225 protein-coding genes, 5 tRNA genes and 11 pseudogenes (2 of these 241 running past the window's edge) are annotated in these 224,505 nt (G+C 62.5%); 80 read left to right on the top strand and 161 right to left on the bottom strand.

What is annotated here, in order from left to right; translation table 11 throughout:
* A protein-coding gene (dusA, locus tag X771_RS148800) for a tRNA dihydrouridine(20/20a) synthase DusA (protein WP_023688520.1) crosses the window boundary here: on the top strand, positions 1-800 show its 3' portion. It extends 196 nt beyond the left edge of the window; 800 of the gene's 996 nt are visible here — the last part of the coding sequence; its start codon lies beyond the left edge, outside the window; its stop codon occupies positions 798-800.
* 5 nt (positions 801-805) lie between these two features.
* Here the strand turns inward: dusA and X771_RS148805 are convergent, their stop codons facing one another.
* A complete protein-coding gene (locus X771_RS148805; RefSeq protein WP_023688519.1) occupies positions 806-1,510 on the bottom strand; it encodes a TIGR02281 family clan AA aspartic protease in 705 nt (234 codons plus the stop codon).
* Positions 1,511-1,523: 13 nt separating this feature from the next.
* Positions 1,524-1,757 carry a DUF1289 domain-containing protein gene (locus X771_RS148810; protein ID WP_023824914.1) on the bottom strand — a complete coding sequence of 78 codons (234 nt, stop codon included), beginning with the start codon at positions 1,755-1,757 and terminating at the stop codon, positions 1,524-1,526.
* A gap of 187 nt (positions 1,758-1,944) precedes the next feature.
* On the opposite strand from X771_RS148810, the gene X771_RS148815 reads away from it, so the two are divergent.
* Positions 1,945-2,943, top strand: a complete 999-nt coding sequence (locus X771_RS148815) for a nicotinate-nucleotide--dimethylbenzimidazole phosphoribosyltransferase (RefSeq protein WP_023688518.1) — start codon at positions 1,945-1,947, stop codon at positions 2,941-2,943.
* A 9-nt stretch (positions 2,944-2,952) separates the two neighbouring features.
* Here the strand turns inward: X771_RS148815 and X771_RS148820 are convergent, their stop codons facing one another.
* Positions 2,953-4,476 (bottom strand): HAMP domain-containing sensor histidine kinase, encoded by a 1,524-nt coding sequence (locus X771_RS148820; RefSeq protein WP_023688517.1) that lies wholly within the window; start codon positions 4,474-4,476, stop codon positions 2,953-2,955.
* Positions 4,477-4,551: 75 nt separating this feature from the next.
* Between X771_RS148820 and X771_RS148825 the strand changes: the two genes are divergently transcribed.
* From X771_RS148825 to X771_RS148840, 4 genes are all read left to right on the top strand, one after another.
* Positions 4,552-5,175 (top strand): thermonuclease family protein, encoded by a 624-nt coding sequence (locus X771_RS148825; RefSeq protein ID WP_023688516.1) that lies wholly within the window; start codon positions 4,552-4,554, stop codon positions 5,173-5,175.
* A gap of 39 nt (positions 5,176-5,214) precedes the next feature.
* Positions 5,215-5,826: a glutathione S-transferase gene (locus X771_RS148830; RefSeq protein WP_023688515.1), complete on the top strand. Its 612-nt coding sequence runs from the start codon at positions 5,215-5,217 to the stop codon at positions 5,824-5,826.
* Positions 5,826-6,443: a uracil-DNA glycosylase family protein gene (locus X771_RS148835; RefSeq protein WP_023688514.1), complete on the top strand. Its 618-nt coding sequence runs from the start codon at positions 5,826-5,828 to the stop codon at positions 6,441-6,443. The genes X771_RS148830 and X771_RS148835 overlap by 1 nt, the downstream gene beginning before the upstream one ends.
* A gap of 143 nt (positions 6,444-6,586) precedes the next feature.
* Entirely contained in the window at positions 6,587-7,078 is a 492-nt protein-coding gene (locus tag X771_RS148840; protein ID WP_023669013.1) for an Lrp/AsnC family transcriptional regulator, read from the top strand.
* Between the two features lie 48 nt (positions 7,079-7,126).
* Here X771_RS148840 and X771_RS148845 read toward each other — a convergent pair whose 3' ends face one another.
* The 13 genes from X771_RS148845 to moaA all read right to left on the bottom strand — a co-directional run bounded on the left by X771_RS148845 (position 7,127) and on the right by moaA (position 17,089).
* Positions 7,127-7,696, bottom strand: a complete 570-nt coding sequence (locus X771_RS148845) for a DUF3299 domain-containing protein (RefSeq protein WP_023669012.1) — start codon at positions 7,694-7,696, stop codon at positions 7,127-7,129.
* A 46-nt stretch (positions 7,697-7,742) separates the two neighbouring features.
* Positions 7,743-8,327: a GNAT family N-acetyltransferase gene (locus tag X771_RS148850; protein WP_023669011.1), complete on the bottom strand. Its 585-nt coding sequence runs from the start codon at positions 8,325-8,327 to the stop codon at positions 7,743-7,745.
* Positions 8,287-8,991, bottom strand: coding sequence for a DNA alkylation repair protein (locus tag X771_RS148855; RefSeq protein ID WP_023688513.1), 705 nt, complete (start codon positions 8,989-8,991; stop codon positions 8,287-8,289). The genes X771_RS148850 and X771_RS148855 overlap by 41 nt, the downstream gene beginning before the upstream one ends.
* A gap of 9 nt (positions 8,992-9,000) precedes the next feature.
* Complete coding sequence (locus X771_RS148860; RefSeq protein ID WP_023688512.1) at positions 9,001-9,870, bottom strand: NAD(P)-dependent oxidoreductase; 870 nt, start codon at positions 9,868-9,870, stop codon at positions 9,001-9,003.
* Positions 9,871-9,973: 103 nt separating this feature from the next.
* Positions 9,974-10,804 (bottom strand): ABC transporter permease, encoded by an 831-nt coding sequence (locus X771_RS148865; RefSeq protein WP_023688511.1) that lies wholly within the window; start codon positions 10,802-10,804, stop codon positions 9,974-9,976.
* Entirely contained in the window at positions 10,801-11,619 is an 819-nt protein-coding gene (locus X771_RS148870; RefSeq protein ID WP_023688510.1) for an ABC transporter permease, read from the bottom strand. Before X771_RS148870 ends, X771_RS148865 begins: the two co-directional genes overlap by 4 nt.
* A 75-nt stretch (positions 11,620-11,694) precedes the next feature.
* Positions 11,695-12,480, bottom strand: coding sequence for an ABC transporter substrate-binding protein (locus X771_RS148875; RefSeq protein ID WP_023688509.1), 786 nt, complete (start codon positions 12,478-12,480; stop codon positions 11,695-11,697).
* 319 nt (positions 12,481-12,799) lie between these two features.
* Positions 12,800-13,303: a molybdopterin-guanine dinucleotide biosynthesis protein B gene (gene mobB, locus X771_RS148880; RefSeq protein ID WP_023688508.1), complete on the bottom strand. Its 504-nt coding sequence runs from the start codon at positions 13,301-13,303 to the stop codon at positions 12,800-12,802.
* Entirely contained in the window at positions 13,300-13,932 is a 633-nt protein-coding gene (mobA, locus tag X771_RS148885; RefSeq protein WP_023688507.1) for a molybdenum cofactor guanylyltransferase MobA, read from the bottom strand. The genes mobB and mobA overlap by 4 nt, the downstream gene beginning before the upstream one ends.
* Before the next feature lie 7 nt (positions 13,933-13,939).
* Positions 13,940-14,860, bottom strand: a complete 921-nt coding sequence (locus X771_RS148890; protein ID WP_023688506.1) for a DMT family transporter — start codon at positions 14,858-14,860, stop codon at positions 13,940-13,942.
* A gap of 227 nt (positions 14,861-15,087) precedes the next feature.
* On the bottom strand, positions 15,088-15,444 hold the full coding sequence (locus X771_RS148895) for a hypothetical protein (protein WP_023669002.1): 357 nt from the start codon (positions 15,442-15,444) through the stop codon (positions 15,088-15,090).
* Between the two features lie 96 nt (positions 15,445-15,540).
* The gene (locus tag X771_RS148900; protein WP_023688505.1) at positions 15,541-16,041 is read right to left on the bottom strand and encodes a hypothetical protein; all 501 of its coding nucleotides are present in this window, start codon (positions 16,039-16,041) and stop codon (positions 15,541-15,543) included.
* A gap of 52 nt (positions 16,042-16,093) precedes the next feature.
* On the bottom strand, positions 16,094-17,089 hold the full coding sequence (gene moaA, locus X771_RS148905) for a GTP 3',8-cyclase MoaA (protein WP_031202738.1): 996 nt from the start codon (positions 17,087-17,089) through the stop codon (positions 16,094-16,096).
* 200 nt (positions 17,090-17,289) lie between these two features.
* On the opposite strand from moaA, the gene X771_RS148910 reads away from it, so the two are divergent.
* Both X771_RS148910 and X771_RS148915 read left to right on the top strand, forming a co-directional pair.
* Positions 17,290-17,643 (top strand): DUF971 domain-containing protein, encoded by a 354-nt coding sequence (locus tag X771_RS148910; protein ID WP_023668999.1) that lies wholly within the window; start codon positions 17,290-17,292, stop codon positions 17,641-17,643.
* A gap of 65 nt (positions 17,644-17,708) precedes the next feature.
* A complete protein-coding gene (locus tag X771_RS148915) occupies positions 17,709-18,320 on the top strand; it encodes a pyridoxamine 5'-phosphate oxidase family protein (RefSeq protein WP_023688503.1) in 612 nt (203 codons plus the stop codon).
* A 26-nt stretch (positions 18,321-18,346) separates the two neighbouring features.
* On the opposite strand, the gene X771_RS148920 is transcribed toward X771_RS148915, so the two are convergent.
* Positions 18,347-18,799, bottom strand: a complete 453-nt coding sequence (locus X771_RS148920) for a MarR family transcriptional regulator (protein ID WP_023688502.1) — start codon at positions 18,797-18,799, stop codon at positions 18,347-18,349.
* Positions 18,800-18,847: 48 nt separating this feature from the next.
* On the opposite strand from X771_RS148920, the gene X771_RS148925 reads away from it, so the two are divergent.
* Positions 18,848-19,756 carry an alpha/beta fold hydrolase gene (locus tag X771_RS148925; protein ID WP_023688501.1) on the top strand — a complete coding sequence of 303 codons (909 nt, stop codon included), beginning with the start codon at positions 18,848-18,850 and terminating at the stop codon, positions 19,754-19,756.
* Between the two features lie 45 nt (positions 19,757-19,801).
* On the opposite strand, the gene X771_RS148930 is transcribed toward X771_RS148925, so the two are convergent.
* Positions 19,802-20,200: a rhodanese-like domain-containing protein gene (locus X771_RS148930; RefSeq protein WP_023688500.1), complete on the bottom strand. Its 399-nt coding sequence runs from the start codon at positions 20,198-20,200 to the stop codon at positions 19,802-19,804.
* A gap of 62 nt (positions 20,201-20,262) precedes the next feature.
* Positions 20,263-20,871 (bottom strand): TetR/AcrR family transcriptional regulator, encoded by a 609-nt coding sequence (locus X771_RS148935; RefSeq protein WP_023668995.1) that lies wholly within the window; start codon positions 20,869-20,871, stop codon positions 20,263-20,265.
* Positions 20,872-20,970: 99 nt separating this feature from the next.
* Here X771_RS148935 and X771_RS148940 point away from each other — a divergent pair, with 99 nt between their 5' ends.
* Together X771_RS148940 and X771_RS148945 are read left to right on the top strand one after the other, a co-directional pair.
* Positions 20,971-21,717 carry a 3-oxoacyl-ACP reductase family protein gene (locus X771_RS148940; protein ID WP_023688499.1) on the top strand — a complete coding sequence of 249 codons (747 nt, stop codon included), beginning with the start codon at positions 20,971-20,973 and terminating at the stop codon, positions 21,715-21,717.
* A 212-nt stretch (positions 21,718-21,929) separates the two neighbouring features.
* Positions 21,930-23,810, top strand: coding sequence for a murein L,D-transpeptidase (locus tag X771_RS148945; protein WP_023688498.1), 1,881 nt, complete (start codon positions 21,930-21,932; stop codon positions 23,808-23,810).
* 97 nt (positions 23,811-23,907) lie between these two features.
* Here X771_RS148945 and X771_RS148950 read toward each other — a convergent pair whose 3' ends face one another.
* The 3 genes from X771_RS148950 to X771_RS148960 all read right to left on the bottom strand — a co-directional run bounded on the left by X771_RS148950 (position 23,908) and on the right by X771_RS148960 (position 25,550).
* Complete coding sequence (locus tag X771_RS148950; protein ID WP_023668992.1) at positions 23,908-24,378, bottom strand: hypothetical protein; 471 nt, start codon at positions 24,376-24,378, stop codon at positions 23,908-23,910.
* Between the two features lie 91 nt (positions 24,379-24,469).
* On the bottom strand, positions 24,470-25,210 hold the full coding sequence (locus X771_RS148955; protein WP_031202737.1) for a lysozyme inhibitor LprI family protein: 741 nt from the start codon (positions 25,208-25,210) through the stop codon (positions 24,470-24,472).
* A gap of 82 nt (positions 25,211-25,292) precedes the next feature.
* Entirely contained in the window at positions 25,293-25,550 is a 258-nt protein-coding gene (locus X771_RS148960) for a PepSY domain-containing protein (protein WP_023668990.1), read from the bottom strand.
* Between the two features lie 357 nt (positions 25,551-25,907).
* Here X771_RS148960 and X771_RS148965 point away from each other — a divergent pair, with 357 nt between their 5' ends.
* Both X771_RS148965 and X771_RS148970 read left to right on the top strand, forming a co-directional pair.
* Complete coding sequence (locus tag X771_RS148965) at positions 25,908-27,680, top strand: adenylate/guanylate cyclase domain-containing protein (protein WP_023688496.1); 1,773 nt, start codon at positions 25,908-25,910, stop codon at positions 27,678-27,680.
* A gap of 129 nt (positions 27,681-27,809) precedes the next feature.
* Positions 27,810-32,132 (top strand): cytochrome P450, encoded by a 4,323-nt coding sequence (locus X771_RS148970; protein WP_023688495.1) that lies wholly within the window; start codon positions 27,810-27,812, stop codon positions 32,130-32,132.
* Positions 32,133-32,139: 7 nt separating this feature from the next.
* Here X771_RS148970 and X771_RS148975 read toward each other — a convergent pair whose 3' ends face one another.
* Positions 32,140-32,826, bottom strand: coding sequence for a Crp/Fnr family transcriptional regulator (locus X771_RS148975; RefSeq protein WP_023682508.1), 687 nt, complete (start codon positions 32,824-32,826; stop codon positions 32,140-32,142).
* Positions 32,827-33,429: 603 nt separating this feature from the next.
* Between X771_RS148975 and X771_RS1000000165915 the strand changes: the two genes are divergently transcribed.
* The 5 genes from X771_RS1000000165915 (at position 33,430) to X771_RS0134220 (ending at position 41,086) form a co-directional block, all read left to right on the top strand.
* Positions 33,430-35,601, top strand: a complete 2,172-nt coding sequence (locus tag X771_RS1000000165915) for a DNA/RNA non-specific endonuclease (RefSeq protein ID WP_156935999.1) — start codon at positions 33,430-33,432, stop codon at positions 35,599-35,601.
* Between the two features lie 16 nt (positions 35,602-35,617).
* Positions 35,618-36,601: a trypsin-like peptidase domain-containing protein gene (locus X771_RS148980; RefSeq protein WP_023688493.1), complete on the top strand. Its 984-nt coding sequence runs from the start codon at positions 35,618-35,620 to the stop codon at positions 36,599-36,601.
* A 304-nt stretch (positions 36,602-36,905) separates the two neighbouring features.
* Positions 36,906-38,036, top strand: a complete 1,131-nt coding sequence (locus X771_RS148985; RefSeq protein WP_155921533.1) for a hypothetical protein — start codon at positions 36,906-36,908, stop codon at positions 38,034-38,036.
* On the top strand, positions 38,033-40,702 hold the full coding sequence (locus tag X771_RS148990; protein ID WP_023688491.1) for a DNA/RNA non-specific endonuclease: 2,670 nt from the start codon (positions 38,033-38,035) through the stop codon (positions 40,700-40,702). The genes X771_RS148985 and X771_RS148990 overlap by 4 nt, the downstream gene beginning before the upstream one ends.
* Before the next feature lie 111 nt (positions 40,703-40,813).
* On the top strand, positions 40,814-41,086 hold the full coding sequence (locus X771_RS0134220) for a hypothetical protein (protein ID WP_023668982.1): 273 nt from the start codon (positions 40,814-40,816) through the stop codon (positions 41,084-41,086).
* 38 nt (positions 41,087-41,124) lie between these two features.
* Here X771_RS0134220 and X771_RS148995 read toward each other — a convergent pair.
* A tRNA-Val gene (locus tag X771_RS148995) sits at positions 41,125-41,199 on the bottom strand.
* A 127-nt stretch (positions 41,200-41,326) separates the two neighbouring features.
* A complete protein-coding gene (locus X771_RS149000) occupies positions 41,327-42,010 on the bottom strand; it encodes a phosphoglycolate phosphatase (RefSeq protein WP_023668981.1) in 684 nt (227 codons plus the stop codon).
* A gap of 155 nt (positions 42,011-42,165) precedes the next feature.
* Here X771_RS149000 and rpiA point away from each other — a divergent pair, with 155 nt between their 5' ends.
* From rpiA to gor, 3 genes are all read left to right on the top strand, one after another.
* On the top strand, positions 42,166-42,897 hold the full coding sequence (rpiA, locus tag X771_RS149005) for a ribose-5-phosphate isomerase RpiA (RefSeq protein WP_023668980.1): 732 nt from the start codon (positions 42,166-42,168) through the stop codon (positions 42,895-42,897).
* Positions 42,884-43,501 (top strand): DUF2059 domain-containing protein, encoded by a 618-nt coding sequence (locus X771_RS149010; protein ID WP_023668979.1) that lies wholly within the window; start codon positions 42,884-42,886, stop codon positions 43,499-43,501. The genes rpiA and X771_RS149010 overlap by 14 nt, the downstream gene beginning before the upstream one ends.
* 124 nt (positions 43,502-43,625) lie before the next feature.
* Positions 43,626-45,017 carry a glutathione-disulfide reductase gene (gene gor, locus X771_RS149015; RefSeq protein WP_023668978.1) on the top strand — a complete coding sequence of 464 codons (1,392 nt, stop codon included), beginning with the start codon at positions 43,626-43,628 and terminating at the stop codon, positions 45,015-45,017.
* 73 nt (positions 45,018-45,090) lie between these two features.
* Here the strand turns inward: gor and mgtE are convergent.
* Positions 45,091-46,457, bottom strand: a pseudogene (mgtE, locus tag X771_RS01000000165095) (magnesium transporter).
* A gap of 289 nt (positions 46,458-46,746) precedes the next feature.
* Positions 46,747-48,633: an ABC transporter ATP-binding protein/permease gene (locus X771_RS149020; RefSeq protein ID WP_023688490.1), complete on the bottom strand. Its 1,887-nt coding sequence runs from the start codon at positions 48,631-48,633 to the stop codon at positions 46,747-46,749.
* A 604-nt stretch (positions 48,634-49,237) separates the two neighbouring features.
* Between X771_RS149020 and X771_RS149025 the strand changes: the two genes are divergently transcribed.
* Positions 49,238-49,672 carry a hypothetical protein gene (locus X771_RS149025; RefSeq protein ID WP_023682515.1) on the top strand — a complete coding sequence of 145 codons (435 nt, stop codon included), beginning with the start codon at positions 49,238-49,240 and terminating at the stop codon, positions 49,670-49,672.
* 6 nt (positions 49,673-49,678) lie between these two features.
* Here X771_RS149025 and X771_RS149030 read toward each other — a convergent pair whose 3' ends face one another.
* Together X771_RS149030 and X771_RS149035 are read right to left on the bottom strand one after the other, a co-directional pair.
* Positions 49,679-50,359 (bottom strand): DsbA family protein, encoded by a 681-nt coding sequence (locus tag X771_RS149030; RefSeq protein ID WP_023688489.1) that lies wholly within the window; start codon positions 50,357-50,359, stop codon positions 49,679-49,681.
* Between the two features lie 49 nt (positions 50,360-50,408).
* Entirely contained in the window at positions 50,409-52,229 is a 1,821-nt protein-coding gene (locus X771_RS149035; RefSeq protein WP_023688488.1) for an extracellular solute-binding protein, read from the bottom strand.
* A gap of 260 nt (positions 52,230-52,489) precedes the next feature.
* On the opposite strand from X771_RS149035, the gene X771_RS149040 reads away from it, so the two are divergent.
* Positions 52,490-53,113 carry an invasion associated locus B family protein gene (locus X771_RS149040; protein ID WP_023668972.1) on the top strand — a complete coding sequence of 208 codons (624 nt, stop codon included), beginning with the start codon at positions 52,490-52,492 and terminating at the stop codon, positions 53,111-53,113.
* An 81-nt stretch (positions 53,114-53,194) separates the two neighbouring features.
* On the opposite strand, the gene hspQ is transcribed toward X771_RS149040, so the two are convergent.
* Entirely contained in the window at positions 53,195-53,518 is a 324-nt protein-coding gene (gene hspQ / locus X771_RS149045; protein WP_023668971.1) for a heat shock protein HspQ, read from the bottom strand.
* Between the two features lie 224 nt (positions 53,519-53,742).
* On the opposite strand from hspQ, the gene X771_RS149050 reads away from it, so the two are divergent.
* Positions 53,743-54,705: an AEC family transporter gene (locus X771_RS149050; protein WP_023688487.1), complete on the top strand. Its 963-nt coding sequence runs from the start codon at positions 53,743-53,745 to the stop codon at positions 54,703-54,705.
* Here the strand turns inward: X771_RS149050 and X771_RS149055 are convergent.
* Positions 54,682-55,893 carry a UbiH/UbiF family hydroxylase gene (locus X771_RS149055; protein WP_023688486.1) on the bottom strand — a complete coding sequence of 404 codons (1,212 nt, stop codon included), beginning with the start codon at positions 55,891-55,893 and terminating at the stop codon, positions 54,682-54,684. The genes X771_RS149050 and X771_RS149055 overlap by 24 nt on opposite strands.
* A 95-nt stretch (positions 55,894-55,988) precedes the next feature.
* Here X771_RS149055 and X771_RS149060 point away from each other — a divergent pair, with 95 nt between their 5' ends.
* The 8 genes from X771_RS149060 (at position 55,989) to X771_RS149095 (ending at position 64,273) form a co-directional block, all read left to right on the top strand.
* Entirely contained in the window at positions 55,989-56,876 is an 888-nt protein-coding gene (locus X771_RS149060) for a DUF2182 domain-containing protein (protein WP_023688485.1), read from the top strand.
* Positions 56,877-56,890: 14 nt separating this feature from the next.
* Positions 56,891-57,505, top strand: coding sequence for a DUF1326 domain-containing protein (locus X771_RS149065; RefSeq protein ID WP_023688484.1), 615 nt, complete (start codon positions 56,891-56,893; stop codon positions 57,503-57,505).
* Positions 57,502-58,332 carry a phosphatidylcholine synthase gene (pcsA, locus tag X771_RS149070; protein ID WP_023688483.1) on the top strand — a complete coding sequence of 277 codons (831 nt, stop codon included), beginning with the start codon at positions 57,502-57,504 and terminating at the stop codon, positions 58,330-58,332. Before X771_RS149065 ends, pcsA begins: the two co-directional genes overlap by 4 nt.
* Positions 58,333-58,349: 17 nt before the next feature.
* The gene (locus tag X771_RS149075; RefSeq protein ID WP_023688482.1) at positions 58,350-59,327 is read left to right on the top strand and encodes a quinone oxidoreductase; all 978 of its coding nucleotides are present in this window, start codon (positions 58,350-58,352) and stop codon (positions 59,325-59,327) included.
* Positions 59,328-59,536: 209 nt separating this feature from the next.
* Complete coding sequence (locus X771_RS149080; RefSeq protein ID WP_023682524.1) at positions 59,537-61,114, top strand: ABC transporter ATP-binding protein; 1,578 nt, start codon at positions 59,537-59,539, stop codon at positions 61,112-61,114.
* On the top strand, positions 61,111-62,235 hold the full coding sequence (locus tag X771_RS149085) for an ABC transporter permease (protein WP_031193354.1): 1,125 nt from the start codon (positions 61,111-61,113) through the stop codon (positions 62,233-62,235). The genes X771_RS149080 and X771_RS149085 overlap by 4 nt, the downstream gene beginning before the upstream one ends.
* Positions 62,235-63,155, top strand: coding sequence for an ABC transporter permease (locus tag X771_RS149090; protein ID WP_023682526.1), 921 nt, complete (start codon positions 62,235-62,237; stop codon positions 63,153-63,155). The genes X771_RS149085 and X771_RS149090 overlap by 1 nt, the downstream gene beginning before the upstream one ends.
* A 50-nt stretch (positions 63,156-63,205) precedes the next feature.
* Positions 63,206-64,273 carry a BMP family ABC transporter substrate-binding protein gene (locus X771_RS149095; protein WP_023682527.1) on the top strand — a complete coding sequence of 356 codons (1,068 nt, stop codon included), beginning with the start codon at positions 63,206-63,208 and terminating at the stop codon, positions 64,271-64,273.
* Positions 64,274-64,412: 139 nt separating this feature from the next.
* On the opposite strand, the gene rimO is transcribed toward X771_RS149095, so the two are convergent.
* The 6 genes from rimO to X771_RS1000000165910 form a co-directional block, all read right to left on the bottom strand.
* On the bottom strand, positions 64,413-65,726 hold the full coding sequence (rimO, locus tag X771_RS149100; protein ID WP_023688481.1) for a 30S ribosomal protein S12 methylthiotransferase RimO: 1,314 nt from the start codon (positions 65,724-65,726) through the stop codon (positions 64,413-64,415).
* Positions 65,727-65,867: 141 nt separating this feature from the next.
* Entirely contained in the window at positions 65,868-66,527 is a 660-nt protein-coding gene (locus X771_RS149105) for a TerC family protein (protein WP_023668959.1), read from the bottom strand.
* Between the two features lie 262 nt (positions 66,528-66,789).
* Positions 66,790-67,197 (bottom strand): DUF930 domain-containing protein, encoded by a 408-nt coding sequence (locus X771_RS149110; RefSeq protein ID WP_032894508.1) that lies wholly within the window; start codon positions 67,195-67,197, stop codon positions 66,790-66,792.
* A 119-nt stretch (positions 67,198-67,316) separates the two neighbouring features.
* Positions 67,317-68,243, bottom strand: a complete 927-nt coding sequence (locus X771_RS149115) for a glycosyltransferase family 2 protein (RefSeq protein WP_023688480.1) — start codon at positions 68,241-68,243, stop codon at positions 67,317-67,319.
* Positions 68,244-69,443 carry an FAD-dependent oxidoreductase gene (locus X771_RS149120; protein WP_023688479.1) on the bottom strand — a complete coding sequence of 400 codons (1,200 nt, stop codon included), beginning with the start codon at positions 69,441-69,443 and terminating at the stop codon, positions 68,244-68,246. It lies immediately after the preceding gene.
* 64 nt (positions 69,444-69,507) lie between these two features.
* Positions 69,508-69,927 (bottom strand): FdtA/QdtA family cupin domain-containing protein, encoded by a 420-nt coding sequence (locus X771_RS1000000165910; RefSeq protein ID WP_023688478.1) that lies wholly within the window; start codon positions 69,925-69,927, stop codon positions 69,508-69,510.
* Between the two features lie 401 nt (positions 69,928-70,328).
* On the opposite strand from X771_RS1000000165910, the gene X771_RS149125 reads away from it, so the two are divergent.
* Positions 70,329-71,057 (top strand): hypothetical protein, encoded by a 729-nt coding sequence (locus tag X771_RS149125; RefSeq protein WP_023688477.1) that lies wholly within the window; start codon positions 70,329-70,331, stop codon positions 71,055-71,057.
* Positions 71,058-71,404: 347 nt separating this feature from the next.
* On the opposite strand, the gene X771_RS149130 is transcribed toward X771_RS149125, so the two are convergent.
* Complete coding sequence (locus X771_RS149130) at positions 71,405-71,596, bottom strand: DUF3606 domain-containing protein (protein ID WP_023668952.1); 192 nt, start codon at positions 71,594-71,596, stop codon at positions 71,405-71,407.
* Between the two features lie 186 nt (positions 71,597-71,782).
* On the opposite strand from X771_RS149130, the gene X771_RS1000000168805 reads away from it, so the two are divergent.
* Positions 71,783-71,944, top strand: a complete 162-nt coding sequence (locus X771_RS1000000168805; protein WP_023691300.1) for a hypothetical protein — start codon at positions 71,783-71,785, stop codon at positions 71,942-71,944.
* Positions 71,945-72,090: 146 nt separating this feature from the next.
* Here X771_RS1000000168805 and X771_RS149135 read toward each other — a convergent pair.
* Both X771_RS149135 and X771_RS0134195 read right to left on the bottom strand, forming a co-directional pair.
* Positions 72,091-72,180: transfer RNA gene (locus X771_RS149135), tRNA-Ser, on the bottom strand.
* Positions 72,181-72,389: 209 nt separating this feature from the next.
* Complete coding sequence (locus X771_RS0134195) at positions 72,390-72,869, bottom strand: MgtC/SapB family protein (RefSeq protein ID WP_027050850.1); 480 nt, start codon at positions 72,867-72,869, stop codon at positions 72,390-72,392.
* Between the two features lie 295 nt (positions 72,870-73,164).
* Between X771_RS0134195 and X771_RS149140 the strand changes: the two genes are divergently transcribed.
* The 7 genes from X771_RS149140 to X771_RS149170 all read left to right on the top strand — a co-directional run bounded on the left by X771_RS149140 (position 73,165) and on the right by X771_RS149170 (position 80,680).
* The gene (locus X771_RS149140; RefSeq protein WP_023688476.1) at positions 73,165-74,370 is read left to right on the top strand and encodes a septal ring lytic transglycosylase RlpA family protein; all 1,206 of its coding nucleotides are present in this window, start codon (positions 73,165-73,167) and stop codon (positions 74,368-74,370) included.
* A gap of 101 nt (positions 74,371-74,471) precedes the next feature.
* Positions 74,472-75,638, top strand: a complete 1,167-nt coding sequence (locus X771_RS149145) for a D-alanyl-D-alanine carboxypeptidase family protein (protein WP_023688475.1) — start codon at positions 74,472-74,474, stop codon at positions 75,636-75,638.
* Positions 75,639-75,710: 72 nt separating this feature from the next.
* Complete coding sequence (gene tmk / locus X771_RS149150) at positions 75,711-76,385, top strand: dTMP kinase (RefSeq protein ID WP_023688474.1); 675 nt, start codon at positions 75,711-75,713, stop codon at positions 76,383-76,385.
* Positions 76,382-77,437: a DNA polymerase III subunit delta' gene (locus X771_RS149155; protein WP_023688473.1), complete on the top strand. Its 1,056-nt coding sequence runs from the start codon at positions 76,382-76,384 to the stop codon at positions 77,435-77,437. The genes tmk and X771_RS149155 overlap by 4 nt, the downstream gene beginning before the upstream one ends.
* A 91-nt stretch (positions 77,438-77,528) precedes the next feature.
* A complete protein-coding gene (gene metG, locus X771_RS149160) occupies positions 77,529-79,079 on the top strand; it encodes a methionine--tRNA ligase (protein WP_023668947.1) in 1,551 nt (516 codons plus the stop codon).
* Positions 79,079-79,867, top strand: a complete 789-nt coding sequence (locus X771_RS149165) for a TatD family hydrolase (protein WP_023688472.1) — start codon at positions 79,079-79,081, stop codon at positions 79,865-79,867. The genes metG and X771_RS149165 overlap by 1 nt, the downstream gene beginning before the upstream one ends.
* A 3-nt stretch (positions 79,868-79,870) precedes the next feature.
* Positions 79,871-80,680 (top strand): MBL fold metallo-hydrolase, encoded by an 810-nt coding sequence (locus tag X771_RS149170; RefSeq protein ID WP_023688471.1) that lies wholly within the window; start codon positions 79,871-79,873, stop codon positions 80,678-80,680.
* 23 nt (positions 80,681-80,703) lie between these two features.
* Here X771_RS149170 and X771_RS149175 read toward each other — a convergent pair whose 3' ends face one another.
* The 12 genes and pseudogenes from X771_RS149175 to X771_RS149200 form a co-directional block, all read right to left on the bottom strand.
* The gene (locus tag X771_RS149175; protein WP_023688470.1) at positions 80,704-81,465 is read right to left on the bottom strand and encodes a GNAT family N-acetyltransferase; all 762 of its coding nucleotides are present in this window, start codon (positions 81,463-81,465) and stop codon (positions 80,704-80,706) included.
* Between the two features lie 322 nt (positions 81,466-81,787).
* Positions 81,788-82,117, bottom strand: a complete 330-nt coding sequence (locus tag X771_RS149180) for a hypothetical protein (RefSeq protein WP_023688469.1) — start codon at positions 82,115-82,117, stop codon at positions 81,788-81,790.
* Positions 82,114-83,030 (bottom strand): annotated as a pseudogene (gene fusA / locus X771_RS01000000165090) (elongation factor G); the annotation flags it as partial. The pseudogene fusA and the gene X771_RS149180, both read right to left, overlap by 4 nt.
* Before the next feature lie 23 nt (positions 83,031-83,053).
* A pseudogene (locus X771_RS01000000165085) lies at positions 83,054-83,970 on the bottom strand (alpha/beta hydrolase).
* Between the two features lie 52 nt (positions 83,971-84,022).
* Entirely contained in the window at positions 84,023-84,799 is a 777-nt protein-coding gene (locus X771_RS149185; RefSeq protein ID WP_245262658.1) for a DUF2066 domain-containing protein, read from the bottom strand.
* 107 nt (positions 84,800-84,906) lie between these two features.
* The gene (locus tag X771_RS1000000169230) at positions 84,907-85,374 is read right to left on the bottom strand and encodes a hypothetical protein (protein ID WP_245262633.1); all 468 of its coding nucleotides are present in this window, start codon (positions 85,372-85,374) and stop codon (positions 84,907-84,909) included.
* Positions 85,375-85,384: 10 nt separating this feature from the next.
* Complete coding sequence (locus X771_RS1000000169225; RefSeq protein WP_245262631.1) at positions 85,385-85,681, bottom strand: NAD(P)-binding domain-containing protein; 297 nt, start codon at positions 85,679-85,681, stop codon at positions 85,385-85,387.
* A gap of 23 nt (positions 85,682-85,704) precedes the next feature.
* Positions 85,705-86,586: an aldose 1-epimerase family protein gene (locus X771_RS149190; protein ID WP_023688467.1), complete on the bottom strand. Its 882-nt coding sequence runs from the start codon at positions 86,584-86,586 to the stop codon at positions 85,705-85,707.
* Positions 86,587-86,757: 171 nt separating this feature from the next.
* A pseudogene (locus X771_RS1000000169765) lies at positions 86,758-87,072 on the bottom strand (Bax inhibitor-1/YccA family protein); the annotation flags it as partial.
* Between the two features lie 55 nt (positions 87,073-87,127).
* Positions 87,128-87,619, bottom strand: a pseudogene (locus X771_RS1000000169760) (Bax inhibitor-1/YccA family protein); the annotation flags it as partial.
* A 56-nt stretch (positions 87,620-87,675) separates the two neighbouring features.
* On the bottom strand, positions 87,676-88,452 hold the full coding sequence (locus X771_RS149195; protein WP_023688466.1) for an anti-sigma factor: 777 nt from the start codon (positions 88,450-88,452) through the stop codon (positions 87,676-87,678).
* Positions 88,449-88,970, bottom strand: coding sequence for a sigma-70 family RNA polymerase sigma factor (locus tag X771_RS149200; protein WP_023728022.1), 522 nt, complete (start codon positions 88,968-88,970; stop codon positions 88,449-88,451). The genes X771_RS149195 and X771_RS149200 overlap by 4 nt, the downstream gene beginning before the upstream one ends.
* Positions 88,971-89,157: 187 nt before the next feature.
* Here X771_RS149200 and X771_RS149205 point away from each other — a divergent pair, with 187 nt between their 5' ends.
* The 3 genes from X771_RS149205 (at position 89,158) to mazG (ending at position 91,810) form a co-directional block, all read left to right on the top strand.
* A complete protein-coding gene (locus tag X771_RS149205; protein ID WP_196813731.1) occupies positions 89,158-89,595 on the top strand; it encodes a DUF3592 domain-containing protein in 438 nt (145 codons plus the stop codon).
* 129 nt (positions 89,596-89,724) lie between these two features.
* A complete protein-coding gene (locus tag X771_RS149210; RefSeq protein WP_023688463.1) occupies positions 89,725-90,909 on the top strand; it encodes an amino acid aminotransferase in 1,185 nt (394 codons plus the stop codon).
* 76 nt (positions 90,910-90,985) lie between these two features.
* Complete coding sequence (gene mazG / locus X771_RS149215) at positions 90,986-91,810, top strand: nucleoside triphosphate pyrophosphohydrolase (protein ID WP_023688462.1); 825 nt, start codon at positions 90,986-90,988, stop codon at positions 91,808-91,810.
* Between the two features lie 6 nt (positions 91,811-91,816).
* On the opposite strand, the gene hflX is transcribed toward mazG, so the two are convergent.
* The 8 genes from hflX to dusB all read right to left on the bottom strand — a co-directional run bounded on the left by hflX (position 91,817) and on the right by dusB (position 101,971).
* Entirely contained in the window at positions 91,817-93,208 is a 1,392-nt protein-coding gene (hflX, locus tag X771_RS149220; protein ID WP_023688461.1) for a GTPase HflX, read from the bottom strand.
* Positions 93,209-93,454: an RNA chaperone Hfq gene (gene hfq, locus X771_RS149225; protein WP_006202172.1), complete on the bottom strand. Its 246-nt coding sequence runs from the start codon at positions 93,452-93,454 to the stop codon at positions 93,209-93,211.
* A 145-nt stretch (positions 93,455-93,599) separates the two neighbouring features.
* A complete protein-coding gene (locus X771_RS149230) occupies positions 93,600-94,460 on the bottom strand; it encodes a D-amino-acid transaminase (RefSeq protein ID WP_023668930.1) in 861 nt (286 codons plus the stop codon).
* A 102-nt stretch (positions 94,461-94,562) separates the two neighbouring features.
* Positions 94,563-95,924, bottom strand: coding sequence for a sigma-54 dependent transcriptional regulator (locus X771_RS149235; protein ID WP_023668929.1), 1,362 nt, complete (start codon positions 95,922-95,924; stop codon positions 94,563-94,565).
* Positions 95,914-98,202: a PAS domain-containing sensor histidine kinase gene (locus tag X771_RS149240; protein ID WP_023688460.1), complete on the bottom strand. Its 2,289-nt coding sequence runs from the start codon at positions 98,200-98,202 to the stop codon at positions 95,914-95,916. The genes X771_RS149235 and X771_RS149240 overlap by 11 nt, the downstream gene beginning before the upstream one ends.
* A gap of 144 nt (positions 98,203-98,346) precedes the next feature.
* On the bottom strand, positions 98,347-99,804 hold the full coding sequence (ntrC, locus tag X771_RS149245; protein WP_023688459.1) for a nitrogen regulation protein NR(I): 1,458 nt from the start codon (positions 99,802-99,804) through the stop codon (positions 98,347-98,349).
* Positions 99,801-100,946 carry a nitrogen regulation protein NR(II) gene (locus tag X771_RS149250; RefSeq protein ID WP_023688458.1) on the bottom strand — a complete coding sequence of 382 codons (1,146 nt, stop codon included), beginning with the start codon at positions 100,944-100,946 and terminating at the stop codon, positions 99,801-99,803. Before X771_RS149250 ends, ntrC begins: the two co-directional genes overlap by 4 nt.
* Positions 100,943-101,971 (bottom strand): tRNA dihydrouridine synthase DusB, encoded by a 1,029-nt coding sequence (dusB, locus tag X771_RS149255; protein ID WP_023688457.1) that lies wholly within the window; start codon positions 101,969-101,971, stop codon positions 100,943-100,945. The genes X771_RS149250 and dusB overlap by 4 nt, the downstream gene beginning before the upstream one ends.
* 139 nt (positions 101,972-102,110) lie before the next feature.
* On the opposite strand from dusB, the gene X771_RS149260 reads away from it, so the two are divergent.
* Both X771_RS149260 and X771_RS149265 read left to right on the top strand, forming a co-directional pair.
* Positions 102,111-103,334, top strand: a complete 1,224-nt coding sequence (locus tag X771_RS149260) for a bifunctional 2-C-methyl-D-erythritol 4-phosphate cytidylyltransferase/2-C-methyl-D-erythritol 2,4-cyclodiphosphate synthase (protein ID WP_023688456.1) — start codon at positions 102,111-102,113, stop codon at positions 103,332-103,334.
* Positions 103,331-103,840 (top strand): CinA family protein, encoded by a 510-nt coding sequence (locus X771_RS149265; protein WP_023688455.1) that lies wholly within the window; start codon positions 103,331-103,333, stop codon positions 103,838-103,840. The genes X771_RS149260 and X771_RS149265 overlap by 4 nt, the downstream gene beginning before the upstream one ends.
* On the opposite strand, the gene X771_RS149270 is transcribed toward X771_RS149265, so the two are convergent.
* From X771_RS149270 to eno, 11 genes are all read right to left on the bottom strand, one after another.
* The gene (locus X771_RS149270; protein WP_023688454.1) at positions 103,816-104,277 is read right to left on the bottom strand and encodes a type II toxin-antitoxin system RatA family toxin; all 462 of its coding nucleotides are present in this window, start codon (positions 104,275-104,277) and stop codon (positions 103,816-103,818) included. The two genes, X771_RS149265 and X771_RS149270, sit on opposite strands and share 25 nt — an antisense overlap.
* Positions 104,278-104,288: 11 nt before the next feature.
* Positions 104,289-105,254 carry a lipoyl synthase gene (gene lipA, locus X771_RS149275; protein WP_023688453.1) on the bottom strand — a complete coding sequence of 322 codons (966 nt, stop codon included), beginning with the start codon at positions 105,252-105,254 and terminating at the stop codon, positions 104,289-104,291.
* Positions 105,255-105,462: 208 nt separating this feature from the next.
* Positions 105,463-105,720: a GlsB/YeaQ/YmgE family stress response membrane protein gene (locus X771_RS149280; protein ID WP_023668920.1), complete on the bottom strand. Its 258-nt coding sequence runs from the start codon at positions 105,718-105,720 to the stop codon at positions 105,463-105,465.
* Between the two features lie 102 nt (positions 105,721-105,822).
* On the bottom strand, positions 105,823-107,271 hold the full coding sequence (gene lpdA / locus X771_RS149285; protein WP_023688452.1) for a dihydrolipoyl dehydrogenase: 1,449 nt from the start codon (positions 107,269-107,271) through the stop codon (positions 105,823-105,825).
* A 22-nt stretch (positions 107,272-107,293) separates the two neighbouring features.
* Positions 107,294-107,935 carry an SGNH/GDSL hydrolase family protein gene (locus tag X771_RS149290; RefSeq protein WP_023688451.1) on the bottom strand — a complete coding sequence of 214 codons (642 nt, stop codon included), beginning with the start codon at positions 107,933-107,935 and terminating at the stop codon, positions 107,294-107,296.
* Positions 107,932-108,351, bottom strand: coding sequence for a hypothetical protein (locus X771_RS149295; RefSeq protein WP_023688450.1), 420 nt, complete (start codon positions 108,349-108,351; stop codon positions 107,932-107,934). Before X771_RS149295 ends, X771_RS149290 begins: the two co-directional genes overlap by 4 nt.
* Positions 108,352-108,363: 12 nt before the next feature.
* Positions 108,364-109,785, bottom strand: coding sequence for a pyruvate dehydrogenase complex dihydrolipoamide acetyltransferase (locus tag X771_RS149300; protein ID WP_023688449.1), 1,422 nt, complete (start codon positions 109,783-109,785; stop codon positions 108,364-108,366).
* Between the two features lie 18 nt (positions 109,786-109,803).
* Complete coding sequence (locus tag X771_RS149305) at positions 109,804-111,225, bottom strand: pyruvate dehydrogenase complex E1 component subunit beta (RefSeq protein ID WP_023688448.1); 1,422 nt, start codon at positions 111,223-111,225, stop codon at positions 109,804-109,806.
* Positions 111,226-111,240: 15 nt separating this feature from the next.
* Positions 111,241-112,287 (bottom strand): pyruvate dehydrogenase (acetyl-transferring) E1 component subunit alpha, encoded by a 1,047-nt coding sequence (pdhA, locus tag X771_RS149310; protein WP_023682559.1) that lies wholly within the window; start codon positions 112,285-112,287, stop codon positions 111,241-111,243.
* A gap of 195 nt (positions 112,288-112,482) precedes the next feature.
* On the bottom strand, positions 112,483-112,806 hold the full coding sequence (locus X771_RS149315; RefSeq protein WP_023688447.1) for a septum formation initiator family protein: 324 nt from the start codon (positions 112,804-112,806) through the stop codon (positions 112,483-112,485).
* A 136-nt stretch (positions 112,807-112,942) separates the two neighbouring features.
* Complete coding sequence (gene eno / locus X771_RS149320; protein WP_023688446.1) at positions 112,943-114,217, bottom strand: phosphopyruvate hydratase; 1,275 nt, start codon at positions 114,215-114,217, stop codon at positions 112,943-112,945.
* Positions 114,218-114,403: 186 nt separating this feature from the next.
* Between eno and X771_RS1000000168800 the strand changes: the two genes are divergently transcribed.
* The gene (locus X771_RS1000000168800) at positions 114,404-115,894 is read left to right on the top strand and encodes a hypothetical protein (protein ID WP_198025835.1); all 1,491 of its coding nucleotides are present in this window, start codon (positions 114,404-114,406) and stop codon (positions 115,892-115,894) included.
* Positions 115,895-116,003: 109 nt separating this feature from the next.
* Positions 116,004-116,126 (top strand): hypothetical protein, encoded by a 123-nt coding sequence (locus tag X771_RS1000000169755; protein ID WP_023688444.1) that lies wholly within the window; start codon positions 116,004-116,006, stop codon positions 116,124-116,126.
* Between the two features lie 77 nt (positions 116,127-116,203).
* Here the strand turns inward: X771_RS1000000169755 and X771_RS149325 are convergent, their stop codons facing one another.
* The 6 genes from X771_RS149325 to X771_RS1000000169750 form a co-directional block, all read right to left on the bottom strand.
* On the bottom strand, positions 116,204-116,569 hold the full coding sequence (locus X771_RS149325; protein WP_023688443.1) for a PRC-barrel domain-containing protein: 366 nt from the start codon (positions 116,567-116,569) through the stop codon (positions 116,204-116,206).
* Positions 116,570-116,650: 81 nt separating this feature from the next.
* Positions 116,651-116,854: a dodecin family protein gene (locus tag X771_RS149330; protein ID WP_023668908.1), complete on the bottom strand. Its 204-nt coding sequence runs from the start codon at positions 116,852-116,854 to the stop codon at positions 116,651-116,653.
* 97 nt (positions 116,855-116,951) lie between these two features.
* The gene (kdsA, locus tag X771_RS149335; protein ID WP_031196594.1) at positions 116,952-117,830 is read right to left on the bottom strand and encodes a 3-deoxy-8-phosphooctulonate synthase; all 879 of its coding nucleotides are present in this window, start codon (positions 117,828-117,830) and stop codon (positions 116,952-116,954) included.
* Positions 117,827-118,699: a VOC family protein gene (locus X771_RS149340; protein ID WP_023688442.1), complete on the bottom strand. Its 873-nt coding sequence runs from the start codon at positions 118,697-118,699 to the stop codon at positions 117,827-117,829. Before X771_RS149340 ends, kdsA begins: the two co-directional genes overlap by 4 nt.
* 55 nt (positions 118,700-118,754) lie before the next feature.
* The gene (locus X771_RS149345) at positions 118,755-119,045 is read right to left on the bottom strand and encodes a Dabb family protein (protein WP_023688441.1); all 291 of its coding nucleotides are present in this window, start codon (positions 119,043-119,045) and stop codon (positions 118,755-118,757) included.
* A gap of 114 nt (positions 119,046-119,159) precedes the next feature.
* Positions 119,160-119,294, bottom strand: a complete 135-nt coding sequence (locus X771_RS1000000169750) for a hypothetical protein (RefSeq protein ID WP_023688440.1) — start codon at positions 119,292-119,294, stop codon at positions 119,160-119,162.
* Positions 119,295-119,553: 259 nt separating this feature from the next.
* Here X771_RS1000000169750 and X771_RS149350 point away from each other — a divergent pair, with 259 nt between their 5' ends.
* Positions 119,554-120,804: a cyclopropane-fatty-acyl-phospholipid synthase family protein gene (locus tag X771_RS149350; RefSeq protein WP_023688439.1), complete on the top strand. Its 1,251-nt coding sequence runs from the start codon at positions 119,554-119,556 to the stop codon at positions 120,802-120,804.
* Positions 120,805-120,864: 60 nt separating this feature from the next.
* On the opposite strand, the gene X771_RS149355 is transcribed toward X771_RS149350, so the two are convergent.
* Together X771_RS149355 and X771_RS149360 are read right to left on the bottom strand one after the other, a co-directional pair.
* The gene (locus X771_RS149355) at positions 120,865-122,844 is read right to left on the bottom strand and encodes a bifunctional 2',3'-cyclic-nucleotide 2'-phosphodiesterase/3'-nucleotidase (RefSeq protein ID WP_023668903.1); all 1,980 of its coding nucleotides are present in this window, start codon (positions 122,842-122,844) and stop codon (positions 120,865-120,867) included.
* A gap of 141 nt (positions 122,845-122,985) precedes the next feature.
* Positions 122,986-124,251 (bottom strand): NAD(P)/FAD-dependent oxidoreductase, encoded by a 1,266-nt coding sequence (locus X771_RS149360; RefSeq protein WP_023688438.1) that lies wholly within the window; start codon positions 124,249-124,251, stop codon positions 122,986-122,988.
* 181 nt (positions 124,252-124,432) lie between these two features.
* Between X771_RS149360 and X771_RS149365 the strand changes: the two genes are divergently transcribed.
* Complete coding sequence (locus X771_RS149365) at positions 124,433-125,098, top strand: 5-formyltetrahydrofolate cyclo-ligase (RefSeq protein WP_023688437.1); 666 nt, start codon at positions 124,433-124,435, stop codon at positions 125,096-125,098.
* Here the strand turns inward: X771_RS149365 and X771_RS149370 are convergent.
* Entirely contained in the window at positions 125,095-125,568 is a 474-nt protein-coding gene (locus X771_RS149370) for an Lrp/AsnC family transcriptional regulator (RefSeq protein ID WP_023668897.1), read from the bottom strand. The genes X771_RS149365 and X771_RS149370 overlap by 4 nt on opposite strands.
* A 155-nt stretch (positions 125,569-125,723) precedes the next feature.
* On the opposite strand from X771_RS149370, the gene ald reads away from it, so the two are divergent.
* A complete protein-coding gene (gene ald, locus X771_RS149375) occupies positions 125,724-126,839 on the top strand; it encodes an alanine dehydrogenase (protein ID WP_023688436.1) in 1,116 nt (371 codons plus the stop codon).
* A 275-nt stretch (positions 126,840-127,114) separates the two neighbouring features.
* A complete protein-coding gene (locus X771_RS149380) occupies positions 127,115-128,347 on the top strand; it encodes an outer membrane beta-barrel protein (protein WP_084566771.1) in 1,233 nt (410 codons plus the stop codon).
* A 367-nt stretch (positions 128,348-128,714) separates the two neighbouring features.
* On the opposite strand, the gene X771_RS149385 is transcribed toward X771_RS149380, so the two are convergent.
* The 6 genes and pseudogenes from X771_RS149385 to X771_RS149400 form a co-directional block, all read right to left on the bottom strand.
* Positions 128,715-129,182: a DUF1203 domain-containing protein gene (locus X771_RS149385; protein ID WP_023688434.1), complete on the bottom strand. Its 468-nt coding sequence runs from the start codon at positions 129,180-129,182 to the stop codon at positions 128,715-128,717.
* A 116-nt stretch (positions 129,183-129,298) separates the two neighbouring features.
* Positions 129,299-129,391: pseudogene (locus X771_RS1000000169215) on the bottom strand (OmpA family protein); the annotation flags it as partial.
* A 31-nt stretch (positions 129,392-129,422) separates the two neighbouring features.
* Complete coding sequence (locus X771_RS149390) at positions 129,423-129,986, bottom strand: GNAT family N-acetyltransferase (RefSeq protein WP_023688432.1); 564 nt, start codon at positions 129,984-129,986, stop codon at positions 129,423-129,425.
* A 5-nt stretch (positions 129,987-129,991) separates the two neighbouring features.
* Entirely contained in the window at positions 129,992-130,843 is an 852-nt protein-coding gene (gene sseA, locus X771_RS149395) for a 3-mercaptopyruvate sulfurtransferase (protein ID WP_023688431.1), read from the bottom strand.
* A gap of 95 nt (positions 130,844-130,938) precedes the next feature.
* A pseudogene (locus tag X771_RS01000000165075) lies at positions 130,939-131,588 on the bottom strand (alanyl-tRNA editing protein).
* Positions 131,588-132,622, bottom strand: coding sequence for a cysteine synthase A (locus tag X771_RS149400; protein WP_023688429.1), 1,035 nt, complete (start codon positions 132,620-132,622; stop codon positions 131,588-131,590). The pseudogene X771_RS01000000165075 and the gene X771_RS149400 overlap by 1 nt, the downstream one beginning before the upstream one ends.
* Positions 132,623-132,836: 214 nt before the next feature.
* Between X771_RS149400 and X771_RS149405 the strand changes: the two genes are divergently transcribed.
* Positions 132,837-133,658 carry an SDR family oxidoreductase gene (locus X771_RS149405; protein ID WP_023672784.1) on the top strand — a complete coding sequence of 274 codons (822 nt, stop codon included), beginning with the start codon at positions 132,837-132,839 and terminating at the stop codon, positions 133,656-133,658.
* Positions 133,659-133,728: 70 nt separating this feature from the next.
* Entirely contained in the window at positions 133,729-134,709 is a 981-nt protein-coding gene (locus X771_RS149410) for an alpha/beta fold hydrolase (RefSeq protein WP_023688428.1), read from the top strand.
* Between the two features lie 93 nt (positions 134,710-134,802).
* Here X771_RS149410 and X771_RS149415 read toward each other — a convergent pair whose 3' ends face one another.
* Positions 134,803-136,206 (bottom strand): DEAD/DEAH box helicase, encoded by a 1,404-nt coding sequence (locus tag X771_RS149415; protein ID WP_023688427.1) that lies wholly within the window; start codon positions 136,204-136,206, stop codon positions 134,803-134,805.
* Positions 136,207-136,648: 442 nt separating this feature from the next.
* Between X771_RS149415 and X771_RS149420 the strand changes: the two genes are divergently transcribed.
* Complete coding sequence (locus X771_RS149420; protein ID WP_023688426.1) at positions 136,649-138,181, top strand: acyl-CoA carboxylase subunit beta; 1,533 nt, start codon at positions 136,649-136,651, stop codon at positions 138,179-138,181.
* Between the two features lie 99 nt (positions 138,182-138,280).
* A complete protein-coding gene (locus X771_RS149425; protein ID WP_198025834.1) occupies positions 138,281-139,258 on the top strand; it encodes a M48 family metallopeptidase in 978 nt (325 codons plus the stop codon).
* Between the two features lie 25 nt (positions 139,259-139,283).
* Here the strand turns inward: X771_RS149425 and X771_RS01000000165070 are convergent, their stop codons facing one another.
* From X771_RS01000000165070 to X771_RS149430, 3 genes are read right to left on the bottom strand one after another with little or no spacing between them, the layout of a single operon-like run.
* Positions 139,284-141,002: a hypothetical protein gene (locus tag X771_RS01000000165070; RefSeq protein ID WP_245262630.1), complete on the bottom strand. Its 1,719-nt coding sequence runs from the start codon at positions 141,000-141,002 to the stop codon at positions 139,284-139,286.
* 26 nt (positions 141,003-141,028) lie between these two features.
* On the bottom strand, positions 141,029-141,283 hold the full coding sequence (locus tag X771_RS1000000169210) for a hypothetical protein (RefSeq protein ID WP_245262628.1): 255 nt from the start codon (positions 141,281-141,283) through the stop codon (positions 141,029-141,031).
* Entirely contained in the window at positions 141,280-142,833 is a 1,554-nt protein-coding gene (locus X771_RS149430) for a bifunctional ADP-dependent NAD(P)H-hydrate dehydratase/NAD(P)H-hydrate epimerase (RefSeq protein ID WP_023688424.1), read from the bottom strand. The genes X771_RS1000000169210 and X771_RS149430 overlap by 4 nt, the downstream gene beginning before the upstream one ends.
* A 385-nt stretch (positions 142,834-143,218) precedes the next feature.
* Between X771_RS149430 and X771_RS149435 the strand changes: the two genes are divergently transcribed.
* Both X771_RS149435 and glnA read left to right on the top strand, forming a co-directional pair.
* Complete coding sequence (locus tag X771_RS149435) at positions 143,219-143,557, top strand: P-II family nitrogen regulator (protein WP_006205430.1); 339 nt, start codon at positions 143,219-143,221, stop codon at positions 143,555-143,557.
* Positions 143,558-143,615: 58 nt separating this feature from the next.
* A complete protein-coding gene (gene glnA / locus X771_RS149440) occupies positions 143,616-145,025 on the top strand; it encodes a type I glutamate--ammonia ligase (RefSeq protein WP_023672775.1) in 1,410 nt (469 codons plus the stop codon).
* Between the two features lie 136 nt (positions 145,026-145,161).
* Here the strand turns inward: glnA and X771_RS149445 are convergent, their stop codons facing one another.
* Positions 145,162-146,202: a glutamine synthetase beta-grasp domain-containing protein gene (locus X771_RS149445; RefSeq protein WP_023688423.1), complete on the bottom strand. Its 1,041-nt coding sequence runs from the start codon at positions 146,200-146,202 to the stop codon at positions 145,162-145,164.
* A gap of 316 nt (positions 146,203-146,518) precedes the next feature.
* On the opposite strand from X771_RS149445, the gene X771_RS149450 reads away from it, so the two are divergent.
* Positions 146,519-146,716, top strand: coding sequence for a DUF2735 domain-containing protein (locus X771_RS149450; protein WP_023688422.1), 198 nt, complete (start codon positions 146,519-146,521; stop codon positions 146,714-146,716).
* A gap of 93 nt (positions 146,717-146,809) precedes the next feature.
* Here X771_RS149450 and X771_RS149455 read toward each other — a convergent pair whose 3' ends face one another.
* The 37 genes and pseudogenes from X771_RS149455 to X771_RS0134125 all read right to left on the bottom strand — a co-directional run.
* Positions 146,810-148,696: an MFS transporter gene (locus tag X771_RS149455; RefSeq protein ID WP_023682590.1), complete on the bottom strand. Its 1,887-nt coding sequence runs from the start codon at positions 148,694-148,696 to the stop codon at positions 146,810-146,812.
* Positions 148,697-148,877: 181 nt separating this feature from the next.
* Positions 148,878-149,669 (bottom strand): ATP12 family chaperone protein, encoded by a 792-nt coding sequence (locus tag X771_RS149460; RefSeq protein ID WP_023688421.1) that lies wholly within the window; start codon positions 149,667-149,669, stop codon positions 148,878-148,880.
* An 11-nt stretch (positions 149,670-149,680) separates the two neighbouring features.
* Positions 149,681-150,598 carry a DMT family transporter gene (locus X771_RS149465; protein ID WP_023688420.1) on the bottom strand — a complete coding sequence of 306 codons (918 nt, stop codon included), beginning with the start codon at positions 150,596-150,598 and terminating at the stop codon, positions 149,681-149,683.
* A gap of 2 nt (positions 150,599-150,600) precedes the next feature.
* Entirely contained in the window at positions 150,601-151,581 is a 981-nt protein-coding gene (locus X771_RS149470; RefSeq protein WP_023672769.1) for an RluA family pseudouridine synthase, read from the bottom strand.
* Positions 151,582-151,714: 133 nt separating this feature from the next.
* Positions 151,715-152,089 (bottom strand): fluoride efflux transporter CrcB, encoded by a 375-nt coding sequence (gene crcB / locus X771_RS149475; protein WP_023688419.1) that lies wholly within the window; start codon positions 152,087-152,089, stop codon positions 151,715-151,717.
* 53 nt (positions 152,090-152,142) lie between these two features.
* Complete coding sequence (locus X771_RS149480; RefSeq protein ID WP_023688418.1) at positions 152,143-152,973, bottom strand: aspartyl/asparaginyl beta-hydroxylase domain-containing protein; 831 nt, start codon at positions 152,971-152,973, stop codon at positions 152,143-152,145.
* 183 nt (positions 152,974-153,156) lie between these two features.
* Positions 153,157-154,467 carry a replication-associated recombination protein A gene (locus X771_RS149485; RefSeq protein ID WP_023688417.1) on the bottom strand — a complete coding sequence of 437 codons (1,311 nt, stop codon included), beginning with the start codon at positions 154,465-154,467 and terminating at the stop codon, positions 153,157-153,159.
* Positions 154,468-154,570: 103 nt separating this feature from the next.
* The gene (locus X771_RS149490) at positions 154,571-156,064 is read right to left on the bottom strand and encodes a DegQ family serine endoprotease (protein ID WP_023688416.1); all 1,494 of its coding nucleotides are present in this window, start codon (positions 156,062-156,064) and stop codon (positions 154,571-154,573) included.
* A gap of 197 nt (positions 156,065-156,261) precedes the next feature.
* Positions 156,262-156,693, bottom strand: a complete 432-nt coding sequence (gene rplQ, locus X771_RS149495; protein WP_023688415.1) for a 50S ribosomal protein L17 — start codon at positions 156,691-156,693, stop codon at positions 156,262-156,264.
* A 105-nt stretch (positions 156,694-156,798) separates the two neighbouring features.
* A pseudogene (locus X771_RS01000000165065) lies at positions 156,799-157,733 on the bottom strand (DNA-directed RNA polymerase subunit alpha).
* Positions 157,734-157,835: 102 nt separating this feature from the next.
* Positions 157,836-158,225 (bottom strand): 30S ribosomal protein S11, encoded by a 390-nt coding sequence (gene rpsK, locus X771_RS149500; RefSeq protein WP_006205444.1) that lies wholly within the window; start codon positions 158,223-158,225, stop codon positions 157,836-157,838.
* Between the two features lie 126 nt (positions 158,226-158,351).
* Entirely contained in the window at positions 158,352-158,720 is a 369-nt protein-coding gene (rpsM, locus tag X771_RS149505) for a 30S ribosomal protein S13 (protein WP_006205445.1), read from the bottom strand.
* A gap of 211 nt (positions 158,721-158,931) precedes the next feature.
* Positions 158,932-159,540: an adenylate kinase gene (locus X771_RS149510; protein ID WP_023688414.1), complete on the bottom strand. Its 609-nt coding sequence runs from the start codon at positions 159,538-159,540 to the stop codon at positions 158,932-158,934.
* A complete protein-coding gene (gene secY, locus X771_RS149515; RefSeq protein ID WP_023672761.1) occupies positions 159,537-160,877 on the bottom strand; it encodes a preprotein translocase subunit SecY in 1,341 nt (446 codons plus the stop codon). The genes X771_RS149510 and secY overlap by 4 nt, the downstream gene beginning before the upstream one ends.
* Before the next feature lie 257 nt (positions 160,878-161,134).
* A complete protein-coding gene (rplO, locus tag X771_RS149520) occupies positions 161,135-161,605 on the bottom strand; it encodes a 50S ribosomal protein L15 (RefSeq protein ID WP_023672760.1) in 471 nt (156 codons plus the stop codon).
* Between the two features lie 22 nt (positions 161,606-161,627).
* Positions 161,628-161,825 carry a 50S ribosomal protein L30 gene (gene rpmD / locus X771_RS149525; RefSeq protein ID WP_006205449.1) on the bottom strand — a complete coding sequence of 66 codons (198 nt, stop codon included), beginning with the start codon at positions 161,823-161,825 and terminating at the stop codon, positions 161,628-161,630.
* A gap of 24 nt (positions 161,826-161,849) precedes the next feature.
* On the bottom strand, positions 161,850-162,413 hold the full coding sequence (gene rpsE / locus X771_RS149530; protein ID WP_006333394.1) for a 30S ribosomal protein S5: 564 nt from the start codon (positions 162,411-162,413) through the stop codon (positions 161,850-161,852).
* 153 nt (positions 162,414-162,566) lie between these two features.
* On the bottom strand, positions 162,567-162,926 hold the full coding sequence (gene rplR, locus X771_RS149535; RefSeq protein WP_023682602.1) for a 50S ribosomal protein L18: 360 nt from the start codon (positions 162,924-162,926) through the stop codon (positions 162,567-162,569).
* A 140-nt stretch (positions 162,927-163,066) separates the two neighbouring features.
* Positions 163,067-163,600: a 50S ribosomal protein L6 gene (rplF, locus tag X771_RS149540; RefSeq protein ID WP_023688413.1), complete on the bottom strand. Its 534-nt coding sequence runs from the start codon at positions 163,598-163,600 to the stop codon at positions 163,067-163,069.
* 41 nt (positions 163,601-163,641) lie between these two features.
* Positions 163,642-164,040 (bottom strand): 30S ribosomal protein S8, encoded by a 399-nt coding sequence (gene rpsH / locus X771_RS149545; RefSeq protein ID WP_006205453.1) that lies wholly within the window; start codon positions 164,038-164,040, stop codon positions 163,642-163,644.
* Positions 164,041-164,052: 12 nt separating this feature from the next.
* Positions 164,053-164,358 carry a 30S ribosomal protein S14 gene (gene rpsN, locus X771_RS149550; RefSeq protein ID WP_010909282.1) on the bottom strand — a complete coding sequence of 102 codons (306 nt, stop codon included), beginning with the start codon at positions 164,356-164,358 and terminating at the stop codon, positions 164,053-164,055.
* Positions 164,359-164,385: 27 nt separating this feature from the next.
* A complete protein-coding gene (rplE, locus tag X771_RS149555; RefSeq protein ID WP_023672755.1) occupies positions 164,386-164,985 on the bottom strand; it encodes a 50S ribosomal protein L5 in 600 nt (199 codons plus the stop codon).
* Positions 164,978-165,292 carry a 50S ribosomal protein L24 gene (gene rplX / locus X771_RS149560; protein ID WP_013531428.1) on the bottom strand — a complete coding sequence of 105 codons (315 nt, stop codon included), beginning with the start codon at positions 165,290-165,292 and terminating at the stop codon, positions 164,978-164,980. The genes rplE and rplX overlap by 8 nt, the downstream gene beginning before the upstream one ends.
* Positions 165,293-165,304: 12 nt before the next feature.
* Positions 165,305-165,673 carry a 50S ribosomal protein L14 gene (gene rplN, locus X771_RS149565; RefSeq protein ID WP_006205457.1) on the bottom strand — a complete coding sequence of 123 codons (369 nt, stop codon included), beginning with the start codon at positions 165,671-165,673 and terminating at the stop codon, positions 165,305-165,307.
* Between the two features lie 72 nt (positions 165,674-165,745).
* Positions 165,746-165,985, bottom strand: a complete 240-nt coding sequence (gene rpsQ, locus X771_RS149570; RefSeq protein ID WP_010909280.1) for a 30S ribosomal protein S17 — start codon at positions 165,983-165,985, stop codon at positions 165,746-165,748.
* Between the two features lie 11 nt (positions 165,986-165,996).
* Positions 165,997-166,197, bottom strand: coding sequence for a 50S ribosomal protein L29 (rpmC, locus tag X771_RS149575; protein ID WP_006205459.1), 201 nt, complete (start codon positions 166,195-166,197; stop codon positions 165,997-165,999).
* A 13-nt stretch (positions 166,198-166,210) separates the two neighbouring features.
* Positions 166,211-166,624 carry a 50S ribosomal protein L16 gene (gene rplP, locus X771_RS149580; RefSeq protein ID WP_006205460.1) on the bottom strand — a complete coding sequence of 138 codons (414 nt, stop codon included), beginning with the start codon at positions 166,622-166,624 and terminating at the stop codon, positions 166,211-166,213.
* 26 nt (positions 166,625-166,650) lie between these two features.
* Positions 166,651-167,376: a 30S ribosomal protein S3 gene (rpsC, locus tag X771_RS149585; protein ID WP_023672753.1), complete on the bottom strand. Its 726-nt coding sequence runs from the start codon at positions 167,374-167,376 to the stop codon at positions 166,651-166,653.
* On the bottom strand, positions 167,376-167,765 hold the full coding sequence (gene rplV, locus X771_RS149590; RefSeq protein WP_006205462.1) for a 50S ribosomal protein L22: 390 nt from the start codon (positions 167,763-167,765) through the stop codon (positions 167,376-167,378). Before rplV ends, rpsC begins: the two co-directional genes overlap by 1 nt.
* 2 nt (positions 167,766-167,767) lie before the next feature.
* Positions 167,768-168,046 carry a 30S ribosomal protein S19 gene (gene rpsS, locus X771_RS149595; protein ID WP_006205463.1) on the bottom strand — a complete coding sequence of 93 codons (279 nt, stop codon included), beginning with the start codon at positions 168,044-168,046 and terminating at the stop codon, positions 167,768-167,770.
* A 16-nt stretch (positions 168,047-168,062) separates the two neighbouring features.
* Positions 168,063-168,902, bottom strand: coding sequence for a 50S ribosomal protein L2 (gene rplB / locus X771_RS149600; protein WP_023688412.1), 840 nt, complete (start codon positions 168,900-168,902; stop codon positions 168,063-168,065).
* A 23-nt stretch (positions 168,903-168,925) separates the two neighbouring features.
* Positions 168,926-169,219 (bottom strand): 50S ribosomal protein L23, encoded by a 294-nt coding sequence (locus tag X771_RS149605; RefSeq protein WP_023672751.1) that lies wholly within the window; start codon positions 169,217-169,219, stop codon positions 168,926-168,928.
* A complete protein-coding gene (gene rplD / locus X771_RS149610) occupies positions 169,216-169,836 on the bottom strand; it encodes a 50S ribosomal protein L4 (protein WP_023672750.1) in 621 nt (206 codons plus the stop codon). Before rplD ends, X771_RS149605 begins: the two co-directional genes overlap by 4 nt.
* The gene (rplC, locus tag X771_RS149615; RefSeq protein ID WP_023682606.1) at positions 169,836-170,564 is read right to left on the bottom strand and encodes a 50S ribosomal protein L3; all 729 of its coding nucleotides are present in this window, start codon (positions 170,562-170,564) and stop codon (positions 169,836-169,838) included. Before rplC ends, rplD begins: the two co-directional genes overlap by 1 nt.
* 61 nt (positions 170,565-170,625) lie before the next feature.
* The gene (rpsJ, locus tag X771_RS149620; RefSeq protein ID WP_010909272.1) at positions 170,626-170,934 is read right to left on the bottom strand and encodes a 30S ribosomal protein S10; all 309 of its coding nucleotides are present in this window, start codon (positions 170,932-170,934) and stop codon (positions 170,626-170,628) included.
* 69 nt (positions 170,935-171,003) lie between these two features.
* Positions 171,004-171,612 (bottom strand): annotated as a pseudogene (locus X771_RS01000000165060) (EF-Tu/IF-2/RF-3 family GTPase); the annotation flags it as partial.
* A 204-nt stretch (positions 171,613-171,816) separates the two neighbouring features.
* Positions 171,817-172,455: pseudogene (locus X771_RS0134125) on the bottom strand (GTP-binding protein); the annotation flags it as partial.
* Positions 172,456-172,767: 312 nt separating this feature from the next.
* On the opposite strand from X771_RS0134125, the gene X771_RS01000000165055 reads away from it, so the two are divergent.
* Together X771_RS01000000165055 and X771_RS1000000169205 are read left to right on the top strand one after the other, a co-directional pair.
* Positions 172,768-173,508, top strand: a complete 741-nt coding sequence (locus X771_RS01000000165055) for a DMT family transporter (protein WP_245262626.1) — start codon at positions 172,768-172,770, stop codon at positions 173,506-173,508.
* Positions 173,484-173,732, top strand: coding sequence for a hypothetical protein (locus X771_RS1000000169205; protein WP_245262625.1), 249 nt, complete (start codon positions 173,484-173,486; stop codon positions 173,730-173,732). The genes X771_RS01000000165055 and X771_RS1000000169205 overlap by 25 nt, the downstream gene beginning before the upstream one ends.
* Positions 173,733-173,797: 65 nt before the next feature.
* On the opposite strand, the gene X771_RS149625 is transcribed toward X771_RS1000000169205, so the two are convergent.
* A complete protein-coding gene (locus X771_RS149625; protein ID WP_023688411.1) occupies positions 173,798-174,055 on the bottom strand; it encodes a GlsB/YeaQ/YmgE family stress response membrane protein in 258 nt (85 codons plus the stop codon).
* Between the two features lie 130 nt (positions 174,056-174,185).
* Between X771_RS149625 and X771_RS149630 the strand changes: the two genes are divergently transcribed.
* Complete coding sequence (locus X771_RS149630) at positions 174,186-174,662, top strand: YidB family protein (RefSeq protein ID WP_023667447.1); 477 nt, start codon at positions 174,186-174,188, stop codon at positions 174,660-174,662.
* Here X771_RS149630 and X771_RS149635 read toward each other — a convergent pair.
* A complete protein-coding gene (locus X771_RS149635; RefSeq protein WP_023688410.1) occupies positions 174,659-175,546 on the bottom strand; it encodes a helix-turn-helix transcriptional regulator in 888 nt (295 codons plus the stop codon). The genes X771_RS149630 and X771_RS149635 overlap by 4 nt on opposite strands.
* Before the next feature lie 98 nt (positions 175,547-175,644).
* Here X771_RS149635 and X771_RS149640 point away from each other — a divergent pair, with 98 nt between their 5' ends.
* On the top strand, positions 175,645-176,034 hold the full coding sequence (locus X771_RS149640) for a VOC family protein (RefSeq protein ID WP_023688409.1): 390 nt from the start codon (positions 175,645-175,647) through the stop codon (positions 176,032-176,034).
* Between the two features lie 16 nt (positions 176,035-176,050).
* Here X771_RS149640 and X771_RS149645 read toward each other — a convergent pair.
* Both X771_RS149645 and X771_RS149650 read right to left on the bottom strand, forming a co-directional pair.
* Positions 176,051-176,124 (bottom strand) — tRNA-Gly (locus tag X771_RS149645).
* A 28-nt stretch (positions 176,125-176,152) separates the two neighbouring features.
* Positions 176,153-176,237 (bottom strand) — tRNA-Tyr (locus X771_RS149650).
* 210 nt (positions 176,238-176,447) lie between these two features.
* Between X771_RS149650 and X771_RS149655 the strand changes: the two genes are divergently transcribed.
* A complete protein-coding gene (locus tag X771_RS149655) occupies positions 176,448-177,299 on the top strand; it encodes an RNA methyltransferase (protein WP_023688408.1) in 852 nt (283 codons plus the stop codon).
* Between the two features lie 52 nt (positions 177,300-177,351).
* On the opposite strand, the gene X771_RS149660 is transcribed toward X771_RS149655, so the two are convergent.
* The 3 genes and pseudogenes from X771_RS149660 to gcl form a co-directional block, all read right to left on the bottom strand.
* Positions 177,352-178,239: a 2-hydroxy-3-oxopropionate reductase gene (locus X771_RS149660; RefSeq protein ID WP_023688407.1), complete on the bottom strand. Its 888-nt coding sequence runs from the start codon at positions 178,237-178,239 to the stop codon at positions 177,352-177,354.
* 218 nt (positions 178,240-178,457) lie between these two features.
* Positions 178,458-179,255: a hydroxypyruvate isomerase gene (hyi, locus tag X771_RS149665; RefSeq protein ID WP_023688406.1), complete on the bottom strand. Its 798-nt coding sequence runs from the start codon at positions 179,253-179,255 to the stop codon at positions 178,458-178,460.
* A 168-nt stretch (positions 179,256-179,423) separates the two neighbouring features.
* Positions 179,424-181,215: pseudogene (gene gcl / locus X771_RS01000000165050) on the bottom strand (glyoxylate carboligase).
* A gap of 203 nt (positions 181,216-181,418) precedes the next feature.
* On the opposite strand from gcl, the gene bhcR reads away from it, so the two are divergent.
* Positions 181,419-182,237 carry an HTH-type transcriptional regulator BhcR gene (gene bhcR / locus X771_RS149670; protein ID WP_023688405.1) on the top strand — a complete coding sequence of 273 codons (819 nt, stop codon included), beginning with the start codon at positions 181,419-181,421 and terminating at the stop codon, positions 182,235-182,237.
* A 47-nt stretch (positions 182,238-182,284) separates the two neighbouring features.
* Complete coding sequence (locus X771_RS149675) at positions 182,285-182,653, top strand: hypothetical protein (protein WP_245261846.1); 369 nt, start codon at positions 182,285-182,287, stop codon at positions 182,651-182,653.
* Positions 182,654-182,727: 74 nt separating this feature from the next.
* Here the strand turns inward: X771_RS149675 and X771_RS149680 are convergent, their stop codons facing one another.
* From X771_RS149680 to X771_RS149690, 3 genes are all read right to left on the bottom strand, one after another.
* Positions 182,728-183,036 carry a BA14K family protein gene (locus X771_RS149680; protein ID WP_023667455.1) on the bottom strand — a complete coding sequence of 103 codons (309 nt, stop codon included), beginning with the start codon at positions 183,034-183,036 and terminating at the stop codon, positions 182,728-182,730.
* Positions 183,037-183,238: 202 nt separating this feature from the next.
* A complete protein-coding gene (locus tag X771_RS149685; protein ID WP_023688402.1) occupies positions 183,239-183,448 on the bottom strand; it encodes a hypothetical protein in 210 nt (69 codons plus the stop codon).
* A 120-nt stretch (positions 183,449-183,568) separates the two neighbouring features.
* Complete coding sequence (locus X771_RS149690) at positions 183,569-183,751, bottom strand: hypothetical protein (RefSeq protein ID WP_023667458.1); 183 nt, start codon at positions 183,749-183,751, stop codon at positions 183,569-183,571.
* A gap of 158 nt (positions 183,752-183,909) precedes the next feature.
* Here X771_RS149690 and X771_RS149695 point away from each other — a divergent pair.
* Positions 183,910-183,985 (top strand) — tRNA-Thr (locus X771_RS149695).
* Positions 183,986-184,111: 126 nt separating this feature from the next.
* Here the strand turns inward: X771_RS149695 and X771_RS149700 are convergent.
* The 4 genes from X771_RS149700 to X771_RS149715 form a co-directional block, all read right to left on the bottom strand.
* The gene (locus tag X771_RS149700; RefSeq protein WP_245260196.1) at positions 184,112-184,639 is read right to left on the bottom strand and encodes a DUF2569 family protein; all 528 of its coding nucleotides are present in this window, start codon (positions 184,637-184,639) and stop codon (positions 184,112-184,114) included.
* 166 nt (positions 184,640-184,805) lie between these two features.
* Positions 184,806-185,495 carry a TetR/AcrR family transcriptional regulator gene (locus tag X771_RS149705; RefSeq protein ID WP_023688400.1) on the bottom strand — a complete coding sequence of 230 codons (690 nt, stop codon included), beginning with the start codon at positions 185,493-185,495 and terminating at the stop codon, positions 184,806-184,808.
* 69 nt (positions 185,496-185,564) lie between these two features.
* A complete protein-coding gene (locus X771_RS149710) occupies positions 185,565-186,992 on the bottom strand; it encodes an amidase (protein WP_023688399.1) in 1,428 nt (475 codons plus the stop codon).
* A 97-nt stretch (positions 186,993-187,089) separates the two neighbouring features.
* Positions 187,090-188,124, bottom strand: a complete 1,035-nt coding sequence (locus tag X771_RS149715; RefSeq protein WP_023688398.1) for an extracellular solute-binding protein — start codon at positions 188,122-188,124, stop codon at positions 187,090-187,092.
* 285 nt (positions 188,125-188,409) lie between these two features.
* Between X771_RS149715 and X771_RS149720 the strand changes: the two genes are divergently transcribed.
* The 3 genes from X771_RS149720 (at position 188,410) to X771_RS149730 (ending at position 194,406) form a co-directional block, all read left to right on the top strand.
* Positions 188,410-191,385 carry a caspase family protein gene (locus X771_RS149720; RefSeq protein WP_023688397.1) on the top strand — a complete coding sequence of 992 codons (2,976 nt, stop codon included), beginning with the start codon at positions 188,410-188,412 and terminating at the stop codon, positions 191,383-191,385.
* Between the two features lie 444 nt (positions 191,386-191,829).
* Entirely contained in the window at positions 191,830-192,597 is a 768-nt protein-coding gene (locus X771_RS149725) for an NAD kinase (protein ID WP_023681482.1), read from the top strand.
* Between the two features lie 192 nt (positions 192,598-192,789).
* On the top strand, positions 192,790-194,406 hold the full coding sequence (locus X771_RS149730) for a DEAD/DEAH box helicase (protein ID WP_031201721.1): 1,617 nt from the start codon (positions 192,790-192,792) through the stop codon (positions 194,404-194,406).
* 42 nt (positions 194,407-194,448) lie between these two features.
* Here the strand turns inward: X771_RS149730 and X771_RS149735 are convergent, their stop codons facing one another.
* From X771_RS149735 to X771_RS149755, 5 genes are all read right to left on the bottom strand, one after another.
* The gene (locus tag X771_RS149735) at positions 194,449-195,120 is read right to left on the bottom strand and encodes a WbqC family protein (protein WP_023688395.1); all 672 of its coding nucleotides are present in this window, start codon (positions 195,118-195,120) and stop codon (positions 194,449-194,451) included.
* Positions 195,117-196,058 carry a hypothetical protein gene (locus X771_RS149740; protein ID WP_156935998.1) on the bottom strand — a complete coding sequence of 314 codons (942 nt, stop codon included), beginning with the start codon at positions 196,056-196,058 and terminating at the stop codon, positions 195,117-195,119. The genes X771_RS149735 and X771_RS149740 overlap by 4 nt, the downstream gene beginning before the upstream one ends.
* Before the next feature lie 11 nt (positions 196,059-196,069).
* Positions 196,070-196,981 carry a hypothetical protein gene (locus tag X771_RS149745; protein ID WP_198025833.1) on the bottom strand — a complete coding sequence of 304 codons (912 nt, stop codon included), beginning with the start codon at positions 196,979-196,981 and terminating at the stop codon, positions 196,070-196,072.
* A 41-nt stretch (positions 196,982-197,022) separates the two neighbouring features.
* Positions 197,023-197,691 carry an acetyltransferase gene (locus X771_RS149750; protein WP_023688392.1) on the bottom strand — a complete coding sequence of 223 codons (669 nt, stop codon included), beginning with the start codon at positions 197,689-197,691 and terminating at the stop codon, positions 197,023-197,025.
* Between the two features lie 64 nt (positions 197,692-197,755).
* A complete protein-coding gene (locus X771_RS149755; protein WP_027050431.1) occupies positions 197,756-198,391 on the bottom strand; it encodes a class I SAM-dependent methyltransferase in 636 nt (211 codons plus the stop codon).
* 133 nt (positions 198,392-198,524) lie between these two features.
* Between X771_RS149755 and X771_RS149760 the strand changes: the two genes are divergently transcribed.
* Positions 198,525-200,171 carry a radical SAM protein gene (locus X771_RS149760; protein ID WP_198025832.1) on the top strand — a complete coding sequence of 549 codons (1,647 nt, stop codon included), beginning with the start codon at positions 198,525-198,527 and terminating at the stop codon, positions 200,169-200,171.
* The gene (locus X771_RS149765; protein ID WP_050485848.1) at positions 200,168-201,298 is read left to right on the top strand and encodes a DegT/DnrJ/EryC1/StrS family aminotransferase; all 1,131 of its coding nucleotides are present in this window, start codon (positions 200,168-200,170) and stop codon (positions 201,296-201,298) included. The genes X771_RS149760 and X771_RS149765 overlap by 4 nt, the downstream gene beginning before the upstream one ends.
* Positions 201,299-201,525: 227 nt before the next feature.
* Here the strand turns inward: X771_RS149765 and X771_RS149770 are convergent, their stop codons facing one another.
* The 4 genes from X771_RS149770 to X771_RS149785 all read right to left on the bottom strand — a co-directional run bounded on the left by X771_RS149770 (position 201,526) and on the right by X771_RS149785 (position 204,580).
* A complete protein-coding gene (locus X771_RS149770) occupies positions 201,526-202,134 on the bottom strand; it encodes a hypothetical protein (protein WP_023667469.1) in 609 nt (202 codons plus the stop codon).
* A 237-nt stretch (positions 202,135-202,371) separates the two neighbouring features.
* Positions 202,372-203,022, bottom strand: a complete 651-nt coding sequence (locus X771_RS149775; protein WP_023667470.1) for an OmpA family lipoprotein — start codon at positions 203,020-203,022, stop codon at positions 202,372-202,374.
* A 151-nt stretch (positions 203,023-203,173) separates the two neighbouring features.
* Positions 203,174-203,542 carry a GFA family protein gene (locus X771_RS149780; protein WP_023688388.1) on the bottom strand — a complete coding sequence of 123 codons (369 nt, stop codon included), beginning with the start codon at positions 203,540-203,542 and terminating at the stop codon, positions 203,174-203,176.
* Between the two features lie 147 nt (positions 203,543-203,689).
* Positions 203,690-204,580 (bottom strand): LysR family transcriptional regulator, encoded by an 891-nt coding sequence (locus X771_RS149785; protein ID WP_023681487.1) that lies wholly within the window; start codon positions 204,578-204,580, stop codon positions 203,690-203,692.
* Positions 204,581-204,683: 103 nt separating this feature from the next.
* Here X771_RS149785 and X771_RS149790 point away from each other — a divergent pair, with 103 nt between their 5' ends.
* Positions 204,684-205,553, top strand: a complete 870-nt coding sequence (locus X771_RS149790) for an NmrA/HSCARG family protein (RefSeq protein ID WP_023667473.1) — start codon at positions 204,684-204,686, stop codon at positions 205,551-205,553.
* Positions 205,554-205,607: 54 nt separating this feature from the next.
* On the opposite strand, the gene X771_RS149795 is transcribed toward X771_RS149790, so the two are convergent.
* The 5 genes from X771_RS149795 to X771_RS149815 form a co-directional block, all read right to left on the bottom strand.
* A complete protein-coding gene (locus X771_RS149795; protein WP_023667474.1) occupies positions 205,608-206,003 on the bottom strand; it encodes a hypothetical protein in 396 nt (131 codons plus the stop codon).
* A gap of 288 nt (positions 206,004-206,291) precedes the next feature.
* Positions 206,292-206,711: a GFA family protein gene (locus tag X771_RS149800; RefSeq protein WP_023667475.1), complete on the bottom strand. Its 420-nt coding sequence runs from the start codon at positions 206,709-206,711 to the stop codon at positions 206,292-206,294.
* Positions 206,712-206,817: 106 nt separating this feature from the next.
* Positions 206,818-207,949 (bottom strand): peptide chain release factor 2 gene (gene prfB, locus X771_RS149805; protein ID WP_155922402.1). Its coding sequence is split into 2 segments (ribosomal slippage): positions 206,818-207,882 and positions 207,884-207,949, totalling 1,131 coding nucleotides; the frame shifts between segments, so codons are not numbered across the junction.
* Positions 207,950-208,079: 130 nt separating this feature from the next.
* The gene (locus X771_RS149810) at positions 208,080-210,536 is read right to left on the bottom strand and encodes a penicillin-binding protein 1A (RefSeq protein WP_023667477.1); all 2,457 of its coding nucleotides are present in this window, start codon (positions 210,534-210,536) and stop codon (positions 208,080-208,082) included.
* Positions 210,537-210,749: 213 nt separating this feature from the next.
* Positions 210,750-212,009, bottom strand: a complete 1,260-nt coding sequence (locus tag X771_RS149815; protein ID WP_023688387.1) for an N-acetylmuramoyl-L-alanine amidase — start codon at positions 212,007-212,009, stop codon at positions 210,750-210,752.
* 648 nt (positions 212,010-212,657) lie between these two features.
* Between X771_RS149815 and X771_RS149820 the strand changes: the two genes are divergently transcribed.
* Positions 212,658-215,576: a ribonuclease E/G gene (locus X771_RS149820; RefSeq protein ID WP_023688386.1), complete on the top strand. Its 2,919-nt coding sequence runs from the start codon at positions 212,658-212,660 to the stop codon at positions 215,574-215,576.
* 93 nt (positions 215,577-215,669) lie between these two features.
* Here X771_RS149820 and X771_RS149825 read toward each other — a convergent pair whose 3' ends face one another.
* A complete protein-coding gene (locus tag X771_RS149825) occupies positions 215,670-216,599 on the bottom strand; it encodes a glutaminase (RefSeq protein WP_023688385.1) in 930 nt (309 codons plus the stop codon).
* 11 nt (positions 216,600-216,610) lie between these two features.
* Complete coding sequence (locus X771_RS149830; protein ID WP_023688384.1) at positions 216,611-217,759, bottom strand: aminotransferase class I/II-fold pyridoxal phosphate-dependent enzyme; 1,149 nt, start codon at positions 217,757-217,759, stop codon at positions 216,611-216,613.
* A gap of 144 nt (positions 217,760-217,903) precedes the next feature.
* On the opposite strand from X771_RS149830, the gene X771_RS149835 reads away from it, so the two are divergent.
* The 6 genes from X771_RS149835 (at position 217,904) to aat (ending at position 223,267) form a co-directional block, all read left to right on the top strand.
* Positions 217,904-219,331, top strand: a complete 1,428-nt coding sequence (locus X771_RS149835) for a M48 family metalloprotease (RefSeq protein ID WP_023688383.1) — start codon at positions 217,904-217,906, stop codon at positions 219,329-219,331.
* 57 nt (positions 219,332-219,388) lie between these two features.
* Positions 219,389-220,192, top strand: coding sequence for a DsbA family protein (locus X771_RS149840; RefSeq protein ID WP_023688382.1), 804 nt, complete (start codon positions 219,389-219,391; stop codon positions 220,190-220,192).
* Positions 220,193-220,342: 150 nt separating this feature from the next.
* Positions 220,343-220,777, top strand: coding sequence for a type II 3-dehydroquinate dehydratase (gene aroQ / locus X771_RS149845; RefSeq protein ID WP_023667485.1), 435 nt, complete (start codon positions 220,343-220,345; stop codon positions 220,775-220,777).
* A 26-nt stretch (positions 220,778-220,803) separates the two neighbouring features.
* Positions 220,804-221,268 carry an acetyl-CoA carboxylase biotin carboxyl carrier protein gene (gene accB, locus X771_RS149850; RefSeq protein WP_023681496.1) on the top strand — a complete coding sequence of 155 codons (465 nt, stop codon included), beginning with the start codon at positions 220,804-220,806 and terminating at the stop codon, positions 221,266-221,268.
* Positions 221,269-221,278: 10 nt separating this feature from the next.
* Entirely contained in the window at positions 221,279-222,622 is a 1,344-nt protein-coding gene (gene accC / locus X771_RS149855; protein ID WP_023681497.1) for an acetyl-CoA carboxylase biotin carboxylase subunit, read from the top strand.
* A gap of 27 nt (positions 222,623-222,649) precedes the next feature.
* The gene (aat, locus tag X771_RS149860; protein WP_023688381.1) at positions 222,650-223,267 is read left to right on the top strand and encodes a leucyl/phenylalanyl-tRNA--protein transferase; all 618 of its coding nucleotides are present in this window, start codon (positions 222,650-222,652) and stop codon (positions 223,265-223,267) included.
* Positions 223,268-223,308: 41 nt separating this feature from the next.
* On the opposite strand, the gene X771_RS149865 is transcribed toward aat, so the two are convergent.
* The 3 genes from X771_RS149865 to X771_RS149875 all read right to left on the bottom strand — a co-directional run.
* Positions 223,309-223,692, bottom strand: a complete 384-nt coding sequence (locus X771_RS149865; RefSeq protein WP_023667489.1) for a hypothetical protein — start codon at positions 223,690-223,692, stop codon at positions 223,309-223,311.
* A 75-nt stretch (positions 223,693-223,767) separates the two neighbouring features.
* Positions 223,768-224,319: a DUF2155 domain-containing protein gene (locus X771_RS149870; protein WP_023667490.1), complete on the bottom strand. Its 552-nt coding sequence runs from the start codon at positions 224,317-224,319 to the stop codon at positions 223,768-223,770.
* A gap of 115 nt (positions 224,320-224,434) precedes the next feature.
* A protein-coding gene (locus tag X771_RS149875) for an NADH:ubiquinone oxidoreductase subunit NDUFA12 (protein WP_023667491.1) crosses the window boundary here: on the bottom strand, positions 224,435-224,505 show its 3' end. Its footprint extends 328 nt past the window's final position; the window shows 71 of its 399 coding nt (coding positions 329-399); the start codon falls outside the window, past its right edge; it ends in the stop codon at positions 224,435-224,437.

The following is a 224,505-nucleotide window of genomic DNA, read 5'->3' as shown; positions in this document are numbered from 1 at the left end:
AGCTCGGCGGCTCCGATCCGCAAAAGCTGGCCGAGGCGGCGCGCATCGGCGAGGGCTTCGGCTACGACGAGATCAATCTCAATGTCGGCTGTCCGTCCGACCGCGTCCAGTCCGGCACGTTCGGCGCCTGCCTGATGAAAGTGCCTGACCTCGTCGCCGATTGTGTGGCGGCGATGAAGGCGGCGGTGAAAATCCCGGTGACGGTCAAATGCCGCATCGGCGTCGACGAGCAGGATCCGGAGCCCGCGCTCGACGCGCTGGCCGACGGCGTTTTCGCGGCCGGCGCCGACGCGCTGTGGGTGCATGCGCGCAAGGCTTGGCTGGAGGGTCTGAGCCCGAAGGAAAATCGCGACATCCCGCCGCTCGACTATGACAGGGTCTATCGCCTCAAAGCGGGAAAATCGAACAAATTCATCGGCATCAACGGCGGCGTTCAATCGCTCGAAGAGGCGGCTCGCCACCTCGATCATGTCGATGGCGCCATGCTTGGCCGCGCCGCCTACCACACGCCAGGCATCCTGGCCGGCGTCGACGCGGCATTCTACGGCGACAAGGCCGGCGCCTACGATTTTGCCGCGCTGATCGACACGATGGCCGACTACGCCGCGCGGCATATCGAGCAGGGCGGGCGGCTCGGCCACGTCACCCGCCACATGGTCGGGCTGTTCCACGGCCTGCCGGGCGCGCGCCGCTTCCGGCAGATACTGTCCACCGACGCGACGAAACCCGGCGCCGGACCGGATGTGCTGAAGGCAGCGTTCGCTGCCGTCGATTTCGACCGTGTTGAAAAGGCCGCTTAAGCAGTTCAGTCGCGCAGAATCATCCGGTCGCCGCGCACGTCGAAACCCGACAGGGAACCGATGAAGTTCATGCCGAGCAGGCTCTGGCTGAGCGCGCCGGGCGCGGCGACCATCACCTGCATGTTCTTGCGCACGATGCCGCCGATCGCCAGTTCGTCGGTGCGCACCGAAGCGGCGCGTGCCATGCCATTGGCGGTCGAGACCGGGACGGTGAAGCTCAGCGCGGCCGGATTGAAGCCGGCCGCCTGCGCGTCTTCGGCGGTGAGCACTGTACTGGTCGCGCCGGTATCGACGACGGTGCGGATCGGCGCGCCGTTGATCGTGATGCGGGCCTCGAAATGGCCGCTGCCGGCCTTGTCCAGGGTCACGGTGGCATGGCCGTCCTCGACGCCGAGCGCCAGCGGGCTGCCGGGAACGAGGCCCGCCGTCACCCGGCTGGCGAAATCCTGCAACTCGTAGCGGTACTGGTAGCCGGCGACGAGCGCCAGCACGATCAGGGCCCACGTGCCGAGATTGCGGGCCATGACGCCGAGCGGCCTGCCGGACCGGACAAGGCCGGCGCTGACCAGCAAGCCGATCGCCCCCAGCCAGACCAGACGGCTGAAATCGTAATTCTCGATGCCGAACGTGCTGCCGGCGTCGTTGTTGATCATCAGCAGCATCAGCCCGAGGCCGATTGCCGCCATCACGATCCAGAACAGTCGGTTCATTGGACCTGCCGCCTCAAGAGAGGACGTCGCGCTCGCGCGCCATGCGGCTGCGGCGTGTTTCCCGGCGCGGCCGGCGCTCGACCGTTTCCAATCGGGCCGGCAACTCGGCCATGACGCTGCGGCGTACCTCCGGCGTCATCCCCATCCAGGCGCCGATTTCATCGCGCGTGCGGCCACAGCCGAAGCAGAAGCCGGTTTTCATGTCGATCGAACAGACCAGGATGCACGGGGATTCGATGGCCGTCATGACTTTCTCTTGAAGGTTCCGTCCGGAATCCCTCGTTCCATCTCCACATGGTGCAACGGCAAAGCCAATGCAAGCCCTTCGGAATGCGGCGCGGGCAACCGCTTTCGCGCCAATGTCGAGGGGAGTTGTGCCGGCCGGGCAAGGCGGTTATGCCGCTGATCAACCACAGGGAATGATCAGGACCGACATGACCAGCGCGCTGCCCTTCGACGACTTTCGCAATCTGCTGGCGAGCCTGCCGCCTGCCGATACAGTCGCGGAAAACAGGGTGCGCACCCTGTTTTCCAAGGCCGACAAGCCGAAAGCCTCGCTTGGCCGCATTGAGGACATCGCCGCCTGGCTTGCTGCCTGGAGCGGGCGCGCCCCGCCGGCGGTAAACCGGCCCCTGGTGGCGATCTTCGCCGGTAACCATGGCGTGACCCGCCACGGCATCTCGCCGCGCCCTGTCGCTGAGACCGCAAACGCCGTTGAGCTGTGCGCCGCCGGCGGTGCGGCAATCAACCAGATTTGCGTCGCCAACAATCTTGGCCTCAAGGTGTTCGACCTGGCGCTGCACATTGCGACCGCCGACATCACCGAGGACGCCGCCCTCGACGAACGCGGCTGCGCCGCCACCATGGCCTTCGGCATGGAAGCCATTGCCGGTGGCTCCGATCTGATTTGCCTCGGCGATCTCGGCGTCGGCAACTCCACCGTTGCGGCGGCTTTGTGCGCCGCCCTGTTCGGCGGCAGCGGCGCCGACTGGGTCGGCCCCGGCTCCGGTGCCGACGCGGCCATGCAGGCGCGCAAGGCTGATGTAGTCGATGCAGCCGTCGCCTTCCATGGTGCGGCTCTGAAGGACCCCCTGGAAGCACTGCGCCGGGTCGGCGGCCGCGAATTCGCGGCCATTGCCGGCGCTATCCTCGCCGCCCGGATGCAGAAAATCCGGGTGCTGCTCGACGGCTTCGCCGCGACCGCCGCCGCTGCCGTGCTGCACGCCGCCAACCCGGGTGCGCTCGACCATTGCCTGCTGGCCAGTCTGTCGCCGGAGTCCGGCCAAAGGCTTGCCGCCGAGCGGCTCGGCCTCAGGCCGCTGTTCGATCTCGGCATCAGCCACGGCGAAGGGGTAGGGGCCGCCCTTGCCGCCGGTCTGGTCAAGGCGGCGGCGCTTACCAGTTCGGGCATGGCGGCGGCGGTCAAAGCCTAGAACAAGCTGTCAACGTCGGCGGGCCGCCGCCACGGTCTTGGTTGGCAGCGCCGGCAGTTCCTCCATCACTCGGGCGAGCGGGAAGATGGCGATTGCCTCGGTGCCTTCGCGCAATTTCGACTGAAGTTCGAATTCGCCGCCATGCATGGCGAGCAGGCCCTGCACAATCGGCAGTCCGAGCCCGGTGCCCTGTTCGGCGCTCTTGATGGCGATCGAGCCCTGGCCGAAGGCGGACAGCACGATCGGGATTTCGTCTTCCGGTATGCCCGGCCCATTGTCCTTGACCGAAATGTACTGGCCACCGCCCGCCGTCCAGCCGACGCGCACGCGAACTTCGCCGCCGGTGGCGGTGAATTTGATGGCGTTGGACAGGAGGTTGAGCGTGATCTGCCGCACCGCGCGCTCGTCGGCGAACAGCCGCGGCAGGGCACTTTCGAAATCCTGGACGATGCGGATGTCCTTGTTGCGCGCCTTCAATTCCATCATGTGGCAGCAATCTTCGGCGATGTTGAGCAGCATCACCGGCTCTTCGTTGAGCTGATAGCGGCCGGCCTCGATGCGCGACAGATCGAGGATTTCGTTGATCAGGTCGAGCAGATGCTGGCCGGAATCGTGCACGTCGCGGGCGTAGTCGCGATAGGTCGGGTTGCTCATCGGCCCGAGCACCTCATTGGCCATCACCTCGGAAAAACCGAGAATGGCGTTGAGGGGCGTCCTGAGCTCATGGCTCATAGAAGCAAGGAAGCGCGACTTCGCCAGATTGGCGTCTTCGGCCCGCCGACGAGCTTCGTCCGACATCGATTTCGCGGTCTCCACCTCGGCGAGCAGCGCATCCTTTTCGGAGCGGAAGGACAGAAGTATCAGCGACGAGCGGTTGAGATGGCGCGCGATATAGGCAAAGAACGGCAATGCCGCGACCAGCAGGGCGACCATGATCGTCCCGACCGGCACCCAAAATTTCGTTTCAGCATAGGCATAGACCGCCACCGGAACGACGAAGGTGGCAAGCAGCGAGCCGCGCAAGGACGACGCCATGATAGCGGTCGTCGCCATGGCCAGCAGCAGCACCACCGCCTTGGCCACCTGGAACTGGTCGATCTGGCAGGTGGCGCAGCCGAGCCAGGCGAACCACGCCCAGCCGAGGCCGCACAGCGAGTGGCCGATCAGAAAATCCCTGCGGGTGCGAACAGCGTTGAGCTCGGCAGCTTCGGTGCGGCCGACGCGCCGCGCCATGAAGGCGACGATCGAATAGCAGATCAGGGTGAACAGCGCCCAGACGCTGATCTGTTTGTCCACACCGGCCAGCAGCCCGGCCGCCGCGACCGCCAACACCAGCAGTGGGATGACGGCTGCGCCGCCCACCATGGTCCCGGCGTGCAGCTTCAGCAGCTCGCGGTCGAAGTCGAGATTGCCGACCTGCTGCGAAAGACGGTCGCGCGTCTTGCGCACCGCGCGCGCCACATCGCTGTTGCGGTGCGGTTTCCGGCGGTCCACAATGAATTTATCCGCTGTGTTCGAGCGTAGCAGAGGCATGGAAACTTCGATTTATGCGCGCAGCGATCTCAATTCGTTAAGCTACGTTCGAATGATTAAGAGACTGTTTGCCATATGAGCCGTTCGTGGTCGCCAAGGCCGCGCCGGCGATACTATCCGCCGCCGCCGCGAAGCCTGTGGCGCAAGCTGCTGGATTACGCGCTGACGGTCATTCTGCTCGGCCTGCTGATCCTGCTCGCCGCACGCCTCGACCGTTTCGAGACGCGCAAGGCGCAAGGGGCGGCGATCGTCAACGATGGCGATTCACTCACCCTTGGCACCGAACGTATCCGCATGCGCGGCATCGACGCTCCGGAATACCAGCAGATCTGCCGTAGGCATGGCGCAGACTACGCTTGCGGCAGGCTGGCACGCCAGGCGCTGGTGCGGCTGATATCAGGCAATCCGGTGACCTGCAGCGGCTGGCAGCGCGACCGCTACGGCCGCCTGCTCGGCGATTGCAAGGCCGGTGGAAAGGATCTCAACCGGGCCCAGGTTGAGGCCGGCTGGGCAATTGCCTATGGCGATTTCGACACCGAGCAGGCCATTGCCCGCGCCGGCAAGGTTGGCATCTGGGCCGGCACGTTCGATCGGCCGCAAGACTGGCGCGAAAGCCACCACGGCGGCCCGCTCGAAAGAAAGCACGGCACCCTGGCTTCGGTCGGTGACGCCTTGCGAGAGATGTTTCGCTTCTGGTGACGAGCACTATAGTTGAAGGACCAGATCGGGAGGATAAGCATGAAACTGTTCGACGGCGGCCGCGCCCCCAATCCGCGGCGCGTGCGGGTTTTCCTCGCCGAAAAGGGCATCGCAGTGCCGCTGGTGCCGGTCGACATGGGTGCGATGGGGCACAAGCAGGAGCCGGTCAGGTCGCGCAACCCGCTGCAGCGGCTGCCGGTGCTCGAGCTCGACGGCGGTACCATCCTCACCGAATCCGTCGCCATCTGCCGCTATTTCGAGGAACTGCATCCCGAACCGGCGCTGTTCGGGCAAGGCGCGCTCGGCAAGGCCAAGGTCGAGATGTGGCAAAGGCGCATGGAGTTCAATCTGCTCAGCTGCGTCGCCCAGGCTTTTCGCCACATCCATCCGGCGATGAAGGAATGGGAAATTCCGCAGATCCCCGAATGGGGCGAGGCCAACAAGGCGAAAGCGGTCGAATTCCTGAAACTGCTCGACCCCGAACTGGCAAACCGCGAATTCGCCGCCGGTGACGCCTATTCGATCGCCGATATCACCGGCATGATCGCCATGGATTTCATGAAACCGGCGCGCATCAAAGTGCCGGACGAGTGCACAAACGTGCTGCGCTGGTACAGCGCCGTCTCCAGCCGTCCGAGCGCTTCCGCCTGATGGAGGCGGAACTCGAACGCTTGACGGCAAAGGTCCGCGCCTGCCGCATCTGCGTCGACACTCCGGTCGGCAGGCCACTGCCGCACGAGCCGCGCCCGGTGCTGCTGCCATCATCCAGCGCCCGCATCCTGCTCGCCGGCCAGGCGCCAGGCACAAAGGTGCATTCGTCCGGCATGCCGTTCACCGACCCGTCCGGCGACCGGCTGCGAAGCTGGCTGGGCGTAACCAGCGAGGAATTCTACGACACGGATAAATTCGCCATCGTGCCGATGGGGTTCTGCTTCCCCGGCCAGGACGCAAAGGGCGGCGACCTGCCGCCGCGCCGAGAATGCGCGCTGGCCTGGCGCGCGCCGCTGATGGCGCTGATGCCGCAGATCGACCTCGTTTTGACAATCGGCTCCTACGCGCAATCCTGGCATATGGGCGCCACGCGCCGGCCGTCGCTGACCGAAACCGTGAAGGACTGGCGCACCATCTGGGATGCGCCGGCCAGCCTGAAAGTGCTGCCGCTGCCACACCCGTCATGGCGCAACTCAGGATGGCTGAAGCAGAATCCATGGTTTGAAATGGATTTGCTGCCGTTTCTGAGATCGGAAATCCGCTATCGCATAGATTAGACTTTAAGCAAGATATCACTCGCTTTTGTGCCATCCGGCAGAATTTCTTTCTTGTGAAAGGTCGAAATAAGAGGGAGTATAGCCAATCTATTCCCAAAGCGCGTCGCGTCCGAGGGAACGCGGCCTGCACCAGGAGCACCTCAATGGATCGCCTCGACAGAAAAATTCTCCGCCTCCTGCAGGAGGACGCGACGCTCGCGGTTGCCGATGTCGCCAAGAAAGTCGGCCTGTCGACGACGCCGTGCTGGCGCCGCATCCAGAAGCTGGAGGAAGAGGGAGTCATCAAGCGGCGCGTCGCCATTCTCGACCACGAAAAGGTCAATGTGCGCGTCACCGTCTTCGTGTCGATCCGCACCAATTCGCACAGCCATGAATGGCTGCGGCGTTTCTCGGAAGTCATCCAGGAATTTCCCGAGGTGGTCGAATTCTACCGCATGAGCGGCGACGTCGATTATCTCTTGCGCGTCGTGGTGCCCGATATCGCCGCCTATGACGCCTTCTACAAGCGGCTGATCGCCAAGATCGAGATCCGCGACGTGTCGTCGTCCTTCGCCATGGAGCAGATCAAGTACACGACCGAAATGCCGCTCGACTACATGCTGCTGGACAAGGAATCCGGCGCCAACGCGGCCTGAGCGCGGTTGTCCGTGACTGGGCGGTGACGCTGCACAAGCCGGCGGCGCTTAGTTTTTCTTTTTGTTGAGGAAACTCCAGGGCGAGTTGACCGGCAGCGTGATCGTGTCCGGCACCGTGTCGACTGCCACCACATCGGCTTTGCGTACGGTGTAGCCGGACTGGATGATGCTGACGCCGTCGAGAATGAACAACTGGCTCTTCTCCAAGCCGGGCCGCAAGGCGCCGGTCACGGCAACCGACTCATAGGCCTGCGACATCTTGTAGGGACGGGCCGGCGTCACCAGCACGATCTGGTTGGGCGGCGGCGTCGGCATGTGGCTGCAAGCGCCTGTCCACGGCACCAGCAGGAACTGGTAGACGAGGTCGCCATCGCGGTCGACCGGCAATGCATAGCCGGCTAATTGTACCATCTTGTCCTGCAGGTTGAGCGACAATGTCTCGCCACGATCGGGCAGTTTTGCCGCAATCATCGGCAGGCCGGCATCTTCGGCCACCGCCTGCGTCGCAGGACGCAGATCTTTCCAGAAGATGTGCGCGGTTTGGCCTGAGGCGTTGGTAGCGGTGAACACCAACAACGCGGCTGCAAGCGCCAAGGTCGATTTGAGAGGACTGCTCATCGGCCGCTTCCTTTGTGCAGGAGTAAAGACGCCGCGGCCGATCGCGTCAACGCTCGAGCCGCATCACATGTCTGCGAGAGCCGGCCATGCCGACCTCATGGAACCCGCGAGCGATGAACACGCCGCGAAACCCCATGAAACGGTAGCTCGGCGATGCCTCGTCGACCGGGTAGGCCTCGATCACGCCCGCGCCCTTGGCAAAGGCGTGATCTATGGCAGCGTCAAGCAGCGCTGCCGCCAGCCCGCCGCCGCGCAGCGCCCTTGGCACATAGAAGCAGACGATCGACCAGATGCCGGTCTCGTCATCGTCCTGTTGCGACGTCAGCTTCCGATAGGTCTGGCGCGGCGCGACCGAGCACCAGCCGACGGTCTTGCCGTCAATCTGGGCCAAGATTCCCACCGGCGTACCGGCCTCGACAAGCGCCATCATGGCCCGTTTCAACTCGGCGTGCTGGACATGCTCGCGGCGGCCGGGCAGGGGCCGCCAGGCCATGCACCAGCAATACTTCGGACCGCCTTGCGCTTCGAAGAGGCCTTCGAAATCGGCGCGCGTCTGCCGCGTCACCTCGGTGAACCGGACGTTGGCTAGGTCAGCCTTTTCTGGCGGCGATCCGCTCGACGATCTTGGCATTGGTGAGTTCCCGTACGGCGTCCTTGCCAATCCAGCGCGCCGTCTTGTCGGCCGACTGGGCCAGTCGTTCGGCCACGGCAAGGGCAGCGCCGTGCATCTCCAACGATCGCTTGCCGATCGAACGAAGCGCCCAGTTTGCCGCCTTCTTCACGAAATTGCGGCTGTCGGCGGCATGCGCTTCGATGATCGGCAGGAAGCCGAGGAAAGTCGCCACCGGCTCCTGCTTCCGGTGCACGACGGACCACGCCATCATGGCAAAGGCCGTGCGTCGAACGAACTCGCGCTCGTCCGCCGCGAACTCTTCAATCAGCTCCTTCCAGGAGTCCGTGTCGACGAAGAGATCGGAGACGCCGTCGACGATATCCCAGGAATCGAAGGACGCGGCCCATTGTCGTGCATCCGCGGCTGAGAAGCGCTTCGGGTCGGCCGTGACGGAAGCGATGAACTGCGCCTCCATGATGCCGGTCTGCCAAAGTTCGAAAGCTCGCTCGTGGTTGCGCTTGATCTTTTTGGCGATCTGCCGCTGCATGCCATGCGAGATGCCGAGCGCGCGCTCGGTCTTGATACCGTAGCGCAACATGCCGCGGCGATTGTCCTCCGAGCCGATCGAGCGCAAATGGGCGACGATCTCATCGGCGCTCGATTGGGGCGAAAGCTCGGCCATTGCGAACGCTTATTTTTCCAGGCGCGCCAGCAAGGACGAGGTGTCCCAGCGCTTGCCGCCCATCGCCTGCACATCCTTGTAGAACTGGTCGACAAGGGCGGTCACCGGCAGTCTCGCGCCATTGCGGTCGGCTTCATCGAGGCAGATGCCGAGATCCTTGCGCATCCAGTCCACGGCAAAGCCGAAATCATATTTACCGGCATTCATCGTCTTGTGGCGGTTCTCCATCTGCCAGGACCCGGCAGCGCCCTTGGAGATGACTTCGATGACCTTCTCGATATCGAGCCCGGCCCTCTTGCCGAAGTGGATGCCTTCGGCCAGTCCCTGCACCAGCCCGGCAATGGTGATCTGATTGATCATCTTGGTGAGTTGGCCGGCGCCCGACGGACCCATCAGCCCGACCATCCGGGCAAAGGCGTCGATGACCGGCCTGGCCCTGTCGAAGGCAGCCTGCTCGCCGCCGACCATCACCGTCAGCACGCCGTTCTCGGCGCCCGCCTGCCCGCCGGAAACCGGCGCGTCGAGGAAGGAAAAGCCGGCCTTTTCAGCGGCGTCGGCCAGTTCGCGCGCCACTTCGGCCGAAGCGGTGGTGTTGTCGATGAAGACGGAGCCTTTTTTCATCGCGGCGAAGGCGCCATCGGCCCCGGTCGTCACCGAGCGCAGATCGTCGTCATTGCCGACGCAGGAGAAGACGAAATCCTGGCCCTCTGCGGCGTCCGCCGGCGTCAAAGCAAGCTTGCCGCCATGCTGGGCCACCCATTGTTCCGCCTTCGCCGCGGTGCGGTTGTAGACGGTGACGTCGTGGCCGCCTTTGTTCCTGAGGTGCCCGGCCATGGGATAGCCCATCACGCCAAGACCGAGAAATGCCACAGATGCCATGGGTTTGCCCTTCAGACGGAACGGAATTGTCTTGGACAGCTCTAGGCTCTACGCGCCATTCGTCAAGACGCGCATGAGCCGATCGACTGGTACAGCCGAACGCTCAGCGGATCAGATGAATGGTGATCCGTCGCTCGATCCATTCGACGCCGTGGCGCAGGATCTCGACCATCACCAGATAGACGATGGCGACCCAGACATAGGCCTGGAAGTCGAAGGACTTGGCGTAGGCCAGCTTCGCGTTGCCCATCAAATCATAGACTGTGATGATGGCAACGATGGCGGAGGCCTTGATCATCAGGACGAGTTCATTGCCGTAGGGCCGGAGCGCGACGATAAACGCCTGCGGCAGGATGACCTTGCGCAGCGTCTGCAATTTGTGCAGGCCGAGCGAAGCAGCGCCCTCCCATTGGCCCCTCGGAACACTTTCTATGGCGCCGCGCAGGATCTCGGCCTGGTAGGCGGCGGTGTTGAGCGCGAAGGCGAACACACCGCAATTGAAGGCGTCGCGGAAGAACCACCACAGTCCGACGGATTCGAGCTGCACCCGGAACGAGCCCAGGCCGTAATAGACGAGATAGACCTGGACCAGCAGCGGCGTGCCGCGGAAGAAGTAGACGTAGCAATAGGCCAGGACGGACAGATAGCGGTTCTTCGACATGCGGGCATAGGTGACGGGCAGCGAAAAAAGCGCGCCGAGCACCATCGAGATGGCCACCAGCGCAAGCGTGGTTCCCAAGCCCTGCAGATAGGCCGGCGCGTATCTGGCGAAGAATTCGCCATTCCAAGCGTAAACCAGATAGACGGCGATGCCGATGCCGAACAGGATCCAGAAGCCGACCAGCGCGTAGCCGACGATACGGGCCCGCGGCCAGCCTCGCGCCCGTGGTGGTGGCTTCTCGATGTCGACGGCGGCGCGCGTCACGACGCTCATCGTGCCTCCCTCCGCCCGAGCGAACGCAGGATGAAGCCGGTGGCGATCGACGACAGGATGGCGAGGATAAGGAACACCATCGCCGCGACGCTGTAGAACAGGAAGGAATGTTTGGTGACACGGGCCGCCACGCCGGCGTTGCGCAGGNTCGACGACAGGATGGCGAGGATAAGGAACACCATCGCCGCGACGCTGTAGAACAGGAAGGAATGTTTGGTGACACGGGCCGCCACGCCGGCGTTGCGCAGGGTTTCAGCCAGGTTGACGACCGACACCAGGGCCGTGTCCTTGAGCAGGCTCAGCCAGCAATTCTCAAGGCCGGGGAAGGCGATGCGCAGCAGCTGCGGCAGGATCACCTTGCGCATCGTCTGCCATTTCGACAGACCGATCGCATAGCCGCCCTCATACTGGCCCTTCGGAATGGCGCGAAAGGCCGACAGGAAGACTTCGCTGGAATAGGACGAAAAGATCAGCGACAGCACGATCATGCCGGCGAGGAAGCTGTCGACATCGACCGTCGCTTCCGGCCTGAACAGACGGATGACATACTGCAAGAGGATCGGCATGCCGAAGAAGAACAGGAAAAGCGTCACCAGTTCCGGCAGGCCGCGAAACACCGTGGTGTAGATGTTGGCGGCCACGCGAAGCGACGGCTCTTCGGATTGTTTTGCCCAGGCGACGAAAAAGCCGATCGTCAGGCCGATCGGCAGTGTCGCCAGCGCGAGCGCAATGGTGACCAGTGCGCCATAGGCAATATCGTCAATCCAGCCATCGGGTCCCCAAGTGAGAAGTATCCATATGTTCTGGCTTGGCATTGACGGGTCTTGTCTCCACTTCTGTCAGGCCAAGGCGGCAGGAGGAAACTTCCCCTGCCGCCTTGTTTCAGACGTTCAGGACTCGGCGCCGAAGACGTCGAACTTGAAGTACTTGTCGTTGATTTCCTTGTACTTTCCGTTAGCGCGGATTGCGTCGATGGCGCTGTTCAACTTGTTGACCAGATCCGTCTCGCCCTTGCGCACGGCGATGCCGGCGCCCGGTCCAAAGATATCGACCGGCTGCGGCGAGGGCTGGCCGAGAATCTTGCAGCAGGCGCCATCAGGCGAATCCAGGAACTGCTGCAACACGACGATATCGTCCTCGATCGCGTCGAGACGCCCGTTGGCGAGATCGGCCTGCTCTTCGGGGCTGCTCGGATAGCCCTTGACCGTGCTGTCCGTATAGGTTTTCGAGGCGTAATTGAAATGCGTCGTCGTGGTTGCGACGCCGATGGTCTTGCCGGCCAGGTCTTCCTTGGTCACGCCCTTGAGGGTCGAATCCTTGGGTACCGCGATCGCCGACGGCGTGTTGTAGTATTTGTGGGTGAAGTCGACCTTCTCGGCGCGCTCCGGCGTGATCGACATCGAGGCGACGATGGCGTCGAACTTGCCGGCCTGCAGAGCCGGAATGATGCCGTCCCAATCCTGGGCGACGAAGGTGCACTTGACCTTCATCTCGTCGCAGAGCGCCTTGGCGATGTCGATGTCGAAGCCCACGAGCTGGCCGTCCGAGGTCAGGTTGTTGAATGGGGGGTAGGCGCCTTCGGTGCCGATTCTCAGGGTCGTTTCCTGAGCCTGGGCGACGCCGAGCGTCAGCAGCGCAGCCGATGCGGCGAGCGCGATACGCAGTGCAATACGCATGATAGTCCTCTCTTTATGGCTCCCGGCCGTCGTTCCGGAACGGCTCTGTGGGGCGGTGCTTTTGACCGCCCGCTGGCGCGATACTCCCACTGTTTTCGGGAGAAAAGCAACTGTAAAACCGTTGCTTGCGGGATTTGCGGGTCCAGCCAATGCCGACGCCGGGTTAATGCATGTCGCCCAAAAGTGCGCAGCGGTTTTGGGACGACGACATGCATAAATAAAACAACCTGAAGCGCGTCGCATGAGGCCGTTCAGGCGCGACGCGCTTAGACAATGCAACGGCTGAAGAGGGCGGCTGACCCGGGCGAGGGCAGGGGCCTCAAGGTTTGAGGCCGGTCATGCGCTCGATGAAGTCGGCTATCCCTCCCGTGTCGTCGAGATCGAACACAGGCAGGCTTTCGCCGGCAACCGCGAAGTCGGCGGCAATCGCCACGATATGGCCGTCGTTCGCCGACAGCGGCGAGCGGTCCTTGGCCTCCCGCCGCCGGGTCTCGATCTTTTTGTGCGCCTCGCGCTTGTAGCCTTCGACCAGCACGATGTCGCACGGGGCCAACCGCGACAGGACCGTCTCCAGCGTCGGCTCGTCCTCACCGCGCAATTCATGCATCAGCGCCCAGCGTTTGCCCGACACCACCGCGACCTCGGTGGCGCCCGCCTGGCGGTGGCGATAGCTGTCGGCGCCAGGCTTGTCGATGTCGAACTCATGGTGGGCATGTTTGACCGTCGACACTGTCCAGCCGCGCCGGACGAGCTCTGTGACCAGCTTCTCGGTCAGTGTGGTCTTGCCGGAATTCTTCCAGCCGGTGATGCCGAAGATGTTCATGGGCCGATGCTCTGCAACAGACGCTCGGCCACCGCAAGGTCGTGCGGTGTGTTGATGTTGAAGAACGGGTCGATCTCGTCACTGCCGTGGGTCAGCAACGGAAATTCCACTTCGACACAGTCGTGCCGCTCGATGAAGGCGGAGACGCGCCTGTTGTCCTCGTCGATCAGGAAATGGCGCAAGGCCTCACGCAGCCCGAGCGGCCACAGCGCAAAGGTCGGATGCCGCCTGCCGCCGGAACTGGCAACAGCGATGGAGCCTGGTCGCTCGTCAACAGCCGCAGCCAGCCTCTCGACCAGGTCCACCGGCAGGAACGGCGTGTCGCCGGCGGCCGTCGCCAATGCCTTGAAAGCGGTATTCGCTGCCGCCCATTCGAGGCCGGTGAGAATTCCGGCCAGCGGTCCGGCATAGCCTTCCACCGCATCGGCGAGAACCGGAAGACCGGCCGCGGCGAAGCGCGCCGGGTCACTATTGGCGCTGAGCGCCAGCGATCCGACCTGCGGCGCCAGGCGGGCAACGACATGGTCGAGAAGCGGACGCCCGCCAAGCGCCAGCAAAGTCTTGTCGCCGCCGCCCATGCGCCGTGACAGGCCTCCGGCCAGGATAATTCCTGCAATGTCTTGGCTCATGGCCAAGCTATATGCCGTCCGGCGCCATGTCGGGTCCAGCGCTTTCGGCTGCGGGTTTTTGCCGGCCGGCGACCCGCTCGCGATAGAGCGCGTAGAGGCCGGAGCCGATGATGATGGCGGAGCCGAAGATCATCGGCAGGTCGGGGACATCGCCGAAGATGATGAGGCCAAGCAGCATCGACCAAAAGAGGGCGGTGTAGCGGAATGGCGCAATGAAGGAGATGTCGCCAGCCCGCATTGCCATGATGATAAACTGGTAGCCGATCAGCACCAGCACCGCCGCCAATGCCAAAAGTGCCGTGCCTTTGCCGGACATCGGCGTCCAGCCGCCCATCGGCGACAGCAGCACGGCGCCAACGATGGTCATGGCGATTGCCGTTGCCGTCGACACCAGCAAGGTCGGGATAGCCCTCGGGATGCGCTTGGTGGCGAGGTCACGTACTGCGCAACAGGCGACGCTGACGAGTGCGTACAGCGAATAGACGCTGAAGCCTTCGAAGCCTGGCCGCACGATGATCAGCACGCCGCCGAAGCCGACCGCGATCGCCAGCCAGCGCCGCCAGCCGACCGCTTCGTTGAATACGAGTGCCGCCCCCATCGTCACCGCCAGCGGCAGCGCCTGCAGCACCGCGGAGACATTGGCGATCGGCAGATGCGCCAATGCGACAAGGAAGGTGACGGTGGCGCCGGCCTCGGCGACCACGCGAAGCGCCACCAGCGGCTGCAGCATCGACCTCGGTCGCGCGAGCGCGCCTTGCTGCCAGGCGAGCAGGCCGACGAGCAGCGACGCAAAGGCGCCGCGCACCAGCATGACTTGCGCCATGTTCATCGATTCCGACGAGAACTTGGTGATGGCGTCGTTGAGGGTGAAGCCGATCATGGCCACCATCATGCACAGCGCGCCGCGAATGTTTGGGGAAAGAGGCAAGGGCGTTACCGGTTTTGCAAGAGCAATTCCAGGAAAAGTGTGAAACGGTTTTCCGTCCGGAATTGCGTGAAAACAAAGAATAAAGCGGTTCGACGTTTCGGCGAAACGGTGAACCGCTCAAGCCTGTAGCAGCCGGCGGCAAGACAGCAACGTCAAAGAAATAGGCCACGGATTTTCACCCGTGACCCATAGAAATCCCTGAGAGGGCTGGCCGATGACCGGCAGGCTCATTTCGGCGTCAGCACCTCGGTGCCGCTGCCGTTCTTACCGGCGATGGTCCACAGGCCGTGAAGCGAGCCGTCATCTTCTACCTTGTAGACGACGAGACCGATTTCCTTGCCCATGACATAGCCGGCGGAGAAGGCATCGTCGTTGCGCATGCAGATGCCGTCCGACGATGATCCGCCCGTCTCCCAATGGATGGTGCAGGTGGTCTCGCTGGTCAGTGTGATGGTGGCTTCGCCGCCATATTTCGAGCCGTCGAAATTGGTGCCCGCAACGGTGTAGCTGCCACCGATGGACTGTGCTGCTGCCGGCGCGGCGGCAAACCCAAGCATTGCAAGAGAAAGTAAGAATGTGCGCATGTCGTATTCCCCCAAACCGAGCGACGAGCCGCTATAGGCCGAAATTTAGGGCGGAACGCGATGGCGGTAAATCGGGTTTGCAGCGTCGAGAGCGATTTATTCCCAGTGTTGCTCAGCCCCATGCAGGCTGTCGCCGACAGCGCCGACCAGTGGGTCGTACTTGGCCTTGAGCGAGGCGGGATATTCGATCCAGACTGTATGGATTGCATCCTCTTTTTCGAAGACGATTCGGGTATAGAAGATCTTGTCGCCTTTGGTGCCTGAGACCACTGCCCAGTTCTTACCGGTTTTGCTGTAAGTGACCTTTTCCCCAGAGTCAGGGTCGGCTTTTTCCTTTTCAACCAGACTGTCGGGCGTATCTTCCGTCAGCTTGTATCCGCCGTAACAGGACAAGCTCGCACCATCGGGGCTAAGCCATTTTCGACCGTCGCCATTGAGGGACTCAGGCATCGGCTTGCTGAAAATCTGGCTCGGGAACGTGCACACCGTGCCATAGCGCGCATTGATGTAGGTGAACGGCTTTGCGAGCGCCACTGTGGTCGCCAATGATAGGGCCACGACCAGCGCTGACAGCCCGGTTTGGCAAACACGCTGCATGGAAATCCCCCTCGCTTCCAACGGAAGCATTCTGCACCAATCGCGGAGAAAATCAGCCGCCGGTGACGCTCATATGTCTCGACACCGACGGGCGGCTGGTGCGGCGATCGATGATGAAATCATGGCCTTTCGGCTTGCGGCCGATCGCTTCGTCGATGGCAGCAGCGACCAGCTCGTTGCCTTCCGAGGCGCGCAACGGCGCGCGCAGGTCGGCGGCATCCTCCTGACCCAGGCACATATAGAGCGTGCCGGTGCAGGTCAGCCGCACGCGGTTGCAGCTTTCGCAGAAATTATGCGTCATCGGCGTGATGAAGCCCAGCCTGCCGCCGGTCTCTGCGACATGGACGTAGCGGGCCGGACCGCCGGTCTTGTAGGGGATGTCGCTCAGCGTGAACTGGCGCTCGAGCGAAGCGCGCAGCAGCGATAGCGGCAGATACTGGTCGGTCCGGTCGGCGTCGATCTCGCCCATCGGCATGGTTTCGATGACGGTCAAGTCCATGCCGCGGCCATGCGCCCAGCGCATCATCTCCGGCAGCTCGACGTCGTTGAAGTCCTTCAGCGCAACGGCGTTGAGCTTCACCTTCAGCCCCGCCGCCTGCGCGGCATAGATGCCTTGCATGACCTTGCCGAGATGGCCCCAGCGGGTGATGGCGTGGAACTTGTCGGCATCGAGCGTGTCGAGCGAGACATTGATGCGCTCGACACCGCAATCGGCAAGCTCGGCGGCAAAGCGCGACAGCTGCGAGCCATTGGTGGTCAGCGTCAACTCTTCCAGCGCGCCGGTCTTCAGGTGCCGCGACAGCTGGCGCACCAGATGCATGATGTTTTTGCGCACCAGCGGCTCGCCGCCGGTGAGGCGCAGTTTGCGCACGCCCTTTTCGATGAAGACGGTGCAGAGCCGGTCGAGTTCCTCGAGCGACAGCAGGTCCTTCTTGGGCAGGAACGCCATGTCCTCGGCCATGCAATAGGTGCAGCGGAAATCGCAGCGGTCGGTGACCGACACGCGCAAGTAGCTGATCGTGCGACCGAAGGGATCGATCATGTCCATGCGTTCAAGCATTCCCGTGGCTGCGAGTGGCGCCGTTATATACGGCTATGTGATACGATCCAACCCGCCATTCAAGATAGCCGCTCTCGATCTTTGGTGACATTCCCTGGCCGACATCCGGTGTCGGCCGGGTCCAAATGGCCTTTTCCGCTCGCGCGAAGCAGCGTAGGGAAGGGCGGATCGATGCGGGATGCAGAACAATGACGGCGCCGAAGGAACTCAGGGTCTCGAAGGACAGAAAACTGCTGTCCGTCACCTTTCCCGATCATCGGCCGTTCGAACTGCCGGCCGAACTGCTGCGCGTCGCTTCACCCTCGGCCGAGGTGCAGGGCCATTCGCCGGACCAGCGGGTGACTGTTCCCGGCAAGCGTAACGTTGCTATCCTGAAGATCGAGCCGGTCGGCAACTACGCCGTGCGCATCACCTTCGACGATTTTCACGACACCGGCATCTTCACCTGGAATTACCTGCACACGCTTGGCCACGAAAAGGACGCGCGCTGGAATGCCTATCTCGCCGAGCTCCAGGAGAAGGGACTGAGCCGCGACCGCTAGTTCGGCACTGTCGGGAAAACGTCATTGACTGGGGGTAACGCTGGCAACGGTTCGGAGACGGGAAAATGTCTGACATCACCACGGTCGAACAGCTCGAAGCCCTCTACGGCCTGCCCGGCGAAGCGTCGACGGTCAAGGAACTCGACCACGTCATTCCCGAATATGCCGCCTTCATCGAAGCCTCGCCTTTTGTCGCTTTGGCGACGAGCGGGCCGGAAGGGCTGGACTGTTCGCCGCGCGGCGATCTCGCCGGCTTTGTGCGCATGCATGACCCGAAAACGCTGATGATGCCGGACAGGCGCGGCAACAACCGCGCCGATTCGCTTAAGAACATCATCCGCGATCCTCGCGTCGGGCTGCTGTTTCTTGTGCCGGGTTCGGGCACGACGCTGCGCGTCAACGGCCGCGCCCGCATCGCCACCGACGCCGCGCTTTGCGCCTCCTTCGCCGTCGAAGGCAAGCCGGCGCGCTCGGTCACCGTGGTCGATGTCGATTCGGTCTATTTCCAGTGCGCCCGCGCCATCGTTCGCTCGGAGCTGTGGAACCCGGCAAAGCACGTCGACCCGAAATCGCTGCCGACACCCGGAACAATCCTGGAAGTCACCAGCCGCAAGAATATCGATGCCGGTACTTACGACAAGGAATGGCCGGAGCGGGCGAAGAAGACGATGTGGTGAGGTGGGAGGCGCGTGGATCGAACGGCTCAGGTATCCTTCAGCACGTCATAGATCTTGCGCATCTGTTCGCCGATCATGTCGCACTGTTCCGCTGTCGACTGGCTCATCACCTTTTCGATCAGCGCCATATGCACCTTCAGCGCTTTCATCAGGAGCTCCGTGCCGGCCTCGGTAAGCGTCAGCCGCAGCACGCGCTTGTCCTTCTCGTCGCCTTCGCGGCGCAACAGGCCGCGCGCCTCGAGCTGCGGCAACAGCATGGTGATGTTGGAGCGGCCGACCAGCAGTTTGCGGGCGAGATCGTGCTGCGACATGCCGGGATGGCGATAGAGGTTCATCAGCACGTCGAGCTGCGCCGGCTTGAGGTCCAGCGGCGCCAGCTTTACCGCCAGCGCACGCTCCAGCACATGGCAGGCGCGCGCCACCGCGACCCAGTTGCGAAAGCGCGGGTTGTCCCAGGGCAGCTCTTGTTTAATGTTCATGTTTGAACTATTATGTTCATGCTTGAACGGAATGGATGGATCGCCACTATGGCATCATTTGGACTGAAGGTCATCCGGGGCGTGTTCCGCGCCGCCGAGCATGTGGCGCCCCGCCTGAGCGGGCGCGCCGCCTTCGAACTGTTCTGCCGCACGCCGAGCGTGAAGGCGCTCAGTGACGGCGAGCGGCGTGCGGTCGACCGCGCCGCCGGCTTCATGGCCGGGGCGCGCCATCATCGGCTTACGACCAAGGCCGGCTGCGTCATGGTGCACGAATTCCGGCCCGAGCCGGGCAGGGCGTCCGCCGGCACGGTGCTGGTCGTCCATGGCTGGCGTTCGCGCACGGAATATATGCGCGCTCTGATCGAAGGCTTTCGCGATGCGGGCTACCGGGTCGCCTCGCTCGACCTGCCGGGCCATGGCCAGTCGCTGGGCCGTCATCTCAACATGGTCAATGCGGTCGAGGCGGTCAGGGTCGCCGGCGAATGGTTCGGTCCGTTCAAGGCGATAGTCGGCCATTCCTTCGGTGGCGCCGTCGCCGCCAATGCCATTGCCGGTTCGATCAAGGGTATCCAGCCCGTCGCGGCCGAGCGGCTGGTGCTGGTCGCCGCGCCAAGTTCCCTGCCGGCGATCTTCGCCGACTTCAGCCGCATGCTCAATGTCGGTCCGCGTTCGCAGGTTTCCATGGCCGATCAGGTGAAAAGGCTGTCGGGCCGGCCGCTGCATGAATTCACCGGCGACCGCCAGTTGGCTGAGGCGCCGGTGCCGACGCTGGTCATCCACGCGCCGGACGACCGCGAAGTCCCCGCCGATCATGCCACACGTTATGCCGGCGCCGGCAGCCATGTGCGGCTGCACTGGGCCGATGGGCTCGGCCACCGTCGCATTCTCGCCGACAAAGGTGTTGTCGAACGCGCTGTGACTTTTGTCAAAAACGAGCGCGAGCCGATACTGCATTGATTCCAATGGGTGTATTGTCGACTCCGACAACGCCGGAGCGGTGAGCTAACCGTTCTTCTTGCCGCCCGGCTCGACGGGCAATCCGGCCGCCTTCCAGGCGGTATAGCCGCCAAGGATGTGCTTGACCGGCGACAGCCCCATATCCTGCGCCGTCTTGGTGGCCAGCGCCGAGCGCCAGCCGCCGGCGCAAAAGAAGACGAAGCTTTTGCCCGAGGCGAAGAACGGCTTGTGGTAGGGGCTTTCGGGATCGATCCAGAATTCCAGCATGCCGCGAGTGACATGTTTGGCGCCGGGGATCTGGCCGTCCCGCTCGATCTCGCGTGGATCGCGCAGGTCGACGAAGATGGTGTCCTCGTCGTCGAGCAGCCCGGCCGCTTCCTCGGGCGAGACCACCTCGATCTCGGCATTGGCCTCGTCGAGCAACTCGCGATACCCTTTTTTCACGGATGATCCCTCCCGGCGCATTTCGCCGCCGACTGGATTTCCAGCACAAGCTCCGCGCTTTGTCACGCTGTTCCGACCAGCCCCTGCCACGCCGCCATCGCTCCGGCCACTGTGGCCATGAGCGCGTCGCACGAGGCGCCGTCGCGGGCCTGAATCGACATGCCGTGCTGGACCGTCGCATAGAAGGTCGCCGCCGCGTTGCTGTCGAAGCCCGCCGGCAATTCGCCTTCCGCCACACCGCGTTCCAGCCGTCTCAGCAAGAGGGTGTGGTTTTCGGCGCGGCGGCGGCGCAAATCATCGCAGATCGCGCCGCTGCTTGAATCCTGGTGCAGTGCGCCCAGTGCGATGAGACAGCCCTGCGGGCGGTCGTCCTGAGAGTACGCTTTTGCCGTCTGACGCAGGAAATTCTCGATCGCCTGGCATGCCGTCGGCGCTTCGTCCAGCGCGCTCCAGATCTCGGTGCCTTCGTTGCGGGTGTAATACTCGGTCGCTTCCAGAAACAGCGCCTCCTTGCTGCCGAAGGCGGCATAGAGGCTGGGCGAGCTGATCCCCATCGCCGCGGTCAGGTCTGCGATCGAGGTGCCCTCATAGCCTTTGGCCCAGAACAGCTCCATCGCCTGCCGCAAGGCGGCGGTTCGATCGAAGGTGCGGGGGCGGCCTCTTTCCGGCATGACGATCTTTCTGTGTTGATCGATACATAATTCACTTGACATCGCCAGGCAAGGTTGCCAGATATTTATGTATCGATCGTTACATAACGGGGAAATGACATGTCAGCGAACGGATTGAACGGCAAGGCAGCACTGGTCACCGGCGGCAGCCGCGGCATAGGTGCTGCGATAGCAAAACGGCTTGCGGCCGATGGCGCCGACGTCGCCATCACCTACGTCAACAGCTCGGCGCCGGCCCAAGCTGTCGTCGCCGAGATTATAGCGGCAGGTGGTCGCGCGATCGCCATCCAAGCCGACAATCGCGACGCTGCCGCCATCGAAGGCTCGGTCACCGAGGCGGTGAATGCCTTCGGCCGGCTCGACATCCTGGTCAACAGCGCCGGCATCTGGCGCGCGGCGCCCATCGAACAGATGTCGCTGGCCGACTTTGACGAGACCATTGAGGTCAATCTGAGAGCGCCGTTCGTAGCCTCGAAGGCGGCAGCGGCTCACATGGGCGAGGGCGGCCGCATCATTTCGATCGGCAGCAATCTGGCCGAGCGCGTCACCGACACCAGCCTCAGCGCCTATTCGACCAGCAAGGCTGCGCTGGTCGGCCTGACCAAGGCGCTGGCGCGAGACCTCGGTCCGCGCGGCATCACCGCCAACGTCGTTCATCCCGGTTCGACCGACACCGACATGAACCCGGCCGAAGGCCCGCATGCCGAACACCAGCGGCGGAAGATGGCGACGCCCCGCTTCGGCAAGGCTGACGAGATCGCCGGCATGGTTGCCTGGCTCGCCGGTCCGGAAGGGCGCTTCGTCACCGGCGCCGCGCTCACCATCGACGGTGGCGCCAACGCCTGAAGCAGCGGCCGCTTTGACCGGTCTGGAGCGGCAACGCCGCTCCAGACGTCACGATGTTGTGAAACCGTTCTGCAACAGGCCTGCGGAAATTTATGGAAGCTTAACGAAATCGGTATGAATCGGTATAGTAGCGCCTTACATCCGCCATGCGGTTGGCAAGATCGTCTAGCGGCGCGGAACGGGAGCCGGCTTGCAGCCGGAGCGGGTGATTAATGAAATTCCTCGGAAATAAAGCCACCGTGATGCCGCTTGCAGTGGCGGCAGCACTGGCCTTCGGTGTGCCGCAGGCAAGCGCGCAAGGCCTGTTCGACATGCTGTTCGGCGGTGGCGTCAAGCACAGGCCGCAAGGCGAATTCCCGCCGCCCCCGAAGCGCAAGCCGAAGCCCGCCGTATCGGGCGGTGGCGGCACCAGGATCAGCAGCCCGTCCTACTACACCTACAAGGCCGACCGGCTGGTGCGCGTCGACTTTACCGCATTGGTGGCAGCACCTCCCCAGGTGGCAACAGCTGAAGACGCCGCCTTTGTTCCGTCGGCGACCAGCACCGCCTTCCGCGAAGCCGTTGCAGGCCTCAGCGACTATGAACTCTATGCCGAGCCCGATATCGCCAAGGCACTGATTGCCTATTACTCTGCCAATCCTGATTTCATCTGGGTGAACGAGGGCAATCCCAATGCCCGCGCCCAGGATGCGGTGCGGGTGCTTGGCGAAGCCGCAAGCTATGGTCTCACGTCGGCCGACTACACGGTCGAGGTGCCGGCAGCCAACGCATCGGCAGTCGATGCCGACGCCCATCTGAAGGAACTCGTCCGCTTCGAGATGGCGCTGTCGGCGCGCGTACTGCGCTATGCCCGTGACGCCCAGAGCGGGCGCGTCGATCCCAATCGCATCACCGGCTACTATGAATTTCCGCCGAAGCCGGTCGACATGGAAGGCGCGCTCAAGACGCTGGCCCACACCCAGGAAGTGCGCACCTACCTCGAATCGCGGCACCCGCAGAACGCGGAATATCAGGCGCTGCGCGTCGAACTTGAATCGCTGCAGGCGAGCGCCGAAAACGAAATCGTCGTCGATCCCAAGCTGTTGCTGAAGCCCGGCGAGACCAGCGCCGAACTGCCGAAGCTGCTGACGCTGATCGCGCGCAATCTCGACGACGAGATGGGCGGCGCCTATGGCGAGATCCTGTCTCGTCTCGGCACCAGCGATGTCTATGTTCCCGAACTGGTTCCGATCATCAAGGCCGTGCAGGTGAAGGCCGGCATGAAGGGCGATGGGGTCATCGGCCCGCGCACCGTCGCCTCGCTCGCCGGCACGTCCAAGGCCGACAGGCTGCAGAAGGTGCAGGTCGCGCTGGAAGAATTGCGCTGGATGCCGTCCGATCTCGGCAGCCCGCGGGTGTTCATCAACCAGCCCGCCTTCACCGCCAGCTATATCGACAATGGCGAGGAGAAGCTGAAGACCCGCGTCGTCATCGGCCGGACCACCAACCAGACCGCCTTCTTCTTCAAGGAGATCAAGCAGGTCGATTTCCATCCCTATTGGGGCGTGCCGCAGTCGATCATCGTCAACGAGATGCTGCCAAGGCTGCGTGGCGATCCGGGCTATCTCGACCGTGCCGGCTACGAGGTGACCGACTCGCGCGGCAGGCGGGTTCCCTCTTCCTCGGTCAATTGGGGCGCCTACGGCGCCAACATTCCCTACAGCGTGCGCCAGCAGCCGAGCGAAGCCAATGCGCTGGGCGAACTGAAGATCCTGTTCCCCAACAAGCACGCCATCTACATGCACGACACGCCGCAAAAATCCTTCTTCCAGCGCGATATGCGGGCGCTCAGCCATGGCTGTATTCGCCTTCAGGATCCACGTGGGATGGCGGCGGCGGTGCTCGGCGTCTCGGTCGACGACATCGCCGAAAAGCTCAAGCACGGCCATGCCAGCGAAGACGTGACACGCACGATTCCCGTCTATGTCTCCTACTTCACTGCCTGGCCGGACCTGTCCGGCAAAGTCGAATATTTCAACGATGTCTACGACCGCGACACGCGGCTGATGCAGGCGCTGGAAGCGACTGAAGCGGTGCGCTCGCCGACGAGCTGAAACCAGCGGAGTTCCTCGTTCAACGAACGAGGAACTCACTTTGTCTCTCTGGTTTTATTAGATTTTTGGCCGATGGACGGTCGCCCGTTTCCTGCGATCAGCGCTGGATGAGCGGACGCCGGAAGCCGGCGTCGCGGCCCGCGATCAGCCAATAGACCAGACCGGCTACGAGGCCGGCGGCGGCGATGATGCCGATATCGGCCCAGCGTCCGGCATCCTCTTCCGCGGCCGGCCAGACCAGGAAAAAGCCGGCTGCAGCGGCAGCGGCGCCAAACAGCATGTGCACCAGGAAATTGCGCAGGGCAAAGAATTCGGCGAGCAGCGCGAAGATCAGCGTCTGCAGGCCGGTCAGCACGATCGTCAAGAAATAGACGACCATGCCGAGCGGCGGCCACAGCAGCACGACAATGGGCGAAAATTGCATGGCGCCGAAATAGTCCGGCGCGTTGGGCAATACGGCGAGTGCGCAATATATCGCCACGACCGCGAACAATCCGATCAGCACCGAAACGAAATAGCCGGCAAGCATCATCAGGATGCGCTTCAAAACATGCTTAACCATGGCCATGCACCCCCGTGCCCTGCAACTGTTACGCGCACTCAGCCATCAAAGGCGGATCGGCGCAAGAGTGCATCCAGCAGTGCTTTGCGGCAAATCTTCAGGCGCCGCCGCATAGATGTTGCGAATCCGGCAAAATCCATGTGCCTTTTATCGTGAGGTCGACGCCGTAATAGACCCGCCCGCGCTCGTCGCCCTGCGGACAATCCCTCGGGATCGATATCAGGCACATGACGACAGGATCGCCGGCTTTCGAACTGGCAAGGCCAGGCTCCCGCTCGTAGGAAACCCCGGCGCCGCCATTGCTGAACCGCGTCACACTGCCGGCTTCAGGACTGGCCGTTTCCAGCGGGTCGTCGCCAAGCCGCGTAGTCAGCGCCGTGATGTGGGTGAAGGCGCATTGCCCGATCGACGAGGGCAGGGGCTGGTCGGGGCTGCCTGGATGGCGGGCTGCGGTGTCGAGCGCCTTCTTGCCGATCAGGGCGATGTTGTAATCCTGCACCCAGGACGGCGCATTGCCGTAGGTCTGCAGCGCATTGTTCTGGGCGCTGACGATGCAGGCGGCATCCTGCCCGCAGGCGTTCCTGTCAGTGATGAGCGCACGGGCGATCTTGCGCTTGTCGCGGCCAAAGGCTGGCTCGAAACCCGTAAAGGCCTTGGCGACCAAGGCATCAATTGCCGACAGTTGCGGGTCGGCACAGATCGCCTTTTCCACCGGCAGGCTGGCTTTGCGGCAGTCGAAGGACGGCCCGTCGGCACGCGCTGGACCAAGGCAGACCGCCCCGCCAGCCAGTGCAACGACAAGCGCAAGCGCGTTGGCAATTCGATTGGAAGAAAGCATGGTCGCCCCGTTGTCCGACAACTGCCACCATTCTAGGCGAAAACGCGGCGGACGGAATTGCCGAAGCGGTGCGGCATCGGCGCTATTTCGGTTCGGCGGTCACGGGATCGAAGGTGATTTCGACTTTCGCCTTGTCGGCGGTGTAATAGGTGACGGTGTAGCCGTCCTTGTCCCAGTCGACCTCCTTCACATAGCGAAAGCCATCGCGCTGCTCGACCTTGGCGATGATTGCCGACAGTTTCTGGGCATTCGTCGGCGGCAGCGGGCTGTCATCCGCGGCAAAGGCCGTTGAGCCGGCCAGAAGAACGACGACACCGGTCGCCAGAACAAGATTTCGCATGATTACCCTCATTTCACGTTGGTATGAACCGCACCGGAAACTCGCAGGCAGCACAGTTTGTTCCGAGATGTGACGTCGCGCAGGTTCCGTGAAGCCCTGGATCGCGGCGCTCAGAGCGACGGCACGCCCATATTTGCGCCAACCGCCGGCCAACCATGAGTGCTGCCACGGCCCGCGCTGGACAACCCGATGGTGGTAGAGCTTTGCCAAAGACCCTGCTAGACTTCTGGTCCTGGCGGGGTGGCATGGCGCGCCAACCCCGCCGGAATCTTCATCTCTCAGCGCGCGGCGAAGTGTTTCAGGAACGGGTCGTCGCCTGTGCTGGACCAGAACCAGAAAGGGAGCGGGGGCTCGAACATGGCTGTACGGAACTACACCCGTCAGCTGGCGACAATCATTTCTATCGATGCCGTCGGGTTCTCGCGGCTGATGGGCATCGACGACGAGTCTGCTGTCGCGGCATTCGAGGAACGGCGCGACATCATCGCCGACAGCTGTGGCACATTTGGCGGCCGCACGTTCGGCGACGCCGGCGACAGCATCATGGCCGAGTTCGGCAATCCGATCGAGGCGTTGCGCGCGGCCTTTGATTTCCAGGGCCGCATCGTCGCCCTCAACGCCGAGGTTGCCGACGATATGCGCATGCCGTTTCGCGCCGGCATCAACACCGGCGACGTCATCGTGCGTGGTGGCCGCCTCTACGGCGACGACGTCAACATCGCGGCGAGAATCCAGGAATTCGCGCCGGGCGACGGTCTCGCCGTTTCGGAGACGACCTGGCACCATGTGAAGGACAAGACGGCGGCCGAATTCACCGATCTCGGCGAATTCATGCTGAAGAACATCGCCTTGCCGGTGCGCGTTCTGATCGCCGGCCGCAGCGGCAACGGATCCTCGCCGGCGGCGTCGTTCGCGGCCATTCCCCAGGCCAATGCGCAGCAGAAGCTGTCGTCCAAGGGGCCGCCGGCGATCGCCGTCCTGCCCTTCCACGCCGATGGCGGCGAGCATGACATCGGCTACATGGCCGACGGCATCGCCGAGGACATCATCTATGGTCTATCCAACACCAGATGGCTCTCGGTCATCGCCAAGGGCTCCAGCTTCCAGTTCCGCGACGACACGCTGGGCACCCGGGTGATCGGCAACGCGCTCGGCGCGCGCTACATCGTCAGCGGCACGCTGATGCGCAATGGTGGCCAGATCCGCCTCAACACCTCGCTGGCCGACGCGTCCAACGGGCGGCTGGTGTGGTCGCAGCGCTTCGATCGCGATCTGGTCGACATCTTCAACCTGCGCGACCAGATCGGCGCTGAGATCGTTTCGATCCTCGACAAGGAGGTCGACCGGGCGGAACAGGCACGCACCTTCCAGGTTCCCTGGGAAAGCCTGGAGACCTGGCAACTGGTGCGACGGGGCCGCTGGCACATGAACCGGCGCACCCGCGGCGACACCGAAACCGCACTCGAGTTCTTCCAGAAGGCCTACCGCGAGGACGCCAACTCGAGCGCCGTGCTCAACGAACTGGCGTGGTGGTATTTCTGGCGGGCATGGCTGCGTTTCGGCGACAGCGACGATTTGAACAAGGTCGAGCAGTTTGCCCGCAAGGCGTTGCTGGTGGACAGCCTGGATGCGCGCCCGCACGCCCATCTCGGCGCCGTCGACATCATGCGCGGCGAACCGCGGTCGGCCGTCGACCATCTCGAGGAAGCGATCCACATCAATCCGAGCTTTGCCTTCGCGCGCTCGGCCATGGGCAGCGCCCAGCTGCTGCTCGGCAATGCCGCGACCGCGATACCGTTCTTTCTCGATACCGAGCGATTGAGCCCGTTCGACCTCTACCGCTTCCACAATCTGGGGGAACTGACGGCGGCCTATTGTTTGGTCGAGAACTGGCCGGCGGCGATCGCTGCCGCTGACCGCTCGCTCAACCTGTCTCCCGGCTATTTCTATTCCAGGTTCCTGAAGATCGGCGCGCTGATGCGAAGCGGCCGGCCGGAACAGGCGCGGCGCGAGATGACCATTTTCACCACCCGGCATCCCGATTTTTCAGAACAGCGTGTGCGCTGGATACCGTTCACCGACAAGGCCGCGAACGAGTTCCTCGTCGCCAATTTCCGTCTGGCCAAATGAACATGGCGTCAATGCTGGCTGGAACATGGACCAACTGTGAAAAGATTCACATACGTGCAACCGATGCAAACCTAGGCGTTGAACGGCCGGCATCGCAATAACGTGGATAGCCGGGGGGCTTGAACGCGCATGACCGAACTGAAGTATTTCGACGCTATTCGCGTGGCCCAGAAAAACCAGCGCCCGCTGTCGGAAATGCCGCCGTTCGATCTCGGCCGGATCCGCAAGACAGGGCTGATTGCGCGCATCGTCGGGTCTCTGGCCGAAGACCCCCGCTGGGCGCTTTCCTTGTTGCGGCGTTTCCGGCCGACCGGCAAGCTCTTCGGTGTTCTCGTGATCACCAAGAACGCCGATGTCCGCGACATATTGGAGCGCGGCGACGAATTCCAGACCCCATACGGCCCGGAAATGACCGAGCTTGCCCGCGGATCGAACTTCATCCTCGGCATGCAGGACGGCGCCGACTACCGGCGCATGAAATCGTCGGTGCTGAGTGCATTCCCGCCGGCCGAGGTCGAAGCCGCCGTCAGGCCGATCGCGGCGCGTCATTCGCAAGAGATCATGACGCGCGCCAGCCCCGGCTTCGATGCCATCTCCAGGTTGATGAAGATCGTCCCGGTGCACATCTGCCGCGATTATTTCGGCGTCGAGATGGACGATGAATCCGAATTCGCCGACTGGGCGATCGCGCTGAGTGCGCTGTTCTTTTCGGACCCGACGGCGAGCCCCGTCATGCGCGAACTCGCAGTGGTGGCGGGCGACCGTCTTCTCAAAGTCATCGATCGCTCCATCCAGTCGGCTAGGGACCGGGGCTTGAAGGCCGAGCAACCGCTGGCGAGGCTGGTTGTCCAGATGGATCAGGGCCGCCTGTCGCGGGACGACCTCAATTCGATCATGCTGGGCATGATCGCCGGCTTCGTCCCGACCAATGTGCTGGCCGCCGGCAATTGCCTCGACGTGATCCTGTCGCGGCCCGACGCACGGCAGGCTATCGATGCCGCATTGGCCGAAAACGATACCGCCAAGCTCGACAGGGCCGTCCTTGAAGCCATGCGCTTCAAGCCGATCTGGGTTGGCCCCTGGCGCTACACGGCCCGCGACGCGATCATCGGCAAGGGTACGCGCCGCGAGCGCCTGGTGAAGGCCGGCACGGTGGTGATGCCGGCGACGCTGTCGGCGATGTTCGATGCCGACGCCGTGCAGAACCCGGACCAGTTCGACACATCGCGCCCGCATCGCGACTACATGGTGTTCGGCCACGGCATTCATCAGTGCATCGGCGCCGAGATTGCCAGGATCCAGATCGGCGAAAGCCTGCGCGCCCTGTTCCAGAAGCAGGGCGTGCGCCGCATGCCCGGCAAGGCCGGGCGGATGACCCGCATCGGCGCCTATCCCGAAACCCTCAAGGTCGATTTCGAACGGGCAGAACTCTGCCGCACCGTAAAGCAGTCCATGGTGACGGTGGTCTGCCCGGTCACCCGATCCGCGTCGCTGGATGCTGTCCGCGACAAGGTTGCCAGCCTCGGCAACCCGGCCGTCGAAGATATCCGCACCGCGCTCGACATTGCCGGCACCGTCCACTTCACCAGCCTGACCGTGATCGGCACCGACGAGATCGGCGCTGATTCCGGTCAGGAAAAAGGAGCTCTGGTTCTCGAGATTTCCGGTGACGGCAGCATCGACGATGTCATCGATGCGGTCACGCACGCCATCGGGCACCGGCTGCGGCCGATCTTCAAGGATGTCTGCGATCTGCGCGATGGCGGCGCATTGAACGATTTCCTGCGCAAGCACAATGTCGACATATCGCCGTCCTTCGGCAGCAATGCCGGACTGGTGTTTTCGGGCACGCCGGGGCACTCGGTCCAGCGTATCAAGGCCGAGCAGCAGCTTTTCGAAGCCGTGCGCGACATCGTCGAGCGGCCACGCAAGGGCGCCGGCAACGCTCCTGCCGTGCTCGCTGAAGTTCGCCAGCATGTCCAGTCATTAGGGACGTTTGCCTGGGCGTTCGAGCCGGCCGAGAGCCTGCTGGAAAAGCCGCCGGGTCATTGGGGCCGTGCCCTGATGACGACGTTGCTGGTACCACCGGTCTTCGTCACGGTGGCGATCATCTGGGCTGCTTGCTGGTACATGACCTACAGTGTGGTGTTCGGCAGATCTATCGACATCAGTTCCCAGGAAATCTCCTTCACCGCCATAGCCGTAGCAATCACCTCACTTCTGTTGTCGGGACTTGGAGTGTTGGTGGCAGCGGCGCTGCTGGCGTTTTCGTGCTTGCTGGCGCTGCGACGCCGCGAGGACAGGGATCGGCCGGAAAGCACATCGATCGGCATATCTGAATTGAACGCGATACTCGTCAAGGAGGGCCACGCGGCACAAAACCATCTGACTGCGATTTCGACGATGAAGGCCGGCATTCTGCGGCGGCTGGCGCTCAGGTTTTCTTTCTACCTGATCTCGATAGCTGCCCAGAAGGTATTCAAGCCAGGCTTCCTCAACACCATCAACACCATCCATTTCGCCCGCTGGATACTGCTGCCCGGCTCCAACCGATTGATGTTCTTCTCCAACTACGGCGGCAGCTGGGAAAGCTATCTTGAGGACTTCATCGCCAAGGCGTCCGCCGGCCTGACCGGCGTGTGGAGCAACACCGTGGGCTATCCACGCACACGATGGCTGTTCCTGGACGGCGCGCGCGACGGCGATCGTTTCAAGCGCTGGGCGCGGCGCCAGCAGGTGCCGACCCTGTTCTGGTACTCCGCCTATCCCCAAATCAACACAGAGCGCATCCGGATCAATTCCCGGGTCAGGCGCGGCATTGCTTCCGCCGTCGGCAACGAGGCGCGCGACTGGCTGAGCTTGTTCGGTTCCCTACGGCGCCCGGCGAGCGAAACAACCACCGTTCAAAAGACCACTTCGCTGCTGGCCAATATCAGCTCTGCCTTTCCGGCGCCTCTCGAGCAGCAGCTGGAAACCGGCGAGATCCAGTCCATCTTCTTCGGCCCGCTCGGCCCGCTCGCTTATTCGCATATGCTTGCGATCCGGGTGCCGGACAAGTTGCCGGCGCCCAAGCGCAGAGCCTGGCTCGATTTCGTTGTCGGGCAGACGAGTTTCGGCGAAGGCAGGCCCGCCGGGCGCGCTATGATAGTCGCCTTTGGTCCCGGTGGCCTGCGGCAGTTTGGGCTCGACGAGGGTGTGGAGGGCGATCCACTGGAAACATTTCCGATCGCCTTTCGCCATGGCATGGGCAACCCCGAGCGTGGGCGCATACTGGACGACCGAGGCCGCGACGGCCCGGACGAATGGGAGTGGGGGTCGTTGGAGAACCCTGTGGACCTGGTCATCGTCTGCTATGCTGAAGACCCGGGACGGTTGAAGACCGAGATTGCCACCGTGAGACGAAAGACGACCGGTGCAGGCATGAAGGTCGTCGCCGAACTGCCGCTCGCCGTAAACCGGGGTCCGACCGACACGAAGACGAAATCGTCCGACGGGGCAAAGCGTGACGATCGGTCGGAACGTGGGCCAGCCTACGAGCATTTCGGTTTCGCGGACGGGATTTCGCAGCCGATTGTCCGGGGCACGACCCGCGCCAGCAGGGGCGCCGCGCCCATGCATCTGGTCGCGCCCGGCGAGTTCCTGTTCGGCTATCGTGATGAGCATGGGTTCTATCCAGCCTCGCCCTCGGTAAGCGCATCACGCGATCGGACTGGAATCCTTTCGCAGGTGCGCCGTAGCCGGCTGATTCCGGGCCTGCCGCCACCGCCGCGCGATTTCGGGCGCAACGGTTCATTCCTGGTTATTCGCCAGTTCGAGCAGCACGTCGACGTCTTCAACAACTACTGCAAAAAGGCTGCAGCCTTGGTCGCGAGCCAACTCGGCAACCAAGCCATCACGCAAGACTGGATTGCCGCCAAGATGCTCGGCCGCTGGCAGAACGGTAGCTCGCTGGTGCGCAACCCCGATCATCCGGGACGCGTCATCGACAACAACTTCGCCGCTGGCGCCGAGGATCCGCAAGGCCATCGCTGCCCGCTTGGTGCCCACATTCGCCGTTCCAACCCACGCGACTCGCTGGGTGAGGACCGCGATACGCAGATCAATATCGGCAAGCGCCATCGTATCCTGCGGGTCGGCCGTACCTATGAGAAGCAGGACGGCAAGGATGGCAAGGTCGAAAAAGGGCTGCTGTTCATGTGCCTCAATGCCGACATAGAGCGCCAGTACGAATTCATTCAGCAGACCTGGGTTTCGTCGGCCACGTTCCAGGGCCTCGTCGCTGAAAAGGACCCGACGATTGGTTCGCGCAGCGGTGATGGCAGGTTCACCATTCCGTCATGGGAAAAGGTCACGACGCTCCGTGACATGCCGCAATTCGTCACCACCAAGGGTGGTGGATACTTCTTCATGCCCAGCCGCTCGGCGCTGCGATATCTGATTTCGCGGCTCTGATTCGGCGTCAGTCGTCGTCCTGCGATTCGGCGATATGGCGCAGCGCCCCGGTGTCGGTGATGCGCAGGCCGCCGCGTTTGATGGCAATGAACGAGCGGTTGCGCCAGTCGTTGAGCGTCTTGTTGACGGACTCGCGCGTGGCGCCGAGGAACTCTCCGAGTTCCGATTGCGAGATCGGAATCCAGCCGGCGCTGTCGGCCATCACCTTGGCCAGGAAGACCAGGCGTTTGGCGAGCCTCGCCTCGATGCCGAAGAAGGCCTGGTCGCCGAGTTCGCCGCTGACCCAGCGCAGCCGGGCGCACAGAAGTTCGATCATCGCGCGTGCCAGCGGTGGATTTTTCTCAATGCGATCAAATAGTTGTGTCCTGCTGAGCGAAACCAGCTCGCAAGCGGTCAGGCAGATGGCGGTGGCGGTGCGTGGCCGCCCGTCAAGCGCGCCGATCTCGCCGACGAGGCTGCGCGACAGCTCGATATTGGCCACCAGCTTCTGCCCGCCGGGCGAATAGATCGAGATTTCCACCGTGCCGCTCATGACCCCGTAGATCCGGTCGGCGGCATCTTCCTGAACGAATAGATGCTGGCCGGCGGCGTAGCGCTCGACCTTGCAGCCGCTGAACAGGATATCGAACAGCTTTGGATCGATGCGTGCCAGGCGCGGCAGATCGTTTCTGTCGTTGGGGCCGCCAAAAGCCATGTTCCAAATTCCCAATTGCCGCAATCGGCGAAGTTTAAGGGCCGAAGTCTAAGGCAAGAGTGCACCGCGTCAAAGGCCGGCGTTCATTCCTTGCGATTACGCCTTGTAAAGGCTTGGCGCAGTGGTCGCGCCCAGTGCCTGGCTCGTGCCGGGCGGAAAGCCGTCTGCACGCGCGGCGGGAGGAGCCGCGCGTGCAGGCGCCAACTGATTAAAATGGTTAGGTGATAAAATTTCTGTAAAACCGAGCGGCCGCAATGGCCTTTCCGCCTGTTGCGATAGCTGGGCGCAAACAGCGTGAGCGTCTGTGACGGAGATCACATACGGCATCGCTGAAATAATGCGAGCGTCATACACCGCGCGAGCGACTGCGGCAAAGAGACATGCCGACGTTGCACTCCGGTCATCTTCGACGCGAGTTGATTTGTTTCCTTGCCTGCCAATCAGAATTGCGCCGGTCTAAAATGGGGCAATACAGTCATTTACTTCGACAGAACCTTTGGGGGCGACTATGCCGGTCAAGATCGGAAGAGCACACGTCTGAACNATCTCGATCTCGTCACCGGGGGCGAGGAGACTGAATCGGTCCTCGGCAACGTGGAGACGATGGCAGGCGGCGCTCTGGAATCCCTTGCGCCTGCGGAAGCCGGCAAGACGGAGGCGGCGTTTGAATCGGCGCGCGCTGGCATGGAGAGCCTCGCGCGGGGCGCCGAAGTCGCGCCCGAGCAGCTTTCCGATCTGGAAGCCATAATCATCCCGGAGTTGCGGCCGGTCTATGACATCAAGGATGGCACCTTTACGACGCTGACTTTCGACGGCGCTCCGACACCTGGCCATTCGCTGTGGACGAAGCTTACCAGCGAGGCCGCATTGAAGCAGCGCATCGAAGCCGCCCTGCCGGCGATCGGGCGTATCGAACTGTTGTGGAACACCAATATCCCTTACGGCGGCACGGGCTTCGTCGTCGGCCGCAACCTGTTGATGACCAATCGTCATGTGGCGCAGATATTTGCGGACGGCCTTGGCGACCGCAATCTGCAATTCATCAACGGCCGCGCCGCCGGCATCGACTTCAAGCGCGATTCGGCGGCGGGAAACGTCTTCAAGATCCGCAATGTCCGGATGATCCATCCCTATTGGGACATGGCGATCCTCGAAGTCGAAGGCCTGCCCGACAACATCACGCCGCTGTCGCTCGCGGTCGCCGACGCGCGCGATATGCTGCGCCAGGAAGTCGTCGCCATCGGCTATCCCGCGTTCGACAATCGCAACGCGGTCGATGTCCAGAACGAGCTCATGCGCAATCGTTTCCAGGTCAAGCGCCTGCAACCGGGCATGCTGCAGGGCGGCTTCGATACGGAGAGTTTCGGCAAGATCGTCAGCGCGGCGACACATGATTGCTCGACCACTGGCGGCAACTCCGGCACCGCCATGATCAACCTCGCCACCGGCGAGGTCGTGGCGCTGCATTTCGCCGGCCGCTATCTCGAGCGTAACTACGCCGTGCCGACCGGCGCGCTGGCCAAGGACCAGCGTGTCGTCGACCTCGGCCTCAATTTCGCCGGCGCCGCCAGCGGCGGCCCCAACGATTGGGGCGCATGGTGGAACAAGGCGGACAGTGGGTCGCCGGCCGAGGGCGTAAACCTGGTTGAAGCCGGCGGCGTCAAGCAGATCCCGGGCGTCGCCACCCAGACGCCTTCATCGGCAGGCGTCGTCGTTTCGCCAGGCGGCAGCGTCACCTTCGAAGTGCCGTTGCGCATCACCGTCTCGCTCGGCGCAACGCCTGCCCATGAAGCGGTCACGGAATCGGTCGAGCTCGAAGCGGCCAAGTCGACCCCTCCAGGCGGCGCATTCGTTCCCAAAACGGTCGCGGACTATGCCGGCTATAAGGGCTACGACGAGAAATTTCTCTCTGGCGGCACTAAACTCGCGCCGGTCGTTGTGCCCATGCCTGAGGCCACCGACCTCTCCGTGCTGGCGCCGCTCAAGGCCGGCGGCACGCAACTCGACTACCAGAATTTTTCGCTCAAGATGCACGCCAAGCGGCGGCTTGCGCTGTTCACCGCCTCCAACGTAACCGAGGAGAGCAATCTGCGCGAGCCGGAAAAGGGCCGCAACTATTCGCGCGGCGGCCTGTTCAGCGAGCGCTGGTTCCCGGATCTGCGGCTCGACGACAAGTACCAGATCCCCGACGTCTTCTACACCCAGGATCAGGGCGCCTTCGACAAGGGTCATATCGTCAGGCGCGATGACGTAGCCTGGGGCAGCACCTTCGAGCTGCTGCTCAGGGGCAATGTCTGCTCCTTCCATGTCACCAACTGCTCGCCCCAGGTCGAAGGCTACAACCGCTCCGACAGCGGCGAGAAGAACTGGGGCGATCTTGAGAACCACGTCCTGTCGGAGGCGGCCAGCGAGCGGCTGTGCGTCTTCGCCGGGCCGGTCCTCGCCAAAGACGACCGGACCTTTGCCGGCAAGGGTCCCAAAGGCACCAGTCTCCGCGCGCCGGTGCCGCGCCGCTTCTGGAAGGTGGTGGTCGCCCGCGTCAGTGACGGCATCGCCAGCTACGGCTTCGTGCTCGAACAGGATCTGTCGGACACGGAACTGGAGTTCACGGTCTCCGAAGAATTCATCGGCGCCATGTACCCGCTGACCGAAATCTCCGAAATGACCGGCATCACCTTCGACCAATCGTTGATCGACGCCGACCAGTACGAAACGGTTCGCGGCACCGAAATTGCGATGCGCGCGGGATCACGCAAGCGGAAGAAGAAGGCTTAGGGTCGGAGGGAATCCCATGACCGAATGGACGCAATCCGAACTGAACAGTCTCAACCGCATCCTCGCCAACCTTTACCCGATGATCGGCGACGGCGTGCGTGTTGCCAAAGGTGTCGGTCTTTCGACGGCCCAGATCGCCTTTGACAACAAGGCGATCAACAACTGGTTTGCGATTGTCCAGCGCGCAAAGCAGGAGACCAGGGCCGACGACCTCGTCGCCTTTGCACTCGATGAGAATCCCGGCGACCAGGCACTGCTGCAGGCAAAGCAGCACGCCCCGCCGCCGCCGGTCGAAGGCCCCGCGACCGCCAATTGGAGCGGCGCGACGGCGCCGGCCCAGCTCGAAAAAATCCTTGGCGACAAGAGCACGCTGGTGCCGATCAGCTATCTCGAACTCGGCCTTGTCAGGGCAAGATCGGTGGTGCGCATCAAGCGTGCGGATGGCAGCTCCGGCACCGGCTTCATGACCACCGGCGGGATACTGATCACCAACAACCATGTCTTGCCTGACGGCGCTTCATTGGCGGGCACGGTGGTCCAGTTCAACTATCAGCGCACCGTTGCCGGGCTCGACGCGCCGCTCGACCAGTTCGACATCGACACCGCCGTGCCTCTTCGTACCTCCAAGGACAATGATTGGTCCGCCGTCCGCATCAAGGGCGATGCCTCCAAATGGGGCGAGTTGGAATTGAAACCCATGACCGTCAAGGCCGGCGATCATGTCAACATCATCCAGCATCCCGGCGGTGCGCAGAAACAGATTTCGTTCGTCGCCAATGTCGTGGCCTTCGTCGGCGGCGGCCGCGTCCAGTATCTGACCGACACACTGCCGGGTTCGTCGGGCTCGCCGGTCTTCGACACCGACTGGAACCTGATTGCGCTGCATCACAGCGGAGGCTGGCTCACCGAGCCCAACGCGCCTACCAAAAGCACATATTATCGCAACGAGGGCATTGCGATCGACACCATCATCCAGGACCTCGCGGCCAAGCCTGTGTAGATGGTGAGCTATGCAGACCGATGGCGCAGCTCGATGCGCGGCGATTTGGGACTACGGCATGTAAAATTTTTCGGATGTGACGGTTTATAACGCCAGACACCAAACACCAGGGAGTTCAGAGATCAGCGCCTATTTCGACCTCAGGCTTCAACTGGCTGATCTCTACCCATTGCCTCCCGATTGGTTGCAGGTAACCAAGGACGCTGGAATCGTCGCTGGCGCCATCAACCTCCAGGGGGCGGCGCTTACAGTCTGGTTCAACATCCTTGACTATGCGTTGACCAATAAACTGTCGCAGGCGCTTATGACTGCCGTCGTGGCGCAAAATCCGCAGTGCGCGGCCCGGTTCAAGGCCTATCTGGACGAACTCGCCGCGGGCCAGAAACCGACGGCCGAGTTGCCCGGCATGACGACCGACGATCGGGTCAACACCGCGCTCGCAGGCTTCAACGCCGTCAACCAGCAGTCCAAGGACATTCAGGCCACGCTTGCCGCCGACAACGGCCTCACCAATGTCACCAGCCAGATCGATGTCCTCAAGACCTACAAGGACCTGCATGACCATCTGCAGAGTTTTCAATACGGCATCGGCAGCTTCCAGAACCTGCTGGTCGCCGCCCGCGACATGGGGGCCGACCTGGAGCAGGTCCGCGTCATGCGCAATTTCCTCAAAATATTGAAGCTCTTCTGTGTCTCTATCGGAGAGTCGGTCATGGAACTGCCGGCGGGGCCGGCGCTTCACGATATCGAGCAGGCCTGGCTCGACGACCTCAAGGCGGCTGCGATCAAGTTGCAGGCTGCCATCGATAACAAGTCTCCGGACGCCTACGACGCGCTGTTTGACGTGCGCACCGTGCTGCGCGTCGTGCCGTCGCGGCTCAACCAGCAGATTTTCGTCACGGCAAAGAACCTGCCCTTCGGACTTTTGGCCACCGGTCTAGATACGATAGCCGGCAAACTTCCTGCAGAAGAGCCGTCCGTGCCCTTGATCAAGGCCGCGCATGACGCGATCATGGTGCTGTCCTCGACCATCTATGCGCGCGTCGTCGAGCACAAGCTATGGCAGGACATCGACAACAAGCTGGCCAGCCTTACCGACATGATCGAGCCGATAGAAGGGGGCGCTGCGGCGGACAAGTCGCTGCCGTTCCAGTTTTCGCCGCTGTGGCGAAACCTGGAAGTGAAGGTCAAGGTTCTTGCCGACCTCGACCCCACTGGAGCGTGGCGGGCGACGCTCGTCGACTACTCCACCGACGTCAACGACCAGCTATCGCGCGAGACCGTCGATACCGCCTTCATCCTTGCCTTCGAAGCCTATCGGGACGAGGCCCAGCAACGCTTCGTCCAGGTCGATCTGGCGCTGAAAACGGAATGCGCCTCGATCGTCCGCGTCAGCACGCCTTTGCACAAGATCATTGAGGACCTGGGGCCATGAGCGATGAACTTGCGACAGGCACGGAGACCGAAACTCCGGCCGATTTTATTTCGCTGAGCGACATCCGGATCGCACATCTCGAGCTGATGCGCATCGCCAGCAGCAATGAAGCCGTCGACCCATCGATGAGCCGCAGCGACAAGGCCGGCGCCGAGACGACGGAAGCCAGCATCGACAACACGGCCCCCGATGCGCAGGCCATCCGCGACTTCCTGGCCAAGGCACGGCGCGCCGGCAGCACCATCGCGCGGGAATCCGACCGGCGCGCGGCGCAGCGCATACTCGATTATTGGTCCGCCGAACTGGTCACGCGGCCGGGCATCACCTCAGCCGACGTCAGCCCGGTGCGGCTCGCGTCTTTCGCAGGTGGCGGTGGGCTCGAAACAACAGAGCCAATTGCCGTCGCGGTTGACTCCGAATCGGCATCGCGTGAAATCAACGATTCAGGAACGGTCGCCATCGCCGTTCCTGAATCAATGGCCGTCGCGACCAAAGACGGTGCCGAATCCGGCGACGGCTTCGCATCCGACGACGAACTGAGTTCGGACGAGCTGACCGAGCGCTTTCGCATTCGCGTGGCCGCCCAGGCGCGGCAATGGAAGAACACCGGCTATCCCGGCTATCTCCTGCGCGGCGAAGCGCTGAAGGAGGCGGCGGAGCTGCCGCAGGGGCCGGACATCGCCGAGTTCGTCGAGGCGAGCGCCAAGGCGGAGACCGACAGCCAGAAGCAGCGCGATCGCAGCAAGAATATATTGATCGCGCTGTTTGCCATCCTGGCCGCGATCCTTGGGGCAACCACCTATTTCGCCTACGTCCAGAGAAATGACGCTGTTGACGCGCGCAAGGATGCCGAGACGACGGCGAGTGAGGTCGCAAAGCTCAATGGAAAGCTTTCCACCGCCCTTGAAAAGACGGAAGACGCACGCCAGCGAGCCGAGGCTGCACTTGCCGTTGCCGAGAAGAAGGCGGAAGACGCCGCCAAGACGCTGGCCGAGCAGCAAGCCACGCAGGCCACTTTGCGATCCGCGATCTTGCTTGTGGTCGAACAGCTCAAACTCGGCAGCGTGTCCCTGGACAAGTTGGCGCCCGATTTGCGACAGGGGGTGCTGGTCGAGCTGGCCGGGCAGGTCAAAAGCGGCGAGGTCGCGCTCGACCAATTGCCGGCGCCGCTGCGCGCCGCGCTTGAACCGCTGCTTGGCAAAGACATAGACAAACAGCCTAACGTTCTTTCGGGATACAAGGTCGATTTCATAGGGGCCACGATCGGCTTGCCCAGGATAACCGACGACCTGGCCAACGACGCCGTGGCGCCGCCGCTTGATTACATCAACTACTCGCTGGTCATGTGCCGAACTCATCGCATGGCCATCTATTCGGCCGTCAACCTGGATCGGTCGCAGAGGTTGCCGCTGCAATTCACCGCCAGCAGACTGAAACCCGACAGCCGATTGTCGGTCGACTACCAGCCTCGTCCCAACTGGTACTTTCGCGCGGACCGGCCTTGGCTGGCGGCGCGATTTGCAAGTGCCAGCGACATCGCCTGGGGTCCGGAGTTCGCCGGCGATCCGGCAACGGCGGCGCTCAAGCTGGCGCAGTATGCCTCTTTCCTGCCAAACACGATGCCGCAGCCGCGTACTTTCTACGGCAGCCGATGGGTGCCGCTCGAAAACTGGGTTCGCTCGCAGCACAATCCGCTCGCCAATCGGGTGACCATCTTCAGTGGTCCTGTCTTCCGGCCCGCGGACCAGCCGGTCGACGGCGTGCCGGTCCCTTATGCCTATTGGAAGCTCGCGGTGTCCTCGGTGTCGGCGGCCGTGAAGGGAGAGGTGAGGGAGCCGGAATTTGAGGTCGATGCGTTCTTCATTCCAGCCGACGCTACGGGGGCGTTCAACGTCGAGCAGTATCGGCTCCCGGTTGCCGAGCTTGAAAGGCTCACGAGCCTCAATTTCGACCCTCTCATCGAATGGACGGATTCACTGAAGAACCGCGGCCCCAATGGAACCGCGGCCGACGAACTGGCGGCTCGCGTCAAGCTGCTCGACGGCGCAAATGATGCACTGCGCGGTGACCTGATTGCCGTCCTCGAAGACGCAGACCTTCCGGTGGTCGAACGGCAGAAGATCGTCGCGGCTCTCGTCGAGATGGCCGGCCTGCAAAGCATAAGCGGGCTGACACCGGCGGGGCGCCGCAACGTGCTTGAGACCCTGCTTGGGGTACCGCCTGAATTGTGGGAACGCCCGGACTGGCTGGCTGTGTTTGCCGGCGCGCGCCGGGCGGTTGCCGATCTCGCCCTTTCGGCAGCCGACGGCCAGACTGTTATCGGTGAGCAGGATCGCAACGCACTCAACACGCTGAAGGACCGGCTGCGTATCCAGCAGAGCCCACAGACGGTTTACGTCCAGTTCGCCGGCATGGCGCGCGAGGACGCCGGGGCGCTTTCCGCAAAAATGCGGGCCTTGGGCTGGGGCATTCCAAACCCTGGCGAAGAACGTGTCGCCGCTGCCGCCGGCAAGAACGAAGTTCGCTACAACCCCTACAACGACGCCGACCGTGGCGCCGCCGAACTGCTGGCCGCCGACCTCACGGTTGCCGCTGGCCGACTGGTGACAGCCCGTGCGGTGCCGATCATCAAGGCCAACACATTGGAGATATGGACCAGCATATAGAAACACTGAAGGCCCGAGCGGGGCGAAGACAAGGGCGCGTAAAAAAGCCGCGATGCGCCGCTCACTATCGTCGCGACAAATACGGGCTGTTCTCACTCCAGAGGTTTTTACATGCGCACGCGTCACGCCGTCATGCTTGCACTTTCCGCGTTTTGCATTCCAGCCGTCTCCATGCCGCTGCAGAAAGCCAACGCGCTGGAGCCTGAAAAATACACGGTCTACTGCGCCAACGATCACATCGAGGTTTCGTTCTGGGATCTCGAGCAGATGAAGGTGCGGAACGGATCCGATGTATGCCAGTTCCAGAGCTACACGAGCTACTCAAGCGCGTTGAACTTTGCGCAGAAGAATTTTGGTGGGGAAGGGGCGAGTTGCAGCTGCTAGGAGTGCTGGCTTGGAGTGTGCTGTTCCGGGAAAGAAAATGGTGGGCGATGCAGGGATTGAACCTGCGACCCCACCCGTGTGAAGGGTGTGCTCTCCCGCTGAGCTAATCGCCCGCTCGTTGCCCGAAGGCCAAGCGAGCCGCGATATAAGGGAGGCAGGGTCGTGAAGTCAAGGAGATGCGCCGGCCTTCTGTGCCTGAAATAGCCGAGGACAGGCGCTGCCGCGGAATCCCCGTTTCGCTCAGCCGGCCGCCGCTGCAATCAGCCGTTCCGCCAGGTCGAGCGTCAGCGCGTCGAAATGCGAAATCACCGCCGATGGCTCGAATTCCCTGACATGGCGGTCGGTGTAGCCGAAATCGACGGCGACGACCGGAATGCCGGCGGCCTTGGCGGTGTCGATGTCGATGTGCGAATCGCCGACCATCAGCGCATGATGCGGATCGCCGCCGGCGAGCCGGATGGTCTCGGTCAGATGGCGCGGGTCGGGCTTGCGGAAGGCAAACGTGTCCTGGCCGGCGATCGCGGCGAAATGCTTTGTCAGGCCGAGCGCCTCGATCAGCGCTTTCGAATTCGCCTCATATTTGTTGGTGCAGATGGCGAGCAGATAGCCGGCCTTCTCGAAGCGGGCGATGGCTTCGACGACACCGGGGTAGGGGCGCGACTTGCCGGGGATGTTGAGTGTGTAGTGGTCGAGGAACACCTTCAGCAGCCTGTCGTGCTCCTCCACCGCCAGCGATTTCTGCTGCGCGGTATGCGCGCGCTCGATCATCACCCGTCCGCCCTGGCCGACAAAACGCCGGAAGCCGGCCTCGTCGACAGCGGCAAGCTCGCTGGCGGCAAGGCTGTGGTTGAGGCTGTCGAGCAGATCCGGCGCCGTGTCGATCAGCGTCCCGTCGAGGTCGAACACGATGATCGGTTGGGTCATGGCCTGTCCTGTGGCTGATGCATTGCAGGCAGGCGATAGCGGCTGCGCTTCTTTCAGGCAAGCCGGTGCGAGCCAAAGTCTTTGACCCTGCGGGCAAAAGTGCTAGGAGCGCGCATCCAGAAAAATCAGAACCAAGCCAAACCCCTGGGGCGAGCATGGATGCGAGGCAGTTGAAAGTCGAGGCCGCGCGGGCAGCCCTTGCCCATGTCAGCGACGGCATGCGCATCGGCATCGGCACCGGGACGACGGCCGACGAATTCGTGCGGCTGCTGGCCGAAAAGATCGCCGCGGGCTTGACCGTCATCGGCGTGCCGACGTCGGAGCGCACCGCAGCCCTTTGCCGCGAACTTGGCGTGCCGCTGTCGACGCTTGAGGAAACGCCCGAGCTCGACCTTACCGTCGACGGCGCCGACGAGATCGACGCGGCGCTGACACTGATCAAGGGCGGCGGCGGCGCGCTGCTGCGCGAGAAGATCGTCGCGGCGGCATCTCAGCGCATGATCGTCATTGCCGATCGCTCGAAGATGGTCGACACCCTTGGCCGGTTTCCCTTGCCGATCGAAGTCAACCAATTCGGCCTGTGCGCGACCGAAATCGCGGTCGCGGCAGCGGCCAAAAGTCTCGGCCTTTCCGGCCCGGTTACATTGAGGATGACGGGGGGCCAGCCTTTTGTTACAGACGGCGGCCATTTTATCCTCGATGCATCTTTTGGCCGCATTCCGGATACAAGAGCGCTTTCTAATGCTCTCCATGCCATTCCTGGTGTGGTCGAGCATGGTCTTTTCATCGGGCTGGCGTCAGCGGCCATCATCGCCGGCGGCGACGGCATCCAAACAGTCCATGCCGCCCGAAAACCAGGGAGTTCTACCGATCATGATGTTGCATAACCGGGTTCGCAATCTTTGCGCCGTTCTGGCGGCTTCGGCCGTTTTCGCCTTCTCTTCCCCGGCGTTCTCGCAGGAGATCACGGAATCGCATCTGAAGGCGGCACGGGCGGCGGTCACGGCAATCCACGCGACCGACTCGTTCGACAACATCCTGCCGCAAGCGGCGGCCTCGCTCGAGCAGCAGCTCATCCAGAAGAACCCTGATATGCAGGAGCTGATCGGCAAGACCGTCAGCGAAAAGGCACTGGCGCTGGCCTCGCGCCGTGCCGATCTGGAGAAGGAAGCAGCGCTCGCCTATGCCAAGGTGTTCTCCGAGAAGGATCTCACCGACATCGCCGCCTTCTACAATTCCGATGCCGGCAAGAAGCTGCTCGACAACGGCCCCAACGTGACGCGCGAACTGGTCAAAGCCGCCGACATCTGGCAGAACGGCCTGGCGCGCGATCTCGCCCAGCAGGTCGGCGAAACGCTGGCAGCCGCCGCGAAGGCCGCTGCTCCGGCCGCGCCTGCGCCGGATAACGCAACTGCCCCCGCCGATGGCGCTGCACCTGCCGACGGCGATGCGCCCGCAGACGGTGACCAGCCGGAAGCGCCGAAGAACTAAGACGTCTGATTTCGCCACCGGCATCCTTGCCGCTGGACCAGAAAGCCCGGTGGAAACCGGGCTTTTCTTTTGGCTTCATGCAGCCTACCTGTCTCAAACATTTCTTGGGGCAAGGAACAGCAGCATGGCCGGCTACGACTACGATCTCTTCGTCATCGGCGGCGGCTCCGGCGGGGTTCGGGCGGCGCGCGTAGCGGCAGCGATCGGCAAACGTGTCGGCATCGCGGAGGAATACCGCTATGGCGGCACCTGCGTCATCCGTGGCTGCGTGCCGAAAAAACTCTATGTCTATGCCTCGCAATTTCCCGAGCATTTTGCCGACGCCGCCGGCTATGGCTGGACGGTGCCGGAGGCGAGCTTCGACTGGCCGACGCTGGTCGCCAACAAGGACCGCGAGATTGCCCGTCTGGAAGCGATCTACGAAAAGAACGTGAAAGGCGCCGGCGGCGAGACGTTCCACTCGCGCGCCATGCTGGTCGACCCGCATGTCGTGCATCTCCTGGGCGATGACCGCACCGTCACCGCCGACCAGATCCTGATCGCCACCGGCGGCCGGCCGGCGCCGCACCCGGCGCTGCCCGGTCACGAGCATTGCATCTTTTCCAATGAGGTTTTCGACCTCAAGCAACTGCCGAAGGCGATCATGATCGAGGGCGGAGGCTACATCGCCGTCGAATTCGCCAATATCTTCCATGGCTTGGGCGTCGACACCACGCTGGTCTATCGCGGCAAGGAGATATTGTCGCGCTTCGACATGGACCTGCGGCACATGCTGCACGAAACCATGGAAAAGAAGGGGATCAAGATCCTCTGCCACGCCGTGTCGGAATGGGTCCGCAAACGGCCGGACGGCAGGCTGGATGCGTTGGTCACCGGCGGCAAGGTGCTGACGATCGACCAGGTCATGCTCGCCATCGGCCGCCTCCCAAACACCGAGAATATGGGCCTGGAAGGCGTCGGTATCGAGCTCGGCATAACCGGCGCCATCGTTGTCGACCAGTATTCCCGCACCAACATCGACAACATCTGGGCGATCGGCGACGTCACCAACCGCGTGCAGTTGACGCCTGTGGCGATCCACGAAGCCATGTGCTTCATCGAGACCGCATTCAAGGGCAATCCGACCGCGCCCGACCACGACACCATTCCGACCGCCGTCTTCTCACAGCCGGAGATCGGCACCGTCGGGCTGTCCGAGGACGATGCCGTCAAGCGCTACTCCGATATCGAAATCTACCGCGCCACATTCCGGCCGATGCGGCACACGCTGTCGGGCCGCGACGAAAAGATGCTGACGAAGCTGGTGGTCGATGGCGCCACGCGAAAAGTGCTCGGCGCGCACATCCTCGGGCCGGACGCCGGCGAGATGGCGCAGTTGCTCGGCATTCCGCTGAAGGCCGGCGTCACCAAGGATGATTTCGACCGCACCATGGCCGTCCACCCGACGGCAGCGGAGGAACTGGTCACCATGTACAAGCCCACCTACCGCGTGAAGAACGGCGTGCGGGTCGATTGACGCCCGCGCGCTCGATCTTGAAGAACCCCCCATGGCAGCCGCTGTGCCACCGCGATGGGAGGCCTGAAGCTTATTACAACAAAGTGCCGCGCAGGATGACCAGCGCCACCGAGAAATAGATCACCAGGCCGGTGACATCGACCAGCGTGGCGACGAACGGCGCCGAGGCGCTCGCCGGATCGAAGCCGATCCGTTTCAGCGCGAACGGCAGCATCGACCCCGACAGCGAGCCGAAGGTGACGATACCGACAAGGGCTGCCCCACGGTCGCCGCGATCAGCGGCCAATGCGGCCCATAATCGTAGAAGCCCATATATTGCCAGAGCGCGATGCGGCAGATGCCGACCACGCCAAGCATGGCGCCGAGTACCAGGCCGGTTGGCAATTCGCGCAACGCCACCCGCCACCAGTCACGAAGGCCGATCTCGCGCAGCGCCAGCGCGCGAATGACGAGCGAGGTCGCCTGCGAACCGGAATTGCCGCCCGAGCTCATGATCAGCGGAATGAACAGAGTGAGCACGATCGCCTTCTCCAGTTCGCCTTCATAGCTTTGCATGGCGTTGGCGGTCAGCATCTCCGAGATGAACAGCGCGCACAGCCAGCCGCCGCGCTTCTTGATCATCGCGAGAAAGCTCATCTTCATGTAGGGCTCGTCGAGCGCCTCCATGCCGCCGAAACGGTGCGCGTCCTCGGTCGTCTCCTCGATCATGATGTCGATGATGTCGTCGATGGTGACGATGCCGAGGATCTTGCCGTGGTCGACGACGGGAACCGCGAGCAGGTCATATTTGGAGATCGTCTGCGCCAGTGTCTCGCGATCGGTCAGCGGCGTCACCGTCACCGGGGCGCGATCCGGCGCCACCGACAGGATCGGATCGTCCGGCTCGCCGGTGATCAGCCGGCGCAGGCCGGTCGAGCGCACCAGCACATGCGTGTCTGGATCGACGATGTAGATGGCGTAGACGGTCTCCCGCGTCCGCTCCACCTTGCGGATGTAGTCGAGCGTGCGCCCGACGGACCAGTCCGACGGCACGCTGACGAATTCGGTCGTCATGATCGAGGCGGCGCTGCCTTCGGGATAGCCGAGAATGGAAAGCAGCGTTGCCCGCAGCGGCGGGACCAACCCGCCGAGCAGCTCGGAGCTCGCCGGTTCGTCCAGTTCGCGCAGGATATCGGCGGCGCGGTCGACCGACATGGCGGTCAGGAGCTTGCACGCTTTGGCGCGCGGCAGCGCCTCGGCCAGATCGGAGGCGCCGTCGAGTTCAGGCTGGTCGAAGATCTCGACCAGCCGCTCGAACGGCATTTCGCAAAGCAGTTCTATCGCGGTATCGCGAGATTCCCGGTTCAGGGCCTCGACGACATCGGCGACGTGATCATTGGCAAGGATACGCGCGATAGCGACGGCATCGTCGCTTGCTACGACGGGGGTAAATTCGTTCATGGCTCACTCCTTGCCGTCCGGCGGGACGTGAGCCGTTAGAGGTCACATCGAGGCGGACGGCGGTTGCGTTCGACTACTGTCGCCAGGCATGGCGCGGTGACCTTTCTGCTCGCGGGTTCGAGTTGGAATTCAGCGAGCGGGCGCAACATAGGAGCGCATCTTGGCGAGTCAATCGCGGGGGTGGCGGAAAACAGCCGGGAGCCGCCCAATCGCGAGACTGTGATGATTATTGAAGGGGGAGGGAGCGAGTGCCCCGCCGCCAGTGGCGGAACGCGCTTCGGCGTGGCTGCTATTTCTGCTTCAGCCGGCGTGAAAAACGCATCCATTTGTCCTCGACCGGCCGCGGCTGCGTAAGGATGGTGGTGAGCTCGCGCGGAAGGTTCGGAACAAGCGGCCTCTTGGTGGCGACGCCGTCGGCGATCGCGACCACGCTGTGGTAGAATTCCTCGCCCGAGGCCGAGCGTGGCGCCACCGCCTCATGCATGATGCTGATCACCGTGACATCGGGACAGTTGTCCTTGATGGCCTGGTGGAAGGCGATCTTGCCATCCGGATCGAGCGCGCCGGTCGCTTCGTCGAGGAACAGCAGTCCCGGTTGCTGCAGCACGATGCGGGCCACCACCAGCTTCTGCTTCTGGCCGCCGGACAGCAGCTGGTCCCAGATCTTTCCCTCGCGGCTTTCATCGGCCATGTGTTCGATGAAATCGCCAAGGCCGGCCTTGTGCAGGGCTGCCGCGACCTGCGCATCGCCATAGTCGTCCTCGGAGCCGGGCAGGCACACCAGCTGCTTCAGCGACACCTGCTGCAGCTTGACCTCCTGGGCGGCATAGAAGCTCCTCACACCGTCAGGGAAGACGATGGTGCCGCGGCCATAAGGCCACAAGCCGTTGATCGCCTTGATCAGCGAAGTCTTGCCGCAGCCGGATTCGCCCTTGAGGAATGCCCACTCGCCGCGCCGAAAGCGCAGATTGGCTGCGCTCAGGAACGGCGTGGCGTCTTCACCCTGATGCGCCAGTTCAAGCTTCTGGATGGTCAGGCCGAAGACCGGGTTCTGGCTGGCATAGTGGAAATCGGAACGGCCGGTCTGGCTGTAGAATTCCTGCGGCTGTTGGACGTTTTCAATGGCGTGCGCCAATTCAATGACGCGCTGGCTGTTGGCCCGCAAGGTGGCGAGACTCGGCATGACATGGATGAACCAGGAACATTTGCTGATCAGCGCGTTGACCTGCTCGGAACCGGTTATGTAGCCCTTGAGGTCGACGCCGTTGTGGATGAACGGCACCAGACCAGGTCCGTAGGCGACAACTTTGGCCCCGACGAAATTATAGACCGATTCGAATCCCGCATAGAGGGTGTTGACGATGTTGAGCTTCGACCAGGTGGTATCGATATCCAGATAGAGCCGTCCATGTATCGTCTTTTGCACGTCTTCGCCTTGCGACGCCGACACATGGAAACTGCGGCGCAACAAGGTGATCAGCTCGCTGCGATAGGTGCCTTCGGCCTTCTGCATCCTGACATTGAGCCACTCCAGCATTCCGCCGAGTTTGATCGCGATCCAGGTATTGACGGGCACATAGATGGCAACCGCCAGCAGAGCGAGGACGGCGCTGCCATAGCTGCCGAGGGCATCCAGGCCTTTTACCTCCACGGAATTCGCCAGCAAAGCGCCGCCGACAAAATAAAGTGAGGTGAAGACGCCGAAGACACCTTGGGCAAGCCCGATGGCGCCGCCCGCCATGTCTTTGATCGATTCCTGCAAGCGCTGATCGATGTTGTCGGGCGCTGGCGCATCTGGCGAGCCATTCTGAGCGTGGTAGTGCGTATGGTTGGTATCGAGCAGCGCCGCATTGAAACGCGCGTTCAACCAGGCGCGCCATTTGCGATGCAATGTCGCCGATACAAATTTGCAGGCGCCTATGATTCCCATGTCCTTGAACACGACCAGCAGCACAAGCAGGCCGGCATTGGTAAGCACCGATTCAAGGGGCGTGGTATTCGCGGCGTCGTGAAAAAAAGCGATTGAGGCTGCCAGTTCGCCCGCCAACACGGTAAACCAGACGTCGGCCTTGCTCGACAGGGCTATGATGAGTGCGAGGACGACGGTAAGAGCCCAGGCCTCTCTCCACCGGTCCGAGAACCAGTAGGCCCGCATCAGTCCCCAGAAGGTCCGCATCGATGATACTGGCGTCAGGGGCGACGGCCCGGCGGGGGCGTCGCGGTTCCAAAGTGCCGATATTGAACGTCGCGGTCTGTCGACCCGAATCACAATCCCGCCCAAACCTTTTTTAGTTTTGTTACGGATAGTAACACCAATTGATCATTTTCTATGAATTTTATGCCGGCGAATGTGAGGCAGCCCACCCCCGTTGCCATGAGGCAACAGTTGGTGCTGCGAGACCGCCGTCTTTGGGCCGAATTTGTCCTTTGTTTCAATGTGTTGCGAGAACGCTCAGATGTGCGAAAATATTCCCTGAGGGAAGGCTCATACACGGCTTTGTGACCAAAAGGCCTGCCCGTCGGCCGGTTTTCCCACCGCGCGCTAACCGGATCGCCCGAAAAATTGCCGTCCGTGATCGCCCCAGGTCGCCCGAATCATTTCACCGGCCATCACGGTTGGGCACGCAAGATCGTCGCTCCTGTAAAGCGACTGTTCATGAGGGGGCACGCGCTTTTTAGCTGCAGCTCAACACCGTTTGACAATCAAGCGCACTGGAATGAACCTTGCCGGGCACTGTCGGCACCGATGCATGTCCGGTCCCCAACAAGGAAGCTCCCCAATGCTTGCACGCGCAGCCGTTCCCGCAATGGTGACGCTCTTTGCCTGGCTGCCTCTTGCGCATGCCGTCAGCCAGACCATTCCGGCAAGCGCCGAAGGGCAAATCGAGTTCAATGCTCCGTCCGGCAACATCGGCTGCATCTACACGCCGAAGGGCGGCACCAGCACCTACGAACCACAGGATGGCGGTCCGGAACTGAGCTGTTCGCGCGTCGAGCCCAGCTACGTCACCGTGATCCTTGGGCCGAACGGCCCGGCGACATTGATCAAGAATCCGGGAGAGCAGGGCTGCTGCAGCGATGTCGCGAAGCTGGCCTATGGCAACAGCTGGAGCAAAGGGCCGTTTACCTGCCAGTCGTCAACCAAGGGACTGACCTGCACGGGCAGCAACGGGCATGGCTTCTTCCTCAGCAAAGCCAAGGTGACGGTGAAATAACTTCGGTCAGCCGGCCTTTTCCAGCTCGCCCTTGGCCTTTGCGGCCGCGACTTGGCGGATGGCATCAGTCAGCGTGTCGGCGTCCTGCGCGCCCATGACGGCGTATTTGCCTTCGAGCAGGAAGCACGGCACGCCAGTGATCCCCATCCGCGATGCCGTGGCGATTTCTGTGCGCACCTCCTCGACGTCGGCATCGGTCGGCAGGAGCGTTTCGACCACGGCAGCGTCCATGCCGGCCTCGCGGGCGGCATCGATCAGCACGGCGTGGTCGCCAATATTGCCGCCTTTCTCGAAATACAGTTGGAACAGCCGGCGCACGAGCCGGTTCTGCACGGCTTCACCGGCGGCACCGGCCCAGCGGATGACACGATGCGCGTCCAGCGTGTTGGCGGCGACCTTGATGGCGTCGAAAGCGAAATCGATGCCTTCGGCTTCGCCGAGCGGCTCTACGCGGGCATGCATCTGACGGATGCGCTCGTCGCTGCCGAATTTGGCCAGCATGTATTCGCGCCGGTCCTTGCCCTCGGGCGGGATGGTCGGGTCGAGCTGGAACGGCCGCCAGCGCACATGAACCTCAACGTCGCCGGCAGCGGCAATCGCTTTATCCAGCCGCTTCTGGCCGACGAAGCACCAGGGGCAGACGACGTCGGAAACCACGTCGACGGTAATGGAATTGTCATCGCTCATCTTGATCTCCTGCAGCCGAACGTTTCAGCGAGACCGATCTCGGCCACGCTCAGTTCGGCTTGCGCCACCAGGTCGGCCATTGATAACCGAATATGGGCGTCTTTTTGGGATGGTCCAGGTAATTCCAGTAAGCGAGCCATTGCTGCGCGTTGTACTGCATCGGCACCATGTAATTGCCGGAGATCAGCAATCGGTCGAGCACGCGCACGGCGGCGACATAGTCTTCCTTGGTCCGTGCTCTCAGCATCGCGTCGATCGCCGCGTCGACCGCCGGATCGGCGACGCCGGCCAGATTGAATGAACCTTCTCTTTTGGCCTCTGAAGAACCCCAGCGAAGGTTCTGCTCCATACCGGGAGACAGCGAGTTGCTGAACCCGCTCGACCCGACAAGAACCTCAAAGTCGAAACGCTGCTTGCGCGACTGGATCTGGTCGGCCTCGAGGCTGCGGATGGTCACCGCGATGCCGATCTTTTCCAGCGAGCGCTGATAGATGGCGGCAAAGCGTTCCTCGTCCTGCGACGCCGTCAGGATCTCGAAACCGAACGGGTTTCCCTTGGGATCCAGCAGGACGCCGTCCCTAACGGCGTAGCCCTGGCTCTTCAGCAGGTCGAACGCCAGCTTCAGTACCTTGCGGTCCTGGCCGGTGCCGTCATTCACCGGCGGGCGCCAGCTGCCGTCCATGACATCGGCCGGCACGCGGCCGGGGTAGGGCGCCAGCAGCGCCTTTTCCCTGTCGCTGGCGGGATGGCCGAGCGCGGAAAGTTCGGAATTCTGCCAGTAGCTCATCGTGCGCGTGTACTTGCCGCCGAACAGGTTCTTGTTGGCCCATTCGAAGTCGTAGAGCATGCCGAGCGCGCGCCGCACCTCCGGATTGGAAAACTTCTCCAGCCGCGTGTTGAACAGGAACCCGGTCACCACGGGCGGTATGCCGGTGTCGAAGGTCTCGGCGATCACCTCGCCGCGATGGAAGGCGGGAAAATCGATATCGCGCTCGCGCTTGACCGGATCGCCCTCATCGTAAATGGCGCAGATGCCTTTCTTGAACGCTTCCGTCTTGGCGTTGGCGTTGAGGAAGTACTCGATGGTGATCTGATCGTAATTGTCGAAGCCGCGCTTGGAAGGGATGTCCTTGCCCCAGTAATTTGGATTGCGCTTGAAGACGATGCGCTGTCCCGGCTGCACCTTGTCGATGGTATAGGGACCGCTGCCGATCACCGGCTTCAACGTCGTCTTGTCGAAGGTATCCTTGTTGAAGGCGTGCTTTGGGATGATCGGCGTCAGCGCGATGATCAAGGGGGTCTCGCGATTGGCCTTGTCGTTGAAGGTGAAGCGCACGCTGTGATCGCCGGTCTTTTCGAGCTTGGCGATCAGGCTCATGCGGTCCCTATAGGGCGGGCGGCCCTTGTCGGTGAAGACATCGTAGGTGAAAAGCACGTCATCCGGCGTCACCGGCTCGCCATCGGACCACTTTGCATTTGGGTTGAGATGGAACTCGATCCACTTGCGCTCGGGATCCATATCGGCCGTGTCTGCGAGCAGGCCATAGAGGCTGAAGGCCTCGTCGTAGTTGCGCATCATCAACGGCTCGAAGACGAGATTGCCGAAAATGAGGTCCTGCATGCCGCGCGCCGTGGTGCGCAGGCTCTTCAGGATGAACGGGTTCAGATTGTCGAAGCTGCCGACGACGCAGTAAGTGATGTTGCCGCCCTTGGGCGCATCGGGATTGACGTAGTCGAAATGCTGGTAGTCGGCTGGCAGCGCCGGCTCGCCCTGCATGGCGATGGCATGTTTCGGTTCCGACATCGCCACGCCGGGTGCAAAGGCGAAGAACGAAATTGCGGCGATCAGCCAAACAAGAATGCGGCCCATGACCGTCTCCTTACTGGGCGGCTTGATGATTCGGAGTGCACCCTAACATGGCGCCGCGGCGCTCCGGCCAGATACATCAACCCAAATCGCACGACCCAAATTGCGAGGCCAAGAATTGCAGGCGGCGGGCTGGATTCGGCTGCTCATGCAGTGTAACACGCGCTCCGAAGTCATTCTGTTGCCTCAATTCGGCAACAGGTAGCAGGACCACACGGCGCGAAGAAGCCGGTCCCGGGATCATTTGAGAGGAAATGCACGACATGACGAGCCTGAACAGCAACGCATACCGCCTTTCGGTCCTGGCCGCGGGCGTGGTCGGCTTTCTGGGCGCCGGACTTCCCACCGCTTCGGCACAGCAACAGATTCCGCAGGGTTGGTTCAAGGCCTGCACCAAGCAGGAAGATGTCGACATCTGCAATGTCCAGAACATCATCACTGCCGGCAACGGCCAGTTCGTCACCGGGGTCAGCCTGATCGAGCTGAAGGGCAAGGTAAACCGCAAGGTCTTCCAGGTCACGGTTCCCCCAGGTCGCCTGGTGCCCCCCGGCATCGCCCTGCAAATAGACGCCGGCAAGGCGACGAAGCTGGATTATGTCATTTGCTTCGCCGACCGTTGCGTTGCCGAAGTGCCGCTGACCGACGCGCTCGTCGCGTCCTTCAAGAAGGGACAGGCGATCACGCTGACCTCGATCAACTTCCAGAGTCAGCCAAATCCAATCAAGGTTGCCTTGACCGGCTTCAGCGGCGCCTTTGACGGCGCGCCGCTGCAGCAGTCGGACATCGAGGATCGGCAGAAAAAACTTCAGGATTTCGTCGTCAAGAACAACCAGGACTTCGCCAAGAAGCTCAAGGACGAGCAGGCCAAGGCCAAAGCCGCCAACTAATCGCCGGGACAGATACCGGAGCGACAAAAAGCGGGGTCATGCCCCGCTTTTTTGTTGTCGTCACGTCGATGCAAGGTGATGTCAGTGTCTCGACTGGCGTTTCGGCTCATAGCGTCCGTCCGGCCGCTTGTCGAACATCTCGCCGATCTGCGGATGCCGGACCGGTTCGCCCGATTGATCCTCGAGCAGATTCTGCTCGGAGACATAGGCAATGTATTCGGTTTCCGAGTTTTCAGCGAGCAGATGGTAGAACGGCTGGTCCTTGCGCGGCCGCACGTCGGCCGGGATGGCTTCGTACCATTCGTCGGTGTTGGCGAATTGCGGATCGACATCGAAAATGATGCCGCGGAACGGAAACAGCCGATGACGAACCACCTGTCCGATCGAAAATTTGGCCGTTTTCATCATACTCACCACTAAGCCTCTAGAGCGCCCGGCGTCCCCTCGAATGTGCGAAGAGCGCTCTAAGACTTTGAATTTACACACACCGTGGCCAAAAATCGAGCCCGACTTAGGTCTGGGATCAGGCTTTATTTGGCGCAGATAGCGTGTCAGTTCAATGCCGAAGCGCTTGACGCCCGATGAAGCTACGGGCTAGCCCGGTCCAGGGGTTTCGGGCCAGGGCAAAAATGTCTGACGTCGTCGGTCTTGTTCTTCCGTTCTTCGGGCTGATTTTCATCGGCTTTCTGGTCGCACGCATGACCAGGCAGCCGCTGGAGGCGCTTGGCTGGATGAACACTTTCATCGTCTATGTCGCGCTTCCTGCCCTGTTCTTCCAATTGCTGGCCCGCACGCCGTTCGAACAGTTGACCGAATGGCGCTTCATCTTCGGCTCGGTATTTTCCACCTACACGATCTTCTCGATCATGTTCGTATGGTCGGTGACGGCGTCGCGCGGCGAGATCGCCCAGTCGACGATCAAGGCGCTGGCCGCGGCCTACGGCAATATCGGCTATATGGGGCCGGGGCTGGCGCTGCTCGCCTTCGGCGAACAAGCGGCGGTTCCCGTCGCGCTGATCTTCTGCTTCGAAAATATCATGCATTTCGCCATCGCGCCGATGATGATGGCGCTGTCGGGCGACGACAAGACATCGCCGTGGCGGCTCATCCTCGGCGTAGTCAGGAAAATCGTCCTGCACCCGTTCATCATCGCGACCGCGCTTGGCGTCGGCGCCGCCTATCTCGGCTTTCACCCACCGCAGCCGGTCGATCGCCTGCTTGAATATCTTTCGCGGGCAGCCGCCCCTTGTGCCCTGTTTGCCATGGGCGTGACGCTTGCGCTCCGGCCGCTCAACCGCGTGCCGCATGAACTGGCGTCGATCGCGGCGCTGAAGCTGATCCTGCATCCATTGCTCTGCTACGTCGTGCTGAGCTGGATGGGGAACTTTTCCGAAATCTGGGTTTTTTCAGCCGTGCTTTTGGCGGCATTACCGACTGCAACCAACGTCTTCGTCATCGCCCAGCAATATGGCGTCTGGGTGCAACGCGCCTCGGCCAGCGTCATGATCACCACCTGTCTCTCGGTGCTGACGGTGACCGTGCTGCTCTACATGATCCGCCACGGCATCTTACCGCCGGACCTGTTTCCCTGAACCGCCGGTAAGCGCCGCAAAGCCGCTGCCCGGCCTCAAGCCTTCGCGCATGAAAAAGGCGCGCAGCGGCGCGAAACTGCCGAGCACATTGAGGCCGGCGCTGCGTGCCATCTGCGCCGGCAACATGTCCGACAGCAACGACATGTTAAGCAGATTGACCGCGCCCGAACGCGCCAGAACGTCGGGACGGCGCCTGGAATCATAGGCGGCCAAAGCCCTTGCGGCGCCAGGGTCGCCGCGATTTTCGCGTGCGATTCCAATCAGATCCTCAACGTCCCTGATGCCGAGGTTGAGACCTTGGGCCCCGATCGGCGGGAACACATGTGCAGCCTCGCCGACCAGCGCCACACGGTTTTGCGCGAAGCGCCCCGGTGATGCCGCTGAAAGCGGGTAAATTTGTCGGCCGGGCTCAACCGACACCCGGCCCAGCATCGACTGCATCTGCTGCTCGACACGCTCGGAAAGTGTCACGTCATCGAGTGCGGCGAGGTCCTTCGCCGTCTCCGGTTTCACCACCCAGACGAGGCTGGAGCGGTTGCCGGGCAGCGGTACCTGGGTGAACGGCCCGGTCTCTGTGTGGAACTCGGTCGAGGTGAAACCATGCTCGCTGCGATGGCCGAAATTCAGCACCAGCGCCGCTTGGCGGTAGGATCGCACCGAGGCCACTATGCCCGCCGCCTCACGCGCCGGCGACAGGCGCCCATCGGCAGCGACCGCGAGCGAGGCCGAGACTTCGCGACCATCAGTCAAGAGGGCATGCGCCTGATCGGCGTCCAGACGCCAACTCTCGACCATCGACGTCAGCCATTCGATGCCGGGACGCGCCGCGACGGACTTGGCCAGCGTCGGGTTCAGCGCACTGTTGGGCAGGTTGAGCCCGAACTGCTCCTCGCCGATCTCTATGGCGCGAAAAGTCACCACCGGGCTGCGGATCAGCCGGCTGGTCGCATCAACGATGCGCATGACCTTCAGCGGCGCGGCCTTCGGCGCAAGTTCGGCCAGCACGCCCAGCCGATCGAGAACCTTGAGAGCAGGGTTCATCAGCGCCGTGGTCCGGCCATCGGGCCCGCCTGCTTCGGGTCCGACCAGGGTTACCGGAAAGCCCGCCTCGGCGAAACCGAGCGCCGCGATCAGTCCGGCAGGGCCGCTGCCGGCTACCAGTATCCGTGCTGTCTCGCGATGATCCAAATTGGACTTCCAGTTTGCGATGCAGGTGTCTACCCATGGATATAGGTCAGACCATGCGGCTTGATCAACGCGGCGATTAGGCTCATTCGGTTGTCATGACCGGCCAGCAGGACGATTTCAGCCACCTCGACCGCGCCGGCCGCGCCACGGCAAGCCTGGCCCGCAGCCCCCGCCTGACGGTCAACATCGCCATCGCCGGCGGCATTCTGCTCGCCTGGTTCATTCTCGGCGCCATGGCGATCCGCGACGCCGAAGGCCGGCTCCCCGGCGTACCAGGCGATGTGGTCCTGCGATATCTGCCGCAACTGCCGCTGCCGGATGTCCTCGACCGCTTCTTCGGCATGTGCCTGACGCCCGCACCACTTGATGCCGGCGGCGCACAGCTTCTGGCGTTGATCGTGATGTGGTTTTCGATGGCTGTGGCGACGATGCTGCCGTCGGCGGCGCCGATGATCCGTACCTATTGTGAAATCGCCGACACCGCCCGCATCAAGGGCGAGCCGGTGGCCCACCCGCTGGTCCTGGTTGCCGGCTACCTCTCGACATGGCTTGTCGCCTCTATCGGCTTCGCGGTGCTGACGTTGCTCGTCCACGCATTTGCGTCCTCCGCTCGATTGCTCGATCCGGTGAGCGGCCTTGCCGCGGCGGCCGCGCTGCTGGTTGCCGGCCTCTACCAGTTCAGCAGCCTCAAGCAGGCCTGCCTGACAAAATGCCGGAACCCGTTCTCGACACTGTTTTCCAACTGGAGCGCGGAGCCGGGTGGCATCTTCCGGCTAGGGCTGAAGCAGGGCCTGTGGTGCCTCGGCTGCTGCTGGGCGCTGATGCTGGTGATGTTTGCCGTCGGCGCGATGAACGTGTTCTGGATGGCGCTGATCGGCCTGTTCACCTTGATCGAAAAACAGACCACCGGCAGCCTTCCAACCCGAGTGGCCGGTGCGATACTGCTTGTCTGGGCAATCGCCCTGCTAGTAGTCTCGGCATGACGGGGGATAATTCCATGGCAGAGCAAGGCTGGGCAATGAAAGGAGAGCTCGTGCTCTCCTGCAATTGCACGGTTTTTTGTCCTTGCGTGCTGTCGCTTGGCAGCCATCCGCCGACGGAGGGTTATTGTCAGACCTGGGCGGGCTTCCGCATCGACGCAGGCCATTTCGGCGAGGTCGACCTGTCCGGCCTCAATCTCGGTCTGGTCATGGAAATCCCCGGCTATATGAGCCGCGGCAACTGGACCGCAGGCCTGTTCATCGACAAGCGAGCCTCCGTCTATGCAGTGAAAGCGCTGACCAGGATCTTCACCGGGAAGGCCGGCGGAACCACCGCGCTGTTGTCGATCCTTGTCGGCAAGTTCCTCGGCGTCGAGCAGGTGCCGATCACCTACGAGACGCGTGACAAGACCCGTATTTTCCAGATACCGAAGATCATCGACGGGGCGGTCACACCGATTCCCGGCAAGGATCGCGAGAAGGATACCGTGATCGGCAACTCGGAATACTGGATCGCGCCGGAGATCATCGTGGCCAGGTCCGACAAGAGCAAGATGCGGGCTTTCGGCCGCAACTGGAACTTTGCCGGCCGCTCGGCCGAAATCTGCAAACTGGATTGGCGGGGCCCGTGAGCAAGAACACAACCGCCAGAAACGCCGCCAAAAAGATCACCGACCGGATTCCGAGGCCGAAGAAGAAGGTCACCTGGCCGCAGGCGCGGGCATTCTCGGTGCATCTGTTGACCGCGTCTGGCTCGTTCCTGGCCTTCCTGTCTCTGGTGGCGGCAAGCGAGCAACGCTGGACGGCGATGTTCTGGTGGCTGGGTCTGGCGCTGTTCGTCGACGGCATAGACGGGCCGATCGCGCGCAAGCTCGAGGTCAAGGAGATCTTGCCGACCTGGTCGGGCGAACTCCTCGACAACATCATCGACTATGTCACCTACGTGCTGATCCCGGCCTTCGCACTCTACCAGCGCGGCTTCATGGGCGAAGGGCTGTCGTTCCTGTCGGCGGCCATCATCGTGGTGTCCAGCGCCATCTATTATGCCGACACCGGAATGAAGACGAAGGAGAACTTCTTCAAAGGCTTTCCGGTGGTCTGGAACATGGTCGTGTTCACGCTGTTCGTCATCGAGCCCGGACAGTGGGTGTCCTTCGGCGTCGTCGTGGCGGCCGGCATCCTCACCTTCGTGCCGATCAACTTCATTCACCCCGTGCGGGTGGTGCGGCTGCGGCCAATCAATCTTGGCATGACGCTGCTCTGGTGTGCTTTCGGTGCGCTGGCGCTGGCGCAGGCGGCCCTTGCCGCCTTCTACGACCAGATCGGCGTTTTGGGCGAACAGGTCAGCGTCTTTACCAAGGTCGGCATCACCATCACCGGACTTTACCTCGCCTGCATCGGCGGTATCATGCAGTTCTTCCCCAAACTCGGCGCCAAGCCGGACCCTAAGAAAGCCTGACCGCAGGAAAGCCCACAATGTCCAAAGCAGTCCGTATCCACGCCCATGGCGGTCCGGAAGTCCTGACCTATGAAGACGCCGATCCGGGACAACCCGGCGCCGGGCAGATCCTGGTCAGGCACACCGCGATCGGCCTCAATTTCATCGATGTCTATCACCGCATCGGCCTCTATCCGCCGCCCGGCGGCTTCCCGCTGATCCCCGGCGGCGAGGCGGCAGGTGTGGTTCTCGAGGTCGGCGCAGGCATCGACTGGCTGAAGCCGGGCGACCGCATCGCCTATGCCGTCAACGTCGGCGCCTATGCCGAACAGCGCGTCGTCGCCGCCGACCGCGTCGTCAAGGTGCCGGACCGCATCAGCGACGAACAGGCCGCCGGCATGATGCTTAAAGGCATGACGGCGGAGTATCTGTTGCGCCGGACCTTCAAAGTGAAGGCAGGCGACACCATCCTGTTTCATGCCGCCGCCGGCGGCGTCGGGCTGATCCTGGGACAATGGGCAAAACATCTCGGCGCCACCGTGATCGGCACGGCAAGCTCAACCGACAAGATCGAGCTCGCCAAGGCGCATGGCTTCGGCCATGTCATCAACTACAAGGAGCAGGATTTCGTCGCCGGGGTCGCCGCCATCACCGGCGGCAAGAAATGTGACGTCGTCTACGATTCGGTCGGCAACGACACATTCCCGGCCTCGCTCGACTGTCTGAAGCCGCTCGGCATGTTCGTCTCTTTCGGTCAGTCCTCTGGACAGATCCCGCCATTTTCGATGTCGCTGCTGGCGCAGAAGGGCTCGCTGTTCGCTACCAGGCCGACTTTGTTCGTCTACAACGCCAAGCGTGAAGACCTCGAAGTCTCCGCCGCGGCATTGTTCGACGTGGTGTTGAGCGGTGCGGTCGAGATCAAGATCAACCAGCGCTATGCGCTGAAGGACGCCGGCAAGGCGCAAGCCGATCTCGAAGGGCGCAAGACCACGGGCACGACCATACTGATCCCCTGATCTGCCTTGCTTTCAGCGTTTTGCCGCGACGCCAGGCACTGTTTGCACGAAAAACCGGGCGATCGGTCTGTTGTACGAAGCAGGTCGGTCTTTACCCCTTGAGTTTCCGCTGAAATTCTTGAAGCTCTTTCAAGGTGGGTGCTGCTTTCGCACGAGAGCGGCCAGCGCATACCATGCTGGCGGGAACACAGAACATGTCCGGGAACCGGATGGGAGGCACTGTGAGTGCAGATCATGATGGAGCGAACCTGCTTGAGGTTCGTGGCCTGACCAAGATATTCGGCACGCTGACGGCGTGCGATCATATCGACCTTAACATCGCCAAGGGCGAGATCCACGCGCTGCTTGGCGAAAACGGCGCCGGCAAGTCGACGCTGGTCAAGATGCTGTTCGGCTCGCTGGAGCCCAATTCCGGCGAGATATTCTGGAACGGCGAAGCGGTGCGGATCACCAGTCCGGGCATGGCGAAGAAGCTCGGCATCGGCATGGTTTTTCAGCACTTTTCGCTGTTCGAGGCGCTGACCGCGGCCGAGAATATCGCTCTGTCTCTGGATGACGGCTCACCGATCAGCTCGATCGCGGCCAAGGCGAGGGCGCTTTCCTTCAGCTATGGCCTGCCGCTCGATCCGGACTCGCTGGTCGGCGATCTCTCGGTCGGCGAACGCCAGCGCATCGAGATCATCCGCTGCCTGTTGCAGACGCCGCAGCTCATCATCCTCGACGAGCCGACCTCGGTGCTGACGCCGCAGGAAGCCGACAAGCTGTTCGAAACGCTGGAGCGCCTACGCTCGGAGGGGAAATCCATCCTCTACATTTCGCACCGGCTGGAAGAGGTCAAACGCATCTGCGACCGCGCCACCGTGCTGCGTCACGGCAAGGTCGTCGGCCATTGCAATCCGCGCGAGGAAACGGCTTCGTCGCTGGCTCGCATGATGGTCGGCAACGAGGTGAAGGCCGTGGTGCGTGCGCCGGCCGAAGGCATCGAGACCGCGCAGCCGCTGCTCGAAATCCGCGCCCTCAGCCGCAAGCCGGCAACGCCGTTTTCGATTCCGCTGAAGAATATCAACCTCACTGTGCGCGCCGGCGAGGTGATCGGCATTGCCGGTGTCGCCGGCAACGGCCAGGGCGAGTTCTTCGAATCCGTCTCCGGCGAGGTGCTGCAGCAGGACGCCGCATCCGTGCGCATCCGCGGCAAGGATGCCGGCTCGCTCTCGATCACAGGCCGGCGGCTGATGGGCGCTGCCTTCGTGCCGGAAGAACGCCTCGGCCATGGCGCCGCGCCACGCATGAAGCTTTCGGAAAATCTGCTTCTGTCGCGGCACGCCACCGACGGCAAGGTTTTTGTCGGCGCCGGCGGCGCGGTCAAAAGCGGTGCGGTCTATGCCGCCGCCCAGCGCATCATCGTGGCCATGGATGTGCGCAAGAGCGCGCCCGATCCGGAAGCCGCGGCCCTTTCGGGCGGCAATTTGCAGAAATTCATCGTCGGTCGCGAACTCGACCGCAGCCCTGCCGTCATGGTCGTCAACCAGCCGACCTGGGGCGTCGACGCCGGTGCCGCCGCCCACATCCGCCAGGCGCTGATCGAACTGGCGCGCAGCGGCTCGGCAGTTCTGGTCATCAGCCAGGACCTCGATGAGCTGTTCGAGATTTCGGACGCGATCGCGGTCATGCACAATGGCGAATTGTCCAAACCGCTGCCGATCGCCGAGGCAACTTTCGAAAAGGTCGGTCTGTTGATGGGCGGCGCCGAGCCTGGCCACGCCGAACATGGTCTGGAGACGGCATGATGCGCCTCGAACTCGTCAAACGCCCGCAGCGCTCTATGCTCTTTTCGGCGCTGTCGCCCTTCATCGCCTTCGCCCTAACGATCATCGCCGGCGCGGTTCTGTTCGCGCTGCTCGGCGTCAACCCGCTGAGCGCATTTGAGATCTATTTCATCGAGCCGATCAGCCAGGTCTGGCAGCTGCATGAGCTGGCGATCAAGGCCGCGCCGTTGATCCTGATCGCGGTCGGCCTGTCGGTCTGTTACAAGGCCAACATCTGGAACATCGGCGCTGAGGGACAGTTCATCCTCGGCGGCATTTTCGGCTCGGCCATTCCGGTGCTGTTTCCCGGGTTCGAAGGCCCGCTGGTGCTGCCGCTGATGCTGTTGTTCGGCATGGTCGGCGGTGCCGCCTATGCAGCAATCCCGGCTCTCTTGAAGACGCGCTTCGGCACCAACGAAATCCTGACCAGCCTGATGCTGGTCTATGTCGCCCAGCTTTTCCTCGACTGGCTGGTGCGCGGCCCCTGGCGCGATCCACAGGGCCACGGTTTCCCGCAGACGATCCAGTTCAATGACTCGGCGGTCCTGCCGGAACTGATGCCGGATGCCGGCCGCGCCAATTGGGGTTTTGTCTTCGCGCTTGTTGCAGCCGTGCTGATCTGGGTGCTGATGAGCCGACTGCTCAAGGGTTTTGAGGTCCGCGTGCTCGGCTCCAGCCCGAGGGCAGGGCGCTTCGCCGGTTTCGGCCTCAACCGCATGGTGTTCTTCGCCTTCCTGCTGTCAGGCGCGCTGGCTGGGCTTGCCGGCATTTCGGAAGTCTCCGGCGCCATCGGCCAGCTCCAGCCGGTGATCTCGCCCGGCTACGGCTTCACCGCCATTATTGTCGCGTTCCTCGGCCGGCTCAATCCGCTCGGCATTGTCGCCGCCGGCCTGGTGCTGGCGTTGACCTATCTCGGCGGCGAGGCGGTGCAGAGCGCGCTCGGCATTTCCGACAAAGTGGCACGCGTGTTCCAGGGCATGCTTTTGTTCTTCGTGCTCGGCTGCGACACGCTCATCCACTATCGCATCCGTCTGGTCGGCATGGCGCTGACGAAAAGCGCGGCGAAGCTTGAAGCCGCGCCGAAGTTGAAGGAAGCCCGCTGATGGACATCGCCGTCAACATCCTTTTGACCATCGCCACGGCGGCGACGCCGCTTTTAATAGCGGCCATCGGCGAACTGGTGGTCGAGCGCTCCGGCGTGCTCAACCTCGGCGTCGAAGGCATGATGATCATGGGCGCCGTCGGCGGCTTCGGAGCCGGCTATCTCACGGGATCGCCCTGGATGGGCCTGTTGGCGGCAATTGCCATGGGCGCGGTGTTCTCGCTGCTGTTTGCGGTGATGACGCTGTCGCTCGCCACCAATCAGGTGGCGACCGGCCTGTCGTTGACGCTGCTCGGCCTCGGCCTTTCCGGCATGATGGGGACCAGCTTCGTCGGCCAGCCCGGCGAGCGGCTGCCAAACCTCTACGTTCCGGTGCTCACCGACATTCCCGTGGTCGGCAGGCTGTTGTTCGGCCAGGACCCGATCTTCTACATCTCGATCGCGCTGACGGCGGCCGTCATGTGGTTCCTGTTCAAGACCCGCACCGGCCTCACTCTGCGCTCGATCGGCGACAGCCACACATCGGCGCATGCGCTCGGCATCAAGGTCATCCGCTACCGCTATCTCGCGGTCATCTTCGGCGGCGCCTGCGCCGGCCTTGCCGGCGGCCATCTGTCGCTGGTCTACACGCCGCAATGGGTTGAGAACATGAGCGCGGGCCGCGGCTGGATCGCGCTGGCGCTGGTCGTCTTCGCCTCCTGGCGGCCGTGGCGCGTGCTCGCCGGCGCCTACATCTTCGGCGCGGTGTGGATCGGCCAGCTTCATGCACAGGCATTTGGCATTCCGGTGCCTTCGCAGCTGCTTTCTTCTCTGCCCTATCTGGCAACCGTCGTGGTTCTCGTTCTAATCTCGCGCAACAAGCGTCTGACGATGATGAACACGCCGGCTTCCTTGGGGCAGCCATTCGTTCCGGATCGTTGACAACAAAAACAAACGGGAAGCTCCAAGGCTAAACTCAGAGAGGTAACACAATGAAAAAACTGCTTATTGCGTTGATGACCACGACCGCCGCCATGTCACTGGCGGCGTCCGCGCAGGCCGCCGACAAGTTGAAGGCATGCTGGGTCTACACCGGCCCGATCGGCGACTTCGGCTATTCCTACCAGCACGACCAGGGCCGCCTCGAGGTGGAAAAGGCGCTCGGCGACAAGGTCGAAACCGCCTATCTCGAGAACGTCTCGGAAGGTCCCGATGCCGACCGCGCTTTCGAGCGTCTGGCGCGCGAAGGCTGCAAGATCATCTTCGGCACCTCTTTCGGCTTCATGGACCCGGAAGTGAAGGTCGCCAAGAAGTTCCCCAAAGTGATGTTCGAGCACGCCACCGGCTACAAGACCGCTGACAATCTCGGCATCTACAATGCGCGCTTCTATGAAGGCCGCTATGTGCTCGGCCAGATCGCCGCCAAGGAATCGAAGGCAGGGGTCGCCGGCTATATCGTTTCCTTCCCGATCCCCGAAGTGGTGATGGGTATCAACTCCTTCATGCTCGGCGCGCAGTCGGTCAACCCGAACTTCAAGGCCAAGATCGTCTGGGTGAACTCCTGGTTCGATCCGGGCAAGGAAGCCGACGCGGCCAAGGCGCTGTTCGACCAGGGCGCCGACATCATCGTCCAGCACACCGATTCCACTGCGGCACTGCAGGTGGCGGAAGAGCGCAAGCTGCACGGCTTCGGCCAGTCCTCCGACATGATCAAGTTCGCGCCGAACGCGCAGCTGACCTCGCTGACAGACGAATGGGGGCCGTATTACATCAGCCGCGTTCAGGCGGCGCTCGACGGCACCTGGAAGCCTGACAATGTCTGGCTCGGCATCAAGGACGGCGCCGTCAAGCTGGCGCCCTTCACCAATATGCCGGACGATGTGAAGGCGATGGCCGAGGCAACCGCCAAGAAAATCGCAGATGGCTGGAACCCCTTCACAGGACCGGTCGCCAAGCAGGACGGCACGCCGTGGCTCAAGGACGGCGAAGTAGCCGACGACGGCACGCTGCTCGGCATGAACTTCTATGTGAAGGGCGTCGACGACAAGTTGCCGCAGTAAGTATCGGAAACGCAAAAGAGAAGGGGCGCCGCCCGGCGCCCTTTTTCACTTCGCGGGCTGCACGCTTCGACTGCGAAACCGCGCCGAGGGCTGTGCCAAAAATCCGATGGCGCCGGGAGGCGCCCTTTTTGGTAATTTTCTAAACCGCCGAGCCGTAAAGGTCGTAGGCGTCGGCGCGGTCGATCTTGACCGTGACGATGTCGCCTTGGCGCAGCGGGCGGCGCGACTGGATATGCACCGAACCGTCGATCTCGGGCGCGTCGTATTTTGTCCGGCCCTTGGCAGACGTGCCATGCGCCTCGTCGATCAGCACCGGCAGGCGCTTGCCGACCTTCTTGGCCAGCTGCGTCGCCGAGATCTTCTGCTGGCGCTGCATGAAGCGATGCCAGCGCGCTTCCTTGATCTCCTGCGGCACCTGTTCGAGGCCGAGATCGTTGGAGCGGGCGCCGCGGACCGGCTCGTATTTAAAGCAGCCGGCGCGATCGATCCTGGCCTCGTCCAGCCAGTCGAGCAGCATCTCGAAATCCTCGTCGGTCTCGTCGGGGAAACCGACGATGAATGTCGAGCGTATCGCCAGATCCGGGCACACCTCGCGCCAGCCGCGAATGCGCTCCAGCGTCTTTTCGCCATGGGCTGGACGGCGCATGTTCTTCAGCACCTGCGGCGAGGCGTGCTGGAAGGGGATGTCCAGATAGGGAAGGATTTTTCCATCCGCCATCAGCGGGATGACATCGGCGACATGCGGGTAGGGGTAGACATAGTGCATGCGTACCCAGATGCCGAGCTTGCCCAGCTCCTCCGACAGGTCGAGGAATTTCGCCCGCACTTCGCGGTCGCCGAACATCGACGTCTGGTACTTGATGTCGATGCCGTAGGCGCTGGTGTCCTGCGAGATGACCAGCAATTCCTTGACCCCGGCCTTGGCCAGCTTCTCGGCCTCGCGCAGCACATCGGCCGCCGGGCGCGAGACGAGGTCGCCGCGCAGTGCGGGAATGATGCAGAAGGTGCAGCGGTTGTTGCAGCCTTCGGAAATCTTGAGATAGGCGTAGTGGCGCGGCGTCAGCTTGACGCCTTGCGGCGGCAGAAGGTCGATATAGGGATCGTGGCTGGGCGGCGCCGCCTCATGCACCGCGGCCATCACGCTCTCATAGGCCTGCGGGCCGGTGATGGCGAGGACGTTGGGGTGCTTCTCTCGGATGACGTCCGGCTCGGCGCCGAGGCAGCCGGTGACGATCACCCGGCCGTTTTCCGAAAGCGCCGAACCAATGGCGTTGAGCGATTCGTCGCGGGCTGAGTCGAGAAAGCCGCAGGTGTTGACGACGACAAGGTCGGCGCCGTCATGCTTGCGTGCGATCTCATAGCCTTCGGCGCGCAGGCGCGTGATGATGCGCTCGGAATCCACAAGCGCCTTCGGGCATCCAAGGCTGACGAAACTGACGCGAGGCGCAGACATGAGAAAACATTCCGGGTTTTTCGGGATCGGCGGCCAGTACCACACTTATTGCGGCATTGGTATGGGCAGCGGCTGCGGCGAACGCGACCACTGCCTCCGGCAGATACCCATGCTGCTACAGAAGCTGTGGGACCGGCAGCGTCAGCTCACCACAGGACTGACATGCGGCCAGACCTCGACAACGCCGCGATAGACCATATCGATCGCGACGTAGAGAATGATCAGCAAGCCGACATAGGCGATCCAGCGGTGGCGATGCAGCAGCTTGGCAATGAAGCTCGCGGCCAAGCCCATCAAGGCGATCGACAGCACCAGGCCTATGACAAGCACGGGAAAATGATCGCGCGCCGCACCGGCGACCGCCAGCACATTGTCCAGCGACATCGAAACATCGGCGACGACGATCTGCAGGGCCGCCTGGCCGAGCGTCTTGCGCGGCGCCTTGCCACCCACCGTTCTGTCGCTGTTGAGGTCGGAATCGGACAGCGCCTCGGTCGCCTCGAACTCGTCGGCATGCGACGTCCGCAGCTCGCGCCACATCTTCCAGCACACCCACAACAAAAGGATGCCGCCGGCCAGCAGCAGGCCGACAATGGCAAGAAGCTTGACGGTGACGGCGGCAAACAGGATGCGCAGCACAGTCGCCGCCAACACGCCGATCAGGATGGCTTTCTTGCGCTGCTCGACCGGCAGGCCGGCGGCGGCAAGGCCGATGACGATGGCATTGTCGCCGGCAAGCACCAGATCGATGGCGATGACCTGGAGGAGGGCCGTCATGCTTGCAGCGCTGAAAATGTCCATCGACCGGAGCCCCTTGCTGTATCGGCGTGTTCGTCGTCGGATATGCCGACGCCCTAACGTGTATGGTTCCCGCGCGTCAAGAGACTGCCGGCGCAATTCCAGGAAAAGTGCGTAGCGGTTTTCCGTCCGGAATCATGCAAAAACAAAGAGTTAGAGTGGGTCAGCTGCTCTATAAAAAGCTGAACCGCTCTAACGGCCGACGCTGAAAGCCACGGGAATAGGGAAGGTCGTTCTGCCAGAGAGAATTCTGGTCGCAGCGAATTCAGTCGTAGAGATTGTACTTCGCCCAGTCGGCTTCCGGAATCTCGTCGCCGATGCGGTAACGGAACTGCAGGACCTCCATATGGTCAGGCGCCGTCTCGCATTTGAACTTCAGCCGGTACCACTGCCCCTTGCTGCGGAAGGCAGCGCCCGGGCTGCGGATGGCATCGGCCTTCATTTCCGGCGTCGCGAAGGCGTAGGCGACGACGCGGTCTGCCTTGTACTTGTGGTCGTCATGGCTGATGCGGTCGAGTACTTCGGCGTCGCATCTCTGCTCCAGCCGGGTCTCCGGGTCGAGTTTCAGCAGGCCGGCGCGCAGGGCGGCGTCCATCGCGTGGGCGGGTAAAGCCAGCGTCACCGAGGCCAGCGCCGCAAGGAATAGTTTTTTCATGGGCGGGAGAACGACCATAACTCGCGTGAAAAATCAACCGGAGTGCCATTTTGGGGCAGCCGGATATGCGCGGAAATCGTCGTTGGCCGGGCAGGGTATCTTGACGCAGCCGCTTTGACACGTCGCCGGCGCCATTCTTAATTGTCCGGGCTGCCATGCACCGATTGCCTGTTTCGCCGTCTTTCCGCTTCTCGCGATCGCGGCAGCCACCGCCATGGCCGCAAGGCGATATAGGCAGCGAGGAAGGTTCTCTGTGCAAGGCCGGCCTCGCTGTGCCAGACCTCCCTTATCCCCGCCGCCCTCAATGCCCTTCGTTGGGTGCTGTTGCGTTCCCAGCGCCGGCTGATGCTGCCCGCCCGATAGTATTTGTGGCAGAGCACTTGCGGCACGCGGACAAAGCCGCCGAGCAGCGACAGATGCAGAAGCCAGGTCCAGTCGGCGCTGAATTCGCCTTGGCTGTTGGGCTTGATCCCGCCGCTGCGGTGGAACGCCCAGGCCCTGAATACCCCACGGTTGGGGACCCACCATCCATGCGGCTGGCGCGCCATCACCCGGCCACGCGCAAAACCGTCCTGCAAGCCCTCCAGCAGGTCGAACTTCCACGTGGCACTTTCGCCTCTGACTTCGATCACTTCGACATCGCTGAACGACAGTACGGCCTCGGGATTGGCATCGAGCGCCCGCACCAGCGCCTCGATATAGTTTGGATCGATGACGTCGTCATGGAAGGCAAAGAACATCAATTCGCCGCTGGCATTGGCCATCAGATCGTTGGAATTCTTCAGCCATCCCAGGTTTTTGTCCCGGCGTAGGATACGGACATCGTCGCGGCCGCCGGCGAAGGCTGAAACGATCTCGAATGTCGCGTCGGTCGAATTGTCCTCCCCGACCAGGATCTCGATATTGTCCCAGGTCTGCGCGGCGAGGCTGTCCAGCGTACGCGAAATGAATGCCGCCGAATTGTAGCATGGCACCAGCGCCGTGACCTTCGGCCGCCAGCCGGATCGAAGCTGGACTTGTTTCTGCGCTACCTGCTTCGCGCCGCCCTGTTCTGTCTCACCCATTCACTCGATCCCGCAGATTTGCCGCGCCAGCCTGTCGGCAAGCCACGGCGCCGTCGAATATTTACCTGTGTCGACCGAGATGTAGTTGCCCAGGCGGTTGACCCCGAATTGGTCGCGGCGATGGATTGTGGCTTTCGGGTCGCTGAGCGAACCACGCCCTTGCGCAAACACGAAGCCGCCGCGTACCTCAAGCTCCTCGGCATCGTCGAACATGCTGGAAACACTGGGCACCAACCGGGCGAGCGTGGCGCGAACGTCGCCGATGAACCGCTGTCGTGCGTCGGCATCGAGTGCTTGCGGCGTTTCGATCGACAATTCGCCACTCTCCGCAAGCAACCCGCTCGGGTACCAGGACAGATAGAAGTTGCGCCCGTCATAGTTTTTTATGTCGCCGAACGGGCCAAGGGCGACGACCGCGCACGGCACATTGACAGGCTGCCTGGTGCGGCCGAACAGGCAAAGCCTGTAGCGGTGCGACCATCCGGGAACCGGCTCGATGCCGGCCGTGCGGTCGACAGCCAGCCGCCCCTCCCAAAGGCAATTGACGACGATGTCGAACGCCTCACTTTTTTCGCTTGCGACCGCCACGCGCCATTTCCCGTCAATTCCGTCCACCGGCTGTGCCGACAGGACTTCGGACGCCATCCGCAAGCTGATATTGGGTTCACCCCGAAGCGCCGCGCAAAGCCGGTCGGCAACCCATCGCGTGTTGACGGATCGCTCCGGCACCTGGAAGCCCCCGACGATCTGGTCCGAGTTGGTGACATCGGCCAATTCAGTTTTGGAAAGCCGATTCGATCGCGCCGCCGATACGTCGGCAAGGTAGCTGGTGGCGTCAGCGTGGCTGCGCACCAATACATCCACACGTTCAAAGATCGCCCCCAGCGCCTCGGCAGCGACGATCGAGTTGCGATGGACCAGATAAAGGTCTTCCGAAAAGGTCGTGTGCGCTTCCAGATTGCTTCCGATCAGCTCGGAAACAAGCCTGCCGAAACACAGTCCTCCCGAAAGCAGATGCCGGGCGGTCAGCAGCGAGGGATCGTTCCCGTAGAGATAGCCGAGATGAATCTTGCCCTCGTTCCAACGGCTGGCGCAGGCCATCGGCTCGCTCTCCTTGTCGAAGAGGGACACCGCGTAGCCTCTGCGGGCCATCATGAGAGCGAGGCTGGCGCCCATGATGCCGGCGCCGAGAATAGCCATTCTGCCGCGAGGCGCTGTCATGTCCTGGCGCGCATCGCGGCCTCTCCTTTCCCGATGAGTGTCGTCAGGGGTTCGATACGTAGTTTTCAGGGCCGTATTCGGTATCGCAGAAAACCAGCAAAGACGGGTTCTCGCCTTCATAGGTCTGCAGCGCCCACACCGGGGCATCGACCAGCACCGCGCGGTTCGATGCGGTGAGCGTCAGCCGTTCGATCTGTTCCTGATAGCGAAATTCGATGCCGATCTCGCCCGACAGCTGCATCATCAATTGCCGGCCCGAGCCGTGTGCATGTCCGCCCCGCGACGTGCCGCGCGGCGCGGTGACGACGAACGCCCGCACGGCTTGGAAATTGTAACCGCTGAACTCGATAGCGGTCAGCATTCCCCTGGGATCGCAATGTAACGAAGTGGGGATCTCGGTGACCTTGCCGCCAAAGAACGTTCGATGCTGCATAACGTAAGCCCGCCAGATGCCGGTCGACATTTACCTCAGACTAGCGCTTATATCAAAAGACAGAGAATACAACCACTTAGGCGGTGTTTTGGGACACAGCAGCGGATCGATGTCGAACTCGGCCTCAGGCCGATACGGCGCCGACTACCGAAGGTCGCCGCGCCGTCACGACTTCTGAGTCGCGGCCGAAACCACGGCTTAAGACCTTGGTCCGAGCGGTCTAGGACCTTTGAGTTCGGAAGGCCGGCCGGTCCCAACGAGGGTGATCTACTTCAGCAATTTCAAAGAGTTATGCTGGTTGGCGTTTCGCCGGCCGGCCGCTTCGTTCTCGCAATGAAAGCACAGCTATATCCAAGTTTACCCTTTGTGTTAGCGATTCCTCATGTTGCCCGCTATAGCGGTTAGTGGCGGTGGCAATCTCGGAGGTAGTTATGACATCCCGAAAGACCCTTTTTGCTGCATTTGCGGTGTTCTCGCTTCTGGTGTCGCCGGCCCTGGCTGCTGCTGGTGGCAACGGCCATGGTAACGGCCATGGCAATGGTAACGGTAACGGCAATGGCAATGGCAATGGCAATAGCGGAGGAAACGGTAATGCTGGCGGCAATGGTGGAGGCGGCGGTTCGCTCGGCAAGTCGGCATCCGCCAAGGGCCAGGTCGCCAAGGCCGCTACCGGTTCAGTGTCCAAGGAAAAGAATATCCATGCCAAGCTGGGCCGATTGAACTCACTGCAACGCAACGCCAACGCCTTTATGCACTCCAAGAGCAAGAACTTCGCTGGCGTGCAGGCTTTTGTGACACAGTCGGCAATAGCCAAGAACGCTCAATCGGCGCTCGATGCCGCTAATCAGGCGGTTGCCGACGCCAAAGCGGCGCTCGACGCGCTGAATGCGAAAGCGGCTGACCCGAATACCCCGCCCGAAGATGTCCCGACGCAGGCCGACCTCGATGCAGCACAGGCAGCGCTCGATGACGCCACCCAGGATGCGGCCGCTGCTCAGACCGCCGCCACAGCTGCCGCTGCCAACGTCCCATCGATCGATGCAGCCCTTGCCCAAATGGCCAACAAGCCCGTCGACCCTGAGGTGACAGATTGGGCCAATAGCGTACTTGCCGACAAGATCGACCAAGTAGCCGCCAAGCTGGCGCCGGCCGCGCCTTAAGGCCCCATGCGGCGGCAGCGATCCAATCGACGATAAGCCGTCGGGTCCGCCCGGCGGCTGCACCTTTCTCGCCTATCTGCAGCGTTGGTCCCAATGCAGGTCCGAGATTCTGGTCATGGCTATTTTGCGAAATCTCCAGCCGGGCCGCCGTCCTCAAGGCTGAATTCATGCGTGCTTCGCGCATCTTCATCGACCACACGAAACCAATGCTCCTGAAGCGCTCTAGGCGACACCCTTTGGCCCGTGACCTTCTCTACCGCAGATAACGGATCATCGGCGCTCGTGGCCTGAGTTGAGACACACTCCTCTCCATGCCACTCTTCCACCTGGTACTCTGGCATGCCGGCCTACCTACCGCTCCCCAGAGCCTTCGCTTCCCGCTCCAGCGTCTCGCGTCGGTTGCCGTGCTTCGCGATCAATTCCTTGACCTGCTGCGGGGTGATGCCGGCCTTGGTGGCGAAATACTCGACTTCATAATCCTCATCGGCAGAGACGCGGTCCCGATCGCGGAAGTCCGTCTTCGTTTTGTCGTCAGCCATTTGCTTTGCTCCTGGTTGAATGATCAACCGCAACGTGCAGCCGCAGCCTTTTGTTGCAGCGGAGCCCGGATTTCCGAAACGGTCACATGGGAAAACGGCCCTCAGTCGCAGGAGGTGCTGGTGTTGCTGTAACTTTGAACGGAACGGTTCTTCTCCTTGACGGTTGTGACGTGAAGGAGATGCCTCATGTTTGAAAGTGTGATGTGGTTGATCGTCGTTGCTGGTGGGCCACTGTTGCTGGCCCTATTGATGGCATACGTTCTTATGACCCGACGCCACCGTGGTCCTGCAGAACGCATGGAAAGCGACCGCGCGACCAAACGGCTCTATCGCCAGGACGAACGTTGATCCTGAGGCTGGCGCACGTTTGCGCTCACGCTGGCCCGCTGCCTCGCGGTGGCAGGCTTCTTCGTTTTAGGAAGTTAGGAATAACTTAGGAAAGATTTGGCCCTCTTTGAAAATACAGAGGCAATTCAGCACGGTAGCCAAATATCTGGCGGAGGGAGTGGGATTCGAACCCACGGTGGGCTTGCACCCACGCCGGTTTTCAAGACCGGTGCCTTAAACCGCTCGGCCATCCCTCCAACGTGACTTTTCAATCATCTAGGAACATCAACCGACCCAGTGAACGACAGTTGGTATCGAATGATACCTATCCTTCCGGACCAGCTTGCGGTTCATTTCTCTAGAGCGTTGCCCATCGCCAAGTCAACCATCGGCGCTGCCATGGATAATAGGGGTGGCGTTCGTTACCCGAACGGAGCTGCGAACCCGTTTTCGAAGGAGCCGGGATCTAATTGCGATCCTTGCTGCCGACCTGCACAAGTTGCAGAAGACCCAGCACGACAAGTGCGAGCAAGGTAGCCAAAGCCGCGATCTGCCAGAACCCGAGCCCAACCGCCAGGCCTATGGCGCCTGCCAGCCACATGCCCGCCCCAGTGGTAAGCCCTTGAACCTCGCCCTTGGAGAAGAAGATCAAGCCCGCGGCCAGAAATGCCACGCCGGCAGTCGTGGCTTCGATCAAGCGGATAGGATCAATGGCGATTTCCTGACCATCGAAGACGTGAAGATGAGTAATCTCGATCGTGAGGATGGCAATTAGAGCCGTCGCAACACAGACCAGGATGTGTGTCCTCAATCCGGCCGGTCGGTTACGCCATTCGCGTTCGATCCCAACGATGGAGCCAAGGACGGCCGCGAGCAAAAGCCTGGCTGAAATTACGGAAAAGGGCAGCCACGTCTGTTGCCCGAAACGTTCAATGAATTCATCCATGAGGCGCAGAACGTATCTCGGGTCGGTCGGTTCCAGGCAGCCGCGCTTCATGCCACAGGTTCACTTCCAGACTCCAAAGGACAGAGGTCTCGGATGCCTCCTCACAGGCGCCCGGCCAGCCCGGGACCTGGCCGCCACATTCCTGCCCGGTTCCGGACACAATCGATTAATACGCTGATAAACAATTCCTGCGCACAAGGGATGGGGATTGGCGCGTCGCAGGCATTGCTCATCTGGCTCCGCCGAAATTCTAGAAGCGGCGCCTGTGTCGAGACGGTAGGGGACATCGGAAAACATGCAGACCACGACGCATCGGCGTCTTCGTCGCGCTCCTGCTTTGGTGTTGTGCGCTCTTTCGGCTGCGTTGCTGGCCGCGTGCGCGTCGCCGCAGTCCGAGCCGAAAGCCATGGTCTACAAGAAGCCTCGCTCGAAGGAATATTTTGCCGAGACCGAATACGGTGTGAAGGCCAGCCCGCGCGTTCAGTACATGCGGCGCGGCGGCGGCCGCGACCAGTTGGGCAAGCCCTATCAGGTGCGCGGCAAGTGGTATTACCCCAAGGAAGACAAGCGCTACGCCAAGGTCGGTCTCGCCTCCTGGTATGGCGATGCCTTCCACGGTCGTCTCACAGCCAATGGCGAAGTCTACGACATGACCCATCTGACGGCGGCGCATCCGACCATGCCGCTGCCAAGCTACGCCCGTGTCACCAACACCGAGACCGGAAGCTCGGTCATCGTGCGCGTCAACGACCGCGGCCCCTATCACGAGGGACGCATCATCGATGTCTCGGAACGCGCCGCGCAAATGCTCGACTATGCCAAGGTCGGCACGGCCAGGGTCAAGGTGGAATATATTGGCCGCGCACCGCTCGACGGCGACGACGACCAATATCTGGTCGCCTCCTACCGCCCGGGCAACCGCCCGGACCCGTCCGATGGCTTGCCGACCGGCGTCATGGTGGCGATGAACGGACCTTCGCCGAGCCTATCTGTTGGCGCACCCCCTGCCGTAGTGCCGTTTCCTGGTCAGTTGACGAATTCCGACACACAGCCAGTGATGTCGATGCAGGCACCGGCCTCAAGCGATGTGACGCTGCCTGAATTCGGGCCGATCGTGCCTCAGCGCCCGGAATCGCCCTTTGCCGTGGCTTCGCTCTCCTATGCGGATGAGCGCGTACAGCGCGCCGACGTCTTTGCAGCGCTTGACGACCAGGGCATGTCGCCAGCCGACATCCTGCAATCGTGGAAGAAATCCAACCCGCAGGCATCGCCTGCCGTTTCCGACTATGTCGCCGCCGGATCCTTCGACGATGCTGCCGAGGCAAAGCGGGTGGCTGCGGCTCTCGAACCGTTCGGCAGGACCGAAATCCAGAGCACCGAACTCGACGGCAATGACTGGTACGCGGTCAATCTCTATCCGGATGGCCATGGCAATGTCGACGACCTCTTGCACGCGGCATGGTCGCATGGCGCGCCGGACGCGCTGGCTGTGCGCAACTGACCAACAAAGGCACGCCGGTTTGTCATTGCGCGGTTGATCCGCCGGGAAGAAGCCTGATAGCGTTGCGGCAAGTTTCTGCCGGCTAACAGTCGAGCCTCTTCATGCGATTTCGCCTTTTCCACCCTTTTGCCGGGCTTTTTGGCCTTGGCTTCTTGCTTGCCGCGCTGGTTCCGGCCAACGCGCAGCTTTTCGAGACCAAGGCGACGCAGGCTTTCATGATCGATGCCGAAACCGGCACGGTGCTGTTTTCCAAGGATGCCGACCAACCGATCCCGCCGGCCTCGATGGCCAAGCTGATGACGATGGAGATGGTCTTCAACGCCATCAAGTCGAAGCGCATGAGCCTCGACGACACCTTCGTGGTTTCGGAAAATGCCTGGCGCAAGGGCGGTGCGCCTTCGGGAACGTCGACCATGTTTGCCAAGCTCAAATCGGCGATCCGGGTCGAGGATCTGATCCAGGGGGTCACCATACAGGCCGCCAATGACGGCTGCATGGTGCTGGCCGAAGGCATGGCCGGTTCGGAAGAGAATTTCGCGGCGCAGATGAACGATCGCGCGCGCCAGATCGGGCTGCCGAAATCGACATTTGTCAATTCCACCGGCCTGCCGGCCGACGGCCAGCAGACGACAGTGCGCGAACTGGCGCAGCTTGGCCTGCATATATGGCGCGAATATCCGGATCTCTATCTCTATTACGGCCGGGCCGATTTCACCTGGAACAAGATCTCGCAAAAGAATCGCAACCCGTTGCTGGCCATGGGCATCGGCGCCGATGGGCTGGCGGTCGGGTCGAGCGAGGCGGGCGGTTTCGGCATTGTCGGCTCGGTCAGCCATGACGGAACCAGGGTGTTCGCGGCGATGAGCGGATTGGCCAATGATCGCGAGCGCGCCGAGGAAGCGCGCAAGCTGCTCGAATGGGGCGTCCGCTCCTTCGAGAAGACCGAGATTTTCGCTGGCAACGAAGTGGTCGGCGAGGCCCAGGTGTTCGGCGGCGCCAAATCCAGCGTAGCGCTGAAGGCAAAGGCGCCGATCGACGTCCTGCTGCCGATCGCCAACCGCGACAAGCTGACCGCCAGGATCGTCTATCAGGGGCCGGTATCGGCGCCGGTGGAGGAGGGGCAACCCGTCGGCGCGCTGCGCGTCTGGATCGGCGACACGCTGAGCCAGGAAACGCCGCTTTTCGCCGCCGAATCGGTCGGCGTCGGCACGTTGCCGCAACGCGCGTTTGATGCCGCCAGGGAACTGGCCGTAGGCTGGCTGCGTTGAGTTCCTGCGGCGTGGACCTTTTCTCAGGCGCGGACTAAGACACCAGCGCAAAGCAGGACAAAGGCCTTTCGATTGGCAAGCGGATTTTTCATCACCTTCGAAGGCGGCGAGGGCGCCGGCAAGTCGACGCAGATCGAGCGGCTGGCCCAGAAGATGCGCGCCAAGAAATACGATGTCCTCCTCACCCGCGAACCCGGGGGGTCACCCGGCGCCGAGGCGGTCAGGCATGTGCTCCTGTCCGGCGCCGCCGAGCCGTTCGGGCCGAAGATGGAGGCGCTGCTGTTTGCCGCCGCGCGCTCCGACCATGTCGAGCAGGTCATCCGGCCGGCGGTGGAGCGCGGCTCCATCGTGCTTTGCGACCGTTTCCTGGATTCGTCGCGCGTCTATCAGGGCGTCACCGGCGGCCTCGATCCGGCTTTCATGGAAGCTCTGGAGGAGGTCGCCATCCACGGCATGATGCCGGATATGACGCTCATCCTTGACATTGACCCTGCCGAGGGCTTGCGGCGCGCCGCCGCGCGGCGTGGCGCCGAGGACGGTCCGGACCGCTTCGAAAAGGAGACGCTGGATATCCACCAGCGCCGCCGCGACGCCTTCCTGGCGATCGCAGCCGCCGAGCCGGACCGCTGCATCGTGATCGACGCGTCGGCGCCTCCCGCTGCGGTGGAGGATGTCATCACCGCGGTGGTGTTCGCCGCACTTGAGGCGAGGGCGCCCGCGCGCAACCGACAGGCGGCGCCCGCATGATCTTCGAACGCATCGCTCCCGAGCAGCACGACACACTGGACGGTGTACCGGAGCCGTCCGAGACGCTGCGCCTGGTCGGCCATGAGCAGGCGGCCGCGATGCTCGCTGCCGCCTATCGCTCGGGAAAACTGCCGCATGCGTTGATCTTTGCCGGGCCGGTCGGCATCGGCAAGGCGACGCTTGCCTTTCACCTGGCGCACCATCTGTTGAAGCATCCGGCCTTCGACCAGGCGCCGGATGTGTTTGCCGTTCCCGATCCGGCCTCACCGCTGTTTCGCCAGATCGCCACCGGGGCGCATCCCGGCGTGCTGCACCTGACCCGGCCGCTGAACGACAAGACCAAGAGTTTCAAGACCGTCGTCACCGTCGACGAGATCCGCAAGGTCAACCGCTTCCTGTCGCTGACCTCGCATGACGGCAGCTACCGGGTGGTGATCGTCGATCCGGCCGACGACATGAACACCAACGCCGCCAATGCCTTGCTGAAGAACCTCGAGGAGCCGCCGAGCCGCACGCTGTTCATCCTCATCGTGCATGCGCCGGGCAGCCTTTTGCCGACCATCCGTTCGCGCTGCCAGATGGTGCGGCTGACGCCGCTCGATGCCGGCAGCCTGATGAGTGTTCTGGAGACCGTCGAGCCGCCGCCACCTTCCGATCCTGCTGCGCGCGCGGCACTAGCGGAACGGGCAGGGGGCAGCGCCCGCAATGCGATCCTTCTGACCCAATATGGCGGGCTGGAGATTGCCGGCACGCTCGACGCCCTGGTCACGTCGGGCAAGAGCGACATCGCCGGCGCCTATCGCCTTGCCGAGGCCGTCGCCGGCCGCGACCAGGCGATCCAATTCGACATCTTCAACCGCCGCGCGCTCGACCTGCTCTCCACCGGCGCCAGTGAAGCCGCGCTGGCCGGGGATCTCGCGCGGGCGAAAACGCTGTCCGACACTTGGCACGAGGCGCTGAACGCCATATCTGAGACCGATACCTACAATCTCGACAAGAAGCAGCACGCCTTGACCATGATCGACCGACTGAATTCCGCAATGCAAATGTGACCGGATCCGGCCTCGGGTCGGGATGGCAATCGCCGTCTCGATGCGATATCCACCGCTCACACTCAATTCGGACATTCATGACGGTTCATTCATGTCACGCGACACATTCTACATCACCACACCGATTTTCTATCCGAACGGCAAGCCGCATATCGGCCACGCCTATACGGTCATTGCGACCGACGCGCTGGCCCGCTTCCAGCGCCTGGACGGCAAGGACGTGCTCTTCCTCACCGGCACCGACGAACATGGCCTCAAGATGCAGCAGACGGCCGAGAAGGAAGGCATAACGCCACTCGCGCTTGCCGACCGCAACTCGGCCATCTTCCGTTCGATGACAGAGGTCCTGGGCGGCTCGAATGATGACTACATCCGCACGACGGAACCACGCCACTACGAGTCGTGCCAGGCGATCTGGAAGGCTATGGCGGCCAATGGCGACATCTATCTTGACCGCTATAGCGGCTGGTATTCGGTCCGCCAGGAAGCCTATTTCGAAGAGAGCGAAACCACGCTCGGCGACGACGGCGTGCGCCGCGAGCCGCTTGGCTCGCCGGTCGAATGGAATGAGGAGGAAAGCTACTTCTTCAGGCTTTCCGCCTATCAGGACAAATTGCTTGCGCTGTACGAAAGCCAGCCCGATTTCGTCGGTCCGGCCGAGCGCCGAAATGAGGTGATGAGCTTCGTCAGGTCCGGCCTCAAGGACATCTCGGTCTCGCGCACGACCTTCAATTGGGGCGTGCCGGTGCCGGGCGACGACAAGCATGTGATGTATGTCTGGGTCGATGCCTTGACCAACTACATCACCGCTGCCGGCTATCCCGACACCAAGGCCGAGCAATGGCGCTACTGGCCGGCCACGCACATTATCGGCAAGGACATCGTCCGCTTCCATGCCGTCTACTGGCCGGCTTTCCTGATGTCGGCCGGCATCGAACTGCCGAAGCGCGTCTTCGCGCATGGCTTCCTGTTCAACCGCGGCGAGAAAATGTCGAAGTCGGTCGGCAATGTCGTAGACCCCTTCACCATGGTCGAGCATTACGGCCTCGACCAGGTGCGCTATTTCTTCTTGCGTGAGGTGCCATTCGGCCAGGACGGCAGCTACAGCCATGACGCGATCGTCAACCGCACAAATGCCGATCTCGCCAACGGTCTCGGCAATCTGGCGCAGCGCTCGCTGTCGATGATCGCCAAGAACTGCGGCGGCGTGGTGCCGCATCGCGGCGAGCTGACCGAAGCCGACAGCGCGATCCTCGACCAGGCGGTGGAAGCGCTGGGTACCGCGCGCCAGGCGATGGCGGAACAGGGCATCCATCTCGCGTTGGCGGCGATCTTCGGCGTTGTGGCGGAAGCGGATCGCTACTTCGCCTCGCAGGCGCCCTGGGCGCTGAAGAAGACCGATCCGGCGCGCATGGAAACAGTGCTGTGGACGACCGCCGAACTGGTGCGGCGCGTGGCATTGCTGTGCCAGCCCTACATTCCGGGGTCGGCCGGCAAGCTGCTGGACCTGCTGGCGGTGCCGGCGGACAAGCGTGACTTCGCGCATGTCCATGCCGACTATGCGCTGGTGCCCGGCACGGCGCTGCCCGCGCCGGAGGGCGTGTTTCCGCGTTATGTCGAAAACCCTGAGGCGAGCGCCTGATGCTCGTCGACAGCCATTGCCATCTCGACTTTCCGGATTTCACCGAGGAGCGGGCGGCCATCGTCGCCCGCGCCAAGGCTGCCGGTATAGGTCACATGGTGACCATCTCGACACGCGTGAAGCGGTTTGCGCAAGTGCTTGAGATTGCCGAGAGTTTCGACGAAATCTATTGCTCGGTCGGCACCCATCCTCACAATGCCGGCGAAGAGCTGGATGTGACGGCTGAGGACCTTGTGCGCCTGTCCGCGCACCCGAAGGTGGTGGCGATCGGCGAGGCCGGGCTCGACTATTTTTACGACGAGGCGCCACGCGATGCGCAGGCGCAGGGTTTTCGCACTCATATAGCAGCTGCGCGCGAGACCGGGCTGCCGCTGGTGATCCATTCGCGCGATGCCGATGACGACATGGCTGCCATCCTCGAAGACGAAACAGGGAAGGGCGCCTTCCCCTTCATCCTGCATTGTTTTTCGTCGGGGCGACGGCTGGCAGAGGTCGGCGTGGCGCTTGGCGGCTATGTGTCCTTCTCGGGCATACTGACCTTCAAGAACTCCGCCGATTTGCGCGCCATCGCAGCCGATGTGCCGCATTACCGGCTGCTGGTCGAGACCGACGCGCCGTATCTGGCGCCGGTGCCGTTCCGCGGCAAACGCAACGAGCCGGCCTATGTCGCGCATACAGCCAAGGTGCTGGCGGAGACGGTCGGCGTTGGCGAAGCCGAGATCGCGACGCTGACGACGGCGAACTTCTTCCGGCTGTTCGGCAAGATGCCGCGGCCCGCCGGGCTCTGACGCATGAGCGACCGGCTGCGCCTCACCATCCTCGGCTGCGGCTCGTCACCTGGCACGCCGCGCATCACCGGCGATTGGGGCAATTGCGACCCGGCCAATCCGAAAAACCGGCGTACACGCTCAGCCGCGCTCGTCGAGCGGATAGCAGCCAACGGCGCCAGAACCACGGTCGTCATCGACACCGGGCCTGATTTCCGTGAGCAGATGCTGATGGCGGCCGTCCGGCGCATCGACGCCGTCGTCTATACGCATCCGCACGCCGACCACATCCACGGCATCGACGATCTGCGCGGCTACGTGCTGGAGCAGCGCCATTTGATCGATGTCCATGCCGACCAGCCGACCATGCTCAGGCTGCGCGAAGCGTTCGGCTATTGCTTCGAGACGCCGTTTGGCAGTTCCTATCCGCCGATCGTCAGGCCGCACATCATCGATCACGCAAGGGCGGTGACGATCGAAGGCGAGGGCGGTGCCCTCACCCTCGAGCCGCTGCCGCAGATCCATGGCGACATCATTTCGCTCGGCTTCCGCATCGGCGGGCTGGCCTACTGCCCCGATATAAGCGACTTCCCGGATGCCACCGCCGAGCGGCTGCGCGGCCTGGAAATGCTGGTCATCGATGCCTTGCAGTACCATACCCATCCCAGTCATCTGTCGCTCGGTCAGGCGCTTGGCTGGATTGAAAAACTGGCGCCGAAACAGGCCGTGCTGACGCATATGCATGTGCCGCTCGACTATGCCACGGTGAAGGCCGAGGTGCCGGCCAACGTCACTCCGGCCTATGACGGCATGGTGATCGAAATTCCTTTATGAGACAGCATGATACGAGCAGATCTTTATAAGGACGTTCGGTTCTTCGGCGCGAAGATCAGCAGCGTTCCAATCCGCTCATAGCCCATGCGGGGATAAAGCAGCGCTCCGGCACGCGTCGCCAACAGCATCGAGCACCGCGACCCATGCGCTTTGTCGTCATGCAGCATTTTGGCCATCAGCGCCTGGCCGATGCCTCGACGCCGGTGCGAAGGCTCGACAAACATTGCCGAGCACCATGTGGCGCCGACGGCGTCTATGCTGCGCACACGCCCGACGATGGCGTCGCCATCGAGCGCCACATACTGGCGAAACGGCGCATCGTCGCCGAGTTGATCGTCTGGAAGTGACCGCCTGCGTATGACCTTTCCCAGTTGTGCAGCGCGTTCAGCCGTCCTCACGCGTTCGATAGAGACGATTGCTGGCGGGTCTGGAATTTGGCGCAGCGACTGGATGAAAAAGCCTTCCGTCCGCAGCAGCCGGTAGCCGAGCGCCTTGTAGGCCGTTCGCGTTGGTTCGTCCGGGCCGTCATTCGCGATCACGACCGAAACGGCAAAGCCCGGCCGCGCATGCTGCCGCACGATGGCATCGGCTTCCTCGGCGGCGACGTCATGGACGATCCATTCTTCGCCACGGTAGTCGCGTGCATTCTTGCGCTCGGCATCGCGCATCAGCCACAAGGGTCCGACGCGGCTGGCTTCGTATGGAAAGGTGCGGCTCTTGTCGGTGCTGAAGCCGTGCACGAACACTTTGATCGCCGCTTCGATGTCACGCTTTCCTGTCGTCATCGACACAGCGTAGCGTTGGCCAACGGCTCATGCCAAGCCCTATGAAAGTCCGCGTCCTTTCCCAGCTGCAGCCTGATGCATAAGTTCCATAATCTATCTTATGCGACTTTCATATGTGGCTGCTGCTTCCATTAGGGGCCTGCCAATATACGCCCTGCTGACTGAGATGCAGGCCGGCGGCTCTGATTGCTTGGCGGGAGGAACGTTGACGAAGCAGTGGCGAAATGAGTTGGCGTGGTCTTCATTTCTCAAGGGATGGGCCTTTCGCAAAGGCCTCGACTTCCTGGTCGACCGGCCCGCGCCGGGATAACGAACAGGAGCGTCATCCCGAAAAGCTTTCCAGGAGGCCGCTGAAGGCTGCTGCGATTGCAACAAGATGGAAGACGCCAAGGGCCAGCCATCTGGAGCCGCCGGCGCCCGCAACAAATGCCCCATAGGCAGGAAACTGCAGCGTAGCCAATCCGATGGAAAGGCTGGTGATCGTTGTGTTGGTCAAAAGCGTTGCCAGCATGGGGACCGGATAGAGAAGTCGCGCCAGCCCATAGTCGCCATGCCCGGCCCCGGCCGAATAGAGCGCCAGGAAAAAGGCGACCGGCGTGACGCCGAGGCCGACAAGGAACCCTGCCCGCGAGGAGAATTTTGGCGACGTCATCTGGCCATGGCCATGGCGGCCGGTGGGTCGCCGCCGGGTGGCAGTGGTACGGGAGCGTATCCGGAGTAGTCGGCGCGCAGGCGTGCCAGTCCGTTCGAACAGGACCGGAGCGCATCCTCCAGCATGAACATGTTCGCGAGCGGCATTGTCGCTTTGACAACGACGACCACGCCGCTGATTTCCCGACTCCGGATCAGGCCCCGGCGGCTGTGCAGTTCGGCGATGATTTTGTCGACATAGGCCGCCGACGTGTTCACCTCGACTTGCATGATCGGCTCGAAGAGCTGCACGCCCAGCTTGGGAGCGGCTTCACGGAAGCAGGCTCGGCCGGCGATCTCGAAAGTCAGGGGCGAGGAATCAGTATCGTGATACGCGCCGTCGATCAGCGTTGCCTTCACGCCAAGCATCGGGAAGCCAGCAAACGGGCCTGAAGACAGAATGTTCCGCAGCCCCTTTTCGACGCCCGCAACATATTCGTTCGGAAGCGCACCGTCGGCGACCTTGGACCCGAAGACGAAGTCCCAGCTACCGCCATTCGGCTCGAACGCAATCTTGACGCGGGCGAACTGACCCGTACCACCGGACTGCTTCTTGTGCGTGTAGTCCTGCTCGTGCTTACGGGTGATCGTCTCGCGATACGCTACCTTGGGCGCGCCGACATTCACCTCAATGCGAGACTCGCGGCGCAGGTGGTCGATGACTATGTCGAGGTGGAGTTCGTCCCTGCCGGCGACGATCGTCTGGCCCGATTCCGCATCCTGCTTGACGTGCAACCAGGGATCCTCGTCCGCCAGCTTCGACAAGGCAGTAGCTAGCTTCTCCTGATCGCCCGCGACTTCGGCTCGATCGCGATTTGCAGCAGAGGCCAGGGCGCGGCAGACTTTTCCATCATGACTCCATGGTTGCAGATCGATCCGATGACCGCAACGGAGGGGTCTACGCCCGGCCGGCCGCCCTGCCCGTCCCTTTCGCTTCCTGACTGTGGACGCGCGCCAGAAAATCGCGCACCAGCGGAAGCGCCTCATCGAAATGGGTTTCGAGCAACCAGTGGCCGGCGCCGCCGATGAGATGAAGTTCTGCTTCCGGCAAATCGCGCTGGTAGGCATGCGCCGATTGCGCCGGCATGTAACCATCCTCGGGACCCCAAACGATGAGCGTCGGAGGTTGGTGCTCGCGCAGAAAGCTCTGATAGCGGGGGAACCAGCCGAGGTTCGCCTCCAACTTCTCCATCAGGTTGACCGCGAGCCGCCGGCGGATCGGCGTGTCCATCAAAGGCCAGTGGAGTTTCCAAAGATCGGGAGGCACGCGCTCGGCTACAGCGTCATCCACCTCTCCGACAAACTCGTGCCGGAAGCCCTCCTCGCTTACCGCCTCTTCCAACGGCCGATGCTTTTCGGGCGTCTTCTCATTCCAATAGGCTTTTATGGCGGCGTATTTCGGCCCGAGAACGTCCTCGTAGATGTCACCGTTCTGGATAATGCGGCGATGCGCTCGGGATGTGCGATGGCGTGGCGCAGTCCGATCTGAGAGCCATAATCGTGCAGCCAGAGAGCATAGCGCGACATGCCGAGCGCATCGCCGAAAGCTGTCAGAAACCCGGCATAGGCATCGAAATCATAGCCAAAAACCGACATTTCGGGCGTGGCGCTGTAGCCAAAGCCGGGAAAGTCAGGCGCGAATGTATGCCAGCGATCGGCAAGTGCCGGCATCAACCTTCGGAATTGATAGGACGAGCACGGATAGCCGTGCGGCAGCAGGAGGACGGGAGCATCAGGCGGGCCGTCTTCGCGATAGAAGATGCTGTTTCCGTCAACGCCGATCCGGCGATGTTGCAATTCTACCTCCTTGCTCAAAGCTTGCCCGCCACTTTGTTTACGGCGCTCCGGCAAGAAGGTTCCCTTGAAGTCAGGGCGTGACGGCTTCCGGCTCTCCATTGCCCGACAGGATCTGCAGCGTTCCGCGCGTGGCGTTGCGGAACGCATCGTCGAAACTGACGCCACGTACCTGCCAGCGATACTCCTTATCCTTGAAGCTGAGCCGCCAGTCGCCGACCCAGCCCAGCGCTTCCTGGCGCCATGCCAAAGTGCCGGCAAGCAGGGCGTCCCCATCCAGCGTGTTGGCCACGTCGGCGAGCGCGACGTCGGACGGCCGAGGCAACTCCAGCGGCAAACCGGTCCGGTGCGCCGCGTCCGCCAGCGCAACGCGCATATCCGCCGCAAGCTCGCCGCCGCCATCGCGCACCAGCGTGAAGCCGTCGCCTTTCATCGGCCTTACATCCAGCAGTGCGACGATTTTTGGCCGCGGCACCGCCCACGGTTTGCGCCCGAGCGACGCCAGCAGGGCATCGATCTTGTCCGGGTCGAAATCGGCGGTGATGTAATGCGGCCGGTCGTGGGTGCCCTGCTCGTCATGCGGCGGGCGGTTGTTGAGCAGGTCGCGGTAGCCGACACCAGTGACATAGTCGGCCGCGTGCCGGCTCATGTCCGCAACACGCGGGTCGCCGATCAGCCGCGGGTCGCCGGAAACCTTGACCAGCACCTCTTCAAGGCACGGCGCCAGGCCCCACGCCCGGTTCTCCTCGCCAGTGCCGCTGGTCACCGATTGCGCGCGGTAGAGGCTGGCGCGGTCGATGTCGGCGGCAGCGACCGGAAAGACAATCAGCACAGCCAGCGCCGCTGCCACAAAGCCCAATTTCAAGCATCCAGGCACCCGCCGACCCTCCCGAAACGGTCCGGAACATCCGTTGGAGCCATACTCCTGATCATCAGGGAATTTCAAGGTGCCGCCCATCAAGGCGTATCGCCGACGATGCGCCGGTGTACGCCGTCCAGGCTCTCGGTGAGCGCCTCGAACACGTTTCGCGCCGTGAGTTCGCGAAGAACCTGTTCGTTGATGCCGCCGCGCGTCGCATAGTCCTGCGCCAGATGCATGAAGTCGGCATCCGGCGACATATCAGGAGCGCTTCCCAAGGCTTTGAAAAGCGATGCGATGTAATCGCGCCCCTTTCCTTCCTCGACGCCATTCTTCTTGAGCCAGCTGTTGATCGTATCGAGATATCTGTAGTAGCTGGCATAGGTCGCGGTGACCACGCTCAGCGCATTGAATTCGGCTGGGTTCTCGACCTCGATCACTTTCCCCAGACTGCCGAACAAGGCAGCGACAGTGGCATCCGGCGGGCAGATGATCGTTGCCCCCAGCCGGTGGGCAATCATCGGCATGGGCAGCGCTTTCGTCACCTGGTGCGCGGGTGCGGTCAAGCCGGCAATCTCATCGCGCGGCAGCGTGGCGATCAAGCTGATGAGGTGATGCTCGCGCCGACCGCAAACCCGGCAGGACGTCATGCGCAATTTGCGGCCGGACAGCCAGCATGACTAGGTCGCATTGATCGAGAACCGCCTGATTGTCATCAGCGATACACACATCCGGATAACGGGCTGCCAGCTCTGCGGCGATCTCTTCATTGCGCGGCGACAGCAGCACGGAGACGGAGTTATCCGCGACGGATTTGAGCCCGCTGACAATGGCCGCTGTAAGGGCACCCGTGCCGATGAAGCCAAGTTTCATCGCGCCTGTCTCTGGTTCATCGGTCACAGCGGCGCATGCTCGAGCCGTACCTGATAGCTCAGCACGCGCTTTTCACCGGGCGCGATCAGCATCACGCCCGGCTTGTCCGCGAACTCGCCATCGAAATCCACGGGGCTGGCAAGCCCGTGCCAGGGTTCGATACACAGGAACGGAGCGCCGCCCGGCTTCGACCAGATGCCCAATTCCTTGAAACCCTGCCACGACATCTCGATCGCCGCACCGTTCGCGGCGGCATAGCGCACGCTGGTGCTGGCCGGCCGGTCGAGGATCACGGCGTCTGCCTCGAACAGCTGTTCGGAAAGCGCCAGCGTTTTGCCTTCGATGGGCGTCGGCCGCGGTGCAGCCAGCACCAGGCCATCCTTCAGCCGGCGGATCGGCGCCGGCTCGTCCCGGGCAAAGGTCAGGTGGTAGTCGGTCTTGGCGAGCCCCGGCTGCAATGGCCAATTGAAAGCCGGATGTGCACCGATGGAGGCTGGCAGCGTCTCGTCGCCGGTGTTGGCAATCTCGAAGCTCACACCAAGTTCGCGACGCTCGAGCGTGTAGGTGATGGCAAGGCGAAAGGCGAACGGATAGCGCGTGCGTGTATCGGCATCGTCGGTCAACACCAGCGTGCAGGATCGGGGACTCGTCTCAGCAGCCCACACAAACGGCTTGTCGCGGGCAAATCCGTGCTGCGTCAGGGGATAGACCTGGCCCCCATGGCGGAGCTGGTCGCCCTTCAGCCGGCCGACGATCGGAAACAGCACCGGCGAATGCCGCCGCCATTCCGGCCCGGCCTGCCACAAAAACTCCAGACCCTCGGCATTGCGCAAGGAGATGAGCTCGGCCCCCTGCCCGACAATGGTTGCCGAGATGCCGTCGCCGTGAAGCGTCACTTGTTCCATGCGTTCTCGCGGAAAGCTGCGTGCGAGCGGCAGGTTAGCAAAAGCCCGCGTGGACTCAAGGGCGCGACATCGCGCTGATAGAGGAGCGATGTCTCCACGCCAAAACGACAGTGGCCGGAGATTCACCTCCGGCCACTGCGAGATCGAGATTGTTGCCTTGCTACGGTTCGACTATTCGCGCTCGCCGGTGAAATTCAGCAACAGCTGGAAGATGTTGACGAAGTTCAGGTACAGCGACAGCGCGCCGAAAACGGCAAGCTTCTGCTGCGATTCCGCGTCGAAATTCTCCGCATACTGTTCCTTGATCGTCTGCGTGTCCCAGGCGGTCAGGCCGACAAAGACGGCAATGCCGATCACCGAGATGGCGAACTGCAGCGCGGTCGAGCCAAGGAAGATGTTGACGACGCTGGCGATCACCACACCGATCAGGCCCATGATCAGGAAGGACGAGAACTGGGTCAGGTCGCGCTTGGTCGTGTAGCCGTAGCATGATCGGCACGGCCAGCGGCGATANGAGTTCAGACGTGTGCTCTTCCGATCTGTTGACGACGCTGGCGATCACCACACCGATCAGGCCCATGATCAGGAAGGACGAGAACTGGGTCAGGTCGCGCTTGGTCGTGTAGCCGTAGAGGCTGGTGGCGCCGAACATGGTGGCGGTGATGAAGAAGGTGCGCGCGATGCTGGTGCCTGTGAAGACCAGGAACACCGAAGCCAGCGACAGGCCCATCGCCGCGCAGAAGGCCCAGAACATCAACTGGGCGCTCGCCGCCGACATCGTCTGCATCTTGAACGAGAACAGCAGCACGAAGGCGAGCGGCGCCAGCATCACCACCCATTTCAGCGGGCTGGAAAAGATCGGCACGTAGAGGGCCGGCGTCGAAGCGACCACCATGGCGACGATGCCGGTGACGACGAGGCCGATGCCCATGTAGTTATAGACACGCAGCATGTGGCTGCGCAGGCCCTCGTCATAGATGGCGCCGGCGCGCGCGCCAGTGCCCATGCGGTATCCGAGTTCAGGGGTATTCATTGCGGGTTCTCCTTATGTGGTCTCAGTAAAGCGTCTTGATCAGTAAAGTGTCCTGATCAGTAAAGTGTCTTGGCAAGCGTCTCGGCGGCGCGGTCGAGGTCGTGGACATCGCTGCGCGCGACGACCGCGTACGCGACCTCGCCGATCTGGAAATAGGCAGAGGAGATGTCGCCGGAGGGCGCGATGGCAGGCTTGACGACGTCGAAGGTTCCGGGCCGGATCGCAAACAGCGAGACCAGCCCCATATCCTTCGTCTCCAGCGCCACCTCGACGCTCGGCCCGAAGCGCGACGGATAGATCTGCACGTCGCGGACCTTCCAGTCCTTGGGCAGCGATGGCATGACGATTGCGGTGGCGGCGCGGATTTCGTCGCCATTGTAGTTGGGCGTCTCCAGCTGCGAGGGCATCGCCTCGCGCATGAGCGTCGTCTTGTGCGCCCGGATCGCTTCTTCGACATAGGCGGGCGGCGGCGGCGAAGCCACGACCTTGGTCACCAGCAGCGGCCCGAAGAGGCCGTTCGCCAGCCAGCCGGCAGCGACAAAGACGGCGACCGCGGCCGCCCGCTGCAGCACGGCGAAGACGCGGCGACTGGCCAGCCCCCTGCCCAGCCGGCGCGCGACTTCAGTCGTCACGGGCCTCGCCATTCCTGTGGAAGCAGCCAGCGCCAGGCGCAGTTCGTCGCGCGTCCTCAAGTCGGACATCACCCGCGCCGCAGCCTCCGGACGAACCGAGAGGAACGCCTCGACCTCGATGCGGCGCGCGACATCCAGCTGGTCGTCGACATAAGAATCGAGATCGGTATCGGTCACCGGGTCCCGCAACAGGTCGGTCATGACGGGTCTCCCACGATCCTCAGATGGCTTTTGGCCGGCGAAGGTGCAGCGTTTTCCATCTCGCGCAGTGCTGCGCGCGCCCTGCCGATGCGCGACATCAGCGTGCCCAGCGGCACCCCGCTGGCGTCGGCGGCCTGCTGGTAGGAGAGGCCCTCGATGGCGACCAGATGCAGCGCCGAACGCTGCTCCTCCGGCAGACTGAAAAAGGCCTCGCGCACCTGCGCCAGTCGCACGGAATGTTCCTGAGGCGCCGGCGTGCTGGCATCGGTGAGATAGCCGGCCTGCTCGACACGCGCTGCTTCCGACCGGCGCGAGCGCATCTTGTCGATGAAAGCATTGTGGACGATCGACAGCAACCATGCCCGCAGATTGCCGCCCGAGCGGAATGTGTCGCGCCGCTCGTAGGCGCGCACCAGCGCATCGTGCACCAGATCCTCGGCGTCAGTGCCGTCGCGCGTCAGCGAGCGTGCGTAGCGCCTGAGCGAACCCAGCTGTCCGACAATATCGAAGCGTGGCATCGACCGTTTCATGCCCCGTTTACGAAACAGGCGGGGATCTTAATCCATCGCCACCAAAACTTTTTTGCGTCGCCACAATAGGCATCATGCAATCAGAAGTCCGCTGCGCACTTACCCATCTCCCGTGCGGCAGATGTTTGCTTTATGGATGAAGTCTAGCCTTATCCGTCTGTCCCAGGAGCAAAAGATGGCCAATGGTAGTCGTGTAACGGGTTTTGCAGCGTTGCCGGTCGTCGGCAGGGTGTTCATCATCTTTGGCATTGTCGGACTGATCGCTTCCGGCGTGCTGGCCATCGTCGAGATGTACGGCCCTCGTACCGCTTCGGCGACAGGCAGGATTGTCGCCGCCGAATACAATCCCCGCATCGAGTTCTCGACCGCCGACGGCACCGTCATCCGCTTCAACAATGCAGTCCACAGCTCGTTCTGGGGTGATGGCGACAGCGTCCCTGTCGCTTACGACCCAACCAATCCGCAAAATGCCTCCGTCGACAGCTTCGCCGGACGCTGGTTCCTTGCCGGGCTGGCCGGCATGCTCGGCGGTTTCTCCCTGCTGACCGGCATCGGTCTCGCCGTGATTGGACGGGTGCTTATCCGGCGGATTGGAATGAACCCGTCGCCATAGCCGCCGACCCCTGCCGTACAGACAAAGCTTGGCGTAACGGTCCAGTACGCTAGCGGACTGGCGCAGATGGAAGCACTGGCGAAACGCGGCCGCTTTGCGTATTACTCCGCCGCCATTGGAGCCGTATTGATGTTCGAGACCCTGCAACCTGCCCCGGCTGACAAGATCATCGCCTTGATCGGCCTCTATCGCGCCGATCCGCGCCCCGGCAAGATCGATCTCGGCGTCGGCGTCTACAAGGACCGCGACGGCAGGACGCCGGTCATGCGCGCCCTGCGCGAGGCCGAGAAGCGGTTGCTGCAGGACCAGGACACCAAGACCTATCTCGGCCTCGCCGGCGACACCGGCTTCAACACGGCGATGGTCAAGCTGGCCTTCGGCCCCGCTGCCGACATGACGCGCATCCGCGCCGCGCAAGCGCCTGGCGGTTCCGGCGCGCTGCGGCTGGTGGCGGAGCTGTTGAAGCGGACCCGCCCCGACGCAACCGTCTGGCTGTCGGACCCGACATGGCCGAACCACCCGCCGGTGATGCGCGGGGCCGGCCTCACGGTGCGCGATTATCCCTATTTCGATGCCGCTTCCGGCGCGGTGCGCTTCGACGAGATGCTGGCAACGCTTGGCGCAGCCGAGCCCGGCGATATCGTGCTGCTGCATGGCTGCTGCCATAACCCGACCGGCGCCAATCTCGATATCGCGCAATGGGCCAGCGTCGCCGATCTTGTCGTCGAGCGCGGGCTGTTGCCCTTTGTCGACATTGCCTATCAGGGCTTTGGCGAAGGCCTGGACGCCGATGCGGCCGGCTTGCGCCTTCTCGCGGGCAAGGTGCCTGAAATGGTCGTTGCCTCGAGCTGCTCGAAGAACTTTGCCGTCTACCGCGACCGCGTCGGCGCGGCGATGATCCTGGCGAAGGATGGTGCGCAAGCCGATGTGGCGATGAGCCAGATGCTGGCGGCGGCGCGCGCCATGTATTCGATGCCGCCGGACCATGGCGCCGCCGCCGTGCGCATGGTGCTGGAAGATGATGGCCTTCGCGCCGACTGGGAGGCGGAGCTGGAGGAGATGCGGCTGCGCATGCTGAGGCTGCGGGTCCAGTTCGCCGACGCGCTGCGCCGGCAGTCCAACTCCGACCGCTTCGACTTCATCGCCAGCCATCGCGGCATGTTTTCCAGGCTTGGCCTGACCGAGGCGCAAGTCGAGCGGCTGCGTGCCGAGTGTGGCGTCTACATGGTCGGCGACAGCCGCATCAACGTCGCCGGCCTGCCCGAGGACGGCATGGATGACCTCGCCAAGGCGGTTGTGTCGGTACTCGGCTGAAGCTCGCTGTGGACAATCTCCCCTCTCCGGCTGACGCCGTTGGCCGCACGACAGGCAGCGGGATAGCATTCGCCGCATGAAACCTTCGCGCGACATTTCCCGGCTGATCGAGATCATGGCGGCGCTCAGGGCGCCGAAGACCGGCTGTCCCTGGGACATCGAGCAGGATTTCTCGACCATCGCGCCCTATACGATCGAGGAAGCCTATGAGGTGGCGGACGCCATTGCGCGCGGCGATCTCGACGATCTGCGCGACGAACTCGGCGATCTCCTGCTGCAGGTCGTCTACCACGCGCAGATGGCTGAGGAAGCCGGCGATTTTGCCTTCGGTGATGTGGTCGAGGCCATCACCACCAAGATGATCCGGCGCCATCCGCATGTCTTCGGCGACGAGAAGGCGCGCAGCGCCGGCATGGCAAAGGGCATGTGGGAAAAGATCAAGGCTGAGGAAAAAGCCGAAAAGCGAAGTGCGCGCCTCGCCCGCGGCCTCGACCCCGAAGACCATGGCAAGGGTTTCCTGGACAGCGTGCCCGTCGCCCTGCCCGCTTTGACGCGGGCGCTAAAGCTGCAGGAAAAGGCAGCGCGTGTCGGTTTCGACTGGAGCGAGGCAGCACCCATCCTCGACAAGATCGAGGAAGAGATCGGCGAGCTGCGCGAGGCACTGGCTAAGGGCGAAACGGCTGAGATCAAGGACGAATTCGGCGACATGCTGTTTGCCGTCGTCAATCTGGGCCGTCACCTCAAGCTCGATTCGGAAGCGGCGCTCAGCGGCACCAACGAAAAGTTCCGCTCGCGCTTCCACTATGTCGAGCGCGCGATCGATGCATCGGGAAGCACGCTCGAAAAAGCCACGCTGGACGAGATGGAAGTGCTCTGGCAGCAGGCCAAGGGCGTGAAATAATCAGGCTTACTGCCTGTTTTTGCGGTGCAATCGGCTTTCGATCTCTTGCCGGGCGGTGTGCGTGGCCTTGAGTGCGATGGTCGCGCTGCCATCCTCATTGTCTACCCGCGAAACGACGTCGCCATTGCGGTATAGCCAGTCGACAAGGCCGAACTGCGGCGGTTCGATCGTCACCGTCAATTCCTCGAGTTCGCCCGACATCCTGGTCTCGATCAGCGCCTTCAGCGCATCGATGCCTTCGCCGGTGACCGCCGAGATGGCGATCGGCGGCGCCTTGTTGGCGTCAGTGCCGTCGGCGAGCAGGCGCTCCCGGTTGCCGTCGTCGAGAAGGTCGACCTTGTTCCACACTTCGACGACGCGCTTGGCATCGCCGGCATCGACGCCGAGATCGGCGAGAATGCGCTCGACGTCCTCGGCTTGCGCTGCGGTATCCGGATCCGAAATATCGCGCAGGTGGATGACCAGATCGGCCTCGACGACCTCTTCCAGCGTGGCGCGGAAGGCGGCGACCAGATGCGTCGGCAGGTCCGAAATGAAGCCGACTGTGTCCGACAGGATGATCGGCGTGCCGTGCGGCAGGCGCACGCGGCGCAGCGTCGGGTCGAGCGTTGCAAACAGCATGTCTTCGGCCAGCACGTCGGCCCCGGTCAGCCGGTTGAACAGCGTCGACTTTCCGGCATTGGTGTAGCCGACAATCGCCACCACCGGGAACGGCACCTTCTTGCGCTTGGCGCGGTGCAGGTCGCGGGTGCGGCGCACCGTTTCCAGCTCATGCTTGAGCTTGATGATTTTTTCCTGCAGCTGCCGCCGGTCCGACTCGATCTGGGTTTCGCCGGGGCCGCCGAGGAAGCCGGCGCCGCCGCGCTGGCGTTCAAGGTGGGTCCAGCTCCGCACCAGGCGGCCCTTCTGGTAGTTGAGATGGGCAAGTTCGACCTGCAGCGTGCCCTCCTTGGTCCGCGCGCGTTCGCCAAAAATCTCCAGGATCAATCCGGTGCGGTCGAGCACCTTGGCATTCATTTCTTTTTCGAGATTGCGCTGCTGCACCGGCGTCAGCGGATGGTCGACGATGACCACCTCCGCGTGACCCTCTTTGACGATCTCGGCAAATTCCGCAACCTTGCCGCTGCCGAGCAAGGTCGCCGGGCGTGGATCGTTGACGGTGACCACCGCCGTGTGGATCAGATCCAGGTTGATGGCGCGGGCAAGGCCGACCGCTTCGTCGTGGCGCGCATCCGCCGAACGCGTCAGCCGTGGACGGTTCGTTTCGTCATCGTTGCGCTGATGCCGGGTAAGCACCGGCACAATGACAACCGCCCGGGTCGGACCTGTGGCTTCCGTCCCGGAATTATGTGCTGGTTTCCCGCGGACGCCGCGGTCCGCGTCTTTTTCACGTGCCAATCAGGCGCCCTGGCTTTCCTCGCCATCGAACATCTGAACCGGCTGGCTCGGCATGATCGTGGAAATGGCATGCTTGTAGACGAGCTGGGAGTGGCCGTCACGGCGCAGCAGAACACAAAAATTGTCGAAGGAAGTGACCACGCCGGTCAGCTTGACGCCGTTGATGAGAAAGATGGTGAGTGGATTTTTGCTCTTGCGAACAGAATTCAGGAACAGGTCCTGAAGGTTTTGCGATCGTTCCGCCATTGTTCTTGTCTTTCGCCGATCCCCTTCGGTTTGCAGGCTAATGCGCCAAATTAGCGGGCACATGTCAAGCTTGCAAACACCCCCTTGCCGTCAGTAACGACAAGCAGAACGAGATATATTGATGTGCAGTCCGTCTGTGCGGTTATCAGGCTGGACTTTTTTCCGCAACGTCAAAAAAGGCTTGCCGCAATGAAAGTGTTATCGAACCGGGGTGCCCATTGGCGACCGCGGCACCGTCGATTGCCACGACCGGCATGGCGATTGTCGTTGCCGAACTGATGAAAGCTTCTCGCGCCGCCTTGGCTTCAGTGACTGAAAACCCGCGCTCCTCGATCGTCAACCCGAGCTTTGCCGCCACTTCGAACATGGTCGTGCGGGTGATGCCGCGCAGGATGCCATGCTCCGCCGGCCGGGTGACCAGAACGCCGTCCCTTGTAACGATCCAGGCGTTGGACGAGCCGCCCTCCTTGACGTTGCCATCGGTGTCGACGAACCAGGCTTCCTGGGCGCCGGCCTCCTTGGCTTTCTGCTTGGCCAGCACGTTGGGCAGCAGGCCGGTGCTCTTGATGTCGACCCGGTCCCAACGGTTTTCCGGCACGGTGATGACCTTGATGCCCGCCTCGGCTCGCTTGGCGGCCGCCGCCGGGTCGGCCTTTCTGGCCGTAATCACCAGCGATGACGGTGTATCGGCCGGGAAAACGAAGTCGCGGCTGGCAACACCGCGCGTAACCTGGACATAGACCAGGCCGTTGACGACGTGGTTGCGCCGCACGATCTCGCGCAGAAGAAGCGGCAGCACACCCTTGGTGACCGGCCAGTCGATCGACAATTCGCTAAGGGAGCGGCTCAGCCGGGCAAGATGGCGCGGCATGTCGACGATAAAGCCCTGCGCCACCTCGCAGACCTCGTAGACGCCGTCGGCGAATTGATAGCCGCGATCCTCGATATGCACGGCAGCGTCGGCATGGGCGACATAGCGCCCGTTCACATAGGCAATGCGCGGCATGGGTGATCCCTCAGAAAAGTTCCGGTTTTTCTATGCGATTCCGCCGCTGCCGTAACCGGCAATTGAATGGGCCACAGCCCGCTGGACCAACAACAACGGGGGTCAGACCCCCAGCGACTTCAGTTTCCGGTGCAGCGCCGAGCGCTCCATGCCAATGAATTCGGCCGTCTTCGAGATGTTGCCGCCGAAACGGTTGATCTGGGCGATCAGATAGTCCTTCTCGAACTGTTCGCGCGCCTCGCGCAGCGGCAGCGCCATGATGTGCTGGTCGGACTGGTTCGGCGTGCGCGGCATGACATCGCCGATCTCCGACGGCAACAGGTCGGCGGTGATCGGCGCATCGATATCGTCGCCACGCGCCAGGATCATCAGCCGTTCGACATTGTTGCGCAGCTGGCGGACATTGCCCGGCCAGTTGTGCGCCTGCAGCACGGCAAGCGCATCGTCGCCGATGCGGCGCGGCTTGATACCGGCCTGGCGAGCGATCTGCTTCATGAAATTGTCGACGAGGTAGGGAATGTCCTCGCGTCGCTCGGCCAGTCCCGGCACCATGACCGGAACCACCGCCAGGCGGTGATAGAGGTCTTCGCGAAAACGGCCGTCGGCGATCATCGCCTCCAGGTTCTGCGAGGTCGAGGAGATGATGCGGACGTCGACCTTGACCCGCTTGGTGCCGCCGACCCGCTCGAACTGCTGTTCGACCAGCACGCGCAAAATCTTGTTCTGCGTCTCGCGCGGCATGTCGGCCACTTCGTCGATGTAGAGAATGCCGCGGTGCGCCTCTTCAAGCGCGCCGACCTTGCGCTCGGTGCCGTTCGATTCGGTGCCGAACAGCTCGATCTCCATGCGCTCGGGCGTGATGTTGGCCGCGCTCAGCGTCACGAACGGCGCGCCCTTGCGCGTCGACAGCGTGTGGATGGCGCGCGCGGCGAGCTCCTTGCCCGAACCGGACGGACCGATGATCATGACGCGGCTGTTGGTCGGCGCAACGCGCTCGATGGTCTGGCGCAGCTGGCTCATCGCCGACGACATGCCGATCAAGTCGAAGGTTTCGCCGCTGCGCTGCTTGAGGTCGGACACCTCGCGCCGTAATTTCGAGGTTTCGAGCGCCCGCTCGGCGATCAGGATCAGCCTGTCGGCCTTGAACGGCTTCTCGATGAAATCATAGGCGCCGCGGCGGATGGCCGACACCGCTGTCTCGATATTGCCGTGGCCGGAGATCATCACCACCGGCAGGCTCGGATGCATCGTCTTGATCTCGTCGAGCAGCGCCAGCCCGTCGAGGCGCGAGCCCTGCAACCAGATGTCGAGGAAAATCAGCCGCGGCGCCCGGTCGGCGATTGCCGCGAGCGCGCTGTCGGCATCGAATGCCGTGCGGGTTTCATGCCCTTCGTCGCTCAATATGCCCGCGACGAGTTCACGGATGTCTTCCTCGTCATCGACGATGAGAATATCAGACGCCATTACCGACCTTTTCAGTTTCTCGTTCGTGTTCCGTTTCGCCTTGACCGCGTGGCGGCGCGGTTGCGGCAGCTGGCGGCAGGATGATCGAGATCATCGCGCCGCGTCCACCGTGGAAGTCCGCAGGCGCATCGTGCAATTCAAGCCGCCCGCCATGGTCCTCCACGATCTTCTTGACGATGGCGAGACCGAGCCCGGTGCCCTTCTCGCGCGTCGTCATGTAGGGCTCGAGCAGCCTTTGGCGGTTCTCGCGCGGCAAGCCTTTGCCATTGTCGATGACGTCGATTCTGATCGCGCCATTCTGCCGGGCAGCTTGAATCCGGATTATGCCGTGCGAACCGTCCTTTTGTTCCAGCCCGTCAATCGCCTCGGCCGCGTTTTTGATGACGTTGCCGAAAGCCTGCGCCATCAATCGGCTATCGAACGTGCCCTTGAGCGGTTCGTTGCCGAACACGCGTTCGAAAGCAATGTCGGCGCGGCTGACTTCGACCAGGAACGACGCCTCGCGCAGCGATTCACGCAGATCGATGGCTTTCATCTCGGGCTTGGGCATGCGGGCGAAAGCCGAGAACTCGTCGACCATGCGGCCGATATCCTCGACCTGCCGGATGATCGTGTCGGTGCACTGGTCGAAAATCTCGCGGTCCTCGGTGATGACCTTGCCGAAGCGTCGCTTGATGCGCTCGGCCGAGAGCTGGATCGGCGTCAGCGGGTTCTTGATTTCATGTGCGATACGCCGCGCCACATCCGCCCAGGCAGACGAGCGCTGTGCCTGGACCAGATCGGTGATGTCGTCGACCGTCACGACGTAGGATTTCTCCTCCTCGCCGTCGTCGCCGGCCTCGATGGTGATCTGCACGTTGAAGGTACGCTCGGCGCCGGTGCGATAGAAGGTGACCTGCTCGCGATAGACCGGCTTGCCGGATTTGCGGCCGATCTCGAAGACACGGCCGACATGCGGTAGCACGGCGGACAGGTTCTGCCCCAGCGCCGCCGTGGCCGATATGGCCAGCATCGTTTCGGCCGATTTGTTGACGATGGAGACGATGCCGTAGGGATCGACGCCGATGACGCCGGCGGTGACGCCGGCCAGCACCGCTTCCGAGAAACGACGCCGTTCGTCGATCAAATCCTTGGCCGACAGGATCTCGTTGCGCTGCGATTTAAGCTCCAGCAGCATCTTGTTGAACGTATCGCCAAGCGAGGCGACATCGCCGTCGGAAGGCCGTACCGGAACGGCGACATCGAGATTGCCGGTCGCAACCTCGTCAGCCGCGCCGATGAGTTGACGGATGGGCCGCACCAGACGGTCGGCCACCGCTATGCCGGTCCAGATGGCCGACAGGATGATGATCAGCGTCAGCGACAGATAGGGCAGCGCGAACGCCACCTGCGACGTCCGCCTGTTGTCTTCCAGGCCGCGATATTCGGCGGTGTTGGACTGGACGATCGCCCTCGCCTTGATCACTTCGGGGTCGACCAGGCGATTGGTGTAGAGGTAGAGGCCTTCGATCTCCCGCAGCTTGATGATGGCGCCCATGATGTTGCGCGTCTTCGGCTCGATCAGCACCGGCTTGCCGTCGGCCGCACTTGCCACCGCGCCCTCAGGCGGTGCCGGCATGGCGAAGTCCGCATCGGTCTGGGCACTCACGACAAAGGAGCCGTCTTCCCTCACCAGCGCCGCATGCACCAGGCTTCTGCCGACGGCTTCCTTGTTCATCAGGTCGAGAAAGCCGGTTCGATCGAGGCCGTAAAGCGTGCGCGACGCATCGAGATCGTAGGCCATCGACAGCGTCGTGCCCTGAAGATTGCGAGCGTTTTCCTGCACATAGGCGTCGGCGATCGACAGCGACGAGTTGACGATCGCCTTGGTGCGGATCTCGAACCAGCGGTCGAGGCCGATATCGAGCGTGATCGAGGCGATGATGGCCACCATGATGGCGGGGATGGCCGCGACCAGCGCAAACATCGTCACGATGCGCACATGCAGCCGCGACGCCGCCTTGCCGTGCCGGCGCGCCATGGTGATGCGATGCACCTCGCGGCCGACGAGGGCAATCAGCGCCAGCACAAATAAGGCATTGGCCGCAATCAGCGTCAGCGTTGTGTTTGCGTCTGGCGTGATCGGCGTGGCGCCGACAAGAATCGCAAACGAGATTGCCGCCGTAACCAGCGCGCCGGCAATTGCCACAACGCCGGGCAACGCAAGCAGCCGCCGTCCATCCCTCTGGCCGGGTCTGCTGAAAAGCGGTTCGTTTGATGTCAGAGCTTGCGAAGCCATGTCGCCGTCTAAGAGCCAGTGATTGCGTCGGATGTATGCAACGCATTGTGGCGATTATGCAACAAGTGTGGCCGTGACGGAAATCTTTCGGCCGCCGATCCCCTGAAAAGGGGATGACCTCGCGTCACTTCGAGCGCCAGGCGCTCATGGTCTCGACGATTTGTAGACGTTGACGCCCAGCTCGCGAATCTTCTTGCGCAACGTGTTGCGGTTGAGGCCCAGCAGTTCGGCGGCCTTGATCTGGTTGCCGCGGGTTGCCGTCATCGAGGCAAGGACCAGCGGATATTCGACCTCGGACAAGATGCGCTGATAGAGACCTGCCGGCGGCAACTCACCGGCGAAAGAGGCAAAATAGCGCTGCAGGAAGTGCTCCACCGCCTGGCCGATGGATAGATCGTCCGGGATCAAATTGCCGCCGCCGGGAACGACCGGTCTTTCGCCTGTCTTCAGCTCGGCTTCAATGATCTCGGCTGATATTTCGTCCTGCGAATAGAGCGCCGCAAGCCGGCGCACCAGGTTTTCCAACTCGCGCACGTTTCCCGGCCACGGATAGCGCTTCATCAATTCGATGCCGCCGGTCGAGATGCGCTTGGTCTGCAAGCCTTCGCTGGCGCCGATCTTGAAGAAATGCCGCACCAGATCGGGAATGTCTTCCGATCTCTCACGCAAACCCGGCAGCCGAAGCGGCACGACATTCAGGCGATAGAACAGATCCTCGCGGAAAAGCCCCTGGTTGATCAGCGTGCGCAGATCCTTGTTGGTGGCGGCGACGATGCGCACATCGGTCTTGATCGGGGTGCGCCCGCCGACCGTGGTGTATTCGCCCTGCTGCAGCACGCGCAGCAGCCGCGTCTGCGCCTCCATCGGCATGTCGCCGATCTCGTCGAGGAACAGCGTGCCGCCCTCGGCCTGCTCGAAGCGGCCGGTCGAGCGGTTCTGTGCGCCGGTGAAGGCGCCCTTCTCGTGGCCGAACAGCTCCGATTCGATCAAATCGCGCGGGATCGCCGCCATGTTGATGGCGACGAACGGACCGCCGCGGCGACGGCCATATTCGTGCAACGCGCGCGCCACCAATTCCTTGCCGGTGCCGGACTCGCCCGAGATCATCACCGTCAGGTCGGTCTGCATCATGCGCGCCAGCATGCGGTAGATGTCCTGCATGGCGGCCGACCGGCCGACCAGCGGCATCGCGTCAGGCTGTTCTTCCGGTCGCGTATCGATCTTCGGTCGGCGCGGCTCTGACAGCGCCCGGTTGACGATGTTGAGCAGTTCGGTCAAGTCGAACGGCTTCGGCAGATACTCGTAAGCACCTGTTTCGGAAGCACGAATCGCCGTCATGAAAGTGTTTTGCGCGCTCATCACGATGACCGGCAGCTCGGGGCGCGCCTTCTTGATGCGCGGCAGCATGTCGAAGGCGTTCTCGTCCGGCATGACAACGTCGGTGATCACCAGATCGCCCTCGCCCGCCGCCACCCAGCGCCACAGCGTCGAGGCGTTGGAGGTCACGCGCACCTCATGGCCGACGCGCGACAGCGCCTGATTGAGCACGGTGCGGATGGCCGCATCGTCGTCGGCGACGAGAATATTGCCGCGAACCGTCATTTGCGGTCTCCTTCGCCTTCATCATCGGCAGTGTCGATGGGTGTTTCTTTCCAGGCCGGCATCAGGATTCGGAAGGTGGTGCCGCGCGGCGTCGAATCGCATTCGATGATGCCGCCATGCTCGCCGACGATTTTCGCCACCAGCGCCAGGCCGAGCCCCGACCCGTTCGGCTTGGTGGTGATGAACGGATCGAACAGGATCGGCAGAATGTCTTCCGAAACGCCGGACCCATTGTCGCGCACGCAGAATTCAAGCGGTAGCGACACGCGGTCCTGGGTTCCGGGAACGGAAACGCGGATGCCCGGCCTGAACGCGGTCGACAGCACGATCTCGCCCTGCGGGTCGCCGCCGATCGCCTCGGCAGCGTTCTTGACCAGGTTGAGAAACACCTGGATCAGTTGGTCGCGGTTGGCGAAAACCGGAGGCAATGATGGATCATAGTCCTCCAATATCCTGATTCTCTTGGCAAAACCGTTCTTCGCGATTGCCTTCACATGATCCAGCACGACATGGATGTTGACAGGATAGCGGTCAATCGGCCGCTCGTCGGAAAACACTTCCATGCGGTCGACGAGGGAGACTATGCGATCAGTCTCGTCGGTGATGAGGCGGGTCAGCGCGCGATCCTCGTCGGACGCCGAGAGTTCGAGCAGCTGTGCGGCGCCACGTATGCCGGACAGCGGGTTCTTGATCTCATGTGCCAGCATGGCGGCAAGGCCGGTGACCGAACGCGCGGCACCCCTGTGTGTCATCTGCCGGTCGATCTTGTCGGCCATCGAGCGTTCCTGGAACATCACCACGATCGAGCCTGGGAATTCCGGCACCGGCGCGACATAGAGATCGACGACCTTCTCGATGCCGAGACGCGGCGACGACACGTCGACACGGTATTCGTTGACCGGCGCACGGCGCTCGCGCACCTGGTCGACCAGCTGCAGCAATGGGCTGCCGAACGGGATCAGTTTGGACAGTGTGTTGCGTGCCAGCATGTTGGCGCTGGAGCGGAAGAAGTCTTCCGCGTCGGCATTGGCGTAGGTGATGAACCCGTCCGGATCGACCATGATGACCGGACGGCGGATGGTGTTCAGCACGATATGGGCAGCATTTGCCATCTCGGTGCCCGGTGCAGCAGGCGCGTTCATGCAGCGCTCCGCATGGATGCGGCCTCGCCCCCGCCGGAAAACACCTCACGCAGCACGGCCATGACGCGGGCGGGCTCGAACGAGGTGAGGATGGCTTTGCGCCCTTCATTGGTGACGCCCACAGCGTGGCGATCGAGATACCAGCCGAGATGCTTGCGCGCCTGGCGCAAGCCACTTTCGACGCCGTAAAGCGTCAGCATGTCTTCGTAGTGGGAAACGATGTAGTCCGCCATGGCTTGCGGGCTTTCCGGCACGCCGGAGGGCGCGTTGCCCGCAGCCGTTGCCGCGATGTGGCCCGCCGTCCATGGCGCGCCATAATGCGCGCGGCCGATCATCACCGCGTCGGCGCCCGACTGTTCAAGGATTTCGGCGGCCTCCGCGGGCGAGCCCACATCGCCATTGGCGACGACCGGGATCGAGACGACGTCCTTGATGCGGGCGATGGCGCCCCAATCGGCCTTGCCTTGATAAAACTGGCAGCGCGTGCGCCCATGCACGGTCACCATTTTAACACCGGCCTCTTCGGCGCGGCGCGCCAAGACGGGTGCATTGAGCGCATTGTCGTCCCAGCCGAGCCGCATCTTGACCGTGACCGGCACCTGGACCGCGCCGATCACCGCTTCGATCAGCGACAGCGCGTGGTCGAGATCGCGCATCAGCGCCGAGCCGGCATAGCCGCCGGTCACCTTCTTGGCCGGGCAGCCCATATTGATGTCGATGATGTCGGCGCCCTCGCCGGCAGCGATGCGCGCGCCCTCGGCCATGTGCTCGGCCTCGCGGCCGGCAAGCTGGACCATATGGACGGGCAGCCCGGAATGACGGATGCGCAGGTCGCATCCGGCCCTGCCCTTGGCAAGCTCGCCGCTCGCCACCATTTCCGACACGACCAGGCCCGCGCCATGCGCGTAGGCGCGCTGCCGGAACGGCTCGTCCGTTATTCCCGACATGGGCGCGAGGAAGACGCGGTTGCGGATCGTCACGCCGCCAACGTCGAGCGGCGAAGCCAATTTTGTCACTTCAGGCATGCACAAAAACCAAGCATATCGGATTGCTGCACATTCTCTAGCCATAAGAAAGGCATTGTGCAACGCGCAATGACGTCACATTGCGGCGCATTTGGGAAAATGCTGGCCTTCGCCATAAGCCGCGACTAAGCCTCTCGGCATGACAGACGCAAGCGAAAAACCGGCCGAGGCGACGACCGACAAGGTCGGCGTGGTCATCGTTGCAGCCGGCCGCGGCGCGCGTGCCGGACAGGCCGACGGGCCGAAGCAATATCAACGCATCGGTGGCCGTGCCGTCATCGCGCGCACGCTGGAGACGTTCCTGGCGCATCCCAAAATTGGCCCCGTCGTCGTCGCCATCCATGCCGATGACCGCGCGCTTTTCGACAAGGCAGCCGGCGTGTATGCCGAGCGGGTTACCGCCGTGGTCGGTGGCGAGTCGCGCCAGGCCTCGGTCCGGCTCGGCCTGCTGGCGCTGAGGGAACGTACGCCCGGCCGTGTCCTTGTCCATGACGCGGTGCGGCCGTTTGTCGACACGGCCCTGATCGACCGTATCATCGCCGCCATTGGCGAGCGCCAGGGCGCGCTGCCCGCTTTGCCCGTCGCCGATACGCTGAAGCGCGAGTCGGCCACCGGCATGATCGAGGAGACGGTGCCAAGGGCCGGCCTTCATGCCGCGCAGACGCCGCAAGGCTTTCCGTTCTGGCCGTTGCTCGCCGCGCACGAAAAAGCCCATCATCTCGGCAAGACGGATTTCACCGACGATGCCGCGATCGCCGAATGGGCGCATATTCCGGTGAAAATCGTTCAGGGGTCGCCGGACAACGTCAAACTGACCTGGGCAAGGGATATTGCGATGGCGGATCAGCGGCTTACTGGCGAGCGTTTTCCAGACATTCGCACCGGCAATGGCTATGACGTGCACGCCTTCGAGGCAGGCGACCATGTCACTCTGTGCGGCGTCGCCATTCCGCACGGCAAGAAGCTTTCGGGACATTCGGATGCCGATGTCGGCCTGCACGCGCTGACCGATGCGCTGCTCGCCACTTGCGGCGCCGGCGACATCGGCACGCATTTCCCGCCTTCCGATCCGCAATGGAAGGGCGCGGCGTCGAAGATCTTCGTCGAGCATGCGGCCAGGTTGGTGCGCGAACGCGGCGGCCGCATCGCCAATGCCGACATCACGCTGATCTGCGAGGCTCCGCGCGTCGGCCCGCATCGCGAGGCCATGACCAACGCGTTGTCGGCGATGCTGGGCATTTCCAGCGATCGCATCTCCATCAAGGCGACTACCAACGAAAAACTCGGCTTTGTCGGCCGCGAGGAAGGCATCGCCGCCATCGCCACAGCCAGTGTCGTCTTCCCCGGGGAGGTTCCCGCATGAACAACAGCGATCTTGCCAACGCCCTGCTCCAGGTCTGCCAGCAGCGCGGCATCATGCTGGCAACGGCCGAGAGCTGCACCGGCGGCATGATCATCTCGGCAATGACCGACATTGCCGGCTCGTCCGCTGTCGTCGATCGCGGCCTCATCACCTATTCCGATGAAGCAAAGATGGAGATGCTCGGCGTCTCGCCCGCCACACTCGAGGCGCATGGCGCCGTCTCGCGCGAAACGGTTCTGGAGATGGCGGAGGGCGCTCTGGCGCGCTCGCGCGCCGGGCTGGCGCTTGCCGTCACCGGCATTGCCGGCCCAGGCGGCGGCTCGCCGGAAAAACCGGTCGGCCTCGTCTGGTTCGGAGTTGCCCTAAGAGGTGGGCCGGTGGCTGCCGAGCTCAATATGTTTGCCGACAATGGCCGCGACTTCATCCGCCGCGAGACGGTCAAGCATGCGCTGGAGATCGCGCTGCGCGCGCTCGGCGACACTCATGAGATGGGCGTCGTTCCGTAGATGACGTCCGCACGTTTTTCGAAGGCTTCGGAAAACATGCGGAAGGCACGATCGAACATGGTGCCCATCACCACGCCGAGGATGCGGCTCTTGAACTCGTAGTCGATGAAGAAGCGGACGTTGCAGCCGCCGCCGTCGGCCGGCTCGAAGCGCCAGATATTGCTGAGATATTTGAACGGTCCATCGATGTATTTGACATCGATTGTGTTTTCGTCCGGCTTCAGCAGCACTTGCGTCGTAAAGGTCTCGCGGATCGCCTTGTAGCCGATGCTCATATCGGCAACGAGAATGGTGCGGCCGTCACGCTCCTTGCGCGAGCGCACCGTCAGCGCCTCGCACAGCGGCAGAAATTCAGGATAGGTCTCGATATCGGCGACCAGCGCAAACATCTGCTCCGGCGTGTGGGCAACGCGGCGTGTGGCTTCGAATTTCGGCATTGAAGCAGGATTTAACTGGCTTTTTTGAGCTGCGCCTCACGCGCCGCCCGCAGCCTGGCGAAATCGTCACCGGCATGATGCGAGGAGCGCGTCAGCGGGCTCGACGCCACCAGCAGGAAACCCTTGGTCTTGCCGATCGTCGCGAAGGAGTTGAACTCCTCCGGCGTGACGAAGCGGATCACCGGGTGGTGTTTCTTCGACGGCTGCAGATACTGGCCAATGGTCATGAAGTCGACATTGGCCGAGCGCAGGTCATCCATCAGTTGCAGGATCTCGTTCCGCTCTTCGCCGAGGCCGACCATGATGCCGGACTTCGTGAAGATCGACGGGTCGAGCTCCTTGACCCGCTGCAACAGCCGGATCGAGTGGAAATAGCGAGCACCCGGCCGCACCGTCAGGTAGTTCGACGGCACGGTTTCGAGATTGTGGTTGAAGACATCGGGCTTGGCCGCCACGACGATCTCCAGCGCGCCCTCCTTGCGCAGGAAATCGGGCGTCAGGATTTCGATCGTCGTCAAGGGCGTCGCTGCTCGGATCGCCCGGATAACCTCGGCGAAATGCTGCGCGCCGCCATCGGCGAGATCGTCGCGGTCGACCGAGGTGATGACGACATGGGTCAGCCCCATCTGCTTGACGGCATGCGCGACACGCGCCGGCTCATCGGCATCGAGCGCGGTGGGAATGCCGGTGGCGACATTGCAGAAGGCGCAGGCGCGCGTGCAGATCTCGCCCATGATCATGAAGGTGGCGTGCTTCTTTTCCCAGCACTCGCCGATATTGGGGCAGCCGGCCTCTTCGCACACCGTGACCAGCTTGTGCGACTTCACGATCTCGCGGGTTTCGGCATAGCCCTTCGACATCGGCGCCTTGACGCGGATCCAGTCGGGTTTGCGCAGCACGTCCTGATCAGGCTTGTGTGCCTTCTCGGGGTGCCGCAGGCGCGGCGCGTTGGCGATCGTGTCGAGAACAGTGACCATCTCAAACCTGACTTGTTGGCGTCTGCCCGTCGGCATTCGCCCTTCTGGCGTCATCTAGGACTTTTCGGTGCAAAGAAAAAGGCTGCGGCGGCGCATGCCGCCACAGCCTTTTTCGCATAGCGGGGATCCAGAGCAATTCCAGGAAAAGTGTGACACGGTTTTCCGTCCGGAATTGCGTCAGAAGAACGAGATAAAACGGCGAGCCGTTTTATCGGCGAATGAGCCGCCCGGCAAAGATCAGCAGGCAGGCGCCGATGAAGCCGGTGATCAGGTAGGCGAGCCAGCCGACACCGAAGGGTTCGATGTTGAGCGCCCTGAGAATTGCGTTCAGCACCACCGCGCCGACAATGCCCATAATGATGTTCATTAAGACGCCGGTATTGCTCTTCATGACCATCTCGGCCAGCCACCCGGCCAAACCGCCGATGATGATGGCCGCAATCCAGCCCACGCCATTCACGTCCATATGCCAACTCCTCCAGTGTCAGGTGAAAATGCATCCGGAAACGAACTGTCTTGCCGTAAGGTTCCTCCGGCGCATGCGTCTGAGTCTCGCGGCAGCAATTTATCACGCGTTGAGCGCACGGCCATAGGCATCGAGCACGCTTTCCTTCATCATCTCCGACAGCGTCGGATGCGGGAAGATGGTGTGCATCAGTTCTTCCTCGGTGGTCTCCAGGTTCATCGCCACGACAAAGCCCTGGATCAGCTCCGTCACCTCGGCGCCGACCATATGCGCGCCGAGCAGCTGGCCGGTCTTCTTGTCGAAAATGGTCTTGATGAAGCCCTGGTCCTCGCCAAGCGCGATCGCCTTGCCGTTGGCGCCGAACTGGAAGCGGCCGACACGAATGTCCTTGCCTTCGGCCTTGGCCTTGGCTTCGGTGAGCCCGACCGATGCGACCTGGGGGTTGCAATAGGTGCAGCCCGGGATCTTCAGCTTGTCTGTCGCATGCACGCCGGGGAAATTGGCGATCTTTTCGATACATACCACGCCTTCATGCTCAGCCTTGTGAGCCAGCATAGGCGGCCCGGCGACATCGCCGATGGCGTAGATGCCGGGCACATTGGTCTTGCCGTAACCGTCAATGACGACACAGCCGCGATCCGTCTTCACGCCGAGCGTCTCGAGGCCGAGATTCTCGATATTGCCTTGCACGCCGACGGCCGAGATCATGCGGTCGGCGGTGATCTTCTCGACCTTGCCGTCCTTCATCTCGACATGTGCGGTAACCGAGTTGGCACCCTTCTCGACCTTGGTCACCTTGGCCTCGAGGATGATTTTCATGCCCTGCTTCTCGAACTGCTTCTGCGCGAATTTCGAGACCTCGGCATCCTCGACCGGCATCACCGCCGGCAAAAGCTCGACCACCGTCACCTCGGCGCCCATGGTGCGGTAGAAGGAGGCGAACTCGATTCCGATGGCGCCCGAACCCATGACCAGCAGCGATTTCGGCATCTCCTTCGGCACCATCGCCTCGAAATAGGTCCAGATCAGTTTGCCGTCCGGCTCGATGCCGGGCAGCGCGCGCGGCCGGGCGCCGGTGGCGAGAATGATGTGCTTGGCGGTATAGGTGCCCTCGCCCTTGACGCCCTTTGGCACCGGCGGCTGCGGCTCCATCGGCTTCTTCGCCGTCTTGGAGACGACGATCTCACCGGGCTTGGAGAGCTTGGCCTCGCCCCAGATAACGTCGACCTTGTTCTTCTTCATCAGGAAGGCGACGCCGCCATTGAGCCTCAACGACACTTTGCGCGAGCGGTCGACGACAGCGGCCGTGTCGGCGCTGACCTTGCCGCCTTCGAGCTTCAGGCCGTAGTCCTTCAGATGATCGGAATAGTGCATGATCTCGGCCGAGCGCAGCAGCGCCTTGGTCGGGATGCAGCCCCAGTTGAGGCAGATGCCGCCGAGGTGCTCGCGCTCGACGATGGCAGTCTTGAAGCCGAGCTGGGCGGAGCGCACCGCCGTGACATAGCCGCCGGGGCCCGAGCCGATGATTATGACGTCGTAGGATTCTGCCACGGGGTTTCTCCCTGATTTTTCTCTAGAGTTCCAGCATCACACGCACCAGCGGCACCAGCCCCTGGCCGATATTTCGCGTGTTTTCGGCATCGAGATGGACCCCGTCTATCGGTGTGGTCGAAGCCACCGTGCCGGCATCGAAAAAGCCGCAGCCGGCCTCGTCGGCGAGCGCGGAATAGTGCGGCGCCAGCCGCTTCGATGCCTCGTTGCCGCCGGCAAACATTTCCTTGAATTCGGCATTGTCCGTGCGGCTGACCGCTGGTGGCGCGACGATCAGGATTTGCGGCGCGGCCCAGCCGAACGGATAATCATGGCCGCGCACGATGTCGATCAGCCGCTGCACGCCCTGCTTGGCCGCGACCGGATTGCCGTGGATCCAGGGCTTCATGTCGTTGGCGCCGAGCATGATGATGATCAGGTCGAGCGGCGCATGGCTGGTCAGGATTGTCGGCAGCACCTTGGCGCCGTTGCGGTCCGCACCGGCCAGATGGTCGTCGAATGCCGTGGTTCGACCGTTCAGCCCTTCGGCGATGACCTCGGTATCATCGTCGCCCAGCGCCGCCTTGAGCACGCTCGGCCAGCGATCTTCCAGAGCATGGCGGCCAAGGCTCGCCGCGTCGTAGCCCCAGGTCAGGGAATCGCCATAGCAGAGGATCGTCTTCATGCACCCGCACCCGCCTCCGCCTTAAGCCCGCGCCGCACGCGCCATCCCACGAACAGCCACTGCACGATAACCGTGGCGATGCTTGGCAAAATCAGACCGGCGCCAACGGGAAGATCGCCCGACCACTGGGCCTTGCCCGGCGGCTGCGAGAAGGTCCAGGCAATCAGCCCGATTCCAGCCAGCACGAACAACGTAATCCCAACAATCCCCGCCAGGTTTATCGCCCTTTGCGGATTTGGCACGAACTGCGCGATGAAAAATACCACCGTCGCAACGATGGTGACCAGCGCCGAAACCATGAACACCAGGATGTATTCCGAATTCGCATTGGTGGCGATTGCCAGCCACAGCGCCGCCAGCCCGCCGGCCAGGCCGGAAAGGATCAGGGCGAAAAGGCTGGTGACGAATTGCCGCACAGCCTTTCCTTCCTAGACCAGCATGCCCATCGGATTTTCGATCATGCGCTTGAAGGCGACCAGAAGTTCGGCGCCGAGCGCTCCGTCGACGGCGCGGTGATCGGTCGACAGCGTCACCGACATGATATTGGCGATTTTGATCTCGCCGTTCTTGACCACCGGCCGCTGCTCGCCCGCACCCACCGCCAGGATCGTCGCATGCGGCGGGTTGATGACGGCGGCAAAGTCCTTGATGCCGAACATGCCGAGATTGGAAACCGCCGTCGTACCGCCTTGATATTCGTCAGGCTTCAGCTTGCGGCTGCGGGCACGGCTCGCGAGATCTTTCATCTCGTTGGAGATGGTGGACAGCGTCTTTTCGTCGGCGTGGCGGATGATCGGCGTGATCAGGCCGCCGGGGATCGACACGGCAACGCCGACATCGGCGTGCTTGTGCTTGACCATGGCGCTTTCGGTCCACGATGCATTGGCATCCGGCACCGCCATCAGCGCCATCGCCATCGCCTTGATCACCATGTCGTTGACCGAGAGTTTGTAGACGGGAGCCTCGCCCTTGTCGGTCTTCTTCGTCGGAGCAGCCGCATTGATCTGTGTGCGCAGCGCCAGCAGCGCATCGAGCTCGCAGTCGAGCGTCAGGTAGAAATGCGGGATGGTTGTCTTGGCCTCGACCAGGCGGCGCGCAATGGTCTTGCGCATATTGTCGTGCGGGACGAGCTCATAGGACCCTTCGGCAAACAGCTTCAGCACCTGTTCGTCCGACATCGCCTTGGGTGCCGCAGCCGGAGCCGCAGGTGCCGGAGCGCCGGCAGGTGCGGCTTTCGCGGCCGGTGCAGCCTTGGCGCCACCGCCGGCAATCGCCGCCTCGACGTCGGCCTTGACGACACGGCCATGCGGGCCGGTGCCGGTCACGGCGGACACATCGACGCCTGCGTCTTTGGCGATGCGACGCGCCAGCGGCGAGGCGAAGGTGCGCTCGCCTGACGATTGGCTGATCTCCCCCCTTGTGGGGGAGATGGCCGGCAGGCCAGAGGGGGGCGCGACAGACTGAGAGGTCGGCGGGGCAGCGCCCCCCTCTGTCGACTTCGTCGACATCTCCCCCACGGGTGGGGAGATTGACGCCTTATCCTGCTTGGCATCGGCTTTCGCGGGCGCGGCATCGCCGCCGCCCTTTGCCGCTGCACCTGCATCCTCGCCTTCGCCGGCGAGAATGGCGATCAGCGCATTGACCTTCACGCCTTCGGTGCCGGCCGGAACGACCAGCTTGGCGACCGTGCCCTCATCGACGGCCTCGACTTCCATCGTCGCCTTGTCGGTCTCGATCTCGGCGATCACGTCGCCCGGCGAAACCTTGTCGCCTTCCTTGACCAGCCACTTGGAAAGATTGCCCTCTTCCATCGTGGGCGACAGCGCCGGCATGGTGATGTTGATTGGCATGATGTCCTCCCGACCGGCTCAGCGATACGTGACGGCTTTGACCGCCTCGATGACCTCGCCGACATTGGGCAAGGCCAGCTTTTCGAGGTTCGCCGCATAGGGCATCGGCACGTCCTTGCCGGCGATGGTGATGACCGGCGCGTCGAGGAAATCGAAGGCGCGCTGCGACACCTGATTGGCGATGTGGTCGCCGACCGAGCTTTGCGGGAAACCTTCTTCCACCACGATCAGGCGGTTGGTCTTCTTTACGGAGGCAATGACGGTGTCGAGGTCGAGCGGGCGGATGGTCCGGAGATCGATGATCTCGGCATCGATGCCCATGCCGCGCAGTTCGGCTTCCGCCTTGATGGCATAGGTCATGCCGATACCGAACGAGACGATGGTGACGTCCTTGCCCTGCTTGTGAATGCGCGCCTTGCCGATCGGCAGCACGAAATCGTCGAGCTTCGGCACGTCGAAGGACTGGCCGTAGAGGATTTCGTTCTCGAGGAAGATGACCGGGTTCGGATCGCGGATCGCCGCCTTGAGCAGGCCCTTGGCATCGGCAGCCGTGTACGGCATCACCACTTTCAGGCCGGGAATATGGCTGTACCAGGCGGCATAGCACTGCGAATGCTGGGCGCCGACGCGGGCGGCAGCCCCGTTCGGGCCGCGGAACACGATCGGCGCGCCCATCTGGCCGCCCGACATATAGAGCGTCTTGGCGGCGGAGTTGATGATCTGGTCGATCGCCTGCATGGCGAAATTAAAGGTCATGAATTCGACGATCGGCTTCAGGCCGGCCATTGCCGCACCGACGCCGACGCCGGCAAAGCCATGCTCGGTGATCGGCGTGTCGACCACGCGGCGCGGCCCGAATTCCTGCAGCAGGCCTTGCGTGATCTTGTAGGCGCCCTGGTATTCCGCGACCTCCTCGCCCATGACGAAGACATCGCCGTCGCGGCGCATTTCCTCGGCCATGGCATCGCGCAAGGCCTCGCGCACCGTGGTCGAGACCATCTCGGTGCCGGCGGGAATATCGGGATCGGCCGCAGGTTTGGCCGCCGGAGCGGCGGGAACTGCCTTCGGAGCCTCGCCGGCATCCTGGGGAGCCGCTTTTGAACCTTCCTCGGCTGCATCGGTCCGCTGACTGCCAGCGGAAACGGCATCCTGGGTGGAGGCAGGCTTGCCGCTCTTTTCGACATCGCCTGCACTTTCACCGTCCTGCAGCAACACGGCGATCACCGCGTTGACCTTGACGCCTTCGGTGCCGGCGGGAACCACGATCTTGCCGATCGTGCCTTCATCGACGGCTTCGACTTCCATCGTCGCCTTGTCGGTTTCGATCTCGGCGATGACATCGCCGGCGACGACCTTGTCGCCCTCGTTCTTCAACCATTTGGAAAGATTGCCCTCTTCCATGGTCGGCGAGAGAGCGGGCATGAGAATTTCGATCGGCATGTCCTTGCCCTCCCGTTACAATACGATGTCGGTCCAGAGCTCGGACGGATCCGGCTCTGCGTCGTGCTGGGCAAATTCGGCAGCGTCGGCGACGATGTCGCGGACTTCCTTGTCGATGTTCTTGAGTTCGTCCTCGGTCGCCCACTTCTTGGCCGTCAGCCGCGCCTTGACCTGCTCGATCGGATCATGATCCGAGCGCATCTTCTGCACTTCTTCTTTGGAGCGGTATTTTGCTGGATCCGACATCGAGTGGCCGCGATAGCGATAGGTCTGCATTTCGAGGATGATCGGCCCGTTGCCGGCACGGCACCATTCGGTCGCCTGGTCGCCGGCGGATTTGACCGCACGCACATCCATGCCGTCGACCTGAATGCCGGGAATCTTGAACGAGGCGCCGCGATGCGAAAAATTGGTTTCGGCCGACGAGCGCGACACCGAGGTGCCCATGGCATAGCGGTTGTTCTCGATGATGTAGATCACCGGCAGCTTCCACAGCGAGGCCATGTTGAAGCTTTCATAGACCTGACCCTGATTGGCAGCGCCATCGCCGAAATAGGTCAGCGACACATTGTTGTTGTCGCGGTAGCGGTTGGCGAAGGCGAGACCAGTGCCGAGCGAGACCTGCGCGCCGACAATGCCGTGGCCGCCGTAAAAATGCTTCTCCTTGGAGAACATGTGCATGGAGCCGCCCTTACCCCTCGACAGGCCACCACGGCGTCCGGTCAGCTCTGCCATGACGCCCCGCGGTGACAGTTCCATCGCCAGCATGTGGCCATGGTCGCGATAGGCGGTGATCATCTGGTCGCCGTTGATCAGCGACATCTTCATGCCGGTGACGACCGCTTCCTGGCCGATATAGAGGTGGCAGAAGCCGCCGATAAAGCCCATGCCGTAGAGCTGGCCGGCCTTTTCCTCGAAGCGGCGGATAAGCAGCATGTGCCGGTAGGCGGCAAGCTCCTCGTCCTTGGTGAAGTCTGCCGGCTTGGGGGCGGAAAGCCCGGTTGATTTGGCAGATGTCGATTTAACGGATTTGGCAGGCGCTTTTTTGGCGGCGGTGGCCATGCATCACTCCCTGTTGGCGTCTCTTTGCGGACACTAAAGCAGACCATGTCTGCTCCGGTGAGGATCAGCTCCTCCCCACCGATTGGAAGGAAGCTAACATGCGAGACCGCGTTTCGCCATGCAGAAAAACGCATGGCTGGCATGCATCTAAATGCCTAGAATCATTGGAAATAAAAGCGATTAACCGAAATTAAGTTATTTCGAATTGGCCGGCAGCATGATGGTGATTTCATCGGGCTGGGACAGATTGAGCGCCCGGCGTGCCTGCTCGTCGAGCATATCCTTTTCAAGCGTGCCCTCATGCATCAGCTGGACGCGCCGCTCCAGATCGACCCGGCGCGCCTTGATGGCATCGTACTTGGCCTGCAATTCGATGGTCTGCGCTTCGAGCTGATATTTGGAATTGATGCCGAACTCGCCATGATAGGCATGGAAGCCGAAATAGGCCAGGAACGCCACGCAAAGCGACGGGATGATCAGCCGGCCGGTGTTTCTCTGCTTGTGCTGGCGTGTCCACATAGTCGCAATCCTCTGACCTGTCTATCTCGCCCGATTGTGCTTAATGGACGGTTACGGACAGGTGCATTAGCCAGCGCCCGCAACGAAAAAGGGCGGGAAATCCCGCCCTTCGTCGTTTTCGCCAGTTCGGCAGAATTTAAGCTTTGATTACCGACTTGCCGGCGTAGCGCGCCTGCTTGCCGAGCTCTTCCTCGATGCGGATCAGCTGGTTGTACTTGGCCATGCGATCCGAGCGCGACAGCGAACCGGTCTTGATCTGCCCGCAATTGGTGGCGACGGCGAGGTCGGCGATGGTCGAATCCTCGGTTTCGCCCGAACGGTGCGACATGACGGCTGTGTAGCCTGCCTTGTGCGCGGTCTCGACAGCGTCGAGCGTTTCGGTGAGCGAGCCGATCTGGTTGACCTTGACCAGGATCGAATTGGCGACACCCATGCGGATGCCGTCGCGCAGCCGCGCCGTGTTGGTGACGAAGAGGTCGTCGCCAACCAGCTGCGTCTTGTTGCCGATCAAATCGGTCAGGTACTTCCAACCCTCCCAGTCGTCCTCGGCCAGGCCGTCCTCGATCGAGATGATCGGATAGTCGGCGGCGAGCTTGGCCAGGTACTTGGCCTGCGCCTTGGGATCGCGGGTCTTCTTCTCGCCCTCATAGACGTAATTGCCGTCCTTGAAGAATTCGGTCGCCGCACAGTCGAGACCGAGCGCGATCTCCTCGCCCGGCTTGAAGCCGGCCTTCTCGATCGATTCCATGATGAAATCGAGCGCCACCGGCGCACTCTTCAGATTGGGCGCGAAGCCGCCTTCGTCGCCGACATTGGTGTTGTGGCCGGCATCCTTGAGCTTCTTGCGCAGCGTGTGGAAGATTTCCGAGCCCCAGCGCACGCCTTCGCGCAGCGTCGGCGCGCCGACCGGCAGGATCATGAATTCCTGGAAATCGATCGGATTGTCGGCATGCGCGCCGCCATTGATGATGTTCATCATGGGCACCGGCAGCAAATGCGCCTTGGTGCCGCCGACATAGCGGTAAAGCGGCAGTCCGGCGGCTTCCGCCGCGGCCTTGGCGACCGCCAGCGAGACGCCGAGGATGGCGTTGGCGCCGAGCCGGCTCTTGTTGGGCGTGCCGTCGAGCTCGATCATGGTCTGATCGATGTGGATCTGGTTTTCGGCTTCCATGCCGCCGATCGCCTCGAACAGCTCGCCATTGACGGCCTCGACCGCCTTGAGCACGCCCTTGCCGAGATAGCGGGCGCCACCGTCGCGCAGTTCGACGGCCTCATGCGCGCCGGTCGACGCGCCCGACGGCACCGCGGCGCGGCCCATTGAGCCGTCTTCGAGAACGACGTCGACCTCGACGGTCGGATTTCCACGGCTGTCCAGGATTTCACGCCCGACAATGTCGATGATGGCGGTCATTGCGATGTCCCCGATTGATCGATTGAAAGCGTCGCGCCCCTCTTAGCCAAAGTGCCGCAAAAGGCAATCAGGAATGGCATGAAATAATAGTGACGATCGCCCCATGCGCTCAGGCCGTGGGGCATGGGCGACGCCATCTGAACGCAAACAGCCCGCCCTGACGTCATATGTCTGGCGCGGCATGGGGTGGGTGCCCCGCCCCTGCGGCAATGCCTTTGTCACGAAACCAGGCGGCACACAAACTCCACCCGATGCTTCAAAAGAGGCTACCGCCAACGTGACAAACTTCACAATGCAGAGAATTCGAAGATGTTAGGCTCACATCTACAACGCGAACTATTTGGCGACCACAGTGAAATCAACAAACTTGAACTCTTTGGGGAGGCGGCAATGGCAGCGATTTCAGGTACTGGCTGGGAACTTCTTATTAGTCGCCAAGTCGAGCATATGAGGGGCACCAGACGCAGGACAGTTGGTACCTATAAAGTCTTTCACAACGGCACGGCAGTAACGGGTCTATCGGGGTTCGTGTGTGAATCTCGCGGCCCAGGCGACAATTCCAAAGAAGACAATGGCAGGCGCATCGAGCCCGGCACCTATCCACTGGCGACGCAGGCCGGAGGCAAATATGTGACGATCGGCTACACTGGCGCCAAGACGCCACCCAAACCTGGACTCGAACTGCTGAAGACCAACAAGCGCACCGAAATCCTGATCCATCCGGGCGTCAATTTCCTGTCCAGCGTCGGGTGCATCAATCCGACGAAGAAGGTGAGCGGTCCGCTTTCCGACATGGATTTCACGGAGAGCCGGACACGCGTAATCGCCCTCATCGACGATCTGAAAACCTTTGCCGGCGGTGGCTTCCCGAAAAGCAACGGCAAGCGAATTCCCAATGCTTCGGTGGTCGTCGAAGGCGAACCGGTGCTGTCGACCGAGAGTGTCGAGAGCGTGCTCGAAGCCGTTGCGGGCGATCCGAACAAGGGTTTGCCAGCAGCGGTCTTCCAGAAATTCGCGCCGAGACCGGCAAGCGGTTCCAAGCGAACAATCTATGACGGTTACATCGGCGCCTTTACCTCCGACAAAGGCCTCAAGACAATTGGCGATCATGGCGTGTGCAACAACTATGATCGGCTGATGCATTTCTTCGCTCAAGCGGCGATGGAAACCGGTGGCTTCACCCTCGTTCGCGAATCCCTGACCTACACGACCGTGGCGGCAATCCGGAACGCATGGAGGTCGCGAGCCGCGGGCAAGACCGATCAGTGGATCGAGGACAACCTGCTGCGCAAGCCACAAGCCCTGGGCGACTGGGCCTATGGCGGCCGCATGGGCAATGTGAAAGGAACGTTGGACGGCTTCAATTTCCGCGGCGGCGGCACGTTCCAGACCACCGGGCGCGACGCGTACACGGCCAAGGGCAAGCTCGCCAAGGTCGACCTCGCCAATCATCCTGAACTGATCGAGGATCCGCAGATTTCGCTGCTCGCAGCTTGCGCCGAATGGAAAGGGTCAGGCTGCAATGCCTTTGCCGATGCCGGCCTGATTAAAAAGATCTCGCGCGCGATCAACGTCGGCAACGCCAATTCCACCACGCCGGCCAATGGCGAAGCGGATCGGATCGCCTGGCATGAAAAGGTTTTCAAGGCGGTGAAGAATGCCGGACTCCTCGGCTGAGCATGCCTCGGATCACGTTCGACAACACCACGTCATCATAATTCAGAGATAACAATCTATGTGTCGATTAGGATGGTGATGCGCGGGGCGAAACAGGAGGAGTTTCGCCATGTCCGAGTTGAGCGGTATCGTGAGTTTGTTCCTGATCGCGGCGGCGTTCCTGACGTCGTGCGATACGCAGCAGCCGCCAAAGGCGGCGACGCAGCTGTCCACGCTTTACGCAGCAGAATAGAAACTGTCGGGTTACACTGAAAAGGCCCCCGTTTCGGAATTCGGGGGCCTTTTCACGTCAGGCGTCAGCGCAGCTGATCAATGCCAATACGGCGTGACCTTGTAGTAATCATAGGAAGCATCACGTGCGGCCTCGCCATCGGCGCCGGCCAGTTCATTGATCGAATAGGCGGGTGCTGCCTTCAGCTGCTCCTTCGAGAACGGCACGACATAGCCGCCCTTGTCCTCGTCATAGTCGAGGCTCGCCCACGGAATGGCGTGATACATCTCGCCAATGCCGAGAAATCCACCGAACCCGATCACCGCGAACATGATGCCGTTCGACGTCTTGTCGAGCATGATGTCCTCGATGCTGCCGATGCTCGTGCCCTCGGTGTTGTAGACCGACGTGCCGATGACGCGCGAAGCGGCGATTGCTTCGGTGTGGCCTGTTTGGGTGGTCATGGCTGATGCTCCTCATGTCATTGATCTATACTTTGACAATGAGGTGCGCGGGCGAAAGTTCCCGTTTTTTCGAGCGGGCGGTTACTCCGCGAGGATGAACGTCACCTTCATGTTGACGCGATACGCCGCGATCCTGCCGTCCTCGACGACGATCTTCTGGTCCTGGATCCAAGCGCCTTCGACGTTCTTCAGGGTTTTGGATGCGCGCTCAATCCCCTTCTCGATGGCGTCCTGAAAGCTCTTTTTCGACGACGACGTGATTTCGGTGACGCGGGCGACGGACATGGCTTCCTCCTGCCAAGACGCTCATTTGCAGGAGCGAGCCTACAGCCGGCTTATGCCTTCCACAAGCAGGGCAGCGCGCGCGCCATAGCCGAAACCATCAGCCTCGGTTCAGGTCAGCAGCATTCTTGGCGATGCGGTCGAATGCCATCAGTCTTTCGAGCAGCGCCGGCATGTCCTTCAGCGGCAGCATGTTGGGCCCGTCGGAGGAGGTCGAATTGTCGGGATCCTGGTGGGTCTCTATGAACACGCCGGCGACGCCGACGGCAACGGCAGCCCGCGCCAGCGTCTCGACAAAGCGGCGCTCACCACCGGAGGAACCGCCCTGCCCGCCCGGCTGCTGCACCGAATGGGTGGCGTCGAAAATCACCGGCGCGCCGATCTCGGCCATCACAGGCAAAGCCCGCATGTCCGACACCAGCGTGTTGTAGCCGAAAGACGCGCCGCGCTCGGTGGTCAGCACATTGAGGTTGCCCGAACCGGTGATCTTGGCCACCACGTTCTTCATATCCCAAGGCGCCAGGAATTGCCCCTTCTTGACGTTGATCACCTTGCCGGTCTTGGCGGCGGCGACCAGCATGTCGGTCTGGCGCGACAGGAAGGCCGGAATCTGCAGCACATCGACATGGTGTGCGACGATCGCGCACTGCTCCTCGGTGTGGACATCGGTCAGAATGGGAAGCGAAAACGCCTTGCGCAACTCGTCGAACACCGGAAGCGCCGCGTCCATGCCGGCGCCGCGCGTTGCCGACAGCGAGGTGCGGTTGGCCTTGTCGTAGCTGGTCTTGTAGACGAGGCCGATGCCGAGCTTGCCGGTCAGTTCCTTCAGCGCGCCGGCCATGTCGAAAGCGTGCTGGCGCGATTCGAACTGGCACGGGCCGGCGATCAACGCCAAGGGCCCGCTGTTGTCGAAGACGACGTTGCCGACGGTTACCGACGAATTCGGCGCCAGCGAATTGGGCCCTTGCGGCTTGCTCATGGGGTCTCCCGGAAGATGAAAGCCGCGCCCTGTCCGGATGCCGGCTGCACGACGATTTCGTTGCCCGCTATATCGTGCCCGACGGCGTTGTCTGCAAGCAGCCTCGCGACAGCGCCGACACTGCGGGCCGAAAAGACGATCGCGGCGAAGCGAAGGTCCGTCGGCGCGCCAGCCGACATGCCGAAGCGCTCAGCGAAAGCCGCGGGCTTGAGAACGCTCAAACGCGCGTTCGCCAGGTCGAACGCCGTGCTGCTCCTCTGCCTCGAACCCGTCGCTGTCTCGATCAGGTGGCGCTTTTCGGATGGCACGCCGCTGACCGCGACGATTTCAGCAATGCCGGTCACGCCGTTGGCATGGGCCTGCAGTGCCGTACGGTCGATTTGAGGGGCGTTGATCCGCTCGCAAGCGAACAGAAAGGCGTCCATCGTCTCGGCGCCGGCGGCGAAAGCCAGTTTGAACGAGGCCATGTCGCTCTTTCCGGCCGTGTCGGTGAAGGCGCGGGAAAAGCTCAGCACGTCCCCCGCCGACAGACCGGCCGAGACATAGCGCGCATGATCCGCATCGGCATCATCGGTGGCCAGCACCACGGCGGAAAAGCCCTCATCGCCCAGGCTGGCGCGATAGAGCCGGTCGCGGGCGACAAAGACATTGCCGCCGGCGATCGCACTCGCTGCCACCTGTTCATTCCCAACCGCCAGCGGTTCGAGATAGGTGCCGTCGGCAAGGAAGACGCAGCAATTTTCGGTGCCGAAGGGATGAACGCCGGTTGGCGCGACGATGAAGCCAAGCGATGTCAGCCGCGCCCGCGCCACGGCGAGGCTCGCCGTCGGCAGCACCAGATGGTCAAGCGGATGGGTCGTGCTGGTCATGCCGGCGCGGTGTGCATCATTCCCGAAATTGGTTCAAGGCCTCTTGCCGGCCCGATCAGGCCGTCGCCACGATATCGGCCGAATAGCGCAATTCGCGCAAGGGTTTGACCCGGCTGGTCGTCTCGGCATAGAGCGGGTGCGCCTTGTATGCGGCAAGCGCGGCATCGTCCTCGAACTCGGCATAGACGACCACGTCGATCGCATCCGACAGCGGATCGACCTTGGTGTTGAGCGTCACCTCGAAGAGGCTTGAATGCGGGATCTTGCCCAGTGTGAGCAAGCCCGTGCGCACGGCCTGGACATCGTCCTTGCGCCGCGCGCTGAAGAAAACGATATGCCGGATCACGCCTGCCTCCACGTTCGATTTGCGGCATGTTTTGTGTGAGCGGGACCGTCGCGTCAACCGCCACGATGTCGCGCCCGGCAATGCCGGCAGGCGACTTTGCAGAGGCGCAAAAAGCTAGGCTTTGCCGGTGACGTAGCGCACGACGCGCGACATCTCCCTGACCGTCGTGTCGAGATAGCGGCCCTGATTGTAGAGGCCGTCCCAGATCAGGAAAAAGGCGATGGCGACGATGACGATGACATAACGCATGGCTGAAACTAACGTATGTGGCTGTTCGTAACCATAGCGATTTCGCCGAGGGCCGCGCTCTCCCGCGGATTCTGGCCTCAGGCCGGCAAGCTGGGCCAGCGCCGCACGAAGCTTGCCTCTTGAAGTTTCGGCCAATGCCATGGAAGATTGTGGGGAAAATTCACGCAGGCTACGGCGTTCGCGCATGGCGAATGAAAGTGGAGGATGTGGAGGCCGGCAGATCTTGCGCCGCCCCCGCGGAAGTCCAGGGGGGTGTGAGATGGCTGTCAGGGAATACAAAGGCTTCGGCGACGCCATCAGGCTGGACGAACTCAATTTCGCCGAGATGGTCAAGGGCCTGCCGGCCAAGGCGCGCATGGTGCTGTCGGCGGCGATGAAATTGCCGCGCGGTTCGCTGAAGGTGAGGATGCCGGATGGCCGGGCGGTGCTTGTCGGCGGCAACGGACCCGGGCCGGATGCCGAGCTGGTGTTGAAGAACTGGCGCCTGCCCGGCCGTGCCTTTTCCGGCGGCACCATCGGCGTTGCCGAATCCTACATGGACGGCGACTGGGAAAGCCCTGATGTAACCAGCTTCCTCGAACTGTTCGTCGTCAACTCGGCCGTTGGGGAACGCATTGCCGGCGGCGCCAACTGGCTCATCAACACGGTCCAGCGCATCCGCCACTGGTTCAACGAAAACACCCGCACCGGCTCGAAGCGCAACATCTCGGCGCATTACGATCTCGGCAACGCCTTCTACAAGCAATGGCTCGATCCCAGCATGACCTATTCGTCGGCGCTCTATGCGACCGGCGCCAACGACCTGGAAAGCGCTCAGGCCGCCAAATACCGCGCGCTGGCCAAGGATACCGGCATCGGCAAGAAGGACCATGTGCTCGAGATCGGCTGCGGCTGGGGCGGTTTTGCCGAATTTGCCGCGCGCGAGATCGGCTGCCGCGTCACCGGCCTGACCATCAGCCGCGAACAGCACGATTTCGCCAAGGCGCGCATCCAGAAGGCGGGACTGTCTGACAAGGTCGACATCAAGCTGCAGGATTACCGAGACGAAACGGGCACTTACGACCGCATCGCCTCGATCGAGATGTTCGAGGCGGTCGGCGAAAAATATTGGCCGGTATTTTTCGGCAAGATGAAGGCGTGCTTGAGGCCCGGCGGCACCGCCGGCCTGCAGATCATCACCATCAACGAGGCCGCCTACGACACCTATCGGGCGAGGCCGGATTTCATCCAGCGCTATGTCTTCCCAGGCGGCATGCTGCCGACGCCGTCGATCCTGAAGACGCTGGGCAGCGACCATGGCCTTGCCCATCTGCGCGAGCGCGTCTTTCCGGACGACTATGCCCGCACGCTTGCCGAATGGCGCAACCGCTTCTGGGCGTCGTGGGAAAAGATCGTCCCGCTCGGCTTCGACGACCGCTTCAAGAAGCTTTGGGAATTTTATCTCCACTATTGCGAAGCCGGCTTTAGAGCCAGCTACATCGACGTGCGCCAAGTGGTCTACAAAGCCTGATCCGAAGCGTGATTGAGCGGGCGTATGCCCGCTCGTTTTCCCTGTTAGCTGCACGTTGCCTCAAAGCAGGATGCGATACTTCGCAAACCCGGATTCGCCCTCGCCGGCCGGCTCGATCTTGAGCGATTTCACTCCCGATATAAAATCCTTCGCTTTGGGGCCGGTCTCGAACACGACGCTGGTGCCGGGCAGCGGCGTGAACGACCAATTGTCGTCGGCCGAGGGATTGATCGTGCCTTCGCTGACGACGTAGCGCACGATCACGTCGCGGTTGGTGTCCGGCGCCTCGTAGATGATCTTCGAGGCATTGATGTCGGGGAAATTGCCGCCACCGCCGGCGCGGTAATTGTTGGTGGCGACGACGAATTTCGCTGCCGGATCAATAGGCTTGCCGTCGAAGCTGAGGCCGACGATGCGGTTCGAGCCGGCATTGGCGACGCCACCCTTGGCATCGTATTTCGGCAGCTGCGACAGGTCTATTCCGTAGCTGACGCCATCGATCACATCGAAATTGTAGGACGGGAATTCGGTGTCGATGAGCGCCTGGTCGGCCTTGCCCGGCTCGATCTTCCTGAAAATGCCGGCCGACATTTCCAGCCATTCCTTCACTTGCGCGCCGGTGATTTCGACGGCGCGCACCGTGTTCGGATAGAGATAGAGGTCGGCGACGTTCTTGATGGCGATGTCGCCCACCGGCACGTCGGTATAGTAGTCGGCGCCGTTGCGCCCGCCGGCCTTGAAGGGTGCTGCCGCCGACAGCAGCGGCACATCCTTCCACTGCGTGCTCTTCAATATGTCCTTGAGGTACCAGCTCTGCGCCTGGTTGACGATCTGCACCGACGGATCGTCGGCGACCAGCGCGAAATAGGAATAGAGCGGCGCCGAGGTCTTGCCGACCGGTCGGCGGACATAGGCAAGTGTCGCCTCATGGTCCGCCTTCAGCGCATCGACGACGCGCTGGTCGTCCGCCACCGTCGGCTTGTTTGCCTTGTCGACGCGCTGGTAGATCGGCCTTGCCTCCGATGTGGCCGAGGCTACGCGCCATTTCGATCCGTCCCGTTCCAGAAGCAGATCGATCAGTCCCATATGCGAGCCCCAGAAACCGCCCATCACGGCGGGCTTGCCCTGCAGCGTGCCTTTCTCGGTGTCGACGCCTTCGAGCGCCTGAAAATCCTTCTTGCCGGGGAAGACGAGATGCTGATGGCCGGTGAACACCGCATCGATGCCTTCGACGCCGGCGACGAAGAAGGAGGCGTTCTCCATGCCGTCGCCCTGCTTGATATCGATGCCGGAATGCGAGAGCGCGATGACGATGTCGGCGCCCTCCTCCTTGATCTGCGGCACCCATGCCCTGGCCGCCTCGACGATGTCGCGCGTCCTGACATTGCCTTCCAGGTTCTTCAGGTCCCAGACCATGATCTGCGGCGGCACAAAGCCGATGATGCCGATCTTGATCGGCTGCTCGGCGCCCGACCCGTCCTTGATCTTCTTGTCGAGGATGACATAGGGCTTGAGGTAGAGCTTGTCGTCGCGCGGTTTGGCGGCAAGCTCGGTGCCGCGGATCAGATTGGCGCAGACGAAGGGGAAATTGGCTCCGGCCAGCACCTTGTCGAGGAACGACAGGCCGTAATTGAACTCGTGATTGCCGAGCGTCGAGCATTCATAGCCCAGCAGGTTCATGCCCTTCATGATCGGATGCAGATCGCCTTCCTTGAGGCCCTTCTCATAGGCGATGTAATCGCCCATCGGATTGCCCTGCAAAAGATCGCCATTGTCGATCAGCATCGCATTGGTGGCTTCCTTGCGCACCGCCGCGATCAGTGAGGCCGTCCGTGACAGGCCCATCGTGTCGTTGGCTTTGTCGGCGTAGTAGTCGTAAGGCAGCACATTCACATGGATGTCGGTGGTCTCCATGATCCTCAGATGCGCCTGATTGGCCTGCGCGCGGGCGGAAAACGGATGGAGCATGATCAGCGCCCCGCTGGCGGCCGTACCGGCAAGAAAACTACGGCGGGAGACGGGGTAATTGAGATGCGGCATTGGTTTTCCTTCCCAGCGACGTGACAAGATCCCAGCCCCGGGCGGAAGCTTCGCGCCGAAAACCGGCCATGTCCATCGGGAAGTCAGTCGATCAGCAAAAGGTGACGGCTGGATGAATATCCTTGGCCGCGGTTGAGAACCTCAGCCCTTGTCATCGTCGCCCTGGGTGATCAGCCGCGCGCTGCGCTGGCCGGTGAAATAGATCCATAGCCAGCTAAGCGACACCGAGAGCCGGTTGCGGAAACCGATCAGGAAGTAGATATGCGCCACGCCCCACAGCCACCAGGCAAGCCATCCCGTGAGCTTGATCGAGCCGAAATCGATCGCGGCTGCCCACTTGCCGATCGTCGCCAGGTCGCCGGCATGTTTGTAGCGGAAAGGCCGCGGCGCGCCATCGCCGGCCAGCCGCGCCCTGATCGTCGCGGCGACATGCTTGCCCTCCTGCTTGGCCGAGGGCGCCACGCCGGGCACCGGTTTGCCGTCCGGCCGCAAGACATGCGCGGTGTCGCCGATGACGAAGATTTCAGGACTGTTCGGCACGGTCAGATCGGGCTCGACCATTACCCTGCCCGCCCGGTCCACCGGCGCGCCCAGCCACTCTCCCGCGGGTGAAGCCGCCACGCCGGCGGCCCACAGGATGGTTCGCGCCTGCAGATGCGTATCGCCAAAGACGACGCCTTCGGCATCGAGGCGCGTGACGGCGCGGCCAAGCTCGACCGTGACGCCCCGCCGCTCCAGCGCCTTGCGCGCATAGTCGGACAGCTTTGGCGCGAAATTGGCTAGGATCCTGTCTCCGGCCTCGACCAGCACCACACGCGCCTCACGCGTGTCGATGTTGCGGAATTCGCCGCGCAGCGTTTCATGCGCGAGTTCGACAATGGTGCCGGCAAGCTCCACGCCGGTCGGGCCGCCGCCGACGATGACCAGTGTCAGCAGTGCCTGGCGCTTGGCCGGATCGGTCTCGCGCTCGGCCTGCTCGAAGGCGAGCAGGATGCGCCGCCGAATGGTGGTTGCGTCTTCAAGCGTCTTCAGCCCGGGCGCGAAAGGCTCCCATTCGTCGTGGCCGAAATAAGCATGACGCGCGCCGGTGGCGAGCACCAGCGTGTCGTAGGGAACAGAACTGCCGTCCTCAAGCAGCACGCGTTTGCCTGGACGGTCGACGCCGGTGACGTTGCCGAGCAGGGTCGTCACGTCCTCGCGCTTGCGCAGCAGATGACGGATCGGCCAGGCAACTTCCGAGGTCGCCAGCGAGGTGGTCGCCACCTGGTAAAGCAGCGGCTGGAAAAGGTGATGGTTGCGCTTGTCGATCATGGTGATGCGCACGGGTGCGCCGGCCAGCGCCCGGGTGAGTTCGAGACCGCCGAACCCTGCGCCGACGACAACGACATGATGGCTGGTTTCACTCATCGCATTCACCCCTGTTTGTCTCTCTTTATCTAGTGATTTTTGTGCACCGCAACAATGTCGCGGCGCGCTAGACTGCCGCGCGTAAGGCTGCCCAGGACTCGTCGCCGGATGTCGCGAATGCCTATGTCGGCAAGCCTGGACGGGTATAGCCTTGCAGGGGCTGGAACCACGGGAGTGAAGCATGGCCAACGACGATGACAAAGATCGCAAAGGGCGGGCGCAATATTCTTCGCCGCCTTGCTTCATGCACGAACTCGATCCGGAATTTCGCGCGCCATTGACCGACTGGACCGATGTGCGCCGTTGGCGCAAGGCCGAGCGCGAGCGTCTGATCGCGGCACGGTTGGCGGTTTCCGCCGATGCGCGGGTGGCGATGTCGCGGGCTATCGCCGAAGGGCTCGACGCGACCATCGGCGACATTGCCGGCCGCATGGTCAGCCTCTATTGGCCGTTTCGCGGCGAGCCGGACCTGCGGCCGTGGATGGCGTCGATCAACGAACGCGGCGGCCGCACGGCGCTGCCCATCGTGATCGAGAAGGGCCAGCCGCTGATCTTCCGCGCTTATGTGCCTGGCGACCGGCTGGAAAAAGGCGTCTGGAACATCCCTATCCCCGCCGAAGGCGACCCGGTGCTGCCCGACATCGTCATCTCGCCGATCGTCGGCATCGACCCGCGAAACTACCGCCTGGGCTATGGCGGCGGCTTCTTCGACCGCACGCTGGCTGCCATGCCGTTCAAGCCATTGGTCATCGGCGTCGGCTACGAACTGCAGCGCATCCCCACCATTTACCCGCAGCCGCACGACATCCCAATGGATAGGCTGGTGACCGAGACTGCTCAGGGCTAGGCCAGTTCCGGCTTCATGCCCATCGCCGTGCGATCGACGATCTCGCGCAGGGCAAAGGATGAGTTGATCTTGGTCACATGCGGCATCGCCGACAGCCACTCCTTGTGGATGCGCTCATAGTCGACCAGATCCTTGGCGGCGATGCGCAGGATATAGTCGTATTCGCCCGACATCAGGTGGCACGACAGCACATTCGGGCAGCGCTTGATCGCCGCCTCGAAATCCGACAGCGTCTTTTCGAACTGTCCCGACAGCGATATGTGCACGATCGCCGTCATCTGGTGACCGAGCGCTGCATTCGAAAGCCGGGCGTGATAGCCGCGGATGGTGCCGGATTTCTCCAGATTGTCGAGCCGGCGCGAACAGGCCGACTGCGACAGGCCGACCCTTTCGGCGAGCGCCGCATTGGGTATGCGGCCATCCTTCTGCAGTGCCTCGAGAATGGCGATATCGATCCTGTCGAGCGGCATTTCTCGTGATTCCTGCGAAATTTCCTTGATTTCGCGCAACGATTATCGAAACGCGTGACCCCGCGCAAGCGCATTCGCAAACACCTGCGCAACGATTTGTGGTTCACTCGGTTGATACAGGGAACGAGCCCGAAGGGCCGGATCAGGAGAAGACTATGCGCGTCGGTTGCCCCAAGGAAATCAAGAACCACGAATACCGCGTCGGCCTGACGCCGGGCTCCGTCCGCGAATATGTCGCGCATGGTCATGAAGTGCTGGTCGAAAGCGGCGCCGGCGCCGGCATCGGCGCCGATGACAATGCCTACCGCGCCGCCGGCGCCACCATCGCCAGGACCGCCGCCGACGTGTTCGCCAAGTCCGACATGATCGTCAAGGTCAAGGAGCCGCAGCCCAACGAATGGGCGCAGCTGCGCGACGGCCAGATCCTCTACACCTATCTGCACCTGGCCCCGGATCCGGAGCAGACCAAGGGCCTGCTCGCGTCCGGCGTCACCGCAATCGCCTATGAGACCGTAACCGACGACCGCGGCGGCCTGCCGCTCTTGGCGCCGATGTCGGAAGTTGCCGGCCGCCTGTCGATCCAGGCCGGCGCGACCGCGCTGCAGAAGGCCAATGGTGGCCGCGGCGTGCTGCTCGGCGGCGTGCCCGGCGTGCTGCCCGGCAAGGTCACCGTGCTCGGCGGCGGCGTCGTCGGCCTGCATGCCGCCCGCATGGCGGTCGGCCTCGGCGCCGACGTCACCATCATCGACCGCTCGATCCCGCGCCTGCGCCAGCTGGACGACCTCTTTACCGGCCGCGTCCACACCCGCTACTCCACAGTCGAGGCGCTTGAGGAAGAATGCTTCTCGGCCGACATCGTCGTCGGCGCCGTGCTCATCCCGGGTGCTGCTGCACCCAAGCTGGTGACCCGCGAAATGCTGTCGGGCATGAAGAAGGGCTCGGTGCTGGTCGACGTCGCTATCGACCAGGGCGGCTGCTTCGAGACTTCGCACGCCACCACCCATGCCGAGCCGACCTATGAGGTCGACGGCGTGATCCATTACTGCGTCGCCAACATGCCGGGCGCCGTGCCGGTGACCTCGGCGCACGCGCTCAACAACGCGACGCTGCATTATGGCCTGCAGCTGGCCGACAAGGGCCTGAAGGCGCTGGTCGACGACCACCATTTGCGCAACGGCCTCAATGTCCACAGGGGCAAGATCACCAATCGCGCCGTGGCCGAAGCACTCGGCTATGAGCTGGTCGAACCGAAAGTGGTTCTGGCTGCCTGACCAGACGCCTTAATCGACTCAAGCAGTTCTGCCTCCCTCACCCGCCGGTTGCGCCGGCGGGTTTTTTATTGGCCGCGTGCTCACAAATTGCGGGCTCTAAGGCAACATCACGGCGAAACGGCCCGGCTTGGCGGTGCTTTTGCCTGCCGATGTGGCATTTTTGTCATTCCAATATTGGCGAGCGTCCTGTTAGAACACGGACGGGTTTGTTCTTATGCTAAGGGGCTAAAATGTTCATCTCTGCTAAATCCGTTCTTCTCGGGGCCGTTTCGGCAATGGCTTTGATATCGGTAGCGCATGCCGCCGATGTTGTGCAGCCGGTGGAAGAACCTGCCGGTTTCAACTGGAGCGGCGCCTATGTCGGCATCGGCGGCGGCTTCGGCGCCAGCGTGCACCGCATCAGCGTCGACCCGGTGATCGACTTCAACGGGATCGGCGGCAACGGCGTGTTTGGCGAAATCACCGCCGGCTACGACTATATGGTCTCCGAGCGCTTCCTGCTTGGCGGCTTTATCGACGCAAACATCGGGAATATCGGTCCGTCGATCAGCCTTCCGGGCGCTGATATCGACCTGACGAACGCTTATGGCTTCGACGTCGGCTTGCGCGCCGGCTATCTCTTGAACCCCGATACGCTCGGCTATGTGCTCGGCGGCTACACCTGGAACCATTTCAAGCTCGAGGGTTCGGGCTTTGCCGACGGTCTTGATTTCACGGAGAACCGTGGCGGCTATGTCGTCGGCGTTGGCATGGAAACCGTGCTGCGCGGCAACTGGACGATCAAGACCGAGTACCGCTACGCCAACTATGGCGACGACTCGGTGGCTGACCTCGGCATTATCGGCGGCCCGGGGACCTCTCTGGATGTCGAGCCATCCAGCCATACCTTCCACATCGCGGCCAACTACCGCTTCGGCGCCCAGAATGGCGGCGGTGCCTCGTTTGCTGCTCCGACCTACAACTGGACCGGCTTCTATGTCGGCGGCGCGCTTGGCGCCGGCACTGTAGTGCATGACCTGACGCTCGCCAGCGCCCTCGAATTGGATGGCATCGGCGGCGAAGGCGTGTTCGGCGAGGCGAGCATCGGTTACGACCATGATTTCGGCGGCTGGGTCGCCGGCGTTCTGGTCGACGCCCGCTATTCCGGCATACGCTCGAAGCTGGACATTCCGGGTGGGTCGATCAAAGGCGATGCCGACTATGGCTTCGATGCCCTGGCCCGCATCGGCGCCAAGGTCAACGAATCGACGCTGGCCTATGTCCTCGGTGGCTACAGCTGGCAGCATTTCGACCTGCATGCTTCGCCTGGCGGCGACATCACGGACTGGGGCTCGAGCGGCTTCTCGGTCGGTGGCGGCCTGGAAACGGCCGTTTCCAGCAACATGACGCTTGGTCTCGAATACCGCTATTCGCAGTATGAGAAAGAGGATTTCGGGTCGGACGGCTTCCTCACCGACGAGCCTTCCTTCCAGACCGTTCGCGTCGGCGCGAAGTATAAATTCAACTAAACGCCGTACACACACACGGCAAAGGCCCGTCGGTCAATTCCGGCGGGCTTTTTCTTTGGGCAAAATTCCTGGCGCCGGAATTGAACAGGCTGGCGGACAACAAAAAAGCGGAGCCAAAGCCCCGCTTCCTCGGTCATCGAGATCCCCGCCGGTTCATCCGCGGTCGGCAATCCATCGACGCTGGTCTTTTAGCGCGAGAATGCGACGGGAGTACGACAAGTCCCAACCGGCATCGGCGTGAGTCGCCATGCCGGCGACGATCGCGGTGCTGTGTGAAGTGCTTCACATCCGCCATTCGAAAAGCATGCGCAGACAGAGCTGCCAACTTGACGGCTCGTGCCGTCACACGGTTGCGGGCATCTTTTTGTCAGAAACGCTCGATGCGGCACTGATAACAATTGTTGCGCGCCGAGCGGACGTGGACATAGGCGATGTCAGCGCGCTCAAACAGCGTCTCTGCCCGCGCCGCAATGCCGCCAGTCGGAATGACGCCGCCGCTGCCATAGACGATGCGGTCATCCGCACCATAGCCGCGCACGATATAGTCGCTGCTGTCAAGCATCTCTGGAAGCGCTTCCGTCTCGGCTGCGCGTTCGCATTCCTGCGCATGCAGGAAGATCGGTCCTGTCTCGGCGTAAGGCTGCAACGCCGGAAACGGCCGATAGGCCATGATCAGATAGCCATCGCCTTCGGCGACGTTTCTCAGGCAATGCCGGCACGGCACCCCGTCGCCATCTGAAACCTTCCGCTCAGGCGTTTGGCCATAGGCGTCCGCCCCGCCGCGCTGCAGCGCTCTCACATCTTCAGTCGGCAAGGCTTTGAAGTGAACGGTCATGGCTGAATCTCCGGTGTCGTTGACCGGAAAATATGCCGCCACATAGCTGCTTCCCACCCGATTCCTGCCAAGGCTGCCGGCCATTTCAAGCCGGACTGCTCAGAACCCTGGCTTGATCAGTGGATGAAATCGTCGAAGCGGCGCAGCGTCACCCGGCGATTGCGCCACTTCTCGTCCTGGGTCCGCACGAGCAGGAATTCCTCGCCATGAACGGTCGGTTCAGCCTTTAGTCGGAAAAAGTTACGGCCGCATGACGCTGGCCGAACGCTCGGCGAACGGCAGCGGATGCACGGTCTCCTTCTTTTGCGCCACCGGTGCAAAACCGAGCTTCTGGTAGAGCGGCAAGGCAGCCGGATGGTCGAGCGTGCAAGTCTGCACCGTTACCCGTTTCGGTCCATACGACCATGCTGCGGCGATCGCCGCACCGAGGAACCAACGGCCGATGCCTTGCCCGGTCGCATGTTCCATCATGCCGAAATAAGCGAGTTCGACTTCCTCTGGCAAATGCGGCTTGAGGTCGAAGAAACCGGCCGGCGCGCCGTCGAGATAAAGCACCCTGATGTCGCGGTCCTCGCGGTGGATCCCGGCGGCAAGCTCGTCATCGTCCAGCCTCAGCACATTGACCCAGTGCCATTTGCGCCCGACCCGATCCATCAGATAGCGGTAGAAATGCAGCGGAATGTCCTTGGTCCTGAGCAGCGCGATCTGCCTGTTGTAAGGCAACGGCGGCGAATAGGCCGGCGGCACATGCATTTCCAGAAACGTGACCGTGACCTCGATGTCGTCCAGCGCGCCGTTTTCCATCGCCATCATTCCTTGCCCGTCACTACAGGCGTGTCTGCCAGCCCGCCCCATTCCGTCCATGAGCCGTCATAGAGCCGGTTGTCGGTGTGGCCGAGCGTCTCCAGCGCCAGAGTGACGACAGCCGCCGTGATGCCGGAACCGCAAGAGGTGACGACCGGTTTCGACAGATCGATACCGGCATCCTCAACGGCCTTGCGCAACTGGTCCTTCGACAACAGCACGCCATCCAGCGACAGCGCCGAATAAGGCAAATTGTGCGCACCAGGCATGTGACCGGAGCGAACGCCGGCGCGAGGCTCAGGCTCGGTGCCGGTGAAACGGCCGGCGCCACGGGCGTCGGCAATCTGGCTCTCGCCAGTCTCGACGATGCGGCGCATGTCGGCAAGGCTGGCGACGCGAGCGGCATCGAAATCGGCATGAAACACATTCGGCGCGATCTTGGTCGGCTCCGCCGTCACCGGCCGGCCCGCCGCCTTCCAGCGGTCGAAGCCGCCGTCGAGCACATAGACCTGGAACACGCCCATGACGCGGAACATCCACCAGGCGCGCGGCGCCGAGAAGAAACCCGGACCGTCATAGACGACAATGGTGTCGTCGGCCGAAATTCCCATGGCGCCTACATATTGCGCGAAATGCTGTGGCGAGGGCAGCGTGTGCGGCAGCTTGGCATCAGGATCGGAGGCCGCATCATGATCGAAGAATCGCGCACCCGGAATATGCGCAGCCTCATACTCGGCGCGCGCATCGCGCTTCTGCGCCGGCAGATACCAGGATGCATCGACGATCGTCAGGCCGGGCTCGCCAAGACGGCTCTGCAACCAGTCCGCATCGACGGTGAAAGGGCTGTCATCGGCCATTGTTCTTCTCCTGCTCCGCCTTGGCGAAGCATTGCTTCCTGTTGACCATGATCTTCCCCGAAAACCGGCTTCCACTTTTCGGGATCATGGTTCGTTCAAGCTACCGGCATTGGTCCGAAGCGAATGCGAAAACGCCGGTTTTCGCGGCCCTTCTTCTCGATCTTGCCGATATGGATTTCACCGACTTCGCCAGTGCTTTCGACATGGGTGCCGCCGCAGGGCTGGCTGTCGATCGAAGCGTTGTCGCCGATGCAGACCAGGCGGATCTTGCCGGTGCCGGCGGGCGGCCGGACATTCTTGGATTTCACCAGGCCAGGATTGGCTGCCAGATCCTCGTCGGTGATCAGCCTGATGAAGATCGGATGATCGGCTCGCACCAGCTCCATCAGCCCGGCGGTGACGTCTTCCCTGGTGAAGCCGGCATCGGGAGCGTCGAAGTCGACGCGGCTGTCATCTTCGGAAACCGCAGCACCGGTAATCGGAAACGGACAGACTACGGTGAGCAAATGGCAAGCTGCGTGCATGCGCATCAGGAGATGCCGCCGCTCCCAGTCGATGGCGAGTTTCACCCGCTCGCCGACCTCGGGTGCCGGCTGCTCCGGCGCCGGTACATGGATGATCTCGTCCTTGGTCTCGCCGGTGATGGTGGCGGCAATGGCGATGCGGNGTTGATGGCGACAACAGTGGCGTCAGCCGCTCTGAGATAGGCGTCGTCGCGAAACAGCGCTTCTGTTCTGTGCGCCATCAGGCGACCTTCTCATACGGCACCGAAATTGCGCTGCGCTCATCCATCCAGCCCGGCACCGGCAGGTTCTTCTCGCGCAGGAATTCCGGGTTGAACAGCTTCGACTGGTAGCGCGTGCCATAGTCGGCAAGGATGGTCACGATGGTGTGGCCGGGGCCAAGCTCGCGCGCCAGCCGTATCGCGCCGGCAATGTTGATGCCGGTCGAACCGCCGACGCACAGGCCTTCTTCCTGGATCAGCTCGAAGACGATCGGCAGCGCTTCCTCGTCCGGCACCTGGAACGAGAAGTCCGGCGTGAACCCATCGAGATTTGCCGTGATGCGCCCCTGCCCTATCCCTTCGGTGATCGAGCTGCCGTCGGACTTCAATTCGCCACTGGTGTAGAAGGAATAGAGCGCCGCACCTAGCGGATCGGCGAGCGCGATCTTGACGTTGCTGCTCCTGGCCTTCAGCCCGAAGGCGACGCCGGCCAGCGTTCCGCCCGAACCCACCGCCGAGACGAAACCGTCGACCTTGCCGCCGGTCTGCGTCCAGATTTCTTCCGCCGTGGTGCGGATATGGCCGTCGCGATTGGCAACGTTGTCGAACTGGTTGGCCCAGATCGCGCCGTTCGGCTCCGACCTCGCCATCTGCTCGGCTAGCCGCCCCGACAGTTTCACGTAGTTGTTGGGGTTCTTGTAAGGCACCGCCGGCACTTCGATCAGCTCGGCGCCAAGCAGCTTGATCGTGTCCTTCTTTTCCTGGCTCTGGGTGTCGGGAATGACGATCACTGTGCGATAGCCCAGCGCTTTGGCAACCAGCGTCAGGCCAATGCCGGTATTGCCTGCCGTGCCTTCGACGATGACCCCGCCCGGCTTCAACAGCCCGCGCTGTTCGGCGTCGCGGATGATGAACAGGCCTGCGCGATCCTTGACCGACTGGCCGGGGTTCATGAACTCGGCCTTGCCCAGGATCTCGCAGCCGGTCTGCTCCGAGGCCTTGTTGAGGCGGATCAGGGGCGTGTTGCCGATCGCTTCGATCACAGAACGGGGCATCCGGGATTCCTTATGTAGCTGCGGCGAGACCCTAGAAACCCGAAGCGTGCGTTTCAAGGCAAGAATTCGCCTGGTCCAGTCGCATTTCGGGCACTGCAATCTCCCGCGGCCGGACAACGCGCGATGACGATCATTTCAACCAGTACGGAAAAGCGCTCTTTTCATTCGATTTTTTCACCGCTAGAGCACTAATGACAGATCGGCAGGGCGCAGAATGACACTTTACCGGGCCAACCCGAAGCACGGCGTCGCCTGGATAACCGGCGGCAGCAGCGGCATCGGCCGTGCGCTGGCAAAGGACCTCGCGGCAAAGGGCTTTGTCGTCGCGGTCACCGCACTCGACGGCGACCCACTCGACGCGCTCATCGTCGAGACTGCGCAGATGCCGGGACGTGTCGTCGCCTACCCTTGCGACGTCACCGATGAGCCGCGCATGGCAAGCACGGTGGCGGCGATCGAAAAGGAGCTCGGCCCGATCGTGCTCGCCGTCTTCAACGCCGGCAACTACATCGCCACGCCCGGCGAAGACCTCAGGGTCCGCGACTTTCGCCAGACCTTCGAGGTCAACTATTTCGGTATCATCAATGGCCTCGTCCCGCTCATGGAGCGCATGCGCATCCGTGCGCGCGGCCATATCGTGCTTGTCGGGTCGGTCACCGCCTATTTCGGCTGGCCGACCACGGCGGCCTATGGCGGCTCGAAGGCGGCGATCAACATCCTGGCCGAGTCGCTGAAATACGATTTCGACAAGATGAATGTCCGCATCCAGGTGATGAATCCGGGCTTCATCGACACGCCGTTGACCGAAAAGAACATGCTGCCGATGCCGGGACTGATGCCGGTCAACCGCGCCTCGCGACGCATGCTGCGCGGCATCGAGCATGGCGGCTTCGAGGTTACCTTCCCTCACCGGCTGAGCTGGGGGCTGAAGCTGCTGGCACTGCTGCCAAGGCCAGTCTGCCGGTGGTTCATCAGCACGGCGACCCGCTGGACAGGGCGGCCGCTGAATTTCGACCGCAAGCCGCCGAACGAATAGCTGTCCACAGCCCGGCTGTTGCCTGACTGCACCGGCCGCCATAGGCTTTAGAATTGTTGTGGTGTCTGAGATGGGGCGGCGGATCGTGCTTGCGGTGCTGGGCGTCGTCATCATCCTTGTCCTGGCCCTCCTGCTTGGTCCGCGCGTTCCCGTCGACACAACAATCAGCTTCGACCCCAAGGTGATCGGCGACGATCCGCAAGCGTATATCGCGCGTGAAGAGGCTACCGTGCCCAACGTCCGCGACGCGCTCGAGAAAGAAATCATCTGGGCCGATCCGATGGTTCACGCCAGGACGCCATTGGCGATCGTCTATATCCATGGCTTTTCGGCATCGAAGGGCGAGGTTCGCCCGCTGGCCGACGAGGTCGCCGACCAACTCGACGCCAACCTTTTCTACACCCGCCTCACCGGTCATGGGCAGGACGGCACTGCTATGGCGCAAGGCAGCGTCAATGCCTGGATCAACGACTATGAGGAGGCGCTCGCCATCGGCCGGGCCATCGGCGACAAGGTGATCGTCATCGGCACCTCGACCGGTGGATCGCTGGCGGCATGGGCGGCGACTGAGCCTGGCGCATCGGACGGCGTCGCTGCAATCGCATTCATCTCGCCGAATTTCGGCGTCAGGGCTGCAGGCGCCGAGCTGCTGACCATGCCCTGGGGCAGGCAGATCGCCGAGTTCGTCGGCGGCAAGGAGCGCAGCTTTCCGACCCGCAACGCGCTGCACGAGAAACTCTGGACGCACACATATCCAATGGCAGCCGTGCTACCGATGGCGGCGCTGACCAACCTTGCCTACGCTGCGCCTGTGGAGAAGGCAACCATACCGGCGCTGTTCATCTTCTCGGAATCCGACAAGGTGGTGCGCCAGGATCGCACCCGCGAAATCGCCGGCCGCTGGGGCGCACCGCATGAACTGGTGCCCGTCGACGACAATGGCGATCCCGACGACCACGTCATTGCCGGCGACGCGCTGTCGCCCTCGACCACGGCTTTCTTGGCGCAGCGGATCGTCGTCTGGGTGAAGGCAATTACCGGGCAGCCCTAAACGAAAAGGACGGCCGAAGCATTGCCCCGGCCGTCCTCATATACAATCGTCAGCAATCAAGCCAGGCTCGACGAGCCTGACCGGTTCGTCTGATCACGCAGCCCGCGCCGCGGGCCGCTTGCCGCCGAAGCGGCGCTTGTTGTTGCCCTTGAAGGCCTTGGCGCCTTCCGGCTTGCGCTCGCTTGCACCCGCAAAGGCCGGCTTGTCACCAAAACGCTTCTTGGCGAAGCCGTTGTTCTGGCCACCGGGCCGCCTGCCGTCGCGACGGCCATTGCGGTCGTTGCGATCGTTGGCGGGCTCGAAGCGCTCGTTCTTTTCGGCCGGATTGCGCACCGGATCCGGGCTGCCGAGATGGTCGGCAACGATCGGCAGCTTGCTGCGGATGATGCGCTCGACCTGACGCAGCTTGCTGTTTTCGGAAGGATCGCAAAGCGTGATGGCGATGCCGTCCATGCCGTTACGGCCGGTACGGCCGATGCGGTGGACATAGCTTTCGGCCTCATCCGGCAGATCGAAATTCACCACATGGCTGATGCCGGGGACGTCGATGCCGCGCGCCGCGATATCGGTCGCCACGAGAATGCGCACCGAGCCCTCGCGGAAATCGTTGAGCGCCTTCTGGCGGGCGTTCTGCGACTTGTTGCCGTGGATGACGGCGGCCTTGAAGCCGTCGCGTTCGAGGTCCTTGGTCACCCGGTCGGCGCCATGTTTGGTGCGCGAAAAGATGATGACGGACTTCATTGCCTCGTCGGCGAGCATCGTCGACAGCACCTGGCGCTTCTGCTTGGTGCGGGCAAAGACGACGCCCTGCACGATCTCGGCGGCCGCGGTGCTCTGCGGCGCGACTTCGACGCGGATCGGGTTCTTCAACAGGCCCTTCGCCAGTTCGGCGATTTCGTTGGGCATGGTGGCCGAGAACAGCACCGTCTGACGGTCGGGCGCGGTCGCCTTGGCGATCCGCTTGACGTCGTTGATGAAGCCCATGTCGAGCATGCGGTCACCCTCGTCCAGCACCAGCCATTTGGTGTCGGAGAGAATCAGGTCGCCCTCGCGCACCAGGTCGGTCAGGCGGCCGGGCGTGGCGATCAGGATGTCGACGCCGGGAGCGACCTTCTTCACCTGGCTGAAGCGCGAGACGCCGCCAAGCACGAGAGCGGTCGAGACATGCGCGCCCTTGGCGAGGATCTTGATGGTGTCCTCGATCTGGACGGCGAGTTCGCGCGTCGGCGCCAGGATCAGCGCACGGGTGGTCTTGGCTCGGCGCTTGGTGCCGAGCGCGATGATCTTCGACAGGATCGGCAGCGCGAAGGCAGCGGTCTTGCCGGAGCCGGTCTGGGCGATGCCGAAGATATCACGGCCTTCCATCTGCGGCGGGATCGCCTGCGTCTGGATCGGCTTCGGCTCGGTGAAGCCGGCGCCATGCGTCGCCTTGAGCAGCGCGCCGGTAATTCCAAGAGCTGCGAAACCGGTGAGTTCCGTAGTGTTGCCGGCCGAGATTGCGTTACCGGCTGAGGTGTTTTCGTTGGTCAAAATAGTCTTCTTTCACGCGGTCTTGGCCGCAAACATCGATGGCGGCAGGGCGCAACCTGCCGTCGAAAAATTTGATATGAAACGACAAGGCGGGCGGACGGAAACGTCCACTCGGCTGCGCTGTCGTGCCCGCAGGCGTCATGCCACGGGGCTCTTTCGCCACTTCGCGATGTATCGGAAAGAGGGGCCGATATACCGGAAAGAGGGAAAACAGACGCAACCAGTCTCATTTGTCGAGAAGGCCGGAATCTCCGGCCCAAGCGCCTATGGGCTGCATATGGCTGAGTTCGCTCCGGAATGCAAGGGGCCACATGTTGCAGCGCAGCAAAATCGACTGCGAAAGCGGCGCTTGCGCACGCCTGCAGCCATCATTACCACAAAGGCTGCTGCCATTTCTGGGGACCGAGCGATGAAGGACGTGCTGAAGGAACTTGAGCGCCGCCGCGAGATCGCCCGCATGGGCGGCGGCCAGGCCCGCATCGACGCCCAGCACAAGAAGGGCAAGCTCACCGCGCGCGAGCGCATCGATGTCTTTCTCGACGAAGGCTCGTTCGAGGAGTTCGACATGTATGTCGAGCATCGCTCGACCGATTTCGGCATGGAGAAGACCAAGATCGCCGGCGATGGCGTCGTCACCGGCTGGGGCACGGTCAATGGCCGTCCGGTCTATCTGTTCGCCAAGGACTTTACCGTCTTCGGCGGCTCGCTGTCGGAGGCGCATGCCGAAAAGGTCATCAAGGTGCAGGAGATGGCGCTGCGTAATCGCGCGCCGATCATCGGCCTCTACGACGCCGGCGGCGCCCGCATCCAGGAAGGCGTGGCGGCGCTAGGCGGCTATGCCGAGATCTTTCAGCGCAACGTGCTCGCATCCGGCGTCATTCCTCAGATTTCCGTGATCATGGGCCCGTGCGCCGGCGGCGACGTCTATTCGCCTGCGATGACCGACTTCATCTTCATGGTGCGCGACACCTCTTACATGTTCGTCACCGGGCCGGATGTGGTCAAAACGGTCACCAACGAGACGGTGACGGCCGAGAGCCTTGGCGGCGCGTCCGTCCACACGACCAAATCGTCGATTGCCGACGGCGCCTACGGCAATGACGTCGAGGCGCTGTTGCAGATGCGCCGGCTGGTAGACCTTTTGCCCGCGTCAAATACGTCGGAGCTTCCTGAGATCGAGTGCTACCAGTCGGTCACCGACCATGATCTGTCGCTCGACCGGCTGATCCCGGACAACGCCAACAAGCCTTACGACATCAAGGAGCTGATCCTCAAAGTTGCCGATGAAGGCGATTTCTTCGAGATCCAGCAGAACTTTGCCAAGAACATCGTCACCGGTTTCGGCCGCGTCGAAGGCCGCACCGTCGGCTTCGTCGCCAACCAGCCGATGGTGCTGGCCGGCGTGCTCGATTCCGACGCAAGCCGCAAGGCGGCGCGCTTCGTGCGCTTCTGCGACTGTTTTTCCATTCCCATCGTCACCTTCGTCGACGTCCCCGGCTTCCTGCCCGGCACCGCGCAGGAATATGGCGGACTGATCAAGCACGGCGCCAAGCTCTTGTTTGCCTACGCCGAGGCAACCGTGCCGAAAATCACCGTCATCACCCGCAAAGCCTATGGCGGCGCCTATGACGTGATGGCCTCAAAACATCTGCGTGGCGATATGAACTATGCCTGGCCGACGGCGCAGATCGCGGTGATGGGGGCGAGAGGCGCGGTCGAGATCATCTACCGCAAGGATATTGGCGACGCCGAAAAGATCGCAGCTCACACAAAGGCTTACGAAGACCGCTTCCTGTCGCCCTTCGTCGCCGCCGAACGCGGCTATGTCGACGAGGTGATCATGCCGCATTCGACCCGCCGCCGCATTGCCCGGGCACTGCGCATGCTGCGCAACAAGGACATGCAAAATCCCTGGAAGAAGCACGATAACATTCCGTTGTAACATCCAATGTCGCGACTGATCATCAGCGCCGGTCGGCGGTTTGGCAGGTTCACGGTCCTGTTTTTCGTTGTTCCCGCCCTCGTCATCTTCTGCGTCTGGATGTCCCTGCTCGACAACCATCCGATCTGGTTTATGGCCAGCGGCTTCGTCGTCATGCCGATCGCCACCACGGCCTTGGCATTTCTGTTCGGCACATTGTTTGCGGGCTTCCGACGCAGCAAGATCAAAGGCGTCAGTGAAGCAGAAGCGCCCGGCCTGTGGGCGCTGTGGCGGAGCGTCGCCGGACCGCGCCGTGCTGCGCGCACGGTTGTCATACTAGAGGGCAACCTGAACGCCAGCGTGCGCGAGGAGCGCACGCTTCTCGGCCTTCTCGGCAATCGGCTGTTTCTAACCATTGGCATCCCTCTCCTCGCAGTGACCGATGAAAGAGCGCTTGCCGCGATCCTTGCCCATGAGGACGCGCATGTGCGCAACAAGGATACCAATGGCAGCCTCAATCTCGCTGAGTTCGAAAACGGTTTCGGATTTGTCTTCGAGTATGCCCCGCCCGGAACCACGATCACAGGCAGCCTGCTCCACGCCGCTATCGGCTGGCTGTCGCAATCGTTCGAGCGGGAAGAAATCCGGCTTTCGCGCGAAGCGGAGATCAAGGCAGATCGACACGCGGCATCCTCCGGCGACGCCGAGCACGCCGCACGCGCGCTGTTGCTTCTTGCCACGGCAGACGTGCATTTCGCGGAGACGGTCTATGACCCTTTGCAGCATGAATTGCGAGGTGCTTTGCGTCCGCCGCGACCGCCGCTCGAGCGCATGCTGGAAGCTGCCGGCCAGCTGCGAGAACCCATTTGCCTCAATGTTTGCGCCCGCAAGGCGTGGGCAAGCCCGGATGACGCAAAGTCCACCCATCCATCATTGGCTCAACGGCTGGCGGCGCTTGGCTACACGGAGCCGCCCGACCTGGACCCGATCGCCGTGACCGCGCTCTCGACGCTGCTGAACTCGAGCGTAGCACAGCGCCACATTTCGGAATTCGACACCAAATGGACTGCGCGGATGGAAGACTATCTCCAGCGCTGAACTGGTGGTCGCCCAACTCGCAGGCTCACTCCTCTTCCGCCGCCCCGAACCCCGCATCCCTGGGGGCGCTGGTCGCGCTCGCCCAGGGCGTCGCGTGATTATCGATGCGCATCTGGAAGATGAAATAGATCGGCGAGCAGTAGCCGATGCCTTTCACCTTGGCAGCACCCGGCGTGTCCGGCGGCAGCGACTGGCACATATAGTCCTCGCGGCAGAAATGATCAGCCGAGCAGGCTGGACGGTTGCCGCGGTTGACCGCGCCGCCGAGGCACTGGTCGAAATTGTTGGTGGCGACGCAGGTGTCGAATTTCTTGCCGCCGACCATGCCGCAAATTTCCGATGGCATCGGCTTGCCCGTCTTGAATGCGGCGAAGCTGCGGTCCTTGTCGTCGCAGGCGCGATAAGCGATGCCTGCCGGTACGCCGATTTTCGGTGGCCGGCAGGTGTAGGCGGTCCGCGAAAAGGTCGGCGCAAAAGCCGCGAACTGGCCGGTGATCTTGTAGCGGTCGTTGAACGGCTGAGACGGGTTGCTGGCGATCGACCCGGTCAGGCAGGGATGGCCCGAAAACATCTTTGGACTGTCCGTGGGCAACAGACATTGCGCCAACGCGGTATGCACGCCTGAAGCCGTCGCGAGCGGCGTGCAGACGGTGCCGCCACCGCATTGCCAGGTCGCGCCGAAGCGTTTTGCATCATCCGGCATCAGGCACGGCATCGCCATCTCGGCCGGGGCGTAGTCGACATCGCCGGCATCGGTCCATGTCGCTGGCGGCGCGAAGGACAGCGGCCGGTAGCGGTTCGGCTCCTTGCCTTCTTCCGTCGCGCGCAGCCAGGCCTCACGTCGCGGAATCTCGGCATGGAGATGCGGCGAGATGCCGACCTCGATCCGGTTGAGAGGCGACGTCGTTTTGTCGTCGAGGCCGATGAAGTGAAAGCCGGCCGTCGAGCCCGCCTGGTGGCAGCCCTGGCAGGCGCCATTGTCCAGCCGCTCGACCAGCGCCTCCGGTGTCCGCACCAGCTTTAGCGCCGCATAGTCCAAGCCGGCGAAATCCGCTGGCTGGAACAGCGGCGTGAACGGATGGTTGGCCCGTCTCGCGCTGCCGAAGGTCGACCACGAGATGATTTTCTTCGCCAGGAATTCGTCGGGGATTTCGTAGACGCCGAGATCGACGGCCGCGACATTGGCGCTGACGTAGTCGGCGAGCCCTTTCTTGAGTGCAGCATCGTCGGAGAGCCGCGCGACGTCTGGCGTATTCTCCAGCGGACTCTCGCTGACGGTAGCGCCATCGATGCCGAAGATCCGCATCAGATAGGCCGCCTGCCCGCCGAACTCGGTCTCCTGGCCCGAGGGAAAGCGCACCACTTGCGCGTTGAGTTCGAGCTGTTTGAAAGTCAGTTCCTCCGGTGCCAGCGGCCCGCCGACCAGCCAGCCGGCATCGACGTTTTCGTCGATCTGCGGTGTCCAGCGCCCGGCAACGCCGACGCAGCCGCCATCGGCATCCGGCGCCACGCTGTAGACGGCGTTGAAATTGAATGGCAGCCGCGATGCCAGAACCTTGCCGTTCTTGCGGAAACTGTAGGCCAGGCGATAGACAAAGCGCACCTCGCCACAGCTCTTGTCACCTTGCAGCGCGGTGAAGTCACGCCGGTCCAGCCGGTTGACGACGCCGACCAGGCGGAAGCGCGCGGCCTCGGTCTTCAGCCAGCGCATATCCATGATGCGGCCGACATTGCCGTCGGTCACCTCGTAGAGCGTGCGCCCGCCGGCCTTTATCTCGGCCGCAGCGTGGCAATATCGGCCGCCACCATGTCGACAACAGCACGATAGGCCGGCACCTCACTGTAGAGCGTCTTCAGATCGTCCGCGCCGTCGACGGCGAAAATGCCGGCGAAGCCAAACCCCTTGGCATCGAGGGCGGCGAGCACCGCCGGATCGTCGACGATGGTCACCGGCTGCTCAGCGCGCACGCCATGCGAGGCGAACAGCGCGATGATGGCTGCAATGGCGAGCGCGAAACGCTTCATCCGATCGGCACCTTCTGCCGCGCCTCGACAAGTTCACGCAGCACCGGCACCAGCGCCAGCGGCAGATCCTCGGCGATCAGACCCGGTCCGAAGCGGCTGCCGGCCTCGGCATGGATCCAGACCGCTGCGCAGGCGGCCTCGAATGCCTGCATGCCCTGCGCCAGCAGCGCGGCGACAATGCCCGCCAGCACGTCGCCGGAACCGGCGGTGGCGAGCCATGGTGCACCATTGGCGTTGATCACCGCGCGGCCGTCCGGCGCCGCGATGACGGTGTCGGCGCCCTTGTAGACCATGATGGCGTTGGCTCGTTCAGCGGCTGCGCGCGCCTTGGCGAGTTTCGACTGCTTCTTGTCCTTCGCGATGTCGGGAAAAAGTCTGGCGAATTCGCCTTCATGCGGCGTCAGCACCAAAACCGGCGCCAACGGGAGCAGCGCGGCGTCGAACAGGGCCTGAGGCTGATGCGCCAATGACGTGATGGCGTCAGCATCCAAGACAATGGCAGGGCGCTGAATTCCGAATGAACTCGTCGACGTGCGGTTTAGGTCAGCGACCGTCGCGATCAATTGCAACGCGAAATCCCCCACCTTGGGTTTCGGCCCGAGCCCTGGTCCGAACACAAGTACTTCGGGGTGCCTCGCCGACAAAAATACCTGCACTTCCTCCATCGAACCGGCCTCGCGCAGCATGATCGATGTCAGATGCGCGGCGTTTACCTGCATGGCATTTTCAGGCGAGAGCACGGTCACCGCCCCTGCCCCGGCTCTGGCTGCAGCCATCGCCGACAGCCGCGCCGCACCTGTCGCGCTCGGCCCGCCGGAAAAGACGCTGACGTGGCCGCGCTTATACTTATGTGTATCGACCGCCGTTTTCGGAAAACTGTATAGCCAGAAGTCAGGCGTGTTCTCGAACGTCTTGATCTTGAACTCATCGACGATCGCATCCGGAATGCCGATATCGGCGACGATGATCTCGCCGCAGAGGCTGCGCCCCGGCATCAGCAGATGGCCGGGCTTTTTCCGCACGAACGTCACCGTCACGTCGGCCTTGAAATAAGCGTTGCTCAAGCCGGTCTCGCCCGACACGCCAGAAGGCAGGTCGATTGACACCACAGGCACGCGCTCCGCCGCGGCCAATCCTGAGACGGCAGAGGCATGCAGGGATATCTTCTTCGACAATCCCGCACCATAGAGCGCGTCCACGACGACTTCACCCGGTTCCGGGTAGCAGTGTCCGATGTGCTCGACCGGCAGATTGCAGGCCTCGGAAGCTCGCGCCGCATCACTCCCGGGCTTCTGCTTGCCTTCGGCCCAGAGCGCCACATTCACACCAGCCTCGGCCAGCAACCGCGCTACAACATAGCCGTCGCCACCATTGTTGCCGGGGCCGCACAGCACGTGCACGCGGCTTGCTGCGGGATAGCGTGCCAGGACCACAGCAGCGACCGCTTCGCCGGCGCGCTGCATCAGGCCATAGCCGTCGAGCGGACCGGCCGCGATCGCCAGCCGGTCGGCCTCGCCCATCTCGGCCGGCGACAGGACTTCATTGCTCATGGATTGCCGATCCCGCATTTCGTTCAAGGCCGACCCCTTTGTCCCTATCGAGCATTGTCCAGTTTCGGATTCGAAGCAAACGGCCAGGTGCTGCGTTGGCGTGCGGCCAATCCTTTCGCAGACTGGTGCCACGGATCCGCGCGGGCCTGCAAAATGCGCAATCTGCCTAATTATCGTGCAGACGCCCGAAGCGGCAATGTGTAGGCTTCGGGCAGCTTTGCCGCAGCCAAAGCAGAGGATGACGCGAATGTGCATCCCGGCGCGGCGCGGCATTGGAATTGCGCGAAACCGCTTCGCGTGGGCTGAAATTGGCACGGTTCGTGCTTGATGGAGGCGCAAGCGGGGCGCACAACCCGTTTTTTTGGCAGTGGAGGCCACTTTTTACATGAAAAAGATCGAAGCGATCATCAAGCCGTTCAAGCTAGACGAAGTGAAGGAAGCGCTTCAGGAGGCCGGTCTGCAAGGCATTACCGTCACCGAGGCCAAGGGCTTTGGCCGCCAGAAAGGCCATACCGAACTCTATCGCGGCGCCGAATATGTCGTCGACTTCCTGCCCAAGGTGAAGATCGAAGTCGTGCTGGGCGACGACGCCGTCGAAGGCGCCATCGAAGCCATCCGCAAGGCGGCGCAGACCGGCCGCATCGGCGACGGCAAGATCTTCGTCTCCAATATCGAGGAGGTCGTTCGCATCCGTACCGGCGAAACGGGGATGGACGCCGTCTGAGCTTTCTGATTTCAGATTAACGTCTCCTCGAAACGTCATCACACAGGGAAGAAACGACATGACGACAGCCAAAGACATCATGAAGCAGATCAAGGACAACGACGTGAAATTCGTCGACCTGCGCTTCACCGATCCGAAGGGCAAGCTGCAGCACGTCACGATGGATGTCATCGAGGTCGAGGAAGACATGTTCGCGGACGGCGTCATGTTCGACGGCTCCTCGATCGCCGGCTGGAAGGCGATCAACGAGTCCGACATGGTGCTGATGCCCGATGCGGACACCGTCCATATGGATCCGTTCTTCGCCCAGTCGACCATGGTCATCCTGTGCGACATTCTCGATCCGGTCTCCGGCGAATCCTACAACCGCGACCCGCGCGGCACCGCCAAGAAGGCCGAGGCCTACATGAAGGCCGAAGGCATCGGCGACACCATCTATGTCGGCCCCGAAGCCGAGTTCTTCGTCTTCGACGACGTCAAGTACAAGGCCGATCCCTACAACACCGGGTTCAAGCTGGACTCGACCGAACTGCCGTCCAACGACGACACCGACTACGAGACCGGCAATCTCGGCCACCGCCCGCGCGTCAAGGGCGGCTACTTCCCTGTGCCGCCGATCGACAGCGCGCAGGACATGCGCTCCGAAATGCTGACCGTGCTCGCCGAAATGGGCGTGCGCGTCGAAAAGCACCATCACGAGGTTGCCGCTGCCCAGCACGAGCTCGGCATCAAGTTCGACACGCTGGTCCGCAACGCCGACAAGATGCTGATCTACAAATATGTCGTGCACCAGGTCGCCAACGCCTATGGCAAGACGGCCACCTTCATGCCGAAGCCGATTTTCGGCGACAACGGCTCGGGCATGCACGTCCACCAGTCGATCTGGAAGAACGGCAAGCCGACCTTCGCCGGCAATGAATATGCCGGCCTGTCGGAGTCGTGCCTGTTCTACATCGGCGGCATCATCAAGCACGCCAAGGCGATCAACGCCTTCACCAACCCGCTGACCAACTCCTACAAGCGCCTTGTGCCTGGCTATGAAGCCCCGGTGCTGCTCGCCTACTCCGCGCGCAACCGTTCGGCCTCCTGCCGCATTCCGTTCGGCTCGTCCCCGAAAGCCAAGCGCGTCGAGGTCCGCTTCCCCGATCCAGGCGCGAACCCCTACCTCGCTTTCGCCGCCATGCTGATGGCCGGCCTCGACGGCATCAAGAACAAGATCCACCCGGGACAGCCGATGGACAAGGATCTTTACGATCTGCCGCCGAAGGAACTGAAGAAGATTCCGACCGTCTGCGGTTCGCTGCGCGAAGCGCTGCAAAGCTTGGACAAGGACCGCGGCTTCCTGAAAGCCGGCGGCGTCTTCGACGACGACCAGATCGACAGCTACATCGAGCTCAAGATGGCCGAAGTGATGCGCTTCGAAATGACACCGCATCCGGTCGAATACGACATGTACTATTCGGTCTGAGCGATAAGCCTCAGCGACAAGGAAAAACCCCGGCGTCAGTTCAGACGCCGGGGTTTTTGTTTGACCAATAGCAGACCGTAGACGTGGTAGCAGCAGGCTACGGCGCGGCTTACGAAGCCTGCGCCGCTATAGATGCTTAGGCGGCCGCCGAGACCTGCGCGCTGGTCGAAACCTCCGCGATGGTCTTCAGGATCTGCGAAGCGATCTGGTAGGGGTCACCTTGCGAATTCGGGCGGCGGTCTTCCAGGTAGCCCTTGTAGTCATTGTTGACGAAGGAATGCGGCACGCGGATCGAGGCGCCTCGGTCGGCGATGCCGTAGCTGAAGCGGTTCCACGGAGCGGTCTCATGCTTGCCGGTCAGGCGCTTGTCGTTGTCCGGGCCGTAGACGGCGATGTGGTCCATCAGGTTCTTGTCGAATTGAGCCATCAGCGCTTCAAAATAGGCCTTGCCGCCGACTTCGCGCATATAGGCGGTCGAGAAGTTGGCGTGCATGCCCGAGCCGTTCCAGTCGGTGTCGCCGAGCGGCTTGCAGTGATACTCGATGTCGATCTCGTACTTTTCGGTCAGGCGCTGCAAGAGATAGCGGGCCATCCACATCTGGTCGGCGGCCTTCTTGGAGCCTTTGCCGAAAATCTGGAATTCCCACTGGCCCTTGGCCACTTCGGCGTTGATGCCTTCATGGTTGATGCCTGCTGCGAGGCAAAGGTCGAGATGCTCCTCGACGATCTGGCGCGCGATCGGGCCGACATTCGAATAGCCGACGCCGGTGTAGTACGGGCCCTGCGGCGCCGGATAGCCGCTCTCGGGGAAGCCGAGCGGACGGCCGTCCTTGTAGAAGAAATACTCCTGCTCGAAGCCGAACCAGGCGCCTTCGTCGTCGAGGATGGTGGCGCGCTTGTTGGACACATGCGGCGTCACGCCATCTGGCATCATCACTTCGCACATCACCAGCACGCCATTGCTGCGGGCCGGATCCGGGAACACGGCGACCGGCTTCAGCACGCAGTCGGAGCTGTGGCCTTCGGCCTGCTGCGTCGAAGAACCGTCGAAGCCCCACAGCGGCAGCTGCTCGAGCGTCGGGAACTCGGCGAACTCCTTGACCTGGGTCTTGCCGCGAAGATTGGGGACCGGGGTGTAACCATCGAGCCAGATATACTCGAGCTTGTATTTCGTCATTCTAGAGCCTCTCGTTGCTTGATCACCGAACCTGGATGACGCCGGCGCGCCGAGCCATCCAGCAGCCCAGCTGCCGGTGGATAAAATGCAAATCGTGTGCCACTTCAGTTGGTCAGGGTGCGGCAAAAATGCCCTTTCATCCCGCCGGTGATGGCAAGCCGCCTAAGCAATGCGCCCGGATCAATCAAAGGCAGAATTTGCTTAAATAACAGGCAAATGCAGATCTTTCTTTAGGCATCTTGCCTAAAAGGATTGCAGGACCTACCTTGATGGAAAGATGAATCGAAGAGCCTCTCCAGAAGAAAGGAGACCGACCATGGAAATCACCTCAGCCCGTCCGTCGGCCAAAATCCTGATATTCCCGGCGGCATCGCGTGTAACTGCCTCAAATTTAGGCGTAAAGGCCAAGTTTGCGGCAGAGCTTGCTTCGCTGCGCGATCACCCGCTTGCCCATGGCGAGGCCTGGTATCATGAGGCCGCCATTGCGGAGGCCGAACAGCCTCGCAAGAGCTAGGCGTCTTCCGCGCTGATAGATCGAACAGGCCCACAAATCAAAAACCCGGCGCGATCGCTCGCGCCGGGTTTGTGTTTGATACAGAGCCGTCGGCTACTGCTTGGTATGCAGGTCGGTGCCGAGCGTATCCCTGACGAAGATCATGCCGATGATCAGCGTCACCGCCGCGATCACCACCGGATACCAAAGGCCGTAATAGATATCGCCCTTGTAGGCGCTGAACGCGAACACGATCGCGGGCAGCAGGCCGCCGAACCAGCCATTGCCGATGTGATAGGGCAGTGACATGCCGCTGTAGCGGATGCGGGTCGGGAACATCTCGACCAGGATTGCCGCGATCGGCCCGTAGACCATGGTCACGTAGAGGACCAGGATGAACAGGATGCCAATGACCTTGGCCCAGTTGACCTGTGCGGGGTCGGCAAACATCGCGAACGCGCCCGCTGCCGGAACGCTGTAGACGGTCACCTCGGTGGCGCCCGCGGCTTCGTCCTTGGTCAGCACCTTGTCCTTGATCGCCTGTTCGGTCGGGACCGCGGTCTTTTCGCCGGCGCGGATGGCTGCCGCGTCGAGCTTCAGTTCAGGATTGGCCGCGACAAAGGCGTCGAGCTTCTGGTCGGCAACCTTGGCGGCAGCACGCTTCAGCGGATAACCGCCCCCCTGAAGCGCGAGATTGATACCCTTCTTGAAGGCAGCGTCGCTGGCAGCCTTCTTGTCGCCCGCGGCCTTGGCATCATAAGACGCCACGGTTTCGCTGCCGATCATGACACTCGCCGGGGTCCCCGCCGCCGCCGTCGAGACGATGTCGTAAGGCACCGAGTTCTTGGCAAGGAAATCGGTCGCGATATCGCACGAACTGACCGGTACGCGCGTGCCGGTCGGATTGAACTGGAAGTTGCAGTCTCCCGGAGCCGCCGTCACCGTGGCGCGCGTGTTCTGCTGTGCGGTGGCGAGCGCCGGATTGGCGGCCCAGGTCAACGCCTTGAACAGCGGGAAGGTGGTGACGACCGCCAGCGCAAGGCCGGCCATGATGATCGGCTTGCGGCCGATCTTGTCGGACAGCCAGCCGAAGAAGACGAAGAAGCCCGTACCGAGTGCCAGCGCAATGGCAATCATGATGTTCACCGACTGCGCGTCGACCTTGAGCACATTGGCCAGGAAGAACAGTGCGTAGAACTGACCATTGTACCAGACCACGGCCTGACCGGCGGTGAGGCCGAACAGCGCCAGGATGGCGATCTTGGCGTTTTTCCACTGGCCGAAGGCTTCCGACAGCGGCGCCTTGGAACTCTTGCCCTCTTCCTTCATGCGCAGGAAGGTCGGCGATTCCGAAAGCGACAGCCGGATCCAGACCGAAATGCCGAGCAGGATGGCCGAGACCAGGAAAGGAATGCGCCATCCCCAGGCGTTGAAGGCGTCCTTGCTTACAGAATTCTGCACCAGCAGGATGACAATCAGCGACAGGAACAGGCCGAGCGTCGCCGTCGTCTGGATCCATGACGTGTAGAAGCCGCGACGGTCATCCGGCGCATGTTCCGCGACATAGGTCGCGGCGCCGCCGTACTCACCGCCAAGCGCCAGGCCCTGCAGCATGCGCAGCGCGATCAACAGGATCGGCGCCAGAATGCCCAGTGTCTCTGAGCCCGGAAGCAGGCCGACAAGGAAAGTCGACAGACCCATGATCATGATGGTGACAAGGAATGTGTATTTGCGGCCGACGAGATCGCCGATGCGGCCGAACACCAGCGCGCCGAACGGGCGCACGATGAAGCCGGCGGCGAAGACCAGCAGCGTGAAGATGTAGCGGGTGCTTTCGGGAAACGAGTTGAAGAAGGTCAAGCCGATCGCGCCGGCCAACGCTCCGTAGAGATAGAAATCATACCATTCGAAAACCGCGCCCAGCGAGGAGGCGAAGATGACCTTCTTCTCCTCTCGTGTCATGCCGCGGCTGGCTCCGCCGGCGGTCGATGCCAATGCCATTGAACTGTCCTCCCGTGAAATCCCGTCTGTCCTCGAGGCTGGGCGTCATCGTCGGCGTTCCCTCTGAACGCGACTCGAACCAGCCATCGGCGTAAAAAATGACAGAAAGCGACCGCCGGAGGCAGACAGACCTTGGATTTATGACTTTGGTATTAGGTGCAGTGCGGCAAAAGGCCGAGGATCAGGTCTTCAGCGCGTCGAGCAGGCCGACGGCCGCCATCATGTCGCGTTTGCGGGCCGAGCGGCGTGCGACAGCCTCGGCGTCCTGGCCCCAGTGCTCGACCTGCCAGTCCTCGTCGACATGGCCGGCGGCCCAGGCCGCGTCGCCGTCGAGCGCGCCGTAATCGACCGCCAGCGCCAGCAGCGCCGACCCGGTCAGCGAAGTCATGACATGGATTGCAGCCAGCCGCAGCGGCTCGGCACGCTGGGCAAGATGGGCGCCGAGGACGGCGAGGCTTTCGCGCGGCTGCTCGACATGGATGATGCCCTCGGCGAGGTTGAACCGAGCCCCTAATGTCGCCCTCGCCCAGTCGATCACCGGATCCCAATGCTGGTTCTGCCGCTCGACCAGCCCCTGCGGCGCGTCGGCGCGGTAGCAGGTCAGATCGGACGAGGCGAAGCGCAAGACGTCCTCCAGCACCGCCTGCGGGTCGCTGGCGACGCCGTCGATGGCGGTGTTGACCAGACGCAGCACCGGCATCGTGACCGGGTCGATGGTCTCGCCCTGTGCAGCGAACTCATTGGCGACCAGGGCGGCGGCCTTTTCGGTCGGCAGCGCCAGCAGCGCCTTGCCCGGCGTGCGCACCGGCTTGCCATCGAGGTGGACGACAAAACCGTCCTCCACAGCTACGACCGACACGTCCTTGTAGAAGCGCTTCGGCAGGTGCGTCTTCATCTGGATCTGGGCGCGGCGGACCGGATCCGGATCGGACAGATGCTTTCCCGCTTCGAGGTCGTTGAGGATGTCACGCATGGTCGAACTTTCTATCCAGGTACCTGCTTGCGCGCCGGCCGGTTGACGATGATCAGGCCGACTGCGATCAGCCCAAGCGCCACAAAGATCCTGGTCGTTGGCGCCTCGCCAAGAATGATAGCGCCGCAGAGGACGCCGAACACCGGCGACAGGAAAGCGAAGCTCGACAGGGCCGATGCCGGATAGCGCCTGAGCAGCCAGAACCACAGCACATAGGTGAAGGCAACTATATAGAGCGACTGGAACAGCAGCGCCAATGCCGGCAAGGCACTGACCGCGCGGATCGGCGGGCCGCCGAAAGGCATCACCAGGACACCGACAATGGCCGCACCGGCCAACTGATAAAGCAGCAATTTCTCGGCACTGGTCTCGACCAGTTTCGAACGCTTGATGACGATGCTGGTCGCCGCCCACAGGATACCGGAGCCGAGGCTGAGCAGATCGCCCATCAAGGTCATCTCGGTGCCGCCGGCAATCCCGTCGGAAAACACCGCCACCAGGCCGCAGAAGGCGAGAACGAGCCCGCCAAGCTTGCGCGCGTTGATACGCTCACCGAGCAGGAAATGGCCGCCGATCAGGACCCAGAACGGCATGGTGTTGACCAGCAGCGTGTTGCGGGCAACGGTCGTGTATTCCAGCCCGATATAGAGGCACAGGAACTCGACGCCGAACAGCACGCCGACGATGATGCCGGCGACAAGCGACCCGTCGGCCTTAAACAGCCTGATGCCGCGCAGCCAGCACCAGCCGAGCACACAGAGCCCGCCGATGATCGAACGTGCGATCGAGACGAAAACCGGATCGAAGCCGGCATAGGAGATCTTGGCGGCGACATAGTTCAGCCCCCAGGAAAAGGTCAGCCCGACCATGATGGAAGCAGCCGCCAGATCGACCGCATCGCGGCGATCCAATGCCGAGGCAACGGCCAATGTCAGTCCTCCGCGCTGGCGTCGTCGAAGCCGATCAGGTTCCAGCTCTGGCGCATATGCGGCGGCATCGGCGCGGTGACGTCGATGACGCCCTTGTCCGGGTGCGGAATGACGATGCGGCGCGCATGCAGATGCAGGCGGTTCTGAATGCCGCCCGGAAAGTCCCAGTTGGTGTCGGCCTCGAAATATTTGGGGTCGCCAAGGATCGGGCAGCCGATATAGGCGGCATGAACGCGCAGCTGGTGGGTGCGGCCAGTGTACGGCTCCATTTCCAGCCAGGTCATCGTCTGAGCCGCCTGCTCGATGATGCGGTAGTAGGACACGGCGTGGTCGGCGCCCTTTTCGCCATGGGCTGCCACGCGCACGCGGTCGCCGTCCTCGGTCGGTTCCTTGATCAGCCAGGTCGAGATCTTGTCCTCACGCTTGGGCGGGACGCCCTTGACCAGCGCCCAATAGGTCTTCTTGGTCTCGCGCGCCCGGAATGACTCGGAAAGCTTCATCGCCGCAAGCCTGGTGCGGGCAACCACCAACACGCCCGACGTGTCGCGGTCGAGCCGGTGCACCAGGCGCGGCTTCTCGCCCTTCTGGCTGCGCCAGGCCTCCAGCATGTCGTCGACATTGCGGGTGACGCCCGAGCCGCCTTGCACCGCCAGGCCCGCCGGCTTGTTGAAGACGAAGACTTTTGGATCTTCGTGGATCAGCATCTTGGCCAGCACATCGGCGTCGCCCTGGTTGCGGATCGAGTAACCCGTAAGCGCACTCTCGCCCTTCTTGTCGACCTCGAGCGGCGGCACACGCACCACCTGGCCGGGCTCGACACGGCTGTCGGCCTTGACCCGGCCGCCATCGACGCGGATCTGGCCCGAGCGCAGTAACTTCTGCAGATGGCCAAAGCCGAGACCGGGGAAATGGGTCTTGAACCAGCGATCGAGCCGCATGCCCGCCTCGCCGGCCTCCACCGTGATCTGTTCTACGCCTGCCATGATTTTCGCTTTATCCGTTTCTAGCGCGTGACCCCGAAAATCTACTCCGGCTTTCGGAAAGGATCATGCGCAAGATCAAAGTTTCTGCAGCGCGTCCAGAGGATGCGGCGTGCTCCAGGTCGGGGCAATAACACTATGAAACGGTTCTTGCGAGCCAAAGTCCCAGAAACAGGGCGATAATGGCGCCAACGACGCTGGCCAGCGCATATCCCAACGCCGGCAGCGTCGCTCCGCGCTCCCACAGGGTCGCGAAATCGAGCGAAAAGGCGGAGAAGGTGGTGAAGCCGCCAAGGATGCCGGTGGCGACGAACAGCCGGAGCTCATTGGAACCGCCGCGCCGCATCAGCGCGGCGATGAACAGCCCCATGGCAAAGGAGCCGACGATGTTGATCGCCATCGTCCCCCAGGGGTAGTTGGGGCCGACGAGGCGCAAGGCGCCGATGTTGGTAAGGTGGCGGATGCCGGCGCCGATGCCGCCGCCGACCACAACGAGAAGCAGATTGAACATGCCCGTTTACTGCCCGGCCAAGGCAGTGCGGTCAATCCCTTCAGGCCAACGCCTCAGGTCGTCTCGACCTTCTTAGCCTTGCTCGAGCCGATCATCTTCCAGTTCTTGTAGAACATGGAATTGATGCGCTCGACGGTTACCGAAACGATGGCCAGAAGTCCGGCGATGAAGCCGGGGAACGGCGACGGCCGGATGATGTCCATGAACACGCAGTAGCGGCGTCCGTCATACTCGTTGACCGAGCGGTGCAGCAGCGTGTCGTCGAAAATATAGAGCGGGTTGTCGTGCCAGTAATTCCTGGCGCCGTTGCATTCGACGAAAACCTCTGCCTTCACCGGCAAGAGATTGTAGAGGATGCGCAGGCTGAGCCGGAGCGGTCCGAAATGCCAGGAAGTCGATTCCTTGCCTCTGAAGACAGACACGGCAATGGTCTTGATGTATTTGAAATCCTTGTTGAATTCCACGACATTGTCGATCCGGTGCTTGCCGTACCACTGATAGACATACATGCCGCGACGGCCGGTGCCGAAATTGGCGTCGATATCGGCGATGATCTCGTCCTTGCGCGCCTTGAAGACGTCAAGAACCTCGTTGACCTCGCGCTGATAATCGGCGGGAAACTGCTCCAGCTTCCACACGCCCGGGTTCCTGTAGCAAACGAGGTCCACCAGCAGATTGAAGGGCGACAGCAGCCAGGTGAAGATGCCATTGCCGAGGAAATAGCCGCGCAACAGCGACAGATCCTTGTTGGCGTTGCGCAGCACATCGATCAGGCCGCAGACGATCCAGATCGTGGTCAGGATCGGAATGAAATAGAAGCCGAGCGCGAGCAGCGGGACAGCAATCACAGCCTGGCGAAGCATTTTGCGAAGGGATTTTGTCATTTTCTTTGCGCGCGGCGCGCTGTCCCCGTTCCGAATTATCGCCCGTCCTGGCAGCCTCCCGGCCGAGTCATGCGACGTGATAGGGCTTTTTGTCATGCGGTACAATCACACTGCTGTGACTGGCGGGGACAGAATTTCAGTTCATCGCGGGCAGGCCGAGTTCGTCCCGTTTGTCCCGCGCACCTATTTTTCCCGCTCGCTGCGCAGCTTTGCCCAATAGTCCAGCCGTTTCTTGATATCGCGCTCGAAGCCGCGTTCGGGCGGATCGTAAAAGGTCTGCCGGCCCATCTTTTCGGGGAAATAGTCCTGGCCGGAAAAGGCATCGGGCTGGTCGTGATCGTAGCGGTAGCCGGCGCCGTAATCCTCCTCTTTCATCAGCTTGGTCGGCGCGTTGAGGATGTGCTTGGGCGGCAGCAGCGAACCGAACTCCTTCGCCGCCCGCGTGGCTGCCTTGAAGGCGGTATAGACGGCGTTGGATTTGGGCGCGGTGGCGAGATAGACGGTGGCCTCGGCGAAGGCCAGTTCGCCTTCGGGCGAGCCGAGATAGTCGTAGGCGTCCTTGGCGGCGTTGGCGATAACCAGCGCCTGCGGGTCGGCCAGCCCGATATCCTCCATCGCCATGCGCACCAGCCGGCGGCCGAGATAGAGCGGATCCTCGCCGGCGTCGAACATGCGGGCAAGATAATAAAGCGCCGCGTCCGGGTCGGACCCGCGCACCGATTTGTGCAGCGCCGAGATCAGATTGTAGTGACCGTCCTGGCCCTTGTCATAGATCGGCGCGCGGCGCTGGACGATGCGCTGCAGCCCTTCGGGATCGAAAACCTCGCCGGGTTTGGCGGCGCGCCAGACTTCCTCGGCCAGCGTCAGCGAGGCCCGGCCGTCACCATCGCTCATGCGGATGAGCATCGCCCGCGCCTCATCGTCGAGCGGCAGCGCCCTGCCCTCTGTCTCCTCCGCGCGCGTCATCAGCTTGGCGATGCTCTCCTCGCCCAGCGAGTGAAACACCAGCACCCGCGCGCGCGACAGAAGCGCGGCGTTCAGCTCGAAGGACGGATTTTCGGTCGTGGCGCCAACCAGCACGACGGTGCCGTCCTCCATGACCGGGAGGAAAGAGTCTTGCTGGGCGCGGTTGAAGCGATGGATCTCGTCGACGAACAGCAGCGTTTGGCGGCCATTGGTGCGACGCAGCTTTGCCGCCTCGAACACTTTCTTCAAATCGGCAACGCCGGAAAACACCGCCGAGATCTGCTCGAAGGCAAGGCTGGTCTCGCCGGCCAGCAGCCGCGCCACGGTTGTTTTGCCGGTGCCGGGTGGCCCCCAGAAAATCATCGAGCCGAGCGAACCGGAGTTGATCAGCCGCGTCAGTGCGCCGTCTGGCCCGGTCAGATGCTCCTGGCCGACGACCTCGTCCAGGTTTTTCGGGCGCAGCCGATCGGCCAAAGGCCGGCCGGGCGGCGCTCTTTCCGGTTCATCGACGCTGAACAGATCGGCCATGCAAGTCTTTTGGTTGGACGACGTTTCCGCTCTTTCGGAGCGTGATCTTATCCGAAAACCGGTTTCCACTTTTCGGGATCATGCTCAAGATGGGAAGATCGCCTCAGTAACGCAACACCTGGCGCAGTATCTGCCCGCCGCGCTCGACGGTAAAGCGCCACCAGCGCGTATCCTGCTGGGCAAGCTGCGCCAGTGTCGCTGCCGTATCGACCGTCGTGCCGTTCACCTCGCGCACGATGTCGCCGGGCTGGAAGCCGAAATCGGCGGCCGGCGAATCGCGGTTGATGTCGACCACCGTGACGCCCTTGAGGTCGGTGCGCAGGCCAAGCCGCTGGGCGAGCCTGGGCGACAGTTCCGCGACCTTGGCGCCTGAGAACGGGCTGCGGCCATGCAGCGTCACTTCCGAAGCCTTGGCGCCTTCCGGCGCGCGCTCCAGTGCGATCTCCATCGTCGCCTGCTGGCCCTTGCTCAGGATGGCGAAGGTCGCCTTGGTGCCGATCGACAGCGTCGCCATGCGGTAGTCCAGCGCCTCGATGCCTTCGACCGTCGTGCCATTGAGCTGCAGCACGACGTCACCGGGCTTCAGCCCTGCCTTGGCCGCCGGTCCGGCTTCCTCGACCGACGAGACCAGCGCGCCGGTCGGCTTCTCCATGCCGAGCGATTCGGCTATCTGAGGCGTGACCGCTTCGAACTCGGCGCCTATATAGGGCCGCTCGAAGAAATCGAGCCCGGCCTTGGCCGCATCGGCGAAAGCGCGCACCATGTTGGCCGGGATGGCAAAGCCGATGCCGATCGAGCCGCCGCTGCGGCTGTAGATGGCGGTGTTGATGCCGACCAGCTGGCCGCCCATGTTGATCAGCGCGCCGCCGGAATTGCCGGGATTGATGGCGGCGTCGGTCTGGATGAAGTAGCCCGAATCCGAAACGCCGATATGGCTGCGGGCAAGCGCCGAAACGATGCCGCTGGTGGTGGTCTGGCCGACGCCGAACGGATTGCCGATGGCCAGCACCAGGTCGCCGACCTCGAGCGCGTCGGAATCGCCGATGGCGATCACCGGAAACGGCTTGTCGGAGGTGATCTTGAGCACGGCGAGGTCGAGCGTCTCGTCCTTGAGCATGACCTTCGAGGTGAATTCGCGCCCGTCGGCGGTCGCGACCTTGACCTCGTCGGCATCCTTGATCACGTGGAAATTGGTGACGACGACGCCGCTCGGGTCGACCAGCACGCCCGAGCCGAGCGAGGATTGAGCGCGCGGCTGCGCGCGGCCGAAAAATTCCTCGAAGAACGGATCGCCGTCAAAGGGCGACGTGACCTTGGCCGTCTGCGACGCATAGACATTGACCACCGCCGGCGCCGTCTGCTTGACCAGGGGCGCAAACGACAGCTGCACCTCTTCGCGGCCGAACGGCACGCGCTTGTCGGGACCGGAGGTGCCGTTCTCGCCTTCGACGCCATGCAGGAGGTCGGTCAGCACATCGGAGAGCCCTGGATCGGCTGGCTTGGCGGCGTCCTCAGCCAGAGCCTGCCTGACTGTCGGCGCGGCTGCGAACGCCATCATGGCGAAGAGCAGAACAAGAGACAGTCGGTTGGCGCGCATTCGCGAATCCTCCAAGGCAAGTTCGGGGGCATTGTCCCGACGATTGTGCAGAATGAAAGGCTAATGCACTGAAATGCGGCGATTGTCGTGCAAAAGCACTTGGCCGGCAGGCAAAAAAGCCCGGCGAAGCATGCCCTCGCGACAATGCAAAAAAGGGGCCTGAAGGCCCCTTGAAAGTCATTTGCGAAAACCGAGCCTTATGCGGCAGTGGCTTCCTCGTTGGCGCCTTCGGCTTCGAGGCGGGCGCGGTCGCCGGCGCCCTTGGCGTCGGTGTCGCGGTCGACGAACTCGATGACCGCCATAGCGGCATTGTCGCCGTGGCGGAAGCCCGCCTTCATGATGCGCAGATAGCCGCCATTGCGGGTGGCGTAGCGCGGCGCAATCGTGTCGAACAAACGCTTGACGACGCCTTCATTGCCGATCTGGGCAATGACCTGGCGGCGCGCATGCAAGTCGCCGCGCTTGCCGAGCGTCACCAGCTTCTCGACGATCGGACGCAAATCCTTCGCCTTCGGCAGGGTGGTGACGATCTGTTCGTGCTCGAGCAGCGACACGGCGAGGTTGGCGAACATCGACTTGCGATGGCTAATGCTTCGGGCGAAGCGGCGGCCTTTAAAACCGTGGCGCATGGCTCTTTTCCTTCTTCAGTTGTTCAAGAGGCCGTGGCCTCTGATGGTTTTCCGCATGACCGTCGGATCGAGCGGCCCACGCCGCCGATCCTTGGAAATTCATGCTCAATATTGGTCTTCGTAACGCTTGGCGAGGTCTTCGATGTTTTCCGGCGGCCAGTCCGGCACTTCCATGCCGAGGTGCAGGCCCATCGCCGCGAGCACTTCCTTGATCTCGTTCAGCGACTTGCGGCCGAAGTTCGGGGTGCGCAGCATCTCGGCTTCGGTCTTCTGGATGAGATCGCCGATGTAGACGATGTTGTCGTTCTTCAGGCAGTTGGCCGAACGCACCGAAAGCTCGAGTTCGTCGACCTTCTTGAGCAGCGCCGGGTTGAAGGCGAGCTCGGTGACAGCTTCGGTGGCGACTTCCTTCTGCGGCTCGTCGAAGTTGACGAACAGGCCAAGCTGGTCCTGCAGGATGCGGGCGGCGAATGCCACCGCGTCCTCGCCCGAGATCGAACCGTCGGTCTCGATGGTCATGGTCAGCTTGTCATAGTCGAGAACCTGGCCCTCGCGGGTGTTCTCGACCTTGTAGGAGACCTTCTTGACCGGCGAATACAGGCTGTCGACCGGGATCAGGCCGATCGGCGCGTCTTCGGCGCGGTTGCGGTCGGCCGGCACGTAACCCTTGCCGGTGTCGACGGTGAATTCCATGCGGATTTCAGCGCCCTCGTCCAGCGTGCAGATGACGTGATCGGGGTTGAGGATTTCGACGTCGCCAACCGTCTGGATGTCGCCAGCCAGAACCGCACCCGGGCCCTGCTTGCGAACGACCATGCGCTTGGGACCATCGCCTTCCATGCGGATGGCGATTTCCTTGATGTTGAGGACGATGTCGGTCACGTCCTCACGCACGCCGGCAATCGACGAGAATTCATGCAGAAAGATCGGAAGAGCACACGTCTGNGCGGCTCGGCGACCAGCGTGGTCAGCGTCTTCTTCTTCGACGAGAACTCGATCTTGTTCGGCTTGATCAGTTCCTGCCAATTTTTCTGGATCATGATGCTTTCCTTCCGTTGACCCGCCACCATCCAATCGTGGCGGGCGACCTGGAGTGCCGTGGAGGAGCGCCTTGAGGCGCTCGCGCGGCGTTCGGTAATGTCTTAGACGCGGCGCTTCTTGCGCGGGCGGCAGCCATTGTGCGGGATCGGCGTCACATCACGGATCGAGGTGATGGTGAAGCCGGCCGCCTGCAGGGCGCGAAGCGCCGATTCACGACCGGAGCCGGGTCCGCAGACCTCGACTTCGAGCATGCGCATGCCGTGTTCCTGGGCCTTCTTGGCGACGTCTTCGGCAGCCATCTGGGCGGCAAACGGGGTCGACTTGCGCGAACCCTTGAAGCCCTGGGCACCGGCCGACGACCAGGCAATGGAATTGCCCTGCGCGTCGGTGATGGTGATCATCGTGTTGTTGAAGGTCGAATTGACGTGGGCAACGCCCGACGAGATGTTCTTGCGTTCGCGACGGCGAACACGAGCGGCTTCCTTGGCCATGATAGTCCTTTCAGTTGATCTCTACACCGCCGTAATGCCAGCGGCTCCACCTTTGAAAGCGAGTAGTGAGCAGGGACCAGCGAATAGGGAACCCCTACTCGCTAATAGCCACTCGCTATCGCTCACTTACTTCTTCTTGCCGGCGATCGACTTGGCCGGGCCCTTGCGGGTGCGTGCATTGGTGTGCGTGCGCTGGCCGCGAACCGGCAGCGAACGGCGGTGACGCAGACCGCGGTAGCAGCCGAGGTCCATGAGGCGCTTGATGTTCATCGACACTTCGCGGCGCAGGTCGCCTTCGACCTGGTAGTCGCGGTCGATGGTCTCGCGGATCTGCAGCACTTCCGCGTCCGTCAGCTGGTTGACGCGGCGCTCGGCCGGGATGCCGACCTTGTCGACGATCTCCTGGGCGAACTTCTTGCCAATGCCGTGAATGTACTGAAGCGCAATGACGACGCGCTTGTTGGTCGGAATGTTGACGCCGGCTATACGAGCCATATTCTTCTCTTCTCCATGTGGGACCGGCCGGCCTTCAAAACAAGGCATGCGCGGCGCTGTTCAAATTACCCCGCGTCCGGTGGAGGCCGGCCCTTGCGGGAGTTCCCTAGTTTCAATGCGGCTGCCTTGCCCTTGCGGACAAGCAAGCCTCATGCCTGATAGGAAGACGGGCCGCCATAACCCAGCGAACCGTTCCAGTCAAGCGCAATCTTTACTTTGCCGTAACGGTTTCCCGCGTCACCGCCGCGAGCAGCGCTTCAATCTCCGCCGTCACGGTGTCGACAGGGGCCATGCCGTCGACACTCCTAAGCGAGCGTTTGGCATAATAATAGCCGATCAGCGGCGCGGTCTTCTTGTAATATTCCCGCAGGCGCTCTTCGAACACCACCGGATTGTCGTCCTTGCGCACCGGCTGTCCGGCGGCCTTGGCGTCGTCGGCGCGCTTGACGATGCGGCCGACCAGCGCTTTGTCGTCGACGACGAACTCGATCACGGCATCGAGGCCAATGCCGCGCTCGGCGAGCATCGATTCAACCGCATCAGCCTGCACCAGCGTGCGCGGATAGCCGTCGAGAATGAAACCGTTGGTGCAATCGGGCTGATCGATGCGCTCGGCCACGATGGCGTTGACGATGGCGTCGGAAACCAGCTCGCCGGCATCCATCACCGCCTTGGCGCGCTTGCCGACTTCGGTGCCGGCCTGCACGGCCGCCCGCAGCATGTCACCCGTCGACAGCTGCGGTATGCCGTATTTTTCTACCAGTCTTTGTGCTTGCGTCCCCTTGCCCGCTCCTGGCGGCCCAAGCAATATCAATCTCATCTGGCCTTCTTCCCCCCGCGCAGCTTCGACTTCTTGATCAGGCCCTCATACTGGTGCGCGATCAGGTGACCCTGGATCTGCGCCACCGTATCGAGGGTTACACTGACCACGATCAGAAGCGATGTGCCACCGAGGTAGAATGGTACGCCAGTCGCCGAAATCAGGAACTCGGGCAGCAGGCACACCAGCACCAGATAGATGGCGCCGACGACGGTGATGCGCGTCAGGACATAGTCGATGTAATCGGCGGTGCGCTCACCCGGACGGTAGCCCGGAATGAAGCCGGAATGCTTCTTGAGCTGGTCGGCGGTGTCCTTCGGATTGAACACGATGGCCGTGTAGAAGAAGGCGAAGAACACGATCATTGCCGCATAGAACAGCATGTAGAGCGGCTGGCCGTGACCGAGCGAGGCGAGCACGGTGCTTGCCCAGGCCGGCAGGTTTGTCGTCTGCGAGAAGCCGGCGACCGTTGCCGGCAGCAAAAGCAGCGACGACGCGAAGATCGGCGGAATGACGCCCGACGTGTTGAGCTTCAGCGGCAGATGCGAGGTATCGCCCTGGAACATGCGGTTGCCGACCTGGCGCTTCGGATACTGGATCAGCAGGCGGCGCTGCGCGCGCTCGAAGAACACGATCAGCGCGATGACGATGATAGCCAGCACGATGATCGCGAGTATCAGCCCGGTCGATAGGGCGCCGGTGCGGCCGAGCTCCAGCGTGCCGGAGATGGCGCGCGGCAGGCCGGCGACGATGCCGGAAAAGATGATCAGCGAAATGCCGTTGCCGATGCCGCGGGCGGTGATCTGCTCGCCCAGCCACATCAGGAACATGGTTCCGCCAACCAGCGTGACGACGGTCGAGATGCGGAAGAACATGCCGGGATCATTGACGATGCCGTTGCCGCCTTCCAGGCCCACCGAAATGCCGTAGGCCTGCACCAGCGCCAGGAGTACCGTGCCGTAGCGCGTGTACTGGTTGATGACCTTGCGGCCCTGCTCGCCTTCCTTTTTCAGCGCTTCCAGCGACGGAATGACCGAGGTCATCAGCTGCATGATGATGGAGGCTGAGATGTAAGGCATGATGCCGAGCGCGAAGATCGCCATGCGCTGCACGGCGCCGCCGGCGAACATGTTGAACATGCCGAGCACGCCCTTGGCCTGCGAAGAGAAGGCCTGCGCGAATGCATCCGGATTGATGCCGGGCAGCGGGATATAGGTGCCGAGGCGATAGACGAGCAGCGCGCCGACGGTGAACCAGATTCGCTTCTTCAGGTCCTCCGCCTTGGCGAAAGCCGCAAAATTCAGATTCGAGGCTAGTTGTTCAGCAGCCGAAGCCATGCCTGATTCTCCGCTAGAGCATGATGCCGAAAAGTGTGAAGCGGTTTTCGGACAACGTCATGCGCTACTTCTTTGATTTGTATGTCACGCTCGATGCCCGCAGCTCAGGCGGCGCGTGGCACCGAAGCTCACGAGATAAGCTCCGGGCTCCAAACATGCAAGCGGCCGCGTTGACGCGGCCGCCTAATTGATCGGATCAAAGCGCAATCGTGAACAAAAACGGATACCGTTCCTGCCGACCGCGCTTCAAATTGCCGTTACTCCGCTGCCGCTTCCGGCAGCTTGACCGAACCGCCGGCCTTTTCGATCTTCTCGATCGCGGCCTTGGAGGCGCCGGCGACGTCGAAGGCAAGCTTTGCCTTGAGCTCGCCGTCCGAGAGGATGCGCACGCCGTCCTTGACGCGGCGGATGACGCCGGCGGCGACGAGTGCCTCGGCCGTCACGGTCGCCTTGGCGTCGAGCTTCTTGGCATCGAGCGCCGTCTGGATACGAGCCAGCGACACGACGACAAAGCTCTTGGCGAAGATGTTATTGAAGCCACGCTTCGGCAGGCGCCGATAGAGCGGCATCTGGCCGCCCTCGAAGCCGTTGATGGCAACGCCGGAGCGCGCCTTCTGGCCCTTGACGCCGCGACCGCCGGTCTTGCCCGAGCCGGAGCCGATGCCACGGCCGAGACGCTTCTTGGAGTGCGTCGCGCCGTCCTTGTCACGCAGATCGTTGAGTTTCATCTGGGTTCTCCTGCGCTTTTGCTCAGCCCTCGTCCACGACGCGGACGAGATGCTGGACGGCAGCGATCATGCCGCGCACCGAGGGAGTGTCCTCCAGCGTGCGCTGCTTGTGCATCTTGTTGAGGCCGAGGCCGACCAGCGTTGCGCGCTGTTCCTTCGGGCGGCGGATCGGCGAACCGATCTGCTCAACGGTGATGGTCTTGGTTGCTTTCTTGGCCATGGTCAAAATCCCTGGTCAGATCGACTATTCTTCGGCCGCAACGGCGGTGCCGCGGCGGGCCTGAAGGGTCGAATATTTGATGCCGCGCGCAGCAGCCACATCCTTGGGATGCATCTGGCTCTTCAGCGCGTCGAATGTGGCACGAACCATGTTGTAGGGGTTCGACGAACCCATCGACTTGGCGACCACGTCATGCATGCCGAGCGTCTCGAAGACAGCGCGCATCGGGCCGCCGGCGATGATGCCGGTACCCTGCTTGGCAGCGCGCAGCAGCACGCGTCCGGCGCCCCAGCGTCCTTCGACGTCGTGGTGCAGCGTGCGGCCCGAGCGCAGCGGCACGAAAATCATGTCGCGCTTGGCCGACTCGGTTGCCTTGCGGATCGCTTCCGGCACTTCGCGCGCCTTGCCGTGACCGAAGCCGACGCGGCCCTTCTGGTCGCCGACGACGACAAGTGCTGCAAAACCGAAGCGACGGCCGCCCTTGACGACCTTGGCGACGCGGTTGATGTGGACGAGCTTGTCCACCATGCCGTCATCGCGTTCTTCACGATCGCGGCCGCGGCCGCCATCCCTACGTTCCTGTGCCATATCCTGTTCCTTGTTCTTTTCCGGAAGCACGGTTGCTGATAAGATCCGGTGCGCCTCTTTGGGTCACCGGGGGCGAATTATTTTTCCTTGCATGATCTTGACCGAAAAGTCTGCAACTTTTTGCTGCGCTGACCTTCGGTTCGGAACAGGCAATTAGAAGCTCAGACCGCCTTCACGGGCAGCCTCGGCCAGCGCCTTGACGCGGCCGTGATAGATGTAGGCGCCGCGGTCGAAGACGACTTCCTTAACGCCGGCCTTCGAAGCGCGCTCGGCGATCAGCTTGCCAACAGCGGCTGCTGCCTCGGTGTCGGCGCCGGTCTTGAGCGAACCCTTGAGGTCCTTCTCGAGTGTCGATGCAGCCGCGATGGTATGGCCCTTGGCGTCGTCGATGACCTGCACGTAGATGTTCTTCGACGTGCGGTGAACCGAGAGACGCGGACGTTCGCCGGCGACCTTCTTGATCTGGCGGCGGACGCGCTGCGCGCGGCGCTGGATGGATTCCTTGGTAGCCATGATAGTCTTCCTTGCCTTCAAAAAACGGGGGCCGCCATGTGCGGTAGGCGAAAGCGCCTCCCGCGACTGCTCCCCGCGGCGTTGCACTTCTTTGGCCTGGCCTTTTCCGAAGAGTCTGCAACTTTTCGGGGCCAGGCCTACTACTTCTTCTTGCCTTCCTTGCGGACGATCTTCTCGCCGGCATAGCGGACACCCTTGCCCTTGTAGGGCTCGGGACCGCGATACTCGCGGATCTCGGCTGCAACCTGGCCGACCTGCTGCTTGTCGATGCCGGTCACCGTGATTTCCGTCGGCTTCGGCACAGTGATCGTGATGCCGGCCGGCGTCTCGTAAACGACGTCGTGGCTGAAGCCAAGCGCCAGCTGCAGGTTCTTGCCCTGGAGTGCCGCGCGATAGCCGACGCCGGTAATCTCGAGCTTCTTCTCGAAACCGTCCTTGACGCCCTGCAGGATGTTGACGATCTGCGTGCGCGACATGCCCCACTTGGAGCGGGCGGCCTTGGTCTGGTCGCGCGGCTGGACAGCGATTTCGCTGCCTTCCATCTTGACCAGCACTTCGTCGTTCACCACGAACTTCAGCTCGCCCTTGGGGCCCTTCGCCGTCACGGTCTGGCCGTTGACGGTCGCGGTCACGCCCTGCGGCAGCGAAACGGGTTTCTTTCCAATACGAGACATTTGGTTGTCCTCGTCACTTCTCTTGTTTCAGGTCTGCCGAATTAGAAAATCTGGCAGAGGATTTCGCCGCCGACATTCTGTTCGCGTGCTTCGTGATCGGCCATCACGCCCTTCGGCGTCGAAAGGATGGCGATGCCGAGGCCGTTGGCGACGTGCGGGATCGACTTGGCCGAGACGTAAACGCGGCGGCCAGGCTTCGAGACGCGGGCGATTTCGCGCACTACCGGAGCACCGTCGAAATACTTCAGCTCGATTTCGATTTCGGACTTGCCGTTGTCGAAGTCGGTCTGGCTGTAGTCGCGGATATAGCCTTCAGCCTTCAGCACGTCGAGGACGCGGGTACGCAGGCGCGAGGCCGGCGTCGAAACGCTCGACTTCTTGCGGCCATACGCGTTGCGGATGCGGGTCAGCATATCGCCGAGAGGATCGCTCAATGACATGTTATGTCCTCCTTACCAGCTCGACTTGACCAGGCCCGGGATCTGGCCGTTATTGCCGAGATCACGAAGCGCGATGCGCGATACTTTGAGCTTGCGATAGTAGGCGCGCGGACGGCCGGTAACTTCGCAGCGGTTGCGGATGCGGATCTTGGCCGAGTTGCGCGGCAGGGCAGCAAGCTTCAGCTGAGCGCGGAAACGCTCTTCCATCGGCTTGGACTGGTCCATGATGATCGCCTTGAGCGCTGCGCGCTTGGGACCGTACTGGTCGGCAAGCTTGCGGCGCCTGTTGTTCTTCTCGACTGAGCTGGTCTTTGCCATTTCAGATTTTTCCTTTTCTCGCTGCCGTTACTGGCGGAAGGGGAAGTTGAAGGCCTTGAGCAATGCCCTGGCTTCGTCGTCCGTCTTCGCAGTCGTACAAACGATGACGTCCATGCCCCAGATCTGATCAACCTTGTCGTAGTTGATCTCCGGGAACACGATGTGTTCCTTGATGCCCATGGCGTAGTTGCCACGGCCATCGAAGCTCTTCGGATTCAGTCCGCGAAAGTCGCGGACGCGCGGCAGTGCGATGTTCACGAGACGGTCGAGGAACTCGTACATGCGTTCCTTGCGCAGCGTGACCTTGGCGCCGATCGGCATCTTCTCGCGGACCTTGAAGCCGGCGATCGAATTACGGGCGCGGGTGACGACGGCCTTCTGGCCGGCGATCATCGCCAGGTCTTCGGCCGCGATCGAAGGCTTCTTCGAATCCGCGGTCGCTTCGCCGACGCCCATGTTCAGCACGATCTTGTCGATGCGCGGAACCTGCATCTCGTTCTCGTAGCCGAACTGCTCCTGCAGCGCCTTGCGGATGGTCTCGTTGTAGACCTGCTTGAGGCGCGGCGTGTTCTGGGCCTTGGACTGTTTGCTTTCAGCCTTGGGCTTCGTGGTTTGAGCCTTAGCCATTGATGACTTCTCCCGAGCGCTTGGCGACGCGCACCTTCTTGCCGTCCTTCTGGAAGATGAAGCCGACGCGGGTCGGCTTGCCATCCTTGGGGTCGGCGAGCGCGATGTTCGACAGCTGGATCGGCGCTTCCTTGGTGATGATCCCGCCCTCTTGGGACTGGGACTGCTTCTGGTGACGACGGATCATGTTGACGCCGCGCACCAGCGCGGTGTCTTCCTTCGGCTGAACCGAGAGGACTTCGCCCGAACGGCCCTTGTCCTTGCCGGCCAGCACGACGACCTTGTCGCCTTTTCTAATCTTTTGCATTGGTCCGGCTCCTTACAGCACTTCAGGCGCGAGCGAGATGATCTTCATGTGGTTCTTGGCGCGGAGTTCGCGCGGAACCGGTCCGAAGATACGCGTGCCGATCGGCTCTTTCTTGTTGTCGACGAGAACGGCCGCGTTCTTGTCGAAACGGATCACGCTGCCGTCCGGGCGGCGGATGTCCTTGGCCGTGCGAACCACGACCGCCTTCATCACATCGCCCTTCTTAACGCGGCCGCGCGGAATGGCTTCCTTGATCGACACCACGATGATGTCGCCTACGGAAGCGTATTTCCGCTTCGAGCCGCCCAGCACCTTGATGCACATGACACGACGGGCGCCGGAATTATCCGCGACGTCGAGGTTTGTTTGCATCTGAATCATGACTGGCCGCCTTCTTCTCTTCTAACGGGACGGGCTCAAAGCCCCTCCCCGGTCTGTCCAAAATTCGGTTTGTTACGCCTGGTCCGAAGACACGACGATCCAGCGCTTGTCCTTGGAAATCGGCTTCGATTCCTGGATGAACACCTGATCGCCGACCTTGTGGGCGTTGTTCTCGTCGTGCGCCTTGTACTTCTTGGTCATGCGCACGGTCTTCTTCATCACGGGATGCGTGAAGCGCCGTTCGACCTTGACGACTACCGTCTTCTCGTTCTTGTCGCTGACGACAGTGCCCTGCAGAATGCGCTTTGGCATGATTTTCGTCCTTAAGCCTTCTTGGCCGCGGACTTTTCCGCAGCGATGGTCTTGATACGCGCAATGTCCTTGCGAACCTGCCGCACGCGCGCGGTCTTCTCGAGCTGGCCGGTGGCCTTCTGGAAGCGCAGGTTGAACTGCTCCTTCTTCAGGCTGGCCAGATCGTCGGTCAGCTGGTCCTGGGTCTTGGTCCGGATGTCTTCGGCTTTCATGATCAGCCCGTCCTTATTCTGCGATGCGCTGTACGAAGCGCGTCCTGACCGAGAGCTTGGCCGCGCCGAGACGCAGCGCCTCACGGGCGGTTTCTTCGTTGACGCCGTCGATCTCGAACATGATGCGGCCCGGCTTGACGCGCGCCGCCCAGTAGTCGACAGCGCCCTTGCCCTTGCCCATGCGCACTTCGGTCGGCTTCGACGTCACCGGCACATCAGGGAAAATACGGATCCACACGCGGCCGGCACGCTTCATCTCACGAGTGATCGCGCGGCGGGCCGCCTCGATCTCACGCGCGGTGACGCGGTTCGGCTCAAGCGCCTTCAGCCCGAAACCACCGAAATCCAGGTTGGTGCCGCCCTTTGCGGTGCCATGGATACGGCCCTTGAACTGCTTGCGGAACTTTGTGCGCTTTGGCTGCAGCATCGTTCTAACTCCAAATTCCTAAATAATCAGGCGTTTTCGCGACGACGACCGCGTTCGCGATCGCCACCACCGCCATGCGCAGCATCACCCTCGGTCGCGCGACGCTCCGAAGCCATCGGATCGTGCTCGAGGATTTCGCCCTTGAACACCCAGACCTTGACGCCGCAGATGCCGTAAGCCGTATGCGCTTCGGCCGTGCCGTAGTCGACATCGGCGCGCAGCGTATGCAGCGGCACGCGGCCTTCGCGGTACCATTCCATGCGTGCAATCTCGGCGCCGCCGAGACGGCCGGCGCAGTTGATGCGGATGCCTTCGGCGCCCAGGCGCATGGCCGACTGAACGGCGCGCTTCATGGCGCGGCGGAACGCGATACGACGCTCGAGCTGCTGGGCGATCGACTGGGCGACCAGGGTCGCGTCGATTTCCGGCTTGCGCACTTCAACGATGTTCAAGTGCGTCTCGGACTTCGTCATCTCCATCAGCTTCTTGCGAAGCTTTTCGATGTCGGCGCCCTTCTTGCCGATGATCAGGCCCGGGCGCGCCGCATGGATGGTGACGCGGCACTTCTTGTGCGGGCGCTCGATCACGACCTTCGAAATCGCAGCCTGCTTGAGTTCCTTTTCAAGATATTTGCGGATCTTGATGTCCTCATGCAGCAGTTTGCCGTACTCGCCGGTGTTCGCGAACCAGCGCGAATCCCAGGTGCGGTTGATGCCGAGGCGCAGACCGATCGGATTGACTTTCTGGCCCATTATGCGGCCTCCCCTTTTTCTTCGACTTCACGAACGACGATCGTGAGGTGCGAGAACGGCTTTTCGATACGGCTGGCGCGACCGCGGCCACGAGCATGGAACCGCTTCATGACGATCGACTTGCCGACATAGGCTTCCGCCACGATCAGCGCATCGACGTCGAGGTCGTGGTTGTTTTCCGCGTTGGCGATCGCCGATTCCAGCGTCTTCTTGACCGTGCCGGAAATCCGCTTGGCCGAGAATTCGAGATCGGAAAGCGCTGTCGCGACCTTCTTGCCGCGGATCAGCGCGGCAACCAGGTTCAGCTTCTGCGGGCTGATACGGATCGTGCGCAGAACGGCGCGCGCTTCGTTGTCAGCAAGCCTGCGCGGAGCTTTGGCCTTGCCCATGATTATTTCCTCTTCGCCTTCTTATCCGCGCCGTGACCGTAATAGGTCCGGGTCGGAGCGAATTCACCGAACTTGTGACCGACCATGTCCTCGTTCACCGAGACGGGAACATGCTTCTGGCCGTTGTAGACACCGAAGGTGAAGCCGACGAACTGCGGCAGGATGGTGGAGCGACGGCTCCACATCTTGATCACCTCATTGCGACCACCTTCACGAACCTTGTCCACCTTCTTGAGAAGGTAGCCGTCGATGAAGGGGCCTTTCCAAATAGAACGAGTCACTTGGCGTTACCTCTTCTTAGCTCTTGCGCTGATGGCGCGAGCGCAGGATGAACTTGTCGGTCNCGGTCGCCTTGTTGGACCGCGTCTTCTTGCCCTTGGTCGGCTTGCCCCACGGGCTGACCGGATGACGGCCACCGGAGGTGCGGCCTTCACCACCGCCATGCGGATGGTCGACCGGGTTCATGGTCACGCCGCGATTGTGCGGGCGCTTGCCGCGCCAGACCGTGCGGCCGGCCTTGCCGTCGTTGATGTTGCCGTGGTCGGGGTTCGACACGGCGCCGACGGTGGCCATGCAGGAGCCGTGAACGACCCGCTGCTCGCCCGAGTTGAGGCGCAGGATCGCCATGCCCTGGTCGCGACCGACCAGCTGTCCGTAGCCACCTGCCGAGCGGGCAACCTGGGCGCCCTTGCCCGGCTTCAGCTCGATGTTATGGACGATCGTGCCGACCGGCATCGAGGCCAGCGGCATCGCATTGCCCGGCTTCACGTCGACCGATTCACCGGCCACGATCTTGTCGCCGGCGGCAAGGCGCTGCGGAGCGATGATGTAGGACAGCTCGCCATCGTCATACTTGATCAGCGCGATGAAGGCGGTGCGGTTCGGATCGTATTCAATGCGCTCGACCGTGCCGACGACGTCGAACTTGCGGCGCTTGAAGTCGATGATGCGGTACGAACGCTTATGACCGCCGCCGATGAAGCGGGCCGTGATGCGGCCGTGATTGTTGCGGCCGCCCGACTTGGTCAGGCCTTCGGTCAGTCCCTTGACGGGCTTGCCCTTGTAGAGGCCCGAGCGGTCGACGATGACCAACTGGCGGGTGCTCGGCGTTACCGGGTTGAATTTTTTAAGTGCCATGTTTGTTGTCCTCGCGGCCTAGCTCAGAGACCCGTCGCGACGTCGATCGACTGGCCGTCGGCCAGCGTCACAATCGCCTTCTTGACGTCGCTCTGGCGGCCGATCGTGCCGCGGAAGCGCTTGATCTTGCCCTTGCGGACAAGCGTGTTCACGGCCGTAACCTTGACGCCAAACAGCGCTTCGACAGCGGCCTTGATTTCCGGCTTCGACGCCTTCTTGGCGACGTTGAAAACAACCTGGTTGTTCTCGGAAGCCATGGTCGACTTTTCCGTGATCGCCGGCGAGACGATCACGTCGTAATGACGGAGGTCGGTCATTTAAAGCGCTCCTCGAGAGCCTCGACGGCGGCCTTCGAAAGGACCAGCGTGCCGCGGCGCAGAATGTCGTAGACGTTGATGCCCTGGATGGGCAGCACGTCGATGTTCGGGATGTTGGTCGCCGCCAGCTTGAAGTTCTGGTCAAGCTCGGCACCGCCGATCACCAAGGCGTTGGTCAGGCCCAGTGTCGCGAAATTCGCGATCAGCGCCTTCGTCTTGGCCTCGGTCAGCTTCAGCTCGTCGATGATGATGATCGACGCGCTCTTGGCCTTGGCCGAGAGAGCATGCCGCAAGCCCAGAGCGCGCACCTTCTTCGGCAGATCGTGCTCGTGGCTGCGAACGACCGGGCCGTGGGCCTTGCCGCCGCCGCGGAACTGCGGAGCGCGTGCCGAATGGTGACGGGCGCGGCCCGTACCCTTCTGCTTGTACATCTTAGCGCCGGTGCGCGCGATTTCGGCGCGGCCCTTGGCCTTGTGCGTGCCCTGCTGGCGCTTGGCCAGCTGCCAGCGCACGACGCGCTGCAGGATGTCCTCGCGCGGATCAAGGCCGAAAATCTCCTCGGAGAGTTTCACCTTGCCGGCGTCCTTGCCGCCAAGCGTTGTGATCTTGAGATCCATTATTCTGCTCCCTCTGCGGCCGGAGCCTCGTTCTTGGCGCCACTCTCGGCAGCAACGGCGCGGATCGCGGCAGGCTTCGGCGCATTGGCCGGCAGTGCCACCTTGGCCGCATCGCGGACCAGGATCCAGGCGCCCTTCGATCCGGGAACCGCACCGCGGATCAGGATCAGGCCGCGATCGGCGTCGGTCGAAACGATCTCGACATTCTGTGTGGTGACGCGGGTGTCGCCCATGTGGCCAGCCATATGCTTGCCCTTGAACACTTTGCCCGGGTCCTGACGCTGGCCGGTCGAACCGTGCGTACGGTGCGAAACCGAGTTACCGTGCGTCGCGCGGCCACCACCCATGTGATGGCGCTTGATGACGCCCTGGAAACCCTTGCCGATCGTCGTGCCCGTCACATCGACCTTCTGGCCGGCGACGAAGTGCTCGACGGTGATCTCGGCGCCGACATCGATCATGTTGTCGGCGGAGACGCGGAACTCGGCGACCTTCGCCTTCGGCTCGACGGAAGCGGTCGCGAAATGGCCGCGCATCGCCTTCGACGTGTTCTTCACCTTGGCAAGGCCAACGCCGAGCTGGACGGCCGTATAGCCGTTCTTCTCCTGCGTGCGCTGAGCCACGACCTGGCAGTTCTCCATCTGGAGAACGGTGACGGGAACATGTTCCCCGGCATCATTATAGATGCGGGTCATTCCCACCTTCTTTGCAATCACACCTGAACGCATCGGTTCAATTCCTTTAGAGTTCCGGGCCAGGGGCACCGCCCCTTACCGCGCTCTCATTCCCTTAGAGCTTGATCTCGACGTCGACACCGGCGGCCAGATCGAGCTTCATCAAAGCATCGACCGTCTGCGGGGTCGGATCGACGATGTCGAGCAGACGCTTGTGCGTGCGCATCTCGAACTGCTCGCGGCTCTTCTTGTCGACGTGAGGCGACCGGTTGACCGTGAACTTTTCGATCCGCGTCGGCAGCGGAATGGGGCCGCGGACGTTTGCTCCGGTGCGCTTGGCCGTCGACACGATTTCTTTCGTCGAGGCGTCAAGCACGCGGTGATCAAACGCCTTCAGGCGGATGCGGATATTCTGTCCGTTCATGCGTCACTTCCTTGTTCTGGCGCGGCGCGGGCAAATCCTGCGCCCGCGACAGATCGGTTTAAGTCTAAATTACTCTTTGATGGTGACGACGATGCCGGCACCGACGGTGCGGCCGCCTTCACGGATGGCGAAGCGCAGCTTCTCTTCCATGGCGATCGGCACGATCAGCTCGACATCGACCGTGATGTTGTCGCCGGGCATAACCATTTCCGTGCCTTCCGGCAGCGACACGATGCCGGTCACGTCGGTCGTGCGGAAGTAGAACTGCGGACGGTAGTTGGTGAAGAACGGCGTGTGACGGCCACCTTCGTCCTTGGTCAGGATGTAGGCTTCGGCCACGAACTTCTTGTGCGGCTTCACCGTACCGGGCTTGGCCAGAACCTGGCCGCGCTCGACGCCTTCACGATCAACGCCGCGCAGCAGCGCGCCGATGTTGTCGCCGGCCTGGCCCTGATCGAGCAGCTTGCGGAACATCTCGACGCCCGTGCAGGTCGTCTTGGTCGTCGGGCGGATGCCGATGATTTCCAGTTCCTCGCCGACCTTGACGATGCCGCGCTCGACGCGGCCGGTCACGACCGTGCCACGGCCCGAGATCGAGAACACGTCTTCGATCGGCATCAGGAACGGCTTGTCCAGCGGACGAACCGGCGTCGGGATATAGGCATCGACCGCAGCCATCANCTTCGATCGGCATCAGGAACGGCTTGTCCAGCGGACGAACCGGCGTCGGGATATAGGCATCGACCGCAGCCATCAACTCGCGGATCGCATCTTCGCCGATGGTCTTGTTGGAATCTTCCAGAGCAGCCAGCGCCGAACCCTTGACGATCGGAATGTCGTCGCCGGGGAACTCGTTCTTCGACAGAAGCTCGCGAACCTCNCTTCGATCGGCATCAGGAACGGCTTGTCCAGCGGACGAACCGGCGTCGGGATATAGGCATCGACCGCAGCCATCAGCTCGCGGATCGCGTCTTCGCCGATGGTCTTGTTGGAATCTTCGAGTGCTGCCAGCGCCGAACCCTTGACGATCGGAATGTCGTCGCCGGGGAACTCGTTCTTCGACAGAAGCTCGCGAACCTCGAGCTCGACCAGTTCGAGCAGCTCGGCATCGTCGACCTGGTCGACCTTGTTCAGGAACACCACGATCGACGGCACGCCGACCTGACGGGCAAGCAGGATGTGCTCGCGGGTCTGCGGCATCGGGCCGTCGGCGGCCGACACAACCAGGATCGCGCCGTCCATCTGCGCGGCGCCGGTGATCATGTTCTTCACATAGTCGGCGTGGCCGGGGCAGTCGACATGGGCATAATGGCGCGCTGCCGTCTCGTATTCGACGTGCGCCGTCGAAATCGTGATGCCGCGGGCCTTCTCTTCGGGCGCCGCATCGATCTGGTCGTAGCGCTTGTATTCGCCAAAATACTTCGTGATCGCCGCCGTCAGCGACGTCTTGCCATGATCGACATGGCCAATCGTGCCAATGTTCACATGAGGCTTGTTACGCTCGAATTTACCTTTTGCCATAGTCTCTTTCCTTGGACGGCCTTGACCTTCAGTTCAGTCGAATGCGGGGCGATTAGCGACTACGGCCGAAAAACACAAGTGCCTTGTGGCCGGGTGCGCTGTCCACTCGGTCTCAACCGATGATCCGATTGCGGGATGTGGCGCTGATATAGGAACGCGCGAGCGGAAATGAAATGGGGGCTGCGGGCTCCAGCACCTGTTTGCTATTCCCGCCCATGTCCTGTCCCGCCCATGTCCTGGCCTTTGCCTGCCGGATGTGCAGCCGGCGCCTGGCCCATTGCCGCTACGGCGGCGGTCTGATTTGGTTGCCCCATGCAATTCATACCGACCTCCATACGCGGCCCGCTGTTCATGATCGTTTCGACGGGGTCGTACCTCGTCAACGACACGATGATGAAACTCGCGACCGCGGGCTTGCCGTCCTATGAAGTGCTGTTCCTGCGCGGGGTCGCGGCCACGCTATGGGGCATGCCGCTGCTGTTCCTGCTGGGCTATGGCAGGCAGATTCCATTGATCTTCGACAAACGCGTGCAGCGCCGCAACCTGCTCGAGCTGGCGGCCATCCTTTGCTACGTCGTGGCGCTGGCCAACATGCAGATCGCCGATTCGACCGCGCTCGGGCAGATCACCCCGCTTTTGATGCTGGTCGGCTCCTCCATCCTGTTCGGCGAACGGATCGGCGGCGTGCGCATGGCGCTGATCGGGCTCGGCTTCATCGGTGCGCTTATGGTGGCCCAGCCGACCATGCAGGGCATCTCGGTCTATGCGTTGCTGGCGCTCGGCAACGCGGCATTGGCGGCGGCGCGCGATCTTGCCGGCAGGCGGGTCGCGGCCGAGGTGCCGGGCATGATCGTCGCCATTTCCGCCGTTGTGGTGGTGCTGATCGGCGCGGGCGCCGCGCATCTCGTTTCCGAGCGCTGGGTCATGCCGGAAGCCCGGCACCTGCTGCTCATGGCCGGCGCCGGATTCTTCCTGATCTTCGGCCATTTCTTCATCTTCATGNGCCGGAAGCCCGGCACCTGCTGCTCATGGCCGGCGCCGGATTCTTCCTGATCTTCGGCCATTTCTTCATCTTCATGGCCTATCGCGTCGGTCCGACCGGCGTGGTGGCGCCGTTCTACTACTGCTTCACCGTCTGGGCGGTCATCTCAGGCGTTCTGGTGTTCGGCCAGTTCCCGAATGCCCTGGCGGTCTGCGGCATCCTGCTGGTGGTCGCGAGCGGGCTGACCATCGTCTCGCTTGATGAACGCAAGCGCAGGCTGACCGTCGTCGCCTGACCTTCAAGTCAACGCGTCGAAGCAGGTTTGGCCGACCTGCGGTCGGCCAGTCGGCAGACTGGCGCCTAAAGCGTTCGCTTGCCGGAGAACTGGTGATAGGCCCACAGCACGACCACCGCGCCGATGATGGCGACGATCAGGCTCCAGATGTTGAGGCCGGTCACACCCGTGGCGCCAAAGGCGCTGAAGATCAGCCCTCCGACGATGGCGCCGACAATGCCGAGCACGATATCCATGATCAGGCCCTGGCCGGTCTTGTTGACGATCTTGCTGCCGATAAAGCCGGCGATGACGCCGAGGATGATCCAGCTGATAATGCCCATTTTTCCTCTCCATTCCCCGCCCGCCGATCATGGTCACATGATTGTCAAAAGCTCAAGCCAACTTGAAATTCCGCCCGCATGGTCCATTGTAGCCGGCGGGACGGGCTTGGTCGTTATGGAGGATTGACCTATGGGACTTTTTGACAACGCCGTGCCCGGCGGCAACATCACCAAACCGCTGATGATCGCGCTCGGCGCGCTGCTGGTGGGAAAGATGCTGAGCGGCAGAAGCGCCGAACAGACGAGTGCCGAAGAGACGGGCGAGCCCGCCCAGCCTCAAACGCCAGCCCCCACCGGAACCACGGCCTCAGGCGACGGCGGCCTGCTTGGCGGACTGGGCGGACTGCTCGACAAGCTCAAGAATGCCGGCCAAGGCAATGTTGCTGACTCATGGGTCGGCACCGGGCAGAACCAGCCGATCAACGCCAATGATCTGGGCAAGGCGATCGGCCCGCAGGTCATTCGAGAGATCGCGCAAAGGACCGGACTGGACGAGCAGGAGTTGCTCAAGCAATTGTCCACAGCCCTGCCCGGCATTGTCGACAGACTGACGCCGAACGGACAGGTGCCGCAGCAACACCAGGTCGCGTCCGCTTTCAACAGCTAGACTTCTGCGCCTGCATCACGCGCAAACACGCCCGGCACCGCCTTGCGGCTGTCGGGCGTTGCTCCGACCAGCGCGGCGAACCGCCTGGCAGTCGACGCATCGACCGGCGTGTAGACGGAAACCGAGAAATCACTGTCGCGGCCGCCCGGCTGCAGCGTGGCGAAATCGAAGGACATCGCGCCGGCGACAGGGTGCCGGATGGATTTCCGCCAGATCGGTGGCTCGGCGATGTCGCGGCTGTTCCAGCACGTGGCGAACGCTTCGCTTGCCGCTTCCAGTGACGAAACCAGCGCAGCCAGCACCGGATCGCGAGTCATGGCGACAGTGGCAAGCCGGAACTGCGCCGCCGCCGAGCGCGAAACCTCCGGCCAGTCGACAAAGCGCTGCCGCCATTCCAGGTCGAGAAACAGCCGGGCGAGCAGGCTGCCGGACCACTCATCATCCGTCTCGAAATCCCCAAGCAGCACCGCCGCCGGATGGTTACAGGCGACGACCTGCCAGTAGCGATTGACGACATATGCCGGGTGCGGCGCCAGCCCGTCGAGCAGGCTGAGCAACGGCGCGCTGGGCAGGCCTTGCGCGCCGAGCCGGTTTCGCCAATCGAGATCGGGCCGCGCCAATTGGAAGAGATAGGCCTGCTCCGACCGGCTCAGTCTCAGCACCCGCGCCAGCGAGCGAAGCACCTGCGGCGACGCGTTCACCTCCCGTCCCTGCTCGAGCCAGGTGTACCAGGTGGTGCTGATCCCCGCCTCGGCGGCGACCTCTTCGCGCCTGAGGCCCGGCGCCCGGCGGCGGCCATTGGCGCCATCGATCCGCGGCAAGCGGTCCCGCCGCTCGCGCAGGAAGCGGGCAAGCTCATCGTGCCGTGGGCCGTCGTATGGCATGCAGTCACCTCCGATACCAGTATAAGCTATAGTCTTGTACTACTTTAAAGGAAAGCTAGGTTGCGGGCGATCGAACATCAGCCCACGGGACTTCGACAATGAATGCGCTCAATGAAATCCGTCAGATCGACTACACCGTCATCTTCGCCCGCGACATGGCCGCCATGCGGCACTTCTACGGGGATGTGATGGAATTTGATCTGCAGCGCGAACTCGGCGACAGGTGGATCGAATATCGGGTCGGCCCGAACACGCTGGCCTTGACCAGCCTCGGCATGATGTTCAACGACACGCCGCAGCAGCGGGATGCGCTGTCGCTTCAGCTGGCATTCCGGGTGGCGCCGGAGATGGTCGCTGCTTGCGCCGAGGCGCTTCAGGCCAAGGGCGTGCAGCCGGTCCTGCCGCTCACCGACCAGGAATGGGGCCACAGGACAGTGTTCTTCCGCGATCCGGACGGCAACGTTGTCGAGATATTCGCTGAGATCTGATGCGGAGTGGGGAGTTTGGAGCGGGTAGCGGGAATCGAACCCGCATATTCAGCTTGGAAGGCTGCTGCTCTACCACTGAGCTATACCCGCATCGTCCTCAAGGTTCGCGGGCTGGCAGTGGTGGAGAGGGTTGGATTCGAACCAACGTAAGCTAAGCTAACGGATTTACAGTCCGTCCCCTTTAACCACTCGGGCACCTCTCCAGCCTGCCGTCGAAGCCTTGCAACGAGGCATTCTCGCCGATCAGGTCGAAACCAGGGTTTTGTCCGAAATCAGCGAAGCGCCTTATGGCGGCAAGGCCAGTGGGTGTCAACCGCACAGCAAGGCAAAATGCGCTGATTTTGACAGCTCACCCGGCAAGCCGGCTTTCTGCCTGTATCCATGGCCCGGCGACGCGGCTATAGAAGCCGGCCATGAGCAATGACAACACGTCCAAGACCGCCAAAGACACCCACTACGCCAAGCTGCGCCGCGCCCATCGCGACGAGAAGGCCGGCGGCGCGCCCGCCTTCCGGCCGCGCCAGCCGGTGCCGCCGGGCGAAAACGCCGCCGACGGGCTGGTCAGGCTCTATGGCCTGCATACGGTGCGCGCGGCGCTCGACAATCCGCGGCGGAAGATCCGTAACATGCTGGTGACGCGCAATGCCGCCGAGCGGCTGGCGATCGCCGACCTCGCCGCTTTGCCGTTCAAGGCCGAACTCGTCGAGCCCAAGGAGATCGACAAGATCACGGGTTCGGATGCCGTGCATCAGGGCGTGCTGATCGAAGCCGAACCGTTGAAGCCGAAACGCCTCGACACGCTCGGCGACACGAAACTGGTGCTGGTACTCGACCAGGTCACCGACCCGCACAATGTCGGCGCCATATTGCGCTCGGCGGTCGCCTTCGGCGCCGGCGCACTGATCACCACGGCCCGCCACAGCCCGCAGGAATCCGGCGTGCTGGCCAAATCCGCCTCCGGCGCACTGGAGCATATCGACCAGATCGAGGTGAAGAACCTGGCCGACGCGCTGGGACAGCTGCACGATGCCGGCTTCCAGACCATCGGCCTCGATTCGGACGGGCCGGCCGAACTCGAAACGGGTTTTTCAGGCGAGAAGATCGCGCTGGTGCTTGGCGCCGAAGGCAAGGGCCTGCGCCAGAAGACGCGCGAGACGGTGACCACGCTCGCCCGCCTCGACATGCCCGGCGCCATCCGCTCGCTCAACGTGTCGAATGCGGCGGCGGTGAGCCTTTATGCGGCACGGAAATTCCTTGGAGGGTGAATGGTGAAATAGTGAATGGAAAAGCGTTCTTACCGCAACTATTCACCATTCACTATTCACCCACTTCATGCCCCGCCATCCGCTCCAGCGCACGAACCAGCGCTGAGTGATCCTCTTTTGCCCCGCCATTCGCCGAGCATGAGTTGAACAGCTGCTGCGTCGTCGACGTATTGGGCAGCGAGACACCGAGTGCCTTGGCGCCTTCCAGCGCCAGATTGAGATCCTTCTGGTGCAGTTCGATGCGGAAGCCCGGCGCGAAGGCGCGCTTTATCATGCGCTCGCCATGCACCTCGAGGATGCGCGATGCCGCCAGCCCGCCCATCAGCGCCTGCCGGACCTTGGCGGGGTCGGCGCCGGCTTTTGCGGCAAAGACCAGCGCCTCGGCGACCGCCTCGATGGTCAGGGCCACGACGATCTGGTTGGCAACCTTGGTGGTCTGGCCGACGCCGTTCGGGCCGACAAGCGTGATGTTCTTGCCCATCTTTTCGAACACGGGCTTGGCGCGCTCGAACGCCTTGTCCTCGCCGCCGACCATGATGGTCAGCGACGCCGCCTTTGCGCCGACCTCGCCGCCCGACACCGGCGCGTCAAGATAGTCGCAGCCGAGATCGTTGATTTTCTTGGCGAAAACCTTGGTCTCGATCGGCGAGATCGAGCTCATGTCGATGACCAGCTTGCCCTTGCTCAGGCCGGAAGCGACACCGTTCTCGCCGAACAGCACCTCGGCTACCTGCGGGGTGTCGGGAACCATGGTGATGATGATATCCGCGGCCTTCGCCACTGCCGCGTGGCCGGTGATGCTTCTCAAGCCCTTGGCGACGAGATCGGCCGGCGGCTTCGAGCGGTGGTCGCTGGCAATGACGGCGTAGCCGGCATCCAGGAGATGCCCCGCCATCGGCGCGCCCATGATGCCAAGGCCGATGAAGCCGATGGTTTCCATTGTTGTCTCCTTCGTTGAGGCTGAGTTCCTTCGCGCCCCCCTCTGGCCTGCCGGCCATCTCCCCCACTTGTGGGGAGATTGGCAGTTCCGGCGCCTCGCTCACCCTGCAATGTTGGGAATTGACGAAAGCCGGGATGACGTCCGATCTTCCCACCTGTGGGGGAGATGGCCGGCAGGCCAGAGGGGGGCGCGAAGGAACGCGACTTCAATCGTAACAGCTAAGCCGCGGCACTCCCCTGCCCGTTAAGCTCCCGAAACCACCCCAGCCCAGCCTCCGTCCCCGCCTTCGGTTTGTATTCCGCTCCGACCCAGCCGGAATAGCCGATCCTGTCGATATGCTCGTAGAGGAAGGGATAATTGATCTCGCCCGTCCCCGGCTCGTGACGGCCGGGATTGTCCGCAAGCTGGATATGCGCGATGCGGCCGAGGTTGGCCTCGATGGTACGGGCGAGATCCCCCTCCATGATCTGCATGTGATAGATGTCGTATTGCAGGAACAGGTTCTTCGAGCCGACGCGGTCGATCATCGCCAGCGCATGGTTCGAATAGTTCAGGAAGAAGCCCGGGATATCGCGCGTGTTGATCGGCTCGATCAAAAGCCGGATGCCGGCCTGCTCCAGTTTCTCGGCTGCAAACGCCAGGTTTTCGGCAAAGGTATTTTCCAGCACCGAATGATCGACACCCTGCGGCGCGATGCCGGCGAGGCAATTGACCTGCTCGCAGCCCAGCGCATGGGCATAGCTGATCGCCTTGGCGATGCCTTGCCGGAATTCCGGCACGCGGTCGGGTAGCACCGCGATGCCGCGCTCACCCTTGCCCCAGTCGCCGGCCGGCAGGTTGAAAAGCACCTGGTTCAGGCCGTTCTTCTTCAGCCGGGCCGCGACCACGTCAGGCGTATGATCATAGGGGCCGATATATTCGACGCCCTTGAAGCCGGCGCGGGCTGCGGCATCGAAACGATCGAGGAACTCATGCTCGCCAAAGAGCATCGACAGATTGGCTGAAAAACGCGGCATTCTTTTTCTCCTTCTTCTGCTTGGCCCTAGGCGTGTTGAGATTCAGGTCGGGCAGAGTCGAAAACGGTGACTTTCGAGAACCGGAGCGGAACGTACTTTCTGTACGTGAGCACCGGAAGCGCAGGAAGGCGCCGTTTGCAGGCCTGTCTCACCTGAATATCGGCGCGCCTAATCGAGCAACACAATCGCCGTCGGCGCATCCTCATGGCTTTCGGCAAGGTCCTCGAATTCGGTGATCTTGTCGATTTCCGTGCCCATGGAAATGTTGGTGACGCGCTCGAGGATGAATTCGAGCACCACCGGCACCTGGTATTCCTTCATCAGCCGCTGCGCTTCCTTGAACGCGCCGGCGAACTCTTCCGGTTTGCGCACCCGGACCGCCTTGCAGCCCATCGCTTCTGCGACCGCGACATGGTCGACGCCGTAGCCGGCCTCCGGATCGTTGGCGCGGTTGACGTTCTCGAAGGCCAGGCTCACCTCGAAATCCATCGCAAAACCGCGCTGCGCCTGGCGGATCAGGCCGAGATAGGCATTGTTCACGACGACATGGATATACGGCAGTTTGTGCTGTGCGCCGGCCGCCAGTTCCTCGATCATGAACTGGAAGTCGTAGTCGCCCGACAGCGCCACGATGGTGCGATCCGGATCGGCGGCGCGCACGCCAAGCGCTGCCGGCAGCGTCCAGCCGAGCGGGCCGGCCTGGCCGCAATTGATCCAGTTGCGCGGCTTGTAGACATGCAGGAACTGCGCCCCGGCGATCTGCGAGAGGCCGATCGTGGTGACGTAGGTGGTGTCACGGCCGAACGACTTGTTCATCTCCTCATAGACGCGCTGCGGCTTCAGCGGCACCTGCTCGAAATGCGTCTTGCGCTTCATCGTCTTCTTGCGGGTCTGGCNGGGTCTGGCATTCCTTCGCCCAGCCCGACCAGTCGCGCAGCTTTCCTGCCGTCTTCCATTCGGTGGCGACGTCGAGCAGCATCTTTAGTGCCGCACCGGCGTCCGAGACGACGCCGAGATCCGGCGCGAACACCCGGCCGATCTGGGTCGGTTCGATGTCGACATGGATGAATTTCTTGCCCTTGGTGTAGACATCGACCGAACCGGTGTGGCGGTTGGCCCAGCGATTGCCGATGCCAAAGACGAAATCGGCTTCCAACATCGTCGCATTGCCGTAGCGATGCGAGGTCTGCAGCCCGCACATGCCGGCCATCAGCCGGTGATCGTCGGGGATCGCGCCCCAGCCCATTAGCGTCGGGATGACCGGCACGCCCGTTATCTCGGCAAATTCGATCAACAGATCCGACGCATCGGCGTTGATGATGCCGCCGCCGGCGACGATCAGCGGCTTTTCCGCGGCATTGAGCATCGCCAAGGCCTTTTCGGCCTGGGCGCGCGACATTGCCGGCTTGAACGGGACCAGCGGTTCATAGGCATCGATATCGAATTCGATCTCGGCCAATTGCACGTCGACCGGCAGGTCGATGAGCACCGGGCCCGGTCGCGACGAGCGCATCAGGTGAAATGCCTTCTGCAGCGCCATCGGCACGAGATAGGGCTCCATGACCGTGACCGCCCATTTGGCGACGGGTGCGGCTATGGCGGCGATATCGACCGCCTGGAAATCCTCCTTGTTGAGCCGTGCCCGCGGCGCCTGACCAGTGATGCACAGGATCGGGATGGAGTCCGCCGCCGCCGAATAGAGCCCGGTGACCATGTCGGTGCCGGCCGGGCCCGACGTGCCGATGCACAGCCCGATATTGCCTGATTTAGCTCTCGTGTAGCCCTCGGCCATATGCGAGGCCGCCTCGACATGGCGCGCCAGGATGTGGCGGATCGAGCCCCTCGCCTTCAGCGCCGAATAGAACGGATTGATCGCCGCGCCCGGCACGCCGAAGCCGCAGGAAACGCCTTCCTTTTCGAGAACGAGAACCGCTGCATCTACAGCGCGCATCCTGGCCATGTCCAGCCTCCGCAAATTGTTGGTCGACCGACAATGCCAGTATGGTTTTCATTTTTCAATTTTTTCAGAATAATTTTTCATTTCTAGAAAACGGCTCCTGTCAACTGATTTCGCTGGCTTTTCCGTTTTTCATGAATCCGGGCACCAGAATCTGTGAAAAAGTTTTTCATTGCGATTTCGGCGAAACCGGCGACAATGCCGCCATGGAAACCAGCGAAAAACGCCAGCGCGGCCGGCCGCGCGCTTTCAACGGTCCGTCCGAGGCCGGTTCTGTACAGTCGCTGGACCGGGCCTTGCGCATCCTGGCCATCGTCGCTGAAGGCAGCGGCCTGTCGCTGAGCGAGATTTCGGCGCGTAGCGAGCTCGCGGCGTCCACCGCCTACCGCATGCTGACGACGCTGCAGAACCACGGCATGGTCGAGTTCGATACATCGGACCAGCTGTGGTCGATCGGCGTCGAGACCTACCGCATGGGTGCCGCCTTCCTGCGCCGCCGCAAGCTTGTCGACCGGGCCCGCGTGGTCATGCAGGAATTGATGGAGAAGACCGGTGAAACCGCCAATCTCGGCGTCGCCGAGGACGATTGCGTCGTTTTCGTCAGCCAGGTCGAGACCCATCAGGCGATCCGCGCCTTCTTCCGCCCGGGCACGCGCAGCTCTTTCCATGCCTCGGGCATCGGCAAGGCGGTGCTGGCGCAGCTCGAGCCGGAACGCGTCGCCGCCATCCTGCGCAAGTCGGGCCTGCAGCACTTCACCGACAAGACGCTGTCCGACATTTCGGCGCTGGCCCATGACCTGGCTGTCATCAAGCACCGTGGCTGGTCGGTCGACGACGAGGAGCGGCATCCCGGCATGCGCTGCGTGGCCGCCGCCATTTTCAACGAGTTCGGCGAGCCGATCGGCGGTGTCTCGGTCTCCGGACCGACGGTGCGGGTGACGATGGAGCGGCTGGACGAGATCGGGCCGCTGGTGCGCGACGCCGCCGCTGAGGTGACGAGGATGATCGGCGGGTTCCGATTATAATGCGGAGAACGCTTCAGCTTTTGCTCGCCGCTTCACTGTGCGGATGCGTGGCGACGGCGCCCGAACCCGCCCCTGTCTCCCAGCAAGTCAGCGAGATTCCGATCTCGCTCGCTTTGGAGGAGACAATCACGATCGGCATTCGCCAGCATTTGCAGGATCCTGTATCCGCCAAATTCGGGACGATGCGCGCCGGCGAGCGGACGCTCAACGGCCGCCGGGAAATCGTGGTCTGCGGCCATGTCGCCGCGAAGTCATCGTCCGGTGGTCATACAACAGACCAACCGTTCGCCGCCAAGATCTATCCGGATGAAGGAAGCAGCTTCGAACTCATCGCCATGGGCGATCAATCGCTGAATGCGAGCGGTGGTGTTGTCGGCACCTGCCATGCAGCCGGATTACCGATCTCCAAACCGTAGCTGACACTGCCACGCGCTCAAATGTAGGAAAGAGGGGCTGCGTACAGCCCCTCCTTCTTGTGGGGAGCCTCCTCTTAGAGGCGGCAATAGTGGCGGTAGCCGTCATAGCCGACATAGGTGTCGGAGTACGGATCGTAGCTGGCGTAGCGATTGGCGCAGCGGCGGACGTGCCAGGAACCACCCTCGTCGTCGACATAGACGGTGCGGGGCTGCTGGTTGAGCAGGCTGCCGAGCACGAAGCCGCCGACGCCGGCGGCGATGCCGATGCCGATTTCGCGGTTGTGGTGATGGCTGTGGGCGGCCGAGGGCTGGACGGTGCCGACCAGCGAGGTGGCGGCGACGGTGCTGGCGATGAGGGCAGAAGCGATTTTGCGCGTGAACATGACGATCTCCTTGTTTCGTTGCGAGAGGCGATCCATCCGCCTCTTGATCATCTGTCGTTTCGGCGCGGAAAAAGGTTCGAAAGAATTTGGGATTTTCCTGAAGGCCGGAAATCAGCCGATGGAAACCAAGATCTGATCGATCGAGCGCTCAACGCAAAAAAGGGCGGCCGAAGCCGCCCTTCCGCGAGGCAGGTCGTCTCGCTCAAAGGAAGATGATCACCTTGCCGTGGTGATGATGATGCTTGTGGTGATGGTGCTTGTGTTGATGGTTCCACCACCAAGAGGGCTTGTCGTGGTGCTTGTGATGGTGGTGATGATGGCTGTGAGCGGAGGACGACTGCACGGTACCGGCGAGCGCGCCGGTGGCGACGAAGATGGCGACCAGGCCCGAAGTAAGACTGCGCTTCAACATGATGATCTCCTTGATCGAGGCGACCATTCGCCTCTGGAGATCAGTCGCGGTGACGTGGTGAAAGGTTCGAGGTTTTGAGCGAGTAGTGAGTAGTCAATGGTCCGAAAGGCGTTCGCCCATTCACCATTCACCATTCATCCCCATCCCAGTCACATGCCGCAGCCAAAACGCCATCGCGATAAAACCGACGATGGCGGCGATGCCGGTCCAGTCGACATTGGCGCTCTTCACGTCCCTGATGAGCTTTACCGCAAGCAGCCAGGCAATGACGACAAGCGGCAGGATGATGACAAGTCTGATCATGCGACACCCCGTTCGATGCGTTTGCACCTGAGAGATATGTAGGGATCGCATTGGCGGTTTTCAGCATGGCGGCCCGCCCACCTCGGCGGGGTCCATTAGCGATCGAAAACGGAGTTTTGTCTTTACTGGCGCACGAAATATGCTAACCGGAGCGCCGTGCCCTTGTAGCTCAGCTGGTAGAGCAGCGGTTTTGTAAACCGAAGGTCGGCGGTTCGATTCCGTCCGGGGGCACCACCCTTCGCTCTTCGAGCTTCGGGTGGCAGGCCACTCGAAGCTCGTTAGTCGAAGGAGGACTGCCGACGGTTCTATTCGGCGGAGCTGGCAGCACGACATCAGGCCAACTCGCAGCCGTCGGACCTTCTAGGAAAATGTGGCAGCCTGTATGGCTGCCGTATCGCCGAACGTGTTCCTCACCCTAACCGACCTGTAGACGTAGGCGGCCCAGATCCCTGTGACTATGAAGGATGCCAAAGGTGTAACCAGAGCTCCTCCGGCAAGCAAACGGTTTACCGGGACACCCAGAACAGTCGATATCCAAACTGTGTCCAGTACGAATAAGAGAGGGATCGCGAACCACAGACATATGAACAGCTGCGGAAAGCGGTGGCTTCGCCGCAGCATCGAAACAAGCACGACCAGCTGAAGCACCAGAAATGCCAGATTGAGGGCTGCCTCGCCATAGATGGCCAAGGCCCCGTTGGGCACTGTAACAAGCTGTTGGTAGGTTTTGACCAGACTGGCCATATCGACAAGTGTGCGCAACGGCGAAAGGGACAGGCTGATCGCCAGCAGGATCAGCCAGCCGCCGAACCCCACGAGGTCATCTGGGCTCTGTGACGATTTGCGCGACGACCGGACGGCGAAGAAAACCGGCACGCCAATCAGCAACAGAAGTATCGCCCAATGCCACATTTACCCACCCTCGAATACATCCCTGGGTTGTTTAGCTCGCACCTCTGGATTGTGCAAGCGTTTTTACAGAGATCAAGGCATCGTAGAGATTTTCGGGTTTAGGTTTGCAGAGGACGCTTTCGTCGCTCGCAATGGCCGCATCTCACCCCAAGTCAAAATGCCGCGGAAAGGCCTGGTGCAGCAGGAGCAGCATGGTCTTGCGCAGCACGTCGGTGTCGCGGCTGGACGGGTTGAGATGGTCCCAATACCAGGCGCCATGCACCAGATAGTTCAGGCTCTCCGACAGCGTGTCTATGTCGACGCCGGTGTAACCGCCGCTGCGTGAAATCTCGATCAGCAGCTCGCGCGCTTCGGCCGTGTAGGCGAGATCGCTCGGCAGGCCGATTTCATTGTAGATCTGCATGCTCTTGCGGTCGCTGGAAAACACGACGAAGACCGAGACCCATTTCGGATGCTGCCGGGCAAAGCGCTGCGCGCAATCGACCGCGCCCAACACCCGCTCGACCGGCGACAGGCCGGGCGCCCGCACCAGCGTCAGCCACAGCGCGTCATATTGGTCGCTGAGATATTGCAGGACGGCCCGGAACAGGTTCTCCTTGCTGCGAAAATGAAAGACCACCAGTGCGTTGGACGAGCCGACATGCTCGGCAATGCGCTGCATGGTGACGCTGGCCAGCCCCTCCTCCGCGATGAGCTCGATGGTGGCGTCGATGATGCGCTGGACGCTCGCTTCGCCGCGCTCGCGCCGGCGGTCCTTGGGCGCGGCGTCGTTCGCCGCACCCTTGGCCGCCTTGCTTTTTCCCGCATCCGGAGTGGCTATGCGTTGCGCCATTGTCGTCAGGCCTTTCCCCGGCGGCCGAAACATCCCGCCGCTGCCTTGGCATGCCGGCGCCCTGCGGACTCACAGCGCCGGGCGTGTCCCGGCATTCGTGTACCACTGACCACGAGCCGTCTCATAGGCCATACCCGCCCGGAACACGTCAGCGTCGCTATAGGTGCGGCCGACAATCTGGATGCCTGTCGGCACGCCGTTGGCGGCGCGGCCCGACGGGATCGACAGAACCGGGCAGCGGCTCAGCATGTTGAACGGCGTCGTCATCACCCAGCCCAGCGACGGGTTCACCTCTCGTCCATTGATCTCGACCTTGCCTTTGGTCTGATCGAATTCCGCCGGCACTGCGGGAAGCGCATTGGTCGGGCAGATCAGCACGTCGTATTTTTCCAGCAAAGGCCCCAGCGTCAGGTACATCCTGGCCGCCACATCGAGCGTCGCGACAAAATCCGTCGCCTTCGACTTCTGCCCGTCCTGCGCGAACTGCCTGGCATAGCTGGTCATGTCCTTGCCGTTCTTGGCGAGCAGCGGCGACAGCGAGGCGCCGAAGAGATGTTCGAGATAGGCCATGCCGGCCTTGAGCACCTCGTCGCCCCAGCCGAGGTCCACCTCCTCGACGGTGGCGCCGAGCGAGCGGAACACATCGCAGGCAGCGAGCGTGTTCTTGCGCACGTCCGCATCCACCTCGAAGGACCCGAGATCCATGGAGAATGCGATCTTCCAACCCTTGATCGGCTTGTAGTCGAGCGGCAGGCGCAGTTTCGGGCGCAGCGTGGCGATGTCGAGCGGGCTCGGCCCGGCCATGACGTTCTGCAGCAGGATCGCATCCCCGACGTTTCGGGCCAAGGGCCCGGTGTGGCAGAAAAAATCGAGATTGAACGGCGGCTCATCGGGATTGCGGCCGTAAGGCGGCTTGAAGCCGACCAGGCCGCAGGCCGAGGCAGGGATGCGGATTGAGCCCGCTATGTCCGAGCCGGTTGCGATCGACGACGTGCCGGAGGCCAGCGTTGCCGCCGAACCGCCCGACGAACCGCCCGGCGTGAAATCCGGGTTCCAGGGGTTGCGCGTGACGCCCCAGCGCTTCGACCAGGTATAACCGGCGCAGCTGAATTCGGGCGTCGCGGTGCGGGCGTGGACGATGCCGCCGGCCTTCATGACACGCTCGTTCATGGTCGAGGTATGGCCGCCAATGGCGTCCCCGGACAGCAGCGAGCCATGCGAGGTCGGCTTGCCCTTGATGTAGCTCTCATCCTTGATGCCGATCGGCAGGCCCTCGAGCGCGCCGGTCCTGGCGCCTCTGGCGTATTTCGCCTCGGCTTTTCTGGCGAGATCCATCGCCTCGTCGAAATGCGTGAAGGTGAGGCAGTTGATCGTCGCCTTGGTTGCCTCGGCGCGGCGGATGGTGGCCTGCATCAGTTCCAGAGGCGACAGTTTCTTCGCCTTGAACAGCCGCAACGCCTCGCTGGCCGGCATGTAGCAAAGGTCGAGATCGGACATAAAAAATCTCCCGCGGCGGCTTTACGGCATCTGGCATTGGGGATGGCCGAGCCGCGATGCGCGGCCCGATGTTGGTCAGCTTCGGCCGGCGGCGCTGCTATTTCTGCAGATCGGTCCAGATCCTGGTGTAGAGCGCCTGGACGTCGGCGGGACAGGCCGACATGAATTGGCCCTTGTCGGCAAATTCGGCCGGAACATCCACTTCGGGCGCGCCCTTCATATCGGCCGGCAGGAAGGGCTCGGAGCCCTTGATGCCATTGGCGTAGTGCGCGAAGGCCGAGATCATCGCTGCATTCCTGGGGTCCATGATGAAATTCTGGAAGAGCTTGGCGTTCTCGACGTTCTTGGCATCCTTGAGCACCGCGACATTGTCCATCCAGATTGGAAAGCCCTCCTTGGGATAGCCGTAGACGATCTTGTCGTTCTCCAGCCGCTCGCGCAGCGATATGCCGTTCCAGTTGACGCCGGCGGCAATGTCGCCCCTGCCGAGACCGTCGACGGCCGCATAGTCGAGCGACAGCCATTTCGCTTTCGCCTCGATGAGCTTGTCATGCACCTTTTTCAAAAGCACCTTGTCGTCGGTGCAGTACTTACCGCCCTCATAGGCAATGGCGAGGAACATGATGTCTCCCATTTCGGGCACGACATTGATCTTGCCCACGAGTTCCGGCGGCGGATCGAGGAAAATCGCCGAGGTGTTCGGATCGCCCGCATAGACCGATTTGTTGACCGAGATGCCGGTCGTGCCCCATTGCCACGGCACCGAATATTTGCGGCCGGGGTCGAACGGCACGTCGACCCATCTCGGATCGACGTTTCTAAAGTTCTCCATCGTGTTGGGATCGGTTTCCAAGAGCAGGCCTTCGCTGATCCAGATCGGCATCACGCTGGCCGATGGAACGACGATGTCATAGCCGGAAGCGCCCTGGCGGACCTTGGCCAGAGCCGTATCGTTGGAGTCGTAGTCGGTGACGGTAACCTTGACCTTGTAGGTTTCCTCGAACTTCTTGATCAGGTCCGGGCTGGTGTAGTTGCCCCAATTGTAGATTTGGAGTTCGCCCTCGGCGCGGGCAATGCCGGTCATCGCCAGCAGCGACAGGCCGAGCGCCGTGGCGGTCGATTTCAACTGCATGCTTGTGTCTCCCATTGTTGGGACCGGCGGGATTGCGCCTCGAGTCCCTAAGTTCCCTTCGTCCTGGTGATCATTCACCGGCGAATGCCGGCTGACCAACTCGGTATCTCGGGCAACGGTATTAATTACTAAACATACAGTCAATATCTTTTAGCGACACAACTGCATCATCGGCACCGGCAGTGCGCCGGCGAAGCCGACATGATATGGTCAAGGTTGGGCCATTGATGAATTGGGGCAAGCCGTGGCGTGAGCGCCGCAGCCTGCAGGGCTTGGATCACGGTCATGCGCCTTTTTCTGGCGGTCGTGCTGCTGATGACCATGGCGCTCTTCTCCGCTGCGCGCGGCGAAGAGCGGATAGCGCTGGTTGTCGCCAATCCGGCCTCTGAGGGCTCACCGGCAATCGCCAACGCCGACCTCAGTGCCGAACTCGTTGCAGCGACACTACGATCGCTTGGCTTCACCGTCCGGCAGGTGTCGGATGGCGACCGCGCCGATGTCGCGCGCGCCATGCATGATTTCGCCCAATCCCTGGCCAAACCGGACTCCGTCGGCATCTTCTACTATGTCGGCCACACCGCGCAGGCCAACGGCAGGAACTATTTACTGACGCGCGGCACCCGGATCGATTCAAAGGAAACGGTCGACCAGACGGCATTGCCCCTCGATCTGTTCATGCAGGCGCTCGAGGCAACCCCGACATTGAAGGTGGTTCTGCTCGACAATCCCGGCGATGGCCACAACCCTACTTCCGGCGTGATGCAGGGTCTGGCGGCGGTCGATCCCCTCACCCACGCCATCGTCGCTCTGTCGGCCAAACCCGGAACCGTTGCACTGGACGAAGCCCGCCCCGTCACCGTATTTGCCGATGCGCTCACCGCTGCGCTGGTCAAGCGCGGCGCGGACATAGCCATCATCCTCGCCTCGGTCAGGCAAACCACTATCGACAAAACGTCAGGCGCCCAGTGGCCATGGATGGCATATGGCCGCTCGGCAGACGCTGCCTTTGTGCTGACGCCGGACCAGGTGGCCGGCGCGGCACCGGCGCTGCCGCTTGTGCCGGAACCGGCACCGCCGGCGATGGCGAGCGGCGGCTACATCTCCGGGAGTGGCGGTTGGGAGCCTGATGGCAGCGACTACGCCGATGGCAGCGGTCAGGAGCCCTACCCCATGGACGTTGCACCGGGCTCCGGCAGTCCCGATGCCGCGATGGGCGACAGCGCCAAGGAGGCGGCGCTCTACGAGGAATACAAACGCCAGGAACAGCAGCGCCAATTGCAGGAAGAGCAGGCTCGGCAACGATACGAAGAGGAAAAGCAACGTCTTGAAGACGCAGCTGTGGCCGCTGCCCAGAACAATCTCGGCGGGACCTATCCGCAGGATGGCGGAGCCACCGGCGCCGAACCGCCCCCCGATAAGGCAGGGATCCCCCCTGAGGACGGCATGACATCGGCCCCGCCACCCGCGACCGGCGCCGAAAGTCCGCCGGAGGCGCAGGCGCCACCGAAACCAGCGCCGCCGCCCATCGACCAGGCGCAAAGCCCTCCTTCCGGCGGCGCCCTTCCACAACCCGAGACGGGCGCTGTCGAGGTGGTGCGCCATCCAACCATCGATGCGCCGGATGAGATTGTCGCCGGCGAGACGGTGACCGTTTCGATCGCCCTTACCGAAGAGCAATTCACGCCCGAAGTGAAGGTGAAGGCAGCGCCGGGCTCGTCGGTGACGGAAGATGGCGCCCTGGCCATGGCGATGCCGGCGGGAACCGAGCAATGGCCGATCGATATCGATCTGTTCGCCTCCGGCTTCGATCTCGCTGACGGCGGCAAATGGAGCCGACGGACGACGCTCTACCGCCAGGGCGACAGCGACTTCGTCCGCTTCGACGTCAAGGCGCGGCCGATCGCCAAGGACAGCAAGCCGGCCCAGTTCATCGCGCGCATCTACAGCGCCGGGAGGTTCCTGGGATCGGCATCGCGGTCGGTTATCATTCGCCGCACCGCGCCTGTCGAGGCAGCCGCTCTGAGCGCCACAGCCGAACGCTCCGCAGCACCTGCCATGCTGATGCTGGCCGCAGCGGCGCCGCAGCCGGCGGTAACTGGCAATGTGACGCTCGGCGGCGCAGCCGGCGATGACGTCCCCGATCTCGACGTGACCATCCTCTATGACGATCCGAGCGGGCTGGGTTCGGGGCAGATCATCATCCATTCGCCGCATCTGGCCGGTCCGGTGACCGATACGTTCTCGACGCCACCTGAGATGGCGGCATGGCTGGACTCCGAATACCGCCGCCTGCTGCAGCTCGGATTGAGCCTGCGCGGCGCCGTTTCGCTGCAGCAGCCTGCCGCAAGCAGCGATACGGGGGCGCAAAAGCGCTTTGTCACGCTCGCCGCCGAAGGTTTTGGCGATGCGCTCTACCGCGACTATGTGCCGAAACCGTTCAAGGACGTGTTCTGGTCGCTGCGCGGCAAAGGCGAACTCCATTCGATCCAGATCACCTCGAACAGCCCGACGCTGCCCTGGGAATTGATCCGCCCGCGCAGCGCCGACGGCGCCGTCGCCGACGGTTTTCTCGGCATGGGCTACCGGCTGGCGCGCTGGGCTCCGCGCAGCAGTGCCTCACAGGTCGACAACCCGCTCGACCGCATGACCTTCACCGGCGTCGCGGCCGTCGCGCCCTCCTATCTCGACAAGCGCTCGCTGCGCTTTCAGCAGGACGAGATCGCGGCGCTGAGCAAGCTTTACGGCTACCGCCGCTTCGATGGCGATTTCACCTCTTTCGAGAAACTGGTCGGTGAAGTCTCGACCGGTTTCATTCATTTCTCCGGTCATGGCGAGGTCAACCAGCCGAGCAGTGGCCGGCCGGTCTTTGCCATCGATCTCGTCGACCAGTCGCTCGACCCCGATACATGGGCCGCGCTGGTCGCGGCCGCGCATGGCAAGGGCAATCCGTTCTACTTTTTCAACGCCTGCGACACCGGCCGTTCGCAGATGCTCGGCGGCTTCGTGCAGGGCTGGGGTCCGGCGGTGCTGGCGGGCGGCGCTTCCGGCTTCATCGGCGGCATGTGGCCACTGACCGACCGCGCGGCAGCGGCCTTCTCGACCGATTTCTATGGCGGCATCAGCACGCGGATCAAGGACGGGCCGGTCTATCTGGCCGAGATCCTGCAGGATGTCCGCAGAGAATTCTACCGGACCGGCGATCCGACCTATCTCGCCTACACATTCTACGGCAACGCCAATCTGAGGATTGTCGGGCAGTAGGCGACGGATCGTCGTTGGCGGATTGGCTTCGCCTACAATGCGTTTTGCGGGCATGGCACGCCGGCGCCGCCGCAGCGTGAGGCCATCGGCCTGGAGCTCATGTCTTCGGACTGCCGCACAAGCTCCGCAAAGAGAAGGGCGAAACTTCCCATCACAAGGAAGACGATAATCAGGCGTGTCACCGGCAATAGACAGGTCTCGACTGGCTAGCCCCCCAGCCACCCATCCTCTGTCGGCTAACATGATCGATCAGGCTTTACGAGTGCTTAAGCTCGCACTTAACCATCACATTCGCCGTTCCGGCGACATGAAGCGCGAGCCGCCGATTTCGTTTCGCCGCGGCCGCAACTGGCCCGGACGATGCCTCCCTTTGCAGATGCGCTTGCCCATGCTACCCCACGCAACCGCCGCCGACCGCCATCGGCCGACCGCCATCGGAATGTCATGAGCAAAGCCAATCTCGCCTTCGTCTCCTCCGACACTGCCGATGCCAAGGCGGCGATGGAGAGCCTGTCGGCCCGCTATGGCCAGGCATCCTTCGACGACGCCCAGGTGGTGGTGGCACTGGGTGGCGACGGCTTCCTGCTGCAGACCTTGCGCGACACGATGAGCACGGGAAAGAAGGTCTACGGCATGAACCGTGGCACCATCGGCTTCCTGATGAACGAGTACCGCGTCGGGGGCCTCACCGAGCGCATCGCGGCCGCCGTCGCCGAAACGATCCGCCCGCTGGAAATGCTGGCGTTGACGCATGAGGGCGAGACGGTTTCGGCACTCGCCATCAACGAGGTGGCGCTGTGGCGTCAGTCCTACCAGACGGCAAAGATCCGCATCACCGTCGACGAGCAGGTCCGCATCGAGGAACTGAACTGCGACGGCGTGATGATCGCGACGCCGGCCGGCTCCACCGCGTACAATCTTTCGGCGCACGGGCCGATCCTGCCGCTGGATGCGCCGTTGCTCGCGCTGACCCCGGTCAGCCCGTTCCGGCCGCGCCGTTGGCGGGGTGCCTTGTTGTCAAACAAGGCGACCGTACGCTTCGATATTCTGGAGTCGGAAAAGCGCCCGGTGAACACCGCCGCCGACCACACCGAGGTCAAGGCGGTGGCTTCCGTAACGGTCCGCGAATCGCCGACTGCGACGGCAACGCTGCTGTTTGATCCCAACCATTCGTGGAACGAACGCATTCTCGCCGAGCAGTTTCGCTATTGAGCCGGCGCAAAGAGTGACTACCTAATTAAGCATCGCGATTAAGCTTACGTTTTCACAATCGTGCCAATCCCGCCCGTTTCTGTTGACAAATCGCGGGCTTGCGCCTAATCGCAATACCAATCTTGCAGGCACGCTGTGCTTGCCGCGACGGATGCCGTTGCGCTTCCCCGAACCAGCCAAAGACAGCAACTCTTGTCCTCAGACACCACGACCGCTCTAGAAGCGTTGACCTTTTCAGACCTCGGCCTGTCGCCCAAGGTCCTTTCCGCAGTCACCGATGCGGGCTACACCGTGCCGACGCCGATCCAGGCTGGCGCCATCCCGCATGCCTTGCTCGGCAAGGATATTCTGGGCATAGCACAGACCGGCACCGGCAAGACGGCTTCCTTCGTGCTGCCGATGCTGACCCGCCTCGAAAAAGGCAGGGCCCGTGCCCGCATGCCGCGCACGCTGATCCTCGAGCCGACGCGCGAGCTCGCCGCGCAGGTCGAAGAGAATTTCATCAGATACGGCAAGAACCACAAGCTCAACATCGCGCTGCTGATCGGCGGCGTCTCCTTCGACGAGCAGGACAAGAAGCTGGAGCGCGGCGCCGACGTGCTGATCGCCACGCCCGGCCGTCTGCTCGATCACCGCGAGCGCGGCAAGCTGTTGCTCAACGGCGTCGAGATCCTCGTCATCGACGAGGCCGACCGCATGCTGGACATGGGCTTCATCCCCGACATCGAGCGCATCTGCGAGATGATCCCGTTCACCAGGCAGACGCTGTTCTTCTCAGCGACCATGCCGCCGGAGATCACCAAGCTCACCGAGAAGTTCCTGCATGCGCCGGTGCGCGTCGAGGTTTCCAAGGCGGCATCCGCTGCCACCAACATCATCCAGCGCCTGGTCAAGTCCGGCTCCAAGCCGTGGGACAAGCGCGAGACGCTTCGCAATCTGATAAAGGCCGAAGACGCCGAGCTGAAGAACGCTATCATTTTCTGCAACCGCAAGGTCGAGGTCGCGGAGCTGTTCCGCTCGCTGCTGAAGTATGATTTCGACGCCGGCGCCCTGCATGGCGACATGGACCAGCGCGCCCGCATGCAGATGCTGGCCAATTTCCGCGATGGCAAATTGCGCTATCTCGTGGCGTCCGACGTCGCCGCGCGCGGCCTCGACATTCCCGACGTCAGCCACGTCTTCAACTACGACGTGCCGATCCACGCCGAAGACTATGTCCACCGCATCGGCCGCACCGGCCGCGCCGGACGCTCGGGCAAATCCTTCACCATCGCCACCAAGTCCGACACCAAATACATCGACGCCATCGAGCGGCTGATCGGCAACAAGATCGAGTGGCATGACGGCGACCTGTCGACCGTGGTCGCCAGCGAAGGCGGCGAGGACGAAGCGCCCCGCCGTGGCCGTGGCGCTCCGCGCCGCGCCGGCCGCAAGGACGAGGACCGCAAGGTCCATGATCGCAAGGACGGTGGCGAGCGCAAGCCGCGCGAACGCCATGCCAAGCGCAGCGACGACGCGCCGGCGGCAGATGCCGCACGCGAGGAACAGCCGGCGGTAGCCGAGGCCGCGGTCGCCGACATCGGCGAACGGCATCAGCGCAAGGAAGCGATCCGCTCCGAAAACAGCGACCGCAAGGTCTCCGATCGCAACAACGAGAACCGCGCCCCGGAACGCGGCGACACAAGGCCGCAGCGCGCCAGCGGCAACAGCCGCCCTGCCCGCGGCAACAACCGCGGTGAAGACAATGACGGCACCGTCGGCTTCGGCGACGACATGCCGGCCTTCATGAAGATCGTCGCCAAGGTCTGATCGTCGCAGTCCTAAAATAGCTGCCAAGTGATCGGCAATTGCTCACGGCCCCCATTGGCACGTGTTTCGAACATCGTCGCGAAGGTCGGCGAGGTTATTGCCAAAAAAGGCAGGCAGGATGTGGGGGAACCTCCCTGCGTAGGGCACGAGAAACTGCAGATCGATGCCCGCCTGCTGGAAGTTCTCGGTGGCATAAAGGTGGCGCCCACCGGCAGCGTTGATGTAGCGCTGTCCGCCGAGCGCTCGAACGATGCCGATAATGCGCGCTTGCCCTCGCAAGGCGGGATCAACGCCGAGGCTGGAACTGCGCAAGATGTTTGCTTTGAGTTCGAGCGCGTCGGCGACGAGCCGAAGACCGTTCTCGAGAAAGCTTGTCACGTCGCCAAGCGACCCGGTCAGATGGCGGCTGATCCGCTCCGCGGCCGGCGTTGTCGCCTGGCCCGGCAGGCCGAAAGCGGCCAGGCGCTTGTCCAGAGCGGTTCGGGCGCCGTCCGCCCAGCGCAGATCCTTTATCTGTGTATTGAACGGCATAGGCGCGAGCGGCAATGTCAGCCAGCGGCCCGGTGTCATTTCGCAACGATGCACCCGTCCCCGGCGCGGGAACTGGACATCGTCGAAAACAACGAAGACGTCGCTCGCAGCCATCAGGCGAAAATAGCCCGCATGCGGGAAGAAATATGGCTGCATGACAGCAATGGTGAGCTTGCCCGTCACTGCGTCTTGCCTTCGCCATAGAAGCAATGAGGCAAGCTTCGAACGTGCTGCTGGAACGCTTGAAGGACCGGCGATGCGAACGACTTGCCACAGAAGGCGTCGAATTCGTCGCGGTTGCACAGGAAGCTGTGGCGATCGAACTGCTCGCGGCGAAGATAATGCAGCACCCGGATATCCGCCGGGTCGCGCAGCCCGTGCGCCAGCATCTCGTCGGAGTTTGGACAATTGTATTCCGGCCCGAGAGGCAACGCATCGGCCCCGACCGTCAGGATGGCCAGCGACAGCGCGATCTGGCCGGAAAAGAAGATCGAGGGCTGATCCTTCAAATAATCCAGTACGCGTGCGGTAAGCGGGCGGATCAGTGGCTGAATGGCGCTGAAAGCGCTTTTGTTGAAGACGACGAAGCCATAGTTGATATAGGCGGGGCACCCGCCGAAGGCGCCATCCGACGACTCGGAATATCGCCAGTTGAGAGGCGTATCTGCAAAGCCGAGCGTCTCAAGAAGCCGACGCCATGCAGCGTTGTTTTCCGAGCCATCTCTCGAAAATGGCGAGAAATGCGCCGGTAGGCCGGCAACACTCGGCCGATCAGCGTCGCGCATGCGTTGCAAAAGCTCGTCGATCGGCCGCATCAGGCAGGCGTCGGCATCGGCGAGGATGACGACATCGCCGCGCGGCGCCTCGGCATAGCGGTCAAAGCCCGAGGAGAAACCCCGGTCGCTGATAGCACGCGGCACGGGGCGCCACGTTACCGGGAAGGCCGAGGACCAGGTGTTGGCGGCATGGAGTTCGTCGATGTCGGCATGCCCGCCAACAGAGACCACAATGGGGGCGGCCGCATAGACGCCGCCGAGCTTGGCCAACGACAAAGCTGCCAGCTTGACGTTTGAGAAAAATTCCGGCTCCGGCAGGATCGGGATGCGAAATTCGAAAGTCATGCCGGTCCCCGTCATGTCAAATCGCGAGTCGCCCAGCCGATGCCGGCCTCGCCGAACCCGTTACCGTTGTAGAACATCACTTCACCGGAAGCGCGTCGCATGACGCAACAATAGGCCTGCATCCAACTGTCGAAGTCGCCGGCCGCCGGCGGATTGCTGAAGATCACAGGTTCCGCCTCGCCAGCCATGCCTTCCCGGACATCTATCAGGCGGGAAAAAAGGCGGTAGGCTTCATTGCCACCATCGCGAAAGTCCCGCCCGCGGCGGCTGTACCACAGCCGTATACCGCCAGCCTCATGCGTGACCCAGGGACGCGTCTGGCTGTTCCCGTCCCCGAGGTCGTCACCTAGGACCGGGACCGAGCCTGTTTCCCACAGAATTCCGTCTGGCGAAACACAGCTGCGGAGCACATAGTCAGGCTCCCGGACACCTCTGGTCTCCACCCAACCGGTGCCGCTCGCATACCACATGCGATAGCCGCCCTTGATCGCACCAACGAAGGGCGTTGACACGAAATAGGGATCTGCCGGACCGATACTGCGGACCGGCCCCGCAAATGCTCTCTCGAAATTCAGCCCATCATCGCTGGTGGCGAGCCCGATGGCGATCTGAAAGCTGACATCGCTACGTGGGTAGATGCCCGAATAATACAGATGCACGCGCCCACCGATCATCACCGCGCAGGAGGGCCCCAGCCCCGAGCAATCGAAAGTGCCTGGCAGGCCCGGCTCCATGATCGGGTCGAAATACTCACCCAACACACGCATGCCGTCTTGCGGGTCGACATCAACGGCCAGGATGGATGACCGGTTGGCGCTATTGCGCCCGGCGAAATAGATGCGCCAAAGCCGAGGCGAAAGGGCGAGGACCGTCGGAACCTGCGCGTAGCTGCCCCACCACCCGTGCCCCGCCTTTATGGGCACCAGCAACCCCTGCCGGGTCCATTTCCTCTGACGGCCAGGCATCAGCGGAACTTCATCGACTTGATACGGGCGCTGGAATAGGGCTTCGGCAAGTCCGAGGGATGACGCACTACACTGTTGGCGGGCACATCGCGCCGGATCATGCAACGGGACTCGATATAGCTTCCGGCACCGATCGTGATGCCGTTGTCGATGCCGACCTGGCCGCCGATCAGGCTGCACGTGCCGATATGGACACCGCTCGCCAGCCCCACCTGCGACGAGACGAAGCAGAAATCCTCGACGATGGAGTGATGACCGACATGGCTACCGCTCCACATCATGATGCCTTCGCCGAGGCGGACAAACGGCTGCAGCGTGCAATTCTCGAGAATGAAGCAGTTTTCACCAACCGTGTCCGCCATATTGTGCGTAGAGGGGTGGATGAAGCGCGTGAAGCTGTACCCGCGCGCCCGGCCCTGCTTATGCCGATCACGGCGGAACTCGTTGAGGTTCTGGTAGCTGAGCGGACCAAGCAGCTTGACGGTTTCAGGCGGGAATCGGTCCTCAAGCTTTTCCCAGGCGACCACGGGAAGACCTTTGAACTCGGTTTGTGTGAGGAAGTCTTCGTCGACAGTAAAACCGACGACGCGATCCTCTCCGAACCTGTCGAGGTAGGCCCACGCGACCTCGGCGATCTGGCCCATCCCAAAAATAACCACGTCCGCCATGCCGCCCCCGCGCCTATGCCCATTATATTATTGACCCGCAAGCCGGAAATCCGCGGATCGTCGGCTACGTGGCAGCCTTGTAGACGTAAACCGTGTACTCGTAGAGCCCGTAGTCGGCGCGAATGAGGTGATGACGCGACAATTGACCGACGACGAAGTGGCTTATCCGATCATAAGGCACGTGAAAAAGGTCCTCGCGTTCCCAGTCGACGTGCTTCGACATCAGGTTGAAGGCCATTCCCTTGCGGGCATGAGGGAACACCCTTGCGATCAACCGGGTCATGGTGTCGAACATCGTCTCGTAGGCGACGCCACAACGCTCCGTGAAGACCCCGTTCATGATGATGTAGTCGGCCTCGGGCACAACCACCTCATTCTGCATCACGTCCATACAGTCAAAGGTCACGCCGGGATATTTGCGCCGGCACAGGTCAATGAACCGTGCGGACAGATCGAGCCCCCTATATCGCAGTTTGCGATCGTCGGATTGGCGCAAATAGTCGAGGAAATGGCCGGCGCCGCAGCCGAAGTCCAGCACATCGACCCGGTCGCGCTCACGCATCGCCTCGGCCATTATGCGGTAACGTGTCGCTGCCCCCCCGGCATCCGGCCAGTCGACTCCCTGGGGCGTATCGCCATGACGTGCAAGACACGCCTCGTAGTGGGCGACCAGCGCGTCGTATGGACCACTGTCGGGCAATTGGAATACCTCGTCTAATTGGCAATAGAAGGCGTCGGCTGGCTTGTATATCACTCTATAATCTGCGCGAAACATCATGTCACTGAATCGCTCACTCACAGGCTTATACTCGATGCACACTTCGAATATGCCTTTGCCGCGCAAGCTTCGGGTTTGCCTCATCAATCCGCGGTTCCGCCCTTCCGTCTGGAGCCGGGACGAGGTGCTTCCCGTTCTGCCTGGCAAAAAAGGCAGCTGGATCGTGACAGGTTCCCTGCCCGCCCTTGCGGCGCTTGCTCCGGATCATTGTGATGTCGTCCTGCTCGATGAGAATGTCGAGGACCTGGATTTCGAGCGGCTCGGTGCCTTCGACATCGTCGGCGTGACCGGCATGATCGTGCAGCGCGACCGCATGTTTGAAATCCTCGAGAGACTGCGCGATCTACCGATTACCGTCGCCGCGGGCGGTCCCTATGTCTCGGTGTCGGAGGCGGAGTTTGTCGACCGCTGCGACGTGCGCTTCATCGGCGAAGCCGAGGAAACGTGGCCTCGCTTCCTGACGGCTTTCGCTCGCGGAGAGCCTGTCCAGAAGCGCTACGAGCAGGACGCGAAAACCGATATGGAGACCGTCCCCACGCCTCGATATGACCTGCTGAAATCTGGAAGCTACGTGGTAGCGTCTCTACAGTTCTCGCGAGGATGCCCCTTCCTTTGTGAATTCTGCGACATCATTACCATCTTCGGTCGCCGGCCACGCCTGAAGTCGCCGGCGCAAATGATTCGCGAGTTCGATGCGATCGTGAAGGCGGGCTTCCGTACCTGTTTTCTGGTCGACGACAATTTCATCGGTAACAAGGTCAAGGCCAAGGAACTCCTGAGAGGCCTGATCGATTGGCAAAAGGTAAACGGCTATCCATTGGCCTTTTCGACAGAAGCCAGCATCAATCTGGGTGACGACGCGGAAATGCTCGATCTGATGCGTCTGGCCAATTTCCGCCAAGTCTTTGTCGGCATCGAGTCGCCCCGCGCCAAGTCGCTGATGGAAACGAGGAAGATCCAGAACGTTCGTGGCGACAGCATGATCGACAAATTGCAGCGCATCCGCGACAGCGGGCTGGTGATTCAGGCGGGTTTCATCGTCGGTTTCGATAGCGACGATGAGGCGATCTTCGATGAGCAGTTCGAGTTCATTCAGCAAATCGGTATCGCGCAAGCATCTGTGGCAATCTTGTGCCCGATCCCCACGACGCCGCTCTATGGGCGGCTGAAGATGGAGGGTCGGCTGGACCTCAGCGACCCCTATGTCAGCTTCCGCCCGAAGAAGATGACGCGCGAAGCGCTGAGGGCCGGCTATGACAGGTTGGTGCAGCGCCTTTACGAGCCGGACGCCTACTTCAGCCGCCTTGTGGATGGCTATTTCGGATCGCCAGGCTTTCGCAAGAGCCGGGCGACGCTTGCAACCCTGATCGGCCGGAAGCGTTCCGGCGTGACCCGGATTGCTGAATTGGCCGGTGCCATCCTGATGGCTGCCCGACTCTTCAGAGCTTTGCTTGCCAAGCGCAGCGCGATGTCGCTGGGCGGCGCCTATGTCAGGCATTGGCGCCGCAACCGGCGTCTCTGCGGCCGCGAGGCGATACCATTCGCCAATTTCGTGCTGCTTTGCGCCGATCACTGGCATTTTTACACCATCTCGCGGACCAGCAGTAAGATCGAGATCGGGACCAGCCGGCCCGAAACCTTGCGGCCCATACCCGCAAATGAAGGCCTCTATCTGGACAAGACCGCAGGCGGTAGAGCTTGAACGCCGACGGATTGTGGGATGCCGATCCCGGCCCAGCGCCCGATGTTCCCGTGTCGCGCCCGCGACTGCCGACAGGCGACAGCATCCTTCCCTATCTGCACGAGATCGATGCAACTCGCTGGTACAGCAACAACGGTCCGTTGAACCGGCGTTTCCAGGAAGCTCTCAAGACTCGGACCGCTGCAGGCCATGTCGTATGTGGCGCAAACGCAACGCTGGGGTTGGCGCTCGCATTGATGGCGCAGAAACCGGCGAAGGGAAGTCTCTGCATGATGCCGTCCTGGACCTTCGCGGCCAGCGCGCACGCGGCGGTCCTCGCAGGGCTCGTTCCATGGCTGGTCGACGTAGACCTGGACAGCCAGCAACTGTTGCCCGAGAGCGCGGCAGAACTCCTCCGCCAGGCTCCCGGCGGCGTCGGAGCGGTCATGCCGGTCATGCCGTTCGGCCGCCCGATTGGTGTCGCGAACTGGGATCGGTTCAAGAGCGATACCGGTCTTGCCGTGGTAATTGACGCAGCCGCAGCCTTCGACACCTTGACGCCATCGCGGGTTCCGGCAGTCGTCAGCCTGCATGCCACCAAGGCACTCGGCATCGGCGAAGGTTGTTTTATCGCGTCAGACGACGGCTCTCTGATCGAGGAAATCGCGGAGGGTGCCAACTTTGGTTTTTCAAATTCGCGCGAGGCGGTCAGACCGGCCCTGAACGGCAAGCTCAGCGAGTATGGTGCGGCCGTCGGCCTGGCCGCACTTGAGCTGTGGCCACATACGCGTGCCGCCTACAAGCGCGTTGCCACAAGCTATAGCCGCTCGCTGGGGTCGATTTCCGGGCTGAGCTTGCCGGAGGGGTTCGGTGAAAAATGGATATCCTCCACCGTCACCATTGGCCTGCCGCCTGGTTCGATGGACCGGGCGCTCACGGCGCTGGCGAAAGGAGGGGTTGGTGTGCGCCGGTGGTGGGGTGGCGGTCTGCATCGGCACGCAGCCTTCGAACATTTTCCCAGGCTGCCGCTACAGACCACTGACATACTGGTAGCGACTCAACTGGGGCTACCCTGTTGGACCGATCTTGCGGATGAAACAATCTCCCGCATCTGCTCGATCCTCAGCGAAGTGGCTGCTGCGGGCTGAGCCGAATGTCTGGTCGACTCTTAACGCAAAACGGCCCCTTAGCGCCCAGCGCGATGCTGGCGCGTGCGCAATTTTGCCGCCATTGTCGGCTTCCGCGACGACATCATGCGGGCAGCCTTCATGCGCGCCGGCCCTCATGCCGATCGTCGTCCGAGCCTGATCTCGAGCGCTCTCAAATGCAGCCGGCCAGCTTGCACCCTTGGCAAGCTTCTATCCTGGCCCGTCCGTCACATCGGGCCGGGCATCATCTTGGTCGGTTTTTCCAGCATCGGAAACTCTGCCTTGCTGCATTTCACGTTCGGGTTGGTCGGACTGAACATGCCGTTCGGATTGTCTCTGAACAGCCAGGCATGAAGGTCGTAGTGGACGAACTCCCTCGGAATGAGCGGATAGTGCCCTTCCATCGGTCCCATGAAGGTCTGGCCAAATAGTTTTGGAGGTTCCTTGGTGTCTGGCGTCAGGGGCATCAGCCATTCCACGCCAACCAATTTCAAGCCTTTCTTGGTCGGCTCGTAGATCAGCACATTGGGGCGCATCGGATCGAGTTTCTGACCGACACTCGGGACGTTGACGAAATGGATGCCCATAGCGCCCTTCGGATAGTCCATTGCGCCCTCGATCCTGTCCCCGCTGTAATAGACGCACCCGACAGTCGACAGATAAAGGTCGCGGACGGCGACCGTGTAGTCTTCATATTTGGCGAGCGATTTCTTCAACGCTTCGATGTCGGCTTTGTTGGCGTCCTCGGCTCGAGCCGTGGCCGCCGCGCACCAAGCAGAGACCAGACCTGTCAAAATGAGGACGCCGCAACGCCCAAGACGAGCTGTTCTTGTCATGCATTCCTCCCAGATTTCCTTATCTGGCCGTGCAGGACCGGGGCCGACTAAGTGACTGCATGGCCGTTTGTATCGCCCCATCCCCTCTGGAACCGCACCAATGCTAATCCCTTCCAAGGCCTCCGGAAAGGGATTATTAGAAATCTCTAATGCGTTAGACCTTTTGGCGGACCACAGGAGCCCAAAAAGAAAGCGGCCCCTTGCGGGGGCCGCCTTCGCATTTCGATGCCGAACAATTCAGGTCAGCGGCGAAAGCTGGATCTCGACGCGCCGGTTCTGCGCACGGCCGGCCGCCGTTCCGTTGGACGCGATCGGACGGGTCTTGCCGAATCCGGTGACGGCGAAGCGGCGCGAATCGACACCTTGGCCTGAGAGATAGTTGGCGACCGCCAATGCGCGGCGCTGCGACAGATCGAAATTGTGTTCGTCGCCACCGGTCGAATCGGTATGGCCGAACACGTCGACCGTGGTCTGCTTGAACTTCTTCAGCACCAGCGCAACCGAGTTCAGCACCTGGTAGAAGCCGGGCTTCACCGCATCCTGGTCGACGTTGAAAGTAATGTCGGACGGCATGTTGAGGATGATCTGGTCGCCGGTGCGGGTGACGCTGACGCCGGTGCCTTCGAGCTGGCGGCGCAGTTCAGCCTCGTTCTGGTCCATGGTCGCGCCGATGGCGCCGCCGGCCAGCGCGCCGATACCGGCGCCGATCAGCGCGTTGCGGCGGTCATTGCCGCCGGCAAGCAGGCCGAGGCCCGCGCCCGCCAGGGCGCCAAGGCCGGCGCCGGCTGCGGTGTTCGAAACCTTCTGCTCCCCGGTGTACGGATCGGTCGTGGTGCAGGCACTCACCAGCACAGCCGTCGCAACGGCGACGAGCACAGTCTTTTTCATAAGGATCGTCCCTCTCCAAAGCGCGGCCTTTGCGGCTCGCGCATATAAGCCCTTCTCCGGTCTTGTAACATGAAATGCGGCGAAAAACCGAGCGGCGAAAGCGGCTTCTCCCCGCTCGCGCCACACTTCCGCTTCGGTGGCTGGTGCTGGCCTACCAGAGGTTCTTGCCGTCAATGACGACCACCTCGACCTTGTCGAGGTCGAAATCGTCGAACAGCCGCGAATTGACTGAGATCTTGGGATTGTCGAAGTCCGGTTTTCCGGTCGACCAGTCCGGCGTTTCGGTGAAGGTGCCGCAGCCGCAAATGGCGCAAAACCCGTGTTTGACGGTCTTCGATCCCCATTGATAGAAGGAAACGTTTTCCGGCGAGCTGGTGAGCTTGAATTGCGACGGAACGTAGTAAGCCCACAGCGAACCGTGCTTGGAGCAGAACGAGCAGGTGCATTGTGTTACCGTCTCGGGCGCCTGCGAAACCTCGAACGTCGTCGCCTTGCAATGACAGCTGGCCTTGATGGTCATGAAAAGCTTTCCTCTCCGTTGCCCGCCACCCATGCGGCAAGGCACCATAAAGGAAGGCTCCTGACAACTGTCTGTCAGCAGGCTCCGGTCGATCGAGCCGAGCGGCGCTCTGGCTGAAGCAGGCCCGTCGTCACCTCCCAATCGTCGTCACCTGCCGATATAGGCGGCCAGTTCGTCCGGCGTCCCGTTTGGGAAAGCCTGTTTCAGAAAATCCAGGAACGCCGACACGCGCGCGCTGAGCAGCCGCCGGGAGGGGTAGAGCGTCCATAGAGAAATTTCGGGGCCGTCAATATCCCCCCAATTCACCAGTGTGCCGTCAGCCAGGTCGTGGGCCACCAATGAAATGGGAAGCCGTCCTGCGCCGATGCCGGCTCGCACCGCATCCCGGACCATGATGAGCGTCGACAAGGCGAGGACCGGCTCGATTCTGAGTGTTGCCCGGCCACCTGGTGTCTTCACCTGCCATGTTTGCCGCTCGCCTGTCCCGCGCGCAACGCCAGGAGCGGCGAGCCCATCGGCCGGGCGAGGAAGGTCCGGGCTCGCCACAACGACCAGGCGGTCGCGGAGAAACGCCCGTCCGACCAGGCTTTCATCGGGATCCGGATTGACCCGGATTACCAGATCGTAGCCTTCCTCGATCATGTCGACATGCCGGTCTTCGGTGGTCACTTCAAGCCTCACCTCAGGATACCTCAGGGCAAATCCCGCGGCGATCCTCCCCATTGCAGTCTGCGAAAAATGCAAAGGCGCGCTGATCCGCAATCTGCCCTTGGGTCTCTGGCCGCCCGAGGCAATCGCCGATGCCGTCTCGTCCAGCTCGGCAAGCAACGCCCCCGTCCGCTCGAAGAGCGCCCGTCCTTCTTCGGTCAGCTTCAGGTTACGCGCACCCCGTTCGAACAGACGCAGATCGAGACTGCTTTCCAATTCGCCAACGCGCCGGGACAATGTTGCCTTGGGCCGGCCGGTGGACCTTGCCGCTTTGCCGAAGCCGCCATGGCGAGCCACGAGGTTAAAATCGGCAAGGGCTAAAAGATCCATGACTGTCCCACCAGTGAGACGACGTGTCTAAAATTGCCATCTACTGGGCTCTTTGTGAGCCACACATATTGGGGCTGTCAAGCAACCCAACAGGAGAAATTCCATGACCATTCTCGTTACCGGCGCCACCGGCAATATCGGCCGCCAAGTCGTCGAACAGCTCGCCAAGCGCGGCGCCGATGTGCGTGCTCTCGTGCGCGATCCGTCGAAAACCAGTTTTCCGGCAGGCGTATCCGTCGTGCAAGGCGACTTTCTCGATGTCGATTCGCTGCGCAAAGCCATGTCTGGCGTTTCCACGCTGTTCCTCTTGAACGCCGTGGTGCCGGACGAATTCACCCAGGCTTTGATCGCCTTGAATGTCGCCCGATCGGCCGGCATCGAGCGGATCGTCTATCTCTCGGTGATCCACGCTGACGTCTATGTGAACGTGCCGCATTTCGCGGGCAAGTTCGGCGTGGAGCGAATGATCGAACAGATGGACTTCAAAGCTACGATCTTGCGCCCGGCCTACTTCATCCAGAACGATCTGACGGTCGAAGACGTCATCACCGGCTACGGCACCTACCCAATGCCGATCGGCCCCAAGGGTCTCGCCATGATCGATGCCCGCGATATCGCCGAGATCGCCGCTCTTGAGCTGCTGCGTCGCGAACGGTCCAAGGAGCCGCTTGCGTTCGAGAGGATCAACCTCGTCGGTCCGCAGACACTGACCGGGACGGACATTGCCGCAATCTGGTCAGACGTACTCGCCCGCCCGATCAGCTACAGCGGCGACAATACGGAGGGTTTTGAGCAAAATCTCAAGCAGTTCCTGCCCGCCTGGATGGCCTACGACATGCGCCTGATGGGCGAGCGTTTCTTTACCGACGGGATGCTGCCCGAGACCGGCGACGTCGAGCGCCTGACGGCACTTCTGGGTCGCCCACTGCGGCCGTATCGCGACTTCGCCTCAGCACTCGCTGCTTCCGTCTGACGCAAGCGCCTTCAGCACCAAGGCCGGCCTTCCGATGAGAACTGCCAACAGAACTCAGTAGGAACGCGGTGGCACGAACAGGCAGATCGTCTTGCCTGCGTCGAGGCCGGCCTGGTGCGCGCACCAGTGGAAATCGCCGTCGGGTGAGTCCTTGACCCGCTTGTCGCTCATCGGCACGACCTCCCCCGTTCCGGCGATGACATAGCCCTCCGGCTTTTCCAGCACCTCGCCGGTATGGGTGGTACGGCAGTCGTAGTTTGCGCAGCAGGCGAAGGGATAACTCCAGCCTTGCGGCTTCGCCGCCGTAGGCTTGGCGTCATGGGCGAAGGCGGGTGCGGTCAGCACCGCAGCAAGCATCGCGATTGCAAAGATCGGGGTCACGAACAAGGAAAACAGGAGTCGGCCAGCCGGTTGAACGGCTCTGGCCGATCGGAGAGTGGCAGCAGACATGGAAGCGTTCCTTTCAAACGAGCATCAAGCGTTTCGCTTGCCCGTTCCCGGAACGTGTCTTCCCAGTGGCCGGATCGTCAGGTCGCAGATATGCCGCGTCCGGCCATAAATGCTTTTTCTCTTCCAGCCCTCGGATGCTGGGCTGATTCCTAGGCTGGCGCAAGAAGTTGCTGCGCGAGGCCGCCACATCTACGCCGCTATCTGCAACCGCTGACGAGATCCAAGGCCAGGCTCAACTCCCGGCAGACGGGCATCGAAACAACGGGATTGGCCGAATGTGGTTCCAGCCTATACTTCGCCTGGACCGGCGACCACATGCCCTTCATATTGCGGCAAGTCGTCGGCGATGGTGAACCATGGCGCTTTGGAGCCGACGAAGATGTGCGCGGTCGGCCGGATCGTCGGATCGTCGACCAGCGTGCCCATGGCGACATGGACATAGGCGCCGTCGCGGACCAGCGAATACAGCAACGAGCCGCAGCGGCTGCAATGCGCATCGTGGCCGCTGTCATCGCCGAAATGGATGAGCCCGTGATGCCCTTCGGCAAGGGCAAGTTTCTCGCGCTCGATGCCGGCGAAGGGCTTGAAGGCGGAACCTGTGGTGCGCCGGCAGTTCGAACAATGGCAGATCGCGGCATAGACGAACTCGTCCGCCACTTCATACTGAACCGTGCCGCAAAAGCATTTGCCGGTGAGCCTGCGAGTCATGGTTCCTCCTTCGCTCCCCCGCCAAGGGATGTTCTTATTCAAGAAAGTGGCGGAAGCGCAGGTATCATCCATTCGCAGGCCGGCCTCAGCTGAATATGAACATATCCTAGTCGAGGTCGGCCACGGCTTCACCGGCACCGCCCTCGATGCGCTGCGACAACGAGGCTTCCATGAAGTCGTCGAGGTCGCCGTCGAGCACGCTCGACGGGCTGGTGCTCTCGACGCCGGTGCGCAGGTCCTTCACCAACTGGTAGGGCTGCAGCACATAGGAACGAATCTGGTGACCCCAGCCGATGTCGCTCTTCGACGCTTCTGTGGCATTGGCCACCGCTTCGCGCTTCTTCAGCTCTTCCTCGTAAAGGCGCGAGCGCAGCATTTCCCAGGCCTTCGCCTTGTTCTTGTGCTGCGAGCGTTCGGCCTGGCAGGCAACCGCGATGCCGGTGGCGATATGGGTGATGCGAACCGCCGAGTCCGTGGTGTTGACGTGCTGGCCGCCCGAACCGGATGAGCGGTAGGTGTCGATGCGTACATCGGATTCCGAGACGTCGATCTCGATCCTGTCATCGACGACCGGGTAGACCCAGACGCTGGAGAAGGACGTGTGGCGGCGCGCATTGCTGTCATAGGGTGAAATGCGGACCAGGCGATGAACGCCCGACTCGGTCTTCAGCCAGCCATAGGCATTGTGGCCCTTGATCAGGAGCGTGGCGGACTTGATGCCGGCCTCTTCGCCGTCATGGACTTCCAGCACTTCGACCTTGAAACGGCGACGCTCGGCCCAGCGCGTGTACATGCGCAGAAGCATCGAGGCCCAGTCCTGGCTCTCGGTGCCGCCGGCGCCGGCATGGACTTCGAGATAGGTGTCGTTGGCGTCGGCCTCGCCCGACAGCAGCGTCTCGACCTGGCGGGCCTTGGCCTCGCCCTGCATCGAGCGGAGGGCTGCTTCCGCCTCGGCGATCACGCTCTGGTCGCCCTCTTCCTCACCCAGTTCGATCAGGCCGATATTGTCTTCCAGCGCCTGAGTCAGGCTTTTGACGCCGGCGATCCCGTCTTCGAGGCCCTGGCGCTCGCGCATCAGCTTTTGCGCTTCCAGCGGATCATTCCAGAGGCTGGAATCCTCGGCGCGCACGTTCAGGTATTCAAGCCGCTTTATAGCCTGATCCCAGTCAAAGATGCCTCCTCAGCAGGGTGATCGCCTGCCTGATCTCGTCGACAATATTCTGCGTTTCCGCGCGCATGGCTGGTTGTTCTGTCCTGTTTTTGAAGTGGCGCTTGGGTCGGCGCGATACATAGGCACGGCATTGCTGCCTGTAAAGCGAAATGGGCCGGCTCAACAAGCCAGCCCACTCGACGTAAAAAATCAGGTCGTCAGTAGAGTCCGCCGCCGGGTGCCTGGATGGCTTCCGTAGCCTGCGGCGATAGCGGTCCGCCGGCGCCGTTGGACCCGTCGGCGCCCATGCCGATCACCCAATAGCTGTCGGCTGGGCCGGTGCCGGGCTTGAAGGCTTCGATGATGGTGCCGGGATCGCCCGACGCGGCACGCATGCCGGTCTTGCGGTTGATCGCGACCAGGTTCATGCCTTCCGGCACCTTGAAGTCGACATTGGGCGTGCCGTCCAGCGCAACGCGCATGAAGTCCTTGAAGATAGGCGCCGCCAGACCACCGCCGGTGGCGCCATGGCCGAGACCGCGTGGCGTGTCGTAACCCATGTAGAGGCCGACGACGAGGTTCGGCGTATAGCCGATGAACCAGGCGTCTTTCTCGTCATTGGTCGTTCCGGTCTTGCCGGCGATGTGGCGGCCAAGCTCGGCGATGGTGGCGCCGGTGCCGCGCTGGACGACGCCTTCCATCATCGAGGTGATCTGGTAGGCGGTCATCGGATCGAGCACCTGCTCGGAATTGTCGACCAGTTCCGGTTCGGGCTGGTTGTTCCATTCGGGCGCATTGCAACCTTCGCAGCCGCGCTCGTCCTGCTTGAACACGGTCTTGCCGTAGCGGTCCTGGATGCGGTCGATGAGCGAGGGTTTGATCGACTTGCCGCCATTGGCCATGATCGAATAGGCCGACACCATGCGCATCACCGTCGTCTCGCCGGAACCCAGCGCCATCGGCAGATACGGCGCCAGATGGTCGTAGACGCCGAACCTCTCGGCATATTCCACCACCAGCTTCATGCCCATGTCGTTGGCGAGCCGCACCGTCATCAAATTCCGCGACTTTTCGATGCCGGAACGCAAGGTCGCGGGACCGGCCACCGTGCCGTCATAGTTCTTCGGCGTCCAGGTCGTGGTGCCGCTCTGGATGGTGATCGGTCCGTCCATGATCACCGAGGCCGGCGTATAGCCATTGTCGAGCGCGGCCGAATAGACGATCGGCTTGAAGGACGATCCCGGCTGGCGCATCGCCTGCGTGGCGCGGTTGAACTCCGACTGCGCATAGGAGAAGCCGCCGACCATGGCCAGCACGCGGCCGGTATGTGGATCCATGGCGATCAGGCCGCCCTCCACTTCCGGCACCTGGCGCAACGTGTAGGCGCCTTCCGACCCTTCGTTCTTCTGCACGAAGATGACGTCGCCGGGCTGCAGTACATCGGCCGGAGACTTGGCCTTGACCGTCTTGCCATCGACCACATGGCGCATGGCAAAGCTCATGTCTTCCTTGCTGACGGCGCCTTCGACGCGTTCCTTGACGATGTCGCCTGATATCTGCCGCGTCGGCTGCAGGCCGATGGACAGGCCGGTCGCCGAGCTGTCGAGCACGACGGCAAGCGACCATTCCGGCACGTCTTCCAGCCCCTTGACGTTGCCCAGCGCCACGCCCCAGTCGCCGGAAGCATCGATATGCGTCACCGGTCCGCGATAGCCGCGCAGCGTGTCGTATTTGAGCAAGCCGTTCTGCATCGACTTGCGGGCGATGAGCTGGATCTTCGGATCGAGCGTCGTGCGCACCGAAAGGCCGCCCTCATAGAGCGCGTTCTCGCCATAGCGCGAGATGATCTGGCGGCGCACTTCCTCGGTGAAATATTCACCCGCAAACAGATAGGAGCCATTGCGGCGCGGCGTCACGCCAAGCGGCTCGGCCTTGGCCTTGTCGCCTTCCTCGCGTGTCACGTAGCCGTTCTCGACCATCTGGTCGATGACCCAGTTGCGGCGCTCGATGGCGCGGTCGGCATGCTTGAAGGGATGGTAGTTGTTGGGCCCCTTCGGCAGCGACGCCAGATAAGCGGCTTCCGCGACGGTGAGTTCGTTGACCGACTTGTCGAAATAGGTCAGTGCCGCGCCCGCAACGCCATAGGCGCCGAAACCGAAGAAGATTTCGTTGAGATAGAGCTCAAGGATGCGGTCCTTCGAATAAGCCTGCTCGATGCGGAAGGCCAGGATCATCTCCTTGATCTTGCGCTCGTAGGTCTGGTCCGAGGACAAGAGGAAGTTCTTCGCCACCTGCTGGGTGATGGTCGAGGCGCCGACCTGGCGCCTGCCCGAACCCAGATTCTGCAGGTTGACGTAGATGGCGCGGCCAAGCCCGGTGATGTCGATGCCGGGATGGTTGTAGAAATTCTTGTCCTCGGCCGACAGGAACGCCGCCTTGACCCGGTCCGGAACCGCCTGGATCGGTAGATAGAGCCGCCGTTCGCGCGCATATTCGGCCATCAGCGAGCCGTCGGAAGCATGGATGCGGGTCGTCACTGGCGGCTCGTACTTGGCCAGAACCTCGTAGTCGGGCAGGTCCTTCGATAGATGGCTGATGTATATCGCCACGCCCGCGGCGACGATAAGCGCCAGCGTCGTGCCGATACCAAAGAAATAGCCGATAAGACGAATCATGCCCGCTCCAGTCCGAGGTCCGGGAATTTCCTAGACGAAGCCGCCTTTCGCGCAAGCCTTCGCAACTGTCCCGATCCGTGATGGAAAACCCATGTCGCCACCATGTGGGCAAAATACGGCAGTGCCCGGTTTAGGCATCCCCCACCTGAAATAAAAGCGCCTGGTGTTGTCGTCGTGCAACGCTGCCTCCGGTCGTGGGCGGCGGCGACCATCTCAGCCTCCGGTTCCCGTTCCCATCTTGGCGGAGGCAAACAGGGCGACGGCGTTGGTGATGCTCTCCGCCGCCTTGCCGCGCCAGTCGGCGTCGAGCAGTTGCGCTTCATCCTTGGCGTTGGAGAGATAGCCGAGTTCCACCAGCACCGACGGCACATCGGGCGCTTTCAGCACTTTGAAACCGGCCGAACGCTGCGGATTATTGATCAGGCCGACGCTGGTGGACAACTGGCCGACCAGAGTGTGGGCAAAGCTCATCGAGAAATTATGCGTCTCGCGGCGGATCAGGTCGATCAGTATGTCGGTGACTTCCTTGTTGTCGTCCTTGATCACCATGCCGGCGAACTGGTCGGAGAGGTTTTCACGGTCGGCAAGCGCCTGCGCTTGCGGATCGGACGCCTTGTCGGAGACGGTATAGACGGTGGCGCCTCTGATACCCTTGACGCTGATCGTGTCGGCATGGATCGAGATCAAAAGGTCGGCCTCGTGCTGACGGGCGATGCGCACGCGGTCATCGAGCCGCAGGAACTCGTCGGAATCGCGCGTCATGAACACGTCGTAGTTGCCGACGGCGGCGAGCTTGTCGCGCAGTTCGGTGGCGAAGGCCAGCGTCACGTTCTTCTCGATGGTGCCGTTGAGGCCTTCGGCGCCACCGTCGATGCCGCCATGGCCGGGATCGATGACGATGGTGAAGCGATGCCCGGGATTGGATATCGGCCCTGTGCCGACCCTGGAGCCCTTGTCGGTGGAGACGGTCGAGCCGGTGGTCAGCGCCTGGTTGGCAAGGGCTTCGTCGAACTCGCGGTCGGAGGCTGCCGACACGTCGATGGCGATGCGATAGCCTGCGCCGTCCTCGTTCTTGAGCACCTCGAGCTTGTCGACCGAGAACGGCCCCTTGCCGGTCAGGATCAGCCGCGATCCCTCGCCCTGATCGCCATAACGCACCGCCTTGACCAGGCCGCGGGCCTTGGCGTCCTTCGCGCCAATGGCGAATCGGGTGCGCGGCAGGTCCACGACCAGCCGGTTGGGGCCGCGCAGCAGGAACCATTTGATGTCGGGCTCGCGGTCGAAATCGATGACGATGCGCATCTTGGTTGCGTCGCCGGCCATCTTGTAGGCGGTGGCGCCGAGTGGCGCATCGGCGGCGCGTGAAACCGGCGCAAAAGCAAGGCAAAGCGCCAGCAGCAACAGCACACCGGCAGCGCGCAGGAAACGGCCTGCACGGCCATGGCCCTTGTCTGTGGTGCCCGCCAGTCCCATTTCTTTGCAGTCGCTCCCGGTTTGGCGCCTTGCGCCCGCGTGGTTGGTCGAAATGCCGGTCAGGCCGCAGACTCGATTAACGATTGGTATCCAGAGAAGGTTAACCAAGCCTTTTCATTGAGGATTAAGGCCTGTGCTTCCGTTACGGCACTGCTTTTTGCCGGCATCCGAAATCGGGGTTGCCTTCCACCCCGTCAAATCATAAAAGCGATGGTGGATCACTGCAATCCTGGAACCGCTTCTCCCGCAGCTTCCTGCTACAGGTCAGATGAAAGGCGGCTCCTTTCGCTCCAGCGAAAAGGCTTCAGGTGATCGCGACGAATTTCGCAGGTGTGCGCCCGTGGCGGGGGAATCGCCTGCGTGAGGAAAACGGCCGGGTTTGTTCCCGTGCCGGCTCTGTATGAGCAAACAAGCTGGTCCGGTTCGTCCGGGCTTTGGTTCAAAAGGTTCTGCTGGTGACGATGGCTTCAAGCGCAATCATGGAAAGGTCCGCATCAAACCGCGCCATTGTGGCTGCGGGCGGCACCGCCATGGCGCTCAAGCGGCGTCCGGCGGACATTCAGACATCCGGCACCCACATCCCAGACACGCAGCAGCGGGCTTTGCTTCGCAAGCTGCGGCTGACGGCTGCCGGGAGGAAACGAAATAATGCCCAACAAAATGCTGATAGACGCCTCCCACCCGGAGGAAACACGCGTTGTCGTTATCCGCGGTAACCGTATTGAAGAATTCGACTTTGAATCTCAGGACAAGAAGCAGCTCAAAGGAAACATCTATCTCGCCCGCGTAACGCGCGTCGAACCTTCCCTTCAGGCAGCCTTTGTCGAATATGGCGGCAACCGTCACGGTTTCCTCGCCTTCAGTGAAATTCACCCCGACTATTACCAGATCCCGGTCGCCGATCGTCAGGCTTTGCTGCGCGCTGAAGCGCAGGAAGCCGAGGACGAGGAGAACGAGGACAATGACGGCGACGACCGCCAGAGCCGCGATCGCGGCCGGCGCGGCCGCCGGCGCGGCGGCAAGGGTCGTGAGCGCGGCGAACACAAGCGCGACGCCGGCGCCGATGATGAAAACGGCGAGCATGGCGATGCCGGCAGCGATGCCGTCTCCGAAGAGCCTGCTTCCGAGCATGGCGCGGCTGATACCGCCGGGCATGACGATCATGCCGGGCATGGCGACAGCGAAGCCTCCGACGCCGAGACATCCGGGACCGAACCGTCGGAAGGAGGCCCGACATCGATCGCGGCAAGCGTCGAAGCGGATGTGATCTCCGAAGCTGTCCCTGCGGCCGAGCCGGGTGACGAAAGGTCGTCCAGCGAGGCAAGTGGCGAAGCCACTTCCGGGGACAATGATCGCGGCATGCTGGAAGAGGTGCAGTCCTCGCATCCGGACGACCACGAGATCGAATCCGTAGGCGCCGAGGATGCGCTGGAAGAGGTGCGCAGCCGCCGCAAGCCGGTGCGCCGCCAGTACAAGATTCAGGAAGTCATCAAGCGCCGGCAGATCCTGCTGGTGCAGGTGGTCAAGGAAGAGCGCGGCAACAAGGGCGCTGCACTCACCACCTATCTGTCGCTTGCCGGCCGCTATTCCGTGCTGATGCCCAACACCGCACGCGGCGGCGGCATTTCGCGCAAGATCACCAGTGCGGTCGACCGCAAGCGCCTCAAGGAGGTCGTTGCCGATCTCGAAGTGCCGCAGGGCATGGGCGTCATCCTGCGCACCGCCGGCGAAAGCCGCACCAAGGCGGAAATCAAGCGCGACTACGAATATCTGATGCGGCTTTGGGAAAACGTCCGCAATCTGACGCTGCAATCCACCGCCCCTGCCCTCGTCTATGAGGAAGGCAGCCTGATCAAGCGCTCGGTGCGCGACCTCTACAACAAGGATATTGACGAGATTCTTGTCTCCGGCGAGGAAGGCTACCGCGAGGCCAAGGATTTCATGCGCATGCTGATGCCGAGCCACGCCAAGGTGGTTCAGCCGTTCCGCGACACGACGCCGATCTTCGTGCGCAACGGGATCGAGGCGCAGCTCGACCGCATGCTGCAGCCGCAGGTGACGCTGAAGAGCGGCGGCTACATCATCATCAACCAGACCGAGGCGCTGGTCGCCATCGACGTCAATTCGGGCCGCTCCACCAAGGAGCACTCGATCGAGGACACCGCTCTCCACACCAACCTTGAAGCGGCGGAAGAAGTCGCCAGGCAATTAAGGCTGCGCGATCTCGCCGGCCTGATCGTCATCGACTTCATCGACATGGAGGAGAACCGCAACAACCGCTCCGTCGAGAAGCGGCTGAAGGATCACCTCAAGAACGACCGAGCCCGCATCCAAGTCGGCCGCATCTCGCATTTCGGCCTGATGGAGATGTCGCGCCAGCGCATCCGCGCCAGCGTGCTGGAATCAACCATGAAGCCGTGCCCTCATTGCGGCGGCACTGGCCATGTGCGCTCCGATTCGTCGGTGGCGCTGATGGTGGTGAGGGCGATCGAGGAATTCCTGCTCAAGGATTCGCGCAGCCACATCACGGTGCGGACCCCGGCGGCGACCGCTCTCTATGTGCTCAACCACAAGCGCGGCACGCTGGTGGAACTCGAAAGCCGCTTTGGCCTGACCATCACCGTCGAGGCCGATGATACGGTCGGTGTGCAGCACTACGCGATCTTCCGCGGCGCCATTGCCGAAAAGCCGGAAGGCTTTGTCGAAGCGCGAACCTTCCCGGCCTATGTCGAGCCGGAAGAGCCCGAGGACGAGATCGTCATCGAGGAGGAAGACGACGAGGTTGTGGTACAGGCCGAGCAGCCGCGCCAGGCGCAGCCGCAATCGCAGCAGCAGCAGCCGAGATCGGCTGAGGACGGCGAAGGCCGCGACCGCAAGCGTCGCAAGCGCCGCAGGCGGCGCGGCGGCAAGGATCGCGAACGCGAACATGGCGATCGCGAGCATGGCGCCGAAGGTGCTTCGGTTTCGGCGGCAAGCGACGACTTTGCCGCTGAACCAGGCGATGACGATGCAACACAGCAAGACGAAGCCCAGGTTGGCGCCGTCGAAACGGTGGAAGCATCAGATGACGCCCAGGGCAAGAAGCGCCGTCGCGGCAAGCGCGGCGGCAAGCGCAATCGTCGCGAAGACGGCACGGAGACCGAAGCCGGCGAAACCGCCTCGGTGGCCGAGGCCGCTGAAGTCGGAACGGCCGCAAGCGAGCCCGTAGCAGCCGTAGCGGTTGAAGAAGCAGCGGCTCCCGCCGCGGCGAACGACGACGCTCCAGCCGAAAAGCCGAAGAAGAAGCGCGCTTCAAGGGCAAAGAAGGCTGTGGTGGAAGTCGCCGATGAGACGGCGGCCGAGGCTGCACCGGAAGCTGCCGTCGAAGCAGCCGCCCCCGCTGCGGCCGATGCCGCCACGGAAACGACCGTCGACGACGAGCCCGCCAAGGCTCGCCCGTCACGGCGCAAAGCCGTGGCCGCGGATACCTCCGCGGTGCCGGTGGTTTCCTCCAGCGTTGCCGACGAGGCAAAGGCCGAGGAAAAGCCGAAGCGCGCCGGCTGGTGGCAGCGGAAGGGCTTTTTCTAAGCTATTCAGCCGATTAAGATAGGTTCCTGACAAAAATCCCGCGCCGTTCAAACCACGGCGCGGGATTTTTGCATGCGCGAATGACGGAAGGCGTCAGGGGGCGAAAATCGACCAGTTCATCATCCTGGCCAGTTTTTCCAAGGCGATCGACCCCAGCTTGGAATTGCCGTTGGCGTTCAAGCCCGGCGACCATACGGCGAGCGAAGCAACACCCGGCACGATCCCCAATATGCCACCGCCGACGCCGCTTTTGCCGGGAATGCCGACACGGAAGGCGAAATCGCCGGAACCGTCATAGTGGCCGCAGGTCAGCATCATGGCGCCAATGCGCCGCGCCCGCTCGGCAGACACCACGGAGTGCCCGGTTGCCGGGTTTCTGCCGCCATTGGCGAGGAAGCGGCCGGCCAGCGCCAATTGCCGGCAGCTCATGGCGATGGCGCAATGGTGGAAGTACACGCCCAGCGCCAGCTCCGGTGCATGGTTGAGATTGCCGAAGGATTTCATGTAGTTGGCAAGCGCGAAGTTGCGATAGCCGGTGGCGCGTTCGGAAGCCGCGACCTCGCGGTCGATGATGATGGTTTCGTCATCGGCAAGGAACTGGATGAAGCGCAGGATTTCGCCGATCGCCTCGCGCGGCTGGTGGCCGGCAAGCAGTATGTCGGAGACGACGATGGCGCCGGCATTGATGAACGGATTGCGCGGAATGCCGTTCTCATGCTCGAGTTGCACGATCGAGTTGAACGGATTGCCCGACGGCTCGCGTCCGACACGCTGCCACAGCGCGTCGCCGACATTGCCGAGCGCCAACGTAAGCGTAAACACCTTGGAGATGGACTGGATCGAAAACGCCTGGTCGGCGTCGCCGGCGACCAGCACGCGGCCGTCATTGGTCACGGCGGCAATGCCGAATTTGTTCGGATCGACCTTGCCGAGCTGCGGAATGTAGGTGGCGACCTCGCCGCGATCGGAGCGCTCGGCCATCTCGGCGGCGACGTCGGCCAGCGCTTGTTTAAGATCCGGCATGCTCGTCCCCGCTATTTCAGCCAGCGCTCGATGCGCGCCATCGCCTCGACCATGTCGTCATGGCTGCCGGCATAGGAAAAGCGCATCGTGCGGTGTCCTGCCAGCGGATCGAAATCGCGACCGGGCGTCGCCGCCACATGCGCTTCGGCCAGCATTTTGCGCGCAAAGGCCATGCTGTCATTGGTATGCCGGGTGACATCGCAGAAAGCGTAAAAGGCGCCGTCCATCGGCGCCGCCAAGGGAAATCCGAGTTCCGGCAGGCGCCGCATCAACAGCTCGCGGTTCCAGGCATAGCGCGCCTTCACCGCTTCCAGCTCTTGGGTCGCCTTGAAGGCCTCGATCGCGGCGATCTGCGACAGTTCCGGCGGCGAGATGTAGAGGCTCTGGGCGATGCGCTCGATCGGCCTCACCAGAGCTTCCGGCAGCACCATCCAGCCGATGCGCCATCCGGTCATGCAATAATATTTCGAGAAGGAATTGATCACCGTCACGCCTGAGCCATGGGCCAGCGCCGTGGTGTCGGGCGCGGCATAGGCCAGCCGGTGATAAATTTCGTCCGATATCACCGCGATGCCGAGTTCTTCGGCTGTCCTCACCAGTGCCGACAACTCGTCGACGGGAATGACCGCACCTGTCGGATTGGCCGGGCTGGCGAACAACACACCCTTCAGCGGTTTTTCCCGGTGCGCCGATTTCAAATGTTCGGCATGAAGATAGGCGTCGCTGCCGAGCTCGATCTCGACGATCTGGATACCGAGCGCGGCCATGATGTTGCGGTAGGCCGGATAGCCGGGTGCTGCGATGGCGACGCGGTCGCCGGGATCGAACATCGCCAGGAATGCCAGATTGAAGGCGGCCGACGATCCCGTGGTCACGGCGATCCGGTTCGGCGCGACATCGATCCCGTAATGGTCGCCATAATGCGTGGCGATCGCCTTGCGCAGATCCGCCAGACCGAGCGTGTCGGTATAGCCGATGCGTCCGATCCTCAGCGCATTTGCGGCTGCTTCCCTCACGCCCACGGGCGCCGGATCGGATGGCTGGCCGACGGCCATGGAGACGACAGGCACGCCCGTCGCCTTCAGCCGGTTGGCTTCGGCCAGAATGTCCATGGCGTGAAACGGCTCGACTTCACCGCGGCGCGACAGCGAAACTACCATTTGACCTCCGTCCGGCCCGCCGCTCGAAGCCATGAACCGGCGGCAGCGCCGCACAAATGCCCGATTGATGTGAGGATCACAAGTTCGCCTAGTTTCGGTGCCGTGACTTTTCATCGTTCGCCCGCTCGTTTACCAGTGGACCTCATGCTGAGCCGACCCAAATCGACGACTTCCAAATCTTCCATCGGCAAATCTTCCATCGGGAAGACAGCGCGCGGCTTCGCGACGCTTTTGCTTGCGGCCGCCGTCGCTGTCACCGGCTCGGTGACGGCCTTCGCCCAGGCGGTGCCGGTCGTGCGCGATGCCGAGATCGAGGCGCTGGTGCGCGACTATGCGCGGCCGATCTTCAAGGCGGCCGGTCTTGCCAATGACGGTGTCGATATCGTTTTGGTCAACGATCAGAGCTTCAACGCCTTCGTTACCGGGCGCCGGCTGTTCATCAACACCGGCGCGCTGATGCAGGCCGAAACGCCCAACGAGATCATCGGCGTCATCGCCCACGAGGCCGGCCACATCGCCGGCGGCCATCAGCAGAAATTGCGCGACCAGCTCGAGCGCGCCAAGACCATGGCCATCATCGCTACGCTGCTTGGCGCCGGCGCCATCGTTGCCGGCGCCACCACCAACAGCCGCGGCCTTGCCGGCGCCGGCATGGGCGTCGCCGCGGGCGGCGGCGAGATGGCGCAGCGCAGCATTCTTGCCTACCAGCGCACCGAAGAGTCGACCGCCGACCGCTCTGCCATCACCTATCTCAATGCCACCGGCCAGTCCGGCATGGGCATGCTGAAGACCTTCGCCCGGTTCCAGAGCGCGCTGTCGCTTTCCGGCACGCAGGTCGATCCCTACCGCATCAGCCACCCGATGCCGCAGGAGCGCATCGCCAATCTCGAAGTGCTGGTCAAGCAGAGCCCTAACGTCGACAAGGTCGATCCGCCGGCACTGCAGCAGCGGCACGACATGATGCGCATCAAGATCGCCGCCTATATGGGCGGCCAGGCCGCGGCCACGCGGCTGATCCGCAAGGCCCCGGGCAGCCTCGCCTCGCGCTATGGCGAAGCGCAGATGGCCTATCTCTACGGCAATCTGGGTGCGGCGCTGACCAAGGCCAATGCACTGATCAAGGAACAGCCGAAGAACCCCTACTTCCAGGAAATGCGCGGCGACATACTGATGAAGGCCAACAAGCCCAAGGACGCCGCGGACGCCTATGCCAAGGCGGTCAGCCTCGATCCGGTGAGGTCGGGCCTGTTGCCCGTTTCTCTCGGCCAGGCGCTGATGGCCATCGGCACGCCCGATTCGCTGAAGAAGGCGGTGGTGCAGATCAACAACGGCCTCGGGCGCGACAAGGAAAACACGGTCGGATACCGCTATCTCGCCCAGGCCTATGGCGAGCTTGGCAACATTCCGGCGGCGGAACTCGCCACCGCCGAGGGCCATTTCTATTCCGGCGATTACACGAATGCGAAAATTTTCGCCATGCGCGCGCAAAAGGACTTGAAGCGTGGCGAACCCGGCTGGATTCGCGCGCAGGACATCATAAACTACAACCCTTCAGGCAAACTCAAGAAATGAACCTTCCGGTCGCCCGCTGCGACTAGGATAGACCGGAACCGGCAAGAGGATCAGACGATGAACAAGGCAATATTGCTCGGCACGACGGGAATGGCGGCTGCTCTTGCCATGCTGGCTTTCGGGTTCGTCGCCGGCAGTCCGCAGGTGGCCAAGGCCGGCACGGCGCAGACCGTGCAGACCGCCTCTTCCGACACCAAGATCGATCGCACCGAGGTCGAGGGCATTATCCGCGACTATCTCCTGAAGAACCCCGAAGTGCTGCTCGAAGTGCAGGAGGCGCTCGAGGCCAAGCAGAAGGAAGAGCAGCGCATCGCCAGCCTCGGAGTCATCGAGAAGGCCAAGTCCGAGATTTTCAACTCGACCTTCGACGGCGTCGTCGGCAATCCGAAGGGCAAGGTCACCATCGTCGAATTCTACGACTACAATTGCGGCTTCTGCAAACGCGCCATCGACGACATGCAGGCTCTGACAAAGGCCGATCCGGAGCTGCGCTTCGTGCTCAAGGAATTCCCGATCCTCGGGCCGGATTCGCAAAAGGCCAGCGTCGTCTCGATGGCTTTCCACCTGATGCATCCGGAGAAATACGGCGAGTTCCACAACGCCCTGCTCGGCGGCCAGGGCCGCGCTACCGAGGCGGCGGCCATCAAGGTTGCGCTGTCGCTAGGCGCCGATGAGGCGAAATTGCGCGAGAAGATGAAGGATCCGACCATCACCGAGGCTTTCTCCAAGACCTTCGACCTCGCCAACAAGCTGGCCATCACCGGAACGCCTTCCTACGTGGTCGGCAATGAGGTGGTGTTCGGGGCGCTCGGCCAGGAAGTGCTGGCTGAAAAGATCGAGGCGGCGAAAGCCGCGCTCTGATCTTGCACGCGAGCCTATTTCTCACGGGCACATTTCCGCCTGTTGTGGACAGTGAAAGATCGCACTTGTGCTCTTTCCGCGGGCGGCTATGCCCATTATAGAAGGCCCTGCGCGCCGGCTTGAGGCCGGCGTCGGAAAAGGTCGGCATTTTTGAAAACGATTTTCGTCCTGAACGGCCCCAACCTGAACGCGCTCGGCAAGCGCGAGCCGGGCATCTATGGCGGCAAGACGCTTGCCGCGATCGCCGACGACTGCAAGCAGGCGGGCGCCGCGCTTGGCCTCGAGATTGATTTTCGCCAGTCGAACCATGAGGGCGACCTCGTCGACTGGATCCAGGAAGCCGGCGACAAGGCAGCCGGCATCGTCATCAATCCGGGTGCCTACAGCCACACCTCGATTGCCATTCACGACGCCATCCGCGCTGTCGCGCCGCTGCCCGTCGCCGAAGTTCACCTCTCCAACATCCACGCGCGGGAACCATTCCGCCACGTCTCCATGGTCGCGCCGGTCGCTGTCGGCATGATCTGCGGGTTCGGGCCGCTTGGCTACTCGCTGGCGCTGCAGGCGCTGGCGGCACGCCTATGACCGGCCCACAAACAGAAGGCTCGAAAATGTCGATAAAGAAGACCGGTGTTGACCAGCAACTGATCCGCGATCTCGCGGGCATACTGAACGACACCAATCTCACCGAGATCGAAGTCGAGCTCGGCGACCTGAAGGTGCGCGTGTCGCGCCAGGCGCCGGCCGTCCACGCCATCGCCGCCCCGCAGGCCGGTTATGCTCCGGCAGCGCAGCAGCCCGCGGCGGGCGCGGCTGCCGCACCAGCAGTGGCCGACCCGTCCAAGAACGCGGTCCCCTCGCCGATGGTCGGCACCGCCTATCTCGCGCCCTCGCCCGACGCCAAGGCCTTCATCGAAGTCGGCCAGAAGGTCAAGGAAGGCCAGACGCTGCTGATCATCGAAGCGATGAAGACGATGAACCAGATCCCTTCGCCGCGCGCCGGCACGGTGACGGCGATCCTGTTCGAGGACGGCCAGCCGGTCGAGTACGGCATGCCGCTCGTCGTGATCGAGTAGAGCGGGCCGGATGTTCCAGAAGATCCTCATCGCCAACCGCGGCGAAATCGCGCTTCGGGTGCTGCGCGCCTGCAAGGAACTCGGCATCCAGACCGTGGTCGTGCATTCGACCGCCGACGCTGACGCCATGCATGTCAGGCTCGCCGACGAAAGCGTGTGCATCGGTCCGCCGCCGTCGCGCGACAGCTATCTCAACATCCACCAGATCGTCGCAGCCTGCGAGATCACAGGCGCCGATGCCGTGCATCCGGGCTATGGCTTCCTGTCGGAAAACGCCAAGTTCGCCGACATTCTCGCCGCCCACAACATCACCTTCATCGGCCCGTCGGGCGACCACATCCGCATCATGGGCGACAAGATCGAGGCCAAGCGCACCGCAAAGCGGCTCGGCATTCCGGTTGTGCCGGGCTCCGACGGCGCCGTCACCGATCAAAAGGAAGCCAGGCGCATTGCCGCCGAGATCGGCTATCCCGTGATCATCAAGGCATCGGCAGGCGGTGGCGGGCGCGGTATGAAGGTCGCCCTTACCGAGGCCGATCTCGAGATCGCCTTGCAGACAGCGAGCACGGAAGCGGGAGCCGCCTTCGGCGACGATGCCGTCTACATCGAGAAATACTTGGAAAAGCCGCGCCACATCGAGGTGCAGGTATTCGGCGACGGCGCCGGCCGCGGCGTGCATTTCGGCGAGCGCGACTGTTCGCTGCAACGCCGCCACCAGAAAGTCTGGGAAGAGGCGCCCTCGCCGGCCCTTAACGCCGAGGAGCGCGCCCGCATCGGCAATATCTGTGCCAAGGCCATCGCCGACCTCGGCTACTCCGGCGCAGGCACCATCGAATTCCTGTACGAGAATGGCGAGTTCTACTTCATCGAGATGAACACGCGGCTGCAGGTCGAGCATCCGGTGACGGAGGCGATCACCGGCATCGATCTCGTCCACGAACAGATCCGCGTTGCCTCCGGCGGCGGGCTTTCGGTGCGCCAGGAGGACATCAAGTTCAACGGCCACGCCATAGAATGCCGCATCAATGCCGAGGACCCGCGCACCTTCACGCCTTCGCCCGGCACGATTACACATTTCCACACGCCTGGCGGTCTCGGCATCCGCGTCGATTCCGGTGTCTATTCCGGCTACAAGATCCCGCCCTATTATGACAGCCTGATCGGCAAGCTGATCGTGCACGGCCGCAACCGCGTCGAATGCATGATGCGGCTGCGCCGGGCGCTCGACGAATTCGTCGTTGACGGCATCAAAACGACACTGCCGCTGTTTCGCGACCTGGTCGGCAATGCCGATATCGCCAATGGCGACTACGACATCCACTGGCTGGAAAAGTATCTGGCCAAAGAGGAATAGCGCCCGAATTGCCGCTATGATGCCGCGATGACCCGCCCCTACGCACCCGGCTATCGCATTCCGACCGACCTGTTGCTCAAGGCCTATGCCTCGGGCGTCTTCCCGATGGCCGAGAGCGCTTCCGACCCGGAAGTGTTCTGGGTGCGGCCGGAGACGCGCGGCATCATTCCGCTCGATGGCTTCCACACGCCGAAGAGCTTGAAGAAGACGATCCGCAAGCACCCGTTCGACATCCGCTTCGATTTCGATTTCGAGGCGACGATCGACGGCTGCGCCGAAAAGCGCGAGGAGCGCCGCTCGACCTGGATCAACGCGCCGATCCGCGAAGCCTATATTGAGCTGCACCGTCTTGGGCACTGCCATTCGGTCGAGGCATGGCGCGAGGAACGGCTGGTCGGCGGTCTCTATGGCGTCTCGCTCGGTCGCGTGTTCTTCGGCGAAAGCATGTTCGCCCGGGAAACCGACGCGTCCAAGACCTGCCTGTATCATCTGGTCGAGCGGCTGAAGGCGCGCGGCTTTGCCCTGCTCGACACGCAATTCACCACTGAGCATCTCAAACGCTTCGGCGCGGTCGACGTGCCGCGCGTCAAATACGAGAAGATGTTGGCCGACGCGCTGAAGGGGGAAGCCGTTTTTTATCCCTGACCGGAGACCGAGCGGCCGAGCCGGCTCGACCGGTGAAGGGGTCAGCCCTTCGCGGTTTCCATCGGCGTCTGCGAATGGAACATCATCTTCCAGCCGTTGACACGGTGGACATAGCCGGTGCTGACCAACGCGGCGTAGGGCTCGCCGTTTTCTCGTGTCGCATGAGCCTCATAGGTCAGCATGATAATGTCGCTGCCGGGCTCGATGATACCCTTGAGGTCGATCTGAAGGTCGCGCCAGCGGTTGGGCTTGGTCGCGGTCTTGGCCAGATCGGCATTGTCCATTGCCTGTGCCATCTCAGGAAATGCCACCAGGCATTCTGTGTCGACATTGGCGGCGTAGTAAGCTTCGTCGCCCGTCCAGAACCCCTTTTCGAGTTCGAGCAGGTCGTCTTTGCTGGCCGTGATCCGTTTGCTGTCCGACATCAGAATATCCTCCAAGCACGCAAATGCGCGGTCGTCCATGGCCCAACGCATGGTGGCCATGACGGTTCCGGAGGATCAGTTGGTGTTGGTCGCGTCAGGCTCCGTGGGGTCCGGCTGTTCGGCGGCCGGAGCAGCGGCGGGCTTTGGCTTGGACGTGTCGACCTTGGGCGTCTCGGCATTGGCCGCGTCGGGCGGCGGCACATCCGACTTCTGCTTGCAGCCCTTTAGCCAGACGTCATAGACGGCGTGCTCGACGGCGTTTAGGCCGGGGCTCTCGGCGAACATCCAGCCGGTGAAGATGCGGCGGATCTTGCGGTCGAGCGTGATTTCGTCGACTTCGACGAAGGAATCGGTCTTCGGCTCCTCATTCTCCGGCCGCGAATAGCAGATGCGCGGCGTCACCTGCAAAGCGCCGAACTGCACGGTTTCGTCGATGTAGACATCGAAGGTGATGATACGGCCGGTGATCTTGTCGATGCCGGCAAATTCGGCGACCGGATTGGTGATGCGATCGGAGATTGCGGGTGCTGCCGCAGGCGCCTGCGCCGCGGCAAACGCTGTCGGGAACATGGCGATAGCGCCAATTGCCGCCAGTCCGGCCATCGATGTCAGGCTGAAAATGTTCATGCGGAGATACCGGTGGTTTGGGCCCGGGTGATTCTGTCACGCCCAAGGCTATTCGCCGTTGTCATATCAGCAAGCAGCTAAACGCCAATTGTGGCGACAAAGGACCGGCCGGCGGTCAAGAACCAGGTGTCCACGCATCGTAGTCGCCCGTCACCTGCGGACGGTGCTGATTGGTGAGCACGGAAC

This window comes from Mesorhizobium sp. LSJC269B00, assembly GCF_000502815.1.
Lineage (GTDB): Bacteria > Pseudomonadota > Alphaproteobacteria > Rhizobiales > Rhizobiaceae > Mesorhizobium.
This window is presented reverse-complemented; position numbering and strand designations above follow the sequence as displayed.

What these genes read in the sequence shown, in the direction of transcription:
- X771_RS149660 (WP_023688407.1), bottom strand. Translation starts at nt 178,239, where the DNA reads ATGGAAACCATCGGCTTCATCGGCCTTGGCATCATGGGCGCGCCGATG.
- hspQ (WP_023668971.1), bottom strand. Translation starts at nt 53,518, where the DNA reads ATGAAAACGGCCAAATTTTCGATCGGACAGGTGGTTCGTCATCGGCTG.
- rpsH (WP_006205453.1), bottom strand. Translation starts at nt 164,040, where the DNA reads ATGTCATTGAGCGATCCTCTCGGCGATATGCTGACCCGCATCCGCAAC.
- X771_RS149210 (WP_023688463.1), top strand. Translation starts at nt 89,725, where the DNA reads ATGTTCGAGACCCTGCAACCTGCCCCGGCTGACAAGATCATCGCCTTG.
- X771_RS149125 (WP_023688477.1), top strand. Translation starts at nt 70,329, where the DNA reads ATGACATCCCGAAAGACCCTTTTTGCTGCATTTGCGGTGTTCTCGCTT.
- X771_RS149230 (WP_023668930.1), bottom strand. Translation starts at nt 94,460, where the DNA reads ATGCCGCGCATTGCCTATGTGAACGGGCGCTATGTCGCCCATGCCGAC.
- X771_RS149060 (WP_023688485.1), top strand. Translation starts at nt 55,989, where the DNA reads ATGACCGGCCAGCAGGACGATTTCAGCCACCTCGACCGCGCCGGCCGC.
- X771_RS1000000165915 (WP_156935999.1), top strand. Translation starts at nt 33,430, where the DNA reads ATGGCAGGCGGCGCTCTGGAATCCCTTGCGCCTGCGGAAGCCGGCAAG.
- X771_RS149190 (WP_023688467.1), bottom strand. Translation starts at nt 86,586, where the DNA reads ATGGAACAAGTGACGCTTCACGGCGACGGCATCTCGGCAACCATTGTC.
- X771_RS149710 (WP_023688399.1), bottom strand. Translation starts at nt 186,992, where the DNA reads ATGTCCGATCTCGACCTTTGCTACATGCCGGCCAGCGAGGCGTTGCGG.
- X771_RS148875 (WP_023688509.1), bottom strand. Translation starts at nt 12,480, where the DNA reads ATGCGTATTGCACTGCGTATCGCGCTCGCCGCATCGGCTGCGCTGCTG.
- X771_RS149460 (WP_023688421.1), bottom strand. Translation starts at nt 149,669, where the DNA reads ATGCGTGACATCCTCAACGACCTCGAAGCGGGAAAGCATCTGTCCGAT.
- X771_RS149265 (WP_023688455.1), top strand. Translation starts at nt 103,331, where the DNA reads ATGAACAACAGCGATCTTGCCAACGCCCTGCTCCAGGTCTGCCAGCAG.
- X771_RS149830 (WP_023688384.1), bottom strand. Translation starts at nt 217,759, where the DNA reads ATGGTAGTTTCGCTGTCGCGCCGCGGTGAAGTCGAGCCGTTTCACGCC.
- X771_RS149175 (WP_023688470.1), bottom strand. Translation starts at nt 81,465, where the DNA reads ATGACGACAGGAAAGCGTGACATCGAAGCGGCGATCAAAGTGTTCGTG.
- X771_RS149040 (WP_023668972.1), top strand. Translation starts at nt 52,490, where the DNA reads ATGACGAGCCTGAACAGCAACGCATACCGCCTTTCGGTCCTGGCCGCG.
- X771_RS149000 (WP_023668981.1), bottom strand. Translation starts at nt 42,010, where the DNA reads ATGACCCAACCGATCATCGTGTTCGACCTCGACGGGACGCTGATCGAC.
- X771_RS149750 (WP_023688392.1), bottom strand. Translation starts at nt 197,691, where the DNA reads ATGGCGGACGTGGTTATTTTTGGGATGGGCCAGATCGCCGAGGTCGCG.
- X771_RS149090 (WP_023682526.1), top strand. Translation starts at nt 62,235, where the DNA reads ATGGACATCGCCGTCAACATCCTTTTGACCATCGCCACGGCGGCGACG.
- X771_RS149240 (WP_023688460.1), bottom strand. Translation starts at nt 98,202, where the DNA reads ATGGCTTCGCAAGCTCTGACATCAAACGAACCGCTTTTCAGCAGACCC.
- X771_RS148920 (WP_023688502.1), bottom strand. Translation starts at nt 18,799, where the DNA reads ATGAACATTAAACAAGAGCTGCCCTGGGACAACCCGCGCTTTCGCAAC.
- X771_RS149170 (WP_023688471.1), top strand. Translation starts at nt 79,871, where the DNA reads ATGAGCGACCGGCTGCGCCTCACCATCCTCGGCTGCGGCTCGTCACCT.
- X771_RS149625 (WP_023688411.1), bottom strand. Translation starts at nt 174,055, where the DNA reads ATGGGCATTATCAGCTGGATCATCCTCGGCGTCATCGCCGGCTTTATC.
- X771_RS149795 (WP_023667474.1), bottom strand. Translation starts at nt 206,003, where the DNA reads ATGTCTGCTGCCACTCTCCGATCGGCCAGAGCCGTTCAACCGGCTGGC.
- X771_RS148935 (WP_023668995.1), bottom strand. Translation starts at nt 20,871, where the DNA reads ATGCCGGAAAGAGGCCGCCCCCGCACCTTCGATCGAACCGCCGCCTTG.
- X771_RS149270 (WP_023688454.1), bottom strand. Translation starts at nt 104,277, where the DNA reads ATGCCGAAATTCGAAGCCACACGCCGCGTTGCCCACACGCCGGAGCAG.
- rplN (WP_006205457.1), bottom strand. Translation starts at nt 165,673, where the DNA reads ATGATTCAGATGCAAACAAACCTCGACGTCGCGGATAATTCCGGCGCC.
- X771_RS149725 (WP_023681482.1), top strand. Translation starts at nt 191,830, where the DNA reads ATGAGCAAAGCCAATCTCGCCTTCGTCTCCTCCGACACTGCCGATGCC.
- rimO (WP_023688481.1), bottom strand. Translation starts at nt 65,726, where the DNA reads ATGTCTGCGCCTCGCGTCAGTTTCGTCAGCCTTGGATGCCCGAAGGCG.
- eno (WP_023688446.1), bottom strand. Translation starts at nt 114,217, where the DNA reads ATGACCGCCATCATCGACATTGTCGGGCGTGAAATCCTGGACAGCCGT.
- rplV (WP_006205462.1), bottom strand. Translation starts at nt 167,765, where the DNA reads ATGGGCAAGGCCAAAGCTCCGCGCAGGCTTGCTGACAACGAAGCGCGC.
- X771_RS149050 (WP_023688487.1), top strand. Translation starts at nt 53,743, where the DNA reads ATGTCTGACGTCGTCGGTCTTGTTCTTCCGTTCTTCGGGCTGATTTTC.
- X771_RS148865 (WP_023688511.1), bottom strand. Translation starts at nt 10,804, where the DNA reads ATGAGCGTCGTGACGCGCGCCGCCGTCGACATCGAGAAGCCACCACCA.
- X771_RS149080 (WP_023682524.1), top strand. Translation starts at nt 59,537, where the DNA reads ATGGGAGGCACTGTGAGTGCAGATCATGATGGAGCGAACCTGCTTGAG.
- X771_RS149630 (WP_023667447.1), top strand. Translation starts at nt 174,186, where the DNA reads ATGGGACTTTTTGACAACGCCGTGCCCGGCGGCAACATCACCAAACCG.
- X771_RS1000000169205 (WP_245262625.1), top strand. Translation starts at nt 173,484, where the DNA reads ATGGCCGGCGCCGGATTCTTCCTGATCTTCGGCCATTTCTTCATCTTC.
- rplE (WP_023672755.1), bottom strand. Translation starts at nt 164,985, where the DNA reads ATGGCTAAGGCTCAAACCACGAAGCCCAAGGCTGAAAGCAAACAGTCC.
- X771_RS149405 (WP_023672784.1), top strand. Translation starts at nt 132,837, where the DNA reads ATGACACTTTACCGGGCCAACCCGAAGCACGGCGTCGCCTGGATAACC.
- mazG (WP_023688462.1), top strand. Translation starts at nt 90,986, where the DNA reads ATGAAACCTTCGCGCGACATTTCCCGGCTGATCGAGATCATGGCGGCG.
- X771_RS149865 (WP_023667489.1), bottom strand. Translation starts at nt 223,692, where the DNA reads ATGTCGGACAGCAAACGGATCACGGCCAGCAAAGACGACCTGCTCGAA.
- X771_RS148850 (WP_023669011.1), bottom strand. Translation starts at nt 8,327, where the DNA reads ATGCCAAGATCGTCGAGCGGATCGCCGCCAGAAAAGGCTGACCTAGCC.
- rplC (WP_023682606.1), bottom strand. Translation starts at nt 170,564, where the DNA reads ATGCGTTCAGGTGTGATTGCAAAGAAGGTGGGAATGACCCGCATCTAT.
- X771_RS148810 (WP_023824914.1), bottom strand. Translation starts at nt 1,757, where the DNA reads ATGACGGCCATCGAATCCCCGTGCATCCTGGTCTGTTCGATCGACATG.
- X771_RS148830 (WP_023688515.1), top strand. Translation starts at nt 5,215, where the DNA reads ATGAAACTGTTCGACGGCGGCCGCGCCCCCAATCCGCGGCGCGTGCGG.
- X771_RS0134195 (WP_027050850.1), bottom strand. Translation starts at nt 72,869, where the DNA reads ATGGATGAATTCATTGAACGTTTCGGGCAACAGACGTGGCTGCCCTTT.
- X771_RS148985 (WP_155921533.1), top strand. Translation starts at nt 36,906, where the DNA reads ATGACTGCCGTCGTGGCGCAAAATCCGCAGTGCGCGGCCCGGTTCAAG.
- bhcR (WP_023688405.1), top strand. Translation starts at nt 181,419, where the DNA reads ATGGAAACCAGCGAAAAACGCCAGCGCGGCCGGCCGCGCGCTTTCAAC.
- X771_RS149740 (WP_156935998.1), bottom strand. Translation starts at nt 196,058, where the DNA reads ATGACTTTCGAATTTCGCATCCCGATCCTGCCGGAGCCGGAATTTTTC.
- X771_RS149085 (WP_031193354.1), top strand. Translation starts at nt 61,111, where the DNA reads ATGATGCGCCTCGAACTCGTCAAACGCCCGCAGCGCTCTATGCTCTTT.
- X771_RS148840 (WP_023669013.1), top strand. Translation starts at nt 6,587, where the DNA reads ATGGATCGCCTCGACAGAAAAATTCTCCGCCTCCTGCAGGAGGACGCG.
- X771_RS149705 (WP_023688400.1), bottom strand. Translation starts at nt 185,495, where the DNA reads ATGGCGCAACGCATAGCCACTCCGGATGCGGGAAAAAGCAAGGCGGCC.
- X771_RS149685 (WP_023688402.1), bottom strand. Translation starts at nt 183,448, where the DNA reads ATGTTGAAGCGCAGTCTTACTTCGGGCCTGGTCGCCATCTTCGTCGCC.
- X771_RS149115 (WP_023688480.1), bottom strand. Translation starts at nt 68,243, where the DNA reads ATGGGTGAGACAGAACAGGGCGGCGCGAAGCAGGTAGCGCAGAAACAA.
- ntrC (WP_023688459.1), bottom strand. Translation starts at nt 99,804, where the DNA reads ATGACGGTTCGCGGCAATATTCTCGTCGCCGACGACGATGCGGCCATC.
- X771_RS149445 (WP_023688423.1), bottom strand. Translation starts at nt 146,202, where the DNA reads ATGACGAAATACAAGCTCGAGTATATCTGGCTCGATGGTTACACCCCG.
- X771_RS1000000165910 (WP_023688478.1), bottom strand. Translation starts at nt 69,927, where the DNA reads ATGTCGACCGGCATCTGGCGGGCTTACGTTATGCAGCATCGAACGTTC.
- X771_RS148825 (WP_023688516.1), top strand. Translation starts at nt 4,552, where the DNA reads ATGAGCCGTTCGTGGTCGCCAAGGCCGCGCCGGCGATACTATCCGCCG.
- X771_RS149155 (WP_023688473.1), top strand. Translation starts at nt 76,382, where the DNA reads ATGATCTTCGAACGCATCGCTCCCGAGCAGCACGACACACTGGACGGT.
- X771_RS149655 (WP_023688408.1), top strand. Translation starts at nt 176,448, where the DNA reads ATGAGCAATGACAACACGTCCAAGACCGCCAAAGACACCCACTACGCC.
- X771_RS149450 (WP_023688422.1), top strand. Translation starts at nt 146,519, where the DNA reads ATGGAAATCACCTCAGCCCGTCCGTCGGCCAAAATCCTGATATTCCCG.
- X771_RS149680 (WP_023667455.1), bottom strand. Translation starts at nt 183,036, where the DNA reads ATGTTCACGCGCAAAATCGCTTCTGCCCTCATCGCCAGCACCGTCGCC.
- X771_RS149305 (WP_023688448.1), bottom strand. Translation starts at nt 111,225, where the DNA reads ATGCCGATCGAAATTCTCATGCCCGCTCTCTCGCCGACCATGGAAGAG.
- X771_RS149410 (WP_023688428.1), top strand. Translation starts at nt 133,729, where the DNA reads ATGGGGCGGCGGATCGTGCTTGCGGTGCTGGGCGTCGTCATCATCCTT.
- rpsJ (WP_010909272.1), bottom strand. Translation starts at nt 170,934, where the DNA reads ATGAACGGACAGAATATCCGCATCCGCCTGAAGGCGTTTGATCACCGC.
- X771_RS149690 (WP_023667458.1), bottom strand. Translation starts at nt 183,751, where the DNA reads ATGATCAGACTTGTCATCATCCTGCCGCTTGTCGTCATTGCCTGGCTG.
- X771_RS148900 (WP_023688505.1), bottom strand. Translation starts at nt 16,041, where the DNA reads ATGCAGCGTGTTTGCCAAACCGGGCTGTCAGCGCTGGTCGTGGCCCTA.
- X771_RS149390 (WP_023688432.1), bottom strand. Translation starts at nt 129,986, where the DNA reads ATGGAAAACGGCGCGCTGGACGACATCGAGGTCACGGTCACGTTTCTG.
- X771_RS149385 (WP_023688434.1), bottom strand. Translation starts at nt 129,182, where the DNA reads ATGACCGTTCACTTCAAAGCCTTGCCGACTGAAGATGTGAGAGCGCTG.
- X771_RS149250 (WP_023688458.1), bottom strand. Translation starts at nt 100,946, where the DNA reads ATGAACGCGCCTGCTGCACCGGGCACCGAGATGGCAAATGCTGCCCAT.
- X771_RS1000000168805 (WP_023691300.1), top strand. Translation starts at nt 71,783, where the DNA reads ATGTTTGAAAGTGTGATGTGGTTGATCGTCGTTGCTGGTGGGCCACTG.
- X771_RS149350 (WP_023688439.1), top strand. Translation starts at nt 119,554, where the DNA reads ATGGCTGTCAGGGAATACAAAGGCTTCGGCGACGCCATCAGGCTGGAC.
- X771_RS148820 (WP_023688517.1), bottom strand. Translation starts at nt 4,476, where the DNA reads ATGCCTCTGCTACGCTCGAACACAGCGGATAAATTCATTGTGGACCGC.
- X771_RS148805 (WP_023688519.1), bottom strand. Translation starts at nt 1,510, where the DNA reads ATGAACCGACTGTTCTGGATCGTGATGGCGGCAATCGGCCTCGGGCTG.
- rpsN (WP_010909282.1), bottom strand. Translation starts at nt 164,358, where the DNA reads ATGGCAAAGACCAGCTCAGTCGAGAAGAACAACAGGCGCCGCAAGCTT.
- crcB (WP_023688419.1), bottom strand. Translation starts at nt 152,089, where the DNA reads ATGTTCAATCTGCTTCTCGTTGTGGTCGGCGGCGGCATCGGCGCCGGC.
- X771_RS149180 (WP_023688469.1), bottom strand. Translation starts at nt 82,117, where the DNA reads ATGACGTCGCCAAAATTCTCCTCGCGGGCAGGGTTCCTTGTCGGCCTC.
- X771_RS149785 (WP_023681487.1), bottom strand. Translation starts at nt 204,580, where the DNA reads ATGGATCTTTTAGCCCTTGCCGATTTTAACCTCGTGGCTCGCCATGGC.
- X771_RS148990 (WP_023688491.1), top strand. Translation starts at nt 38,033, where the DNA reads ATGAGCGATGAACTTGCGACAGGCACGGAGACCGAAACTCCGGCCGAT.
- X771_RS149605 (WP_023672751.1), bottom strand. Translation starts at nt 169,219, where the DNA reads ATGACCGACCTCCGTCATTACGACGTGATCGTCTCGCCGGCGATCACG.
- X771_RS0134220 (WP_023668982.1), top strand. Translation starts at nt 40,814, where the DNA reads ATGCGCACGCGTCACGCCGTCATGCTTGCACTTTCCGCGTTTTGCATT.
- X771_RS149130 (WP_023668952.1), bottom strand. Translation starts at nt 71,596, where the DNA reads ATGGCTGACGACAAAACGAAGACGGACTTCCGCGATCGGGACCGCGTC.
- X771_RS149810 (WP_023667477.1), bottom strand. Translation starts at nt 210,536, where the DNA reads ATGATTCGTCTTATCGGCTATTTCTTTGGTATCGGCACGACGCTGGCG.
- X771_RS149035 (WP_023688488.1), bottom strand. Translation starts at nt 52,229, where the DNA reads ATGGGCCGCATTCTTGTTTGGCTGATCGCCGCAATTTCGTTCTTCGCC.
- X771_RS149235 (WP_023668929.1), bottom strand. Translation starts at nt 95,924, where the DNA reads ATGGCGTCTGATATTCTCATCGTCGATGACGAGGAAGACATCCGTGAA.
- X771_RS148965 (WP_023688496.1), top strand. Translation starts at nt 25,908, where the DNA reads ATGGCTGTACGGAACTACACCCGTCAGCTGGCGACAATCATTTCTATC.
- accB (WP_023681496.1), top strand. Translation starts at nt 220,804, where the DNA reads ATGTCGATAAAGAAGACCGGTGTTGACCAGCAACTGATCCGCGATCTC.
- X771_RS149820 (WP_023688386.1), top strand. Translation starts at nt 212,658, where the DNA reads ATGCCCAACAAAATGCTGATAGACGCCTCCCACCCGGAGGAAACACGC.
- X771_RS1000000169750 (WP_023688440.1), bottom strand. Translation starts at nt 119,294, where the DNA reads ATGCGTTATGTCATCGTCATCGTCGCCATCGCCTTTTTCCTGATCTGG.
- X771_RS149480 (WP_023688418.1), bottom strand. Translation starts at nt 152,973, where the DNA reads ATGACAAAATCCCTTCGCAAAATGCTTCGCCAGGCTGTGATTGCTGTC.
- rplP (WP_006205460.1), bottom strand. Translation starts at nt 166,624, where the DNA reads ATGCTGCAGCCAAAGCGCACAAAGTTCCGCAAGCAGTTCAAGGGCCGT.
- rplO (WP_023672760.1), bottom strand. Translation starts at nt 161,605, where the DNA reads ATGAAACTCAACGATCTGCGTGACAAGGACGGCGCGACGCACTCCAAG.
- X771_RS149490 (WP_023688416.1), bottom strand. Translation starts at nt 156,064, where the DNA reads ATGCGCGCCAACCGACTGTCTCTTGTTCTGCTCTTCGCCATGATGGCG.
- rpsM (WP_006205445.1), bottom strand. Translation starts at nt 158,720, where the DNA reads ATGGCTCGTATAGCCGGCGTCAACATTCCGACCAACAAGCGCGTCGTC.
- glnA (WP_023672775.1), top strand. Translation starts at nt 143,616, where the DNA reads ATGACGACAGCCAAAGACATCATGAAGCAGATCAAGGACAACGACGTG.
- X771_RS148855 (WP_023688513.1), bottom strand. Translation starts at nt 8,991, where the DNA reads ATGGCCGAGCTTTCGCCCCAATCGAGCGCCGATGAGATCGTCGCCCAT.
- X771_RS149280 (WP_023668920.1), bottom strand. Translation starts at nt 105,720, where the DNA reads ATGGACGTGAATGGCGTGGGCTGGATTGCGGCCATCATCATCGGCGGT.
- X771_RS149720 (WP_023688397.1), top strand. Translation starts at nt 188,410, where the DNA reads ATGCGCCTTTTTCTGGCGGTCGTGCTGCTGATGACCATGGCGCTCTTC.
- X771_RS149835 (WP_023688383.1), top strand. Translation starts at nt 217,904, where the DNA reads ATGCTGAGCCGACCCAAATCGACGACTTCCAAATCTTCCATCGGCAAA.
- X771_RS149340 (WP_023688442.1), bottom strand. Translation starts at nt 118,699, where the DNA reads ATGACCAGCACGACCCATCCGCTTGACCATCTGGTGCTGCCGACGGCG.
- X771_RS149120 (WP_023688479.1), bottom strand. Translation starts at nt 69,443, where the DNA reads ATGGCTATTCTCGGCGCCGGCATCATGGGCGCCAGCCTCGCTCTCATG.
- X771_RS149360 (WP_023688438.1), bottom strand. Translation starts at nt 124,251, where the DNA reads ATGAGTGAAACCAGCCATCATGTCGTTGTCGTCGGCGCAGGGTTCGGC.
- X771_RS149815 (WP_023688387.1), bottom strand. Translation starts at nt 212,009, where the DNA reads ATGGGACTGGCGGGCACCACAGACAAGGGCCATGGCCGTGCAGGCCGT.
- X771_RS149485 (WP_023688417.1), bottom strand. Translation starts at nt 154,467, where the DNA reads ATGGCCGATCTGTTCAGCGTCGATGAACCGGAAAGAGCGCCGCCCGGC.
- X771_RS149715 (WP_023688398.1), bottom strand. Translation starts at nt 188,124, where the DNA reads ATGCAGTTGAAATCGACCGCCACGGCGCTCGGCCTGTCGCTGCTGGCG.
- X771_RS1000000169755 (WP_023688444.1), top strand. Translation starts at nt 116,004, where the DNA reads ATGTCCGAGTTGAGCGGTATCGTGAGTTTGTTCCTGATCGCGGCGGCG.
- X771_RS149790 (WP_023667473.1), top strand. Translation starts at nt 204,684, where the DNA reads ATGACCATTCTCGTTACCGGCGCCACCGGCAATATCGGCCGCCAAGTC.
- X771_RS148815 (WP_023688518.1), top strand. Translation starts at nt 1,945, where the DNA reads ATGACCAGCGCGCTGCCCTTCGACGACTTTCGCAATCTGCTGGCGAGC.
- X771_RS149510 (WP_023688414.1), bottom strand. Translation starts at nt 159,540, where the DNA reads ATGAGATTGATATTGCTTGGGCCGCCAGGAGCGGGCAAGGGGACGCAA.
- rpsC (WP_023672753.1), bottom strand. Translation starts at nt 167,376, where the DNA reads ATGGGCCAGAAAGTCAATCCGATCGGTCTGCGCCTCGGCATCAACCGC.
- X771_RS149330 (WP_023668908.1), bottom strand. Translation starts at nt 116,854, where the DNA reads ATGTCCGTCGCCCGCGTCACCGAAATCACGTCGTCGTCGAAAAAGAGC.
- X771_RS148940 (WP_023688499.1), top strand. Translation starts at nt 20,971, where the DNA reads ATGTCAGCGAACGGATTGAACGGCAAGGCAGCACTGGTCACCGGCGGC.
- X771_RS149435 (WP_006205430.1), top strand. Translation starts at nt 143,219, where the DNA reads ATGAAAAAGATCGAAGCGATCATCAAGCCGTTCAAGCTAGACGAAGTG.
- hfq (WP_006202172.1), bottom strand. Translation starts at nt 93,454, where the DNA reads ATGGCGGAACGATCGCAAAACCTTCAGGACCTGTTCCTGAATTCTGTT.
- rplQ (WP_023688415.1), bottom strand. Translation starts at nt 156,693, where the DNA reads ATGCGCCACGGTTTTAAAGGCCGCCGCTTCGCCCGAAGCATTAGCCAT.
- rplF (WP_023688413.1), bottom strand. Translation starts at nt 163,600, where the DNA reads ATGTCTCGTATTGGAAAGAAACCCGTTTCGCTGCCGCAGGGCGTGACC.
- X771_RS149825 (WP_023688385.1), bottom strand. Translation starts at nt 216,599, where the DNA reads ATGCCGGATCTTAAACAAGCGCTGGCCGACGTCGCCGCCGAGATGGCC.
- X771_RS149770 (WP_023667469.1), bottom strand. Translation starts at nt 202,134, where the DNA reads ATGACAAGAACAGCTCGTCTTGGGCGTTGCGGCGTCCTCATTTTGACA.
- rpsK (WP_006205444.1), bottom strand. Translation starts at nt 158,225, where the DNA reads ATGGCCAAGGAAGCCGCTCGTGTTCGCCGTCGCGAACGCAAGAACATC.
- rplX (WP_013531428.1), bottom strand. Translation starts at nt 165,292, where the DNA reads ATGCAAAAGATTAGAAAAGGCGACAAGGTCGTCGTGCTGGCCGGCAAG.
- X771_RS149200 (WP_023728022.1), bottom strand. Translation starts at nt 88,970, where the DNA reads ATGCCACGCTTCGATATTGTCGGACAGCTGGGTTCGCTCAGGCGCTAC.
- aat (WP_023688381.1), top strand. Translation starts at nt 222,650, where the DNA reads ATGACCCGCCCCTACGCACCCGGCTATCGCATTCCGACCGACCTGTTG.
- X771_RS148975 (WP_023682508.1), bottom strand. Translation starts at nt 32,826, where the DNA reads ATGGCTTTTGGCGGCCCCAACGACAGAAACGATCTGCCGCGCCTGGCA.
- X771_RS149420 (WP_023688426.1), top strand. Translation starts at nt 136,649, where the DNA reads ATGAAGGACGTGCTGAAGGAACTTGAGCGCCGCCGCGAGATCGCCCGC.
- X771_RS148945 (WP_023688498.1), top strand. Translation starts at nt 21,930, where the DNA reads ATGAAATTCCTCGGAAATAAAGCCACCGTGATGCCGCTTGCAGTGGCG.
- X771_RS148835 (WP_023688514.1), top strand. Translation starts at nt 5,826, where the DNA reads ATGGAGGCGGAACTCGAACGCTTGACGGCAAAGGTCCGCGCCTGCCGC.
- ald (WP_023688436.1), top strand. Translation starts at nt 125,724, where the DNA reads ATGCGCGTCGGTTGCCCCAAGGAAATCAAGAACCACGAATACCGCGTC.
- X771_RS149095 (WP_023682527.1), top strand. Translation starts at nt 63,206, where the DNA reads ATGAAAAAACTGCTTATTGCGTTGATGACCACGACCGCCGCCATGTCA.
- kdsA (WP_031196594.1), bottom strand. Translation starts at nt 117,830, where the DNA reads ATGAGCAAGCCGCAAGGGCCCAATTCGCTGGCGCCGAATTCGTCGGTA.
- X771_RS149840 (WP_023688382.1), top strand. Translation starts at nt 219,389, where the DNA reads ATGAACAAGGCAATATTGCTCGGCACGACGGGAATGGCGGCTGCTCTT.
- X771_RS148845 (WP_023669012.1), bottom strand. Translation starts at nt 7,696, where the DNA reads ATGAGCAGTCCTCTCAAATCGACCTTGGCGCTTGCAGCCGCGTTGTTG.
- X771_RS148910 (WP_023668999.1), top strand. Translation starts at nt 17,290, where the DNA reads ATGACGGCGCCGAAGGAACTCAGGGTCTCGAAGGACAGAAAACTGCTG.
- rplR (WP_023682602.1), bottom strand. Translation starts at nt 162,926, where the DNA reads ATGGCTACCAAGGAATCCATCCAGCGCCGCGCGCAGCGCGTCCGCCGC.
- X771_RS149020 (WP_023688490.1), bottom strand. Translation starts at nt 48,633, where the DNA reads ATGCGGACCTTCTGGGGACTGATGCGGGCCTACTGGTTCTCGGACCGG.
- X771_RS149195 (WP_023688466.1), bottom strand. Translation starts at nt 88,452, where the DNA reads ATGACCGACCTGTTGCGGGACCCGGTGACCGATACCGATCTCGATTCT.
- X771_RS149030 (WP_023688489.1), bottom strand. Translation starts at nt 50,359, where the DNA reads ATGAGCGATGACAATTCCATTACCGTCGACGTGGTTTCCGACGTCGTC.
- X771_RS148915 (WP_023688503.1), top strand. Translation starts at nt 17,709, where the DNA reads ATGTCTGACATCACCACGGTCGAACAGCTCGAAGCCCTCTACGGCCTG.
- X771_RS148955 (WP_031202737.1), bottom strand. Translation starts at nt 25,210, where the DNA reads ATGCTTTCTTCCAATCGAATTGCCAACGCGCTTGCGCTTGTCGTTGCA.
- gor (WP_023668978.1), top strand. Translation starts at nt 43,626, where the DNA reads ATGGCCGGCTACGACTACGATCTCTTCGTCATCGGCGGCGGCTCCGGC.
- X771_RS149780 (WP_023688388.1), bottom strand. Translation starts at nt 203,542, where the DNA reads ATGACCATCAAGGCCAGCTGTCATTGCAAGGCGACGACGTTCGAGGTT.
- X771_RS149365 (WP_023688437.1), top strand. Translation starts at nt 124,433, where the DNA reads ATGGCCAACGACGATGACAAAGATCGCAAAGGGCGGGCGCAATATTCT.
- X771_RS1000000169210 (WP_245262628.1), bottom strand. Translation starts at nt 141,283, where the DNA reads ATGAAGCGTTTCGCGCTCGCCATTGCAGCCATCATCGCGCTGTTCGCC.
- X771_RS149145 (WP_023688475.1), top strand. Translation starts at nt 74,472, where the DNA reads ATGCGATTTCGCCTTTTCCACCCTTTTGCCGGGCTTTTTGGCCTTGGC.
- X771_RS149300 (WP_023688449.1), bottom strand. Translation starts at nt 109,785, where the DNA reads ATGCCAATCAACATCACCATGCCGGCGCTGTCGCCCACGATGGAAGAG.
- X771_RS149025 (WP_023682515.1), top strand. Translation starts at nt 49,238, where the DNA reads ATGCTTGCACGCGCAGCCGTTCCCGCAATGGTGACGCTCTTTGCCTGG.
- X771_RS148950 (WP_023668992.1), bottom strand. Translation starts at nt 24,378, where the DNA reads ATGGCCATGGTTAAGCATGTTTTGAAGCGCATCCTGATGATGCTTGCC.
- X771_RS149010 (WP_023668979.1), top strand. Translation starts at nt 42,884, where the DNA reads ATGATGTTGCATAACCGGGTTCGCAATCTTTGCGCCGTTCTGGCGGCT.
- rpiA (WP_023668980.1), top strand. Translation starts at nt 42,166, where the DNA reads ATGGATGCGAGGCAGTTGAAAGTCGAGGCCGCGCGGGCAGCCCTTGCC.
- X771_RS148970 (WP_023688495.1), top strand. Translation starts at nt 27,810, where the DNA reads ATGACCGAACTGAAGTATTTCGACGCTATTCGCGTGGCCCAGAAAAAC.
- X771_RS149065 (WP_023688484.1), top strand. Translation starts at nt 56,891, where the DNA reads ATGGCAGAGCAAGGCTGGGCAATGAAAGGAGAGCTCGTGCTCTCCTGC.
- hyi (WP_023688406.1), bottom strand. Translation starts at nt 179,255, where the DNA reads ATGCCGCGTTTTTCAGCCAATCTGTCGATGCTCTTTGGCGAGCATGAG.
- sseA (WP_023688431.1), bottom strand. Translation starts at nt 130,843, where the DNA reads ATGGCCGATGACAGCCCTTTCACCGTCGATGCGGACTGGTTGCAGAGC.
- X771_RS149205 (WP_196813731.1), top strand. Translation starts at nt 89,158, where the DNA reads ATGGCCAATGGTAGTCGTGTAACGGGTTTTGCAGCGTTGCCGGTCGTC.
- X771_RS149290 (WP_023688451.1), bottom strand. Translation starts at nt 107,935, where the DNA reads ATGAAGACGATCCTCTGCTATGGCGATTCCCTGACCTGGGGCTACGAC.
- X771_RS149355 (WP_023668903.1), bottom strand. Translation starts at nt 122,844, where the DNA reads ATGCCGCATCTCAATTACCCCGTCTCCCGCCGTAGTTTTCTTGCCGGT.
- X771_RS149260 (WP_023688456.1), top strand. Translation starts at nt 102,111, where the DNA reads ATGACAGACGCAAGCGAAAAACCGGCCGAGGCGACGACCGACAAGGTC.
- X771_RS149430 (WP_023688424.1), bottom strand. Translation starts at nt 142,833, where the DNA reads ATGAGCAATGAAGTCCTGTCGCCGGCCGAGATGGGCGAGGCCGACCGG.
- X771_RS149425 (WP_198025834.1), top strand. Translation starts at nt 138,281, where the DNA reads ATGTCCCTGCTCGACAACCATCCGATCTGGTTTATGGCCAGCGGCTTC.
- X771_RS149105 (WP_023668959.1), bottom strand. Translation starts at nt 66,527, where the DNA reads ATGGACATTTTCAGCGCTGCAAGCATGACGGCCCTCCTCCAGGTCATC.
- X771_RS148860 (WP_023688512.1), bottom strand. Translation starts at nt 9,870, where the DNA reads ATGGCATCTGTGGCATTTCTCGGTCTTGGCGTGATGGGCTATCCCATG.
- rpsQ (WP_010909280.1), bottom strand. Translation starts at nt 165,985, where the DNA reads ATGCCAAAGCGCATTCTGCAGGGCACTGTCGTCAGCGACAAGAACGAG.
- X771_RS149370 (WP_023668897.1), bottom strand. Translation starts at nt 125,568, where the DNA reads ATGCCGCTCGACAGGATCGATATCGCCATTCTCGAGGCACTGCAGAAG.
- rpsE (WP_006333394.1), bottom strand. Translation starts at nt 162,413, where the DNA reads ATGGCACAGGAACGTAGGGATGGCGGCCGCGGCCGCGATCGTGAAGAA.
- metG (WP_023668947.1), top strand. Translation starts at nt 77,529, where the DNA reads ATGTCACGCGACACATTCTACATCACCACACCGATTTTCTATCCGAAC.
- dusB (WP_023688457.1), bottom strand. Translation starts at nt 101,971, where the DNA reads ATGCCTGAAGTGACAAAATTGGCTTCGCCGCTCGACGTTGGCGGCGTG.
- X771_RS149640 (WP_023688409.1), top strand. Translation starts at nt 175,645, where the DNA reads ATGAATGCGCTCAATGAAATCCGTCAGATCGACTACACCGTCATCTTC.
- lipA (WP_023688453.1), bottom strand. Translation starts at nt 105,254, where the DNA reads ATGGTCACTGTTCTCGACACGATCGCCAACGCGCCGCGCCTGCGGCAC.
- X771_RS148960 (WP_023668990.1), bottom strand. Translation starts at nt 25,550, where the DNA reads ATGCGAAATCTTGTTCTGGCGACCGGTGTCGTCGTTCTTCTGGCCGGC.
- rplD (WP_023672750.1), bottom strand. Translation starts at nt 169,836, where the DNA reads ATGGATCTCAAGATCACAACGCTTGGCGGCAAGGACGCCGGCAAGGTG.
- X771_RS149400 (WP_023688429.1), bottom strand. Translation starts at nt 132,622, where the DNA reads ATGCCCCGTTCTGTGATCGAAGCGATCGGCAACACGCCCCTGATCCGC.
- X771_RS149075 (WP_023688482.1), top strand. Translation starts at nt 58,350, where the DNA reads ATGTCCAAAGCAGTCCGTATCCACGCCCATGGCGGTCCGGAAGTCCTG.
- pdhA (WP_023682559.1), bottom strand. Translation starts at nt 112,287, where the DNA reads ATGGCCACCGCCGCCAAAAAAGCGCCTGCCAAATCCGTTAAATCGACA.
- rpmD (WP_006205449.1), bottom strand. Translation starts at nt 161,825, where the DNA reads ATGGCCAAGAAAGCAACCAAGACCATCACCGTTGAGCAGATCGGTTCG.
- rpmC (WP_006205459.1), bottom strand. Translation starts at nt 166,197, where the DNA reads ATGAAAGCCGAAGACATCCGGACCAAGACCCAGGACCAGCTGACCGAC.
- secY (WP_023672761.1), bottom strand. Translation starts at nt 160,877, where the DNA reads ATGGCTTCGGCTGCTGAACAACTAGCCTCGAATCTGAATTTTGCGGCT.
- mobB (WP_023688508.1), bottom strand. Translation starts at nt 13,303, where the DNA reads ATGAACATCTTCGGCATCACCGGCTGGAAGAATTCCGGCAAGACCACA.
- X771_RS149870 (WP_023667490.1), bottom strand. Translation starts at nt 224,319, where the DNA reads ATGAACATTTTCAGCCTGACATCGATGGCCGGACTGGCGGCAATTGGC.
- accC (WP_023681497.1), top strand. Translation starts at nt 221,279, where the DNA reads ATGTTCCAGAAGATCCTCATCGCCAACCGCGGCGAAATCGCGCTTCGG.
- X771_RS149110 (WP_032894508.1), bottom strand. Translation starts at nt 67,197, where the DNA reads ATGGTCGTTCTCCCGCCCATGAAAAAACTATTCCTTGCGGCGCTGGCC.
- X771_RS149470 (WP_023672769.1), bottom strand. Translation starts at nt 151,581, where the DNA reads ATGGCAGGCGTAGAACAGATCACGGTGGAGGCCGGCGAGGCGGGCATG.
- X771_RS149325 (WP_023688443.1), bottom strand. Translation starts at nt 116,569, where the DNA reads ATGACCACCCAAACAGGCCACACCGAAGCAATCGCCGCTTCGCGCGTC.
- mobA (WP_023688507.1), bottom strand. Translation starts at nt 13,932, where the DNA reads ATGAGCCAAGACATTGCAGGAATTATCCTGGCCGGAGGCCTGTCACGG.
- X771_RS149380 (WP_084566771.1), top strand. Translation starts at nt 127,115, where the DNA reads ATGGCTTTGATATCGGTAGCGCATGCCGCCGATGTTGTGCAGCCGGTG.
- X771_RS149315 (WP_023688447.1), bottom strand. Translation starts at nt 112,806, where the DNA reads ATGTGGACACGCCAGCACAAGCAGAGAAACACCGGCCGGCTGATCATC.
- X771_RS148980 (WP_023688493.1), top strand. Translation starts at nt 35,618, where the DNA reads ATGACCGAATGGACGCAATCCGAACTGAACAGTCTCAACCGCATCCTC.
- X771_RS149140 (WP_023688476.1), top strand. Translation starts at nt 73,165, where the DNA reads ATGCAGACCACGACGCATCGGCGTCTTCGTCGCGCTCCTGCTTTGGTG.
- X771_RS1000000169225 (WP_245262631.1), bottom strand. Translation starts at nt 85,681, where the DNA reads ATGAAACTTGGCTTCATCGGCACGGGTGCCCTTACAGCGGCCATTGTC.
- X771_RS148925 (WP_023688501.1), top strand. Translation starts at nt 18,848, where the DNA reads ATGGCATCATTTGGACTGAAGGTCATCCGGGGCGTGTTCCGCGCCGCC.
- X771_RS149635 (WP_023688410.1), bottom strand. Translation starts at nt 175,546, where the DNA reads ATGCCATACGACGGCCCACGGCACGATGAGCTTGCCCGCTTCCTGCGC.
- X771_RS148895 (WP_023669002.1), bottom strand. Translation starts at nt 15,444, where the DNA reads ATGCGCACATTCTTACTTTCTCTTGCAATGCTTGGGTTTGCCGCCGCG.
- X771_RS149455 (WP_023682590.1), bottom strand. Translation starts at nt 148,696, where the DNA reads ATGGCATTGGCATCGACCGCCGGCGGAGCCAGCCGCGGCATGACACGA.
- X771_RS149165 (WP_023688472.1), top strand. Translation starts at nt 79,079, where the DNA reads ATGCTCGTCGACAGCCATTGCCATCTCGACTTTCCGGATTTCACCGAG.
- moaA (WP_031202738.1), bottom strand. Translation starts at nt 17,089, where the DNA reads ATGGACATGATCGATCCCTTCGGTCGCACGATCAGCTACTTGCGCGTG.
- X771_RS149800 (WP_023667475.1), bottom strand. Translation starts at nt 206,711, where the DNA reads ATGACTCGCAGGCTCACCGGCAAATGCTTTTGCGGCACGGTTCAGTAT.
- X771_RS149775 (WP_023667470.1), bottom strand. Translation starts at nt 203,022, where the DNA reads ATGAAAAAGACTGTGCTCGTCGCCGTTGCGACGGCTGTGCTGGTGAGT.